The 191,463-nt window shown below is 68.0% G+C and carries 174 protein-coding genes, 3 tRNA genes, 1 pseudogene and 1 riboswitch; of the genes and pseudogenes, 82 read left to right on the top strand and 96 right to left on the bottom strand.

The features are described from left to right. Positions 1-1,008: SDR family oxidoreductase (locus tag ABD260_RS08080; RefSeq protein ID WP_344232740.1), on the top strand; the 1,008-nt coding region annotated here is incomplete at its 5' end. Between the two features lie 399 nt (positions 1,009-1,407). Beyond that, positions 1,408-2,232, top strand: coding sequence for an SCO6745 family protein (locus ABD260_RS08075; RefSeq protein WP_344232739.1), 825 nt, complete (start codon positions 1,408-1,410; stop codon positions 2,230-2,232). A 37-nt stretch (positions 2,233-2,269) separates the two neighbouring features. Here ABD260_RS08075 and ABD260_RS08070 read toward each other — a convergent pair whose 3' ends face one another. Beyond that, a complete protein-coding gene (locus tag ABD260_RS08070; RefSeq protein ID WP_344232738.1) occupies positions 2,270-2,581 on the bottom strand; it encodes a hypothetical protein in 312 nt (103 codons plus the stop codon). 54 nt (positions 2,582-2,635) lie between these two features. On the opposite strand from ABD260_RS08070, the gene ABD260_RS08065 reads away from it, so the two are divergent. From ABD260_RS08065 to ABD260_RS08055, 3 genes are all read left to right on the top strand, one after another. Beyond that, complete coding sequence (locus tag ABD260_RS08065; RefSeq protein ID WP_344232737.1) at positions 2,636-2,791, top strand: LPXTG cell wall anchor domain-containing protein; 156 nt, start codon at positions 2,636-2,638, stop codon at positions 2,789-2,791. A gap of 123 nt (positions 2,792-2,914) precedes the next feature. After that, positions 2,915-4,495, top strand: a complete 1,581-nt coding sequence (locus ABD260_RS08060) for a flavin monoamine oxidase family protein (RefSeq protein ID WP_344232736.1) — start codon at positions 2,915-2,917, stop codon at positions 4,493-4,495. 8 nt (positions 4,496-4,503) lie between these two features. Next, positions 4,504-5,148 carry a Rid family hydrolase gene (locus ABD260_RS08055; RefSeq protein WP_344232735.1) on the top strand — a complete coding sequence of 215 codons (645 nt, stop codon included), beginning with the start codon at positions 4,504-4,506 and terminating at the stop codon, positions 5,146-5,148. Positions 5,149-5,164: 16 nt separating this feature from the next. Here the strand turns inward: ABD260_RS08055 and ABD260_RS08050 are convergent, their stop codons facing one another. Continuing rightward, positions 5,165-6,097, bottom strand: coding sequence for a LysR substrate-binding domain-containing protein (locus tag ABD260_RS08050; protein WP_344232734.1), 933 nt, complete (start codon positions 6,095-6,097; stop codon positions 5,165-5,167). Positions 6,098-6,211: 114 nt separating this feature from the next. Here ABD260_RS08050 and ABD260_RS08045 point away from each other — a divergent pair, with 114 nt between their 5' ends. Both ABD260_RS08045 and ABD260_RS08040 read left to right on the top strand, forming a co-directional pair. Next, on the top strand, positions 6,212-7,174 hold the full coding sequence (locus tag ABD260_RS08045) for an MBL fold metallo-hydrolase (RefSeq protein WP_344232733.1): 963 nt from the start codon (positions 6,212-6,214) through the stop codon (positions 7,172-7,174). After that, on the top strand, positions 7,171-8,769 hold the full coding sequence (locus ABD260_RS08040) for an FAD-dependent monooxygenase (protein ID WP_344232732.1): 1,599 nt from the start codon (positions 7,171-7,173) through the stop codon (positions 8,767-8,769). Before ABD260_RS08045 ends, ABD260_RS08040 begins: the two co-directional genes overlap by 4 nt. A gap of 18 nt (positions 8,770-8,787) precedes the next feature. On the opposite strand, the gene ABD260_RS08035 is transcribed toward ABD260_RS08040, so the two are convergent. Beyond that, complete coding sequence (locus tag ABD260_RS08035) at positions 8,788-9,702, bottom strand: LysR substrate-binding domain-containing protein (protein ID WP_344232731.1); 915 nt, start codon at positions 9,700-9,702, stop codon at positions 8,788-8,790. 132 nt (positions 9,703-9,834) lie between these two features. Between ABD260_RS08035 and ABD260_RS08030 the strand changes: the two genes are divergently transcribed. From ABD260_RS08030 to ABD260_RS08005, 6 genes are all read left to right on the top strand, one after another. Beyond that, entirely contained in the window at positions 9,835-10,161 is a 327-nt protein-coding gene (locus ABD260_RS08030) for a 2Fe-2S iron-sulfur cluster-binding protein (RefSeq protein ID WP_344232730.1), read from the top strand. Next, positions 10,158-11,402 carry an NAD(P)/FAD-dependent oxidoreductase gene (locus ABD260_RS08025; RefSeq protein WP_344232729.1) on the top strand — a complete coding sequence of 415 codons (1,245 nt, stop codon included), beginning with the start codon at positions 10,158-10,160 and terminating at the stop codon, positions 11,400-11,402. Before ABD260_RS08030 ends, ABD260_RS08025 begins: the two co-directional genes overlap by 4 nt. A 2-nt stretch (positions 11,403-11,404) precedes the next feature. Then, positions 11,405-12,622, top strand: coding sequence for a cytochrome P450 (locus tag ABD260_RS08020; protein WP_344232728.1), 1,218 nt, complete (start codon positions 11,405-11,407; stop codon positions 12,620-12,622). A gap of 118 nt (positions 12,623-12,740) precedes the next feature. After that, positions 12,741-14,048 (top strand): aspartate aminotransferase family protein, encoded by a 1,308-nt coding sequence (locus ABD260_RS08015; RefSeq protein WP_344232727.1) that lies wholly within the window; start codon positions 12,741-12,743, stop codon positions 14,046-14,048. A 26-nt stretch (positions 14,049-14,074) separates the two neighbouring features. Continuing rightward, on the top strand, positions 14,075-15,766 hold the full coding sequence (locus ABD260_RS08010) for a phytoene desaturase family protein (RefSeq protein WP_344232726.1): 1,692 nt from the start codon (positions 14,075-14,077) through the stop codon (positions 15,764-15,766). Further along, positions 15,763-17,526, top strand: coding sequence for a dihydroxy-acid dehydratase (locus ABD260_RS08005; RefSeq protein ID WP_344232725.1), 1,764 nt, complete (start codon positions 15,763-15,765; stop codon positions 17,524-17,526). The genes ABD260_RS08010 and ABD260_RS08005 overlap by 4 nt, the downstream gene beginning before the upstream one ends. A 44-nt stretch (positions 17,527-17,570) precedes the next feature. Here the strand turns inward: ABD260_RS08005 and ABD260_RS08000 are convergent, their stop codons facing one another. Beyond that, positions 17,571-18,149 (bottom strand): helix-turn-helix domain-containing protein, encoded by a 579-nt coding sequence (locus ABD260_RS08000; protein WP_344232724.1) that lies wholly within the window; start codon positions 18,147-18,149, stop codon positions 17,571-17,573. A gap of 111 nt (positions 18,150-18,260) precedes the next feature. Between ABD260_RS08000 and ABD260_RS07995 the strand changes: the two genes are divergently transcribed. The 4 genes from ABD260_RS07995 to ABD260_RS07980 are packed head-to-tail and all read left to right on the top strand — an operon-like array spanning position 18,261 to position 22,841. Then, on the top strand, positions 18,261-19,694 hold the full coding sequence (locus ABD260_RS07995; protein WP_344232723.1) for an aldehyde dehydrogenase family protein: 1,434 nt from the start codon (positions 18,261-18,263) through the stop codon (positions 19,692-19,694). Then, positions 19,684-20,535 (top strand): fumarylacetoacetate hydrolase family protein, encoded by an 852-nt coding sequence (locus ABD260_RS07990; protein ID WP_344232722.1) that lies wholly within the window; start codon positions 19,684-19,686, stop codon positions 20,533-20,535. The genes ABD260_RS07995 and ABD260_RS07990 overlap by 11 nt, the downstream gene beginning before the upstream one ends. 40 nt (positions 20,536-20,575) lie before the next feature. Continuing rightward, positions 20,576-21,415: an alpha/beta fold hydrolase gene (locus ABD260_RS07985; protein WP_344232721.1), complete on the top strand. Its 840-nt coding sequence runs from the start codon at positions 20,576-20,578 to the stop codon at positions 21,413-21,415. 10 nt (positions 21,416-21,425) lie between these two features. Continuing rightward, complete coding sequence (locus ABD260_RS07980) at positions 21,426-22,841, top strand: APC family permease (RefSeq protein WP_344232720.1); 1,416 nt, start codon at positions 21,426-21,428, stop codon at positions 22,839-22,841. An 11-nt stretch (positions 22,842-22,852) separates the two neighbouring features. On the opposite strand, the gene ABD260_RS07975 is transcribed toward ABD260_RS07980, so the two are convergent. The 4 genes from ABD260_RS07975 to ABD260_RS07960 all read right to left on the bottom strand — a co-directional run bounded on the left by ABD260_RS07975 (position 22,853) and on the right by ABD260_RS07960 (position 28,004). Then, the gene (locus ABD260_RS07975; RefSeq protein ID WP_344232719.1) at positions 22,853-23,812 is read right to left on the bottom strand and encodes a glycoside hydrolase family 43 protein; all 960 of its coding nucleotides are present in this window, start codon (positions 23,810-23,812) and stop codon (positions 22,853-22,855) included. Positions 23,813-23,822: 10 nt separating this feature from the next. Further along, a complete protein-coding gene (locus tag ABD260_RS07970) occupies positions 23,823-24,572 on the bottom strand; it encodes a FadR/GntR family transcriptional regulator (protein WP_344232718.1) in 750 nt (249 codons plus the stop codon). 100 nt (positions 24,573-24,672) lie between these two features. Next, a complete protein-coding gene (locus tag ABD260_RS07965) occupies positions 24,673-26,691 on the bottom strand; it encodes a glycoside hydrolase family 36 protein (RefSeq protein WP_344232717.1) in 2,019 nt (672 codons plus the stop codon). Then, positions 26,688-28,004: an L-fuconate dehydratase gene (locus tag ABD260_RS07960; protein WP_344232716.1), complete on the bottom strand. Its 1,317-nt coding sequence runs from the start codon at positions 28,002-28,004 to the stop codon at positions 26,688-26,690. The genes ABD260_RS07965 and ABD260_RS07960 overlap by 4 nt, the downstream gene beginning before the upstream one ends. Positions 28,005-28,156: 152 nt before the next feature. Here ABD260_RS07960 and ABD260_RS07955 point away from each other — a divergent pair, with 152 nt between their 5' ends. The 4 genes from ABD260_RS07955 to ABD260_RS07940 are packed head-to-tail and all read left to right on the top strand — an operon-like array spanning position 28,157 to position 34,181. Beyond that, positions 28,157-30,541: a glycosyl hydrolase family 95 catalytic domain-containing protein gene (locus ABD260_RS07955; protein ID WP_344232715.1), complete on the top strand. Its 2,385-nt coding sequence runs from the start codon at positions 28,157-28,159 to the stop codon at positions 30,539-30,541. After that, the gene (locus ABD260_RS07950) at positions 30,541-31,527 is read left to right on the top strand and encodes an ABC transporter permease (RefSeq protein ID WP_344232714.1); all 987 of its coding nucleotides are present in this window, start codon (positions 30,541-30,543) and stop codon (positions 31,525-31,527) included. Before ABD260_RS07955 ends, ABD260_RS07950 begins: the two co-directional genes overlap by 1 nt. After that, positions 31,524-32,474: a carbohydrate ABC transporter permease gene (locus ABD260_RS07945; RefSeq protein ID WP_344232713.1), complete on the top strand. Its 951-nt coding sequence runs from the start codon at positions 31,524-31,526 to the stop codon at positions 32,472-32,474. Before ABD260_RS07950 ends, ABD260_RS07945 begins: the two co-directional genes overlap by 4 nt. A gap of 24 nt (positions 32,475-32,498) precedes the next feature. Further along, entirely contained in the window at positions 32,499-34,181 is a 1,683-nt protein-coding gene (locus ABD260_RS07940; protein WP_344232711.1) for a type 2 periplasmic-binding domain-containing protein, read from the top strand. 4 nt (positions 34,182-34,185) lie between these two features. Here ABD260_RS07940 and ABD260_RS07935 read toward each other — a convergent pair whose 3' ends face one another. Genes ABD260_RS07935 through ABD260_RS07915 form a run of 5 tightly spaced genes read right to left on the bottom strand, consistent with a single transcriptional unit; the run spans position 34,186 to position 39,549 of the window. Beyond that, a complete protein-coding gene (locus tag ABD260_RS07935; protein ID WP_344232710.1) occupies positions 34,186-35,247 on the bottom strand; it encodes a LacI family DNA-binding transcriptional regulator in 1,062 nt (353 codons plus the stop codon). Between the two features lie 42 nt (positions 35,248-35,289). Next, positions 35,290-36,297 (bottom strand): hydroxyacid dehydrogenase, encoded by a 1,008-nt coding sequence (locus tag ABD260_RS07930; protein WP_344232709.1) that lies wholly within the window; start codon positions 36,295-36,297, stop codon positions 35,290-35,292. Positions 36,298-36,327: 30 nt separating this feature from the next. Next, positions 36,328-37,230, bottom strand: a complete 903-nt coding sequence (locus ABD260_RS07925; protein ID WP_344232708.1) for a carbohydrate ABC transporter permease — start codon at positions 37,228-37,230, stop codon at positions 36,328-36,330. Then, complete coding sequence (locus tag ABD260_RS07920; protein WP_344232707.1) at positions 37,227-38,192, bottom strand: carbohydrate ABC transporter permease; 966 nt, start codon at positions 38,190-38,192, stop codon at positions 37,227-37,229. The genes ABD260_RS07925 and ABD260_RS07920 overlap by 4 nt, the downstream gene beginning before the upstream one ends. A gap of 28 nt (positions 38,193-38,220) precedes the next feature. Beyond that, a complete protein-coding gene (locus ABD260_RS07915) occupies positions 38,221-39,549 on the bottom strand; it encodes an ABC transporter substrate-binding protein (protein WP_344232706.1) in 1,329 nt (442 codons plus the stop codon). A 234-nt stretch (positions 39,550-39,783) separates the two neighbouring features. Here ABD260_RS07915 and ABD260_RS07910 point away from each other — a divergent pair, with 234 nt between their 5' ends. Then, positions 39,784-42,621, top strand: coding sequence for a putative Ig domain-containing protein (locus ABD260_RS07910; protein ID WP_344232705.1), 2,838 nt, complete (start codon positions 39,784-39,786; stop codon positions 42,619-42,621). Then, a complete protein-coding gene (locus ABD260_RS07905; protein ID WP_344232704.1) occupies positions 42,527-42,799 on the top strand; it encodes a hypothetical protein in 273 nt (90 codons plus the stop codon). Before ABD260_RS07910 ends, ABD260_RS07905 begins: the two co-directional genes overlap by 95 nt. A gap of 7 nt (positions 42,800-42,806) precedes the next feature. Here ABD260_RS07905 and ABD260_RS07900 read toward each other — a convergent pair whose 3' ends face one another. Further along, positions 42,807-43,979 carry an epoxide hydrolase family protein gene (locus ABD260_RS07900; RefSeq protein ID WP_344232703.1) on the bottom strand — a complete coding sequence of 391 codons (1,173 nt, stop codon included), beginning with the start codon at positions 43,977-43,979 and terminating at the stop codon, positions 42,807-42,809. A gap of 82 nt (positions 43,980-44,061) precedes the next feature. Here ABD260_RS07900 and ABD260_RS07895 point away from each other — a divergent pair, with 82 nt between their 5' ends. Continuing rightward, entirely contained in the window at positions 44,062-44,709 is a 648-nt protein-coding gene (locus ABD260_RS07895; protein WP_344232702.1) for a CGNR zinc finger domain-containing protein, read from the top strand. 41 nt (positions 44,710-44,750) lie between these two features. Here the strand turns inward: ABD260_RS07895 and ABD260_RS07890 are convergent, their stop codons facing one another. From ABD260_RS07890 to ABD260_RS07825, 14 genes are all read right to left on the bottom strand, one after another. Continuing rightward, entirely contained in the window at positions 44,751-45,473 is a 723-nt protein-coding gene (locus tag ABD260_RS07890; protein ID WP_344232701.1) for a hypothetical protein, read from the bottom strand. Between the two features lie 194 nt (positions 45,474-45,667). Beyond that, positions 45,668-46,234 (bottom strand): hypothetical protein, encoded by a 567-nt coding sequence (locus ABD260_RS07885; protein WP_344232700.1) that lies wholly within the window; start codon positions 46,232-46,234, stop codon positions 45,668-45,670. Positions 46,235-46,556: 322 nt separating this feature from the next. Further along, positions 46,557-47,486, bottom strand: coding sequence for a hypothetical protein (locus ABD260_RS07880; protein WP_344232699.1), 930 nt, complete (start codon positions 47,484-47,486; stop codon positions 46,557-46,559). Next, the gene (locus ABD260_RS07875) at positions 47,477-48,061 is read right to left on the bottom strand and encodes a hypothetical protein (protein ID WP_344232698.1); all 585 of its coding nucleotides are present in this window, start codon (positions 48,059-48,061) and stop codon (positions 47,477-47,479) included. The genes ABD260_RS07880 and ABD260_RS07875 overlap by 10 nt, the downstream gene beginning before the upstream one ends. A gap of 99 nt (positions 48,062-48,160) precedes the next feature. Continuing rightward, positions 48,161-50,851, bottom strand: a complete 2,691-nt coding sequence (locus ABD260_RS07870) for a BTAD domain-containing putative transcriptional regulator (protein WP_344232697.1) — start codon at positions 50,849-50,851, stop codon at positions 48,161-48,163. A 9-nt stretch (positions 50,852-50,860) separates the two neighbouring features. Next, on the bottom strand, positions 50,861-51,265 hold the full coding sequence (locus tag ABD260_RS07865) for a pilus assembly protein TadG-related protein (protein ID WP_344232696.1): 405 nt from the start codon (positions 51,263-51,265) through the stop codon (positions 50,861-50,863). Continuing rightward, complete coding sequence (locus ABD260_RS07860) at positions 51,262-51,672, bottom strand: TadE/TadG family type IV pilus assembly protein (RefSeq protein WP_344232695.1); 411 nt, start codon at positions 51,670-51,672, stop codon at positions 51,262-51,264. Before ABD260_RS07860 ends, ABD260_RS07865 begins: the two co-directional genes overlap by 4 nt. Then, complete coding sequence (locus ABD260_RS07855) at positions 51,659-52,057, bottom strand: TadE/TadG family type IV pilus assembly protein (RefSeq protein ID WP_344232694.1); 399 nt, start codon at positions 52,055-52,057, stop codon at positions 51,659-51,661. Before ABD260_RS07855 ends, ABD260_RS07860 begins: the two co-directional genes overlap by 14 nt. Positions 52,058-52,075: 18 nt before the next feature. After that, positions 52,076-52,279, bottom strand: coding sequence for a hypothetical protein (locus ABD260_RS07850; protein ID WP_344232693.1), 204 nt, complete (start codon positions 52,277-52,279; stop codon positions 52,076-52,078). 31 nt (positions 52,280-52,310) lie between these two features. Continuing rightward, positions 52,311-53,228 (bottom strand): type II secretion system F family protein, encoded by a 918-nt coding sequence (locus ABD260_RS07845; protein ID WP_344232692.1) that lies wholly within the window; start codon positions 53,226-53,228, stop codon positions 52,311-52,313. After that, positions 53,225-54,112 (bottom strand): type II secretion system F family protein, encoded by an 888-nt coding sequence (locus ABD260_RS07840; RefSeq protein ID WP_344232691.1) that lies wholly within the window; start codon positions 54,110-54,112, stop codon positions 53,225-53,227. Before ABD260_RS07840 ends, ABD260_RS07845 begins: the two co-directional genes overlap by 4 nt. Next, entirely contained in the window at positions 54,109-55,416 is a 1,308-nt protein-coding gene (locus ABD260_RS07835; protein WP_344232690.1) for a TadA family conjugal transfer-associated ATPase, read from the bottom strand. Before ABD260_RS07835 ends, ABD260_RS07840 begins: the two co-directional genes overlap by 4 nt. Next, entirely contained in the window at positions 55,416-56,255 is an 840-nt protein-coding gene (locus tag ABD260_RS07830; protein ID WP_344232689.1) for a CpaE/TadZ family protein, read from the bottom strand. Before ABD260_RS07830 ends, ABD260_RS07835 begins: the two co-directional genes overlap by 1 nt. Next, the gene (locus ABD260_RS07825; RefSeq protein ID WP_344232688.1) at positions 56,255-56,986 is read right to left on the bottom strand and encodes an SAF domain-containing protein; all 732 of its coding nucleotides are present in this window, start codon (positions 56,984-56,986) and stop codon (positions 56,255-56,257) included. Before ABD260_RS07825 ends, ABD260_RS07830 begins: the two co-directional genes overlap by 1 nt. A 260-nt stretch (positions 56,987-57,246) precedes the next feature. Here ABD260_RS07825 and ABD260_RS07820 point away from each other — a divergent pair, with 260 nt between their 5' ends. Continuing rightward, on the top strand, positions 57,247-57,531 hold the full coding sequence (locus tag ABD260_RS07820; protein WP_344232686.1) for a hypothetical protein: 285 nt from the start codon (positions 57,247-57,249) through the stop codon (positions 57,529-57,531). 80 nt (positions 57,532-57,611) lie between these two features. Here the strand turns inward: ABD260_RS07820 and ABD260_RS07815 are convergent, their stop codons facing one another. From ABD260_RS07815 to ABD260_RS07720, 19 genes and pseudogenes are all read right to left on the bottom strand, one after another. Further along, the gene (locus tag ABD260_RS07815) at positions 57,612-58,343 is read right to left on the bottom strand and encodes a hypothetical protein (protein WP_344232685.1); all 732 of its coding nucleotides are present in this window, start codon (positions 58,341-58,343) and stop codon (positions 57,612-57,614) included. A 74-nt stretch (positions 58,344-58,417) separates the two neighbouring features. Next, positions 58,418-60,547, bottom strand: a complete 2,130-nt coding sequence (locus ABD260_RS07810) for a TPR repeat domain-containing protein (RefSeq protein WP_344232684.1) — start codon at positions 60,545-60,547, stop codon at positions 58,418-58,420. Continuing rightward, positions 60,537-60,878, bottom strand: a complete 342-nt coding sequence (locus tag ABD260_RS07805) for a hypothetical protein (protein WP_344232683.1) — start codon at positions 60,876-60,878, stop codon at positions 60,537-60,539. Before ABD260_RS07805 ends, ABD260_RS07810 begins: the two co-directional genes overlap by 11 nt. Positions 60,879-60,986: 108 nt before the next feature. Beyond that, the gene (locus ABD260_RS07800) at positions 60,987-62,726 is read right to left on the bottom strand and encodes an FtsK/SpoIIIE domain-containing protein (protein WP_344232682.1); all 1,740 of its coding nucleotides are present in this window, start codon (positions 62,724-62,726) and stop codon (positions 60,987-60,989) included. 2,822 nt (positions 62,727-65,548) lie between these two features. Beyond that, positions 65,549-65,797, bottom strand: a pseudogene (locus ABD260_RS07790) (dihydropteroate synthase); the annotation flags it as partial. A 113-nt stretch (positions 65,798-65,910) separates the two neighbouring features. After that, positions 65,911-65,999: riboswitch (ZMP/ZTP riboswitch) on the bottom strand. Between the two features lie 9 nt (positions 66,000-66,008). After that, a complete protein-coding gene (locus ABD260_RS07785; RefSeq protein ID WP_344232680.1) occupies positions 66,009-66,653 on the bottom strand; it encodes a TetR/AcrR family transcriptional regulator in 645 nt (214 codons plus the stop codon). Positions 66,654-66,715: 62 nt separating this feature from the next. Beyond that, positions 66,716-67,480: an SDR family NAD(P)-dependent oxidoreductase gene (locus ABD260_RS07780; RefSeq protein ID WP_344232679.1), complete on the bottom strand. Its 765-nt coding sequence runs from the start codon at positions 67,478-67,480 to the stop codon at positions 66,716-66,718. A gap of 28 nt (positions 67,481-67,508) precedes the next feature. Beyond that, entirely contained in the window at positions 67,509-67,973 is a 465-nt protein-coding gene (locus tag ABD260_RS07775) for a MaoC family dehydratase (RefSeq protein WP_344232678.1), read from the bottom strand. After that, positions 67,970-69,115, bottom strand: coding sequence for a thiolase family protein (locus ABD260_RS07770; RefSeq protein ID WP_344232677.1), 1,146 nt, complete (start codon positions 69,113-69,115; stop codon positions 67,970-67,972). Before ABD260_RS07770 ends, ABD260_RS07775 begins: the two co-directional genes overlap by 4 nt. A gap of 77 nt (positions 69,116-69,192) precedes the next feature. After that, positions 69,193-70,134, bottom strand: a complete 942-nt coding sequence (locus ABD260_RS07765) for a cyclase family protein (protein ID WP_344232676.1) — start codon at positions 70,132-70,134, stop codon at positions 69,193-69,195. Positions 70,135-70,153: 19 nt separating this feature from the next. Next, positions 70,154-71,338, bottom strand: coding sequence for an acyl-CoA dehydrogenase family protein (locus ABD260_RS07760; RefSeq protein ID WP_344232675.1), 1,185 nt, complete (start codon positions 71,336-71,338; stop codon positions 70,154-70,156). Next, a complete protein-coding gene (locus tag ABD260_RS07755) occupies positions 71,335-71,649 on the bottom strand; it encodes a DUF7508 domain-containing protein (RefSeq protein ID WP_344232674.1) in 315 nt (104 codons plus the stop codon). Before ABD260_RS07755 ends, ABD260_RS07760 begins: the two co-directional genes overlap by 4 nt. Next, positions 71,646-73,442, bottom strand: a complete 1,797-nt coding sequence (locus tag ABD260_RS07750) for an acyclic terpene utilization AtuA family protein (protein ID WP_344232673.1) — start codon at positions 73,440-73,442, stop codon at positions 71,646-71,648. The genes ABD260_RS07755 and ABD260_RS07750 overlap by 4 nt, the downstream gene beginning before the upstream one ends. A gap of 24 nt (positions 73,443-73,466) precedes the next feature. After that, positions 73,467-73,907, bottom strand: a complete 441-nt coding sequence (locus ABD260_RS07745; protein WP_344232672.1) for a hotdog family protein — start codon at positions 73,905-73,907, stop codon at positions 73,467-73,469. Then, positions 73,904-74,404 (bottom strand): MaoC family dehydratase, encoded by a 501-nt coding sequence (locus ABD260_RS07740; RefSeq protein ID WP_344232671.1) that lies wholly within the window; start codon positions 74,402-74,404, stop codon positions 73,904-73,906. The genes ABD260_RS07745 and ABD260_RS07740 overlap by 4 nt, the downstream gene beginning before the upstream one ends. Before the next feature lie 8 nt (positions 74,405-74,412). After that, the gene (locus ABD260_RS07735; RefSeq protein ID WP_344232670.1) at positions 74,413-75,612 is read right to left on the bottom strand and encodes a CaiB/BaiF CoA transferase family protein; all 1,200 of its coding nucleotides are present in this window, start codon (positions 75,610-75,612) and stop codon (positions 74,413-74,415) included. Between the two features lie 65 nt (positions 75,613-75,677). Then, the gene (locus ABD260_RS07730) at positions 75,678-76,826 is read right to left on the bottom strand and encodes an acyl-CoA dehydrogenase family protein (RefSeq protein WP_344232669.1); all 1,149 of its coding nucleotides are present in this window, start codon (positions 76,824-76,826) and stop codon (positions 75,678-75,680) included. 33 nt (positions 76,827-76,859) lie between these two features. Beyond that, positions 76,860-78,026 carry a thiolase family protein gene (locus ABD260_RS07725; protein ID WP_344232668.1) on the bottom strand — a complete coding sequence of 389 codons (1,167 nt, stop codon included), beginning with the start codon at positions 78,024-78,026 and terminating at the stop codon, positions 76,860-76,862. 2 nt (positions 78,027-78,028) lie between these two features. Then, the gene (locus ABD260_RS07720; RefSeq protein ID WP_344232667.1) at positions 78,029-78,877 is read right to left on the bottom strand and encodes an enoyl-CoA hydratase/isomerase family protein; all 849 of its coding nucleotides are present in this window, start codon (positions 78,875-78,877) and stop codon (positions 78,029-78,031) included. A gap of 101 nt (positions 78,878-78,978) precedes the next feature. On the opposite strand from ABD260_RS07720, the gene ABD260_RS07715 reads away from it, so the two are divergent. The 11 genes from ABD260_RS07715 (at position 78,979) to ABD260_RS07665 (ending at position 90,255) form a co-directional block, all read left to right on the top strand. Beyond that, positions 78,979-79,761 carry an enoyl-CoA hydratase/isomerase family protein gene (locus tag ABD260_RS07715; RefSeq protein WP_344232666.1) on the top strand — a complete coding sequence of 261 codons (783 nt, stop codon included), beginning with the start codon at positions 78,979-78,981 and terminating at the stop codon, positions 79,759-79,761. Position 79,762: 1 nt separating this feature from the next. Further along, entirely contained in the window at positions 79,763-80,542 is a 780-nt protein-coding gene (locus ABD260_RS07710) for an enoyl-CoA hydratase/isomerase family protein (RefSeq protein ID WP_344232665.1), read from the top strand. Between the two features lie 30 nt (positions 80,543-80,572). Next, entirely contained in the window at positions 80,573-81,724 is a 1,152-nt protein-coding gene (locus tag ABD260_RS07705) for an acyl-CoA dehydrogenase family protein (protein ID WP_344232664.1), read from the top strand. Further along, positions 81,721-82,788 carry an acyl-CoA dehydrogenase family protein gene (locus ABD260_RS07700; RefSeq protein WP_344232663.1) on the top strand — a complete coding sequence of 356 codons (1,068 nt, stop codon included), beginning with the start codon at positions 81,721-81,723 and terminating at the stop codon, positions 82,786-82,788. The genes ABD260_RS07705 and ABD260_RS07700 overlap by 4 nt, the downstream gene beginning before the upstream one ends. Then, positions 82,785-83,549, top strand: coding sequence for a crotonase/enoyl-CoA hydratase family protein (locus ABD260_RS07695; protein ID WP_344232662.1), 765 nt, complete (start codon positions 82,785-82,787; stop codon positions 83,547-83,549). The genes ABD260_RS07700 and ABD260_RS07695 overlap by 4 nt, the downstream gene beginning before the upstream one ends. A gap of 208 nt (positions 83,550-83,757) precedes the next feature. Next, positions 83,758-84,888 carry a sugar ABC transporter substrate-binding protein gene (locus ABD260_RS07690; RefSeq protein WP_344232661.1) on the top strand — a complete coding sequence of 377 codons (1,131 nt, stop codon included), beginning with the start codon at positions 83,758-83,760 and terminating at the stop codon, positions 84,886-84,888. Beyond that, positions 84,885-86,438 carry a sugar ABC transporter ATP-binding protein gene (locus ABD260_RS07685; RefSeq protein WP_344232660.1) on the top strand — a complete coding sequence of 518 codons (1,554 nt, stop codon included), beginning with the start codon at positions 84,885-84,887 and terminating at the stop codon, positions 86,436-86,438. Before ABD260_RS07690 ends, ABD260_RS07685 begins: the two co-directional genes overlap by 4 nt. Then, entirely contained in the window at positions 86,408-87,505 is a 1,098-nt protein-coding gene (locus ABD260_RS07680) for an ABC transporter permease (RefSeq protein ID WP_344232659.1), read from the top strand. Before ABD260_RS07685 ends, ABD260_RS07680 begins: the two co-directional genes overlap by 31 nt. Before the next feature lie 13 nt (positions 87,506-87,518). Beyond that, positions 87,519-89,108: an amidase gene (locus ABD260_RS07675; protein ID WP_344232658.1), complete on the top strand. Its 1,590-nt coding sequence runs from the start codon at positions 87,519-87,521 to the stop codon at positions 89,106-89,108. Positions 89,109-89,141: 33 nt separating this feature from the next. After that, positions 89,142-89,798 carry a hypothetical protein gene (locus ABD260_RS07670; protein WP_344232657.1) on the top strand — a complete coding sequence of 219 codons (657 nt, stop codon included), beginning with the start codon at positions 89,142-89,144 and terminating at the stop codon, positions 89,796-89,798. Between the two features lie 52 nt (positions 89,799-89,850). Further along, positions 89,851-90,255 (top strand): hypothetical protein, encoded by a 405-nt coding sequence (locus ABD260_RS07665; RefSeq protein WP_344232656.1) that lies wholly within the window; start codon positions 89,851-89,853, stop codon positions 90,253-90,255. Positions 90,256-90,304: 49 nt separating this feature from the next. Here ABD260_RS07665 and ABD260_RS07660 read toward each other — a convergent pair whose 3' ends face one another. Both ABD260_RS07660 and ABD260_RS07655 read right to left on the bottom strand, forming a co-directional pair. Further along, a complete protein-coding gene (locus ABD260_RS07660) occupies positions 90,305-90,964 on the bottom strand; it encodes a response regulator (RefSeq protein WP_344232655.1) in 660 nt (219 codons plus the stop codon). Beyond that, complete coding sequence (locus ABD260_RS07655; RefSeq protein WP_344232654.1) at positions 90,961-92,277, bottom strand: sensor histidine kinase; 1,317 nt, start codon at positions 92,275-92,277, stop codon at positions 90,961-90,963. The genes ABD260_RS07660 and ABD260_RS07655 overlap by 4 nt, the downstream gene beginning before the upstream one ends. A gap of 146 nt (positions 92,278-92,423) precedes the next feature. On the opposite strand from ABD260_RS07655, the gene ABD260_RS07650 reads away from it, so the two are divergent. Genes ABD260_RS07650 through ABD260_RS07630 form a run of 5 tightly spaced genes read left to right on the top strand, consistent with a single transcriptional unit; the run spans position 92,424 to position 97,483 of the window. Beyond that, positions 92,424-92,975, top strand: a complete 552-nt coding sequence (locus ABD260_RS07650) for a hypothetical protein (RefSeq protein ID WP_344232653.1) — start codon at positions 92,424-92,426, stop codon at positions 92,973-92,975. Beyond that, entirely contained in the window at positions 92,975-94,063 is a 1,089-nt protein-coding gene (locus ABD260_RS07645; protein ID WP_344232652.1) for a peptidoglycan-binding protein, read from the top strand. The genes ABD260_RS07650 and ABD260_RS07645 overlap by 1 nt, the downstream gene beginning before the upstream one ends. Next, positions 94,060-94,758, top strand: coding sequence for an ABC transporter ATP-binding protein (locus tag ABD260_RS07640; RefSeq protein WP_344232650.1), 699 nt, complete (start codon positions 94,060-94,062; stop codon positions 94,756-94,758). The genes ABD260_RS07645 and ABD260_RS07640 overlap by 4 nt, the downstream gene beginning before the upstream one ends. After that, on the top strand, positions 94,755-95,954 hold the full coding sequence (locus ABD260_RS07635; protein ID WP_344232649.1) for an ABC transporter permease: 1,200 nt from the start codon (positions 94,755-94,757) through the stop codon (positions 95,952-95,954). Before ABD260_RS07640 ends, ABD260_RS07635 begins: the two co-directional genes overlap by 4 nt. 32 nt (positions 95,955-95,986) lie before the next feature. After that, entirely contained in the window at positions 95,987-97,483 is a 1,497-nt protein-coding gene (locus tag ABD260_RS07630; RefSeq protein ID WP_344232648.1) for an alpha/beta fold hydrolase, read from the top strand. A gap of 48 nt (positions 97,484-97,531) precedes the next feature. Here ABD260_RS07630 and ABD260_RS07625 read toward each other — a convergent pair whose 3' ends face one another. Then, a complete protein-coding gene (locus ABD260_RS07625; protein WP_344232647.1) occupies positions 97,532-99,025 on the bottom strand; it encodes an MFS transporter in 1,494 nt (497 codons plus the stop codon). A 152-nt stretch (positions 99,026-99,177) separates the two neighbouring features. Here ABD260_RS07625 and ABD260_RS07620 point away from each other — a divergent pair, with 152 nt between their 5' ends. The 5 genes from ABD260_RS07620 (at position 99,178) to ABD260_RS07600 (ending at position 103,622) form a co-directional block, all read left to right on the top strand. Then, complete coding sequence (locus ABD260_RS07620; protein ID WP_344232646.1) at positions 99,178-100,065, top strand: 3-hydroxyacyl-CoA dehydrogenase family protein; 888 nt, start codon at positions 99,178-99,180, stop codon at positions 100,063-100,065. A 61-nt stretch (positions 100,066-100,126) separates the two neighbouring features. After that, a complete protein-coding gene (locus ABD260_RS07615) occupies positions 100,127-100,915 on the top strand; it encodes an SDR family NAD(P)-dependent oxidoreductase (protein ID WP_344232645.1) in 789 nt (262 codons plus the stop codon). 246 nt (positions 100,916-101,161) lie between these two features. Further along, the gene (locus ABD260_RS07610) at positions 101,162-102,364 is read left to right on the top strand and encodes a NucA/NucB deoxyribonuclease domain-containing protein (RefSeq protein WP_344232644.1); all 1,203 of its coding nucleotides are present in this window, start codon (positions 101,162-101,164) and stop codon (positions 102,362-102,364) included. After that, on the top strand, positions 102,361-102,897 hold the full coding sequence (locus ABD260_RS07605; RefSeq protein ID WP_344232643.1) for an SMI1/KNR4 family protein: 537 nt from the start codon (positions 102,361-102,363) through the stop codon (positions 102,895-102,897). The genes ABD260_RS07610 and ABD260_RS07605 overlap by 4 nt, the downstream gene beginning before the upstream one ends. After that, on the top strand, positions 102,879-103,622 hold the full coding sequence (locus ABD260_RS07600) for a hypothetical protein (protein ID WP_344232642.1): 744 nt from the start codon (positions 102,879-102,881) through the stop codon (positions 103,620-103,622). Before ABD260_RS07605 ends, ABD260_RS07600 begins: the two co-directional genes overlap by 19 nt. 430 nt (positions 103,623-104,052) lie before the next feature. On the opposite strand, the gene ABD260_RS07595 is transcribed toward ABD260_RS07600, so the two are convergent. The 10 genes from ABD260_RS07595 to ABD260_RS07550 form a co-directional block, all read right to left on the bottom strand. Further along, positions 104,053-104,856, bottom strand: coding sequence for an ABC transporter permease (locus tag ABD260_RS07595; protein ID WP_344232641.1), 804 nt, complete (start codon positions 104,854-104,856; stop codon positions 104,053-104,055). Further along, the gene (locus ABD260_RS07590; protein WP_344232640.1) at positions 104,849-105,658 is read right to left on the bottom strand and encodes an ABC transporter permease; all 810 of its coding nucleotides are present in this window, start codon (positions 105,656-105,658) and stop codon (positions 104,849-104,851) included. The genes ABD260_RS07595 and ABD260_RS07590 overlap by 8 nt, the downstream gene beginning before the upstream one ends. After that, a complete protein-coding gene (locus ABD260_RS07585; protein WP_344232639.1) occupies positions 105,655-106,641 on the bottom strand; it encodes an ABC transporter ATP-binding protein in 987 nt (328 codons plus the stop codon). The genes ABD260_RS07590 and ABD260_RS07585 overlap by 4 nt, the downstream gene beginning before the upstream one ends. 101 nt (positions 106,642-106,742) lie before the next feature. Next, complete coding sequence (locus ABD260_RS07580) at positions 106,743-110,459, bottom strand: S8 family peptidase (protein ID WP_344232638.1); 3,717 nt, start codon at positions 110,457-110,459, stop codon at positions 106,743-106,745. A 101-nt stretch (positions 110,460-110,560) separates the two neighbouring features. Further along, on the bottom strand, positions 110,561-110,956 hold the full coding sequence (locus ABD260_RS07575) for a hypothetical protein (RefSeq protein ID WP_344232637.1): 396 nt from the start codon (positions 110,954-110,956) through the stop codon (positions 110,561-110,563). Between the two features lie 189 nt (positions 110,957-111,145). Continuing rightward, positions 111,146-111,433, bottom strand: a complete 288-nt coding sequence (locus tag ABD260_RS07570; RefSeq protein WP_344232636.1) for a tetratricopeptide repeat protein — start codon at positions 111,431-111,433, stop codon at positions 111,146-111,148. 263 nt (positions 111,434-111,696) lie between these two features. Beyond that, positions 111,697-112,050 (bottom strand): hypothetical protein, encoded by a 354-nt coding sequence (locus ABD260_RS07565; RefSeq protein WP_344232635.1) that lies wholly within the window; start codon positions 112,048-112,050, stop codon positions 111,697-111,699. A gap of 67 nt (positions 112,051-112,117) precedes the next feature. Continuing rightward, positions 112,118-113,296: a M20 metallopeptidase family protein gene (locus ABD260_RS07560; RefSeq protein WP_344232634.1), complete on the bottom strand. Its 1,179-nt coding sequence runs from the start codon at positions 113,294-113,296 to the stop codon at positions 112,118-112,120. Beyond that, positions 113,289-114,446 carry an amidohydrolase family protein gene (locus tag ABD260_RS07555; protein ID WP_344232633.1) on the bottom strand — a complete coding sequence of 386 codons (1,158 nt, stop codon included), beginning with the start codon at positions 114,444-114,446 and terminating at the stop codon, positions 113,289-113,291. The genes ABD260_RS07560 and ABD260_RS07555 overlap by 8 nt, the downstream gene beginning before the upstream one ends. Next, positions 114,436-115,728: a glutamine synthetase family protein gene (locus ABD260_RS07550; protein WP_344232632.1), complete on the bottom strand. Its 1,293-nt coding sequence runs from the start codon at positions 115,726-115,728 to the stop codon at positions 114,436-114,438. The genes ABD260_RS07555 and ABD260_RS07550 overlap by 11 nt, the downstream gene beginning before the upstream one ends. A 247-nt stretch (positions 115,729-115,975) precedes the next feature. Here ABD260_RS07550 and mftD point away from each other — a divergent pair, with 247 nt between their 5' ends. The 8 genes from mftD to ABD260_RS07510 all read left to right on the top strand — a co-directional run bounded on the left by mftD (position 115,976) and on the right by ABD260_RS07510 (position 124,740). After that, positions 115,976-117,157, top strand: a complete 1,182-nt coding sequence (mftD, locus tag ABD260_RS07545) for a pre-mycofactocin synthase MftD (protein WP_344232631.1) — start codon at positions 115,976-115,978, stop codon at positions 117,155-117,157. A gap of 35 nt (positions 117,158-117,192) precedes the next feature. Further along, positions 117,193-118,707 (top strand): GMC family oxidoreductase, encoded by a 1,515-nt coding sequence (locus tag ABD260_RS07540; protein ID WP_344232630.1) that lies wholly within the window; start codon positions 117,193-117,195, stop codon positions 118,705-118,707. Further along, positions 118,691-120,016 (top strand): aspartate aminotransferase family protein, encoded by a 1,326-nt coding sequence (locus tag ABD260_RS07535; protein ID WP_344232629.1) that lies wholly within the window; start codon positions 118,691-118,693, stop codon positions 120,014-120,016. The genes ABD260_RS07540 and ABD260_RS07535 overlap by 17 nt, the downstream gene beginning before the upstream one ends. Positions 120,017-120,113: 97 nt before the next feature. Beyond that, complete coding sequence (locus ABD260_RS07530; protein ID WP_344232628.1) at positions 120,114-121,325, top strand: ABC transporter substrate-binding protein; 1,212 nt, start codon at positions 120,114-120,116, stop codon at positions 121,323-121,325. Between the two features lie 41 nt (positions 121,326-121,366). Next, the gene (locus tag ABD260_RS07525) at positions 121,367-122,071 is read left to right on the top strand and encodes an ABC transporter ATP-binding protein (RefSeq protein WP_344232627.1); all 705 of its coding nucleotides are present in this window, start codon (positions 121,367-121,369) and stop codon (positions 122,069-122,071) included. Position 122,072: 1 nt separating this feature from the next. Then, positions 122,073-122,804 (top strand): ABC transporter ATP-binding protein, encoded by a 732-nt coding sequence (locus tag ABD260_RS07520; protein WP_344232626.1) that lies wholly within the window; start codon positions 122,073-122,075, stop codon positions 122,802-122,804. After that, positions 122,801-123,676, top strand: a complete 876-nt coding sequence (locus ABD260_RS07515; RefSeq protein ID WP_344232625.1) for a branched-chain amino acid ABC transporter permease — start codon at positions 122,801-122,803, stop codon at positions 123,674-123,676. Before ABD260_RS07520 ends, ABD260_RS07515 begins: the two co-directional genes overlap by 4 nt. Continuing rightward, entirely contained in the window at positions 123,673-124,740 is a 1,068-nt protein-coding gene (locus ABD260_RS07510; RefSeq protein WP_344232624.1) for a branched-chain amino acid ABC transporter permease, read from the top strand. The genes ABD260_RS07515 and ABD260_RS07510 overlap by 4 nt, the downstream gene beginning before the upstream one ends. Before the next feature lie 61 nt (positions 124,741-124,801). Here ABD260_RS07510 and ABD260_RS07505 read toward each other — a convergent pair whose 3' ends face one another. After that, the gene (locus tag ABD260_RS07505; RefSeq protein WP_344232623.1) at positions 124,802-125,653 is read right to left on the bottom strand and encodes a MurR/RpiR family transcriptional regulator; all 852 of its coding nucleotides are present in this window, start codon (positions 125,651-125,653) and stop codon (positions 124,802-124,804) included. Positions 125,654-125,695: 42 nt separating this feature from the next. Continuing rightward, the gene (gene pruA, locus ABD260_RS07500; protein ID WP_344232622.1) at positions 125,696-127,357 is read right to left on the bottom strand and encodes an L-glutamate gamma-semialdehyde dehydrogenase; all 1,662 of its coding nucleotides are present in this window, start codon (positions 127,355-127,357) and stop codon (positions 125,696-125,698) included. A gap of 75 nt (positions 127,358-127,432) precedes the next feature. Here pruA and rocD point away from each other — a divergent pair, with 75 nt between their 5' ends. Then, complete coding sequence (gene rocD / locus ABD260_RS07495; protein ID WP_344232621.1) at positions 127,433-128,701, top strand: ornithine--oxo-acid transaminase; 1,269 nt, start codon at positions 127,433-127,435, stop codon at positions 128,699-128,701. Between the two features lie 101 nt (positions 128,702-128,802). On the opposite strand, the gene ABD260_RS07490 is transcribed toward rocD, so the two are convergent. The 3 genes from ABD260_RS07490 to ABD260_RS37530 all read right to left on the bottom strand — a co-directional run bounded on the left by ABD260_RS07490 (position 128,803) and on the right by ABD260_RS37530 (position 130,882). Beyond that, entirely contained in the window at positions 128,803-129,513 is a 711-nt protein-coding gene (locus tag ABD260_RS07490; protein WP_344232620.1) for an anti-sigma factor, read from the bottom strand. 13 nt (positions 129,514-129,526) lie between these two features. Beyond that, positions 129,527-130,111: a sigma-70 family RNA polymerase sigma factor gene (locus ABD260_RS07485; RefSeq protein ID WP_344232619.1), complete on the bottom strand. Its 585-nt coding sequence runs from the start codon at positions 130,109-130,111 to the stop codon at positions 129,527-129,529. 93 nt (positions 130,112-130,204) lie between these two features. Then, positions 130,205-130,882, bottom strand: a complete 678-nt coding sequence (locus tag ABD260_RS37530; protein ID WP_425553301.1) for a fasciclin domain-containing protein — start codon at positions 130,880-130,882, stop codon at positions 130,205-130,207. A gap of 1,488 nt (positions 130,883-132,370) precedes the next feature. On the opposite strand from ABD260_RS37530, the gene ABD260_RS07465 reads away from it, so the two are divergent. Continuing rightward, positions 132,371-132,592 carry a molybdopterin-binding protein gene (locus ABD260_RS07465; protein WP_344232615.1) on the top strand — a complete coding sequence of 74 codons (222 nt, stop codon included), beginning with the start codon at positions 132,371-132,373 and terminating at the stop codon, positions 132,590-132,592. Between the two features lie 31 nt (positions 132,593-132,623). Here the strand turns inward: ABD260_RS07465 and ABD260_RS07460 are convergent, their stop codons facing one another. From ABD260_RS07460 to tenA, 7 genes are all read right to left on the bottom strand, one after another. Then, positions 132,624-133,877 (bottom strand): RNA polymerase sigma factor, encoded by a 1,254-nt coding sequence (locus ABD260_RS07460; RefSeq protein ID WP_344232614.1) that lies wholly within the window; start codon positions 133,875-133,877, stop codon positions 132,624-132,626. A gap of 41 nt (positions 133,878-133,918) precedes the next feature. Next, positions 133,919-134,299, bottom strand: a complete 381-nt coding sequence (locus tag ABD260_RS07455) for a YciI family protein (RefSeq protein ID WP_344232896.1) — start codon at positions 134,297-134,299, stop codon at positions 133,919-133,921. 15 nt (positions 134,300-134,314) lie between these two features. After that, the gene (locus tag ABD260_RS07450; protein ID WP_344232613.1) at positions 134,315-134,704 is read right to left on the bottom strand and encodes a hypothetical protein; all 390 of its coding nucleotides are present in this window, start codon (positions 134,702-134,704) and stop codon (positions 134,315-134,317) included. Positions 134,705-134,726: 22 nt separating this feature from the next. Then, positions 134,727-135,122: a DoxX family protein gene (locus tag ABD260_RS07445; RefSeq protein WP_344232612.1), complete on the bottom strand. Its 396-nt coding sequence runs from the start codon at positions 135,120-135,122 to the stop codon at positions 134,727-134,729. A 639-nt stretch (positions 135,123-135,761) separates the two neighbouring features. Continuing rightward, positions 135,762-135,834 (bottom strand) — tRNA-Lys (locus tag ABD260_RS07440). A gap of 60 nt (positions 135,835-135,894) precedes the next feature. After that, complete coding sequence (locus tag ABD260_RS07435) at positions 135,895-137,442, bottom strand: phytoene desaturase family protein (protein ID WP_344232895.1); 1,548 nt, start codon at positions 137,440-137,442, stop codon at positions 135,895-135,897. Continuing rightward, complete coding sequence (gene tenA, locus ABD260_RS07430; protein ID WP_344232611.1) at positions 137,439-138,101, bottom strand: thiaminase II; 663 nt, start codon at positions 138,099-138,101, stop codon at positions 137,439-137,441. Before tenA ends, ABD260_RS07435 begins: the two co-directional genes overlap by 4 nt. Before the next feature lie 94 nt (positions 138,102-138,195). Between tenA and ABD260_RS07425 the strand changes: the two genes are divergently transcribed. Next, positions 138,196-139,941, top strand: a complete 1,746-nt coding sequence (locus tag ABD260_RS07425; RefSeq protein ID WP_344232610.1) for an aminotransferase class V-fold PLP-dependent enzyme — start codon at positions 138,196-138,198, stop codon at positions 139,939-139,941. A 61-nt stretch (positions 139,942-140,002) separates the two neighbouring features. On the opposite strand, the gene ABD260_RS07420 is transcribed toward ABD260_RS07425, so the two are convergent. Together ABD260_RS07420 and ABD260_RS07415 are read right to left on the bottom strand one after the other, a co-directional pair. Further along, a complete protein-coding gene (locus ABD260_RS07420) occupies positions 140,003-141,298 on the bottom strand; it encodes an ankyrin repeat domain-containing protein (protein ID WP_344232609.1) in 1,296 nt (431 codons plus the stop codon). After that, on the bottom strand, positions 141,295-142,251 hold the full coding sequence (locus tag ABD260_RS07415; protein ID WP_344232608.1) for an SMP-30/gluconolactonase/LRE family protein: 957 nt from the start codon (positions 142,249-142,251) through the stop codon (positions 141,295-141,297). The genes ABD260_RS07420 and ABD260_RS07415 overlap by 4 nt, the downstream gene beginning before the upstream one ends. A 200-nt stretch (positions 142,252-142,451) precedes the next feature. Between ABD260_RS07415 and ABD260_RS07410 the strand changes: the two genes are divergently transcribed. Genes ABD260_RS07410 through ABD260_RS07380 form a run of 7 tightly spaced genes read left to right on the top strand, consistent with a single transcriptional unit; the run spans position 142,452 to position 150,617 of the window. Beyond that, positions 142,452-143,624, top strand: coding sequence for a sensor histidine kinase (locus ABD260_RS07410; RefSeq protein ID WP_344232607.1), 1,173 nt, complete (start codon positions 142,452-142,454; stop codon positions 143,622-143,624). Beyond that, positions 143,621-144,241 (top strand): response regulator, encoded by a 621-nt coding sequence (locus ABD260_RS07405; protein WP_344232606.1) that lies wholly within the window; start codon positions 143,621-143,623, stop codon positions 144,239-144,241. Before ABD260_RS07410 ends, ABD260_RS07405 begins: the two co-directional genes overlap by 4 nt. 29 nt (positions 144,242-144,270) lie before the next feature. Next, a complete protein-coding gene (locus ABD260_RS07400) occupies positions 144,271-145,263 on the top strand; it encodes a cation diffusion facilitator family transporter (protein ID WP_344232605.1) in 993 nt (330 codons plus the stop codon). Positions 145,264-145,303: 40 nt separating this feature from the next. Beyond that, a complete protein-coding gene (locus ABD260_RS07395) occupies positions 145,304-145,915 on the top strand; it encodes a MarC family protein (protein ID WP_344232604.1) in 612 nt (203 codons plus the stop codon). A gap of 57 nt (positions 145,916-145,972) precedes the next feature. Continuing rightward, on the top strand, positions 145,973-147,826 hold the full coding sequence (locus tag ABD260_RS07390; RefSeq protein WP_344232602.1) for an MGH1-like glycoside hydrolase domain-containing protein: 1,854 nt from the start codon (positions 145,973-145,975) through the stop codon (positions 147,824-147,826). Next, positions 147,823-148,692, top strand: coding sequence for a dihydrodipicolinate synthase family protein (locus tag ABD260_RS07385; protein ID WP_344232601.1), 870 nt, complete (start codon positions 147,823-147,825; stop codon positions 148,690-148,692). The genes ABD260_RS07390 and ABD260_RS07385 overlap by 4 nt, the downstream gene beginning before the upstream one ends. A gap of 41 nt (positions 148,693-148,733) precedes the next feature. Continuing rightward, positions 148,734-150,617, top strand: coding sequence for a golvesin C-terminal-like domain-containing protein (locus tag ABD260_RS07380; RefSeq protein ID WP_344232600.1), 1,884 nt, complete (start codon positions 148,734-148,736; stop codon positions 150,615-150,617). 1 nt (position 150,618) lies between these two features. Here ABD260_RS07380 and ABD260_RS07375 read toward each other — a convergent pair whose 3' ends face one another. Together ABD260_RS07375 and ABD260_RS07370 are read right to left on the bottom strand one after the other, a co-directional pair. Further along, complete coding sequence (locus ABD260_RS07375; protein WP_344232599.1) at positions 150,619-151,410, bottom strand: hypothetical protein; 792 nt, start codon at positions 151,408-151,410, stop codon at positions 150,619-150,621. A gap of 14 nt (positions 151,411-151,424) precedes the next feature. Then, a complete protein-coding gene (locus ABD260_RS07370) occupies positions 151,425-151,910 on the bottom strand; it encodes a SigE family RNA polymerase sigma factor (RefSeq protein ID WP_344232598.1) in 486 nt (161 codons plus the stop codon). A 499-nt stretch (positions 151,911-152,409) separates the two neighbouring features. Here ABD260_RS07370 and ABD260_RS07365 point away from each other — a divergent pair, with 499 nt between their 5' ends. Further along, the gene (locus ABD260_RS07365; protein ID WP_344232597.1) at positions 152,410-153,615 is read left to right on the top strand and encodes a GlxA family transcriptional regulator; all 1,206 of its coding nucleotides are present in this window, start codon (positions 152,410-152,412) and stop codon (positions 153,613-153,615) included. A gap of 191 nt (positions 153,616-153,806) precedes the next feature. Here the strand turns inward: ABD260_RS07365 and ABD260_RS07360 are convergent. The 3 genes from ABD260_RS07360 to ABD260_RS07350 all read right to left on the bottom strand — a co-directional run bounded on the left by ABD260_RS07360 (position 153,807) and on the right by ABD260_RS07350 (position 155,530). After that, positions 153,807-153,879, bottom strand: a tRNA-His gene (locus tag ABD260_RS07360). Between the two features lie 79 nt (positions 153,880-153,958). Further along, a complete protein-coding gene (gene orn, locus ABD260_RS07355) occupies positions 153,959-154,579 on the bottom strand; it encodes an oligoribonuclease (RefSeq protein WP_344232596.1) in 621 nt (206 codons plus the stop codon). A gap of 51 nt (positions 154,580-154,630) precedes the next feature. Further along, on the bottom strand, positions 154,631-155,530 hold the full coding sequence (locus tag ABD260_RS07350; protein ID WP_344232595.1) for a class I SAM-dependent methyltransferase: 900 nt from the start codon (positions 155,528-155,530) through the stop codon (positions 154,631-154,633). Positions 155,531-155,618: 88 nt separating this feature from the next. Here ABD260_RS07350 and ABD260_RS07345 point away from each other — a divergent pair, with 88 nt between their 5' ends. Further along, entirely contained in the window at positions 155,619-156,086 is a 468-nt protein-coding gene (locus ABD260_RS07345; RefSeq protein ID WP_344232594.1) for a GNAT family N-acetyltransferase, read from the top strand. Between the two features lie 67 nt (positions 156,087-156,153). Here the strand turns inward: ABD260_RS07345 and ABD260_RS07340 are convergent, their stop codons facing one another. From ABD260_RS07340 to ABD260_RS07330, 3 genes are all read right to left on the bottom strand, one after another. Continuing rightward, positions 156,154-156,357 (bottom strand): cold-shock protein, encoded by a 204-nt coding sequence (locus ABD260_RS07340; protein WP_130381366.1) that lies wholly within the window; start codon positions 156,355-156,357, stop codon positions 156,154-156,156. Between the two features lie 105 nt (positions 156,358-156,462). Then, on the bottom strand, positions 156,463-157,248 hold the full coding sequence (locus ABD260_RS07335; protein ID WP_344232593.1) for a hypothetical protein: 786 nt from the start codon (positions 157,246-157,248) through the stop codon (positions 156,463-156,465). Beyond that, a complete protein-coding gene (locus ABD260_RS07330) occupies positions 157,248-157,811 on the bottom strand; it encodes a dihydrofolate reductase family protein (protein WP_344232592.1) in 564 nt (187 codons plus the stop codon). The genes ABD260_RS07335 and ABD260_RS07330 overlap by 1 nt, the downstream gene beginning before the upstream one ends. Before the next feature lie 192 nt (positions 157,812-158,003). Between ABD260_RS07330 and ABD260_RS07325 the strand changes: the two genes are divergently transcribed. Both ABD260_RS07325 and ABD260_RS07320 read left to right on the top strand, forming a co-directional pair. Continuing rightward, complete coding sequence (locus ABD260_RS07325) at positions 158,004-158,978, top strand: 2-dehydropantoate 2-reductase (protein WP_344232591.1); 975 nt, start codon at positions 158,004-158,006, stop codon at positions 158,976-158,978. A gap of 154 nt (positions 158,979-159,132) precedes the next feature. After that, positions 159,133-160,137, top strand: a complete 1,005-nt coding sequence (locus ABD260_RS07320) for a LacI family DNA-binding transcriptional regulator (RefSeq protein ID WP_344232590.1) — start codon at positions 159,133-159,135, stop codon at positions 160,135-160,137. A 17-nt stretch (positions 160,138-160,154) separates the two neighbouring features. Here the strand turns inward: ABD260_RS07320 and sucD are convergent, their stop codons facing one another. Both sucD and sucC read right to left on the bottom strand, forming a co-directional pair. Next, positions 160,155-161,030: a succinate--CoA ligase subunit alpha gene (gene sucD / locus ABD260_RS07315; protein ID WP_344232589.1), complete on the bottom strand. Its 876-nt coding sequence runs from the start codon at positions 161,028-161,030 to the stop codon at positions 160,155-160,157. Between the two features lie 42 nt (positions 161,031-161,072). Then, a complete protein-coding gene (gene sucC / locus ABD260_RS07310; protein WP_344232588.1) occupies positions 161,073-162,215 on the bottom strand; it encodes an ADP-forming succinate--CoA ligase subunit beta in 1,143 nt (380 codons plus the stop codon). A gap of 155 nt (positions 162,216-162,370) precedes the next feature. Between sucC and ABD260_RS07305 the strand changes: the two genes are divergently transcribed. Both ABD260_RS07305 and ABD260_RS07300 read left to right on the top strand, forming a co-directional pair. Beyond that, positions 162,371-163,726: an MFS transporter gene (locus ABD260_RS07305; RefSeq protein WP_344232587.1), complete on the top strand. Its 1,356-nt coding sequence runs from the start codon at positions 162,371-162,373 to the stop codon at positions 163,724-163,726. Continuing rightward, positions 163,723-164,292, top strand: a complete 570-nt coding sequence (locus ABD260_RS07300) for a hypothetical protein (protein WP_344232586.1) — start codon at positions 163,723-163,725, stop codon at positions 164,290-164,292. Before ABD260_RS07305 ends, ABD260_RS07300 begins: the two co-directional genes overlap by 4 nt. Here the strand turns inward: ABD260_RS07300 and ABD260_RS07295 are convergent. Continuing rightward, positions 164,232-164,501 (bottom strand): hypothetical protein, encoded by a 270-nt coding sequence (locus tag ABD260_RS07295; protein ID WP_344232585.1) that lies wholly within the window; start codon positions 164,499-164,501, stop codon positions 164,232-164,234. The genes ABD260_RS07300 and ABD260_RS07295 overlap by 61 nt on opposite strands. Before the next feature lie 123 nt (positions 164,502-164,624). Here ABD260_RS07295 and ABD260_RS07290 point away from each other — a divergent pair, with 123 nt between their 5' ends. The 5 genes from ABD260_RS07290 to ABD260_RS07270 all read left to right on the top strand — a co-directional run bounded on the left by ABD260_RS07290 (position 164,625) and on the right by ABD260_RS07270 (position 171,907). Continuing rightward, the gene (locus tag ABD260_RS07290; RefSeq protein ID WP_344232584.1) at positions 164,625-166,334 is read left to right on the top strand and encodes a thiamine pyrophosphate-binding protein; all 1,710 of its coding nucleotides are present in this window, start codon (positions 164,625-164,627) and stop codon (positions 166,332-166,334) included. 10 nt (positions 166,335-166,344) lie between these two features. Then, a complete protein-coding gene (frc, locus tag ABD260_RS07285) occupies positions 166,345-167,568 on the top strand; it encodes a formyl-CoA transferase (protein WP_344232583.1) in 1,224 nt (407 codons plus the stop codon). Between the two features lie 49 nt (positions 167,569-167,617). Beyond that, a complete protein-coding gene (locus ABD260_RS07280; RefSeq protein ID WP_344232582.1) occupies positions 167,618-169,759 on the top strand; it encodes an acetate--CoA ligase family protein in 2,142 nt (713 codons plus the stop codon). A 134-nt stretch (positions 169,760-169,893) separates the two neighbouring features. Continuing rightward, positions 169,894-171,390: an Nramp family divalent metal transporter gene (locus ABD260_RS07275; RefSeq protein ID WP_344232581.1), complete on the top strand. Its 1,497-nt coding sequence runs from the start codon at positions 169,894-169,896 to the stop codon at positions 171,388-171,390. Between the two features lies 1 nt (position 171,391). Beyond that, the gene (locus ABD260_RS07270; protein ID WP_344232580.1) at positions 171,392-171,907 is read left to right on the top strand and encodes a hypothetical protein; all 516 of its coding nucleotides are present in this window, start codon (positions 171,392-171,394) and stop codon (positions 171,905-171,907) included. Here ABD260_RS07270 and ABD260_RS07265 read toward each other — a convergent pair. From ABD260_RS07265 to ABD260_RS07255, 3 genes are all read right to left on the bottom strand, one after another. Continuing rightward, complete coding sequence (locus tag ABD260_RS07265; protein WP_344232579.1) at positions 171,904-172,656, bottom strand: GntR family transcriptional regulator; 753 nt, start codon at positions 172,654-172,656, stop codon at positions 171,904-171,906. The two genes, ABD260_RS07270 and ABD260_RS07265, sit on opposite strands and share 4 nt — an antisense overlap. Before the next feature lie 68 nt (positions 172,657-172,724). Next, positions 172,725-172,898, bottom strand: a complete 174-nt coding sequence (locus ABD260_RS07260) for a hypothetical protein (RefSeq protein WP_344232578.1) — start codon at positions 172,896-172,898, stop codon at positions 172,725-172,727. 122 nt (positions 172,899-173,020) lie between these two features. Further along, entirely contained in the window at positions 173,021-173,992 is a 972-nt protein-coding gene (locus tag ABD260_RS07255; protein WP_344232894.1) for a LysR family transcriptional regulator, read from the bottom strand. 147 nt (positions 173,993-174,139) lie between these two features. Here ABD260_RS07255 and ABD260_RS07250 point away from each other — a divergent pair, with 147 nt between their 5' ends. Then, positions 174,140-174,904 (top strand): alpha/beta fold hydrolase, encoded by a 765-nt coding sequence (locus tag ABD260_RS07250; protein ID WP_344232577.1) that lies wholly within the window; start codon positions 174,140-174,142, stop codon positions 174,902-174,904. Here the strand turns inward: ABD260_RS07250 and ABD260_RS07245 are convergent. The 5 genes from ABD260_RS07245 to ABD260_RS07225 all read right to left on the bottom strand — a co-directional run bounded on the left by ABD260_RS07245 (position 174,889) and on the right by ABD260_RS07225 (position 179,581). Then, positions 174,889-175,725: a YdcF family protein gene (locus ABD260_RS07245; RefSeq protein WP_344232576.1), complete on the bottom strand. Its 837-nt coding sequence runs from the start codon at positions 175,723-175,725 to the stop codon at positions 174,889-174,891. The two genes, ABD260_RS07250 and ABD260_RS07245, sit on opposite strands and share 16 nt — an antisense overlap. A gap of 7 nt (positions 175,726-175,732) precedes the next feature. After that, on the bottom strand, positions 175,733-176,866 hold the full coding sequence (gene dnaN, locus ABD260_RS07240) for a DNA polymerase III subunit beta (protein ID WP_344232575.1): 1,134 nt from the start codon (positions 176,864-176,866) through the stop codon (positions 175,733-175,735). A gap of 33 nt (positions 176,867-176,899) precedes the next feature. Further along, complete coding sequence (locus ABD260_RS07235) at positions 176,900-177,502, bottom strand: AAA family ATPase (protein ID WP_344232574.1); 603 nt, start codon at positions 177,500-177,502, stop codon at positions 176,900-176,902. Positions 177,503-177,604: 102 nt separating this feature from the next. Next, the gene (locus ABD260_RS07230; RefSeq protein ID WP_344232573.1) at positions 177,605-179,212 is read right to left on the bottom strand and encodes an ABC-F family ATP-binding cassette domain-containing protein; all 1,608 of its coding nucleotides are present in this window, start codon (positions 179,210-179,212) and stop codon (positions 177,605-177,607) included. A 295-nt stretch (positions 179,213-179,507) separates the two neighbouring features. Further along, a tRNA-Arg gene (locus ABD260_RS07225) sits at positions 179,508-179,581 on the bottom strand. A gap of 160 nt (positions 179,582-179,741) precedes the next feature. Here ABD260_RS07225 and ABD260_RS07220 point away from each other — a divergent pair. Beyond that, a complete protein-coding gene (locus tag ABD260_RS07220) occupies positions 179,742-181,418 on the top strand; it encodes a PrsW family intramembrane metalloprotease (protein ID WP_344232572.1) in 1,677 nt (558 codons plus the stop codon). 1,190 nt (positions 181,419-182,608) lie between these two features. Here ABD260_RS07220 and ABD260_RS07215 read toward each other — a convergent pair. After that, the gene (locus ABD260_RS07215) at positions 182,609-183,514 is read right to left on the bottom strand and encodes a hypothetical protein (protein ID WP_344232571.1); all 906 of its coding nucleotides are present in this window, start codon (positions 183,512-183,514) and stop codon (positions 182,609-182,611) included. 267 nt (positions 183,515-183,781) lie between these two features. Here ABD260_RS07215 and ABD260_RS07210 point away from each other — a divergent pair, with 267 nt between their 5' ends. Together ABD260_RS07210 and ABD260_RS07205 are read left to right on the top strand one after the other, a co-directional pair. Further along, on the top strand, positions 183,782-185,407 hold the full coding sequence (locus ABD260_RS07210) for a GTPase family protein (protein ID WP_344232570.1): 1,626 nt from the start codon (positions 183,782-183,784) through the stop codon (positions 185,405-185,407). Then, positions 185,404-187,083: a GTPase gene (locus ABD260_RS07205; protein ID WP_344232569.1), complete on the top strand. Its 1,680-nt coding sequence runs from the start codon at positions 185,404-185,406 to the stop codon at positions 187,081-187,083. The genes ABD260_RS07210 and ABD260_RS07205 overlap by 4 nt, the downstream gene beginning before the upstream one ends. 68 nt (positions 187,084-187,151) lie before the next feature. On the opposite strand, the gene ABD260_RS07200 is transcribed toward ABD260_RS07205, so the two are convergent. Together ABD260_RS07200 and ABD260_RS07195 are read right to left on the bottom strand one after the other, a co-directional pair. Next, positions 187,152-187,772 (bottom strand): SRPBCC family protein, encoded by a 621-nt coding sequence (locus ABD260_RS07200; RefSeq protein ID WP_344232568.1) that lies wholly within the window; start codon positions 187,770-187,772, stop codon positions 187,152-187,154. 81 nt (positions 187,773-187,853) lie between these two features. Next, complete coding sequence (locus ABD260_RS07195; protein WP_344232567.1) at positions 187,854-188,363, bottom strand: single-stranded DNA-binding protein; 510 nt, start codon at positions 188,361-188,363, stop codon at positions 187,854-187,856. 148 nt (positions 188,364-188,511) lie between these two features. On the opposite strand from ABD260_RS07195, the gene ettA reads away from it, so the two are divergent. The 3 genes from ettA to ABD260_RS07180 all read left to right on the top strand — a co-directional run. After that, positions 188,512-190,194, top strand: coding sequence for an energy-dependent translational throttle protein EttA (ettA, locus tag ABD260_RS07190; protein ID WP_344232566.1), 1,683 nt, complete (start codon positions 188,512-188,514; stop codon positions 190,192-190,194). Positions 190,195-190,389: 195 nt separating this feature from the next. Next, on the top strand, positions 190,390-190,827 hold the full coding sequence (locus ABD260_RS07185; protein WP_344232565.1) for an ArsR/SmtB family transcription factor: 438 nt from the start codon (positions 190,390-190,392) through the stop codon (positions 190,825-190,827). Beyond that, a partial coding sequence (locus ABD260_RS07180; protein ID WP_344232564.1) for an SRPBCC domain-containing protein occupies positions 190,824-191,463 on the top strand: 640 nt, incomplete at its 3' end. The genes ABD260_RS07185 and ABD260_RS07180, both read left to right, overlap by 4 nt.

Genomic DNA, 191,463 nt, shown 5'->3' with positions numbered 1-191,463 from the left:
CCGGGGGTCAGCGAGGCACCGGGCGGGGCGGATCAGCTCGGGGTCAGCGGGGTACGGGGCGGGGCGGATCAGCTCGGGGTCAGCGAGGTACGGGGCGGGGCGGATCAGGCCGGGGTCAGCGGGGTACGGGGCGGGGCGGATCAGGCCGGGGTCAGCGAGGTACTGGGTGGGGCGGATCAGGCCGGGGTCAGCGGGGTACGGGGCGGGGCGGACCAACCGGGGGTCAGCGAGGTACGGGGCGGGGCGGACCAACCGGGGGTCAGCGAGGCACCGGGCGGGGCGGATCAGCTCGGGGTCAGCGAGGTACTGGGTGGGGCGGATCAGGCCGGGGTCAGCGAGGTGCTGGGTGGGGCAGATCAGGCCGGGGTTAGCGAGGTGCTGGGTGGGGCGGGGCGGTCTGGGATGGCTGGCGCGGCAGTTGGTGAACGGTTGCGGCATGTTTCGGTGGACTTTGCGGAACCGGGTGCGCCGGCTCAGGTGATCGCTGCTGCGGTGGAGGCGTTCGGGGCGGTGGATGTCGTCGTCGCCAACCACGCTCGCAGCTCGAATCACACCCTCGACGAGGTCACCGCGGCCGAACTCGATCTCACGTGGGCGGTCAACGCCCGGGCGAGCGTGCTCCTGGCGCAGGCGTTCGCGGCCGCGTACGACGAGCAGCGTGGTGCTGGGCGGATCATCATGTTCACCTCCGGGCAGCATTTGGCGCCGATGAGCCAGGAGGTCCCGTACGCGATCAGCAAAGGCGCGATCCAGCAGATGACCCTCACCCTGTCCGACGCGCTGATCGACCGAGGCATCACCGTCAACACCATCAACCCCGGCCCAGTCGATACCGGCTGGGCGACCCCCGAACTCGCCGAAACCGTCGGCCGCGCCCTCCCCTCCGGCCGTTGGACCCGCCCCGACGAAATCGCCCGCGTAGTCCGCTGGCTGGCCTCCGCCGACAGCCACCTGATCACCGGCCAAACAATCAACACCGAATCCGGCTTCCGCCGCTGGGTGATGTAACAGCACGCTTCGCATCCCGCTCCACCTCAGAGCGCTCGCCCAGCAACCCGCCCTACACCCCGGCACCTGCACCCCTGCACCTCTGCCCGTGCACCGCCTACCCCTGCCCGGGCACCCCGGCACCTGCACCCCGGCACCTGCACCTCTGCCCGTGCGCCGCCTGCCCGTGCGCCGCCTGCCCGTGCGCCGCCTGCCCGTGCGCCGCCTACCTCTGCACCGCCTACCCCTGCACCCCTGCACCTGCGTCCCCGTTCGCGTCGCGCCGGCCAGCGTGGTCCCGGTGGCACCATCGAAGGCAGCTGAACGGATTCGGTGGATGTCGAATACGGGCTGGGCTGTTCGTTGCAGGGTTAGAGGCTGCTCGCGAGGGTGTGGCCGGGAGTTGAGATGGAGCTGAGGATGGCGCACTCACAGGCGAAGATCCACCGGATGTTCGAGCTGATCGAGCCGATTGCGACGGTGACGTTCTCCGAGATACCGAACGAGGAGTTCCTCGCGGTTGGGATGCGGAACTACTGGGACGGGTACTTCGCGGGGCGGGCCGCGCCGTTGGGGATGGCGTCGGCTGAGGTGGTGCATGCGGTGTTCTACAACTTCGCGGACGGTGAGGTGGCGCGGCATATCCCGTGGGTCTGGGGGAAGGTGACGCCCGAGGAGGCGATCGCGGTGCGTGAGCGGGGGAGCGCAGCCGCGCTGCGGGCAGCGATCGGTTCGCTGGCTGATTCCGCTGAGCTGACAAGGGCAGCCGATGTCGCGACCCGAGCGGCTGTGAGCGCGCCGGTCGAAGGGCGGGTCTTGTACGCGGGACTTCGTGCGATCGCTATACCCGAGGACCCGCTGGCGAGGCTCTGGCATGCGGCGACGTTGTTGCGGGAGCATCGCGGCGACGGTCACAACATCGCACTTGTTGCTCATGGCATCGGTGGTACGGAGTCGCATGTGCTGATGGCGCTTGCATTGGGGATGCGGGCGGAGGAGTTCGGCCGGATTCATCATCTGCCCAAGGCGCAACTGGCCGCCGTCGTCGATGGGTTGCGCGACCGGGGTCTTGTGGATGCCGATGGTGGTTTCACCGACGCCGGCCGGGAGACGAAGGCCCGCATCGAAGCGCTCACCGACGAACTGGCTGCCCCGCCGTACAACACTCTCTCAGCCGAAGAACTCGATCAGCTGATCACGGACCTGGAGCCGATCGCCGCCGCGGCCCAGGAGGCCGACAGCTGAGTCGACCCGGTCGCGGGCCGGTCGTTTCAGCTCGGATTCAGCTCGTACCCGGGCCCTTCCGGCCGGCGTTCTGATCAGCGTTTTGGGCCTCCCACTTCGCCAGCAGCAGTGGAACCTCCTCGCGCAGGAAGGCGAAGAACCGGCGTACCTCGTCGAGCCGGTCGCCGACGGGGGTGCCGGCGCCGAACACCTCCACCCCGTCGCCGGCCCCGGCCTCGAACCGTTCGAACACGTTGAGGTTGGAGGCGACCGCGTCGAACCAGGACGACTGGTGGGCGCGATAGTGGTCGCGCCGCCGGCCCGGCTCGCGCTCGCGGACGACCATGCCGACCTGGATCAGGTACTTCACCGCTCCGGAGATCGCGGAAGGGCCGACCTCGAGTTCGCGGTCGAGCTTGCCGGTGTGTCGACGTCGATTCTGAAGATCTCGCCATACGCGCAAACTCCTGGCCTGCCGGTGGCCGGGTTCAGCGCCGCTCCGGTGCTGTCGATGGTCGCGATCGCCTTGCTGCTCGCGGGTTCCGGGCTGGTCGCCCTCCGCCGGCGCAATCTCCGGTAATGTTCGTCAACCCGTAACATACCTGTCGGTACGCGTGCCGAGACGTCATGGTTCCGACACGCACCGAAAACATCATGTCCTTACCTTTCTGGTCAGCAATCTGTTGCCCAGTGAGGAGATGGCATGGCGCAGACCAGACGTCAGTTTCTGCAGCAGGTCGGGATCACCGGTGGGGCCGGGGTCTTGTACTCCACGATGTCGGCGCTCGGTCTTGCCGGCAGCGCCGAGACGCCCGCGTACGCCGCCCCGACGCCGGCCGAACGCAACGGCCGGAACAAGCACATCGTCGTCCTCGGTGCCGGGATCGCCGGACTGACCTCGGCGTACGAACTGCTCAAAGCCGGCTACCGGGTCACGCTCCTCGAGGCGCGGAATCGCCCCGGCGGCCGGAACTGGACGGTCCGCGGTGGCACCGTCGAGACCGATCTGGCCGGGAACACCCAGCGCGCGACGTTCTCGCCCGGCCAGTACATGAACGCCGGACCGGGGCGGCTGCCGCAGCACCACGTGACGTTGGACTACTGCCGTGAACTCGGCGTCGCGATCGAACCGTTCGTGAACCAGAACGCGGACGCGTACCTCTATCGCGAAGGCAGCACAGCCCTTTCGAACAAGGCGATCCGGCACCGCACCGCCAAGGCGGACGTCTACGGGTACGTCGCCGAACTGCTCGCGACCGCGACCGACCAGGGCGCGCTCGACGCACGGCTGACCGAGACCGACAAGCAGGCGCTGATCGGATTCCTGAGCGGCTTCGGCTCGATCGGGAACAAGGCGTCCGGCTTCGCGTACACCGGAACCGACGGCCGCCGCGGGTACACGATCGATCCGGGCGCGGGCCTGGAGGGCGGTACGACAGCCGCACCGTACGCGTTGAGCGATGTCTTCGCCAGCGGTGTCGGCAACTACTTCTCGTTCGAGTTCGGCTGGGATCAGGCGATGATGATGTTCCAGCCGGTCGGCGGGATGGACCGGATCCCGTACGCGTTCGAGAAGGCGATCGGCAAGGACAAGATCCGGTACGGCGCGGAGGTGACCGGCCTGCGGAACACGTCCGCGGGCGTCGAGATCAGCTACCGGAGCGGTGCCCGGACGCGGGCGATCACCGCGGACTACGCGATCTGTACGCTGCCGCCGCACCTGGCCGCGAAGGTTCCGTCCAACCTGCCGGCCCCGATCGTCGAGGCGCTCCGGTACGCCCGGCCGACGAACGCGGGCAAGATCGGGATCGAGTACGACCGGCGCTGGTGGGAGGAGGACCACCGGATCTACGGCGGGATCACCAACAGCACCCTCGACACGGTCAATACCTGGTATCCGTCGTACAACTTCCATGGCGACCGCGGAACGGTGATCGGCTATTACAACACCGGTGCGAACGCGAACACGTACGGCGCCCTGAAACCGTCCGCCCGGCTCGAACGCGCCTTGACGCAGGGCGCGAAGATCCACGGGGACGTCTACACCAAGGACGTCCGGGCGGCGTTCTCGGTGAACTGGATGGCCACCCGGTACTCCGAGGCGTCCTGGGTCAGCTGGCCTTCCCAGACCGACGGTATCTACGCGCGGCTGCTCGATGCCACCGGCAACATCTACTTCGCTGGTGATCATCTATCACATGCGATCGCCTGGCAGCACGGGGCGATGACGTCGGCGCGGGCAACCGTGACCGCACTGCACAGCCGAGTGGCGGCGGGCCGATGAGGACGCGCATGATCGCAGGGGTCGTTGCCCTGGTCGTTTCGTTCACCGCGGGCGCCGGGACAGCATCTGGGTGGTGGGACAAACCGCGGCCGCCGAAACCGGGTACGGTCGTCCCCGCACTTCCGGCCGGCCAGGCGAACCCGATGATCGCGAGCGGTGTCGGGATCGGTGCCAACACAGCTGTCTACAAGACCAGTGGGATCGGTCCGTCGGCACTGAACACAGGCGCACCGGCCGGGTCGGAGGCCTCGTACGTCGACACCGTGATCTTCCCGGGCGGCACCCTGCCCGCGGGCGTCACGTTGACCGAAGTGCAGGGGATCAACGTGCTCCGGCGGATCGGTGAAAACCTCGCTGCGGCAGGGCTGTCGTACGCCGATGTGTACACGATGCGGGTTTTCCTGCAGAACCCGTCCGGCGCGACCGTCGCCGATTTCGCCGGCTGGAACCGCGCGTACCGCCAGTACTTCGCCAACACCGACCTCACCACCGGCCGGTACGTCCCGGTCCCACTCGGCACCGCCCCACCCACCAAACCGTTCGTCGTCAACAAGTCCCGCCCATCCCGCTTCGCCCTCGAAATCGAAAACCTCCCGGTCCCCGGCTGGCTGGTCGAAGTCGAGGTAGACGCCGCATACCCCACCAGGAACTGAGGTTGGTTGCTCAGGGCTACTGATTTGTGCCGGCCGGGCCGGTGGTTCGTGCCGCGTGGCGGTCCGTGCACATGGCCAGAAATGCTTCGGCCCGGCGGTTCAAGCCGGTGGCGGGGGACCAGGCGAGGAGGACGTGGGCGTCGTCGACGGGTTCCGCGATCTCCTTGATCACTACCTTGCTTCCGTCGTACGTGCGATCGTTCGCCGGGCGCTGCACCAGCAGGGCGTACCCCATTCCGCTGCCGACCAGCGCCCGGGTGAGCTCGAACGACGTCGGGCGGTACTTGATCACCGGCGTGATTCCGAACCGTTTGAAGATCGCCAGCGTGTTCTGCGAGCTCGGTGGCGCGTCGAGCAGCACCTGTGGTTCCTCGGCGAGGCCGGACAGCGCGACCGTGGGCGCGTCCGCGAGCCGGTGGCCGGCGGGCAGCAGGACGTACGGCCGCCGGATGTCGATCACCGCGCGCTCCAGCTCGGGCTCGATCTCCATGTCGTAAAGGATCGCGAGGTCTAGTTCGCCGTTCATCAGCCGGCGCTGCAGCACGTCTTGGGTGTCCTCGGCGAAGTCGACGTGGACGCCGGGGTGCAGGTCGCTGAATTCCTCCAGCAGCGCGGGAAGGGCCGTGGGCGCGAGCGTGACGTAGCAACCGACCGTCAGCGTGCCGACGAGGTCCTGCCCACCGGCCGCGATGCTGACCAGGTCCTCGGCCCGGCGGAGCAACGTTCGCGCTTCGCCGAGCACTTGACGCCCGGACGGGGTGAGCGTGACGCCGTGCGCCTTCCTGCGGACGGCGAGCCGCGCGCCGAGAGCCCGTTCGAGCTCGGTCAGGGATTGCGACAGGCCGGGCTGCGAGACGCGCAACCGCTCGGCCGCGGCACTCAGCGTCCCGGCCTCGGCGATCGCGACGAAATGCTCGAGCTGCCGTAGCGAGAACCGAACCGGCTTCATAGCCTCAACTTATCAAGGTTCTCAACTTCTTGTCCTTTCCGGATAAGCGGCCCACTGTCACAGTGAGCGCCAAGGAGCGGCGCGTAGTCGGGCCGCCGGGACGAAAGGACCCTGATGGCAACCAAACCGTTCGCCTCCTCGGCCGATGTCGCCGCGAAGGTGGAGACGCTGGAGATCCTGGCCGACGGCGTGTACGCGCTGACCAGCGAGGGCGACCCGAACGTCGGCGCCATCGAGGGCGAGGACTTCGTGGTCGCGTTCGAGGCGCGCGCCACTCCGGTCGCGGCACAGGACTGGCTGACCAAGCTCCGCGAGCACACCGACAAGCCGGTGAAGTACCTCGTGCTCTCGCACTACCACGCCGTCCGCGTGCTCGGCGCGTCGGCGTTCGGGGCCGAAACGATCATCGCGCACGACAACACCCGCGCCCTGATCGCCGAGCGTGGTCAGCAGGACTGGGCGAGCGAGCTCGGCCGGATGCCCCGGCTGTTCCGCGATCCCGGCTCGGTGCCCGGTCTGACCTGGCCGGATCTCACCTTCGGCGATTCGCTGACCATCGACCTGGGCGGTGACCGGGGCGAGCTCGTCCTCCAGTACTGCGGTCGCGGGCACACCGCCGGCGACATCGTCGCGTGGTTGCCGGGAGAGCGGGTGCTCTTCGCCGGTGACCTGGTCGAGGCGCAGGCCGCGCTCTACACCGGCGATGCGTTCCATGCCGACTGGTCCACCACAACGCTGGACCGGGTCAAGGCGTTCGGGGCCGACGTACTGGTCGGTGGCCGGGGCGCGGTTCCGCGCGGGCGGGCCGCGGTCGAGGCGGCGATCGAGCAGACCCGCGAGTTCCTGCTGGTGATGCGTGCGAAGGCCGGCGAGGTGCACGCTCGGGGCGGTTCGCTGAAGGAAGCGTTCGAGCTGACGCATGCGGCGCTCGCTCCCGCGTACGGGGCGTGGCCGATCTTCGAGCACTGCCTGCCGTTCGACGTGGCCCGGCTGTGGGACGAGCTGAACGGCATCTCCTGGCCGCGGATCTGGACTGCCGAACGCGACCGCCAGGTCTGGGACGAGCTCCAAGGATGAGCCCCGCGGCTGGGCCGGGGGTCGCGGTCGTCGGCAACGGACCGGTCGGTCAGACCACTGCCTTGTTGCTGGCCCGCTGGGGAATCCCGGTGACCGTCCTCGACAAGCGTCCGCACCGATCGGCGGTCGGCTCGAAAGCCATCTGCCAGCAGCGGGACGTCCTCGACATCTGGTCGAGCCTGGGCGCGGACCGGATCGCCCAGGACGGCCTCACCTGGACCACGGCCCGCACCTATTATCGCGACCGCGAGCTGTTCCATTGGTCCTTCGTCGACCGCGGCCATTCACCGTTGCCCGCTTTCGTCAACGTGTCGCAGTGCCACACCGAGGAAGTGCTCGACGAGCTGATCGCCGCGCAGCCGCTGATCGACGTCCGCTGGGACCACGACGTCGTCGATCTTCAGCAGGACGCTGATCAGGTCGAGCTGCGGTGCGACACCTCCGCCGGTGCGCGACGGATCAGTGTTCCGTACGTGGTGGTGGCCGCTGGTGCTCAGGGCAACGATCTTCGCGAGCTGCTCGGCGTCACCTTCGACGGGCAGACGTTCGACGATCGCTTCCTGATCTGTGACATCCGCGCGGAGCTCCCGGGCTGGGAGTCCGAGCGAAGGTTCTATTTCGATCCGGCGTGGAACCCGGGGCGGCAGGTGCTGATCCATCCATGTCCGGATTCGACGTACCGGATCGATTGGCAGGTCCCGGCCGGATTCGACCTGGAGGCGGAGATTGCGCGGGGTGGGCTGGAGACCCGGATCCGGCAGGTGATCGGTGATCGGCCCTACGAGATTGTGTGGAAGTCGGTTTACCGGTTCCATGCGCGGAAGGTGGATCGGATGCGGGTCGGCCGGGTACTGCTTGCGGGTGACTTCGCGCATTTGGTGGCGCCGTTCGGTGCGCGGGGACTCAATTCCGGGGTGGCCGATGCGGAGAACGCGGCTTGGAAGCTGGCGTTCGTCCTGAAGGGCTGGGCGCAGGACGCGTTGCTGGACAGTTACGGCAGTGAGCGAGGTGCGGCGGCTGCGGAGAACCTGGAGGTCGCGAGCCGGACGATGCGGTTTCTCGTACCTCAGAACCGTGCTGAGCAGGAGCTGCGGCGAAGCATTCTTGATGCGGCGGTCAGTAATGCCGAGGCGCGTGGGCGGGTGGACAGTGGGAGATTCGCGGAGCCGTTCTGGTACGTGGATTCCGCGTTGACGACCAATGATCCGGAGCGGGTGTTCGGTGGGCGGCCGCCGCGGGGTGAGAGTCCGGGGGTGGTGCCTGGCGTGCTTGTTCCGGACGCGCCGGTTCGCGTCGAGGGGCGAGCGGACGTACGCCGGTTGCGGCAGCTCGTACGCGACGGGCTGCTCGCGCTGGTGGTCGGCGCGGGCACGACTGAGATCGCGCGGACGCTGTCAGCGGCAACCGCGGCGCCGAGTGTGGTGTTGCGGCTGGAGGACGTGGACAGGGATGGGGTGATCGCGCGTGCTCTGGATGCGAAACCTGGTGAAGTCTGGTTGATTCGGCCCGATGGTCATGTCGCCGCGGTTGTTGTCGCCGGCGACCTCACCGCACTCACCGCCGCCGCCCGCCGCGCCCTGGGCGCCTCCGCCTGAAGCACCCCGGAAGCACCTCTAACCCGTCGCGTACGTGTCGACGCAGTACTTGCTGAACGCCCGGGCGCGACGAGTCGGCCGCGCGTCCCGGGCGTGCGCGAGGATCACGTCAACCTCGAGCACATCGTCCGCGATCTCCCGGTACACCAGCCCCGGACCCGAGTACGTGAACGCGGGAGCCGGACGCTGCAACAGCAACGAATACCCAACCCCACTGGCAACCAGTGAGCGAACCGACTCGAAGCTGGCCGACACGAACCGTGCGTCCGGCTCGACCCCGCCCGATGCCAGCACCGAGCGGAACATGTCCGCGCTCGGTCGCATGTCGAGCATCACCATCGGCTCGCCGTGCAGGTCGGCGAGCCGGATCGGCCGGTCGTCGGCGAGCGGATGATCCTCGGCCAGCAGAACGTACGGCCGGACGCGGTACAGCAAGGTCTTCGCGATGTCCGCGCCGACGCCGAGGTCGTACATCAACGCGACCTCGCAGGTCCCTTCCAGCAAGCGATCGGTCAGCTCGCTCACCGACCCCTCGGCGAGTTGCAGCACCACCTCCGGATGGAGCTGTGGGAACCGTCGCAGAATGTCCGGCATCACGAACGGCGTGATGGTCGGGAAACATCCCACGGTCAGCTCGCCGCTGACGCTCTGGCTGATGCTCTGAGCGGTCGACTGCACCTCGCCGGCATGCGCCAGCAAAGTACGGGCCTCGGGCAACAGTCGCCGGCCGGCGTCGGTGAGCGCGATGCCCCGCGACTTGCGTCGCAGCAGCAGTTGTACGCCGAGGCCGCGTTCGAGCTGCGCCACGGCCAGCGAGATCGCCGACTGGGAGATGTGGTGACGTTCGGCCGCAGCGGCCATGGTGCCCGCCTCCGCGACCGTCACGAAGTAGCGCAGCTGCCGGAGACTGAATTTCTCGATGCCGTCGCCCACCGCCGCGACGGTACGCGCTTCATGAGTTTTCCTCAAGACATTCGCCGAGAACTGCTGCTTTACCTGAGTAGGTCCCGGTACTGACGATGGTGCTCCAGCAGGTCGCCGAAGCGCGAGAGCAAGGAGCGGCAGGTGCAGAAGGCCACATTTCATTACGGCGATACGTCGGCCGAGGTGGTGGAAGTCGAGGCGGACGTCAGTCTGATGCGCGCCGCCGTGACCAAGGGTGTCGCGGGCATCGTCGGCGAGTGCGGCGGGCAGGCGATGTGCGCGACCTGCCACGTCTACGTCCGCGAGCAGTACCTCGACGCGCTGCCCGCGATCGGTGACGACGAGGACGAGATGCTCGATTGCACCGTCTCGCCGCGCGACCCGGCACGCAGCCGGCTTGCTTGCCAGCTGATCCTCGGGCCGGACCTCGACGCGATCGAGGTGGATGTTCCGGAGCGGCAGGTATGACGAGTCAAGCTGCCAGGTACGCGGAGCGGGTCGTCGTCGCCGGAGCGGGACATGCCGGCGTAGAGGTCGCGGCGAGTTTGCGCGCCGGTGGTTTCGCCGGGGCGATCACCTTGGTCGACAACGACGGTGACCACCCGTACCAGCGGCCGCCGCTGTCGAAGGACTTCGTCGCCAAGCTCGGCGCCCCGCTGCCGCTGCGTGCCGGGAAATTCTTTGCCGACAGCAACATCGTGCTGCGGGACGGCACTGCGATCCGCGAGATCGACCGCGGGGCCAGGAAGGTTGTGCTCCAAGACGGCGGCGTGCTCGGCTATTCCACGCTCGTGCTCGCCACCGGTGCTCGCTGCCGTCCGCTCGATGTACCGGGGGCGGACCTGCGCGGCGTCCATCAGCTCCGCACGCTCCGCGACGCGCGTACGCTCCGCGAGCTTCTCCCGCGAGCCCACTCGGTGGTCATTGTCGGCGGTGGGTTCGTGGGCCTGGAGTTCGCCGCCGCCGTGCGCGGCCGTGGTCTCGCGGTCACGGTGCTGGAGGCAGGCGACCTGCCGCTGGCCCGCGCGCTGACTCCCGCGATGGCGCGGCACCTCGTTGCGGCCCACCTGAGTATGGGTACAGACCTTCGCTGCAACGAGACGGTCACGAGCATGACCGGAACACCGGCGGGTGAGGTCACAGCGGTGGTCGGGTCGAGTGGCACCTCGTACGCGGCCGATCTGGTGCTGGTCGGGATCGGTGTGGCGCCGCGGGATGAGCTGGCGCGAGCCGCAGGTCTGCCGGTCGACAACGGCGTCTTGGTCGACGAGCGGTTGCGTACGCCCGATCCCGCGATCTACGCTGCCGGCGACTGCGCGCGATTCCGCGATCCGGCGTCCGGGGAACAGCTCCGGCTGGAATCGGTGCAGAACGCCACCGACCACGGCCGCCACATCGCCGCCGCGATCCTCGGAAGCGACGACGCGTACGCGGAGCTGCCGCTGTTCTGGAGCAACCAAGGCGCTCTGCGGCTCCAGGTCGCCGGGTTGTCCGGCGCGGCGACCCGCACAGTCGTCACCGGGGATCCGGATCGGTTCTCGGTGCTGTGTTTTCGCGACGACCGCCTCATCGCCGTCGAGTCACTGAACAGCCCGGGTGACCACGTCGCCGCCCGCCGGCTGCTCGCCGCTGGTACGGCGCCGTCGCTCGCGCGCGCTTCGCAAGACGGCTTCAGCCTCAAGCAGTACGCCCAGAACCTCAGGAGTTGATCATGTCCGTTGACCAGACGTCCATGCCCGCCAGGCCCGCCGCGACAGCTGACTGGGTCGACGTGGCGGCGATGCTCCGCGATCCGTACGACACCTACCGCCGCCTGCGCGAACTTGGTCCGGTGGTGTGGGTGCCCGCGCTGAACCGGTACCTCGCGGTGTCCTTCGCGGCCTGCTCGGCCATCGAGGCGGATCAGGAAACGTTCTCGGCGAGCGTACGGGGCAGCTCCGCACTGATGGCCCGGGCGCTTGGAGCGCAGCCGATGCTGCGTAAGGACGACCCCGAGCACGCGTCCGAGCGGACGGCCGTGAACAGCTGCCTGCGGCCGCGGAGCATCAAGACGAACTGGCTTCCGTTGTTCGAGCGGAACGCGGAGACCTGCCTTGCCGGGCTGGTCGAACGCGGGCCGGACGACGCCGACCTGAATCGTGACTTCGCCGCACCGTTCGCCGCGCGGAACCTGATCGACATGCTCGGTTTGCGGGGTGCATCCCCCGCCGACCTGACGCGTTGGTCGCATGCGTTCATCGCCGGATTCGCCAACCTGAACGACGATCCGGAGCTCTGGGCACGCTGTGCTGCGGCGCGGTCCGAGGTCGACGTCCTGCTGGACGAGCTGATTCCGCACTATCGCCGTACGCCCGACGGGTCGATGACCTCGGCGCTGGTCAACGGCGATCAGCCCGAGGAGTCCGTCCGCGCCAACGTGAAGCTCACGATCTCCGGCGGACTGAACGAACCACAGCACATGGTCACGAACCTCGTCTGGGCGCTGAGCCGGCACCAGCGGCAGCGCGATCACCTGCTGGCGAACCCATCGTTGTGGTCGGCAACTTTTGACGAGGCGGTCCGGTGGTTGTCCCCGATCGGGATGTATCCACGCCAGACGACCCGCGAGGTCGTACTCGACGGCGTCCGGCTTCCGGCGGGCGCTGAGGTCGGGGTGGTCGTTGGCGCGGCCAATCGGGATCCGGCCGTGTTCGATCGCGCGGACGAGTTCGATCTGTCCAGGCCGAAGAAGCCGCATCTCGGCTTCGGGGCCGGTACGCATTTGTGTGCGGGTCATTGGGCGGCCCGGATCTCGATCGGGGAAGTCGCCGGACCGCTGCTCTACCGGCGGCTGCGCGGACTCGGTACGGATCCGCGGCGCACCGAGCAGTGGCAGGGCTGGGTCTTTCGCGGCCTCACCACGCTGCCGGTGACCTGGCTGCCCGCGTAGTCGCGGCTGTTCCTCCCGGGTCAACCGATCGATTCGCGCAAAGGCTTGACGAGCACATCCGCGGTGTCTAATTTAGTGAACGTTTCGGGCGGTTAAACGAACAGAAGACGAGGGACCGATGAACGAACTGAGGCTGGCCGGCCGATTCGGCCAGAGCACCGAGCAACTGGAGCGGGCTCGGGTCCACCTGCCGGCCGGCGTCACCAGTTCGGTGCGGCTGGCGACCCGGCCGGTGCCCACGGTCTTCGAGCGGGGTTCCGGCGCCGAGCTGTGGGACGTCGACGGCAACCGCTACCTCGACTTCGTCCTCGGCTACGGCCCGCTCCTGCTCGGCCACAGCCCGCGGACCGTCCTCGACGCGGTCACCCGGCAGCTCAACGAAAGCGTGCTTTCAGGCGGCCAGCACCGCCTCGAAGCCGCGGTCGCCGAAGCCGTGGCTGAAGCGATCCCGTTCGCCGAGTCGGTGTGCTTCTCCTCCACGGGCAGCGAGGCGGTCGCCGCCGCGGTTCGCCTCGCGCGGGCCTTCACCGGACGCGACCTGCTGGTGAAGTTCGAGGGGCACTACCACGGCTGGCTCGACGGTGTCGCTTTCAACACCCCAGGCCGGCCACCGGCCGAGCAGGCGGGTGATTCGCTCGCCGCGCAGCCTTCCACAGCCGGCGTTGTGGCCGACGCACCAGTGGCAGTTCTGCGCTGGAACGACACCGAGATGTTCGAGCGATTCATCGCCGCGCACGGGAGCCGGGTCGCGGGCGTGATCTTCGAACCCGTACCGCAGGTCGGCCTGCTCGAACCCGAGCCCGGCTTCCTGGACGCGGTGATGACGCGTACGCGTGCGGCCGGCGCCCTGGTGATCTTCGACGAAGTCGTCACCGGCTTCCGGATCGCCTATGGCGGCGCGCAGGAACGGTTCGGGCAGCAAGCGGATCTGGTCGTGCTCGCGAAGGCTTTGGCGGCCGGTTTCCCGGTCAGCGCGGTCGCCGGGCGGCGCGACATCCTCGGCCTCGTCGACTCCGGTGCCGTGACTCATCTCGGCACCTTCAACGGTCATGCCCCGTCGCTGGCCGCCGCGAACGCCGCGCTCGACGCGTACCGGGCCGACGGTTTCTACGACCGCCTCGAACACGCCGCCGCCCGGCTCGCGGAGGGCCTGCGCGAGCTGGGTCGCCAGTACACACCCGAGCTCCGCGTCCGGCAGGTCGGCGGCATGCTCTGGACCTCCTTCGAAACCGGGCCGGCCGCGCGCTCGTACGCCGATCTGGCCCGCGCCGACGCCGGCCGCGCCGCCCGGTTCGCCGAGCGGCTGATGGTGGCGGGCGTCCACATCCAGCCGCGCGGTACCTGGATGCTCTCTGCCGTTCACGACGACTCGCTCATCGACGAGGCCTTGGAATCGGCCGCCGGCGTACTGCGCACCCTCGACTGATCCAGCTCTCACGAAAGCGATCCAGGATGACAAACAACGATGTCCTCGTCATCGGCGCCGGCCACAACGGCCTGGCCGCGGCCGGCTACCTCGCCCGTGCCGGGCTGGGGGTGACCGTTCTCGAGGCTCGCGGCCTGGTCGGCGGCGCCTCGGCCACCGAAGAGATCCTGCCCGCGCTGCGTGGCTCCAGCTGCGCGTTCACCGTCGGCCTGCTGCGCCCGGAGGTGATCAACGATCTGGAGCTGAAGAAGTACGGGCTCGAGCTGTACCACGGTGGCGACGCGATGACCTGGACCATCGAGGACGGCGGCCGCGACTACGTGATGTGGTCCGAGGTCGACGAAACGTTGCGGGAGACCCGGGAACGCTTCGGAGCCGCGGAGGCCGAAGGATTCATGTCCCTGGGAATGGACATGCAGGTCGTCGGCGATCTGCTGACCCCGTTGCTGCTCGCGCCGCCGATCACGATGGACGAGCTCGCCGATCGTTTCGATCGGGTGGGCGCCGGTGCGCTCTTCGATCGGTTCGTCACCGGCAACGTACGCGACGTGGTCGAGCACTACTTCACCGATCCACTGCTGCGCGGGCACTTCGCGTACCCCGGCCTGGTCTCGTTCTTCGGCGGGCCGTCCACGCCTGGATCGGCGTACGTGTTCGCGCATCACTCGGTCGGGGAGTTCGAGGGGCACTTCGGGCAATGGGGCTGGGCGCGCGGCGGGATGGGTGCGATCGCGGACGCGCTCGCGGCGAGTGCCCAGGCGCACGGTGCGACCGTGCTGACCGATCAGCGGGTGGCCCGGATCATGGTCGACGACGGGCGGGTGACCGGTGTGGTCACCGCGGAAGGCCGCGAGTTCACGGCGCGGGTGGTGATCTCGAACCTGGACCCGACGACCACGATGACCGCGCTGCTCCCCGATGAGCACGCGGAGCAGACGTTCGGCGAGATCGATCATCGGGGGTCGATGGCTCGGGTGTACTTCGCCGCGGATGCCCTTCCGCAGTACCGAACCGACCGCGAGCACGCTCTGCATTCGGCGCACACCTTCCTCGGTCCGGACCTCGAGGTACTGGAGGCCGCGGGCCATGCGCAGGCCGAGGGACGGTTGCCGGATGCGCCGCCGATCGAGGTCGTCATCGAGGGCGTCCGCGATCCGCAGCTCCGCGACGGCAAGCGGTACTTGATCACGACCGGTGTCCAGCAACTGCCGATCGAGCTGGCGGGCCGGAGCTGGGACGACGCCCGCGGCGAGCTGGAACGCCTTGCCCTGCGGCGGCTGGAGGACTTCGCGCCGGGCTTCAGCGACCACGTACTCGACGTCGGCAGCCTGACACCACAGGACCTTGCGCGTGAGTACGGCTTGCCTGGCGGGAACATCTACCACGGTGCGATGACGCCGGATCAGATCCTCGCCGGCCGCAGCCGGTACCGGACGCCGGTCGAAGGCCTGTACTTGTGTGGCTCGGGCACGCATCCCGGTGGCGGCGTCATGGGTGCGCCTGGTTACAACGGGGCGATGGCGGTGCTCACCGACCTCGAGTTGCCGACGCCACGTCCGTGGGCCGTACGCAGTGGTGCATCGCTGGCGGAGCGCAGCCGGATGTACTTGGCTGCCGCCACGCAGGGCGCCGCCGGCCGCCGGCTGATGACGCGATTGGCGAGTTCGCGTACGTTGCGCCCGGCCGTCCGTACCTTCACCAAACGGAAGTCGCAATGACCTGCGACGACGCGGACCGTGCCGCGTGCCCGTTGCGCAGCGCCGAGTGGTTCGCGCCGCGTGACCTGCCGGGGTTCATCCACCGGTCGACGTTGACTCCGGTCGGCCTCGGCAGGGAGGAGCTGGACGGTCGCCCGGTGATCGGGATCGCCAATTCGTGGTCCGACTACAACCCCTGCAACGCAGGCCTGAAACAACTGGTCGAGCACGTCAAACGTGGGGTTCAGGAGGCGGGTGGAGTCGCCTTCGAGTTCCCGACGATCTCCTTGAGCGAGAACCTGATCAAGCCGACCGCGATGATGTTCCGCAACCTGATGGCGATGGATGTCGAGGAGTCGATCCGCGGGTACCCGATGGACGCGGTGGTCCTGCTCGGCGGCTGTGACAAGACCGTACCGGCGCAGGTCATGGGTGCCGCGAGCGTGAATCTCCCGACGTTGTGCTTCGGCGCCGGGCCGGCGACGCCGCCGGTGGTGGACGGCGAGGAACTCGGCGGCGGGCACGCGGTGTGGCAGTTCGTCGACCAGCTTCGGGCCGGCTCGACGGCGGCCGATCTGGATGCGCTCGAGTCCTGCGTCATGTCGACCGTCGGTCATTGCGCGGAGATGGGTACGGCTTCCACGATGGCCGCCTTGATGGAGGCACTGGGCCTGGCGCTGCCGGGAACGGCGCTGATCCCGGCCACGGACGGACGGCGGGCGAACGCGGCTGCTGCCGCGGGCCGGGCGGCGGTGAGGATGGCCCGCGAAGGAAGTCCGACGATCCGGGACCTGCTGACGCCCGCGGCGTTCGACAACGCGATCGCGCTGCTGATGGCGCTGGGTGGATCGACCAACGCGATCGTGCACCTGCTCGCGATCGCCCGGCGCGCCGGCGTACCGCTGCGGTTGAAGAGATTCGACGAAATCTCCGCGCAAGTGCCGCTCATCGCGGACGTCCGCCCGTCCGGCGCACATCTGGTGTCCAGGTTGCACAGCGCCGGCGGTGTTCCCGCAGTGCTTGCGGAGCTGAAATCCTGGCTGCAGCTCGACGCGTTGACGGTCACCGGCCGGACCCTCGGTACCGAACTCGAAGCAGCGAGACCGGCCGACGGGCAGGTGATCCGGCGGGCGGCCGAGCCGTTGTCGGAGTCGGGTGGGATCGTGGTCGTGCATGGATCGCTGGCGCCGGACGGTGCTGTCCTCAAGGTGAGCGCGGCGAGCCCCGCGCTGTTCGAGCATCGTGGCCGGGCGCTGGTCTTCGAGTCGATCGAGGAACTCGCGGACACCATCGACGACCCCGGCTTGGAGGTCGATGCGTCGACGGTCCTGGTGCTGCGCAATGCCGGGCCGCGTGGTGGCCCGGGGATGCCGGAGTGGGGCATGCTGCCGATTCCCAAGCGTCTGCTGGCGGCGGGGGTCACGGACATGGTTCGCGTCTCGGATGCGCGGATGAGCGGGACCGCCTACGGTACGGCGATCCTGCACGTTGCGCCTGAGGCGGCGGTCGGTGGTCCGCTGGCGCTGGTTCGTACCGGGGACGAGATCGAACTCAGTGTGGCCAGGCGGCGCCTCGACCTGCTGGTCGACGAGGCCGAGCTCGCCCGCCGGCGGGGTGAGTTGCGTGATTTCGCCGGGCCGCGGCGTGGCTGGGCCGCGCTGTTCGACCAGCATGTGCTGCAGGCGCACGAAGGCTGTGACCTCGACATCCTGACCGCGACCGGGGAGCCACCGGTCTCGCGGCCCCGCGGCCTGTTCCGCGGCTGGATCGGGGGATGGTGAGCCGCGTGAACGAACCGGGCAGGCCGCGTCACCGCTCGGTGGGGTCAGACCGGGAGCGGGCGGATCGACGGCGACTCGCCGGGCTGGGCGAATTCGATCACCAGGATGACCCGGGCGTCGCCGCCTATCGCCTTCAGCTCGGCGCCTTCTTCCAGCGGGTAGCGGATCAGGTCACCGGCCTCCAGGATCTCGGTCTGCTCGCCGATCACCACCTCCAGGCGGCCGGACAGCACGTACGTGTGCTCCATCGCGCCCGGGCTGTGGAACTGGGAATGGTGCCGGCTGCCGTCCCGGAAGGTGATGTCGAAGACGTCGGCCGCGGCGCCCGCGGCGCGGAACAACCGGCGGCCGAAACTGGTTGGATCGTCGATCACCTGCGCGTCGGCCGCCCGGACCAGGCTCGGCGTCCGGACCTCCAGCAGGTCGCCGAAGATCACCCCGAGCGCTTCGGCCAGGTTGGTCAGCGTCTGCACGGTCGGGTTGCCCTCGCCGGCCTCCAGATTCGACAGCGTCGCCTTCGCGATCCCGGACCGCCGGGCCAGCTGGGACACCGACAGATTCCGTTCGGTCCGCAGTCGCCGCAAGTTCGAACCCACTACCGAGCTGATTGACACAGGCGTCACCCTTCGCAACCTTTCCGATCTCCCGCCGATTCCGTTGCGGTCAGCAACGGCATCCCATCACCGTTCATCTTATCGAACAAATCGTTCGACTCAATTCGCACTGGAGTAATCATGACCACTGTGCCGGCCGCCAACCATTGGATCGACGGGAAGCCTGGCAACGACGCCGTGGCCACGATCGCGGTCACCGATCCCGCGTCGGGCCAGACCGTCCTCGACCTGCCGGTCGCCTCCGCCGCGGTGGTCGACCAGGCCGTCCGCAGCTCACGCACCGCCTTCGAGACCTGGGGCCGTGCGGCGCATTCCTACCGGGCCGCGAAGCTGCTCGAGTTCGCCGACGTACTCACCGCGGACCTGGACAATCTCGTCGGCCTCGAATCGCTCGATGTCGGCAAGCCGGAGCCACACGCTCGCCAGGAGATCGCGTGGGCGATCGACTTGATCCGGTTCGCCGCCGGCGCGGGCCGCGCGCTGGAGTCGCTGTCGGCGGGTGAGTACGTCCCGGGCAAGACCTCGTTCGTCCGGCGCGAACCCCTCGGCGTCATCGCGGGCATCACGCCCTGGAACTACCCGATGGTCATGCTCGCGTACAAGACTGCCGCTGCTCTTGCCGCCGGAAACACGTTGGTGCTGAAGCCGGCCGAGCAAACCCCGCTGACCACGATCCGGGTTGCTGAACTCGCCGCCCAGGTCCTCGGCGACGGCGTACTCAACGTGGTGCTGGGTGACGGTGAGACGACCGGCGCGAGCATGGTGCGGCACCCGGACATCGCGCTCGTCACCCTGACCGGCGATACCAGTACGGGCCGGATCGTCGCCCGGTCAGCCGCGGACACGCTCAAGCGCACGGTGCTCGAACTCGGCGGCAAGAGCCCGGTCCTGGTGTTCGGCGATGCCGACCTCGACCTGGTCGCGGAAGGTATCCGAAAGGGTGGTTTCTACAACTCCGGCCAGGACTGTACGGCCGCGTCCCGGGTGATCGCGCACCCTGACGTGTACGACGAACTCGCCGAGCGCCTTCGCGAGGGCGTTGCCGGCATCACGGTCGGCGCCCCGGCCGACGAACCGGACATGGGACCGGTGGTCAGCGCGGAGCAGCGGGACCGGGTTCTCGGCTTCGTCGAGCGCGCGGACGCGGCCGGCGCCAAGGTGACAGTCGGCGGGACGGCCATCGATCGGCCCGGCTACTTCGTCACGCCGACCCTGGTGGAGGGACCGGCGCAGGACTCCGAGATCGTGCAGCGCGAGGTGTTCGGCCCGGTCGTCACGATCCAGCGCGCCGACGACGAGGACGCGATGGTTGCCATGGCCAACGGAACCGCGTACGGCCTCGGCGCCTCGGTCTGGACGCGCAACGTCGGCCGTGCGATCGATGTTTCCGGGCGGATCGATGCGGGTGCGGTGTGGGTCAACTGCCACGATGTGGTGACGCCTGAAATGCCACACGGCGGCGTCCGCGCGTCCGGGTACGGCAAGGACCTGTCCTTGTACAGCATCGCCGAGATGACCCATCTCAAGCACGTGATGGTCGATCATGAGCGGTGAGACCGGCGCGGGTTTCCGGCTCGGGTGCGTCGACGGCAGAGCAGCGCTGAACCGCGACGGCCAGTGGGTGGATCTGGCCGCACTCACCGGCGCCCCGGAACTCGTCGATGTCAACGTCGCGCTCAGCCAGGTGGACACGGTGCGTCAGGCCTGGCTGGAGTGCGATCGGCGCGCTGACCTTCCGCTCGTCACCGGTGCGGTCTCGGCGTGCGTACCTGAGCCTCGGCAGGTGTTCGCCGTCGGGCTCAACTACCGCGAGCATGCGGCTGAGATGGCGCTTGCGGCACCGGTCGCGCCGATGGTGTTCACGAAGTTCGCCAGCTGCATCACGGCGCCCGGCAGTACCGTCCGGCTCTCCGGGCCCAAGGTCGACTGGGAGGTCGAACTCGTCGTCGTGATCGGCGCCGGCGGTCGTGACCTCAAGCCCGCCGATGCCTGGGACGCGGTCGCGGCCCTGACCGTCGGGCAGGACCTGTCGGACCGCGAAGTGCAGTTGCGGGACACGCCGCCACAGTTCTCCCTGGGCAAGAGCTTCGCCGGGTACGGGCCGCTCGCTCCGGTCGCTGTCGGATTGGATGCCTTTGGCAACGTCGATGACATCGGACTGTGGTGCGGTGTCGACGGCGAGATCCGCCAGCAGGGCCGTACGAGCGACCTGTTCTTCAGCGTGCCGGAGCTCGTCGCATCCCTGTCGGCGACCTGCGAACTGCTGCCTGGCGACCTCATCTTCACGGGTACGCCCGCTGGGGTCGGGGCCGCGAGTGGCCGATATCTGACATCCGGATCGGTCCTGGTTTCGGGCGCTGACGAGATCGGCGAGTTCGAGATCAGGTTCGCCTAGCGCGGCTGGTTGACCGCGGACAAGAAAGGAGGGCCGGCCCATGGTGCAAGGCACAACGCGACTGGTCGGAGTCGAGGACGGGGTGTCACTGCAGGTCGCGGTCGACGGTGACCTGGCCGGCCGGGCCGCGGTTCTGGTTGGTGGACTGCTCGACGGGCCGGAGGTGTGGGAGCCGCTCGTCCCGTTGCTGAGCGGCGAGCGCGCGCTCGTGCGCATCAGTTGCCGCGGTTGCGGCGAATCGAGTGCCGCGTCGTCGTCGCTGACCGTGCCGGAGTTGGCCAATGACGTACTCGCGGTGGCCGATGCGCTTCGGATCGACACGTTCGACCTGGTCGGGGTGTCGATGGGCGGGCTCGTCGCGCAGGAGGTAGCGCTGTCCGCGCCGGGGCGGGTGAACAGCTTAGGACTGTTGTCGTCCGCGCCGTGGCTGGGGGAGAACGGTCGCTTCGTGCTGCGCCTGGTCCGCGACCTTGCCATCACCGGCCAGATTCGCGAAGCGGTGCGGTTCCTCGCGTACGTAGGCCTCGGACCGACGTTCGTGGAAGGGCAGCCGGCCGAGTTCGCGGCAGCCGTACGTGATGTCGAGCGGCTGCCCGGTCTCGCGGCCAATCTCGTCCACCTGATCGACGCGATGCTGCCGTACGACAACCGGGATCGTGTCGGCACCATCTCCTGCCCGACGGCCGCGGTCGTCGCCGTCGACGACCTGATCTTCGCCGCGCCGTGCGCGGAGTCCTTGCTCGCGTACCACCCACAGGCGGTGCTGACCCGATTGGCGGGCGGTCACTGCGCCTTCCAGATCAGTCCTGCGATCGCAGCCAAGGCCTTGCTGGACAACTGGCGTACGGCCCGACCACCATCGATCTCCTGGAACAAGTGAGGTATCCCCAATGGCTACGAGTACGCAACAGCAATCGAAGCCCACCCGTGGCGGCATCGGCGCGATCCGTAGTGTCGCGCAGCCACTGTCCGTGTCCGGGCCGTCGGCCGGCACGGCGATCTTGCCGGCCACGGTCGTCGCGGTCACCGGTACGGCCGGAGCGCCGTCGTTCCTGCTCGGCCTGCTCGCGGGTGGTTTGGTCGTGTACGTCCTGTCGTCCTTGGCCCGGCACTTTTCGTCGGACGGATCGCTGTACTTCTACGCCGGCGTCATCGGCACCACCAAGCTCGCCGTCCTGACCGGATGGATCTACCTGCTCACGTACCTGGGGTTCGCCGGCAGCGTCCTGTCCAACGAGGCCAACTTCGTCAACGTCGCCCTCGGGTATGCCGATCTGCCGTCGATCAGCTGGCCACTGGTGGCCATCGTGATCTGGGCGATCTGTTTGTACGTCGTCTGGCGCGGTGCCGAGTTCTCCACCGGCTTCCAGGTCGTCGTCGAATTCCTCGGCATCGCGGCGTTGCTGCTGGTCGGGGTGACCGTGCTCGCCACCGGAGGCGACCACGGGATCCACCTGGGCGAGGCTTTCTCGCTGTCCGGTGTCCATGGCGGCAAGCTCTTCCTCGGGATGGCGATCGCACTCGGCTCGTTCGGTGGCTTCGAGTCCGGCGCGTCGCTGAGCGAGGAAACGCACTCGGCGCGACGGACCGTGCCCGTGAGCATGTGGGTCTCGCTGCTGCTCAGCGGTGCGCTCTACGTCTTTGCGTGCGTGTTCATCACGCTCGGGTTTCCCAGTCTGGAGGAACTCGCGGCCTCGCCCGCACCGCTTTTCGCGCTCGGCGAGCGGCACTTCGGCACCTGGGCTGCGTTCGTGATGACCTCGGTCGTGGTGATCGCGGGCATGTCGACGGTGTCGGCGGCCTCCACCGGTGCGGTTCGCACCCTCAACGCGATGTGGCGGGACGGACTGTTCGGCAGGCGATCCACGAGTTCGGGTGTTCCGCCGGTGGTGATCGGTCTCTGTGGGGCAGCGATTCTGGGCCTGTCGATCGGCTTCGCGCGGCACCCCGCGTACCTGGCCTTCGAGTACGTCGCCGCTGCCGCCGCCCTGTTGCTGACGACTTCGTACCTCGCGGTCGTGATGCTCAGCGTGTACTGGTTCGTCCGCCTGCGAAGCACGATCGGAGTTGTGATCGCCGTGCTGGCGAGCGTCGTCCTCGGGTACTCGCTCTGGTCGAGCGTCTATCCTGCACCGGAAGCTCCGTTCAGCTACCTGCCGTACATCGATCTCGGTCTGATCGCGGTCGGTGTCTGCTACCTCGTGTTCGCCGGCAAGGCAGTCCGGCGCGTCGACTCCTCACCGCACTGGCAAGCGGCCCACGCCGAACACACCCGCCTACTCGAAGCCGCACGAGCTCGGCGGTAGGTCAGGTCCGGTCAGCTCCAGGCCGAACGGAGGCGGTCGTACTCCTCGGTGGTTACCGGGAGTACGACGCCGTGGCAGGGGTCAGGTGGTAGTTGGTGGTCGGTGGAAGGGGTCCACTGGCCGCCGGCGAGGTCGGTGGTTTCGAAGGGGACGTAGCGGCGGTCCGGGGTGAACTCGTCGATCCAGAGGTACCACTTGTTCTCGGTGTTCGACTTGTACACCAGTGGGCCCTCGCCGCGGATGATCGCGCCGAGACCGATGCCTTCGGTCAGGGGCCGCCAGTCGGCGGCCGTCAGCGAGGTCGAGGTTTCGGAGAAGATCGACTTGCCGTACGGCGCGGTGCCGTCGCGGCTGCGTTCGTCCTTCAGGAAGCGGTAGTACACGCCGTCGTGGTCGATCACGGTGGCGTCGATCGTCTGCCAGCCGCGATCGATCCAGATCCGCGGTTCGGAGAACTCGCGGAAGTCGCGGGTGGTTGCGTACATGATGCGGTTGTAGCTGTCACCGGCGTGTTCGGCGTTGTCGTACAAGGTGGACGACCAGTGCACCAGGTACGCGTCCTGCTCGGGATCCCAGACCGCCTCCGGAGCCCAGGTGTTGCCGGCTTCGGGTGGTGCGACCTCGACGAGGCGCCCATCGCTCCAGTTCACCAGATCCGGCGACTCCCAGACCATGATCGAGCGGCTGCCCCAGCGCTGGTGCCGGTCCCAGTCGAGGCTGGTGTACAGGCGCAGGTCGGTGGCGACCAGATAGAACCGGTCGCCGGCCGGGGAGCGGACGAGGTGTGGGTCGCGGACGCCGCGTTCGCCGAGAGTCGAGGACAGGACGGGCCGGCCGTTGTTCAGGTCGGTGAAGCGCAGCGGGTCGTTGCCGTCGCTCAGGGCGAAGTAGATCTGCTCGCCCTCGGCCGATTCGCGCTTGAAATGGGCGTACAGGTAGCCGGCGTAACCGGGCAGTCCGGTGGAGGTCATCTGGGCTGGGTCAACCTTCGGTGTCGGTGGCCGCCGGCCGGTCGCGGAGGTAGTCCTCGACGGTGAACAGGTGGGCGGACATGCGGGTCCGGGCGCGGTCGGGGTCGTGGGCCGTGAGGGCGGCGAGGATGGAGAGGTGTTCGCGGTGTGCGGTGCCGTCGGCGCTGGGCTGGGCGATGGATCGGCGCAGCCGGTCGCGCATCGTGCGGCCGCCGAGGGCGTGGATGAGGGCGGCCAGGACGGGGTTGCCCGCGGCCTCGGCGATGATCCGGTGGAAGGCGATGTCGTTCTCGATCACGGTCTCGTGATCCGGTTCCGGCAGGGCGAGCTCGGCCTCGTTCCGGCGGAGCAGTTCCTCGGCCGCGGCCAGCCGCTCGGCCGTGATGTCGCGGGCCGCCAGCGCGGCGGCCTCGGTCTCCAGTACGCGGCGGACGGCGTGCAGGTGGTGCGTACCACTGACGTCCTGGAGATCGACCACGAATCCCATCGGGGCAAGCAGCATGGACGGATCGAGGGTGGTGACATAGGTACCGGCACCCTGGCGGGTCTCCAGGACGCCCATGATCGACAACGCCCGTACGCCTTCGCGGAGCGGGTTCCGGGACACCCCGAGGGCGGCGGCGAGATCCCGCTCGATCGGCAGCCGGTCTCCGGGCTGAAGACGTCCGTCGATGATCAGCTGCCGGATGCCCTGAACGACGACATCGGTCTGGGAGATGCCGGCGGTACGAGGCTCCGGCGCGGCCTTACCGGGACTCATGGCCGTGCTTCCCCGGCCGCCCGCGAGACCCGGAAAGTGCCCTCCGAGAACCTGAAGATGTGCATCTCGGCACTGTAGCCGGGGCGCTGAAGCATCGGGATCATTCCAGCCGGAGGACGCGGGCCGAGGGCTCGGCGGTGTTGGCAGTGACGACCAGACCGTCGTCGCTCCACTCGTACGTCCAGTTGTCGAGGCCGGTGGGGAAGTGCGGTGCGATCCGGCCGCGCGGGATCGGGAGCGTGACCGTGGACGGGCCGGGAGCGCGGTGCCAGACAGTGAGGTACGAGACGCCCGGACCGTTGAGGGCGAGGGCGATCCACTCGTCGGTCCACCCTGGTAGCCCCAGCGGCCAGGCGGGGACGAGCGATGGCAGCTCGGCGAGTACGGCCCGATGTGCGGTCAGGGCGGACCGTACGAGCTCGAGCTCGGCCGGCGTCATCTTGTTCAGATGACCGGACAGGTAGAGACGGCCCGGGATGCCGTTGACCAGCGCAAGGATGAACTCCTCACGGCTCGTGCCGGTGATCGGGTACGCCCAGTGGCCGGCTTGTTCCGGCAGTACTACGGCGGGCGCGGCGGCGACGATAGGGGCGTAGAGCAACGGATGTTCTTGATCCGAGGTGGACTGCAGGTGCAGCCGGGAGAGCATGGCGTAGTCCATCCGCATCGCGCCGGACGCACAGTTCTCGATCAGCAGGTCCGGATGGCGGGCCTGGATGGCGTCCAGCCAGTCCAGCAGCGCACGGTTGTGTTCCAGCAGACCCTGACCCAGCGACGTACCGCCCTTGTCGGTTCCGGGTCCGGTCATGGTGTTGTTGTCGAACTTGAAGAAACCGATGCCGAACTCGTCGACCAACCGGTCGATCGTCGCGTCCAGGTGCTTGCGGGCCGCGGCGTTGCGCAGATCGAGCAGATAGCGGCCCTTCTCGGCGATCCGCCGGCCGCGACGGGTCAGGAACGCGTCGTCGGGGAGTTCGGCGGCGATCGGTGAGCGAACGCCGATGACCTCTGGTTCCAGCCACAGTCCGGGCACCATCCGGCGGCGGTGGATCCGGTGGATCACCTCGGCGAGTCCGTTCGGGAACCGGGTGGCCGACGGCTGCCAGGCGCCGACGGTGGTCCACCAGTCGCCTTCGGCGTACCAGCCGGCATCGATGCAGAAGTAGTCCGCACCGGCGTCGGCGGCCGCGTCGATCAGCGGCAGCAGCTTCTCGGTCGTCGGGTCGCCTTGCAAGGTGTTCATGTAGTCGTTGAAGACCACCGGCATCCGGTCGTCGATCGGCCGCCGGGTCCGGATCGCCCGGCGCTGCCGGGTGAGCGCGGCGAACACACTGTCCACGTCGGTCCCGGCGACCAGCGACACCGGCACCGTGGTGAACGAATTGTCCGCTGTGAGTTCGAAGCTCCACTGGTGTTCGAGGTCGGTCGGTCCGCTGAGGAACAGGTAGCCACCCCGTGCGGTCGCGCCGAACTCGTAGTGCCATGGACCGTTGTGCTCGATCTGCCAGCCGAGGGCGTTCGGCGTACGCCGGTCGACCAGCACGCCGACGGGCAGCACTTCTCCGGTGGACCATGAGTTAGTACTCGTCACCGCGTACCGGCTGTTGGCGACGTGGTGATGTGGGTCGCGGACGATGTCGGCCAGTACGTCCCGGAGCGCGCGCTTCGACCAACGGTTCTCCGCCATCCAGCTGTTGACGGCGGAGTAGAGGTCCGCGTCGACGGAGGGAAGGCCGACCACGAGCGACGACAGGCTGGTGAGTTCCAGCGAACCGGGGCCGATCATCGACGCTTCGGTCCAGGCGCGTACGCCGGCGAACGCCTCGAACACGCTGGTGATCCGCAGACCGGTGGCCTCGTCCTCCTGGACAATGCGCAGGGTGTTCCCGGTCTCCTCATGTCCGGTGTAGCGCAACCGGCCACCGAGGACCGTACCGGCCTGTCTGTTGCTGGAGTGACCGTGTCCTACCGCCCTTACCTCGACCAACGGCTGGCTTGGGTCGGGCTCGGCACCAGCCGGCTGGGAAGCAGCGCGGACAGCGGTCAGCCGGACCGGGCCGTCGTCAAGGACGAACGTCAGGGCGAGGTCGGGCGTGGTCCAGTGCAGCACGTTGGTCATACGTCCTCAGTTTCTGGTCGGGCGGCCCAGTAGCTGCCGTCTGGAAAGCTGTAGGTCTCGATCGATTCGCGGTACATCTCGGCGCTGTAGCCCGGTGCCGTCGGCAACAGGTACGCACCTTTGCGTACCACGCACGGGTCGACGAAGTGCTCGTGCAGATGATCGACGTACTCCGTGACCCGGCCTTCGAGCGAGCCCGAGACCGCGACGTAGTCGAAGATCGCGAGGTGCTGGACGAGTTCGCACAGTCCGACACCGCCCGCGTGCGGGCAGACCGGGACATCGAACCAGGCGGCCAGCAGATAGACGGCGAGGACTTCGTTGACGCTGCCGAGCCGGGCCGCGTCGAGCTGGCAGTAGTCGAGCGCGCCGGCCTGGAACATCTGCTTGAACAGCACCCGGTTCATGCCATGTTCACCGGAGGCGACCCCGATCGGCGCGACCGCTTTACGGATCGCGGCGTGGCCGAGAATGTCGTCGGGGCTGGTCGGTTCCTCGATCCACAGCGGACCGAACTCGGCCAGCGCCTTCACCCACTCGATCGCCTCGGGTACGTCCCACACCTGGTTCGCGTCGATCATCAGGTGACCATCCGGTCCCAGTACCTCGCGCGCGATCCCGCACCGGCGGATGTCGTCGTCCAGATTCGCGCCGACCTTGAGTTTCACGTGTTTGTAGCCGGAGGCAACGGCTTCCTCGCACAGCCTGCGTAGCTTGGTGTCCGAGTACCCGAGCCAGCCGGCCGACGTGGTGTAACAGGGATAACCCGTTGCTTCGAGCTCCTGTATCCGTTGCTTGCGGCCACTTTCTCGCCCGGCCAGCAACGTGATCGCCTGCTCCCGGGTCAGTGCATCGGTCAGGTACCGAAAGTCGGCGGCGTCCACCAACTGCTCCGGCGACATCTCCGCCAGCAGCCGCCACAGCGGTACGCCGGCGCGCTTGGCCGCCAGGTCCCAGACGGCATTCATCACCGCGGCCAGCGCCAGGTGGACGACGCCCTTGTCCGGGCCGAGCCAGCGCAACTGGCTGTCCGACTGCAGTTCCCGGTAGACCGCGCCGAGGTCGCCGCTGAGCACGTCGACGTCCCGGCCGATCAGCGGTTCGGCGCGCTGCCGCGCGGCCGCGACGCACAGGTCGTTGCCGCGCCCGATCGTGAAGGTGAAGCCGTGACCCGTCACCGCCGGGTCGTCGGTGTGCAGGACGACGTACGCCGCGGAGTGGTCACCGTCCTTGTTCATCGCGTCCGAGCCGTCCTGCGTCAGCGACGTCGGGAACCGGACGTCGACGACCTGGACCGAGGTGATGCGTGGCATGGCGGCCTCACTATCAGAATCTGGCAGGCAGAAATAGATGGGATCTTTATCGCGATTCGTTGTCCTTCAGTATGGACCAGCCGCGACGGTGGCGCTACGATCCCGGAAATTCGTGGGATTAATCCTCGTCTTTCGTGACGGAGGTCTACGCAATGAGCGACCTGGGGAGCTCGGACCGGTTCGACTGGCAGCGGCTGTGGTACGACCGGCCGGCCGCGAACTGGCTGGCGGCGCTGCCACTCGGCAACGGCCGGATCGGCGCGATGTGCTTCGGCGGTACCGGGAGCGATCGGATCGGACTCAACGACGAAACGCTGTGGTCGGGTGGTCCGGAGACCGCGCGACTGTTGTCGGCTCCGCTCGGGGCAACCGGCGCGGACGCCGTAGACGTGGTCCGGGAGGCCTTGTGGGCCGGCGACATCCGGCGCGCTCATGAACTGGCCCGCGGTTTCCACTCCGGTTACTCGCAGGCGTACCTCCCACTCGGCGATCTTCTGCTCGAGACGCGTGTCGGCGGTTCCGCGCCGAAGAACGTGGCGGCGTACCGGCGAGCGCTCGATCTTGACAGGGCAGTGGCGACGACGGAGTACGAGCTTGATGGCGTGCGGATTGCGCAGGAGGTGTTCGTCAGCGCGCCGGACAATGTGCTGGTCCTGCGGCTGACGGCCTCCGCGCCGGCGCTCGCTCTCACCGTCCGGTTGTCGTCCCAACTGCAGTCGCGCGGGCAGGCGATCGACGGCGGGCTTGGACTGCTCCTCCAGGCGCCGGCGGACGTCGCGCCGCCGCATCGCGACGTGCCCGAGCCGATCCGGTACTCCGATGGCCCCGATCGTGGGATGACTGCGGCGATCGCGCTGCGTACGAGCACCGACGGCACCGTCCGCGCGACTGACGCTGAACTGGTCGTGGACGACGCGACCGAGATTGTGCTGGTGCTGTCCACCGCGACCGGGTACGACGGACCATCGACGACCCCGACCCGTACTGCCACCGAATGCCTGGCCAAGGCGGATCATGCTGTCACGACTGCCCTTGATCGGGAGTTCGCGGACCTCTTGGACGATCACCTGACGGATCACCGGCGGCTGTTCCGTCGTTCGTCGCTGGAACTGGTGGGGCTGCCTGAAGAAGCGCAGCAGCCCACGGACGTACGCGTAGCCGAATCGGCCGGCGCCGACGACCCCGCACTGGCGGCCCTGATCTACAACTACGGCCGCTACCTGATGATCGCGAGCTCGCGACCGGGTGGCTTGCCGACGAACCTGCAGGGCATCTGGAACGACATCCTGCGGCCGCCGTGGAGTTCGAACTTCACCGTGAACATCAACACCGAGATGAACTACTGGCCGGCCGAGACGACGAACCTGTCCGAGTGCCATCAGCCACTGCTCGGGTTTATCGATCACCTCGCTGAAGCAGGCCGCCGGACCGCCCGCGAACGCTACGGATGCGGTGGCTGGACCGCGCACCACAACGCCGACGCCTGGTGCTGGACGAACCCGGTCGAGGGCGATCCGCGCTGGTCGAACTGGCCGATGGCCGGCGCCTGGCTCGCCCGGCACCTGTGGGATCACTACGACTTCACCCGCGACCTCACCTTCCTCGGCGAAGCGTGGCGTACGTTGCGCGGCGCGGCCGAGTTCTGCCTCGACTGGCTGGTCGAGCTGCCCGACGGCAGTCTCGGTACGGCGCCGTCGACCTCACCGGAGAACGACTACCTCGCCGCGGACGGACGTCCCGCCTCGGTGACGGTGTCGTCGACGATGGACCTGGCGCTGATCTCGGACCTGTTCGACCGCGTGGAGCAGGCCGCCGCCTTGCTGGACGTCGTTGATCCACTCGTCGCCGAGCTCGCGACCGCACGCAAGCGGATACCGGAGCCGTCGATCGGCACACGCGGCCAACTGCAGGAGTGGGCCGAGGACCTGCCGGAAGAAGACCCGCATCACCGGCACATGTCGCATTTGGTCGGCGTACACCCCGGGGACGCGATCACGCCGGAAGGTGCTCCGGAGCTGGCGGCGGCAGCGCGGCGTACGCTCGACCTGCGCGGTGACGAGGCGACGGGCTGGTCGCTGGCCTGGAAGATCTGCTTGCGCGCACGGCTTCACGACGCGACCGGCGCACATCGGCTGATCAGGGCGTTCCTCCGGCCGGCCGACGATCGGGCCGTCGGGTACGCCGGAAGTGGCGCGGGCGTGTACCCGAATTTGTTCTGCGCGCACCCGCCGTTCCAGATCGACGGCAACTTCGGTGCCACCGCCGGTATCGCGGAGATGCTCCTGCAGAGCCACACCGATGACATCGCGCTGCTCCCGGCGTTGCCGGCCGACTGGCGCAGTGGGCGGGTGACCGGGCTGCGGGCACGCGGCGGTGTCGTCGTCGACCTCGCCTGGACGCCGAACGGTATCGAGGCCGTCCTGACCGCCGATCACGACCAGGAACGCACGATCCGGTACGGCGCCGACCGGGTGCGCGTCCGGCTGACGGCGGGAATCGGTCATCGGCTGAGCGCGGCCGCGACGAAGGAGGCTTGATGGCAACTCTGACCACGGTCCGCCCGCCGGCCGGTGCGACGCCGCCACGGCGTACCCGCCGCCGCGAACGCCCTGGAATCGAAGGACTGCGCCGCAGCCTGCGGCGGCACTGGACCCTGTACCTGCTGATGGTCGTGCCGCTGATCTGGTTCGTGGTCTTCAAGTACATCCCGATGTCGAACGCGGTGCTGGCGTTCAAGAGCTACAACGTGATCAAGGGCATCTGGGGAAGCCCGTGGGTCGGCTGGCAGAACTTCGACCTGTTCTTCCACAACCCGGTGTTCTGGACCCTGGTGAAGAACACCTTCGTGCTCTCGATCTACACCGTGGCGGCGAGCTTCCCGATCGCGATCATCCTGGCGCTCGCGCTGAACGAGGTCCGCAACGGCCTGTTCAAGCGCACCGTGCAGCTGGTGACGTACGCGCCGTACTTCATCTCCACCGTCGTGGTCGTCTCGATGACGATTCTGGTGCTCTCCCCGCGACTCGGCATCGTCAACGAGGGCCTCGGGTTCTTCGGCGTACCGGCGGTCGACTTCCTCGGCAACCCGGACTACTTCCGGCACATCTACGTCTGGTCGGACGTCTGGCAGACCACCGGGTACTCGGCGGTGATCTACCTGGCGGCGCTGGCCGGCATCGATCCGGCGCTGCACGAAGCGGCGCGGGTCGACGGGGCGAGCCGGATTCGCCGGATCCTGCACGTCGACCTGCCGGGCATCATGCCGACCGCGGTGATCATCCTGGTCCTTGCTGTCGGCAACATCATGGCGATCGGGTTCGAGAAGGCGTTCCTGCTGCAGAACCCGCTCAACCTGAGCGAGTCCGAGATCATCGCGACCTATGTCTACAAGACCGGCCTGCTGAACGCCGACTTCAGCGGCGCGACCGCGGTGGGCCTGTTCAACTCGGTGATCAATCTGGCCCTGCTGCTGATCGTCAACCTGATCGCCAAACGGATCACCGGGAACGGACTGTGGTCATGACCGCCTTGACCGAGACCAGTACGCGAAACGGCAAGCGGCTCGAGCGCCGGGCGGCGCGGGCACGGCGGATCCGGGAGCCACGGACGGACCGCATCTTCCTGCTCTGCGTGTACCTGTTGCTGGCCGTCTTCCTCCTTGTCGTCCTGCTTCCGCTGCTGTACATCCTGGCGAGTTCGTTCAGCAGCCCCGAGGCGGTGTCGTCGGGGCGGGTGCTGTTCTGGCCGGTGGAGTTCTCGCTTCGTGGGTACCACGCGGTGTTCGAAAACCCACAGATCATCCAGGGGTACCTCAACTCGCTCTTCTACACCGTCGTCGGCACCATCGTCAGCGTCACGATGACGGTCGCGATCGCGTACCCGTTGTCGCGCCGTACGCTCGTCGGCCGGAACGTCGTGATGACGCTGATCCTGTTCACCATGCTCTTCACCGGCGGACTGATCCCGACCTACCTGGTGGTCCAGTCCGCCGGCCTGCTCGACACCCGGTGGGCGCTGATCATCCCGCAGGCGATCGGCGTCTGGCAGGTCATCATCGCCCGGACGTACTTCCGGACCGCGATCCCGGAAGAGCTCGTCGAAGCCGCGCAACTGGACGGTTGTGGTGACCTCCGATTCCTCTGGTCGGTGGTCATCCCGTTGGCCAAGCCAATGATCGCGGTGGTCGCGCTGATGTACGCGATCATGCAGTGGAACTCGTACTTCGACGCGCTGATCTACCTGAAGAACCCGGATCTGTTCCCGCTGCAGCTCGTGCTGCGCAACATCCTGATCCTGAACACGACCGGCGGCGGCGCGGTCGACGCGTCCGTCGTCATCCAGCGCCAGCAGCTCGCCGACCTGCTCAAGTACTCGCTGATCGTGGTGGCGAGCGTGCCGGTGCTGCTGATCTACCCGTTCGTCGCCCGCTACTTCACCAAGGGAATCCTGATCGGCGCCGTGAAGGGCTGATCCTCCGACGTCTGTGAGGAAAACATGACTGTCAAGCTCAGTAGGCGGAGGCGCGCGGCGGTCGCCGGTGTCAGCCTCCTCGCCCTCGCCCTCGCGGCCTGTTCCGGCGGCGGCTCCGGCGACACAAGCAGCAAACCGCTGCCCACGATCACCGGCAACCCCGCGGTCACCCTGAACGTGTTCGCGCCCCAGTCGGCCGACATCAACCTCGCCACGAACGACTTCACCAAGCTCGTCCAGCAGAAGTTCAATCTGACCATCAAGTGGCAGACCACGACCTTCGACGGCGGACCGGCCAAGGAGAAGCGGCAGATCTCGCTGGCCAGCGGCGACTACCCGGATCTGTACCTGCTGATCCCGTGGGTCGACCAGTTCACGCAGGCAGACCTGCTCAAGCTGGCGAACCAGGGCGTCGTCGTACCGCTGAACCAGCTGATCGACCAGTACGCGCCGAACATCAAGAAGGCGATGGACTCCACGCCCGAGTGGAAGGCGATGGCGACCGCGCCGGACGGCAAGATCTACGGTATGCCGCAGTGGGTGGACTGCTTCCACTGCTCCTACCAGAGCAAGCTGTGGATGAACTCGGCCTGGCTGAAGAAGCTCGGTCTGCAACAGCCGAAGACCACCGAGGACATGCGCAAAGTGCTCGAGGCGTTCAAGACCCAGGACCCGAACGGCAACGGCAAGGCCGACGAGATCCCCCTCAGCGCCTCCGTCGGCAACAACCTGATCCCGTACTTCATGAACGCCTTCATCTACGACCCGCAGGGCGCGGGCACCAACAACGCGTCGACGCTGGTACTGAACAACGGCAAGGTCGACCTCCAGGCCAACAAGGACGGCTGGCGTGAGGGCCTGCGGTACATCAACTCGCTGTACAAGGAGGGGCTGATCGACAAGGGCGCCTTCACCCAGAACGGAGATGCGTTCTCCCAGCTGGGCAACCGCGCCGGCCCGGTCGTGCTCGGTTCCGGGACCGTGCTGCACCCGGGCCAGTTCGTCAACACCGGTTCGGCGGACGGGCGGGACAAGCAGTACGACGCCGTACCGCCACTGACCGGTCCGGGCGGCGCCAACTTCACCGGGTACACCTTCCCGAGTGTCCCTGGCGCCACCTTCGTGCTGACCTCGAAGGCCAGTCCGGAGCAGCAGATCCAGGCGATCAAGCTGCTCGACTACATCTTCACCGACGCCGGCCAGATCAACGGCCAGTTCGGGATGGAGGGCAAGGGCTGGACCGTGCCCGGCCCCGGCGACGTCGCACTCGACAAGTCGATGAAGCCGACCTTCAAGCAAATCCAGCAGAAGCCCGGTTCGAAGCCGCGGAACACCGCGTGGCAAGCGCTGGCGCAGTACAACAACACCGCGAAGTTCCGGAACTCCGAGGTGATCGGCACCGACATCTATTCGCAGGCGGGGTACGAGCGGAAGTTGTTCGAGGCAACCAAGCTGTACGCCGGACATGAGGACAAAGCGCAGATCTACCCGTTCTGGCGGGTCTGGATCGACCCGACGCTGGCCAACGAGGTCGCCACACTGCAGACCAACCTGGAGAACTACGTGCAGCAGAACGCCTTGCAGTTCATCACCGGTTCGAAGAACCTCGACTCCGACTGGGACGCGTACGTCAAAGGCCTCGACAGCCTCGGCCTGAAGCGCTACCTGGAAATCCAGCAAGCCGCGTACGACAAGGCACCCAAGTAGCTGGCTACGGTCTGGCGGCCGGGCCGGTGGAGCCGCGGATGATCACGTGGGTGCCGAGGACGGTGTGCTGGCTCATTGCGTGCCGGTCGCGGTCGAGGGCGTGGCGTACGGCGGTCCGGCCGAGTTCTTCGTGGTCGACATGGACCGTGGTCAGCTCGGGGGTGAGATCCCTCGCCAGTGGAATGTCGTCGTACCCGACGACGGAAACGTCCTCGGGTACGCGCAGACCCGCTTCGCGCAGCGCGACCAGTACGCCGCCGGCCACCACGTCGGTCGCGGCGAAGACAGCGGTGAACTTCCGGTCGTGGGCGAGCAGGTCACGGGTGGCCTGATACCCCGACTCGCGGTCGAACGTGATCGCGCGGGTTCGCCGCGGTGTGATCGGAAGCTGGTGTGCCTGGTGGGCGCGTTCGAAGCCGCGCAGCCGTCCGTCGACGGTGGTGTGGCCCGGTTCGCCGGCACCGAGGAAGGCGATGTCACGATGACCGAGCGAGATCAGGTAGCTGGTGATCGCGTACGCGCCGCCCTCGTTGTCGTACTCGACCACTGTCGCGGGTACGTCCGGCCCCAGCGGCGGCCGCCCGCACAGCACCAGCCGTGACCCGGACTTGTCCAGCGCCCGGGCGATCTGTGTCATTCGCTCGACGTGGCCGGGGGCGTTGCTGCCGCCACCGACCAGGACCACCGCCTCGGCCTGTTGTTCGCGCATCAGCTCGATCAGCTCCAGCTCGCGCCCGGGATCGCCATGGCTGGTGCAGACCAGGCAGAGCCGCCCCTCGGCGGTGGCCTGCTGCTCGACGCCTTGACCCACGTACGCGAACGCGGGCCCGACCAGGTCGTGCACGATGAAAGCGACGGTCTTGGGGCCGCCGCCGACCAGGGCCCGCGCCTGGGCGTTGATGACGTAGTCGAGCTCGTGGACCGCCTTCATCACCCGGGCGCGAGTCGCCGCCGAGACGGGATAGTTGCCGGCCAGCACCCGGGACACCGTGGTGGCGGACACGCCCGACGAAGCGGCGACGTCCTTGACGGTCGGACGGTCGCCGGAGGCCGGTTGGCGTGCCACCGAGGCTCCCTTCGGAGAGGACTGGAACGGGTCAACGATAGGTCAGGCGACCCGGTCCAGGTCGGAAGCCACGATCGCGTGCGCGAACGGGCGGCCGTCGAGGAAGCGTTCGAGCTCGTCGATGACACAGTCGCCCAGCCGGGCCAGTTCATTGCCGTGCGAGCCGGCGATGTGGGGGGTGAGGAAGGTGTTGGGCAGCTCCCAGAGCGCGGAATCGGCCGGCAGCGGCTCCGGTTCGGTCACGTCGAGGACGGCGTACAGCCGGCCGGCTTCGAGCTGTTCGATCAATGCGGGGGTATCGACCAGGCTGCCGCGCGCGGTGTTGATCAGGGTTGCTCCGTCCCGCATCAGTGCGAGCTGCTCGGCTCCGATGAGCCGATCGGTCCGCGGATTGGCAGGGGCATGCACACTGACGACATCGCACGTCCGCAACAACGTGTCCAGGTCGACCAGCCGTGCGCCGAGCCCGGCGGCGGTGGCGGTGTCGACATAGGGGTCGAACAAGCAGACGTCCAGCTCGAACGGGCGGAGCAGTTCGATCACGCGCCGGCCGATCCGCGAAGCGCCGATCACCCCGATCGTCCGGCCGTAGTTGCCCACGCCCGGCTGTACCTCGGCCAGGGTGAAGTGCCTGGTTGCGTGGTACTGGTCGCGCAGCCGGAAGACGTCCTTGCCGGCGAAGAGGATCGCCGCGAGCGTGTACTCGGCGACGGGTACGGCGTTCGCCGTGGCGGCTGAGGTGATGGCCAGACCGCGTTCCCAGCACGCTGGGGAGAGGAGTGCCTTGACCGAGCCCGCGGTGTGCAGGATCGCCCGCAGCCTCGGCGCCGCGTCCAGCACGGCCGGAGTGATCCGCGGGCAGCCCCAACCGGTGATCAGGAGCTCGGTCGAGGCCAGGGCGGCCAGGATGTCCTCGGTGCTGAACTGCTCGGCCACGACGGTCTGGTCGATGCGTACCAGTTGCTGCAACCGGTGCATCGATCGTGGCGGGTACAGGTCTGGCAGATGATGCGCGCCGAGGGCGAAAAGTGCCGCGGGGCGGTCAGCCACGGGCTCCTCCGTTTCATGGGATCGAACGAGCTATTTCAGGCTGCCCAGCGTGATGCCGGAGCGCCAGTACCGCTGCATCGACAGCATCAGGACGACGATCGGGATGAGCGAGACGATCGCGCCGACGATGACGAGGCCGGTCAGGTCGACGGACTGGTCGACCTTGATGTTCAGCCAGGAGTACAGGCCGAGCATGATGGTCCACTTCTGTTCGCCGCGCAGGAACACCAGTGGACCGAAGAAGGAGTTCCAGGAGCCGACGAATCCGAGCAGGAAGATGGTCGCCGAGCCGGTGGTCATCAGCCGCGCGCCGATGCTGAAGAACGCGCGGTACTCACCGGCGCCGTCGACCCGGGCCGCTTCGAGCAGTTCGGGCGGAACAGCCCCTTCGGCGTACACCTTGGCCAGGTACACGGAGAAGGCGCTGAAGAAGTGCGGCACGATGATCGCCCAGGGCGTGTCGACGAGGTTCAACCGGGTGTACAGCAGGAACGACGGGATGGTCAGCAGCGCGCCGGGGATCAGGAACGACGCGATGATGCAGCCCATCAGCAGGCCGCGGCCGCGGAACCGGTACATGGCCAAGGCGTAGCCGCAGGCGACGCAGATGACGGTCATGCCGACCGTACCGGCGACGCCGTAGAGGAGGGTGTTCGCCATCCAGCGCAGGAAGATGCCGTCGTGATAGGTGAACAGGTCCCGGGTGTTGTCGAGGAGATGGAAGTCCGCGAACCACAGGCCGTTGGTGGTGTACAGGTCGCGCTGGTCCTTGGTCGCGGAGACGATCAGGAACCAGACCGGGGCGATCGAGTAGATCAGGAAGAGCACCAGGCCGGTCCAGACCAGGATCCGCGACAGCCTGGACGGGTGGTGACCGGCCGGCAGGTCGTCGTCGCGCCGGCGCCTGCGGGGAGTGGCTGTCAGTGTCGTCATGCCGGAGCCTTGTTCGTGAGTTTGTAGAAGATCGCCGAGATCAGGCCGACCACGAGCGCGAGCACGATGGACAGCGCCGCGGCGTAGTTGAAGTCGCCGACGGCGAACGCCTGGTTGTAGATCGTCATGATCGGGGTGAAGTCCTTGGTGACGGTCTCCGGAGTCATCGAGCGGAACAGCAGTGGCTCGCTGAAGATCTGCAGGGTGCCGATGATGCCGAGCACGCTGACCAGGACCAGCGAACGCCGGACGTACGGCACCTTGATCGACCAGGCGATGCGCCATTCGGACGCGCCGTCGACCCGGGCGCTGTCGAAGATGTCCCGCGGTACGGCCTGCAGCGCGCCGTACACGATCAGCATGTTGAAGCCGATGCTGCCCCACGCCATCAGGTTGCCGACCGACACCCAGATCAGCCCGCTGCCGTAGAAGTTCGCGTCGATGCCGAACAGCTTGAAGAACGGCGTGAGCGGGCCGACGGCCGGACTGTAGAGATAGATCCAGATCAGGGTGGCGACGATGCCGGGGCTCATGTACGGCACCAGCATCGCGATCCGGAGTTTGCCGGCCGCCCGTCGGCGGACCGAGTCGAGCAACAACGCCAGGCCCAGGCTGGTGACCTGGATCAGTGGGATGACCACGATCGCGAACAGCGCGACCCGCCACACGCTGCCCCAGAACTTCCCGTCGTGCAGGGCACGGTCGAAGTTCCCGAACCCGCTGAAGGTGACGGTCTTGGCGCCGAAGCCGAGGCCGGAACTCTTCGCGGTGTAGAGGCTCTTGCTCAGCGCCATGATCACCGGGACCACGGTGAAGAGCACGAAACCGGCGAAGAACGGCACCGTGAACGACGCACCTTTGAGCGCGACGGCCCGCCGCCAGCGCGGGCTCGAGGCACCGTCTTCCCCGGTCCGCCCGGCGGTCGGTGTGACCAGCGGTTTCGGCTTCAGCTCCAGCGACATCCGCACTCCTCCCACTCGATCCGCGGTCTCAGCTCGCGACGTTGATGCCCTTGGCCTTGAGGTCGTCGACGGTGAACTTCTGCAGGTTCTCGAGGAGTTGACGGAAGGTGATCTTCTTGGTGACGGCCTGAGCCCACTGGTCCTGCAGTTCCTTGAAGACCCCCGTGTAGTTGGGGCCGACCAGCCAGTTGTCCACGCCGGACTGGGAGGCCTTCTTGATCACGCCTTCGGCCTCCGTGCGGTGGCTGCCGAACAGCTTCCGCGGTACCGCGGAGTCGATCCACGGCGACGGATCGGGCATCGCGCCCGGCCAGGCGTACGACCCGGTCGCCTTGTCATAGGTGGCGTCGACGGCGTCCTTGGTGGTGTTCATCCAGATACCGACCTCAGTTGCTTCCTTCGGGTGCGGGCAGCCCTTCGGTACCAACAGCGCGTTGCCGTGCGCGGGGGTCGCGAACTTCGTCGCACCGGCGAACTGCGGCAGATCGACCGGCTCCCAGTCGCCGATCGTCTTCTTGAAGTGCAGCTCGTAGTTGGTCAGCTGCCAGGTGGAGGTCGGCAGCGAGACCATCTTCGCCTGGTCGAAGTACGCGATCAGCGCGGGCCGGTCCTGATACGTCTGGTTGGCGACGAGGTTGTTGTCCACGAGCTGCTGCAGAATGTTGGCAGCGGCAACGGATTCGGGGGACAGGAAGTCGACCTTCCAGGCGTCGTTCCGCACCGAGTACCAGGTGCCGCCGGCCTGGGTGATCAAGTTGACCAGGGTGCTGGGATCCTCACCGGCCAGGTTCATCACCTGGACGCCGTGTGGCTTGAGCGCCTTGCCGGCCGCGATCACGTCGTCCCAGGTCTTCGGTACGGGCACACCGTACTTGTCGTACGCCGCGCGGTTGATCATCATGAACGTCGGCCCGGTGCCGGTGGGGATGCCGAAGTACTTGTCCTGGACCTTCGCGCCGGCGAGCGCGGTGGCCTTGAACTTGCTCTCCGCGGGTTTCACGTAGTCGGTCACGTCGGTGACCAGACCCTCGGACAGCAGGGCCGGTACATCCCCGAAGTTCTGCGCCAGGCAGGGGATCGCGCTGCCCGCCGCGACGGCATTGCGCAGCCCGGTCGCGGTCGTCGGCAGGTCCGCCTGCTTGACGAACTTGACCTTGATGCCGGTGTGGGTGGCATTGAACTTGTCGACCACCGGTTGGACATCCGTCCAGCCCCAGTACTCGACCTCGACCGGGCCGGAAGCGGACTTGGTGCCGGTGCCGGCGCCGCTGCTGCAGGCGGCCATGGTGGTGGTCATGGTGGCGGCCAGGCACAGGGCGAGACCGGCCAGTACGGCGGGACGGCTGTTTCTGGGCATGAGTGAATCTCCCGGGTGCAGTAGGGGATCTGGGGCTGATGGCGGGCCGCCGTAGTTAACGATTTCTATGAAAACTAGGAGAAGGAATCGTTGCCGTCAAGGCCTCGTGTTCTTGCAGTGAGGTCTTGAGGATGCCTAGCGTAGAAATCGTTAACTATGAGAAGCGTCGACGCCGTCACGCGGTTCTCATCCGCCTCAGTCCACCCCTCCGCCGCAGGGAAGTTGGTGCCCGCTGTGCAGCCAAGTCCAGCTGTCGTGCCCGGCCGTTTCCGGCCACTCGGCGCAGTCGCCGTTGTCCTCGTTCTCGTCACCGGACTTCTGTTCGCCGTGGCCCGGCCCGCCATCGCGCAGGAGCCCGGGCCATGCACCGTGTCCTTCCGGTCAAGCGTCAGCGCGCAAGGGTTCGTACACCCCGGCGTCGGCCTGACCGAGCCGATCCTGACCAACGCCCGCCGGCAGATCGCCGCGGGCCAAGAACCCTGGACCTCGTCGTTTCGCGCGATGCAGCAGTCGTCAGCGGCCGGTACCGGCGTGACGTCGTCCAACCGGAGCAGTACGGACCCGGGCAAGCCCGCCTCCGACGCGTTCAACAGCCAAGGGTTCAACGGCCGCTTCATCGCGGACGGCCTGAAGTCGTACACGCAGGCGGTCCTCTACGTCCTCACCGGTGCCGAGGTGTACCGCAAGAACGCGCTGGACATCATCCGCATCTGGGCGCAAATGGACCCGGCGAAGTACGAGTACTTCACCGACGCACACATCCATACCGGCATCCCGCTCAACCGGATGGTGTCCGCCGCGGAGTTGCTGCGCTACAGCTCGTGCGCCGACGAGGCGTACCCGTGGACCGACGCGGACACGCAGGCGTTCACGCACAATCTCGTCGTTCCGGTCATCGAGACCTTCCAGAACGACAACAACCACTTCATGAACCAGCACAACTACCCGCTGATGGGCGCGATGGCGGGCGCGATCTTCATGGACGACACCGCCCTGTACCAGCGGTCGGTCGAGTGGTTCACGGTGAACGCGACCGCGAAGGACCAGGGCTTCAACGGGTCGATCGCGCGGCTGTTCCGCTGGGTCGACCACGACGACAAGACCGGCAGGCCGATCAGGACTCCGCACGTTCAGCACGCCGAAATGGGTCGCGATCAGGCCCACGGCGGCGGCGATCTCACCAACGCCGTGATCATCTCCCGGATGCTGCTCGCACAAGGTACGAAGGTCGACCCCGGCGCCGGCACGATCTCGCACGCGCCGAACGCGGTCGGGCCGTACGAGTTCCTGAACAACCGGATCCTCGCGGCCGCCGACTACTTCTGGCGCTTCATGCTCGGGTACGACACGCCGTGGACACCGATGGCGTACGCGATTTCGCCGGACGGCACGATCCGGGACACGTACAACCACATCGCTGACGGCTACCGCGGCCGGTACGTCACCGCGAGCTTCTGGGAGATCTATTACCACTACCAGTACGCGCTGGGAAAGGACGTCAAGACGATGGCGCCCTACTACGCCGAGGCCTATGCCAAGCGCCCTGGCCCGCTGTACTCGCGTGGGGGAGTGGTCGGCAACTCGTGGGACGGGAGCGACGGTGGTGGCGATTCCTGGTTGTTCGCGCCCGCGGCCGCGGCGGGGCAGACGACCCGGCCGCTGAGCAACAACTCCAACCTCTATGAGGTCGAGGATCGGTATACGCGACTGGCCGGGGACGTCACGACCGGCGACGGGTACGTACGGATGGCCGCCGGCTCGAAGATCGCGTATCTCAACGGCGCGACCGACCGGCCGAAGCTCGGCTTCCTCGTCCGGACCAGTGGTACCGCCGTACTGCACCTGCACACTGCCAGGAACGGCCGTACGCTGAAACGCGACTACCCCGTGCTGGTGCCGAACACCGGCGGCAAGTGGCGTTATGTCAGCACCGACGGACCGATGGACGACATCCTGTTCATCGGGGTCGAGGGCACGACCGTCGACCTCGACCACATCAACATCAACGCCGCTGCCGAGCTCACCGGACCGGTCTTCCCCGCCACCGTGGCCGACCGGGTCGTCGGCTGGGCCGGTGCTGCCGCCACCGTCGACCTCGGCGCGCAAGCCGCCGCGGGCACGACGTACACCGCGACCGGGCTCCCCAAGGGCGCCGCGCTCGACCGTGCCACCGGTGTCCTTACCTGGAAACCGGCCGGCGCTGGTCGATGGACGCTCACCATCGCCGCCGACGACGGTACGAATATGGCCGCCCGCCGGGTCACTCTCGTGGCGGCCGGTGACCGTACGAGCGCGTTGGCAGTTGCCAAGAATGGATACAGCCACCAGACCGGGTACGAATCCGCGACCGAGTCCGCGTACCGCGATGCTGTCGTTGCCGCCGACCACCTGCGCAAGAGCGGGTCCGATGCGGAGTATCTGACCGCACTGGCCGGCGTCGTCACGGCGGTGGACGGACTGCGCACGCTGTCGCCGAAGCTCGCGCTGGACGGCAGCCTCGACTACGCGGGCCTGGTCGCTTCTTCCACCACCGGCGACCGCATTGTCAACCTGGTCGACGGCGACGAGCAGAGCGGCACCGTCTACCCGCAGGCCGTCAACCTGTCCCACACCTTCGACTTCGGGCCTGACTTCAGAGTCTCCGCCACGAAGTTCGGTGTCCAGAGCAACATCTTCGCCGACCGGATCGCGAACTCGGCCGTGTTCGGCTCCGAGGACGGGGTCACGTGGACTCGTCTCACCCCCGGCGTCACCGCGTTCACGCAGGACTACAACACCCTCGACGTCGCCAAGGATCTCCAGGGCAAGCAGTTCCGGTACCTGAAGATCCAGATGATCAAACAGCTGCCGGACGTGCTGTACGGGATCGTCCGCGGCGTGTTCGAGCTGACCGAGTTCCACATCTACGGCGAACGGGTCCAAGCTCTTTGTGGCAGGCGATCCGGACCGCTTCATCGACGTGGCGAAGGTGGCCACCGTGCACGCGAGCGTCAAGCCGGAGGAGGTGCTGTTCCTGCCGCGGGCCAGCCATCCGCAGCGGGCCAACGGAACCGTCGTCCAGGGATCGAATGACGGCCAGAGCTGGACCGGCGTCACCAAAGCAGTCGGCGGAGCAACCGCCAATAACTGGAACGACCAGACTGCTTCGGGTGCGGACCACTACCGGTATCTGCGCATCTACAACGCGACAAGCTGGTTCGGCGACCTCGCCGAGGTCGAGCTCTACGGCGACACGAAGTCCAATCCGTAGTTCAGGTTCACGGCTGGGCCGCGAGGACTGCGGCCAGGCCTGCTTGCAGGTCTTTGACGTAGTCCTCGGGGACCTCCAGCGAGGGGAAGTGTCCGCCGGCTTCGGGTTCGTTCCAACGGACGATTTGACGGTACCGCTCTTGTGCCCACGGGCGCGGGTATTTTTCGATGTCGGCGGGATAAATCGTGATCGCCGACGGGACATCGACGCGAAGGCCGGGGTCGAGCGAGTTGTGGCTTTCGTAATAGATCCGGGCCGCCGAAGCGCCGGATCGCGTCAGCCAGTACAGCGTGACGTCATCGAGTACGCGATCTCGGGAAATTCGTTCGAACGGGCTGTCCGCGGTGTCCGACCAGTCGGCGAACTTGTCCAGAAGCCAGGCCAGCAGCCCGACCGGTGAGTCGACGAGCGAGTAGCCGATGGTCTGCGGGCGGGTCGCCTGCTGCTTCGCGTAGGCCGCGCGGTGGTGCCAGAAGTGGTGGGTTTCCTCGGTCCATTGGCGTTCGGTGGCCGTCAGGCCGTCCGTTGACAGTCCGGGCGGTGCCTCCGCGAAGGTGGTGTGGATGCCTAGAACGTTGGCCGGGAACCTGCCCGCGAGAACAGTGGTGATGTTGCCTCCCCAGTCGCCGCCGTGGGCGAGGAACTTGCGGTAGCCGAGCCTTGCCATCAATTCGACCCAGGCGGCCGCGATCTTTTCGGTACCCCAACCGGTGACGGCCGGCTTGTCGCTGTACCCGAATCCTGGAAGTGATGGGACGACGACGTGGAACGCCGGTGTTTCCGCATTCTTTGGCTCGGTCAGCTCGTCTATTACATCGACGAATTCGGCAATGCTTCCGGGCCAGCCGTGCGTCAGGATCAACGGCGTCGCATCGGGGCGGGCGGACCTTCGGTGCAGGAAGTGGATTCCCAGGTCGTCGACGGTCGTACGGAATTGGCCGATCTGGTCGAGGCGTGCTTCGAAGGGCCGCCAGTCGTAGTCGGTGCGCCAGTACCGCACGATGTCGGTGAGGTCCGCGAGCGGTACGCCCTGTTCCCAGCGGCGCCGGCCGGATGCGGCTTTGGGGACGGTCTCTGCCTCGGGTAGGCGCGCCGCGGCCAATCGTGCGCGCAGGTCGTCCAGCTCGGCGTCGGTCACGTGCGCTTCGAAGGCTTGTACGTCGCCGATGCTGCGGGTCATGAGACCTCCTGATCGTCGTGGAACCAGCTAAGACGGTTCTAACATGGCGTCAGATCGGCGCGCAACCGGCTAAGGTGGTTCCATGCCTGCCGAGTACCCTGATTTCCGCCTCGGCGCCGTGCTCGCGACCAGCTTCACGGCGACCCTGACCGAGCGTCAGGGCGACGCCGTGGAGCGCATCCCCACCCCGGGACGACTCGTCGACTGGCTGACGGTCAGCGGCCTCGCGGTCAACTCCTGCACCACCGCCCAACTCGAACTCGCCCGGGAACTGCGCGAGTCAATCCACACCGCGGCGACAGCGGCCGCAATGCAGCACGCCCTTCCTGTGGCGGCAGTGCAGCACGCTCTTCCCGAGGCGGCAGTGCTTCCCGGAGCTGCGATCCAGCACGCTCTTCCCGCGGCCGCGGTCCAGGTGATCAACGAGCGCAGCGCTCAGGGCCGAGCCGCCGCCGTCCTGACACCCGACGGACAACGCCGCTGGCAGCTCAGCTCAACTTCAGCGGTGGAAGACGCCCTCGGCGTGATCGCCGCCGACGCGATCAGCATCATCTCGGGCGAACGCGACGGAAAACTGGCCCTCTGCGCATCCCCCACCTGCCAAGCCGCCTTCTTCGACACCAGCCAAAGCCGCACCCGCCGCTGGTGCGACATGAACACCTGCGGCAACCGCCAAAAGAAGGCCCGCTTCAACGCCCGGCAACGCAAAACGTCCGCACCACCGGACTGACCACAGCCGGCGAACCGGATTGCTGTCGCGGTGCGGGGGAGTCAGCGGGTGACGGTCTGGATTTCGCTCACCGTGACCTGACGAGCGGTGGTTTTCGTCGGTCCGGTCAGGTCTGCCTGACGGACGCCGCCGAGCCACCACTGGACCGTCCAGCCGATGCTGGCCGACAGCGTATAACTGCCGCTGCGTTCGTAGGTGACCGTGCAGGCGGCTGGGTCGTTTGCGGCCGCAGCGGACCATGGGATCCCGGCACCGTCACAGGGCTGTGAGGGACCGCCGTCACCTGGCGTGACGCTGATCTGCGGAACGATGGCCCATTGCAGGGCGTAGCCCTCGAGCTCGATCTTCTTGGTTTTCTGTTGGTACCGAGCCGGCGCGTACTGGCCGTTCTCGTCCGTGAGCCAGACCCACGTCGGGACCCCGATCACCTGCCGGGCAGCGATCGGGTTCACGGCCAGGTGCGTCTCGGGGAAGGTCAGCGAGTCGACTACTGACTGCATGACCTGCAAGGGCGTACGCCGGGGAATCTCCGGCGGCGTCTTGAAGAACCGCATGTCCAGCCCGGCTCGGCGGATGAGCCCGTTCTGCCGCATATCCGGGTCGGTGGTGGCCAGCACACGCTGCAGGTCGGCAAGCGTCTTGTACTGCCCGAACGCACAGAACTTCTGATACCAGTGCCCGCCTTGTCCTTCGGCGGGTTCCCCGGGCGAGGGCTGGTAGTCCGGCTTCGGCACCCAAACACAGGCAGGCTTCCCGTGGCTCACTGACTTACCGTTCTGCCCGTCCTGCCCGCCATCATTCTCACCGGGGACCGGTGGGCAGGTCAGAGTTCCAGTGGCGGACTCCTGACTGGTGCCGAGCGAGCCGCCCGGATCGCAGCGCACTCCTGCAGATGCCGGCTGGCAAGGTATCGCCGCACCGACGACCAATGCAGTGGTTCCGAGGACGGCAGGCGTGATCAGACGCATCCGGGTTCCCGAGGGTCATTGGATTGGTTTTCGGTCACTTTCCAGGTGCCGCCGACGAGGACCAGTTGGTCATGGGTGGACGCGCGGATGCCCCCGTCCCTTCTGACTTTTCCTTTCTTGCTTGTCGCGGTCAGGTTGGAGATGACGCAGCCGTAGACGGTGGCGGTGGCCGGCTTCGCTTTCAGATTGAGTGCCGCGACCCGGCCTTTGACGAAGACCATGTTGCCGCCGTACTTCGTGCCGATCAGGTACATCCCGCCTACCGCAGACTTGATCGCCGACAGTGCGTTGCCCGTCATGTGCCGCTCATACGGATAACTCGGATGGTTGGTTACAGTGCCACGCGACCGATCTGCGATGTACGCCTTGTAGTCGGCCATGATCTTCGCTTTGACCGCTGCGGTCGGGTCGACAGGCTTGGGCGATGGGGTGACCGAGGGCGGCGGAGTGGTGGCCGGAAGCAACGGAGTCTCGGGGGTCTGCGCTGCTTTGTCACTCTGCCCGCCGCAGGCCGCCAGTCCAGCGACCAGACACGCCGCAAGTCCCGCAGTGCCCACCGTCCGACCTAACGACATCCCACACTCCCGTGTCGACCTTGGCGCAACTACACAATCTGCACTGCCCATGTTCGGTCAGTGATTATCCCATGCACCACGAGCCGCACCCAGGAAATTGCAGGAAGTTGCAAGTACGAAGCGATGTCAGCGCACCGCCTGACCGGTACCGAAGGACGGGTAGTCGTCCGGCCGGCGACCGCCGAACGTGGGTGCCGCACGCTTGGCATCCGGCGGAGGGGGCGACCACTACCCGTCCTTCGGTACCCGGCAGTGCAGGTGATTGGGCTCACGCGGCGGCCGGGTTGGCGTTGCGGTGCAGGGGTCAGCGGGTGACGGTTTGGATTTCGCTGACTGTCAGTTGGCGTGTGGTGGTTTTCGTCGGTCCGGTGAGGTCTGCTTGACGGGTGCCGGCGAGCGACCATTGGACGGTCCAGCTGACGCTGGCGGTGAGGGTGTAGGTGCCGCTGCGCTGGTAGGTGACTGTGCAGGCCGCTGGGTCGTTTGCGGCCGCAGTGGACCACGGGATGCCGGCGCCGTCGCAGGGCTGTGCGGGAGTGCCGTCACCGGGCGTCAGGCTGATCTGGGGGACGATGCCCCATTCCAGGGCGTAGCCCTCGAGCTCGATGGTTTTGGGTTCCGGTTTGTAGCGGGCTGGTACGTAGTCGCCTTCTTCGTCGGTGAGCCAAACCCAGGTTGGGACGCCGATGACTTGCCGGGCAGCGACGGGGTTCACGGCCAGGTAGGTCTCGGGGAAGATCAGCGAGTCGGCTATTGATTGCATGACCTGCAGGGGCGTACGTCGTGGGTTTTCCGGTGGTGTCTTGAAGAACCGCATGTCGAGCCCGGCTCGGCGGATGAGCCCGTTCTGCCGCATGTCCGAAGCGCGGTTGTCGTCCAGCGCGTGCAGCAGGTCGGCAACTGTCTTGTACTGGCCGAAGGCGCAGAACTTTTGGTACCAGTGCCCGCCTTGTCCCTCGGCGGGTTCACCGGGCGAGGGCTGGTAGTCCGGCTTGGGTACCCAGACGCAGGCAGGCTTCCCGTGGCTGACGGACTTACCGTTCTGCCCGTCCTGCCCACCATCGTTCTCGCCCGGGACCTGCGGGCACGTCAGATTTCCGTTCGAGCTCTCCGGATCGAGGGAGAGTGAGCCGCTCGGATCACAGCGCACTCCGGCAGACGCCGGCAGGCATTGCATTGCCGCGCCGGCGATCAAGGCGGCGGTTCCGAGGATGACGGGCGTGGTCAGGCGCATCCGGGCGACTTACTGTCATTGGATTGGTTCTCGGTCACTTTCCAGGTGCCGCCGACGAGGACCAGTTGATCGTGGGTGGACAGGTGTGTACCCCCTGATCTCCTGACCTTGCCTTTCTTGCTTGTCGCGGTCAGATTGTCGATGACGCAGCCGTAGACGGTGGCGGTGGCTGGCTTCGCTTTCAGATTGAGCGCTGCGACCCGGCCTTTGACGAACGTGATGTTGCCGCCGTACTTCGTCTCGATCAGATACATCCCGCCCATCCAGGACTTCATCGACTGCAAGGCGTTGCCGGTCATGTTCCGCTCGAACGGGTAGGTCGGATGGTTGCTGACCATGCCATTTGACTTCGTCGCGATGTATGCCTTGTAGTCCGCCATGATCTTGATTTTGGCGGCCACCGTCGGGTCGACGGGCGTGGGCGACGGGGTCACCGAGGGCGGGGGCGTGGTGGCTGGAAGCAGTGGAGTTTCGGGGGTCTGGGCCGCCTTGTCAGCTTGACCGCCGCAGGCCGCCAGGCCGGCGATCAGACCGGCCGCAAGTCCCGCGACGCTCAGTGCCCGACCCAACGACATCCCACACTCCCCGTATCGACAGTGCACATTCCCGGCCAGTAACTATCCCATGCGATCACCAACCGCAACCACGAAATTGCGGGAAGTTGCAGAGCTGTGTCAGCTGACCTGTCTGACAGTGGTTCGTCCCGGCAGTAGTTCCTCGATCAGTGACTGGGTCTCCGCGCTCGGAGTGATCCCCTGAGCCTGGGCCGCCTCTCCGAGCAGTTGTACGACCTGCTCGGCCGCGGCCGGGCCGCCGTGCCGGTACTCGGCCACCAGCAGGTCCTGCCAAAGGCGCTCCGAGCTGACCGCAAGCCGGAGGCCCGCCCGCGCCGCGTTGGCCGCGCCGGCCGGGTCGTCGTCGCCGATCGACAGTTCCGCGAGCCGGTGCGCCGCGTGGACGACAAGATCGGGAACGAGACGCTCGAGGTGAACCCGCGCCAGCCACGAGTACGTCCCTGGTACGCGGCCGCTGAGGAACTGTCCGCGGACGAGGTGCATCGCCCGACGCAGCAGTTCGCGCTCGTCGCGGGTGGTTTGCGCGGTGCGGCTGCGGCGGATCAGTTCGCAGAAGCAGTCCCAGTCGACGGCCACTTCGGAACCCAGGTACAGCCGCCCGGTCGCATCGGTACGCAACTGGTGCGCGCCTTGCGAATCGGTCCCGAGCCACTCCCGGACCCGCTGCACAGTCGCGTCGCGAACCTCGGCACTGACTCCCCCTGGCCAGACCGACGCCGCGAGCACGCTCGGATGCACGCCGCCGGGATGCAGCGCGAGGAAAGTGGCGACCTCAGTTGCCAGTGGCAACCTTGCCGGCTCGATCAGGCCGGGCGACCGGATGTCGAGCCGGCCGAGGACTCCGACGCGTACGTTCGCGGTGACCCAGCTGGCATCGTCACCGGCCCGGCCACTCTGCGGTACGCGGACCTGCCCCGTGGGATCCGGCCCGGCCGTACTCCGCGCGGAGACCAGCAGGTCGGTGACCAGGTCGAGCGACTTCTCGGTGAGCCGGCTCGCGCGGACGACCAGGTCCAGCGCCGGAATCCGCAGTACGCCCGACTCGTCGGCGAACAGCTGCCAGCGGGCGCCCGGGACCGGACCCGCCACCAGCAGGCCGAATCCACTGCGGCGCCGGCCGGCCAGGGCAGCCAGCCGCGAGGCCGCGTCGTCACCAGGTGGAGCGCCGAGTACGACGTACTGCGGGATCTCGTCCATCGAACGGGAGACCTGCCCGGTCAGGACACCAGGCTCCTCGTCGGCCTGTTCGAGCTCGGGCAGCAGCGCATCGAGGTCTCGGACGACCCGCAGGCGGTCGGCCAGAATCTCGTCCAGCCCGTCGGGCAACGACCAGGCGGTGACTTCGAGCAGATCGGCCCAGGGGTTCGTGGCGAGCTGGACCGCGACCGAGTTCGCGACCTCGCGGGCAACGACCGCATCGCCGTGGATGCTGACCGCGCCGCTGGCCGCTTCGAGATCGACCAGTACGTCGCGCCCGTCCTCGTCGCGGCCGAGACACACGAGCGCGGGGTACGGCGCCGGTCCGCCGGTGTCCGGGCCGACCTCCGCGCGAGCGATCCGCCACCGGCGGCCGTCGTCGAGGTCCTGCCAAGGGGATGGAGCCTTTCGCTGCGCGGGCGCGAGGAGCAGCTCGATCCACTCGTCGTCGACGATCACCGCGAAGATCGGAGGCAGTGGTACGCCGTTTGCCTCGCAGGCACCGCCAAGGGCGCGGAGCGCATGGTCGAGTGCGATGGACCGACTCGGATCCCCGCCGACCCGGATGGCGACCTCTGCTGTCGTCGCTGCCTGATCGGGGTCGCTGCCGCGGCGCCGGCGACGCTCGATCAACAGGAGTGCCAGCAGGCCGGCTGTCAGCAGGCCACCGCCGAGCAGGTCGGAAGGAAGCCGGAAGCGGGCGTCGGTCTGCGCGGCGTCGGCGCCACGATCGACCTGGCTGCCGCGATCATCCACAGTGACGTGCGGGTGGACCTCGGTCGTACGCTTCGGCCGGGTCTCCTCCGTACGGTGTTCCGGCACCTGCTCTACCGGGACACGCGAAACGCCGACCGCGTCCTCAGGCATGATCAGATTCCAGCCCGGCATGATCAAGCGGGCGAGGTGCAGCCGCTGTCCGTCAGGCTGTACGCGCTCCTTGTTGAGCTCATAGATCTCGGTGTAGCGACGCCCATCGCCCAGGTGCTTGTCCGCGATGTCCCACAGGCTGTCATGCCGATGAGCATGCGGCGCCTTCACGACGTACACCTTCTTGCCGGCCAGCGGATTGCTGCTGGTGGCGTGCGCCGGAGCTGGCCGGCTCTCCTGCGGTGCGGCCGTCGTCTGATGCGTCGCGGAAACACTGTGTGTCGGCTGCGGTGCCGGTGCGTTCGCGGCGGTTGCGGCCGATGCCTGCCCGGCCGCGATCCCGGTGACGATCAACGCGCTCACGAGAACCCGGGCGATGCGCTGGCTGCCGCCGCCGAGCGGAATCGATCGCGGCACCCCGCGGCCGCGAACAGCGCTGCTGAGCTCCGCGGCAACGCAACAGACGAAATGCAGCCAGGCAAGCCAGACGACGAAGGTCAGGACGGTCAGCAGGGTGTCGACGCCGATCGGGCTGGTGAGGGTCTCCCGGGTCGGCCAGCTGTGCGGGAACGGCGGTGGCCCGGTGAAGGCGATCAACGCGGCGGGTACGCCGGCCACGAGTACCAGGAGCGCGATGGCCGCGAGCAGTGCCCGGCCGATCGAGCGCTCGCGGTGTGGCGCCGGCTCAGCCTGGAGAAACCGTTCCGGGCTCGGTGTTCGACTCATGTGCCTTCCCTATCGCCCCTCGACAGCTTCCGCGGTGGCCTCACCGCGGACCGTGAACGACTTGATACCGACCAGCGAGAGCAGCGCCGTGTCGACGCTCCCTTCCGCCGAGGTCGTCACTGTGTCGCCGTCGACCGCGACGGCGATGTTCCGGTAGCCCCGGTCCGCCATGAAGGAGGTCGCTCGGGCCACCGCGGTATCCGGATCGATCCGCACCGCGCCGCTGCCGCGTAACGTGGCCTCATCGATGGCATTGGCGCCGTACCGGGATGCTTGCTCGGCGTCGTCGACGATGCGCTGGCGGCCGTTCAGCGCGAGCCCACCATCGATGACGAGTCCCGCGCCGACCATCAGCACGGTGGCGAATCCGAGCAGGAAGACGGTGGCCGATCCCTGCTGGCCCCGGCGCCTCATCCGGTCCTCCGGTAGCTGTCGAGCGGCGCGGAGCTGCTCGCGGTCAGCCGCTTGGAGCCAGGAATCCCGATCAGCCCGAGTCCCTCGTACGAGACGTCGCAGGTGACCGTGGCCGTAATGGTGCCGCCGGCAACGAAGTCGCCGGACAGCTCGACCGGTTGGCAGCGCTCCGGGTGTTCGAGCGCGGCTGCCGCGACGCCGTCGGCAGCGCGCTCGGCGGCGTCCTGGGAGCGTTCGAGTGAGGCCGCCCGGGCCGCGTCCCGGCTGGCGGCCTCGATGTCACCGCGGACCGCTACATACCGCCCGCAGGCGACGACCAGCACGATGAAGGCCATCATCACCGGCGCCAGGATGACGAGCTCCACTGCCATCGAGCCGCGATCGCGGCGACGGTCAGCGGTCTGCACGGAACTCCTCCAGCGGGCCTTGGACGACCTGGGTGACGGTCGGTGGATCGATGAACGGTGTGATCTTGAGGGCGTGGCCGGTGACCACCACCCGAACCTGTTCGGTGCCGACCGGCTCGACCGTGACGGTGACGTCCTCGAGGATGCCGCTGCCCACCTTCGCCGAGTAGCCGGCACCGGCGGCTTCGGCCGCGCCGCTGTCAAGGGTGGTCCGTGCGGTCCGCGCGGCTTCGCGGGCAGCCGAGCCCGCCGCCTGGTTCCCGAGGTAGATCAGCGCGAACTGGATGGTGAGAAAGATCGCCAGCATCAGGATCGGTGCATAGATCACCAGCTCGATGCTGCTTGCGCCCCGATCCGGATGCCGCCGCGCGCGTCGCCGTACCATCGTCGACCTACCCGGCGGTCAGCCGAGCGGCAAGTTCTCGGCCTTGCCGGTCAGCTTCTTGTAGAGAATCACGCCGACGGCAAGAGCGATCCCGGCGAGCAGAGCCGAGATCAGTACCCACTCGACCGCCGACACGCCGTGCTCGGATCTGCGGGCGCGGTCGATCCGGGCGCCGATCAGCACGCGGGCGTACAGCAACGCCTGCTGGGTCGATTCTGTCATCGTTGGTCCTTCCTCGGGGTGGTCAGGTGGGTCACAGGCCCATCACCCGGGCCACCGCTGGATACGTCAGGAACAGCAGGAAGCCGACGCAGAGCAGCATTTGTGCCATCAGCATCGACTGCGACCGGGTCTGCGCCCGGCCTTCGGTTTCGGCCAGTTCGCGGCGCCGCATCGACACCGCGCGGGCGGTCAGCGACTCCCGTACCTTGGCGCCGTCCTCGGCCACCAGCGCCAGCGCGGTGGACAGGTCCCGGAGCTCGTCGATCGACAGTTCCTCGCCGAGCTGACCGAGCGCTGCCCACGGCGTGATGCCCTGCAGCCGCGCGGTCTCGAGGGTGTCGCGAATCCGGATGAACGCCCAGCCGTCGCTGATCCCGGCCGCCGACGACAGCGCTTCGGGTACGCCGCGACCGCCCGCGAGGTTCATCGCGACCAGATCGAGAAACGAGCTGACCACATGCCGGAAGTCCCGCCGGCGATCGGCCGCGACCGAGCGCAACTGGGCGGTCGGGAGCAGCGCTCCGAACACCACGCCGACCAGGGACAGCCAGATCGGAACCACGACGGGGATGCCGCCGGCCACCAAGGTCACCGGCGTGAGCACGAGCACGGGGACGAAGAATCCGGCCAGGCCGGCGGTGAGGCTGGAGGCGAGGTGCGTCTCCAGCGAACGCCCGGTCACGCCGAGGTCCGCACGCACGGACGTGGGCAATTGGATGCCTCGGGCATCGAGTGCCCGCCGGAGGCTCGCGCCCACGCGACGCATCCGGAGCGACTCGGTCTGGTGCCGCCGATCCGCGGTGAGGCTGACTTCCTGCCGGAATCGGCGGCGGTCGGCATCGAGTTGGAGCAGGGCAACCGCGCCCTCGGGTTCGGACCGGTCCGCCAGCCGGATCACCAGCAGCAGGCCGGCGCCCACGACTGCTCCACACAGCATGATCAGAGTCATCGGCGACCTGCTCCTTCGGCGTCCGGAAGCCGGTCGCGGGCATGCAGAAAGCGCTCCGGCATCTCAAAGGTCGCGAGTCGTCGCAGCCAGACGAACCCGACCGCGTACAGGCCGAGGATCACCAGCAGGACGATCTGGCCGATCGGGCTCGAGTACGGCTGCACGTAGGTCCGGTTGAAGATGGACAGGCCGAACACGAAGGCGAGCGCGACACCGATCACGATGCGTACGCTGCGCCGCGTGCTGCGCCGTCCCGCGCTGACGCGCTGCCGCATGTCGAGCGCCGCGCGAGCGGAGTCGGCGAGCGAGGTCAGTACCTCGCGCAGTCCGGGACCGCGGAGCTTCGAGTTCAGGATCAGGGTCGCGACGATCAGGTCGACGCTGGAGTCGTCCATTTCGTCGGCGAACCGTTGCAATGCCTGGCCGAGCGGGACGCGTACGCGCAGTCTGTCCGCGAGTGCCGACAGCTCCTTCGCGATCGCCGGTGAGGCCGCGTGCGCGGTCGCGGGAATCGCCTGCTCGAGGCCGACCGCGCCGGCCACCGTGTCCCGGAGCGACTCGGTCCAGGTCGCGACTCCCTCCAGCCGGGCGATCGCGATCCGCTCCTCCTGCGCGCCGCCGAAAAGCATGGGCCAGGCGAAGACCAGTACGCCACCCGCGATCGCTGCTACCGGCCAGCGAGTCAGCAGGAGCAGGAGCAGGCCGACTCCGATGGCGATCGGCAGCCGGATGCCGGCCCGTTTCATTGCTGCCAGCAACGAGGAAGGCGGTTTGAGCTCGGCGGACTCCTCGCGGGGGAGCAGGGCGAGGATCAGTACCAGCAGCGCACCGCCCGCGACGGCGCCGACGATGACGATCAGGATCAGCGTGAAGGACGGGGTCATGACGCCCAGCCCGCCGCGGCGCTACCGCGGTACCCGACTGCCTGCAACTCGGCGAGGCAGCTGATCGGGGCGGCCGGCACTGCCAGGCCGTCCTGGCCTTGCGCGAAGATCTCGCTGGACAGTACGCGGCCGTCGACGCCGTTGACCTCCCGTACGGAAGTGACGATCCGTCGCAGCCCGCCACCTTCGGCGAACTCGTTGCGGCGTTCGACGAACACGACGAAGTCGATCGCGCCCGCGATCAGCATCATCGTCGCATCGGCCGGAAGCCGCTCCGCGGACTGGATCGCGTACGTGCAGATCCGGTTGAAGACCTCCAGTGACGAGTTGGCGTGGATCGTCGACAGCGAGCCGTCGTTGCCCTGGCTCATCGCGTTCAGCATGGTGACGATCTCGTCGCCGAGCACCTCGCCGACGATGACCCGGCTCGGGTTCATCCGGAGGCTGCGCCGGACCAGCTCGGCCATCACGATCGCGCCCTGGCCCTCCGAGTTCGGCAGCCGCTCCTCCATCGGGAGGACATTCGGATGCAGGTCCTCGAACTCACCCAGCCCGAGTTCGAGTGCTCGCTCGACGGTGATCAGCCGCTCCTCCGGTGGGATCTCGTTGGCGAGCGCCCGGAGCAGCGTGGTCTTTCCGGCGTTGGTCGCGCCGGCGATCATGATGTTCTTCCGGGCGCTGACGGCGGCCGACAGGAAGGCGGCGAGCTCCGGCGACAGGGTGCCGTACTCGACGAGCGACTCCAGCCGCACCCGGGACAGCCGGGACCGCCGGATCGACAGCGACGGGCGCGGGACGACACCCATCAGCGCGGACAGCCGGCTGCCGTCGGGGAGCCGGAGATCCAGTTGCGGGTTCGCCGCGTCGAACGGGCGGCTCGCGAGTCCGGAGTACGCGGCGAGGGTCTGGATCAGCTCGACCAGCTCGTCGTCGTTCTCGGCTACCGGTGCGCCGCGCTCCTCACGGCCGTCCGCGTACCCGATGAACACCCGGTCGCAGCCGTTGATGTCGACGTTCTCGACCATCGGATCGTCCAGCAGCGGCTGCAGCCGGCCGACCCCGAACAGCGCCGCATGGATGCCGTCGGCAAGCTCTTGCTCCTCTGCGGCGGTCGGGGGCGTACGGCCGGCCGCGAGCTCGCCGCGGGCGTGCGCCTCGAGAACCCGGCCGACGACCGCCCGGGCGAACTGGCGCTCGTCCTCGGCGTTCATCTGCGGCAGCCCGTTCGCGGTGTCCTCGCGCCGCTGTCGGGCCAGCACCTCGGCGACCTCTTCGCGCAGGCTGCGGACCAGAGATTGATCCATCAGAGCGCCCTCCCGTTGCCGCTGACCATGGTGCCGCTGACCGTGGTGCCGCTGACCGTGGTGCCGGCAGCGCTGGGGAGCTCGCGCCGGACCATCAGCAATCGGTCGCGGATCTCGGCGGCCGAACGGGTGAGCAACGAACTGCGTACCCGGCGGGCGTCGCCGGTACGAATCGAGGCGGCCGCCTTCGCGTCGTCGGCCAGAATCCCGAGCACGGATGCGCGGAGGCCGGCCTGGTCGAGGATCGACTGCACTTCACCGGGGGTGCGTGAATCACGGTACGAAGCGATCAGCGCGACGCCGACCGGGACCGCGTCGTATCCACCGAGTTGCAGCAGTTCAGCCAGGCCGCGGATCAGTTCGCGAAGGTGCGAGAGCCCTTCGAGGGTCGGCCGCGCCAGCATCAGTACGGCGTCGGCGCTCTGCAGTACGGGGATGGTCGCCGCGCCGGGCGTGAGCCGGCCACAGTCCGCGATCACGTCGCGGCCCGGAACCGACCGGAGCGACCGGGCCAGGTGCTGCCAGGTCGGCCCCAGGCCCTGGACCTGGTCCGGCGAGCTGACGCCGGTCAACACCTCGAGGCCGCCAGCGATGCGCTGGACATGGTCGGACAGCTGGACCTCGGCGACCCCACGGCGGACAGCCGCGCCGAGTGAGAGCAGGCCACGATCGGGGTCCAGCGGTACGCCGGAGCTGTCCCGGTAGCGCAGCGCGATATCGCCGCCGGCCGGATCCAGGTCCGCCAGGATCGGTTCGCCGGGCCAGATGCCGGCCAGCAGGACCGCCGACGTGGTGACGCCGGGGGAGCCTTTGGCACCCGCGAGGACGTAGAGACCCACTACTTGTCCTCCAGCGACGTTCCCCGCTGCAGCAGCGCGACGGCGATCCTGTTGTTGCCGGAGGCATCGGTCACGGCCTGGACGTCGGATCGGTCGACCAGAACCGTCGCGGTCTGCGCGGAACTGGCCGCGGACTGGTCGCCGAGGGTCGAGCCCTTCTGATCGGCTTGCTTGCTGACGGCAAGGACCGTTGCCTGGGCGATCACAGCGGACTGGACCGAGCCCTGACCGATCCGTACCAGCTCGACGAGATCGCCGGAGGCCAGCCCGTCGGCGGGGGTCCGGCCGGCGGTCAGAATGATGCCGACCGCGGCCTTGCCCGGCTGCAACGGCCCCTGACGAGTCAGCATCGACTGGTCGAGGAGCTGACCCTTGCTCATCGCAACCTTCGCGAAGAGGCCGACGACTTCCTTGGCCCGGGAGGCCGGAACGAGACCGGGGACATCGGCCGCGACCCGGGCTTCGGTCAGGTCCGCGCTGGTGATCTTCTGCCCGACCCCAACGTCCTGGGAGACCTGGACGACGGCCTGGCGCTCGTCCATCCGGACGGCCAGGACCCCTGCCACCAAGGCTCCACCGACGACGAGCAACGCGGCCAGCGCGGCTACCGCCGGCCGACGCCGCCGGGGCGCGGCGGGCAGCCGGCTTCCTTGCGAACCGGAACCGGTGGCCTTGCGTTGCTCACGCTGGCGCTGGCGATCGGCGGACTCCGTGCCGACGGTGCTGGACATCTGACCCGCTCTCCTCAAAGCATCGGTGGGCAGCGCGTCAGGACAAATCGCGCCCGCCCCCGCTCGGCGTGCGACCGAAGTCTGTTGCCGGGCAAGGTTATCCCGACGGCTGGTCAAGTCTCGATCACCCGCGGTTGCAGCTTCCTGCAACTTTTCGCGACCGCCTGCGGACCAACCGTCACCTACAATCAGGTGTTTGTATCAGACTTTCGGGCTGGCCGTGGCCGGCCGCCGAGTGCCGATAGGAATGGGGAAGTGTCGTGGGTGCACCAGCAAACGGCGGTATGACCGGTGGAGATCTGCCTGGTCTGGACGCATTGTCGGCGAAGCTGAAGTCGTTCGCGGAGGAACTGGCGCAGCTGAAGGCCGCGGCGGGCAAGGTCGTCGTGGGTACGGCCTGGACCGGCAAGCACGCGAACGAGTTCCGGGTGGCCTGGACCCAGTGCCAGAAGAACATCGGCCTGATCGAGACCGACCTCGCAAACGCCGCCTCCGCGGTCCAGAAGAACCGCCAGGCCATCACCATCGCCACCGGCGGCCAGTGAACTGAGCTCTTCCGCGGCCGCCCGAGGCAACCAGCCTCGGCCGGCCGCGTACTTTCGATTGATCCGACCGGCCGCGCCAATTACCAGCCTGGGCTCGCTGGCAGTGTCGGCGGAGGCGCGGACGCCGGCCGGTTCGGCCGGGCGTCGTTCGGGTAGCCCGTTGGGTACTTCAGCCCTGGATGATTGCGTTTGAACCACGCGACGCAATCGACCGGGGGATGGGCATCGATCTCGCGGCTGTAGGCGATCCAGTTGCCGAAGACGTTCTCACCAGGCCCTTTGAGCCAGCTGGAATAGGGCGTGCGCCCAACAGGGTTCGGCGTCGCATCGGCGACAAGAGCCTGTTGCGCGCTGGGAGATGATGCCTTCGACGGACCGCCCTGGCGCATCACCAGAGTCGTCAGAGTGAGCGTGGTCTGTGCGCTGAAGAACTTTCCGTCCGGCGTGAAGTACGACTCGTCCCACCCGTCTGAACAGACGCTGGCCCGGAGTTCACCGCCGGCGACAGTGATCGAGCGGATGTGAAGCCTCTCGGTCCCACCCTTCTGGATCCCGCTGGCCGGAGGCAACAATTCACCGAGCAGATCCGCCGAGGTCGCTTGCGGGAAACCCGGATACGAAACAGACGCTCCCTGAAACAAGGCGGACGACTCATACCACCCACGTACGGTCCGAGCGTCCTTCGAATCGATCGCCACCCCCGGCGCAGCCGACCAAATCCACGACTGCGGCAACCCCACCGGCTCCGCCCCCACCGGCTTCTTGCCGGTGCCCGACGCACACCCCACCAACCCCACCACCGAAGCCACCACAACCCCAACCCTCCACCAGCACCGCTTAAGGGGTACCACGCCAGTAGCCTTCTCTTCCTTCAGGTCGTGGGGACTTACTTGAACAGGTTGTCGTTCTGCCGATTGAGAAGCACCTTCGAGCTCACCAGACGGTACTCGGTGAGGTAGGACTCCAGCTTCTTGGCCGCGCCCGGGACCGTTGAGACAGCATCGATGTAGAGCGCCTCAAGTGTCGATCGCTCGTCGCTGGGGATCTCCGCCGGCGAGCGGAGACGCGGTGGATGGCCGGAGTGACGCAGTTCGTCCGGTAGATCCTCGACCCGGAGGTGTCCGGATTCGATCAGGGCTTTGGTGAAGTTGTAACGGACGATCAATGGCCCGCCGGTGGCGCCGGTGGGATTGATGCCATCGAACGTCACCGTCTGGGGTTGAGCCGGATCCGCGTCTCCCGAGCTGAGGCGGCCGAGCATGCGGTCCAGCAGGTCAACGGGGTCCAGCCCTGGGAACGATGGAAGTTCTGCGTCGAGGCCCTTTGTGACGAAACCTGCGGCGGCACCAAGAGCCTTTGCTCGCAGGGCATCAGCAGCCTGCGCGGCCTCGGTGCGGTCCGCGTTGAGCTCGACCGCGACGTTGACGAACGCCGACTCGAGAAGTGCCTGCAGTCTCCCGGCCGGATCGGCGCCTACTACATAACGACCGCCGACCGGATGCTTCAGCGTGTCGTGGATTCCCGCGACGTTGCTGAGATAGATGGCTCCGGCCAGCGACTCGGCGGCTACTGGGTCGGTTGCCACGAGGGTGAACAGGCGCCCGCTGGCCAGCTCCTTGCTCTCGTCGTTCCCCAAGTCGTCGAGGAAGGCCGCGGCCCCGCGGGCGAGACTGCGGGCGATCTCGGGGCTGACCACGCCGAGGGCAGGTGGTGTCACCTTTGCCAGCACATCGATTACGCGCGTCTCACCGGACTGCATATCGAGCTCGGCCTTGACCACCGACGACTCCGTGAGCGTGTCGAAGACGCTACCCCAAGCCTGGATCGCGAGCAGCTGGCGCGCGTGGCTCGTTGATCGTTTGGCGTCGGCGATCCAGTTGATTGTCTCGGACACTGCCTTGCCGCCGTCACTCCAGACATGCGTCGTCAGGGCAACCAGGAAGTCCTTCGAGGTTGTGTACCCCTTGTAGATCCCCTTCTGGACGTCCGCCGGTTGATCCATGTTTTGGCCGGTGAGCAGATCATGCATGGCTTGCTCGTTGCGGCTGGAGAAGTGGAAGAACACGCGCGCGAGTTGATCACTCTGCGGCGTCAGGTACGAGTTTGGTCTCTGCAACCGCTTGTAGGCCGGAATTGACGCTGCCGCCGAGATTGCCAGCCGCTTGCTGAGCACCAGGCCGGGCCGATCGAGCGGTGCGGATTCAGCTAGAAACTCGGCGAACGGACCGGCCTTCTCGCCCCCTTCGGGCGCCCAGCCACCGTCGTGCAACGGGTGACCGTCGAAGTTGTCGCCGGCGGCTTCACGGACGAAGGCCGGAAGGTGATTCCAGCCGCCCCCTCTCGACTCGTCCGAGAGAGCCAGTAGGGCGCCGGCGGTTGCTGCCGCAAGCTTCGCCCTGACTCTGGGATCGAGGGAGTTGGGGATGACCTCGCCTGGCGTGTAACTGGTTCGGGTCGGGGCGATCCAGTTGTTGTCGTTTCCGAGATATCCCGGAAGCTTGTACACATCCTCGCCCAGGCGGCTGTAGTACGCCTCGAGAAAAAGGACGTCGTCGGGGTTGAGCCGGCCTTTGGCACTTCTGATTCGCTCGAGCGCGCTGACGGCAGCGACCAGTCCGTCGCGGCCGCCCGGCTTGCCACGAAGTCCTGCCTTGGTGTTTGCGGCTGCGAGATTGCCCGCTTGCTTGGCCGCGTCGCCTGAGTCTTCTGGGATCGACAGGAGGCTGGTGTTGGGGGTGAACGACAAGCCCTGGGACGCTAGTAGGGCTGCGGCGGAGTGGCGGCGGCGGAGCATGGGGAGTTGCTCGTGGAGCCAGCGGGCGATTCCGTTGAGGTCGGTGATCGGGCTTGCCGGTACGCCTACCTTGTCGAACTCGGCTTTGAGGCGTGGCGCTTCTGTGGTGATCGCCGCCTCGATCGCGGTCAGGTCCTTGATGACTCCGCCCAGGACAGCGGGGTCGATGCCGCAGAAGCCGTCGCCGTTGCCGGAGCGGCCGCTCTCGGGTTTATCGGCCACCGTGGCCTCCGAGCTTGGCACGCCAGCGGGCGGCCTCTTCTTCGGTACAGGTGGCCGGTGTGCGGCGGAGCAGTTCCTCGACGCCGTCGTTCAGTGCCCGGACACTCACGACGTACTTGGCCGCCTGCTTCGAGAACTCACCCGCCCAGAGAGTTGCTGCCGTACCGGTCCAGGCTGTCCCGTTCGCAATCGCCACCGCCGGACGCTGCTGCTTGTTGTGCAGCCGCTCCTGGGCAGCCTGCACACGTTTCAGCAGGGCAGTCAGATAGGCGTGCAACGGATTCGGCACCGCGCCACCGGCCGCGGCCGCCTCACCCGCAGTCTGAGCCACCTCAGCGCACCCTTCCCCGAACTGTCGCAAACGATCGCCCACACACTACACAGCGCAACGCGCCGCAACTCCCCGAGTTGCACGAACCTGCAAAACTTCGGTGCGGGCTCACGGTGCGGGTTTGGCTACTTGGATGCGTTGCCAGGTGCCGGGGGTGATCATGATGGCTCGGCCTGGTGGGGAGCCGGTGGGGAGGCCGGTGGGGAGTAGGACGCCTAGGATTTCGGCGTCGTCGTACTTTTCGGCGGCGAGGATGAGGCCGGTGCGGGATCGTTTGATGGCGGCGGCGGGGCCGACGTACATGCTGTTCAGCTGGGCGGTGGTGCCGGCGGCGATGACCAGGTTGCCGGTGTCGCGGTACTGGCCGAGGCGGGACTCGATCGTTTCGGCCAAGGGTGTGTGTTCGGGGATGAGTTCGAGGTCGTCGATGACAAGGGCATGCGGCGTCTGCAGGTCGTCGAGGACAGAGGTGAGTTCGTTGCTGTCGGCATCTGCTCCGAAGACGCGGGCCACGCCTTTCGTACCAGGCAGATCGAGCAGCGGGCTCCGCCTCGGCGCGAGTGCGACGATCGACCAGCCTCGCGAGGTCATCGACTCGATCATGGTGAGCAGCGCGGTACTGCGGCCGGACCGGGCCGGGCCCGCGACGAGAATCCCCGGGCCGTGTACCTGCGCGTCGAATGCACGGAGGCCGAGAGTGTCGCCGCCGGCGCCGACCAGGATTTCGGAGTCGTCAAGTGCCGCCGGGCCGAGTGCCAGCGCTGCCGCCGAGTCGATCGTGACCGGCAGTGGATCGACGCGGAACGGGCGTCGCCCGAAGGGAATCTCGGCGAGCGGCGTGGACCGCGCGGCGAGGTCGTGCAGCGCCGCGACCTGCGCGGTACCGGCGTCGTCGTCGGTCAGCAAGGCCACCTGCGTCTCGCGCCCGCCCTCGGCGCGGAAACCGCGGCCCGGCGGGAACGTCTGAGGTACGTCCTTGAGCGCCATCCCGATGTTCAGGAAGTCCGCCGAATCGGCCATCCGGAGCATGAGTTTGTCCTCGAGCAGGGTGGAGATCGGTCCGGCCAGCGCGGACTTGTCGGCGGTCAGGATCGTCTTCACCCCGACCGCGGCGCCTTCCTGCAAGATCTGGAACCAGTCGTCGTACAGCCTGCCGCCGGCGGTTTGCTCGAACGCCGCCCGGAACGCCTCCCAGCGGTCGAGCAGGATGACGAGATAAGGCAGCCGATCGTCAGGCGTACTCCGGCGGCGTTGCTCCGCGATGTCCGCGAATCCGCTTGCCGCGAGCTCCTGCTGCCGCCGCCCGATCTCGGTCTTCAGCCGATCGGTCAGCCGCATCAGCCGGTCCAGCTGATCACGCGCGACCACGGCACCGGTGTGTGGGAGGTTGATCAGCGGGAGCAGTGCATTGTTGCCGCAGTCAACGCCATAGAGGTGTACGTCGCCGGCCCCGGCGATCCGCGCGATGGATGCCGCGATGGCGCGCAGCGTGGCGGAGCGGCCGCTGCGCTGCGTGCCGATGATGCCGAACGGCCCGGGCGAGTCCAGGTCGTACGTTGCCGCGGCCCGTGCTTGTTCATGCGGGAGATCGCACAGACCGAACGGAACGAGCGGTAGTTGCCCGCTGTCATCGACCGGGTCTGGCTCGAGTTGACCGAGCGTCACGCGGGTGGGCAGGGGCGGCAGCCAAGGGCTCGGCGGCGTCGCCACCCCGGTCAGGCGGGCGGACTCCTGCAGTGTCTGCACCAGAACGGCCAGATCGGTGGGTGTCATCGGATCGTCATCGGCCGAGTCGGCATCGAGGACGACCGGCCGGCCGAGCTCACGCCACGGGACGGCGCGCGCCACCACCGATGCCGCGACGAGCGCCGGTGGTCTGCCCCCGACCCGAGACGTCTGGAACGGGACCAGCGACGAGTGCCCGAGCCGCGCATACCCGCGACCCGGCGTCGACTTCGCGATCCGGGCGGCGTCCGGTGCCTCGATCACATCGGAAGTCGGATCGTAGCCATGTCGTTCTGTGAGCCAAGGAGTTGGTCTTGTGAGTTGTCTTCCCTAAGACCGCTTGGCCTCCGACTGTGGCCAGGATCAGGTGTACGCCGAGCGACCGCCCGCGCCGCGCGATGTCGACGATGCCGGTGACGAAGTCCGGGAGTTCCGTCACCATCGCGGCGAACTCGTCGATGACGATCAGCAACCGGGGCATCGGTGCGTCGGCCGGTGCCATCCGCTCGAGGTACTCCTCGATGTCCTTCGCGTTGGCCGCCTTCAACTGGCGCTCGCGGCGATGGAGCTCGGCGGCCAGCGACGCCAGCGCGCGGGTCGTCAGGTGGCCGTCGAGATCGGTGACCATACCAACGGTGTGCGGCAGGTGATTGCAGTCCTTGAAGGCCGCGCCGCCCTTGTAGTCGACGAGAACGAAGTTCATCTCGTCCGGACGGTTGCCGACGGCAAGCGAAGCGATCAGGGTCTGGAGCAGCTCGGATTTACCGGCGCCGGTGGTACCCGCGACCAGGCCGTGCGGTCCGTCCCGGACGATGTCGACAGCGAAGTTGCCATCGATCCCTTCGCCGAGCAGCGCCTGGGTCGTACGCCCCCGTACGCTCCAGAGCGCGGCGACCTGCTCCGGCCGAGGCGGGTCCATGCCGAGTACGGACAGCAGCCTGCTGCTCTCGGGAAGCGCGGCGCCGCCCTCACCGCCGGAGACGTCCCTGATGGGGGAGAGGGATCTTGCCAGCCGATCCAGCCACTGAGGAGTGACCAGATCGGCCCGGATCCCGTCGATCGGCCGAGCGCCCGTACGGCGCAGGCGCCACCACGCACCGTGCGGCGTGACGACCGCCTTGGCCTCGTCGGGGAGCTGGCGCTCGTCGGCGTCCAGACAGATGAACCGGACCCCGACGGACGGACCATCACGGAGCAGCGCCACTACTCCGGGCAGCAAGCGCAGGCGGCGAGCACCGTCCATCACGACCACGAGTTGCTGTGCAAAGGCGGGCGCTTCGGTGATCGAGTTGCCGAGCGATTTGCGCCGGGCTTCGACGAGCGCGGTCAGCTCGGCGATCCGCCGGATCGTGGTCTCGTCATCGTTGCCGACGGCATTGAGATAGCCGTCGTCCTCGCCGCCGCGCAGATGCGGCAGCCAACGGGTCCAGGCCCAGTCCGCGGCGGTCTCCGGCGGGCACAGGACCATCAGTCGCAGCGTCTGCGGACTGTGCAACGTAGCGAGTTGCCCAGTCAGCCAGGCGCCGAGGCGCTGCGAGTCACCGTTCGGCGCGGCGATCCCCAGGACGCCTGAGGACGACAGCGAAACAGTCGCCGGGACATCGGGAGCAGTCCAGGTACGCCGCCGTACGTGACTGTCCTTTGTCGCGTCCTCGACCACAACCTCACTGTCCAGGTCGGCCGTACCGAGCCGGAGCTCCAGCCAGTCCGGGTCGGTCGGGCGGCGTTCCCAGAGCCTGGAGCGAGGGCCGGTCGCGAACAGCAGCAGGTTTGCCGCGTCTGGTACGTCGCGCCGGCGGGCCTCGCGTTCCTCGGCGAGGGCGTCCATCGCCGCGGCCTCGATCCGGCGCTTCCGGTCCCGGTACTCGGCCAGCTGCTGCTTGTAGCTCGTCTTGCCTTCGCGGCGGCTCTGAAAGTACTGACCGAGGTAGAGAAGTGGCGAGAGCAGCCCGAAGAGCAGCATGCCTGGCTGCCGCAGGAACACCGCCATCGCGACCGACGCGACCAGGGGGAGGGCCATCATCATCAGCGGGAAGCTCTGCCGGCGCGGCTTCTCGGGCTCGGGCGGCAGGGTGAATTCGGTTCGCCTGGGTGGTGGCAGCAGCCGTGGTGGGCGGTTGAAGTCGAGGATTCCGCCGTTGGGATCGGCGGAAAGCGAGGCATCGGGAGGCTGGACTGCGGCCAGTTCGAGGACAACCGGTCCTACAGTCAGCTGCGAGCCGGTTGCCCAGGTCCGGCCGGACCATTTGTTCGTAGCGGTCTGCGGGCGGCGGTCCACCTCGAGCAAAGCGGCCCGATGACCTGGCGGCAGCATCTCCACATCCGTGCCAGTCCCGGTGCCGGGGAGCACGATCGGGCCGGCCGCTGGATCGTGCGGCCGGTCTGGTGCCTGCGCGGATTCGGGTACCTCGGATCGAAAGGTCACCTCGCCCGAGGTGGTCACCGTCACCGTACCGACCGAGTCCGGGATGCCCGCCCCGGCGAGACGTACGGCTGAGTCCGCCGTGGTGCCGATCGTGTAGCTTCCGATGCCCAACCGGTGAACGCCGCCGGCGCCGGGGCCGCTGACTACGCGGAGCTCGATCAGCCCTTGCGGTTCCGCGGGCAGACAGCCACGCGAGTCTCCGAGGCTGACAACGGAGCCCTCACGCAGCGGCGAGGCGGCGATCGTGGCGCCGGGATCGACCAGGGCGCTGCCGACGTAGATCGCAGGCTGTACGCGAGCTCCGTGCAGGCTTGTCACCGAGGCGGTCCCCGGGGGCGACGACAGCCCGCTGACGGCGGCGACCAGTTGCGGTACTACCGCGGACACCTTCGTCTCGGCGTCGGCTTTGACGAGGACATCCGCGCGTACGCCGAGCACGGGATCGACCACGGTGAGCACAACCTGCATTCGCCTGATTCCCCGTCCGTCGCACCGACTGTCAACCAGAGACTACGACGTGTCAGGACCCATCATGGTGCTTGGCCAGTGCCGCGAAGATCGTGAGCGCGTCCGAAAGCGCGGCCACGTCATGCGTACGAATGAAGTCCGCGCCCTGAGCGGCTGCGTACAGCTCGGCGGCCAAGGTTGCCGGGCCGATGTCCACGAGGTCTCTGTCGGTCAGGGCGCGGAGGAACGACTTCCTGGACGGCGAGATCAGGACCGGCAAGCCGTACCGGGCCTTGATCTCCGCGAGCCCGGCGAGGACCGTGCTCCGTCGGAGAACGAGTCAGTCGTGACGTTGACGATCCCCACCACCCGGGGCCGCGTTGCCCAAACGTCCGGTCCACCGAATCCGTCCACGCCGTGCCTCCCAGGGAAAGTCCGAGAAGCCCAGGCGCGCGGCACGACGTCATCCGACGAGGCCGCTCCCCGATGGTGAACCCATCCAGACGCCAGTCACGACCCACCGGCCACCTTACCTACTTGACCAGGCCGTGGATGGCGTGGTCGGCGAGGGTGGCGGCGATGCGTTCGTGCTGCTCGGGGGTGTCGCGGGCCTCGTCCGGGCGGTACCAGACATGCATCCAGTTCACGGCGCCGAGCATCGCCTTCGCGATCAGGTTCGCGTCGGTGTCGCGGAACGCGCCGGTCTTGATGCCCTCCTCGACCACCTTGACGTAGTAGTCCTCGAACTTCCGCCGCATCTGGAGGATCTCCTCCATCGCGGCGCCTTGGCTGCGGCCTTCGCCGGCCAGGTGGATGTCGATCAGGAACTGGCCGACGCCCATGTACGTGTGGTGCTCCATCATCATCAGCGCGTGCTGCCGGACCATCTCCCGGAGTTTGACGGCCGGCTCCAGGTCGTCGCGTTCGGCGGTCGGCCCGATCGCCTCCAGGATCCACTCGATGCCGCGGCGGTGGATGCCGATGAAGAGCTCGCCCTTGGTCCGGAAATAGTGATAGATCCGTCCTTTGGTCGCGCCCAGGACGTCGGCGACGTCGTCGATGGACGTCGCCGCGTAGCCGCGCTCGGAGAACGCGAGCGCGGCGGCGTCCAGGATCTCGCGGGCGCCCATCTGACGCTTGGGGTCCTGTGAACGACTGGTGACGTTCGGTTGCCTCATGCGGACATACTACCGAGACGGATGGTCACGTCGAAGGCCACAGCGGGAATCATCGGGTCCTCTCAGAGCTTGGCGCCGCCGTCGACGTACAGCGTCTGGCCGGTGATGTACGACGCCTCGTCGCTGCACATGAACGCGGCGGCCGCGGCGACGTCCGCGGGCTCGCCGACCCGTTTCACCGGGTTCTTCTCGGCGCCGAGGCGCCGGAACTCGTCGACGTCCAGCTTCAGCCGGGCCGCGGTCGCGTCGGTCATCTCGGACACGATGAACCCGGGCGCGATCGCGTTCACGTTGATCCCGAACGGCCCGAGTTCGATCCCGAGCGAGCGGGTCAGGCCCTGGATGCCCATCTTCGCGGTGGCGTAGTTGGTCTGCGCCTTCTTGCCGAGTGCGGATGTACTGGAGAGATTGAGGATCTTGCCGTAGCGCTGCTCGACGAAGTGCTTCTGGACGGCCCGGCTCATCAGGAACGCACCGCGCAGGTGCACATCCATCACCAGGTCCCAGTCGTCCTCGGTCATCCTGAACAGGTAGTTGTCCCGCGTGACGCCGGCATTGTTGACCAGTACGTGGACCCCGCCCAGCTCGCCCATGACCCGGCCGACGGCGGCCGCGACGTCCGTACCGTCGCTGATGTCCGCGCCGACCGCGATCGCCTTCGCGCCGCCGGTCAGCGGCAGGCCGGCGACGGCCTTTGCGGCCGCGGTCTCGTCGAGGTCGATCAGCGCGATGCCGGCGCCTTCCGCGGCCAGCCGGCCGGCGATGCCCAGCCCGATCCCGCGGGCGCCGCCGGTGATGACGGCGATCCGCCCTTCATAGCGTCCCATTGATCCTGCTCTCCTTGTCGGGGGTCGGTCAGGTCCGGCTCGGAACCAGCAGCCGGACGGTCTCCGCGATGCACGCGGGTTTGCTCTCGCCGTCGATCTCCACCGTGAAGCTGACGACGGCCTGGAGGCCGGCATCGGTGTCCGTCACGCCGGCCAGCGTCGCGTGGGCGCGGATGCGGGCCCCGACCCGGACGGGGTGCGGGAACCGGACCCGGTCCAGGCCGTAGTTGATCGCCATCCGGAGCCCGTCGACGGTGAAGATCGAGCGCCCGAGCGCGGGCAGCAGCGACAGCGTGAGGTACCCGTGCGCGACCGTGCCTTGGTACGGACCCGCCGCCGCCCGCTCGGGGTCGACATGAATCCACTGCCGGTCGTCGGTGATCGCCGCGAACGCGTCGACGCGGTCCTGGTCGATCTCGAGCCACTCGCCGGTGCCGAGGCTTTCCCCGATCGCGCCGCGAAGCGCCTCGACGCCGGCGAAACGACGAGTCACGCCGGCAACTCGTAGATCGTCACGTTGGCCTGCCCGCCGCCTTCGCACATGGTCTGCAGGCCGTACCGGATGCCGCGGTCGACCATGTGATGGACCAGCGTGGTGGTGATCCGGGCGCCGGAGCCGCCGAGCGGGTGCCCGAGCGCGATCGCGCCGCCGAGCGGGTTCAGCTTCTCCTCGGGGACGCCGAACTCGGCCTGCCAGGCGAGCGGGACGGACGCGAACGCCTCGTTGACCTCGAAGGCGCCGATGTCGTCGAGACTCAGCCCGGACCGCTTCAAAGCCTTGTGGGTGCCCGGGATCGGCCCGGTGAGCATGATGTTCGGGTCACTGCCCGCGACGACCGAGGTGTGCACCCGGACCAGCGGCGTCCAGCCGTGGGCCGCGGCGATTTCCGAGGTGGTGATCAGCACCGCCGCGGCGCCGTCGCTGACCTGCGAGGCGTTGCCGGCGCTGATCACGCCGTCGTCCAGGAACGAGGGCTTCAGCTTGGCCAGTACCTCGACCGTACTGTCCGGGCGAATGCCCTGATCGGCGCGGACCAGGCCGTCCGCGGTTTCGATCGCCACGATCTGCTGGTCGAACAGTCCGTCTTTGGCGGCACGAGCCGCCCGCTGGTGCGACCGTACGGCGTACATGTCCAGGTCGGTGCGGCTCAGTGACCATTGACGGGCGATCCGCTCGGCGCCCAGGCCCTGGTTCGGCATCCCCTCGCCGTAGCGCTTCACGTAGAGCTCGCCGATCGGCATCCCGTCGCGATACGTGCTGCCCATCGGGACGCGGGACATCGACTCGACGCCGCCGGCCACCGCGATGTCGTAGTGACCCGCGATCACACCGGCGGCGGCGAACGCGATGGATTGTTGGGACGACCCACACTGCCGGTCGACGGTCGTGCCGGGTACCGATTCCGGCCAGCCGGCCGACAGGACGGCGGTCCGCGCGATGTCGACCGACTGCTCGTCGATCTGGCCGACACACCCCCAGACCACGTCGTCGACCAGGGCCGGGTCCAGGCCCGCGCGGGCCGCGAGCCCTTGGAGTACCTGGGCGGACAGGTCGGCCGGGTGCAGGCCGGAGAGAACGCCGGCTCGTTTACCGATCGGCGATCTGACCGCCGCCACGATCACTGCGTCGCGCATGCCAAACTCCTAGTTGATTCATGGATCTACTGTGGTTTGAGGCCAGCTTCGTCGGAAGCTGCGGACCGCTGGGTGACTCAGTCCTGGCGGAGCGGGAAGGCCCAGGGCCGCAAGGGCGCGCCGGTGGCGCCGCGGAGCCGCAGGTTGGCCGCGAGGAAGGCGCTTTCGTACACCTTGGCCGCGGCCAGCTCCTCCAGATTGAGCGCCTCGATGATCGGCGCCCCGGCTTCGGCCAGCAGATAGGTGTGCACCGGGGTGAAGTTGTCCTCGTCGTTCGCCGGTGCCTGTTCGAGACAGGACGTGTCGGAGCCGACGATCATCGCGCCCTGGTTCACCAGGTGCACCGCCGCCGCCCGGTTGATCCCCGGCGGGTTGTCCCCCCAGGCCTCCTTCTCGGGCCAGTAGCGCATCCGCCCGGTACGGATCAGGACGACGTCGCCTTCCTGGATCTCCAGCCCTTCCGCGGCGAGGCACTCGTCCACGTCGTCGGGCGTGATCCCGTACGAGGCCGGCAGCACGTCGACGCCCCGCAGCGCCGGGAAGTCGAGCAGCACCGCCCGCGCCGCGATCGGTGGGAACTTGTCGGCGCCGTTCACCATCCAGTGCCGCGAACCGAGGTGCTCGCGTTCGGTGAAGTTGTTGTAGACCTTGCCGTGGTAGCCGTAGTGATTCAGCGTGTCGATGTGCGTACCGGTGTGGGTGTACATCAGCACCGAGTCACCCGAGTAGCTGATGTACTTCGTCAGCTCCGCCGGAATGCCCAGCCAGCCCTCGACCTCGGTACCGTGCGGCGAATGCGTCATCCAGAACTGGTACGGCGGATCGCCGATCGCCTGCCAGGACGGCATCCCGATGAAGTACTCCACCGAGAGATCGAACAGCTGGCTCGCGTCGACCCGGCTCATCACGGCCTGCCGGGATTCCGGCGTCATCAGGTTCAGCCGCCCGATCTGGTCCTCGGGACCGTACGGGCTCGTGCCCACCTGCCGGTTCGCGCCGGACGCTGGGTTGTCGTTCATCGCTTCTCCCTCCCAATACTCAGCGGTCCAGCAGGCCTTGGTAGCGGCCGCGGAGCAGGTCCCGGCTGATGATCATCTTCTGGGTCTCGGTGCTGCCTTCGCCGATCCGGCGGATCCGCAGCTCGCGGTACCACCGCTCCAGCGGCAGGTCCTTGGTGACGCCGTACCCGCCGTGGATCTGGATCGCCCGGTCCACCACCCGGCCGGCCGCCTCGGTGGCGACGATCTTCGCCATCGCGACCTCGGTCCGGAACGGCTGCCCGCTGTCGGCGCGCTCGGCGGCGTCGAGCGTGATCAGCGTCGCCGACCGGAGGTCGATCTCGTTGTCGACGAGCATCCACTGGATGCCCTCGTGCTCGGCGAGCGTGGACCCGAACACCGACCGCGTCCCGGCGTACTCGACGGCCATCCGATGCGCTTTCATCGCGACGCCCAGACACCCGGCCGCGTACGGGATGCGGTTCTTGGTCAGCCGCTCGGTTGCCAGCGCGAACCCCTGCCCGACCTCGCCGAGCACCGCGGAGGCGGGCACCCGGACGTCTTCGAAGGTGAGTTCGGTCGGGCAGTGCCCGGAACGGAGCGTGTGGATCACCCGCCGGACGGTGAATCCCGGCGTGTCCGCGTCGACGATGAAGCAGGTGATGCCCGAGCGGCCGGACTCCTGGTCGCCGGTGCGGGCGAAGACCAGACCGAAGTCGGCGGTGTCCGCGCCGCTGATGAACGTCTTGTTGCCGTTGATGATCCAGTCCGAACCGTCCCGCTTCGCCCGGGTCTGGATCGCCCGGGCCGGGTCGCTGCCGCCGGACGGTTCGGTGAGCGCGAAGAACGACTTCTTCTCGGCGCGCAGCACCGGGTACAGGTACCGCTCCTTCTGTTCGTCCGTGCCGTCGTACAGCTGGCCCATGTCCGGCTGCCCGAAGGCGGCGTAGCACGGGGCGTACAGCCCGGCGCGGTGCTGCGACATCTCCATCGCCAGCAGCGTCCGGGTCACGGTGTCGAGCCCCGCGCCGCCGTACTCCTCGGGGACGTCGATGTTGTACAGGCCCATCTGCTTCGTCTTGGTGACCAGCCGCTCGAGAACGGGAGCGCTCAGCTCGCTCTCGTCCGGGTCCAGCTCGAACTCGAGCGGGACGATCTCGGTGCTGACGAAGCGCCGGACCAGGTCGATCAGGTCGCGTTGCACATCGGTGACCGGCAAACTCATCGGTCTCCCTCCAGCCTCTGCTCGGATCCGGCACCGGCCGGTTGTTCGGGTGGTCTGCCGTGCTCGTCCTCGAAAGCACGGACGAGTTCGCGGTAGCGGGACAGGTAGGCGTTGGTCCGCTCGTACCGGAACGTGAGTCCGGGCCGATCGTCGAGCCAGCGTTCGAGCCGGCCACGCAGGCCGAAGCTGCTGTGGCCGCCGGCGTACTCGACCGCGATCACGCCACCCGGGCCGGAGATCTCGAACACGCCCAGCGCGGCGGGTACTTCGGCGAGGTTCGCCGCGGTCAGTGGCAACCAGGGCCTGATCATCGAACCGTCACCCCTTGGTCAGTCGGAAGATCTACCGGCAGCAATCGCTGCGGAATCTCGACGTGGCGTGAGCGCAGGTACTCCGCCAAGGCCTTGGCTTGCGGATCGGGCCGCGTACTCGACGCGACGCCGTCGCCGAGCAGGCCGTGGACGACGAAGTTCAGCGCGCGAAGATTCGGCAGCTCGTACCGGTCGATGTCGAGATCAGCAGCCTCGGCGAGCAGCTTCCGGAAGGCCTCGACATCGAGCCAGCTCCGTAGCCAGTCGTAGCCGTCGTCGGTCCGGGCCCAGAAGCCCACGTTCGCATCGCCGCCCTTGTCGCCCGAGCGGGCACCGATCACCGAACCCAGCGGTGCCAGGACGGTTTCGTCCAGGAGAGGTGCGTACGCCGTCGGTGCAGCGGCGCGGTATCCGGCATAGGGCTCCAGCGGGGGAGCCGGCACTTGCAACCGCGATCCGTCCGCGAACACGACCTCTGGGCTCAGTGCAGTGGTTGGTACCAGGGCCGGCCAATACACGCCGTACGCGCTCGCTGCCCGATCCGCCTGATCGATCCACATACCTGGGTAGCCGCCCATCCCGAAATCCCCGATCGCGTTGAAGAACCGGCGCCCGACCCGCGTCTCGTCCGGGTCCTTTAGCGTCACCTTCAGCCGGGCCTCGGCGCCCGGGGCGCTCGCGGCGTCGGCGCGGTCGGTGCGGAGCAGCCGTACGTCGGCCTCGTCGAAGGTGTCCAGCCCGCCGAGCGCTTGATCGAGCGCACGGGTGACGAAGTCCGCCTTGGCCTCGATGTTCAGGCCGGTCAGCACGAACGTGGCGCTGCTGCGGTAGCCACCGTGGTAGTTGATGCAGACCTTCGAGGTCTCCGGCGCGGGCAGCCCGCGGGTTCCGCTGATCCGGACCCGGTCCGGCCCGGCGTCGGACAGCTCGACGGTGTCGAAGCGGGCGATCACGTCCGGGTTCAGGTAGTCGGGTGCCGCGGTCTCGTACAGCACCTGCGCGGTGACGGTTTCCATCGTGACCGCGCCGCCGGTGCCGGGGTGCTTGGTGATCACGCTTGACCCGTCCGCGGCGATTTCGGCGATGGGGTAGCCGAGCGGGCCTGTCCACGGCAGCTCGGTGAAGAACGAGTAGTTGCCGCCGGTCGCCTGCGCACCGCACTCGATCACGTGCCCCGCCACGACCGCCCCGGCCAGCCGATCCCAGTCGTCGGGCTTCCAGCCGAACGCCCAGGCGGCCGGGCCGACGACCAGCGAAGCGTCGGTGACTCGCGGGCACACCACGATGTCCGCGCCGGCTCGCAGCGCCTCGGTGATTCCCCAGCCGCCGAGGTACGCGTTCGCGGTCACCGGCTGGATGTCGGCGAGGCTCTGGCCGGTGGCGAGATTCGCCAGCGGGTGGCCGTCTCGCTGCAGTTCCGGAAGCCGGTCGAGCAGGTCGTCACCCTCGAGATGGGCGATACGCGGCCGCAGCCCGAGCCGTTCGGCGAGCTGCCCGAGTTCGGCGGCGAGCCCGGCCGGGTTCAGGCCGCCGGCGTTGCTGACGATCTTGATGCCGCGCTCAAGACAGGTGCCGAGGACCTGCTCCAGCTGGGTCAGGAAGGTGGTCGCGTACCCGGTACCGGGCTTGCGTTGCCGGCTCTTCGCCAGGATCAGCATGGTCAGCTCGGCCAGGTAGTCACCGGTCAGTACGTCGATCGGACCGCCCTCGACCATCTCGCGGGCCGCGGACAGCCGGTCACCGTAGTACCCGGAACAGTTCGCGATCCGCAGGATCTCTCGGTCATCGCTCATGGTGTCCTTCTCATCGGTCGGGGGTCAGAGCGGCAAAGCCACCGTGGCGGTCGCGATGGCGCAGCGCACTTGGTCGGATTCACGCGTCTCGGTCAGCTCGAGGTGCAGCAGGCCCGTACCGTCGGCGGCGCGCTCCTTGCCGGTGACCGTGCCGGTGCAGACCAGCACGTCGTCCGGCACCGCGTACCTGCGGACCGACACCTCAAGGCGGCGCAGCGTGCCGGTCGTACCGATCCAGTCCGTGCACAGCGACACCAGGAACGCGCCGTGCAGATGCGACTGGACCAGCACGTCCGGATAGCCCTCGGACGCGGCATACTCGGCGTCGAAATGAATGCGATGGCTGTTCCAGGTGACGGCGCTGTAGCGGAACAGTTGCAGCCGGGTCGGGGTCCGGCGCAGCTCGGGCAGCTGGTCGCCGACGCTGACGTCGCCAAAGCGGAGGCCGGTGGTCGTGGTGGTCATCGGAGCAGCACCTTTCGGGTCGAAGTCAGCAGGACGCGACCGTCCGCGGCGACGAACTCGTGCCGGTAGCGGACGACGATGACCGGCCCTTTGGCACCGTCGGTGAGCTCCGCGTCGAGCATCGCGCTGCGCTCGGTCAGCGTCGTACCCGCCGTGATCGGGGCATGGAACTCCATCGCCTCGCCGCCACCCATCACGCGTACGCCCTCGGTGGGCAGATCCTGGAGCGCGGCCGTCGGTACGCCGTCGGCGCGCAAGCCGTCCTCGCTCGGGCCTTCGTCCCAGACCGAGACCGCGGTGACCAGGTTGGGCGGCGCGATGATGTCCGGATGCCCACAACCACGGGCGAATTCGGTGTCGTAGTACAGCGGGTTGGACTCGCCGATGGCCCGGGCGTACCGGCGGATCATCAGCGCGGTGATGGTGCCCAGTTCGTGGGTGCTCTCGACCCCGATCCGGGTCCGAACCGCCTCGAGTACGGTTTCGTCGACGGCCACGATTCCTCCTAGATCACGTTCTCGGCGCGGAGCGTTGCGAGCTCGGCGCCGGTGAGGCCCAGCGTGCGGGTGAGTACGTCGTCGGTGTGCTCGCCGAGCGCGGGTGCCGTGGTGCTCGGTACCGGCTCCGAATCGGTCAGGTGCAGCGGGCTGCCGAAGACGTACGACTCCGCGCCGTGCGCGTCCTTGACCGGCCGGATCATGCTTTCGGGACCGACCAGTGGGCCGGACATGACATCGGACAAGGCCAGCACCGGCGCGCAAGGTACTCCGGCCTGCTGCAGCTTCGCGACCACCTCGTCGCGGGCCAGGGTCTCGGCCCAACCGGTCACGATGTCGTCGAGCTTGTCGATCCGCGCGACCCGGGCCGCCGGCGACGCGAAGGCCGGATCGGCGGCGAGATCGTGGCGATCCATCAACGCGCACAGCGACTGCCAATGGCCGTTGGTCATACACAGAATGGCGACCCAGCCGTCCGCCGCCGGATAGACGTTGTAGGGCGCGACGGCCAGCCCGCCGTGCCGGTTGCCGGTACGCTCCGGCAGCGTGCCGCCGCTGTCCAGGTACCCCGCGATGTTCGAGGTGAGCGATGGGATCACCGCGTCCTGCATGGCGACCTCGACGTGCTGTCCGCGGCCGGTCGTGGTGCGCTGGTACAACGCCGCCATGATCCCGCCGAACAGATGCGTGCCGCCGAAGAAGTCCGCGAGCGCGGCACCGGCCTTCATCGGGGGCTGGTCCGGATAGCCGGTGGAGGCCATCACGCCGGAGACCGCCTGGATGGTCAGGTCCATCGCGCGCTGGTTGGCCTGTGGGGTCTGCGCGCCGTAGCCGCGCCCGGACGCGAGGATGATCCTGTCGTTGCTCTCGGCAAGGACTTCGTACCCCAGACCCAGCCGCTGCAGCGTGCCCGGCGCGAAGTTCTCCACGACCACATCGGCCGCGGCGACCAGGCGCAGGAAGAGATCCTTGCCGCGCTGGTCCTTCAGGTTCAGCCGGAGGCTCTGCTTGTTCCCGTTCAGCAGGCCGAAGGCGGCGGTCTGCTGTTCGCCGACCACCCGCCAGCGGACCGGCTCGCCGGTGAACGGTTCGATCTTGACGATCTCCGCACCGAGCTGAGCCATCAGCAGCGTGCAGTACGGGCCGTTGTAGACCTGGCTGAGATCCAGAACGACGAGGCCTTCCAGAGCGCGAGCAGTCACTGCCATCCTCCTAGCGTTCCGAGGAACATACTACTCCGTAGGTTTCGAGACAAGAGCTCGTCGCCGCGCGGTCACAAGGACCTGGCGATGAGCTCTTTCTGGATCTCGTTGGCGCCGCCGTAGATGGTCTGAGCGCGGGCGTCGGCGTACAGCCGGGCGATGGTGTACTCGGTCATGTAGCCGTACCCGCCGTGCAGTTGCAGGCACTTGTCGATCACCCGGCACTGCACGTCGGTGAGCCACCACTTGCACATGCTGGACGTGGGCAGATCCAGACCGCCCGCCAGGTGCGTACGCATGCAGTCGTCGAGGAACGTCCGGGCGACCTTCGCGAGGGTCGCGCACTCGGCCAGCTCGAACCGGACATGCTGTTTGTCGAACAAGGGTGCCCCGAACGCCTCGCGCTGCTTGACGTACTCGGTGGTGACGGCGACGGCCAGCTCGATCGCGGTCACCGCGGTGATGCCGATGATCAACCGCTCCTGGGGGAGCTTCTCCATCAGCATCGCGAAGCCCTTGCCCTCCGCGCCGAGGAGGTTGCCGGCCGGCACCGGGACGTCGTCGAAGAAGAGCTCGTTCGTGTCCGCGCCGTGCTGGCCGATCTTGTTCAGCGGTCTGCCCCGGCTGAAGCCAGGTGCCGAGGCGGTCTCGACGACGAGCAGCGAGAGGCCCTTCGCGCCTTTCGACGGGTCCGTCGTGCACGCCACCACGACCAGATCGGCGCTGCCGCCGTTGGTGATGAAGATCTTCGAGCCGTTCAGCCGCCAGCCGTCCGGGCCGGGTTCGGCCCGGGTCCGGATCGCCTTCAGGTCCGAACCGGCCGACGGTTCGGTCATCGCGAGCGCACCGATCAGCTCCCCGGTCGCCATCTTCGGCAGCCAGCGCTGTCGTTGTTCCTCGGTCCCGTACCGATGGATGTAGTCGGCCACCACCCCGCTGTGCATCGCATTGCCCCAGGAGCGGTCGCCAAGGCGCGCGTACGCCTCCTGGATGGTTGCCTGATGCAAGAAAGTGCCGCCGCCACCGCCGTACTGCTCGGGGATGTTGGCGCAGAGCAGGCCGAGCTCGCCGCAGCGGAGCCAGAACTCGCGTTCGACGTAATGCTGGGCTTCCCACCGTTCGCGGTGCGCGGGGACCTGCTCGTCGAAGAAAGCGGCCGCCATCGCGAACAGGTCGGCGGCCTCGCCGGTCATCCACGGGCGCGGGGTCGGGTCGGGCATGGTGCGTCCTGTCTCTTCGGCCGGGCGGGTACCTCAGACGCGTTCGATGACCGTCGCTGTCCCGAGTCCGCCGCCGCAGCACATGGTGATGAGTCCGTACCGGCCGTGGCTGCGTTCGAGCTCGTGCACGGCCTTGGTGATGAGGATCGATCCGGTCGCGCCGACGGGATGTCCCAGCGAGATCGCGCCGCCGTTGACGTTGACCCGGTCCGGGTGCACGCCGTACTCCTTGGTCCACGCGAGTACGACCGACGCGAACGCCTCGTTGATTTCGATCACGTCCAGCTCGGCCGGCGTGAACTTGGTCAGGCCCAGCACCTTCGCCGTTGCCGGGATCGGCCCGGTCAGCATCAGCACCGGGTCGGAGCCGACCAGGATCGAATCGATCAGCCTGGCCCGGGGCCGGAGACCGAGCTGATCGGCTCGCTGCCGGCTCATCAGCAGCACCGCGCCGGCGCCGTCGGCGATCTGGGACGAGTTCCCCGCGGTGTGGAAGCTCGGCGGGACGCGGTCGGGCTGGACCGGCTTGAGTCCGGCGAGAGCGTCCAGCGCGGTGGGCCGAAGGGCTTCGTCCCGGGTGACGACCACGGTGCCGTCCGGGGTCGTCACTTCGATCGGGATGATCTGGCTGTCGAAGCGGCCCTCGTCCCAGGCACGGGCGGCCCGGTCCTGCGAGCTTTTGGCGTACGCGTCGAGCTGATCGCGCTTCAGGTCCCACTGCTCGGCGATCCGATCGGCACCCTCGAACTGGATGGTCGGCTCGTACACCTCGGCGTACCGGCCACCGCGGGGATTGCCGTACGGTCCGCCGGGCGGCATGTTGCTGCCGAGCGGTACCGCGCTCATCACCTCGACGCCGGCGGCGATGACGATGTCCGCCAGCCCGCTCGCGATCTGGGCGTGCGCCATCAGCGCGGCCTCTTGGGACGAGCCGCACTGCGCGTTGACGGTCACGGCCGGCACCTCGAGCGGAAGGCCCGCGGCCAGCCAGGCGTTCCTGGTCACGTTCGCCGCCTGCATACCGAGCTGGCCGACGCATCCGCCGACGACGTGATCCACCTCGGCTCCGCTGAGATTGTTGCGCCGCAGCAACCCGAGCAGGACATCGCCGAGCAGTTCGTTGGCGTGCTTTCCGGCGAGTCCACCGTTCCGCTTGCCGATCGGCGAGCGGACGGCGTCGACGATGACGACTTCGCGCATCGTCAGGCTTCCTTCGAGTCCTGGGCGGACTTCTCCATGAACTCGGTGGCCTGGATCGCCACTTCCTCGCTGCCGAACGATTCGAACTCGGCGGCCAGGGCGAAGTTGAGCACCGTGTTGGCCGAGCCGAGCAGGTGTGCGTTCAGCGCCCGCTTGGTGTCCTGGGCCGCCTGCGGCGGTAGGGCAGCGAACCGGAAGGCGATCTCCTTGGCCGTGGTCAGTACGTCGGCGGCGGGTACGACCCGGTTGCACAGGCCCATCCGGAGCGCGTCGGTGGCCGGAATCCGGTCGCCGAGCAGGATGTACTCCTTCGCGGTCAGCAGGCTGGTCAGCGCGGGCCAGGTGACCACGCCGCCGTCGCCGGCGACCAGGCCGACGCGGACATGCGGGTCGCTGAGGAAGGACTCCTCGGCCATCACCACGAAGTCCGACATCGTCGCCAGGCTGCAGCCGAGTCCCACCGCGGGACCGTTGACGGCGGCAACGACCGGGAGGTCGCAGCCGAGCATCGCGCGGACCAGCCGCTCACCGGTCCGGATGTTCCGGCGGCGGACGGCGAGATCGGTGTGGCTGAGGACGAAATTGGGCAGGTGGCCGCCGGCGCTGAAGGCCCGGCCCGCGCCGGTGAGCACGACGGCGCGGGCTCCCTCGTCGTCGGCCAGCAGGTCCCACACCCGGCGCAGGCCTTCGTGCAGGTCGTCGTCGACCGAGTTGAGTTCGCCGGGCCGGTTCATCGTGACGATGCGCAGCGGGCCGTCCGCTTCCACCAGCAGCGTCGGCGCCAGGCGCGAGTAGTCCATCAGTTTCGCCTCCTCGTCCCGGCTGTCTCGAAGCCGGAAAGATCGACTCATCAGAAAAAACCTACGTGGTAGTATGTCATTCTCATTCTGCCCGCGCAACGATCTGATGCCTCGTCGCCGGGGGAGCCCGATGTCCGTCGCTGAGGAGAGCCATGGCAGATCTGGAGTACACGGTGCGGGACGGGATCGGGACGATCCTGCTCAACCGTCCGCGGGTGAAGAACGCCTTCACCCTGGACATGATCGAGAGCTGGGCGGAGGCGCTGCGGTCGGCGCAGCTCGACGACGAGGTCCGGGTGGTGGTCGTCACCGGCGCCGGGGACGCGTTCTGCGCCGGCATCGACCTGGACGCGTTCGCGGCCGAGGCGACCGGGCCGCTGTCGGTGAAGAGGTTGCTCGACGACCGCATCCACCGGGTCGCGTACGCGGTGGAGGATCTGGACAAGCCACTGATCGCGGCGGTGAACGGAACAGCTGTCGGGGCCGGGATGGACATGGCGCTGATGTGCGACATCCGGCTGCTGGCGCGGTCCGCCCGGCTGTCGGAGGGGTACATCCGGATCGGCCTGGTCCCGGGTGACGGTGGCTGCTACTACTTGCCGCGGATCGTCGGGACCGGCAAGGCGCTGGAGCTGATGTGGACCGGCGACTTCGTCGACGCCGGGGAGGCGCTCCGGTTGCGGATCGCCAACCACGTGTACGCCGATGACGAGTTCGGCCCGGCCTGGCAGGCGCTGGCCCGCCGGATCGCGGATCAGCCGCCGCTGAACCTCCGGTTGATCAAGCGGGCGACGTACCAGTCGGCGAACACCGATGCCCGGACCGCACTGGACCTGATCTCGTCGCACATGGCGGTCGTGCACAGTACGGAGGACTCGGCGGAGGCGATGGACGCCTTCCGGAACAAACGCAAGCCCGTGTTCGGAGGGCGCTGAGATGGACCCGATCCTGGTGTCGCAGGAGGGGGCGATCGCGCGCATCACGCTGAACCGGCCGAGCCGCCGGAACGCGCTCGACCCAGCGGCCTGGCAGTTGCTCCGGGCAACGGTCGGGAAACTCGCCGAGGACAGTACGGTGCGAGTGGTCGTCCTGTCCGGCGCGGACGGAAGCTTCTGCGCGGGCTCCGATCTCGGCGGGCCCAAGGACGAGCATCCACTGGAGCGAATGCGCCGGCTGAACAATGCGGCGCTCGCCGTCCACGAGTTCCCGAAGCCGCTGATCGCGCGGGTGGACGGACCGGCCGTCGGCGCGGGCGCCAACCTGGCGCTCGCTTGTGACTTCGTGGTCGCCTCTCCGGCCGCTCGCTTCGGCGAGATCTTCGCCAAGCGCGGCCTGTCGGTCGACTTCGGTGGATCCTGGTTGCTGCCGCGCCTGGTCGGCCTGCAGCAGGCCAAGCGGCTGTTGATGCTGGCCGACGTGATCGAGGCCGAGGAGGCTCGCGAACTCGGCCTGGTCACCTGGCTGAAGCCGGCGGCTGAGCTCGACGAGTTCGTCACCGACCTGGCCGGCCGGCTGGCAGCGCTGCCGCCGGTCGCCGTGTCGCAATCGAAGGCGCTGCTGCACCAGGGCGCCGACCAGACGCTGCGTCAGGCGCTCGACAACGAGGCCCGGGCGCAGGCGGTCAATCTGGCCACCGAGGACGTGCCGATCGCCTATCGCGCGTTCCTGGACAAGGTCGCCGAGCCTTCGTACACGGGCCGCTGGGCCGTGCGCTGAGGCGCCGATCGAGAGAACGAGGCTTGCCTGATGGACCTGTGGAACTTGCGGCCGGCGACCCTGCCGGCCGAACTCGAGAACCTCCGGCACGACGTCCGTGCCTTCCTCCGCGCGGAGCTCGCCGCCGGCCGGTTCACGCCGCGGTGCGACCAGTGGCTCGGCGGCTGGGACGCGTCGTTCAGCCGCCGGCTGGGCGAGCGCGGCTGGATCGGGATAGCCTTCCCCGAGCAGTACGGCGGGCGCCAAGCCGGGGCGTTGGCCCGATTCGTCGTCACCGAGGAACTCGTTGCTGCCGGTGCTCCGGTCGCCGCGCACTGGATCGCTGATCGCCAGTCGGGGCCGGGGCTGCTGCGGTTCGGGACTGAGGAGCAGAAGCACACGTACCTGCCCGGGATCGCGCGAGGCGAGCGCTTCTTCGCTGTCGGGCTGAGTGAACCGGACACCGGCTCGGACCTCGCGTCGGTACGCACTCGCGCGACCCGGGTGGACGGCGGCTGGCAGCTCAGCGGTACGAAGGTCTGGACCAGCGGCGCGCACCACGCGCAGACCCTGGTGGTGCTGGCCCGCACCGCCGCGCCCTCCGCGGACCGGCATGCCGGCCTCGGACAGTTCATCATCGACCTTCCGCATCCGGACGTGCAGATTCGCCCGATCCGGCTGCTCACCGGCGAGCACCACTTCAACGAAGTTGTCCTCGACGAGGTGTTCGTCCCGGACTCGCGGGTGCTGGGCGAGCCCGGCGACGGCTGGCACCAAGTCACTCATGAGCTGGCGATGGAACGCAGTGGCCCGGAGCGCATCCTGTCCACCTTCCCACTGCTCGCGGTCGCTACAGAGTCGCTGGCCGCCGCTGGCCGGCTCGGCGAACGGTGCGCTCTCGGGTCGGTCGTCGCCCGGCTCTGGGCGCTACGGCAACTGTCGCTTGCGGTCGCGGGCCGGCTCGAGGCCGGTGGCGTACCCGCGGTCGAGGCGGCCGCGGTGAAGGATCTCGGCACCCGGTTCGAGAGTGCGGTCATCGACTGCGTCCGGATGCTGACCCAGGTGGAGCCGGACGCCGGCTCGGCCGACGAACTGTCCCGGATGCTGGCCGAAGCCGTCCTGCACAGTCCCGGATTCACGCTACGAGGCGGAACCAACGAGATCCTGCGCGGCGTGATCGCCAGGCAATTGGGGGTGCGATGAACGACATCATCGAGGCGCTGGACGCCAGCGTCCGGTCGGTCTGCGGGAAGTACGACGAGGCCAACCGGCGTAACGGCTGGAACCCGGCGCTGTGGTCGGCGCTCGAGTCCATCGGCGTGACCACCTTGTCCGTACCGGAGGAGTGCGGCGGCAGCGGGGGCGATGTCGCGACGGCGGTAGCCGTACTGGAGGTGCTCGGTGAGCATGCGGCCGCGGTTCCGTACGCGGAGACTGCCCTGCTTGCGGGACGGCTGCTTTCCGGCTGCGGCGTTCAGGTGCCGGCGGGTCCGCTGGCGTCGATCGTCGTCGGTACGGAACTGCAGGTGCTGCCAACGAGTGGTGGCGTACACGTGAGTGGAATCGCGCGCCGGGTGCCGTGGGCACGTGCTGCCGAGCATCTCGTCGTACTCGTTGAGGACCGGGTGATCCTGCTCCGGCGGGGCGAAGGCCTGATCGCCGAGGGCGCCAACCTGGCGGGTGAGCCGCGGGACGACGTCGCGTTCGACTGTGCGGTTCCGGACGAGCGGGTGCATTGGCTGCGGGGCGAGTCAGCGCGGGTCGTACGCGAGCAAGCGCTTCGTACGACGCTGGCGCGCGCCGCGCTGATCGCCGGCGCGGCCCGGCGGGCACTGGAACTGACGGTGACGTACGCGGGGGAGCGCGAGCAGTTCGGGCGCCCGATCGGGAAGTTCCAGGCCGTGCAGCAACATCTGGCGGCGATGGCCGGTGAGGTGGTGCTGACGAAGATCGCGGTCGAGGCCGCGGCAGTGGCGGTCGACGAGGACAACGGAGCGGAAGTGGCCGTCATGGCGGCGAAGACGGTCGCCGGACAGGCCGCGGGGCTGGTCGCCTCGCTGGCGCATCAGATCCACGGCGCGCTCGGGTACACCGAGGAGCACCCGCTCCGACACAGCACAACGCGGCTGTGGGCCTGGCGGGACGAGGGCGGCAACGAGGCCGCCTGTTCCGCCGTACTGGAGCAGCACGTCCTGGCCGCGGGCAAGGGCGGTTTGTGGCCGTTGATCAGCGGCCACGTTTCCGTACCGACGAAGGAGTCGCTGTGAGCAGTGTCTTGTTCGAGGCCGGTCAGGACGGCATCGCCATCATCACGATCAACCGGCCGGACCAGCGGAACGCGGTCGATCTCGAGGTGGCGAACGGCATCGCGGCCGCCGTCGACGAGTTCGAGGAACGCACAGACCTTGCGGTGGCGATCCTGACCGGGGCCGGCGGCAACTTCTGTGCCGGCCTGGACCTCAAGGCCTTCACCCGGGGTGAGATCCCGATGCTGCCCGGGCGTGGCTTCGGCGGCCTCACCGAGCGGCCGCCTGTCAAACCGCTGCTGGCCGCGGTCGAAGGGTGGGCGGTCGCCGGTGGTTTCGAGCTTGCGCTCAGCGCTGACCTGATGGTGGCCGCGCGGGACGCGAACTTCGGCCTGCCCGAGGTACGCCGTGGGCTGGTGGCCGGGGCGGGTGGGCTGGTGCGGTTGCCCAAGGTGCTTCCGTACCACCTGGCGATGGAGCTTGCGCTGACCGGTGAACCGTTGCCAGCGGCAACTGCACATCGGCACGGGATGATCAGTGTGCTGACCGAACCCGGTGACGCCCTGGCCGCGGCTCGTGAGCTGGCGCGGAAGATCGCCGCCAACGGGCCGTTGGCGGTCCGCGTCAGCAAGCGGATCGTCGCCGGAGCGGTGGGGTACCGCGACACCGACGCCTTCCCGGACCAGCAGGCGCTGGTCGATCAGGTCGTCGCTTCGGCCGACGCGCTCGAAGGCGCCCGGGCCTTCGCCGAGAAGCGTCGTCCGAGCTGGACCGGCGCCTGAGCCACGGCACCTTCCAGGTCTGGGAAAACAGTGCGGAGTTGGCGCTTGCCAACCGACCGATGCCGTCACATACTACTGCGTAGGTCATACATACTACTACGTAGGTTTTCTGGAAACCTTCGAGTTTCCGCCGGCAGCTGCCCCGATCGCGAGGCGAGTCACGAGCGAATCCATCGCTCGTTCCCAGACCCGGAAAGAGTCCCTGGCTATGAAGATTCAGTTTCGAGCAGCCGTCCTCGGCGCCGGCGCGCTCTGTCTGCTGCTGACCGCCTGCGGCAACAGCTCCGATGCCACCACGCAGAGCGCGGTGTCGGCGGACCCGGCGGCGAAGGCCGCTCTCGCGGAGGCGAAGGCGGTCTACGCCGAGTACTCCGCGGCCAAGGCGCTGGAGCCGATCCCTCCGCTCAAGTCCGCGCCGCCGAAAGGCAAGCGGCTCGTGGCCGTCGCCTGCAACTTCCCGACCTGCGCGTCCGTCGCCGATGGTGCGAAAGCGGCCGCGCAGGCGCTGGGCTGGAACGCGACGGTGCTGCAGCACGACGGTTCGCCGCAGGGCTACGTCTCCCTGATGAACCAGGTGGCGGCCGATCCGCCGGATGCGTTCGTCTACGTCCCGGCGCTGCCGGATTCGTCGATGAAGGAGCAGCTGGCAAAGCTGAAGGCCGCCGGTACGAAGATCTCCGAGGTGTCACCGCTGGAGCAGCCCGGAGCAGACAGCGCCGTCCAGGCTGTTGTCCTGGGCAAGCAAGACGTGACGCAGACCGGAAAGATCCTGGGCAGCGCCGTCGTCGCGGACGCCAATGGCGCGACCGACGCCGTTTGGGTGTGGGATCCGTCGTTCGCCAACTCGTGGTCGCCGATGAAGGACGCGTTCACGAAGGCCGTCGAGAGCGCCGGTGGCAAGGTCGGGGTTCTGGAGGCTTCGGTGCAGGGCATCGGCAAGACGGTGCCGGCCCAGATCACCGGCTACCTGCAAGCGCATCCGAAGACGAAGTACGTCGTGACGCCGATGGTCGACTACCAGTCCGGTCTCGATCCGGCCATCCAGGCAGCCGGTCTGCAGGGCAAGGTGAAGGTCATCAGCCGCGCCACCAACCAGTCCATCCTGCAGGGCATCAAGAACGGGACGGACTGGGCCGGCCTGGCCATCGAGCTCCAGGCAGTGGGCTGGCGCGCGGTGGATCAGCTCGTACGGCTGGAGGTGGGTATGCCGCTTGGTGACCGCGCGGACCCCGTCGGCTGGCAGCAGATCTACCTGAAGAGCAACGTCGATCAAGCCGGTGCGGCGCCGGAGCCGCCGAACTACCAGCAGCTCTACACCACGGCCTGGACCGGGCGATGAGCTCGGCCGCCGCGCCAGTCTTGCGCATCACCTCGCTGTCGAAGACGTTTCCGGCTCAGCGGGCGCTGGCGGACGTCGACCTCGAAGTCCGGGCCGGCGAGGTGCACTGCCTGCTCGGACAGAACGGCTCGGGAAAGTCGACGCTGATCAAGATCCTGGCGGGCTATCACAGCCCCGACCCCGGGTCGTCGGCGACACTGAACGGGGCGCCGCTGGCGCTCGGCAGCCGGACCACGCGGGAGCAGGCGGTCGCCTTCATCCACCAGGACCTGGGGCTGGTGACCGAGTTCGACGCCGTCGACAACCTTGCTCTGGGCAACCGTTACGCGGGCCGTTGGTGGCTGTCCGAACGACGCGAACGTCGTGCGGCGCAACAGTTGCTGGCCGAACTCGAGATCGATCTCGACCCCGGACGTCCGATCCGCGAAGCCACCCCGGGGCAGCGTACGATGCTCGCCATCGCGCGGGCGGTGGCCGCCACGGACGGGGCGCCGGCGCTGCTCGTACTGGATGAGCCGACGGCGTCGTTGCCACAACATCAGGTCGAGCAGTTGTTCGCGCTGATGCGCCGGCTCCGCGAACGGGGTACGGCCCTGCTCTACGTGACGCACCGGCTCCGCGAGGTGTACGCCGTTGGTGATCGGGTCACCGTGTTGCGGGACGGTCGGCGGATCAGTACCGAACCGATCGAGAACGTCGGTCAGGACGAGCTGATCCGGTTGATCATCGGCCGCGAGCCCGCCGCATTCGCGCCGCAGTTGCCGGCGGCCGGTACCGAGACGTTGCTCAAGGCAACTGGCGTGTCCGGCGATCAGGTCGCCGACTTCTCGCTGCAGGTCCGGGCCGGCGAGATCGTCGGGGTCACCGGGCTGGTCGGCTCGGGCTTCGACCAGGCGCTCGGCCTGATCTTCGGCGCCCGGCCGCGGGTAGCGGGCGAGGTGACGCTCGGTGGACAGCCGGTCCCGCCCGGTCGGCCGGACCGCTCGATCGACGCCGGCCTCGCGTACGCGCCGGCGGATCGCAAAGGGCTCTCGACGATCCAGGCGTGGACCGCGCGGGAGAACGTCACGCTGCCCCGGCTGCCTGCCACCCGGACGGCGCGCTGGCTCGGCCCGCGCGCCGAACGCCGCGCGGTACGGCCGTGGATCCGGCGGCTGAACGTGATGCCCGCCGACCCGGACCGGCAGCTGGCGCTGCTCAGCGGTGGCAATCAGCAGAAGCTGGTACTGGCGCGCTGGATGCGCCTTGACGCCAAGGTGCTGCTGCTCGACGAGCCGACGAGCGGAGTGGATGCCGGCGCGACGGCCGCGATCTACGACGTGCTGGCCGGGGTCGCGACGCAGGGAGGTGCCGTCGTGCTCTCCTCGTCCGACGCCGAGGAACTGTGCGCGGTGTGCGACCGCGTTCTGGTGATGCGCCAGGGCGTGGTCCGCACTGTGCTTTCGAAGGGGGATCTGTCCGTGGCGCGCATCGTCAGCGAGACGATCCGCGACTCCGCCGACCACCAGGAGTACCGACCATGTCTGTCGAACCTCGATCCGGCTTCGTGACCGCCGAGTCACCAGCCACTCCGGCCGACGCGGAGCGTGTACGGGCCGGGTGGTTTCGCAAGGTGTCCTGGGGCCGTTATACGGGACTGGCTCTGTGCATCGCGTTCGTCGCGTTCTTCTCGCTGCGACTGCCGGACACGTTCCCCACCCATGCCACCGCGGCAAGCATCGCGGGTGACCAGGCGGTGACGCTGATCCTCGCACTTGGCCTGCTCGTCACGCTGGCCGTGGGGCAGTTCGATCTGTCGGCCGCGCAGAACCTCGGGATGAGCGCGGTGATCTGCACCTCGCTGCTGGTGAACCATCGTCTGAATCCGGTCCTGGCAGTCCTGATAACGGTGGCCATCGGTCTGCTCGTGGGAGTGGCCAACGCTGTGTTCGTGTCCGTGATCGGCGTCGACAGCCTGGTCGCGACCCTCGGGATGAGCTCGGTTCTGCTCGCGATCACCGAACAGGTCTCCAACTTCCAGTTCATCGGTCCGGCGCCGGCCGGGTTCCAGAACATCTCGAACCACGACTTCTTCGGCTTCCCGATCATCGCGGCGTACGCGGTCGTACTGAGTCTGCTTGTCTGGTACGTCCTCGAACACACTCCGATCGGACGGCGCGCGTACGCGGTGGGCGCCAACGCCGACGCCGCTCGGCTCGCCGGCGTGCGGACCGTACGGTATGTCGTCGGCTCGTTCGTCGTGGCCGCGTTGTTCGCTTCGCTCGGTGGCGTACTGGTGGCCGCGAAGATCGGCAACGTGTCCCCGAGCCTGGGCCCCGCGTACCTGCTGCCGAGCTTCGCCGCTTGTTTCCTTGGCATGACACAGCTCAAGCCGGGACGGTTCAATGTGTGGGGTACCGTCCTGGCATTGCTGCTGCTCGCGATCGGCGTGAAAGGCCTGCAGTTGATGGGTAACAAGCTGTGGGTGACGGATCTGTTCAACGGCCTCGCGCTGCTGGCGGCGGTCAGTGCTGCCGTACTGAGTGCCAAGCGGACGACCTGGTGGAAGCGCCGGGTCCGCCGTCCAGGGTCAGCGCGGTCGCCGAAGAGTTCCGTCGCCACCGCCGACCGGTCGTGAGGAGGCAAGCACCGTGACATCGAGTGAGGAGCGCGTCCGGGCGCTGTGGGAACTCGCCGGCCTCGAACCGCCGGCCGACGAGGCCCGCGCGATCGCCGGCGACCACCCGAAGTTGCGTACGCAGGCTGATGCGTTGCGGCGGGCTGTCGTTGAAGGGCTCGACGTCGACGGGTCGATCCCGACGGCCTTCGGCGAACCGGCGGAGCTCGGGCCGCAACCATCGGGACCTACCGCACCGACGATCCAGGACACCGCGGCCGCATTGCGCGCGGGGACCACGTCGGCTGTTGAGCTGACGACGGAGGTGTTCGCCCGGATCTCGCGGTTCGGAGCGGCACTCGGGGCGTACGTCGACACCTACCGGGAGACCGCGCTTGCAGCGGCCGAGCGTGCTGATCGCGAACTTGCCTCGGGTACGCACCTCGGGCCGCTGCACGGCATCCCGCTGGCGGTCAAGGACATGATCGCGACTGCGGAAGGTCCGACCCGCGCCAACAGCCTGGTACCACCTCCTGGTTGGACGTATGAGGGTGATGCCGCGGTCGTCGCGCGGCTGCGGCAGGCCGGGGCGATCATCGTGGGAAAGGCGACCACGAGCGAGTACGCCGTTGGTCCGTATGATCCGACCAAGGGCTTCCTGCGGCCGCGGAACGCCTGGGATCCGGAGCGTTTCGCGGGGTCTTCGAGTTCGGGCACCGCGGTCGCCGTCGCTGCTGGGCTCGCGCTGGGTGGGCTCGGGACCGACAGCGGTGGCTCGATCAGGCATCCGGCCGCGCTCAACGGGGTGACCGGCCTCAAGCCGACGTACGGACAGGTGTCCACGGCCGGGGTCGTCCCGCTGGCTCCGACGCTCGACACGGTCGGCCCGATCGCCCGCTCGGCCTGGGACTGCGCGGTCCTCCTGCAAGCGATGACCGGTGACGCGGGCGTGCTGACGGCGCTCGACGGCTCCGCGCGGGACCTGCGCATCGGCGTACCGAAGCGGTACTTCTTCGACTCGGCGAATGTTTCCGGACCGGTCAAGGCGGCCGTCGAGGCGGCGATCTCGGTCCTGTCCGCGGCCGGTGCGACCGTGACCGAGGTCGACCTGCCGAACGCCGACATGGCCAAGATGGCGAACCACATCGTGCTGCTGAGCGAGGGATTCGCGCACCACCAGCGGTCGCTCATCGACCACTGGCCCGAGTACGGGAAGCCGCTGCGCGCGCTCTTTGCCCGCGGTGCGACCTTCACCGCAGCCGACTACGTGAACGCGCGGCGGATGGCCGGTGTTTTCGGCGAAGTCGCGGCGTACGCGCTGCGGGACTGCGACGTACTGATCACCCCGACCCTGCCGACCGGAGCCGCCCGGCTCGACGAAACCGACCCAACCGGCATGCACGGCTGGGCAAGCGCCATGTTCACCCCCCAATGGAACCTCACCGGCCTACCATCCTGCGCCGTCCCCATCGGCTTCGACCACAACCACATGCCGCTCTCAATGCAACTCATCGCCCCCCATCACGCCGAACCCACCCTCCTCCGCACCGCCGACGCCTACCAACAACTAACCTCCTTCCACCTGCTGACACCGCCAGAACGCCCGGCAACCGTCAGCAGTTGACGCACACGGCGTCATCCAGCGAAGGAGTTGCAGATGACAATTGCGTGGTTGCAGCTGGTCTGTGGTCCGGATTACAACGATGAGGGACAGGCTGATTTCTCCGGCGTTGCGATCGATCGGGCCTGGACGGCGCTGCGGGAGCTGGAAGCCGAGTTGCTGCCGGAGTTCGACGGCGCGCGTTGGTTGGCGCAGGGCGGGTATGAGCGAGTCGCGCTCGGGCTTGAATTTCGGGTCAGCAAGAGGGGCCGCGCTCGTCGGTCGATTGGTGAGATCGGGCGGTCGCTCAGCCCGGACTACTCCGTGGTGTGGCCCGAGTTGGAAAGTGCATCGCTTGCGGAGGTCAGGGAGTACTTGAGACCGGTCGTACTCGAGGCGCTGGCTTTTGTCGGTGAGCGAAAGAACTTCGGGCCGTTGCCTAAGGCTGGTGCGGGTGGTGACCTCGAGACGGTTCCGTTGAAGCCGTTGATTGAAGACCCGGCGCCGTACGACGAGGAACCAGGTGATTGTTTCGTGATCACTCGGGATTTCCCGCCGGGCACTGAGGAGGCGGACTTGCCGGAGCTGTTCCGGCGGTACGAGGAGGACCTCGAGGACCTGTTGTCCGACGAAGGACTGGACAGCATCCTCGACATGGAGACGTCATTCACGGCTGTCCGGTGGGTAATCCGGACCGCCCACGAGGACGACTGAACGGACCTTCTGACGAGGTTGTGCGGGGTCGCGGAGACAGGGTGGATCGGCGATGGGGATTGGGCACGCGAGTTTCTGGAGCAGCGGTGCGCTGGGGCTGGGGGCTATGGGGTTGATGCTGGCGTTGGTTTGTGGGCTGACGGTGGTCGATCCGGTTGCTCGGTCGCACAAGGGGCTCGCGGGCGCGATCGCGGGTGCTTGGTGTGCGTTCGCGCCTGTCGGCCTGCTACGCAGCGCGATCACCGGCGATCCGCTCGCCCTCTCCGCGTGGGCAGCAGCGGCCGTTTACCTGCTTGCGATCATCGGATCGCTGGGGCGGCCTCTGCTGATCGCCTCTGGTCTGGTGGAACGACGGCATGGCTATCAGGTGCTGAGCAACAGCGAGTACCGTCGCGGCCGAGCCGGTCAGATCTTCTTGATCGTTGGCATTGCCGGGCTCGCCGCGCTCTCGGTGTGAATCCGGCAGTCAGGGGTGGGCTTAGAAGTCCTGGTTCTTGGTGGGGTGCTCAGGAGGTGCCTGCGCGGACGAGGCCGGTTTCGTAGGCGTAGACGACTGCTTGTACGCGGTCGCGGAGGTTGAGTTTGGAGAGGATGCGGTGGACGTGTGTCTTGACCGTGCCCTCGGACAGGAAGAGGCGGCCGGCGATTTCGGTGTTGGTGAGGCCGAGGGCGATCAGGCCGAGGACCTCGCGTTCGCGGTCCGTCAGGGTATCCAGGCTGAGATCTGACACCGGTGCCGTCGAGCCGCTGCCGACATAGCGTTCGAGTAGGCGGCGGGTGACGGTCGGGGCGACGACCGAATCGCCGCGCGCGACGACCCGGATCGCCGACAGCAGATCCGCCGCCAAGGTGTCCTTCAGCAGGAAGCCGCTCGCGCCGGCCCGGAGCGCGGCGTACACGTACTCGTCGAGGTCGAAGGTGGTCAGGATCAGCACGTGGGTCGGGCCGGCCGACTTGCAGATCCGGCGCGTTGCCTCGACGCCGTCGACATCTGGCATCCGGACATCCATCAGTACGACGTCGGGCTGATGTTCCAGCACCGCCGCGACGGCCTGTTCGCCATCGGCGGCTTCACCGACCACCGTCATGTCGTCGGCGTTGTCCAGGATCATCCGGAACCCGGTGCGTACCAGGGCCTGGTCGTCGGCGAGCAGGACGCGGATCATGGCCGCGGCCGATCGATCGGCAACGTCGCCCGGACGACGAAACCACCGTGCGTACCGGGCGCCGCGGTCAGCTGCCCATCGAGCAACCGCACGCGCTCGCCCATCCCGCGGAGCCCATGGCCGTTGCCGTCGCTGCTGGTTTGCCCGCGACCGTTGTCCTTGACTTCGATGACTACCTCCGAGTCGTGGAAGGTGAGTTTCACCGTCGCGGCAGCGCCGGCGCCCGCGTGTTTCATGGTGTTGGTCAGTGCTTCCTGGACGATGCGGTACGCCGAGAGATCCACCGCGGCCGGAACCGCCGCTGGAGTGCCGTCGACCTGCAGGCGGACCGGAGTCCCGGCTTTGGTGACGTGGGCAACGAGCTCCGGAAGCCGATCGATACCGGGTTGCGGGTGCCAGGCGTCCTCGAGACTGTCGGCCCGGGACAGAACACGGCGCATGTCCGCAAGCGAGTCGCGACCGGTGCCGATGATCGCGGAGAGTGCGGACCTGGTGTCGTCGGGGCGATGGGCGAGCGCCGCCTCGGCACCTTGGGCCTGGGTGACCATGACTGATAGCCCGTGCGCGACGACATCGTGCAACTCACGGGTGATCCGGTCGCGTTCGGCGGCGACGGCCAGCGCGGCCTGCTGGTCGCGTTCGCGTTCCAGGTCGCTCGCGCGGGCGTGGAGTTCGTCCAGGTAGTCCCGGCGGTTGCGGGCCGCGGAGCCCATCGCCCACGAGGTCACCAGGATTGACCCGAGCAGGATCACGCCGGTAGAGGAGTCCTGGAGGATGCCGGGCGACGCCTCCGGAGCAGGGCGGGCCGTCGGCCCCGGAGCGCGACCGATCGGCGGTGCGATCCGGTCCGGTACGCCGGCCATCGGCGTGCCGGTCGCCCCGGCGTACCAGTTCCAGCCTGCGGCGGCCAGGATCAGGCCCGCGGTCGCGGCGAGGGTGTACGTACGCCGCGCGCTGCTCGCCACTGTGTACAGCAGAATCGGCGTGCCCAGATCGATGATCAGCAGCGGCATGCTCTGGACCAGATGTACGGCACTCGCCGCGGCACACACAACCAGCATCAGCCAGGGTCTGCGCCGCCGGAGCGCGACGCCGACCGCGATGGCCACCGACGCGATGATCCACACCGCGAGCTGGATGTCGCCATCCACGTTCGTGAGGTGGCGTACCGGTCCGGTCAGCAGGTTCTTGGACGTCGCGAGCGTGCCGAGCAGGAGCACCGCGGCCAGGGCGGCATCGTGCAGTGCCGCCCAGCGACTCCACGCCTGGGCGGCACTCGACGCAAGGTTCGCCAGCGGGCGCGTGGTTGCCATGATCCCAAAACTGTACGTGGGCGGCCGTCGCGATCGCGTGTACCTCGCGGTGGACATCGCCGTGACCACGTACATCCGTGGATGGACGCGCAAGTGTCACCACGGGCAGACGCGGGTACTCACGCACCGCCAGCAGTGTTTACCGCATGAAGACGATGAATGCGATCAAGCTCCTCGCGACGGTCGGCCTGATGCTCAGCCTCGGGGCCTGCAAGGCTCAGGACGAAGACAACAGTGTCGCCACGGCCGGCGGTGGCAGCTCGGCGACAACGTCAGCCAGTGGTTCGTCGAGCCAGGCCGACCAGTACAAGTTCGCCCAGTGCATGCGCGAGAACGGGATGCCTGATTGGCCGGATCCGCAGGCCGACGGCAGCGGCGGCAAGCGGGCCGAGGCGCCGGCGAGTGCCGATCCGCAGAAGGTGGATGCCGCCCGGGAGAAGTGCAAGCAGTACCTGCCGAACGGTGGCGACAAGCCGAAGATCGACTCCGGGATGGTCGAGCAGATGCGCAAGCTCGCCCAGTGCATGCGGGAGAACGGCGTACCGAAGTTCCCGGATCCGGACGCGAACGGCGGCGCCGTGAAGATGGATCCGGACAGTGGCATCGACCCGCAATCGGCCGAGTTCAAGGCCGCCCAGCAGAAGTGCCGGCAGTACCAGCCGACGCAGCCGTCCGCCGGTACGATCGGGGGCAGCTGATGACCGCGGCCGACCGGCCGGCGGGTCGGCGAACCCGTCGAGCCGGGCTGGCGCTGGCCGCTGTCCTCGCCCTGGCTGCTGCGGTCACTGCCACCATCGGTCTGGGCGGGGGCGGTCGCGCCGACGATGAGACCGCGAGCGCAGTGTTGCCTCCAGCAACCGCTTCGGTGACCCGGCAGACGCTGGTCGACAGTCAGGACGAGACCGGCGAGCTCAGCCACGGCAGTACGACAGCGGTGTCGACGCGGCTCAGCGGGACGGTGACCGCGATGGCGGCGGTCGGCAAGACGCTCACCCGGGGTCAGACGATGTTTGCCATCGACAACGATCCGGTCGTGCTGTTGTACGGATCGCTGCCCGCCTACCGGGCGCTGGTGTCCGGGGATGAGGGCGCGGATGTCGAGCAGTTCGAACGGAACTTGAGTGCGCTCGGCTACGACGGTTTCACGGTCGACGACGAGTACACCGACGCGACGGCTGATGCGGTCAAGGAATGGCAGGAGGATCTCGGGCTCGAGGAGACCGGCAAGCTCGCTCTGGGCCGGGTCGTCTACGCGACCACCCCGATTCGGGTCGACGCGCACGAGGCCGCGATCGGAGCCGGCGTCGGCGGGAATGCGGCGATCCTCAAGTACACCGGTACGGCGCGGGTGGTGACCGTCGACCTCGAGACCGCTGATCAGCGGATCGCGACCAAGGGCGCGGCGGTGAAGGTGAAGCTGCCGAACGGGAAGACCGTGACCGGCAAGATCTCCGGCACCAAGACCATCGTCCAGGCAGGTGAGGAGACCAGCGACGAGTCCGAGACCAAGATCGAGGTCACCATCAGCCTGGCGGACCAGCGTGCGCTCGCGGGTCTCGACGAAGCGTCGGTGACGGTGTCTTTCACGGCGGGGGAGCGAAAGAACGTACTCACCGTGCCGGTCTCGGCGCTGCTCGCGCTGTCCGAAGGCGGGTACGGTGTGGAGGTCGTGGACGGCTCGACGTCCAAGGTCGTCGCGGTGAAGACCGGGCTGTTCGCCGGCGGCAGGGTCGAGGTTTCCGGCGCCGGACTGACCGAGAAGACGACCGTCGGGATGCCATCATGAGCGCCCTACCGGTCACCGATGCCGACGCCGATGACCGAGCCGTCGTCGAGTTGGATGACGTCACGAAGACCTACCCGGGTGGCGTGACCGCGGTCCACGGCGTGAGTCTCACCATCGGGTACGGCGAGCTGGTCGCGATCGTCGGCCCGTCGGGCTCGGGGAAATCCACCATGCTGCACCTGATCGGCACCCTGGACCGTCCGTCGTCCGGCCTGGTCCGGATCGGCGGATACGACGTGGCGAAGTTGCCGGACCGGCAGGTGTCGGCGCTGCGGGCGCGGACCATCGGGTTCGTCTTCCAGCAGTTCCACCTCGCGCCGGGACGCTCCGCGCTCGACAACGTCGCTGACGGCCTGCTGTACTCCGGGCGCGGCCTGGCCGAACGGCGGCGCCGCGCCCGCATCGCGCTGACGAAGGTCGGCCTCGACGACCGGATGGACCACCAGCCGCATCAGTTGTCGGGCGGTCAGCGCCAACGTGTCGCGATCGCCCGGGCCGTTGTTGGCGAACCTCCGCTGCTGCTGGCCGACGAGCCGACCGGCAACCTCGACTCCGCGTCCGGCGCCGGCGTGATGGCGCTCCTGCGCGAGCTGCACGTGGCCGGTACGACGGTGCTCGTCATCACCCACGATCGTGACATCGCCGCGACGCTGCCACGACAGCTGGTCATGCGCGACGGCGAGGTGGCGTCGTGAGTACCTTGACGCCGGCTCGGTTGGGCCTGGCCGATGTGGTCCGGGTAGGCGGTTCAGGTTTGCGTACGCGGCCGTTGCGGGTGTTCTTGTCGGCGCTCGGGATCGCGATCGGTATCGCCGCGATGATCGCGGTCGTCGGGATCTCGTCGTCGAGCCGGGCCGAACTGGATCGCCAGCTCGCCTCCCTCGGGACGAACCTGCTGACCGCGGCGCCCGGGCAGGGACTGTTCGGCGAGGACGCCAAGCTGCCGAAGGAAGCGGTCGCGACGATCTCCCGAATCAAGCCGGTCACCGAGGTCGCGGCGACCGGCGCGGTCGAGGGCGCGAAGGTGTACCGCAACGACAGGATCCCGGCGGCGCAGTCCGGCGGAATCAGCGTCCAGGCGGCCCATCTCGATCTGCCGAAGGCCGTCGGCGCGACTGTTGCCCATGGCACCTGGCTGAATGCCGCGACCGCGAAGTACCCGGCGGTCGTCCTCGGCGCCGATGCCGCCAAGCGGCTGGGGGTCGGAGCGGCCGGGCCGGACGTCCAGGTCCTGATCGGCACCAAGTGGTTCACCGTGATCGGCATCCTCGACAAGGCGCCGCTGGCGCCCGAGCTGGACTCGGCGGCCCTGATCGGCTGGGAAGCGGCCGAGAAATCCTTCGGCTTCGACGGCCACCCGTCCACCGTCTACACCAGGTCCGCGGACGCCGCGGTCGAAGCGGTCCGCTCGGTGCTGGCCGCGACCGCGAACCCGGAGGCGCCGAACGAGGTCAAGGTGTCGCGGCCATCCGACGCGCTGGCCGCCCGCCAGGCCACGGACCGGGCGTTCACCGGCCTGCTGCTTGGGCTCGGCGCGGTTGCGCTCCTGGTCGGTGGCGTCGGAGTCGCCAACACGATGGTCATCTCGGTCCTGGAACGCCGCGCCGAGATCGGACTGCGGCGATCGCTCGGAGCCACCCGCGGACAGATCCGGGTCCAGTTCCTGGCCGAGTCGCTGCTGCTGTCGGCGCTCGGCGGTGCCGGCGGCGTACTGCTCGGGGTGAGCGTGACGACCGCCTACGCGATGACCCAGAACTGGCCCGGCGTCGTACCGGCCTGGGCGAGTCTCGGCGGCGTCGCGGCCACCTTGGTGATCGGTGCCATCGCCGGGCTGTACCCCGCGATCCGGGCCGCTCGCCTAGCTCCGACCGAGGCGCTGGCCGCGCCCTGATTTTGTTCACTCACTACAGGAGGAATCCTCTGATGAAACGCAGACCGCTGGCTGTCGTGGGAGGCGGGCTCGTGCTCGCCTTACTCGGCTACCTCGTCACCAGCGCGGGACCGTCGACGGCCGCCGAGTCCGGGATCGACTGGCAGCAGTGCCCCGATACGGAGGTGAAAGTCGAGTGCGCGACCGTCAACGTACCCCTGGACTGGTCGAAACCGGACGGCGACAAGATCCACATCGGCATCGCGCGGGTCAAGGCCAAGGACTCGGCGAACCGGATCGGCGTCGCGATGATGGACCCGGGCGGCCCCGGAACGTCCGGTGTCCTGGACATGATCCGCCGGAAGGGCAAGGTGTTCAGTGACGCCGTCCACGAGCGCTTCGACGTGGTCACGTACGACGCGCGCGGCGTGAACACCAGCAGCCGGGTGGTGTGTGACGAGGCGCTGGCCAGCAAGGCCGACAAGCTCCTCACGCCGCAGAGCCAGGCCGACTTCGACAAGATGACGGCGGCCAAGATCGAGCTCAGCGAGGACTGTCGCCGACGGACCGGTCCGCTGTACGACCACACCGACAACCGCTCGGTGGTCAAGGACATCGACGCGATCAGGGCGGCTCTCGGCGAGGAGACGATCACCCAGGTCGGGTACTCGTACGGGTCATTGGCGATTCAGCAGTACGCCGAAATGTTCCCGCGGCGGGTCCGCGCGCTGGTCAGCGACGGCAATGCGGACCGGTCGCCGAAGGGTGCGAGCCTGGCGGCGTGGGTCGACGATCACGCTCGCATTTTGGAGCGGAACTTCATTGCGTTCGCCGACTGGTGTGACCGGACGTCGAGTTGCGCTTTGTACGGCAAGGACACCAAGAAGGTGTACGGCGAGCTGCGGGAGCGCGCCCGCGCCGGCAAGTTGACGGACCCGGACACGGGCGACGCGGTCGACTTCTACCAGCTCAACCGTCTGACCGGCGGCAGCAACTACCCGGACAATTGGAGCCGGTTCGCAACTCGACTGAAGGGCTTGTCCGAAGGGAAAGGCGCCACGTCAGTTGGCGCCGGCCGGGCTGACGCGGCGGCCGGTGTGCCGCCGCGGCTTCCGCATGAGGTGTGGTTCTGCCACGACTTCGATTTCAAGGTGAAGAACTACGCGGAGTGGAACAAGCTGGTCAAGCGGACGGCCGCGAAGTACCCCAACGTCCAGTGGAGCGACCACTCGACCCACGCGCTCGACTGCGTCGGTTACACCGGCAAGGTCACCAACCCACCGCGTACGCCCAAGATCGACAAGAGCGTGAAGTTGGTTGTGGTGGGCAACTTGTACGACTTCGCCACCGTGTACGAAGGATCACAGGCCGTCGCGAAACAGACCCGCGCACCACTACTCACGTACGAGGGTTACGGCCATACCATCTACCCGGGCATCGGAGCCGCCGGACCGAGCACCTGCATCAACCAGGCCGTCGACGACTTCCTGATCAACCTCAAGAAACCCGCCAACGGCACCCGCTGCCCAGACCTCGAATCCCCTAAGTAACAGGCATCCCGCTGAGCCCGGCGCCAACACCGGGCTCAGCGGGTGCCGTCAGGCCTCTTGGATGTGGGTGTCCTTTCCGTGCGAGCGTGTGAAGACGAGGAGGGCGACGGCGGCGGTCAGGAGGAGGCACAGGGCGCCGACGCCGAGTTGGGTGCGGTGCCAGGAACTGGTGAACGCGTCGATCTCGACGGCGCGACCGGGATCGTTGGCTGTGGTGAGGTGGCCGGCCGCGACATCGGCCGCATGCTGCGAATCTTGTAGTGCGCTGGTCAGGAACCCGAGGAGAGCTGCGCTGAATCCGGCGATCACGAGGGCCTCGGCGGCTCGCAAGGTGTTGAGGAACCCGGCGGCGGTTCCCACCAGCCGTGCGGGAACCAGCGCCATCGCCTGCCCGTCGGTGATGCCGAACGAGGCTCCCATGCCGATCCCGATGAGCAGCAACGGGATGGCTACGAGCACGGTTGTGTTCTCGGGTCTCAGTACGAGCAGTCCCACATTGCCCGCGACGACCAGAATGAGAGCGATCATGATCAGGAACCGGGGCGAGCTGCCGCGGTTGACCAGCATCGCGGCGAAGATCGGCGTGACGAGTACCGGTGCTGTCAGCAACAGCATGACAAGGCCTGCCGTCACCGGGTTGTGCCCGGCAGCGGCTTGCAAGTAGGTCGGCAAGAAGACCAGTACGCCGAGGAATCCGATCGAGGTCGTCAGCGTGGCCAGGCACCATGCCATGAATCGCCGGTTGCCGACGAGCTCTGGTGCGAGTACCGGTGCGGAGCTGCGGCGCTGGGCGACCGCGAACACCACCGACCCGGCGATGCCGACCCCGAAACCGGCGATGACCATCGGATGGCCCCAGCCGTACCCAGGGCCTTCGAGCAAGGCGAACATGACCGCGGTAAGCGTGGCCACAAACAGACCGCTTCCGATCCAGTCGGTCCGTGCCCTCTCATCACGTGATTCGGCCAGCCGCGTCGCGGCCCCGGCGATGATCGCGGCGACGCCGGCGAAGACGCCGAAGCTCCCGCGCCATCCGGTCAGATCGACCAGCCCGCCGACCAGCGTCGGACCGGTGGCGATACCCACCCCAGCCATGGTGCCCATCAGCGCGAACGCCCGGTTCAGTGCCGCGCCGTCGTACGCGGACGCCAGGAGGGCGCCACCCGCGGCCATGACCCCAGCACCACCGATCCCCGAGACAATGCGAGCCGCGTCGAGAACCTCGATCGTGGGCGCGAACGCGGTGGCCAGGAAGCCGCCGGTGAACAGTGCGGCCGCGATGACGAAAACGCGCCGGCGGCCCGCGCGATCGGCGGCCGCGCCGGCCACCAAGGTCATCGCCGCGAAGGCAAGGTTGTACCCGGCGACGGCCCAGTTCAGTGCCGATCCGGCCGTCTCCAGGTCAGTTCCGATGCTCGGCAAGGCGATCGCCGTACCCGAAATCGACATCGCCACCAGCGCGACCCCGGTCAGTACGACCGGCAGCGTACGCCGCGAGGCTGCCCGTGACACAACGGCGATCGACTCTGCGGGTGAGCTCATGCGGGTGGTCCTCTCGATCGTTCTTCCAGTTGCCGGCGAGACCACCCAATAACCTCAACTTTACTTGAGGTCAACCTTGCCGCCCGAGGTTGCGAGCCGTACCGTGTTGTCTGCGGATTGGCGAATATATCTTCGATATATGGGAGATAATGATGAGGATCGCTGTGCTTGGGGCCGGCACGATGGGGCAGGGGATTGCCGCGGTGATGGCGGCGGCCTCGCATGAAGTGACGGTTGTCGATGCCGTCGATCGGATCGAGGGCTGTGTCACCGCCGTTCGCGATCGCGCCCGGCGGCACGGTGGTGATGTCACCGGGACGATCGGCGGGACGCACGATCTCGGGGCGGCTGTTCGCGGCGCTGAAGTCGTGTTCGAGGCCGTCCCGGAGCAGCTCCCGCTGAAGCTCGAGGTGCTGGCCGGGGTGAGCGAGAACGCTGCGCCGGCGGCGATCGTGGCGACGAACACCTCGTCGCTGCCACTCGACCGGCTGGCGGGCGCGCTCTCGCACCCTTCCCGGTTCCTGGCCGCGCATTTCTTCAACCCGGCCGAGACGATCCCGGGTGTTGAGGTCGCCGGCACCGAGCAGACAGATCCGGAAGTCACGGCGACGCTGGTGGCCTTGTTGCGGTCCGCCGGCAAGGAGCCGATCGAGGTCGGAAGCTGCGTCGGGTTCGTCGCCAACCGTCTTCAGCTGGCGCTCTTCCGCGAAGCGCTGGCGTGCGTCGAGGAAGGCGTCATCACGGCCGAGGACCTGGACATCCTGGTTCGCCGGACGATCGGTGTCCGCTTGCCGGCGTTCGGCCCGTTCGCGGTCGCGGACATGGCCGGGCTGGACGTGTACCACGCCATCTTCACGGTGCTCCACGAGGCGTACGGCGAGCGATTTGAGGTACCGCCGATGGTCAGCCGCCTTGTCGAGGACGGCCGCCTCGGGGTGAAGAGCGGCGCCGGCTTTCTGAACTACACCGCGGACGAGTTGCGGGAACTGACCGCCCGCAGGGACGTGCTGTACAAGCGACTTCTCGAGGCAGCGTCATGAACGCGGTCACGAACGCGGTCATGAAGGCGGCCACGAAGGCGGTCGTCGAGGAGGCGGAGGTATGAAGGCGGTCGTGACCGGCGCCGGACGTGGTATCGGCAGGGCGATCGCCCTCCGCCTGGCAGCTGACGGCGCGGACGTCGTGCTCGGCGGCCGGGACGAGGCCGCGCTCCGCGAGACAGCCGAGTTGATTGGCCACGCCCGGAACGAGACAGCACGCGTGGGCCGCACGTTCGCCCACGTCGTACCGGTCGACATCAGCGATGAGCAATCAGTGCAGTCGTTCGGCCGCCAGACGTCGGACATCTTCGGCGCGCCGGATGTCGTCGTCTGCAACAGCGGCATCGGCGGCCCTTCCGGCCCGCTGTGGTCCCTCGACCTGGACAGTTGGAACGAGACCCTCACGGTGAACGTCACCGGTACCTTTCTCACCCTCCGGGCGTTCCTTCCCCAGATGGTCGAACGCGGAAGCGGCAGCGCGATCCTCGTCGGTTCGATGACCGGCAAACGCCCGCTCGCCGGAAGGACCCCGTACGCAGCCTCGAAGCTCGCCCTGGTCGGCCTGGCCCGCACCCTCGCCCTCGAATGCGGACCACACGGCGTACGAGTCAACGTCGTCTCCCCAGGCTTCGTCACCGGACCACGCCTCGACTGGGTCATCGAGGCCCAAGCCGAACTTCACGGCGAAGACCCAGCACAACTACGAACCCAAATGCTCGACGACGTACCCCTCCAACGCTTCGTCACCCCCGACGACGTAGCCGCCACCGTCGCCTTCCTGGCCTCCCCCCACTCCACCGCCATCACCGGCACCGACCTCAACGTCTCAGCCGGTCTGGTCATGTACTAACCCCGCCACAACTACTGCCAGAAGCTGCAATTCGGCACCGCGGCCCTGCCGGCAGATTGTCGGGTGGTGGAGTCAGCCAGTCAACAAGGTCTGCAGGTTGCTGCAAAGCCGGTAACGCGAGTCTCGGCGGCGCCGATGGTGCGGATGCACAGCGCCTACGGGCGCACACAACACCATCCTGGGGGCTCTTCGGTGAGGCGTTTCAGATCGCTGTCCCTGTTGTCTCTTGTTCTCGCGTTGGGGTTGATGGCAACGGCTGCCCAGCAGGCGCTCGCCAGCAACCCGACGCCGACCCCGTCCCAGACCGACCGCGGCCAGTCGAAGTCCCTGGCCGAAGCAGACCGCCCACGACCGTACGAGGACTTCACCAACTGGACCGACGAGGACTGTCAAAAAGAAGGCAGCCTGGGGGAGACCACGAACTCGTCCACCGGTGGGCGGGTCGTGAACCACTTCCAGTTCTGTGCGTGGAAACAGCACGGCGTCACGTTCTGGGCGCCCAACCAGATCTATCCGCTCGGGACGCTGATGTTCCGGATGACGATGATGGCCCGGTCGTCGGAGGACGGCCGGACAGTCACGGTGACCTTCAAGGCGGACGAGATTCACGTGCCGCCCCGGCGTGGTGTGCTCGCCGATATCGCGGTGATCTCGATGACACCGAGCTGCTCGACTGACAAGTTGCCCGCGGCGTGCTCGATCACTCCGACGACCCGGCAGAGCATCGGGCTGCGGGATCTGGCCTCGATCGGCCTGACGTTCACGATGCAGTCACCCAGGATGCCGACCAGTACCAACCCGATCAGCAGAGACACCGGCCGGTTCCGGTTCCCGTACTACTTCACCACGACCACCGGTGGCCAGCAGGTCGACCAGCAGATCGGTGGCGTCCAGGAGTTCGGCACCAGCTGGCGGTGTGACTCCGCGCAGCTGACCCGGAGGGAGTTCAAGAAGGAGGCGTGCGTCTTCCCGACCCTGCCGCACTTGCGGTTCAACATCAACGACGCCGGGATCACGCAGTCGTCGCAGCACATCCGGCAGGCGCAGGAGAACCCGAACTCGACCGACCCGGTGCCTCCGGAGAACGGAACCAAGACGATCGCGACGAACCTGCACCGGCACTGGAACGACGCCCTGAAGGAAGCCCAGCGGAACGCGTCGAGGAAGGCTTGCGAGGCAGCAGTCCCGATCAAGCCGCCGGACACCGACTGCGACGAGTACCCGTTCGCCAGCACCCTGGAAGGCTCCCTCGCTCCACCGCTGCCCAACTACGACTTCTCGGTGAAGTACATCAACTATCGTGACAACCGCCGGTCGGGCTGCTGGATGGGCAGGTGGCTGGTGAAGGACCGAGTACTCGAGAACGACGAGTTCCAGGTCGACATCTTCGACGGGCCGACGTATCCCGAGCCACCGGAAGAGCCCGAATGTGCCGAGGGGGAGGATTGAGCACACCCGATCTGTGGGCCGCGTTCTGGGAGGTGCTGCTCCGCCAGCCGCCGGCGGCGACCGAGCTGCGACCAGCACCGCCGGAACATCAGCTGGCCGACACAGCCCGCCACCTCGGCGTACGGACCCCCGAGGCGCTCGTCGAGCTGTACCGAATGCACGACGGCGCGCATCCGGAAGGTCCTGGACACCCTGGGTTCTTCGTCTTCCCAGCCTGGTGGGAGTGGTTGCCGCTCGATGTCGTGGCCGAGCAGGGCAACTGGCCCGTCGGTTGGTGCCGACGTGCCGGCATCGAGGCGTTTCCCTTCGCCACCAACGGCAGTGGTGACTTCCTGATGGCCGACACAGTGGACGTCGGCAAGGTCTGGAACGTCAGCCCGGAGGACGGGCCGCAGCCGGCAGCGCCGGACGGAACGATGACCGGCCTGCTGACCTCGACGCTGGCCGCGTACGCGGGAACCAGCGCCGACTACCGTCTCGAATACGTGAACGACCGGATGAATTGGATCTCCTCATGGGAACCCGAGTTCTGAAACGACCGCGGCGCGGCGGAACGTTCGCGCTGATAGTCGCGGCCGGACTGGCCGCCGTCCTGGGGACGGCTGGTCTCAGCAATGCGACCAGTGCCGAAGACCCGGCGCTGAGCTGCACGCTGACCCCGCCGGCCCGGATCGTGGTCGACAAGCCCTTCCTGCAGTTCAGCCCGACCCGCAGTTGTACCGCGGGCGCGCCTTCGAAAGTGACCTGGGTGGCGAGCGTCGGTAACACCCTCACAACCGACGCTTGGTTCCTCCAGCGGAGCACGGCGCTCAGCGATGTCTACAGCAATGATCCGATGGGGACGTGGACTTGGAAGGTGACCGATCCGGTCGACCGGCCGGACGTCGCCTTCAACCAGCCCACCACCGACGTACGGTTCAAGTCAGCCGTAACCGGCACCGGCGTCTGGGACGCTGTCACCGGGACGACGACGATCACGTTCCACGTCACTCGCTACGACGCGGCGACCAACAAGATGGTCCCGTGGGCCGGCGCCGCTGGTACGACGTGGTTCCACGAGTCGCCGTTTCGTGGCGACCCGCCGTTCACCCAAGGAGCGACGTACACGACGAACACCAACGGTGACGTCGTGATCAAGTCCACGCCGGCCCGGTTTGACCTGGTATTCCGGATCGAGATGGCCGATGCGGCGGTCACGTTTGGCAGTACCAGCAACTTGGTGCTGGCGCGGGCGGGTCGGGTGATCGGTACGCGGTGAGCTGGTGGGGGACTGTTCGACGGGTTTCGAAAGGGTGGTTTGGGGGTGGGGTGGGCGGTTTTGCTGGGGTAGTCGGACTGCCTACAGACGGGTACAGCTATATGAAGAGCCGAAGAGTATTCACCGCCGGGACCATGCTGCTTGCGACTGCCGCCGCTTCGGTTGCGGTGGTTACGCCGGCCCAGGCGGGCGGGCCGCCGCAGTCCGGTGGCTATTACTCATCCCTCGAACACTGCTTGGGCCAGGGCAGATGGCAACTCGAAACCCGACCGAGGGACTGGTCCAGGTACTACTGCACGGCCGTCGGTCCGGCTGCCGAGGACCCGTGGCAGTTGTGGCTGGTGCCGAGGTAGTTCGGCGGGGGTTGACCTGGTGCCCCGTAAGCGATGGCGATCGCTTACGGGGCGGCCACCCTGGACCGTATCGGCGCTCATGAACCGGGGCTGGAATAGTGCCGGGACTGTCGGTTGAAGAAGGCGATGCTCGCCGCCAAGCACAACACACCTGCTGCGGGGCTGAGCCATCCCAGCCACGCTGGAAACCACAATGAGTCCGCCCGTCCGGTGATCATGGCGGCTGGAATCCACGCGACGAAGGCCAACGGGATGAAAAGTGTGAAAAGGACAGCTCCGGCCGTGCCGAAGACCTGCAACGGGAAGTTGCCGTAGGTCCCGAAGATGGCATCGATCAAACCCGCCAGCGACTGCGTGTTCTGGAGTCGAAAAGCCAGGGCGCCGCGGGCGAGTTGAAGACCGCCCTCCAGCATTCCGCCGGCAGCGATCGCGATGACAAGCCACAACGCGAGTAGCGGATGCCAAGATACCGAGGCTTGCGGCAGCGCGAGTGCCAGAATCGCAACGGCAATGATCACATCGCCGAACTGCTGCAGATTGAAGCGGCGCATCAAGAGCTGCAAGAACGGATTGGCCGGCCGTAGCAGGTAGCGGTCGAACTCCCCGGTGTGCACCACGAGGTCGACGTCGATCATCCTGCGGAAGAAGAAGGCGTACACGCTGTGACTCGCCATTCGGATGCCGAACAGCACCATCATCTCGGCGGGATTCCAGCCGGCGATGGACCCGAAAGCGTGCAGCAGTACGCCGATGAAGAGAAGCTGCCCGGCGTTGAAGGCCAGCGCGCCGACGATGGAAATGAAGAGATTGGCCTTGTGTTCGAGCTCGGTCAACCAGGCCACTCGGAGCAGGATGCGGAAGTCCCGGAGCAGATCAGCCACCGTTGATCACCACCTTGCGCAAGGCCCGCCAAGTTATCAAGGCGACGATTCCCGCGATGGCAACCAACCAGCCGGCCTGCGCCGCAAGGACGCCCCACAGTCCGCCGAGCGGCGCCTGTCCGTGCCAGAGTTGCAACGGTGCAAAGACTTGCAATCCGAACGGCAGCGCATCGAGAACTGGGCGCAGCGGCGATGGGATGAACCACAGCGGGACCAAGGCGCCGGAGGCAAAGCTGGCGATTGCCCGGTAGACATAGAACGGTCCGCGAGTATCAGTTGTCCAGAACGCCACCATCGACACCGCGAGATTCAGCATCGTCGCGAGCAGCCAGCCGAGCGCACTGGTGAGCAGGAATCCGAGCAGCGCAGCTGCGGTGGCCGGCGGTGTCAGGCCACCCAGTGCCACGGCGATGGCCAGGCCGACCACCGCACCGGGGATCGCGCCGACAGTCCCGCCCACGGACTGCAGGAGGCTCTGTCCCACCACGCCGACCGGACGGATGAGGTCCGTCGCAATGGTTCCCTCGCGTACTCGCGCGGGGATCGACGACAGTTGCCAGGGTACTGCGATGTGCCAGAGCAACATGGCAATCACCGCATAGCTGACCGCATCGGCCGCACTGACCCCCGCAACGTGACCGCGCCCGGAATAGACCGCACGCCACACGGTCACAAGCAGGACTGTTTGGAATGCGACCGAAACTGTCGACAATATGACGTTCGCCCGGAAGTACAGCGCGTTCTTGGCGCCAAGCCTGATCATCGACCACGGCGTGATCCAATGGGGCCGTACGCCGATCACCTTTCGGCCTCGGCATAGATCAGGCGAACGACATCTTCGAGTTTGGGCTCGTTAACGTGCAGATCGGCGATCTCGGTGACCGCGGCGGCTTGCGCGATCACGGCCGCGGCACTGGTCTGTTCGGGGTCGAAGCGAAGTGAAATCGTCCCGTCCGCATTCTCCAGCCGGTCAGCCCGCTGCGCCGTGATCAGCGCCGGGTTCGCGCGCTCTGCCGGAGTGATCACCACTTCCCGGAAAGGCAGATACCGGCGTTTCAAAGTGCTGAGGTCACCGTCGTAGACAACCCGGCCGCGGTCGATCAGTACGATCCGCCGACACAACTGCTCGATGTCGTCCATGTCGTGCGTGGTGATCATCACTGTCGTGGAATGTGTCCGGTTCTGCTCCGCGATGAAGTCGCGAAGGGCTTGTTTCGCGACAACATCGAGACCCACCGTTGGCTCGTCCAGGTACAACACCTGAGGGCGATGCAGCATGGCGCCGGCAAGATCTCCGCGCATCCGCTGCCCCAGCGACAGCGACCGGATCGGCGTGTCCAGGAAGTCCTTGAGTTGCAGTACTTCGTCGAACTCGTCGATTCGGGCGGCGTACTCGGTCGCGCTGACCCGATAGAGATCGCGAATGGTCTCCAGCGAAACGCGCAGCGGGAGGTCGAACCACAATTGGGTCTTCTGCCCGAAAACCACGCCGATATTATGGGCGTGCTTTTTGCGGTTCTCCCACGGCACCAAGCCGTTGACCCGCACCGTGCCCGAGGTGGGTACGACGATTCCGGTGAGCATCTTGATCGTGGTGGACTTGCCGGCACCGTTGGCGCCCAAGTAGCCGATCATTTCCCCTCGATCGACGGTGAATCCAACCCGGTCGACCGCTCGCACGGTGCGTCGTGGGGCCCACAGTTGCCGGACACCGGCGAGCCGGCCCGTCGTCGGCTGCGGCTTGCGAAAGTCCTTGCTCAGCTCAGCGACCTCGATTATCGGCACCCTGCCTAACCTAGGACAGCGGGAGACCAGCCGCAGCTCCAGCCGAGTCCACACGCGCGAGCGCCCGTTGGGCGTCGGTGGCCGACGCCCAACGGGTCGAGCTATTTCAGGCCGTACGCCTGGGTCACTTCCTGTTGCACAGTGTTGCCATCGGCATCGGCGCCGGTCAGTCGCAACGACGGCGCCTTTCCGGCGGCTGAGACCGGATGGGTGATGGTCGTGGTGTACTTACCGTCGCTCGTCCTGGTCAACGGCAAGGACGTCCAGGTCGTACCGTCGTACGACTGCTCGAGACTCGCGGCGGTGAAGCGGCTCGTGACCGAACCGGCTTGGTGCCGGAAGCCGACCGCGATCGCCACCGGCCGTCCGACGCGGACCTGACCGAGGCCGTCGGCGGCCGGCAGATCGACATCGGCCGTGATGATCGGCATCACCTCGCTCTTGCCGCCCTTCGACGTCCAGGTCCAGGTCGATCGGACCTTGGTCGAGTACTTCCAGAAGTCGAAGTCCCGGCTGGTGGTCACTGTCGCCCGGAACTTTGCCGCGCCGTCCGGCAGTTCGGTCCACAACGAGGTGTCGTCAGCCGATCCGACCTGCTCACCGTTCCGTTCCAGCACGAGCTTCGAGCCGTCGTTGAACGCCGAGGTGCTGAACTCCTGCTGATGCAGGAACGGGCTGACCTGGAAGACGAAGTTGCCGTCGTACCATCCGGCGAAGCCGCCGTCCAGGCTCGGTCCGTTCTGGATTCCGCTGACCAGCACCGGCGCCATCCAGCGCTCCGTGACCTGCTCACCAGGCCGGAAGGTTCGCGGCAACGAGTATCCCGCGACGGCCGGCCCGGTGGCGTTGTTGTAGTAAACATCGCTCGACCATTTGGTCGAGCTCGCCTGGACGTAGGACGTCCGTGTGGAGGGTACGGGAAATGTCCGAAGGTAGTAGTTGCCGATCGTGGCACCGTCTGGTGTGGTTCCGAGGCGCTCTTCCGAGGTCTCGGTCCCCTTGATGTTCGCGCCGAACGTCTCGTGCACGGTCGCGAGCTGGTCAGGCGTCACCACAGCTTGGGTCCGCGTCGGGATCCGCCCGGCGGTAGTTTGCATCAGCTGGTACACGTACGGCGAGTTGGCGACGCCCACGAGGTCGATCGGCTTGCTCTGAGCGCTCAATGTTTTCGCGGTCGCGCGGCTGATCCGCATCGTCGGTACCGTCACCTTGTCCGTACCGAGATAGACCCAGCCGCGGTCGTACGCTTCGACGCCGGGCCGGTCCGGGTTGTACAGCATGACCGCCGCCGCGCCGGCGTCCTGAGCTGCCTTGACCACGTCGCCGACGATTCGTTCCTCGGAGTCCGGTATGGCGATCAGGGCCAGCTTGCCCTTGACGTTCGCGAGCTCGTTCGGTTGCCCCGTACCCGCGTCGACCGGCACGAGGCGGCGGGTTCCGGTGAACCGTGGCGCCTCGAACACGTCGCGTACCTCGAGCTCCGGCCCACCGACGGTCCGGGCGCGGAAGGGCGGAACCTCCAGCCGGGAGTGCATGGCAAACTCCGACTTGCCTGTTGTTACGGCGCCGCCGGGGACAGCGAGCGCAACCTGAGGATTGCCGGTCGGAACGGTGACGGCGAAACCTCCGGCGGGTACGCCCGCGGAAGTACGGATCAAGTAGTCCACAGAGCGGCCGGTGGGCATCAGATCCTTCCGGCCCTTGACGGACTGCTCCACTGGCTGGGCCTTTCTGCCGTCGAACGTGATCGTGTCCGAGCGGGACAGCGTGAACTCGTTCGTGGCGGCGAGCGTGAAGCCACCGATGGTCGTGTCGGTCGCGGTCTCATCGAACGCACTGGTGACGACGTACCGGCCGGGTGGGAGTCGCAGGGTCGCCGTTCCGTCGCGGTAGATGAGGTCCTGCACCGGGATCTGCACCGGTCCGTCCAGGCGAGCGACGCTCAGCTGGCCGGTCGCCGGCCGCCCGTCCTTGGTGATGCCGTGGACGGTGAGCGAGTAACGCTCCTGCTCGGCGTACCAGCCGAAGGTGGTGACGAGCGGATCGGCGCCAGGTGCGGTCGCGGTGATCCGCCCGGAGAACATGCCCGCGCCTGCCGCCTTGCGGTCAGCGGTCACTGTGACACTCGCGTCGCCTTCTGCCGGCACGACAAGCTGGGTCGTACTGAGCGTCGGCGCGGCTGTGGTTGGCTCCATCGAAGCGGCGAGCTGCACCGTGACCGGAGCAGTCGTCGGGTTGTGGTACGTGAGTTTGCGCATGACCGTGTCTTTGGCGGGGTAGGGCCAGGTCAGCGTGCCGAGCTCGAGTTCGCCCGCGTCAACGGTGAGATCAGCCGCGGTCGCCTGGTCGGCGTCGACGCGCCCGGCACCCTCCTCGTCGACTCGGGCGCCTTGCGGATCAGCCGTGGACATCAGGCGGGCTTTGAGTTGCGGTGCCTTCCAGTCCGGATGGGCTTGGGCGATCAGGGCTGCCGTACCGGCCACGTGCGGTGTGGCCATCGAAGTGCCCGAGAGCGTGGTGTAGTTGGCGTCGATCGGCGTACCGAGGTCCGTACCGGCCGCGCGGGCGGCGATGATGTCGGTGCCTGGCGCGGAGATCTCGGGTTTGAGCGCGCCGTCCTTGAGCCGAGGCCCGCGACAGGACGTCGGATTGAGTGCGCCGTCTCGGGTGAGGTTGCCGACGGCAACTGCGTCGTCGGCCGCCGCGGGCGAGCTGACCTGTTCCTTGCCCGGTCCACCACAGTTGCCGGCGGCAACCACGAAGAGCGCGCCGCTGCTGCGGCTGAGGCGGTTGAGAGCGGTCGAGAGCTCATCGGTGCCGTCACTCGGTTCGCCGCCGAGACTCAGATTGACCACCGAGGCGCCTTGCTGAACCGCCCACTCCATACCGGCGATGATGCCCGAAAAGCTCCCGAAGCCGTCGTCGCCGAGCACCTTGCCGTTCAGCAGCGTCGCGTCCGGGGCGACGCCTGTATACTTGCCGCCGGACGCGGCGCCGTTGCCGGCCGCGATCCCGGCAACGTGCGTACCGTGGCCGTAATGATCCGTGGTGTCCGCTGCCTCCGAGAAGTTCTGGGTAGCGGCGATCCGGCCTTTGAGATCAGGGTGGTTCGGGTCGATGCCGGTGTCGAGAACGGCGATCTTCACACCCTTGCCGGTGTAACCACGCTGCCACGCGGCCGGAGCGCCGATCTGCGGCACGCTCCAAGCGGTGCTCGCGTGGACCCTGTGGTCGAGCGTGACGCGCCGGATCGACGCTGCAACCCGTGCTTTCGACGGCGCCAGCGACGACCAGAAGTCCCGGGCCTTGCCCTTGTCCACGACCGCCGATCGGGCATCGATACTGGTCAGCGCGCGGGTGTTCTTCGTACCGCGAAGACTCGGCTGCGCCTTGCCGGCGTACTCGACAATCACCGGCAAGGTCTTGGAGTGCGCGTCGTCGCGTCCCTCGGCGATCAACGTGGTCAGGTCGAACAGCGACGGGTCGAGCCGCCCGGAGCGAAGGTCGGCGAACGCCGCGGAAGGTACGACGATCGTGTGACCGCCCGAGTAGCTGGTCACGAAACTCGACGCCCGGCCACCCCCCGGCCCCGGCAAGAAGCCGACCTTGTCACGCTGCCCGGCCCGACTGGTCACAGTAATGCGGTCACCAGTCACCAAGGTTATCGTCGACGTCACCGCCTTCCCGCCTACCCGCGCCGCCCCAGGCGGCGCCGCACCAGCATGCCCCGCGACAGGATGCGCCACCGCAACCGGCGACGCCCCTACAACAACCACCACCGCCACCGCGGCGACCAGGGTCTTCCATCGATGATTCACGAGTCCTCCGTACGCAACGGAAACGCTGTCCCACTATGTACTGGTCGAACCACACCCGACGTTGCTTCAATAAATCGAACCCGATCGATGCGTGGGGCCCGTCAGGGGCGGGAGATGTAGAAGCGCATCGCGGTGAAGTCGAAGGTCAGGGCGAGGGGTTTGAAGAATGCGTGGGTGAAGTTGGCGGCGGGGTCGAAGCCCAGTCGTTCATAGCCGGCGGGCTGGGTGCGGGCGATGCTGTAGACGCCTTGGGCCGTCGCGGTGCCGAGGCGGGCCTCGGTGGGGTAGCACGGGTAGGCAGGGATGCGGTTGACCGAGGTAGGGCGGTCGTAGTCCACGCGTACCCGCAGGCTCTTTGCCATCGTCTCGGTCATGGCGAGGCTGTTTCCGCCGGCGCCGCCGGTGTCCATCGCGACCACTCTGGGACCGTTGCCGTTGATGCTGCCCAGGGTGAAGGGAAAGTGATCTCCGGCCAGCCACAACGGGAGCGGTTTCACCCCGGCGGCCTTGGCTTCTGTCGGGTCGGCGGTCTTTCGGCGGAGGGTCAGCCTCTGGTTCGCGTAGTCCAGGGTGGTGAGGAAGTGGTAGAAGATGTGGGTCCGTGGTGAAGGTTTGCCCGCCGGCCTGCCCGCGCCCGGTGGACACGGCGCGCAGTCCGGCTTCCTCGGCGACCTGCATCGAGAGGCTCAATGACGTTGCCCCGGTGTCGAACAGGAACCGTCGGCGGCGGCGAAGTTGTTGGACAGGAGGGCGACATACCCGCGCTGAGCGGTCGCGTGAGTATTCGACGGGTCGCCGCGCAGGACTTGTGTGTACGCCCGGTCAGCCTCGGCGAACCGGCCCGACTTGAACAGCTTGTCCGGGTCGAGACCGGCCACCGCGGACGCCGGTGTGCCGACTACAGGCAGCACGGCCGTGGCGCCGGCGACCAAACCCAACCGCTGTACGAACGTTCGACGAGACTGCTCTGTCATTCCGGGCCCCTTGAGGTTCGCCACTGATACCGCCCCAATCGAACCCACCCGCCCGTTTCCCTGGCGTTACCTCCAGTACGGGTAGCCGTGGCGAAGCAGGAAGACGATGGCAGAGACCAGTGCGAAGAGCAGAAAAGTCGCCGCTATCCACGGGCAGGCCCATCGGCTCGTTGCATACTCGGCGCGTCTCAGTACGCGAATCATCAGCACGAGACCGGTCACCTGCACGAGACAGAGTACGAAGTAGGACCAGTCGCCGAATATCACTGCGAGCGGGATGAAATGTATTGCCACGCACAGCGCGATCCACCAGCCGAACCACCGCGACTGTTACGTCGCCCGAGTACGACGCAGCCACCACCGATTGTCACGGCCTCGGCCAGCACAATGAGGCCGAATACCCAATAGTCGCCTTCGAGCGCGGTTGGTGACGACCAATGACGCCACGCCAGTATTCCGAACGCGATCGCGAGCAAGGTCCCGATGATCGATCCGGCTCCCAGGACGCCGCGAAGACTCGGCTTCGGGTCCTCCTGCGACCAGCCGAACCAGCCGGCGGCCATCAGCGAAAGCCAGGCAATCCCAAACGCCTGATCCCGCAAAAACTCCGTAAACATCACACCTCGTTGTTGTCGCACCGCCTGCGCCCAGGTCAGCCTACCGGCGCGGAGATGTATGCCGAGCTCACTCAGTGTTGCGTCGGCTTGGCGTACCCGTGAGGAGTGTGGTGGCGCCGAGGTAGCCGGCGAGTAGGGCCTGGGCGACTGCGCGGAGGTCGGTGTCGGTCGGCAGGAAGGTCGGTGCATGCAGCGAGGTGTTGCCCTCGCTGCCGACGAACATCATGGTCGACGGCATCCGTTCGGCGAAGTAGGAGAAGTCGTCGGCGCCGAGTGAGCGCAGGTCGGTCGACACGGGAATGTTCTGGGCCGTCAGCTGGGCGGAAATCATCTCGACCAGGCGCGGGTCGTTCTCGAGGACCGGCTCGCCGACGGTGATCCGGACCTTGGCCTCGCAGCCGTGCGCCCGGGCCACGTTCTCCGACACTGCCACGATCCGTTCGTGCAGCAGCGCGCGGGTCTCCGGGGCGAGCGCACGGATGGTGCCGGTCGCGCGGGCCACGTCCGGGACGACGTTCGCGGCCTGCCCCGCCTGGAAGGACGAGACACCGACGACGGCGGAGCGCATCGGGTCGACCGATCGGCTGACCACACTCTGCAGCGCGACGACGGTCTCCGCGAGCGCGAGCAGCGAGTCGTCGGCCAGGTGCGGGTAGGCAGCGTGGCCGGACTCGCCGCGGACGACGATCTCGAACTCGTCCGACGACGCGTTCACTCCGCCCGGCACGCAAGCCACGACGCCCGCCGGCAGCGCCGGCTGGAGGTGGGCGCCGATCATCACCGCGCAGTCCTCGGTGTCGAGGACGCCGTGCTCCGCGATGTCCTTCGCGCCGGACGGGTACGTCTCCTCGCGCGGCTGGAGAACGACGAGCAGCGGCACCGGTACGCCGATGTCCTGGACTGTCCGCGCGACCGCGGCCAGCGCGGCCAGATGTACGTCGTGACCGCAGGCGTGCATCACGCCGGGGTTCCGTGAGGCCCAGGGAACCCCGGATCGCTCGGTCACCGGCAGCGCGTCCATCTCGCCGCGGATGCCGATGCATGGCCCGGGGCCACCGATCCGCAGCACGGCGCCGGTCTCGGCGACCTTCGTCGGCGTCGCGGTGCCGGGCAGCGCTTCCAGTACCAGGTCGCGGGTAAGAGACTCGTCGCCGGACAACTCCGGCTGCTGGTGCAGCGTACGGCGAAGCACCGCCGCGTCGACGAGGTGCTGGTCGAGAAGGGCCCAGATATTGCGCTCAGCCACGACGACCCCCGTACACCCGCTCGGCGTTGTCCCGGCCGATCAGCCGCGCGACGCGGATGGCATCCGCGACCGACCACTCGCCGGCGCGTACCCAGCGGGTGAGAACCTCGGTCATCCCGTGCCGCCAGAGCACGGCGCCGAGCAGGTGCAGTTCGGCGGGGCCCCAGGCGTCGGAGGAGTACAGCACTTTGCCGAAGGGCGCGAGCTCGAGCGCCTCGGCCAGCACGGCCGGGGAGGCTGCGCCGGTGTAGTTCACCGCGAGGCCGACGTCGAGATAAACGTGTGGGAACGCCTGAGCCAGGAAGCCCGCCTGCCGGTGGAAGGGGTAGCAGTGCAGCAGCATCACGTTGCTGCCCGACGGTTCGACCAGCCGGAGCCAGGCGGCGAGGAGCAGCGGGTCGCAGCGGCGCAGGTCGAGGTCTGGGTCGCCGAAGCCGGCATGCAGCTGGAGGGGGAGTCCGGTGTCGACTCCGTACCAGAGCAGCATCCGCAGCAGCACCGGATCGTCGACGCGGGCCGCTGCATCGTCGCGATCGAGCCTGGTGAGCCAGCGGGACGAGGCCGTGCGGATCTCGGCTGCGGACGGACGGCTCGGGTCGAACTCGAAGCCGTACCGGTAGGCGATCACCGACTTCAGCCCGGCGGCGCCGCCCGCTGCCGTGCAGAGCGCGGTGCGGAAGCGCTCCTCCAGGCCGGCGGCGTCGCCATCGCGGGCCACCTGCTCGAGCACGGTCTCGAGCCGGACGACCTCCTCGACGTACGCGCCGGGGACCCGCGCGCCGAAGGCTTGGAGGTCGACCAACGCGTCGCCGCGGAAGCCGGTGTCGATCAGCCACCGATCGACACCGGCGGCGCCGAGCAGCCGACGGTCGACCTCATCGGTGCGGAGCGCGGCGCGGGCGGCGACGTACTCCTCGATGGGGGCGTGCGGGTCGAGGCCGAGCAGCGGTGCGCAGTGGCGGCGTACGGCGAACGCGACCTGGCTGTCGAAGGGCGACGTGCCCGCGGGCGCAGGCCGGTCCGATTCGGTGAGCAGGTCGCCGAAGGCGGGTAGGTCAACTGGTTGCGCTAGGCAAGAGTGCACGTGGTGGTCGACCAAACGAACGCCGGCGACCGCCTCGGCGAGCTCGGGGTAGGAGTCAGTAGACATCGGCGAACCTCGCGCAGCGGTCGACGTCGTCCAGCTCGGACACGGCCTCGATCTCGGCTCGCTTGACGGCAACATGGGTGTCGAGCAGAGCAGGGTCGAACCAGCCGGTGACCACCCGGTCGGCGGCGAGGTCGTCGAGCGCCTCGCCGAGATCCTTGGGCAGTTGCGGTACGCCGGCCAGCTCGGCCTCGGTGACCGACTCGGGCCAGACGGTCGGGTCGGGATAATCGCCCGTGATCCCGGCCAGGCCGGCGCGGATCAGTACGCCGAGGGTCAGCCACGGGTTGGCGGTCGCGTCTGAGGCGCGGAACTCGAGGTTGTACTGGTGCGACGGGTCTCCGCCGCCGACGGTGCTGGTCGGGCAGATCCGCAGCAGCGCCTCGCGGTTGCGCTCGGCGAGGAACACACCGCCGGCGCTCCACCGGTGCGGGGTGAGCCGGAGGTACGACACCGGGCTGGGCGCGGTGAATGCGAGCAGCGCCCGGGCGTGAGCCAGGATGCCGGCAGCGAAGCGGCGGCCGATGTCGGTCAGGCCCGCCTCGGCCTCGGCGTCGTACAGTGCCGAGGCGCCGTCGGAGGTCTGCAACGAGAGGTGCACGTGGACGCCGTTCCCGCTGCCGTCGGGGTGGGCCAGCGGTGCGAAGGTGACCGACCGGCCGTGCCGGCGGGCGAGGTCGCGGACCAGTTCCTTCAGCAGCACCGCGCGGTCGGCGGCGACCAGGCCTGGGGCCGGCTCGAGGGTGATCTCGAACTGGTCGGCGCCGTACTCAGGCAGCCAGGTCTCGGGCTGCAACCCGGCCTGTGCGAGCAGTGCGACGAGCTCGGAGCCGAAAGGTTCGATACTGCGGTGCCGGGCGAAGGAGAACGGCGCGGTCGAGGGCAGGCCGCCGACCATGAACTCGTGCTCGAAGGAGGCGGTGACCTCCAGCCCGGTCGCGGCGCGCAGGTCGTCGAGTGCACGGCGCGCGAAGGTACGGGGGCAGCAGTTCCAGGGCGTGCCGTCGGGCTCGGTCTGGACGGCGAGTACCAGGGACACGCCGGGGTCGGCGCCGCGGGCGGGGATCTCGATCCGGGTCGAGACGTCGGGCATCAGCCTGAGGTCGCCGGTCGACCCGAAGACGTTGGCGGCGATCGTCCCGAACGCGGTGATGGCGAGATCGGCCGGCACCCAGCCGACCCCGCGCCGCAGCACGGACTCCGTCGCGGACGCGGGGACCGAGCGTCCGCGCAGCTGGCCGGCAAGGTCGCTGGTCGCGACGAACAGCGTCTGGTCGGTAGTCATCGTCCACCTTTTCGATCGGGAGGCAGGCGTACGCACGGCCGCGGGACGGCGTGGCATACAGGTTACAGAATCGGACTAAATGATTGATTCTGCAATACCCGTTACGAATCTGCTCTCGGTTGGATCCTCGCATGGTGACCCTGGGCAACCTGGCATGACCGTTACAAGAAGGTCGCCTGGAGCTATTGCCGTAAGAAACATTTCAGTCTTACGGTGATGCACATCGCACTACGCCGAAGGAGTCCTGATGAGCAAGCGCAGCCGCTTCCGCAACCTGGCAGAGGCCGAAAGACTGGCCAAGCGCCGTCTGCCGCGTGCGGTGTGGCTGGCGGTCAAGGCCGGCAACGAGCAGGGCTGGACCCTGGACGAAAACCTCCGCGCCTTCAACGAGCTGGGCTTCTCGCCCACCGTCTTCGACCGCCCGACGCGGATCGACCTGAAGACCTCGCTGCTCGGCCTCGACCTCGACTTCCCGGTCGTCATCTCACCGGTCGGTGCCCAGGCGATCCACCCCGACGGCGAGGTCGGCGTGGCTCGCGCCGCGGCCCGCGCCGGTACGGCGGTCGGCCTCAGCTCGTGGGCCTCCGACCCCGTCGCCGACGTCACCCGCGCCAACGGCAAGACGATCTTCCAGCTCTACTGGGTGGGCACCAAGGCCGAGATCGAGGCCCGGGTCGAGGCGGCCCGCGCCGCCGGCGCGAAGGCGCTCATCGTCACCCTCGACTGGTCGCACACCCCGCGTCGCGACTGGGGCGTACCGCCCGCGCCGCCCAGTGACCTGAAGCTGCGTACGATGCTCGAGCTCGCACCCGAAGCGCTGTCGCGGCCGCTCTGGTTCGGCAGTTACCTGCGTCGCGGCCGGATCCCCGAGCTCAAGGTCCCGAACCTGTTCGAGCTCGACGGGTCGACGCCGTACTTCGGGGCCGCGTGGTCGCGCTTCGAGGCCACCCCGCCGCCGACCTGGGACGACGTCAAGTGGCTGCGCGACCTGTGGGGCGGTCAGTTCATGGTCAAGGGCATCAACACGATCAAGGACGCCAAGCTCTGCGTCGACCTGGGTGCGGACGCGATCGGCCTGTCCAATCACGGCGGCAACAACATCGACGGCAGCCCGTCCCCGCTGCGCTACCTGCCGAGCATCGTCGACGCGGTCGGCGACCAGGTCGACGTCACCCTGGACGGCGGCATCCGCCGCGGCTCGGACGTCGTCAAGGCGCTCGCGCTCGGCGCCCGCGCGGTCTTCGTCGGACGCGCCTTCCTCTACGGCCTCGCGGTCGGCGGTGCGGACGGCGTCCACGAAGTGCTGCAGATCCTGCGGAACGGCATCCGCGAGACGATGTTCGGCATCGGCCGCGGCTCTCTCGCCGAGCTGAGCCGCGAGGACCTGATGCTGCTCAACCCACACTTCTTCGTGCCGCCGGCGAGCTGACCCACACCCGCAGCGCGAGGAAGGAGAGGAAGAAGATGGCACGGATCATCGTCGTCGGAGCCGGCAGCGCCGGCTGCGTGGTCGCGGCGCGGCTGTCCGCGGAGCACGAGGTCGAACTGGTCGAGGCCGGCCCGGACTGGGCAGGCACGGCCACCGAAACCCGGCTCGCGTCCGCCAACTGGATGGACGCGATGGCATCGCCGGAGGCATTCGACCCGGCTCTGGCAGCCACCCGACTCGCCGGGGATGCGCCGCGGCAGTACCACCGCGGCCGCGGCGTGGGCGGCTCGTCGTCGGTCAACGCGATGCTTGCCCTCCCCGGGCTGCCGCGCGACTACGACCGCTGGGCCGAGCACTACGGCCTCGACGAGTGGTCGTGGGAGCGTGTCGAACCGACCTTCGTACGGCTGGCGCGTGACCTGATCGCCACGCCCGCCGACGAGTACACGCCGATGGACCGGGCCCTTGTCGACGCGGCCGGTGCGCTTGGCATGGCGACCGGCGTCGACACGCTCACCCCCGACGACGGTGGCGGCACGCTCTGGCGCAACGCGGACGCGATCGGCCGTCGCTCCAGCGCCGCGGTCTATCTGCGACCAGTGCTCGAGCGCGGCGCGGTCGTCCTCCGTACTGAGGCGAAGGTCGATCGACTGCTGCGCGAGGGGGACGCCGTCGTTGGCGTCGTCCTGCTCGACGGCACCAAGGTGTACGCCGACCAGGTAGTGCTCGCCGCGGGTGCGATCGAGACGCCCGCGATCCTCCTACGTAGTGGCTGCAGCCGTCCCGGCGTCGGCAAGGGCCTTCAGGACCACCCGGCGGCCTCGCTGCTGCTCGCCCTGCGTCCCAGCGTCCGCGAGGTCCGCGATGGACAGCCCTGCATCAATGCCGTCGTACGCACCTCATCCAGCCGCGCGGAGGGTGATATCCATGTGCTGCCCATGCAGGGCGCGCTCTCGGAGTCGACGCCCGCGCACCACGCGGTGGTGATGGCCGCTGTGATGACGGTGACCTCCACCGGTGAGGTCCGGCTGAACCGTGACGACCCGACCGGGCCGCCGGTGATCGCCGAGCGGATGCTCACCACCGAACGCGATCGCCAGGTCATGCGGGAGGCCGTCGGCGTCGCTCGCCGGCTGCTCGAGACCGCGCCGTTCCAGGAGATCGTCGAGGCGGCGTTCATCGACGCGGCAGGTACGCCGGTCGCCGCCCTCGACGACCCGGACGTGTACAACGCCTGGCTGACCTCCTCGATCGGCGACTACTTCCATGCCGTCGGCACGGCCCGGATGGGTACGGCGGACGACCCCGGCGCCGTTGTCGACCAGCGCGGCCGGGTCCACGGCCTCGCCAACGTGCGGGTGATCGACTGCTCGGTCATGCCCGAGGTGCCCGCCGCCAACACCCACCTGCCCGTTGTGATGGTGGCCGAGCGGTTGAGCGCCGCGCTGCTCGCCGACCTGGCCCCGTCGACATCCGTGTCCGCATCCCCGTCCGCATCCGCATCCGTGTCCTCGTCCGAAGGAGTCGCCGACCGTGTCCACAGTCTCTGAGCAGCCCGTCAAGACCGAGCCCTCCGGCCAGTCCGCGAGCTGGCGGCGCGCCGAGGCCGTCGTACCCCGGGGAGTGTCGTCCGGCCACCGCGTCGGCTGGCAGCAGGTCATCGTCCGCACCCGAGGTGCCTACGTCTGGGACCAGGAGGGCCGGCAGTACGTCGACTACCTCAACGCCTGGGGCCCGATCGTGCTCGGCCACAGTGATCCGCGGGTCAACGAGGCGGTGCTCACGGCGGCGAACACCTGCGACCTGACCGGGGTCGGCCCGCAGGCCGGAGAGGCCGAGCTCGCCGAGCGGATCTGCGCGGTGATGCCGTCGGCCGACAAGGTCGCCTTCTGTACGTCGGGCACTGACGCGACCATGCACGCGGTCCACGTCGCCCGGGCCGCGACGGGACGCCTCAAGATCCTCAAGTTCCACGGCTCGTACCACGGCTGGAACGACCACGTCGCCGTCGGCAGCTCGCGCAAGGACCTCAGCGAGACCTCCGCGCTGAACACCCCGAACGGCGGCGGGCTGCACCCGGCGGTCGTCGCCGACGTCGTGGTCGTGGAGTGGAACGACGCAGCCGGCTTGCGCGCCGCCTTCGACGAGTACGGCGAGCAGTTGGCCGCGGCGTTCACCGAGGGATACGTGCACAGCTTCGGCTGCGTACCGGCCGTGCCCGGCTTCCTCGAACTGCTCCGCGAGCTGTGCACGAGCCACGGCGTGGTGATGGTGATGGACGAGGTGAAGACCGGCTTCCGGGCGGCGATCGGCGGCTACCAGACGATCTGCGGGGTCACACCCGACCTGACCGCCTTCGGCAAGGCCGTCGCCAACGGGTACTCGCTGGCCGGTCTCGCCGGGATCGACGCGCTGATGGGTCACCTCGGCGCCTACAGCAAGACCGAGGCGACGATCGACGGCACCTACAACGCCTCGCCGTATGCGCTTGCCGCAGGCAACAAGACGCTGCAGATCATGGAGAGCGACGACATCTTCAGCACGCTGCATGCGCGCGGCGAGCAGCTGCGCGCCGGGATCGCCGACGCCATCGCCGAAGCCGGCGCCCCGGCGACCGTCGCCGGCCTCGGGTCGGAGTGGTGCGTGTACTTCCGGCCGGAGCTTCCCACCAACTTCCGCGAGGCGATGCAGTCCGACGCGGAGATGTACGGGCGCTACCACGCCTCCCTGCTTGCGCAGGGCGTCCTCGAGCCGGCGTTCCCGACCGGGGACCGCCGCCTCAACGCGGCCACCACCGAGGCCGACGTCACCACCACCATCGAGTGCGTCCGGGTCGCACTGCGGGCCGCCGTCTCCTAGCGAAACCTCGGCCTTTCGCCCGTTCTCACCCACACTCTCACCCTAGGTAGGACCCATGCTTGGTTTTGCACGCCCATTTTCGGGTCGGTCGGCGCTGGTGACGTCCACCGTCGCACTGCTCGCACTGACCGCCGGCTGCTCCGGCGGCGCCGACGCGGCGGGCGGAGACAACAGTCAGCTCGTCATCGGCTTCGCCCTCAGCCAGAGCGGCAACATGGCGCCGTTCGACGTCGAGCCCGGCAATGCCGCGCAGCTCCGGATCAAGGAGATCAACGACGCCGGCGGCATCAACGGCAAGAAGATCAAGGTGATCAGCAAGGACGTTAGGTCCAGCCCCGACACGGTCGGCACGGCAGCAACCGAACTGATTGCCGAAGGCATCAACCTGCTGGTCACGCCCTGCGACTTCGACCTGAGCGCGCCCGGTGCCTCGGTCGCCCAGGCCGCGAAGATCCCGTCGGTCTCGATCTGCGCCGGCGACCCGAAGATGGCCGACACCAAGACGCTCGGCGACTACGTCTTCTCCGCCAACGCGGGCAGCGACGTCGAGGGTTCGTCGGGCGCCGAGTGGGCGTACCACAAGGGCTGGCACACGGCGTACGTGCTGCAGGACGAGAGCATCGAGTACACCAAGTCGGCCGGCCGCTACTTCCAGGCGAAGTTCAAGGAGCTCGGCGGAAAGGTCCTCGGCGAGGACGCCTTCCCGGGCGGCGACAACGTCAACATCAGCAGCCAGGCGACCCGGCTGAAGAGCCTGGCCGTCAAGCCCGACTTCGTGTACGTCGCCAGCTGGAATCCCGGTGGCGCCACGGCAATCCGCCAGCTGCGGGCGGCCGGTGTGACCTTGCCGATCGTCGGCCCGGCCGCGCTCGACGGTCAGGTGCTGCTCGACGTCGTCGGCGGGAAGGCCGGCGACATCTACTACACCGGCTTCGCCTGCTACGTGTACTGCAAGGGTGCCGGCTCCGCGGGCCTCGACAGCTTCGTCAAGGACTACCAGGCCGCGTACAAGGCAGCGCCGTCCTCGGGCTACGCGCTGCTCGGCTACAACATGGTCTCCGCGATCGCGGACGCCGCGGGCAAGGCCACCTCGTTCTCCGGCGGCGACCTGAAGTCGGCGCTCGAGGCCGACGGTTCGGTGAAGACGCCGATCGGTGACGTTGCCTACTTCTCCAAGTCCTGCCACAAGATCATCGACATGCCGATGACGGTGGTCCGGGTCGCGAACGGCGCGATGACGTTCGCCGGACAGCAGCGCGTCGACTCCATCCCGGGGGTCGGCGACGGCAACTCCTGCGCCGCGTCATGACGACCGGCACTCAGCCTTCCCGTCGGTCGTCGGTGCTGCGGATGGCCGACGGGGGCATCCACTTCGATGGCGTGAAGGCTGTCGACGGCGTCTCGATCACGGTTCGCAGCGGCGAGGTCCTCGGCCTGATCGGTCCGAACGGCTCGGGCAAGACCAGCACACTCAACCTGCTCAGCGGGATGCTGCGTGCCACCTCCGGCACGATCTGGCTCGACGACGAGAACCTGACCCGGCACTCGATGCGGCACCGCGCCCGGCGAGGCGTCGTACGAACTTTCCAGAGCGGGCGCGTGTTCGGCCGGCTGACGGTCCGGGAGAACGTCGAGGCCGCCGCGCTCGGGGCCGGGCTGCGTCGCCGCGAGGCTCGGGAGCTCACCGAGGAGATCCTCGAGGAGCTGGCGCTCGAGGGTGTCGCCCAGGATCGGGCCGAGCAACTCACCGCCGGGCGGGTCCGCACCACGGCGATCGCCCGGGCGCTCGCCGCGCGGCCCCGGTTCCTGCTTCTGGACGAGCCGGCCGCGGGGCAGAACGAGACCGAGGCGGTCGAGCTGATCACCGCGATCCGGGGCTTCGCGCAGCGGCGCGAGTGCGGCGTCCTGCTGGTCGAGCACGACATGTCCGTGGTGATGGGAACCTGCGACCGGCTGCACGTCCTCGACCGGGGCCGGACGGTGATCGAGGGCGAACCGCCGGTCGTCCGCTCCGATCCCCAGGTCATCGAGATCTACTTCGGAAAGCGGCACTGACATGGTCCTGCGCATCGAGGACGTCCATCTGCACTACGGCTCCTCCGTCCGGGCCGTGCAGGGTTGCTCGCTGAGCGTCGGCGCGGGTGAGCTCGTCTCGCTCATCGGCCAGAACGGCGCCGGCAAGAGCACCTTGGTCAAGGCGATCATGGGCGAGGTACCGGTGGCGTCCGGCTCGATCACCGTCGACGGTACGCCAGTGTCGAGCAAGTCGTACTCGACGATCCGCGCGGGTGTCTCGCACGTCCCCGAGAACCGGGGCATCTTCGCGAGCCTGACCGTGGGGGAGAACCTGCGGCTGGGCGCGGTCACCCGCAAGGACAAGAGGCAGGTGGCGGCCGACATCGAGCGCGAGCTCGAGCGGTTCCCGATCCTGCGCACCTATTGGAACCGGGGTGCGAGCCTGCTCTCCGGCGGGGAGCAGCAGCAGCTCTCGATCGCGCGGGCGCTGCTCCTCAACCCCCGGATCCTCTTGCTCGACGAGCCGACCCTTGGCCTGGCACCGATCGTCGTCGACCTGATCTTCGACGTCGTGGCCGCGCTGCGCGAGCAGGGCATGACGATCTTGCTCGTCGAGCAGAACGCCGTTCGCTCGCTCGAGGTCTCCGACCGCTGCTACGTGCTGCAGGCCCCCGGCCGGGTGCTGGGCAGCGGGACCGCGGCCGAGCTCGGCCAGGTCCCGGCCGTCGTGGAGTATCTCGGCTTCTCTCCCGCTGAGGTGGTTGTCAGATGATCCTGGAATTCCTGATCAACGCGATCGGGCTGGGCGCGCTGTACGCCCTGCTCACGATCGGCGTCGCGTTGCTGTTCGGCGTACTCGGCCTGATGAACTTCGCGTACGGCGAACTGATCCTGGCCGGCGCGTTCGCGATGTACTTGTTCCGCGACCAGCCGTGGCCGCTCGCGCTGCTGATGGCGATCGTCTTCGCCGTCGTGGTGGCGCTGGTGAGCGAGCGGCTCGCGTTCAAGCCGCTGCGCAACGCGGACCCGGTGACGCTGATGATCGCCTCGTTCGCGGTCAGCCTCGCGCTGCAGAGCCTGGCCCGGATGACCGTGCTGCCGCGTACCCGCGGCGTGCCGGCGGATCGCTTCCTGTCGCACCGGGTGAGCCTGCCCGGCGCGGACGTCAGCGTGCTCGACCTGGTCACCCTCGGCCTGTGCGGTGTGATGCTGCTGGTCGTCGCGTGGCTGATGGGCCGGACCAGCCTCGGCATCCAGTTGCGTGCGGCGGCCGAGGACTTCCGGATGGCGGCAAGCCTCGGCGTCAAGGCCAACCTGGTCATCCCCGCCGCCTTCGTCATCGTCGGCGTGCTGTCGGCGATCGGTGGCGCGGTGCTGGTGGCACGGCAGGGCTCGATCGGCGCCGACATGGGCCTGCAGCCGATGCTGATCGGCGTCGTGGGCGCTGTCCTCGGCGGGATGAGCAACCTCAAGGGAGCCGCGCTCGGCGGCTTCCTGCTCGGCGCGGCGACGGCGCTGCTCGAGTCGCTGCTGCCGACCGGCCTGATCCCCTTCCGCGACGCCTTCCTGTTCTCGGCGCTGATCGCGGTGCTCGTCGTCCGGCCCCAGGGCCTCCTCTCCGCCGCGAAGGTGCGTGTCTCGTGAAGAACCGAACTCTCCGCGCCGTACAGACGCCCGCGATCCTCATCGGCCTCGTCCTGCTCGCCGCAGTCGTCGGTGCGACCGGCGGTGTCACGACTACTCGGGTTGCGACGCTCGCACTGGTCGCGGTCGTGTTCGTCACCGGCCTGTCGGTGTTCTCCGGCAACTCGGGGGTGATGTCCTTCGGGCACGTCATGTTCATGGCGGCCGGGGCGTACACGACTGCGTACCTCACGATCCCTGTGCCGCTGAAGAAGACGCTCTTCTCGTCGTTGCCTGGCTGGCTGTCGTGGCTCGCCGACGTGCACAGCAGCTTCCCGGTTGCACTCCTCGCCGGCGGTCTCGTGGCAGCGGTCGTGGGCGTGGTGACGGCGCCGGTCGTGGCGCGGCTCAGTGGCTTGCAGTCGGGTATTGCGACGCTGGCGATGCTGCTCGTCACGTACAACGTGCTCAACAGCTGGACCCCTGTGACCCGCGGCTCATCGAGCATGATCGGCATCCCCCGCGGTACGACGACCTGGTGGGCCTTCGGCGTCGCCGCGCTCGCCGTAGTCGTGGCCTGGATCTATCGCTGCTCGCGCAGCGGTCTGCAGCTACGTGCCTCCCGTGAGGACTTCTGGGCCGCGCAGGCCTCGGGCATCGCGGTCGGCCGGCACCGGGCGATCGCGTGGGTGCTCAGTGCGCTTGTCTGCGGCCTGGCCGGTGCGCTGTACGCCGGGTTCCTCACCTCGTTCAACGTCAACGGGTTCTTCCTGACCGCGACCTTCTCCTTTGTGGTGATGATCGTGCTCGGCGGCTACCTCTCGCTGAGCGGTGCAGTGGTCGGCGCGCTGGCGGTGAGTGCCCTGCAGGAGGTGCTGCGGCGTTTCCAGGACGGCCAGTTCACAGGCGGCAATGCGCTGCCGGCCGGGGTGGCCGACCTGATCGTGGCGGCGGTACTGCTGGTGGTGCTGGTCAAGGCGCCGTACGGGCTGATGGGAGTGCGCGAGCTGCAGTTGCCGCGACGCAGGCGCCGGCCCGAGCCTCGTACCGACGCTCGGGCGAAGGAACCGTCCGCGGTCGCCTGATTCCCCGACCCATGCAAAGGGCTCCACCGATGGTGGAGCCCTTTGCATGCTGTCGGGTGGATTACTCCGGCGACTCCTCGAGGAGTTCGAGGCGCTTCACGCCGGTCTCTCCGAGCTCGGCCGCGACCGCCGCAACGATGCTCTCGGTGACCGCCATCGACGCCACCAGGGAGTCGAAGGGGGAGGCGGAGTCGACGCGCGCCGGCAGCACGACCCGGGCCACCTTCGCGATGGGGGAGAGCCAGTTGTCGGTCATCAGGCAGACCGTCGCGCCCCTTGCGGCGATACGTTCGGCGAAGACCAGGTTCCGCTCGGTGTAGCGGCGGTAGTCGTAGATGACGAAGACGGTACTCGCCGATGCATCCGCGATTGTCGTTCGCCGGTCGAGATCGTCGTTGCTGACGTGATGAACGCCGGAGCGCAGCAGCCGGAGGTGGGCGACGAGGTACTCCGAGACCGAGCTGCTGAACCGGCCGCCGGCGACCCGGATCTCGCGGGCCGGGTCGCGCAGCAGCTTGACGAGCTTGGCGAACTCCGACTCCGGGAGCTCTTCGTACGACGCGGACAGCATGGCCGCGAACGCCTTGTGGGTCTCGGCGAGTACGCTGGCCTTGGACGCGCCGCCCTTCTCCGGGTACTGCTTCAACGGCGAACCCAGCTCGCCGTTGAGCTCGTGGACAAGCGCGCGCTGGAACGCCGGGAAGCCGGGGAACCCCAACCGGGTCACGAAACGGACCACGGTGGGTGGGCTGACCGACGCGGCTGTCGCGAGGTCGACGACGGTGGTCAGCCCAGCTGTCGGGTACTGGGCGAGGAGCGCCCTGCCGACCTTGCGTTCGCTGTTGCTGAGCTCGTCGAGGGTGGACATGAGGAGCTTGCGCACCGACGCGTGCCCACCTGGGATCTCACTCACCGTCGTAACCTATCAACGCTGGCCTGGATTGCCGGCGAATCATCACCGGACCGCGACCTCGCGCGGGTCCCGCATGTGCGGGTACGCATGAGCCACGGCGGGGACGAAGGTCTCCTTGATCGAGCGCGGGCTGGTCCAGCGCAGCAGGTTCGTCGCCGCGCCCGCCTTGTCGTTGGTGCCGGACGCGCGGCCGCCGCCGAAGGGCTGCTGGCCGACGACCGCGCCGGTCGGCTTGTCGTTGACGTAGAAGTTGCCGGCCGCGAAGCGCAGCCGCCCGGAGAGCCGCTGCACCACGGTGCGGTCGGTCGCGAAGATCGCACCCGTCAGCGCGTACGGCGACGTGGCGTCCACCTTTTCGGCGATCGCGTCGAGCGCGCCCGGGACGCTGTCGTCGTACACGTGGACAGCGAGGATCGGGCCGAAGTACTCGGTCGCGAACGCCGGGTGCTCGGGGTCGTCGATGCGCAGCACCGTGGGCCGGACGAACCAGCCCCTGCTGCCGTCGTACGTACCGCCGGCGACGACCTCGACCTTCGGGTCGGCGTGCACCTCGTCGAGCATCGCGCGATGCTTGGCGAAGGCGCGCTCGTCGATGACGGCGCCGATGAAGTTCCGGTGGTCGCGGACGTCGCCCATGGGCAGTGCGTCGACGATCTCGGCGAGGTCCTCGCGGATCAGCTCCCACACGCTGGTGGGGATGTAGGCGCGGGAGGCGGCCGAGCACTTCTGGCCCTGGTACTCGAAGGCGCCACGGATCAGCGCGGTCCGCAGCGCGACGGGGTCGGCGCACGGCGCGGCGAGTACGAAGTCCTTGCCACCCGTCTCACCGACGAGCCGCGGGTACGCCGCGTAGGTGTCGACTCGCTGCGCGGTCTCGCGCCACAGCCGGCGGAAGGTCGCGGTCGAACCGGTGAAATGGATGCCCGCAAGGTCGGGCTGGGCGAGTACGACCTCGCTGGTCGCCAGGCCGTCGCCGGTCACCATGTTGATGACGCCAGGCGGGAGACCGGCTTCCTGCAGCAGCTCCATCGTCAGCGAGGCGGCGAGCTGCTGCGTCGGCGACGGCTTCCAGACCACGGTGTTGCCCATCAGCGCGGGGGCGGTGGGCAGGTTGCCGGCGATCGCGGTGAAGTTGAACGGGGTGATCGCGTAGACGAAGCCTTCGAGCGGGCGGTGGTCGGTACGGTTCCACACGCCGCGGCTGTTGGCGACCGGCTGCTCGGCAAGGATCTCCTTGCCGAAGTGGGCGTTGAAGCGCCAGAAGTCGATGAGCTCGCAGGCTGCGTCGATCTCGGCCTGGTACGCCGTCTTGGACTGCCCGAGCATGGTGGCCGCGACGAGGCGGGCGCGCCAGGGGCCGGCCAGCAAGTCGGCCGCGCGCAGAAAGACGGCCGCGCGCTCGTCGTACGGCAAGGCCCGCCAGGTGGTGGCGGCCGCGCGGGCTGCGGCGACGGCCGCGTGGGCATCGTCCGTCGTCGCGTTGTGGAGTGTGCCGATCCGCAGCTCGTGGTCGTGCGGCGCGCGGACGTCGATCTCGGCGCCGGCGCCCAGCACGGGCCGGCCGCCGATGATGTGCGGGAGCGTGGCCGGCTCGGCGGCCAGTTCGGTGAGGGCCGCGTCGAGGGCGTCCCGTTCGGGGCTGCCGGGGGCGTAGTCGAGTACCGGCTCGTTGACGGGTTCCGGTACACGGGTGATCGAGTCCACGGGGAATCCTCCTTCGTAATAGCCATTTCAAGATAGACCATTGCGGAGGAAAGTGGAATGAATCATTCTGTTGGCATGACGACGACCACCCCTGTCTCCAGTACCTCCGGGCCGACCCCGCCGGAGGGCGTCGCGGACCCCACCCAGGCCCACATCGACCTCACCGACGCGCATGCCGCGCACAACTACCATCCGCTGCCGGTGGTGCTGGCGTCCGGTGACGGGGCCTGGGTGACCGATGTGGAGGGCCGCCGGTATCTCGACTGCCTCGCCGGCTACTCCGCACTCAACTTCGGCCACAGCCACCCGCGGCTCGTCGCGCGGGCAGCCGAGCAACTGCAACGGCTCACCCTGACCAGCCGGGCGTTCTTCAACGACCAGCTCGGGCCGTTCGCGAAGGCGCTGTCCGAGCTCACCGGCAAGGACGTCGTACTGCCGATGAACTCAGGCGCCGAGGCCGTCGAGACGGCGATCAAGGTGACCCGGAAGTGGGGCTACCAGGTCAAGGGTGTCGCGCCCGGTACGGCCCGCATCATCACGATGCGCGGCAACTTCCACGGCCGGACGACGACGATCGTCGGCTTCTCCGACGACGACGTCGCGACCGCCGACTTCGGGCCCTTCACCCCTGGTTTCGTCGGCGTCCCGTACGGCGACATCGATGCCGTCGCGGCCGCGATCGACGATGCCACCGTCGCTGTGCTCTTCGAGCCGATCCAGGGCGAGGGAGGGGTCGTCGTACCGCCCGAGGGCTTCCTGCGCGCGCTGCGAGAGCTGTGCACCGAGCGGAACGTGCTCATGGTCGCCGACGAGATCCAGTCCGGGCTGGCTCGCACCGGGTGTACTTTTGCCTGCGACCACGAGGACGTTGTCCCGGACGTCTACGTGCTGGGCAAGGCGCTCGGTGGCGGCCTCTATCCGGTCTCCGCGATCGCCGCTGATCACGACGTGCTGGATGTTGTTCGACCGGGTACGCATGGCTCGACGTTCGGCGGGAATCCGCTTGCCGCGGCGATCGGCCACGAGGTCGTCCAGTTGCTCGCGACCGGTGAGTTCCAGGAGCGCGCGTGGGTGCTCGGCGCGCGGCTCGAGGAGGGCCTGCGCGGAATGGTCGGCGCGGGGCTGGTGGGCGTTCGGGCGCGGGGGTTGTGGGCGGGCGTCGATGTCGACCCGGCCTTGCTGACCGGCCGCGAGGTCTGTGAGGGCCTGATGCGGCACGGGATCCTGGCCAAGGACACCCATGGATCGACGGTGCGCTTCGCGCCACCGCTGGTCGCCACCGAGTCCGACATCGACCTGCTGGTGGTCGCCCTGCGCACGGTCCTGGAGGTGGCACGCCGCTAGCCGGGGATCACGAGTACCGTCCACGGCTCGGCACCCCGCGACAGCTCCTCGTTTCGGTAGGCAGTTCCTGGAAGGATAGGTCGGGACTTCCGGGAGTGTTCTCAGGTCAGGGGCAGGATGGCCGCGGCCGGCAGAGTTGGTGTGGGGGAGCCGTGCTCGGGTTCGACGGTCACGCCGAAGGCGACTTTGCCGGTGACGCCGCCGACGACTTGGGTCAGGTCGCCGGACGCGAGGCCTACCGAGTGCGCGGTTTGCTGGTTGTCGATCATCCACAGCTGCCAGGTGCGGTTGGCCGGCAGCTTCGGGAGGTCGTGCAGTACGACGACGGCGGCGTCCGCGCGGCTGGAGGAGACGATCGTCGCCTGTCCGCCGCCGGTGACCTTGCCGTGGACTGTGCGCGCGTCGGGTTCAGCGAGCACGGCGGCGACGCGGTCGTTGGCTTGTACGGCGTGCTGTCGCGCCTGGTACTGGTCGATGGCGATGCCACCGGCGCTCGCCGCAACAAGGGCGGCCGCTGCGAGGGCGAGCATCGTTCTCCGCGCGAACCGCCGCGCCCCCGGCACTTCGCTGTGAACCTGCGGGGGCAGTTGACGTACTTGGTCAATCGCAGCCAGCACATTGGACTTGAGTACGGGTGGTGGCGGCGCGCTGACCTGGGTTGCGAGTTTGACGGCGGCTTCGCGGAGTTCTTCGACCTCGGTGGTGCAGAAGGCGCAGTGTGCCAGGTGTTCCTCGAACAGCACGCGCTCGTGATCCGGAAGAGCGTCGAGAACGTACGGTCCGGTCAGGCTGTGGACATCGGGTTCGCTCATGGTGTCGTGCCCCTTAGACGGTGCCGAGGCAGTCGCGGAGGCGGATCAGCCCGTCGCGCATTCTGGCTTTGATGGTGGGAAGTTTGGCTCCGAGGTGCTGGGCGACCTCCGGATAGGTGTACCCGTTGTAGTACGCGAGCTCGATTGATTCCCGCTGCAGTTCGGTGAGATTGCCCAGGCAGCGCCGTACCTGTTCGGCCTCGAGCCGGGTACTGACGGTGTCGGCGACCTGGTCGAAGTCGATCTCGGCGGAGCGGATGCCGGCGACGGCGGTACGGTCCGCGGCGGACTGTTCGGACCGGACCCGGTCCACGGCCCGCCGGTGGGCGATGGTGAGAATCCAGGAGGACGCCGACCCGCGGCTCGGGTCGAAGCGGGACGCCGTGCGCCAGACGTCGATCATCACTTCCTGGGCCACCTCCTCGGACTGGGCCGGGTTGCGCAGGATGCGCCGGGCCAGGCCGAACACCAACGGGCTCACCCGGTCGTAGAGCGCGCTGAAGGCGCTGACGTCGCCGTCGGCTGTCCTGGCGAGCAGGCTCTCGGCGGTCACAGCTCCGCCCTGCGCGGGCCAGGGGAGCGGTATCGGGTCGGGCATGGCACTTCCTCTGCTTCACCGAAGGTCATGAGGTGGTGCGGGCCGGTGCTATCGGCGTGTACCGCTGGCACCGGCCCGGGACTGGGTGAACCGTCAGGCGGCCGGCGGCATCAGGACGCTGTCGATCAGGTACACGGTGGCGTTGGCGGTCTTCACGCCGCCGCAGATGACGTTCGCCCCGTTGACCTTCAGGTTGTCGCCGGAACCGGTGACGGTGACGTCCTGCTTCTCGACCGTCGCGTGCTTTCCGACGACGGCCGTCGGGTCAAGCTGACCGGGCACCACGTGGTAGGTCAGGATCTTGGTGAGCAGCGGCGCGTTGGTCTTCAGCGTGTTGACGGTTGCCGCGGGCACCTTCGCGAACGCGGTGTCCACCGGGGCGAAGACGGTGAACTCGCCGCCGTTGAGCGTCGAGACCAGGTCGACCTTCGGGTTGAGCTTCCCGGAGACCGCGGCAACGAGGGTCTTCAGCAGTGGATTGCCGGATGCGGCGGTAGCCAGTGGTGCGGCCGCCATGCCGTCGATCGATCCGGAACCGCTCGGGTTCGCCTTGGCGTACGCTGCGCAGCCCGGACCGACCATGCCGGCCGCAGCGTTGCTTGCGGAGGGTGTATCGCTGGTGCTCGGGGTTTCGGCGGGAGCCGACGAGGACGTGCTGGTGGACGGCGTACTGCTGGAGCTGTTCTTGTCGTTGCTGCTGCACGCCGCGGTCGTGAGGACAAGGGCCAGGGCGGTCGCGGCGAAGCCCGCGCGGACGATCTTCTGGGACATGACAATCTCTTTCCTGACGTGGGACGCGAGCGGCTTCGCTCACACCTGACATTGACGATTCGGTGCCGGTCAGGGGCCGGATGGGTGCCGCGGGCAAAAATCTTCGACCCATCCGGACGGGACTTCGCGCCGAACGCTACGTATGAGCGAGCAAGCGATACGCCGGGTCGCCGGTGCCGTGGGTGGGTTGATCGCGGCCGGTGCCGCGCTGGGCCTCGGGTACCTCGCGGCCGATCTGTCGGGTGGGCCGTGGCCGGTCGATGCGGTCGGCGTCCAGGTGATCGACTGGTCGCCGGGTCCGGTGAAGGACTGGGCGGTGCGGGAGCTCGGTACGGCTGATCGGCCGCTGCTGCGGGTCGGTATCTGCGTCACGCTCGCGCTCGTCGCGGCGCTTGCGGGTGTGCTCGGCAGCAGTACGCGTCCTCGGGTACGACGATCCGCGGTCGTTCTTGCCGGCGTGCTCGGGGTCATCGGTCTGGTTTTTGCGATCACGAGCCGCTCGGCGAACGCCAACGTGGTGATCCGCATCATGCCCGCACTGGTGACGCTCGTGGTGGCGGTGGTCGCGATGCAGCTGGTGGTTCGTACGCTGCATCGCCCGCGCCGGGCTGGCCAGGAACAAGAGGAACCGGCGGGGTTTGATCGGCGGCGGTTTTTGCTGACGGTTTCGGCGCTCGCGGTTGCGGGCGCGGGCGGCGTGGGCGTATCGAGCTTGGTGTCGACTGGGACCGGCGAGGCGGCGCGGGCGAAGTTCCGGGTTCCGCGCCCGACCGATCCGGCACCGGCGATTCCAGCCGGCGCGCAGGTGAGTGTTCCCGGCGTGTCCAGCTTCGTCACCCCGAACCCGAAGTTCTACCGAGTGGACACCCTGCTGGAGGTGCCGCGCATCGATCCCGGCAACTGGGAGCTGCGTATCCACGGGATGGTGGACAAGGAACTGAGGCTGTCACTCAGCGATCTGGTCAACCGGCGGCTGATCGAACGGGACATCACCTTGACCTGTGTGTCGAACGAGGTCGGCGGTCCGTACGTCGGCAACGCCCGGTGGATCGGTGTACCGATCGCGGACGTCCTCAAGGAAGCCGGTGCTCGTACCGGTGCGGACGCGGTGCGGTCGACCAGCGTGGACGGGCTGACAATCGGTACGCCCCTGAGCGCGCTCACCGACGGCCGCGATGCGATGTTCGCGGTCGCGATGAACGGCGAGCCGCTGCCGTTCGCCCACGGTTTCCCGGTCCGGATGGTGGTGCCCGGCCTGTACGGGTATGTGTCGGCGACGAAATGGATCGTGGACTTCGAGGTCACCCGGTTCCAGGACTTCAGCGCGTACTGGACCGATCGCGGTTGGGCGGTGGAGGCACCGATCAAGAAGTCGGAGGCCAAGCGGTCTTAGGAAGACAACTCACAAGACCAACTCCTTGGCTCACAGAACGACATGGCTACGATCCGACTTCGTGGGCCCAGCGCCGCGGTATCGAGAAGGTGGAGGTGCAGGTCGACGACGGCCCTTGGCAGCCGGCGCGCCTGGCGCCGCAAGACAACATCGACACCTGGCGGCAGTGGCTCTTCCGCTGGAACGCCACACCGGGCACCCACAAACTGACGGTACGCGCCACCGACTCCACCGGTCAGGTTCAGACCGCCGACCAGGCCCCGCCCCGCCCGAATGGCTCCAGCGGCCTGCACAACACGGTCTTCATGGTCCAGTGACAGACCCGACCTCGCCGCCCGGTCGCCCCGATCAAGGTTGGGTGAGGCGAGCCGCCCGCGCGTGCAGATAGCGCTGTTCCGGCGCGCTGGTGGTGAGTCTCGCCGCGGTGCGATACGCATCGCGGGCGGCGTCCACGTCACCGGACTGCTCCAGCAGATGCGCGCGGACGGCGGCCAGCCGGTGATGATCGGCCAACTTCGGGTCAGCGGCGAGCTTGTCGAGGAGTTCGAGCCCGGCTGCTGGGCCGCGGTGCATCGCCACGGCGACCGCCGAGTTCAGCCGGACCATGGGATCGGGGGACATCCGCACGAGTACGTCGTACAAGGCAACGATCTGCGCCCAGTCGGTGTCCTCGAAGCGATCGGCCTCGCTGTGGACGGCGGCGATCGCGGCCTGCAGCTGGTACGGGCCCGGACGGTGGGACGGAAGCACACCTTCGAGCAGTTTGATGCCGTCGGCAATCAGTTTGCGGTCCCACAGCGCGCGGTCCTGCTCGGCCAATGGGATCAGGTCACCGGTCGGCCCGGTCCGCGCGTGCCGGCGCGCGTGGGTGAGCAGCATCAGGGCGAGCAGGCCGCCGACCTCCGGTTCGGACGGCAGCTTCTGGTGCAGCATCCGCGTCAGGCGGATCGCCTCGGTGGTCAGTTCCACCCGTTGCAACGCCGTACCCGACGAGGCTGTGTAGCCCTCGTTGAAGATCAGGTAGAGCACCTGCATCACCACGGCGAGCCGAGGGCGGTGCTCGTTCGGCGCGGGCATCCGGAACCGTACGCCGGACTGGCTGATGCGCTGCTTCGCGCGGCTGATCCGCTGCCCGACCGTTGCCTCCGGCACCAGAAGCGCCCGCGCGATCTCGGCCGTCGTCAGGCCGCCGACCGCGCGCAGCGTCAGCGCCAGCTGACTGGCCGGTTGCACCTCCGGATGGCAACAGAGGAACAGGATCACGAGCGTGTCGTCCCCGTCCGGCCTGACACCGTCGTCGCCGTCGACCAGTTCCGCGGGCAGCCGGCGGACCGCGTCCAGTTGCTCGCGCCGGCGCCGCGCCTGCTCGCTGCGGAGCATGTCGGTCATCCGGCGTACGGCGACCGTCGTCAGCCAGGCGGCCGGATTGGGCGGGATCCCGTCCTTCGCCCAGCCGTTGACCGCCGCCAGCAACGCCTCCTGGACTGCGTCCTCGGCGACATCGAAGCGACCGAACCGCCGGGTGACAGCGGCGAGGACCCGCGGCGCGAGTTCGCGCAGCAGGTCCTCGGTCCGGGCGCCGTCCGCCGCGGCCTGGGTCACCGGTCAGCCTTCCCGGTCATGTCTCCTCGTCGAATCTCCGGTCACATCTCCTGGCCGCCCTGGTCCATCACCGGTCGCAGTTCGACCCGCGTCTCGACCAGCGCCGAGAACCGGGCGGCCAGCTCGACGGCCCGGTCGTGCGAGCCGACGTCGATGATCCCGAACCCCGCGAGCACCTCCTTGGCCTCGGCATACGGTCCGTCGGAGGCGACCGGCCGGCCGTCGACGACCTCGATCGTCAGCGTGTGCGAGGGATCGGCCAGCCCGAACCCGGTGACCAGCTCACCGTTGGCCGCCAGCTCGCCGTAGAACGCTCCCATCGCCTGGAAGTGCGCGTCCACCTGCTCCGGCGTCCAGGTCGGCTCGCCGCCGCCGAGCCCCAGGGTGTCCCAGGCCGACTCGTCCCCGAAGGTCATGATCATGTACTTCACTGCCGATCACCCCACACGTGTCATGGTCGACTCGTACCCGCCGCCCGGCCACTGCCAGGCACCGGTGCTGACCGAGAAACCGCTGTCGAACTCGCCGATGAACTTGGCCGGCGAGTCCGTGCCGCCGAACCAGATCGTCAACGTGCTGCCGTCCAGTTGATAGGTGTACTCGAGGATCTTGCCGGTGTTCGAGAAGTAGTGAGACCGGAGTGTACCGGTATCGGTGTCGAAGCCGATGTACTCGACGCCGCGGCTGTTCTCGCCGTCGTTCGTCAACTCGACCCGCTGGACGACGAACGCTCCGTCCTCGAACCATTCGTAGCTGACCGTGCCGTGATGACCCGGACCTTCGACCTTCCACGTGCCGATCAGGGGCGCAAGACTGCTGAGGGACATGATCGTCTCCTTTTCTATGAGTTCAGCGACGGACCAGTACGACGAGTTGCCGGCGCCGGGCGTACGCGACCACACCGGCGAGGATGCCGAACACGAGCGGCATCGTCGGCGCCGTACCGAGGAACACGACGTTGGTGACAGCCGCACCCGCCATCAACAAGATGAGACCTCCAGCAGCGACGGCGGCCAGCCGGGGAACCAGCAGACTGATCGCGCCGGCAAGCTCAAGCAGCCCAACGGCGACACGGAGCCACTGACCGCCCCCGATGTCGTCGAACATCCGGACCATCGCCTCAACCCCGAACAACTTCGAGGCGCCACCAACCGCGAACTGCACCGCCAAGCCGCCCTGAACCAGCCAGACCGCCACCACCCGCGCACCCGACCGCCCCACACTGCGGACAACACCTTCACTCATCGCTCACTCCGATCATCAGGGTGTGTTTTCACCCCGTTATCGAAGTCACCGCGCCCCCTTCGACAGCTCTACCAAACTTTCTAAAAAGTTCTTGGACCTCGGCCTCAGGGCCTCAGCGGGGAGAGTCATGCCGAGGGGTCCGCTGGATCCCGGCCCGGCAATTCCAGAGATTGGCCGCGCCGAACGCGAGGAGCGCGAGCCAACCGGCAACGCTCAGCCATAGCTTCGGAGGTTTCGGCGGCTTCACGATGAGTCGAACCAGCGGACCCCTACGTAGTCCGCCAGGCGGACGGCCAGCGCGATGCCGAGGACTGCGAACCCGCCGTAGACGACGCCGAACACCCACGGTCACCGCAATACCGGCCACGAACCGCGCCCCATGCATCTCGCCACTCCCGGACTCGCCGGCCAGGCCGTCGCTAACCCAGATGTCTACATGAGACGGAAGGCGAAGAACCCGGCAGCGCTGGAGGCACCCCTCAACAAGCCACCGGACGTTGCAGACCCACACCGGCATCCTGACCCGACAGATACCACCGACACCTACGGGTCCGACGTGGCGTAGGACACAAAAGCATGGGATAAAGCATGGGGCCACATAAGCGAAAGCCCAGATCAGCTCTCTGACCTGGGCTTTTGTGCGCCGCCAGGGACTCGAACCCCGAACCCGCTGATTAAGAGTCAGCTGCTCTGCCAATTGAGCTAGCGGCGCTTGGTGTTGCTTTCGAACGAAGAGGAGCGTAGCAGGAGGATTGGGGAGATGCGAAATCGGTTAGCGGGTGAGGATGGTCATGGCGGCGTTGTGGCCGCCCAGGCCGGAGACGGCGCCGCCTCGGTGGGCGCCGGAGCCGCAGCGGAGGAGGTTGGCGGTGTCGGTTTCGGTGCCCCAGCGGCCGGCCTCGGCGGGGGTGGTGGCCCAGGGCCATTGGAGGTCGCCGTGGAAGATGTGGCCGCCGGGCATGCCGACGGATTCCTCGATGTCGTACGGGGTCTTCGCCTCGATGCACGGGTTGCCGTCGGCGTCGCGGGCGATGCAGGCGTCGAGTGGTTCGGCCAGGTACGACTCGAGGCCGGCCAGGACCCGGCGGGTGGCCTCGGCGCGGGCCGATTCGTTGTCGGAGGCAAACAAACGGGCGGGGAAGTGGACGCCGAAGACGGTCAGCGTGTGGTGGCCGGAGGCAATCAGCTCGGGGGAGAGGATGGACGGGTCGGTCAGTGAGTGGCAGTACACCTCGGACGGCGGTACGGGCGGCAGCTGGCCTGCCAGAGCGGACTGGTACGCCGACTCGAGCTGGGTGTAGTCCTCGTCGATGTGGAACGTACCGGCGAACGCACGCGCCGGGTCGTCACCGGACTTGAGAGCCGGTAGGTGCCGGAGCAGCAGGTTGATCTTGAGCTGGGAGCCCTCCGGCTTCTCGACACCGGTCTGGCCGCGTAGCTCGGCCAGGGTGGACGGTGCGACGTTGGAGAGAACCCAGGAGCAGTCGACGGAACGCTCGCCGTCGCCGCCGAGCCAGGTGACCGATCCGCGTACGCCGTCGACCTCTACTGAGGTGACTGACGCGTTGGTCACCAGTGCGGCACCGGCGCGTCGTGCAGCGGCTGCCAGTGCGTCCGTGACGGCTCCCATGCCACCGACGGGCACGCGCCACTCGCCGGTGCCGTTGCCGATCAGGTGGTACAGGAAGCACCTGTTCTGGATCAGTGACTCGTCGTGCAGCCCAGCGAACGTACCGATGACCGAGTCAGTCGCTACGACGCCGCGGACGGTGTCGTCGGCGAAGCGGCGTTCGATGGTCTCGCCCAGCGGCCGCTCGACCAGCTCTTCCCACAGTGAGTTGCCGACGCGGGAGCGCAGGTCAGCAGCAGGCTGCAGTGGTTCGAGCAGTGTGGGCGCCACTGCAGCGGCCAGCGTGCCGACTGCGCCGTAGAAGTCGGTCCAGGCCTCGTACTCGGTGTCGGTGCCGGTGAGCGCCCTGAACGACTCTCTGGTCGCCGCACCCTCGGGGCGCTCCACCATCAGGCCGATGTCACGTCCGGAGCGACGCACGGGTGTGTACGACGCGACTGAGCGTGATCTGAGCTCCGATGCCAGCCCCAGGTCGGCGACGATCTTGTCGGGCAGCAGACTGACCAGGTACGAGTAGCGGGACAGGCGGGCGTCCACGCCGGGAAAGACGCGCTCGCTGACTGCCGCACCGCCGGTGTGCGCCTGTTGCTCGAGGATGAGCGTGGACAGCCCGGACTGGGCCAGGTACGTGGCGGCGACGAGCCCGTTGTGCCCACCGCCGACTATGACGACGTCGTAGAAGTCCTTCATCCCACCGGCCAATCGAGCTTGTGGTACGCGGCGTCCCAGAACATCCATTCGTAGCGGCACGTCATGGCGAAGTGCTGGTGACAACGTTCCCGCTCCGCGGCGCCTACGTCCAGTGCATCGGTGACGGCGAGCACGTCCTCGACTACCGCGTCGAACTCCTCGGAGCCGTACGTGGCGATCCACTTCGCGTACAGCGGGTCGGAGGAGGACCGCTTGAGCAGCTCCCGTCCGACGTCGCGGTAGATCCAGTAGCAGGGCAGCACGGCAGCTACCGCCTCGGCGTATGTACCTGTGGCGCAGACCGCGGTCAGATAGGACATGTACGCCGTAGTGGTCGGACCGGAACCGGCAGCGTCCACGTCGGCAGTGGTGAGACCGAGTGACTCCAGCAATGAGGTGTGCAGCTCCTGCTCCACCGCGATTGCGTTGGCCGCGTGCAGCGCGAACATGCGGACCGCGTCCTCGTCCGGTGCGCGTCCGGCGACCAGGCTGAGTGCTCGCGAGTACGCCCGCAGGTAGTGGCTGTCCTGGACGATGAAGTAGCGGAACGCGTCGTGGTCGAGGCTCCCGTCGGTCAGCCCGGTGATGAACGGGTGCCGGACGATCTGCTCGTACACGCCGGCGGCACCGCGGTCCCACAGCTCGGCGGAAAACGTCATCCCAAACTCCTCGCGGTCGACTGGCACCGACCCTATCCAGAGCGCCACGTCGCCACACGAGACGAACATCACTCCGCGGACCTACCCTGGCCACATGAGCATCCAGGGCGAGCAGGCCGGCAGTCAGACCGACGTGCCGCCGGAGATGCCGCCTGAGACGCCGTTGCTGCGGCGAATCCGGGCGTCGGTGATCGGCGACGACCAGGTGATGCCGGGGCCGTACGGTCCGCGCCGCGTCACGTACGCCGACTACACGGCGTCCGGCCGGGCGCTGACCTTCCTCGAGGACTTCATCCGCGCCGAGGTGCTGCCGCGGTACGCGAACACGCACACCGAGTCGAGCGGTACCGGTCTGCAGACCACCCGGCTGCGCGAGGACGCCCGCCGGATCATCCACACCAGCGTCGGCGGCGACGACGCGACCGCGGTGATCTTCTGCGGCTCCGGCGCGACCGGTGCGATCGACAAGCTGATCGGTGTGATGGGCCTGCGGATTCCCGCCGAGCTCGACGACACCTACCACCTGACCGATCAGATCCCGCCGGAGCAGCGCCCGGTGGTGTTCATCGGCCCGTACGAGCATCACTCGAACGAGTTGCCCTGGCGGGAGTCGATCGCCGATGTGGTGATGATCAGCCAGGATCAGGACGGTCACATCGACATCGGTCAGCTGGAGTCACGACTGCGCGAGTACGCCGATCGCCCGCTGAAGATCGGGTCCTTCTCGGCAGCGAGCAACGTCACCGGGATCGTCAGCAACACGCACCGGGTCTCGGCGTTGCTGCACCGGTACGGCGCGTTGTCGTTCTGGGATTTCGCGGCCGCGGCGCCGTACATCGAGATCGACATGTACGGCGGTCACCAGGACGATCCGCTCGCGTACAAGGACGCGATCTTCCTCAGCCCGCACAAGCTGATCGGCGGCCCCGGTACGCCGGGGGTACTCGTCGCCCGCCGGGAGCTGCTGCGCAACCGGGTCCCGGATGTGCCGGGCGGTGGGACCGTCGCGTACGTGAACCCGCTGGAGCATCGGTATCTCGACGATCCGGTGCACCGCGAGGAGGGCGGGACGCCCGCGATCATCGGGTCGATCCGTGCCGGTCTGGCGTTCCAGCTGAAACAGGCGGTCGGGATCGACGTGATCCGCGCGCATGAGAACGCCTACCTGCGCCGTGCGGTCGAAGCGTGGAAGGACGAGCCGAACCTCCAGATCCTCGGCAACCTGGACGCCGAGCGGTTGTCGATCGTGTCTTTCGTGGTGAAGGCGCCGTCGGGGCGGTACCTGCACCACAACTTCGTGGTCGCGTTGCTGAACGACCTCTTCGGGATTCAGTCGCGGGGCGGTTGTTCGTGTGCCGGTCCGTACGGTCATGCGCTGCTCGGGATCGACCTTGATCGCTCGCACGAGTTCGAGGAGGAGATCCTCCACGGCTGCGAGGGGATCAAGCCGGGGTGGGTGCGGGTCAACTTCAACTACTTCATCTCGGCGGCGGTGTTCACGTACGTCGTCGAGGCGGTCAAGCTGGTGGCCCGGGACGGGTGGCGGTTGCTCGGCGACTACCGATTCGATCCGGCGAACGGTCTCTGGCGGCATCACCGCGGTCCGGTCGAGCCGCCGATGCGGCTCTCGCAGGTCGGGTACGACGCCGACGGCAGGCTCCGGTACCCGCGCCACGATCACACGGCGCCGGAATCGGCGCTCGACGGGTACTTGGCCGAGGCCCGCGAGCTGCTCGCCACCTGCGCGGACAACCCGTCCGATCCGGAAGGCCGGGTGAACCGCGAGTTCGACCACCTCCGCTGGTTCGAACTGCCGTCCCGCTGTCTCACCCGCGACTGATCCGGCAGCTGCCCGATGAGGGGACGTCCGGCCGGCGCTCATCGGACGTCCGAGGTAGGCGTCATTGGCGCGCTCCGGCGGTGCGGAGGATCTTGGCGATCTGGTCGTAGCCGCGTGACTCGGCGTGCTGGAGCGGCGTGACTCCATCGGCGTCGGCGAGGCTCGGATTGGCGCCGGCGTCGAGGAGGATCTGGACGATTTCCTGCCACGGCTTGCTGCCCTTGCCGAGGATGATCGCCTCCAGCAAGGCCGTCCACCCGAGGTTGTTGACGTGGTTGACGTTGATCTTGGTCTGGACCACTCGGCGTACGTACTCGACGTGGCCGCGTTCACTGGCCGGGATGACGGAGATGCCGCCGAACCGGTTCCGCAGGGTCAGGTCCGGGTTCGCCGGGAGCAGGGTCTCCAGCATCGCCACGCTGCCGGTGACACCGGTGACGAGCCAGGCGGAGTCCTGCCGGTCGTCCTGTGCATCCGGGTCGGCGCCGAGCTGCACCAAGAGGCGGGCCGCGTCCACCCGGTCGTTGAGCGCGGCGAGCAACAGCGGCGTACGCCGGTGATCGTCGCGGGTCTCGATCGATGCGCCGGCTGCCAATGCCGCGGCGACCTTGTTGGCGTCACCGGATGTCGCGGCACCTAGTAGCGCACTTGCGGGCGCCTTGGTGGCCAGGACATCACTTACCTCGGTTTGGCCGCGTTGCTTTGCGCCTTGAACCGGCGTGGTGCCGTCCTTGGCGGCGGGTTTGTTTCGGTCTGCTCCGGCGGCGATCAGCAGTCGCACGGTGTCGAGGTACTCCTGGTTGCCCTTGCCGAGCAAGATCGCTTCGTGCAGTGCGGTCCAGCCCAGGTTGTTGACGTGGTCGATCGCTACGCCGGCCTGGATGAGCCGTCCGACGACGGCTGCATGGCCACGCTCGGCGGCGCGGATCAGGGCGGTGCCGTGGTAGCTGTCCAGGCTGCGAACGTCCGCGCCGTTGGCCAGCGTGAGGTTGAGCAGGTCGAGGTAGCCCTCGCTGGCGGCGATCAGGAACGCGCTCTGCACGGTGTCGTCGGTCGTGTTGACGTTCGTACCGGCTGCGATCAAGCGCTTCGCCTCGGAGACGTCGTTCTTCCAGGCGGCGGCGATCAGCTGGCGGTCGAGAGCGGACTGCACTGAGGTACTCCTCGCGGTCGATGGCTGCGTAGTAGGCGCCGAGCCAGGCCCGGCGCTCGGCCCGCTGGTCGGCTCGGTGGTCGCGCCGGTCGTCGGTGCCGAGGTCGGTGCGGTGGGACTCGGTGTACTGCTGGTCTCAGTGGAACACGCTGTGGTCACCGCCATCAGCAGGACGGCGACCACGGCGATCGGACGGCGCTTCATCGGCGCGGCGGGTTCATGGCGATGACCTGGTACGGCGGGACCGCGGTCGGCTCGTCGAACTTGCTGTCCACCACCAGCAACCGGCCCTGCGCGAACTTGGCGGTCGTCAGCACCCGGTCCGGGTCGGTCGGTGTCGCCGACACCAGCCGCGCGGTCCGGCCGTCTGGGGCCAGGCGCAGGGTGCTCAGCACGCGGGAGAAGTTCCGCACGACCCACAGGCTGGTGCCCTGCTGCACGAGTCCGTCGGCGTCGACCAGGTTGGCCCCGGCGGTGTCGATCGGAGTGGCCTGGCCGGACCGCAGGTCGAAGCGCCAGAGCTTGCCGACGTTGCCTTGGGCCACTACCAGCGCCTTCCGATCGGGTGACACGACGATGCCGCCCAGGTTGAAGCCGGTCGCTGTCTCGATCGTGCCCGTCCCGTCGGCCCAGGTCTTGATGCTCCACTGACCACCCTGCTCGGACACCCGGAAGACCTGCGGGGCATTGGAGTTGGTCACGTACGCCGCGCCGTCCGGCCCGATCACCAGGTCGTTCAGGAACGTGTTCGGTACGCCGGTGCGCAGCGCGGCGAGCAGCCGCCCGTCGCGGTCGTACACCCAGAGGTCCGGCGCACCGGGGTGGTCGATCCCGTTCGGTCCGCCGGCGACATACACCCGGCCCTGGGAGTCGACGTTGACACCACGGGCGGTCCAGCGGCCGTCGGTGCCGTCGCCGCGCAGCCACTCCGCGGCGGAGCCGGACCGCAGTTGCCCGCGGTGGATCTCGCCGCCGGTGGTCTCGGACACGTAGTAGGTCTGCGTCCGGGCGTCGAAGCCGATGCCCTCGAACTTCGACCCACCGGGGTCACCGGGTAGCTCGTAGGTGCTCGGCCGGGCGGCGGAGGCGGTCGAGGCTCCGAGGCCGAGCAGCGTGGCGGACAGCGCGAGGGTGGCGGACAGCGTACGGACGGACATGTGCGGACCTCTCAGTCGGTCGGGAAGTGCGAATAGGTCGGTCGGGAGTGCGAATCAGGTGGGTCGGGGAGTGCGGATCGGTTCCGGACTGGTTCCAGCCTCCGTCGCCGCGGCCGTCCGCACGACAGGCGTTCGGCCAGCAACGGCTAGCCGAACGGATGATTCGGAACCGGCACTTTCCGGCCTACGATCGGCAGGACATGACCACTGCAGACAATCCGGCGATCCTGGGCCACGCGCACCGACTGGCGACCGCGCTGCATGCGGCGCTGGTCGTCCTCGTGCTGGCCTCCGCGGTGCGCTACCTGACCGGTCACGGCTTCGGCGACCGCGTGCCCCTGGTGCTTGCGGGCGCCGTGGTGCTCCTGGCTACGTACGCGGCTTACCGCCTGCTCAACAGCCAGGTCTGGCTGGCGCTGCTGGTGCTCGAGTGGTTCCTGCTGGTGCTACTGGCACCGTCGTTCGCCTGGTGCGCTGTGCCGCTCTCCTTCGTTGCACTGCGGGTCCTGTCGTTCCGCCCGGCCTGTCTGGTCGTAGCGGGCATGGTGGTGGTCACAGTGGTGCAGTGGACGCGGATGGCTGACCGGGTCGATCCGACCATCGTGCTGGGGCCGGTCTGCATCGCAGTGCTTGCCGTAGGCGCCTATCGGGCGCTGGAGCGGGACGCACTGGCCCGGCAGGCGTTGCTGGACGACCTGAGCGCCGCCCAGGGTGATCTGATCGACGCACAGCACCAGGCCGGCGTACTGGCAGAGCGGGCCCGTTTGTCACGCGAGATCCACGACAGCGTGGCGCAGGGCCTGTCCAGCATCAACCTCCTGCTGCACGCTGCCGAGCGTGAGTGGGACGACAAGCCCGCCCAAGCACGCCTACACGCCGCTCAGGCAGCTGCCACCGCACGTGACGGGCTGGACGAGGCCAGGAGAGTAGTACGCGACCTAGCTCCGGCCGAGTTGGTGGTTGGCCTGCCGGAAGCCCTCCGCCGCACCTGTGAGCGGCTGGCAGCGCACAGCCCAGTAGAGGTCCGCGTGCAGGTGCACGGTACGCCCGTGACGCTCGACTCCGAAGTGGAGACCGCCTTGCTGCGTACGGCCCGCGGCGCACTGGCGAACGTACTCGAACACGCCGCCGCGCAATCGGCCGTCGTGACGCTCACCTACCAGCCCGATGCCGTCGTCCTCGACGTTGTGGATAACGGCCGCGGCCTTCCGCGATCTCGTGCCAAGATCGATTCCGACCGCGGACACGGTCTGGCCGGAGTTCGTGACCGGCTGAAACAACTGGGAGGAACGCTGGTGCTGGAGAGTGAACCGGGCGAGGGAACCGCGCTGGCCGCGTCGGTTCCGTTGCGGGCGACGAAGGAAAGTCCATGATCAGCGTGGCTCTGGTCGACGACCACCCGGTCGTGCGAGCCGGGGTTCGGGCCTTGCTCGAGGGACAGGAGGACCTGTCCGTCGTCGGCGAGGCCCCAGATGCGAACAGTGCCGAGCAACTCGTCGCGGCCTTCCATCCGGACGTGGTGCTGATGGACCTCAACCTCGGCGCCGGCGCGGGTGGAGCCGAGGCGACCGCACGACTACGAGCGCTGCCCGACCCGCCGTACGTGCTGGTGCTGACGACGTACGACACCGAGGCCGACATCATGAGCGCGATCGACGCGGGCGCCTCCGGGTACCTGCTGAAGGATGCGCCACCAGAGGACCTGTTCCGGGCGATCCGCGGTACTGCCCGCGGCGAGACCGTGCTGGCGCCGGCGGTCGCTGCGCGGCTGATGCGACGCTCCGGGCCGAGCCTGACCGAGCGGGAGGTGGAGATCCTCACCCTGCTCGCCAGCGGCAAGTCGAACCGCGACCTGGCCAAGTTGCTGTTCGTCAGCGAGGCGACGGTCAAGTCGCACCTCGCCCACATCTACTCCAAGCTCGAGGTCGACAACCGGGCCGGCGCAGTGAACCGCGCAATCGAGCAACGCATCATCCGGCCTACCAGATGACGGGAGTCGGATGACCTAATGTCAGAGCTGTGAGCAGTACCGACGAGGCGGATGGCGGGAGCGAGAGTCTCCTGACGGTCCTGGTCGCGCTCACGGCGAACCTGTTGATCGCGGTGGCCAAGACGATCGTCGCGGTGATCACCGGTTCGGCGTCGATGGCGGCGGAGTCGGCGCATTCCTGGGCCGATACCGGCAACGAGGTCTTCCTGCTGGTCGGGGAGCGGCGGGCGCGGAAGCCGGCCGACCGGAAGCACCCACTCGGGTACGGGCGGGTCGGCTACGTCTGGTCGATGTTCGCCGCGTTCGGCCTGTTCACCGTGGGCGCCGCGGTGTCGGTGTGGCACGGCATCCAGTCGCTCGAGCACGGTGAGGCGGAAAACACCTCGTACGGTTGGGCGTACGCGGTGCTCGGCGTCTCGTTCGTACTGGAAGGGATCTCGTTCACCCAGGCCATGCGGCAGACCAAGGCCGGTGCGCTCGAGCGGATGCTGCGACCTTGGCGGTACGTGCGGATCACCTCGAACCCGGTGCTCCGCGCGGTGTTCGTCGAGGACCTGTCCGCGCTGATCGGCATCTTGATCGCCGGCGTCGCGATCTTCCTGCATCAACTGACCGGCAACGCGGTCTGGGACGCGATCGGCTCGATCGTGGTCGGTGTACTGCTCGGCGTCGTGGCGCTGTTCCTGATCAGCCGGAACATGGACTTCCTGACCGGCGAGGCAGTCACGCCGCTGGCGCGGAACCGGGTACTGCGCGCGCTGCTCAACCACCAGGACATCGAGCGGGTGACCTTCTTGCACATGGAGTGGGTCGGCGCGGACCGGATCTTCCTCGTCGCCGCGGTCGATGTCGTCGGCAACGACGTCGAGTCGGAGGTCGCCGCCCGCCTGTACGCGATCGAGGACGCGCTGAACGAACGCCCCGAGATCCAGCAGGCGATCCTCACGTTGTCCCGCCCCGGCGACGCGACGAACCTCCAGCCGGATCAGTTGCCGCGCTGGTACGTCGAACCGCCGTTGTGAGGTACGCGCTCTGTCGGTCGAGAGGTGTACGCTCCCGACCGTGGAGCCCGTACACGTTGCGGTTTCGGCGCTAGCCGCCTTGCTGCCGATCACCAACCCGATCGGCGCGCTGGCCACGTTCGCGGGGCTGACCGAGGGCGTCGACCGGGCCGCCATGAAGCGCCAGGCGGTGATGACCGGTGTCTACGTGCTCGGCATCCTGGCGGTGTTCGCGCTGCTCGGGACGCTGGTGCTGGAGGGGCTGGGCATCGGTCTGCCGGCGCTGCAGATCGCCGGTGGACTGGTCGTCGCGCACTCCGGTTTCGGGATGATCGTGTCCCGGCAGGCGCTGACCGACGACGAGAAGACGCACGGCGTGGTCAAGCCGGACGTGTCGTTCTCGCCGATGGCGTTACCGCTGATCGCCGGTCCGGGTGCGATCGGGGTCGTGATCGCGCTTACTGCGCGGCATCCAGGGATCACCAATCGGCTGAGTGTGATCGTGGCGGCGCTGGTCCTGGCCGCGCTGGTCGCGCTGATGCTCCGATTCGGTACCCCGCTGGTCGACAAGCTCGGTCCAACCGGTCTGGGCGCGCTCAGCCGGATCATCGGCTTCCTCACGCTCGCGATCGGTGTCGAGTTGGTGACGCACGGCGTACTCGCGGTGAAGTGATCGAGGAACGCGCCGGGTAATTCGTATTAGCCAAGTCGTCGGTGCCAGGCTGGTGCTATGACGAACGAGAGTGCGGCGGCTTACGACCGGCTCCAGGACGAGTTGGGGCGCGGCTGGAACACCTGGGACACCCGCAGTGTGCTGACCCAGGTCCTGCTCCCGGATGCGCTCGGCGTGTCCTTCGGGCTGAAGGAGTACTACCGCGGAACGTCGCTGCGGACCGCGCAGATCGGGCGGCGAACCGAGGGCGCGGAGACGGTGACCCTCGGCCCGCACGCGTACGACGGGAGCTATACCGAGACGACTGTTAGCTGGGCCGGGGTGACCATCCGGGTCCAGACCGCGCAGGTCGGCGATGACCTGGTGGCGCTGGTGACGCCGTTGGCCAATCAGCAGAAGAGCGCGTTGCTGACGGTCGCGGTCAACTACCTCTGGAATCGCCCGGGTGTCGTGGTGCGCGAGGGCGAGCGGATTCGCGCGACTGGCGATCGGGTCATCGCCGTCTTCACGACCGGCAAGCACGTCGATGATCCGTACTGCGACATCGATGGTCCGTACCTTGCCGTCGAACTGTCCCAGACGGTCGGCGTGTCCACGGGTCGTGAACGGAGTCTGGCCGAGATCGCGGCGATTGTCGCGAGCGCATCGGCTGAGTTCGGTGTCGCCGGCGCTGACCCGATTGCTCAGCATCACGAGATCGTTCGGGACGCGATCTCGTGGAACACGATCTACGAGCCGTCCAAGGCGCGGGTGATCACGACCGTGAGCCGGCTCTGGAACGTCGGCAAGCGCGGTGGGTACGCGTTGTTCTGCTGGGATGCGTTCTTCAACGCGTTGATCGCGGCGCCGAACAGCAAGCCGGCCGCGTACGTGAACGTGATCGAGATGCTCCGTGCCCGCACCCCGGACGGTTTCGTCCCGAACGTCGAGCAGGGCACCGGCCGGAAGACGTACGACGGTTCGCAGCCGCCGATCGGATCGCTGACCGTTCTGGAGCTGTACCGGCGGTTCGGCGACAGGTGGTTCCTGGAGGAGACCTTCGAGCCACTGCTCTCCTGGAACCGCTGGTGGTGGCGCGCACGCCGTGACGGCGAGCTGTTGTGCGCGGGGTCGACGTACTTCGACCCGGAGTACCCGTCACCGCAGGACGTTCCGCGAATACATCAGCACTTCGGAGCGACCTGTGAGACCGGATGGGACGGGCATCCGGTGTTCGACGACGTGCTGTTCGACCAGGAGAAGAGTCTGCTGGCCGCGCACGACGTGGGCATGAACAGCCTGTACGCCGCCGACTGTGAGGCACTGGCTGACATCGCGGACATCCTGGGCGAGAAAGCGATAGCTGCTGAACTACGGGATCGGCAGCAAACCGTCGTACGCGCCATGGAGACGCTGTGGGACGAGCCGAGCGGCATCTACCGGAGTCGTCGGACCGACACCGGCCAGGTGACCGAGCGGCTGTCGACGATGAGCTTCTACCCGCTGTTGGCCGGAGTGGGTACGGGGGAGCGCGTCGGGCGGATGCTGTCCGAGCACCTACTGGCCGATGACGGGTTCGGTGGTGAGTGGATCTTGCCGACGTCATCGCGGCACGAGCCGATCCAGCTCAAGGAGACGTCGTACTGGGAGCTGCGTGCTTGGCCGCCGGTGAACTTCTTGGTGTACCTGGGGTTGCTGCGGGCAGGTGAGAAGGACGCAGCCACCTGGCTGGCCGACGGCAGCTCGCGGCTGGTGCTGAAGGAGTGGAACGAGCACCGGCACATCCATGAGAACTACTCCAGTGTGCACGGCGCCGCCTGCGACAAGCCGAACAGCGAGCCGTTCCAGACCTGGGGCGCACTACTGAGTCTGATCGTGCTGATGGAGCGCGGCGAAGTCACGTTGTTCGACGACGAGAGGTGGCACGGATGAGTCTGCTGAGTGGCGTGGTCGTTCCGTTGGTGACGCCGATGTCAGCTCCTGGAGTGCCGTCTGCGGAGGCGGCAGAGAACTTGCTGGCAGCAATGGCCGCTGTCGGCGTACGTCGGCTGATGTTGCTCGGCAGCAATGGGGAAGGGCCGCTGATCCCAGCGGAGCTGTCTGGTGAGTTCGCGGCCGGAGTTGTGAAGCGCTGGCAGGAGCTGGTCACGGACGGGACGGTCCTGGTCAACGTGACGGCCCCTGGGACTGCGGAAGCGGAGCGGCGAGCTGACGACGCTGCCGCGGCCGGTGCGGACGGGATTGTGTCCAGTCCGCCTACGTTCTTCAAACACCGCCCCGACGAGGTGGTAGCGCACTTCGAGGCGCTCAGTCGCCACGGGCTGCCCGTGGTCGCCTACAACTCGCCCCGCTCGACTCTGTTCACGCAAGAGAGTGCAGCCGCGTCTAAGCCGTACCTAGTCGGGGTGAAGGACTCCTCGGGTGACACCGAGATGCTGCACTACCTCATGTCGCTTGGACTCGAGGTCAGTCAAGGCGATGAGCACGGCTTGGCGGACGCGATCCGGGCCGGCGTACCCGGCATCACGCCTGGCATCGCCAACTTGGCTCCTGGACTGGCATTGCAGCTGGTTGCTCCGGGCGCTGAGCTGGACCGGCTGCAGAAGCTGGCAACTGCGCTGACCAAGATCCACACGGTGCGCCCGGGCGTACCGACGGTCAAGGCACTGCTGAACGCACGTGGTCTGTGCCCGGCGCACTGCGCGCCCCCGCTCGCTCCGGTCACACCGGATGAGCTGGAACGGCTGACCGAGCTCGTAGAACCGCTGGAAGAACACCTCATCCCCAGGAGTGCGTGATGATCAGTCGGCGGGCTTTCACAGTAGGACTAGGTGTTGCGATGACTGGTGTAACACCGGCGTTCGCACGTCGTACGCCAGGCCAACCGGCGTACGACGAGCAGACGCTGTGGGACGCGTCCTCAGGACCGTTGGCGAACTACCACGTACACGGTCTGACGGTGCTGCCCGATGACACGATCCTCGCGTTCTGCGAGGGGCGGCACGAGGTGTGCGATGCGGGACCGCGTGACTTGCTGATGCGACGCAGTACCGACAAGGGCGACAGCTGGAGCGAGTCGCAGGTCGTCGTACCGTCCGTGGACGGCCAGTCCTGGGGCAATCCGGCAGCGGTGTACGACCGGCAAACGCACGAAGTGTTCCTGTTCTACGCCTTGTCCGAGCGGCTACCAGAGAACACCAGCTGCTCCGGCGACACCGGCGTACTACATGTCATCTCCAGCAAGGACCAGGGCATCACGTGGGGCGAGCCGCGCGTACTCGATCTGTTCGACCACTTCGGGTACGACTGGGCGCTGCACTCACCTGGACCGGGTCACGGCATCCAGCTGGACAACGGGCGGCTGCTGATGAACGTGGCGCACCGCCGGGTGATCGTCGGCAACACCGTCGTCGAGCGGATGTACGGTGTCGCCTCCGTCTACAGCGACGACCACGGGCGTACGTGGCAAACGACCGGTGCGGTACCGGTGTCGGCGGACTACCCGATCAACGAGGCCCGCCTGGTCCAGCTGGATGACGGATCGGTGCTGATCAACGGACGCTACGCAGCAGGTGGGAACCGGCAGCGCATTGTGTCGGTCAGCAAGGACCGTGGACTGACCTGGTCGGCTCCGGTGATGGACGGCGGTACCGGGACGTTCAATGCGGTCGACGCCGGCATGCTCGGGTACACGCGTGGACGCATCCTGTTCAGCCGTCCGGACTCACCGATGCGGTACAACATGACTGTTTCGATCAGCTACGACAGTACGCAGAGCCTGCGCTACAGCCGGGTGATCAACCCGGGGCGTTCGTACTACTCGGACCTGGCGCGGCTGTCCGACGGCACGATCGTGCTGATCTACGGCTGCGACGGTGACATCCCCAGCTTCCCGCTGCGCGTCAACGTGTGCCGGTTCAACCTGGAGTGGTTGACACAAGGCCGTGACAGCTTGGTCAGCGGTCCGCGGATCCGGTCTACGTCCTATCCGGTGAAGCAGTTGGAGTGCCGGGTAGTAGCGCCCGGGCCGGGGGAGTACGAGCTGTGGCTGCGCTACCACCGGTCTCCGGACGGCGGACTGGTGTCGATGACGGTCGACGGGCAGAAGCCACGTAACTACCTGATCGACACGACCTCGGAGACAGCAGCCGGGTACGACGTGCTCTTGCTGGGGACCATGCGCCTGAGTGGTGGACCGCATGTCGTCCGGTTCGCTGCGGCTGGTGCCGGCCGAGGTGGTGGTCAGGCTGTTGCCCTCGACAAGCTGACGCTCACCCAGGGGCCTGCTACACCAGATGTCTCCGAGGAGATCACTGTGGACAACGGTGCGCTCGGCTACTCAGTTGTCGCGGGCAGTTGGCCCAGTGGTACCGGAGTGCCCGGCTACTACAGCGGGAACTATGCATCGCATGCTCCGGGCGCCGGTACCGCACAAGTGCGCTGGCAGCCATGTCTTCCCGGTGACGGGCGGTACGAGGTGCTGGTGTCGTACACAGCCGCTTCGAACCGGTCGACCGCTGCGCCGTACACCGTCACGTACGCAGGTGGGTCCAGCACGGTCCTGGTTGATCAGACCGTTCGTGGGGCGCCGGACTCGCGAGGCGGCGAGTGGGTCAGCTTGGGTACGTACACCTTCGCTGCCGGTCTCGCCGCCTCGGTGTCCCTCACCGACACCCCCAGCGGCTACGTCGTCGCCGACGCGGTCCGCTTCCTCCGTCGTTGAGCTACTTGGCCGGCTTGCCGAATGAAGTGGAGCTGACCGGGGGCAGCTTCCAGGCCTTGCTCTTTGCCAGCGTGGTGAGGTCCTGGATGGACAGCATCGGGTGCGTACGAGTGTGCTGGCGGCCCTTCTCGGCGGGGCCGTTGTAGCTCGTCACATTGATGTTGCGGCCATCCGGGCGGAACAGCGTGACGAAGTTGCCGACGACACCGAACTCGGCCTGCCGGGAGTCCGAGTAGGTCGGCTGTTCCTTGGCGGTGTACAGGACGGAGCCGTCGGGCAGTGTGGTGCAGCCGGCGCGGTGCTGTCCGCAGGGGTTGATCTCACCGCCGCCGGACAGCATCACGTCGACGCGTGAGGCGCCCTTGCCGTCGTTGACCACGTACGCCGCACCGGTGAAGCCGCGCTCACCCCAGGTCTCCGGCTCCGAGAAGGTGCGTCCCGGGGCCGCGACCAGGCTCCGCAGGGTGTTGAGGGTCTTCGCTGCGGTCGTGCCGGCGGGCTTGCTCGACGGGGGTGTGGCCGATTGGGATGGCTTGACGGACGGTTTGGCGACTGGGAGCGGGGCGGGAGTGCCCGCGGTCGCTGTGTCCTTGGGGGAGCCGAGTAGCTGGACTCCGCCGGCGATCAGGCCGACCGTGGCGAGTACAGCGCCGGCGCCGCCTGCGGTGCGGATGACCGTACGCCGGCGACGTAGCCGGAGGCCGTGGGTGACGCTGCGCTCCAGCAGGTCCGGGGTGACCGGTTCGAGGTTCTCGGTGGCCCGCTGCATCAGGTCGGTGAGTTGCGTGTTCATGGTTCTCCTCTGGTTCAGAGCGCGATCAGCTGGGCGTCGTCGCCGAGTACCGCCCGGAGGCGGTCCAGGGCGCGGGCGGTGCGAGTGGTGATCGCACTGGTGGTCTTGCCGAGATCCAGCGCCACTTGCTCGACGCTGCGATCTTCGAAGAACCGCAGCACCAGCACGGCGCGATCCAGCGGCGCCAACTCCGCCAGCGCCCCCTGCAACGCCATCCGCAACTCCGGGTCCCCGGGGCGCTCCACCACTTCAGGCACTTCGCCGGTAGGCCGTTCGCCCCAGCTCTTGCGCCGCCGCTGCGAGATGTACGTCCGCACCAAGGCGGTTCGCGCGTACGCCCCCGGGTTCTCGATCCGCGACCAGACGGTCAGCAGCTTCGCCAGCGTCTCTTGTACGAGGTCCTCCGCATGATGCCGATCCCCTGCCAGCAACCAGGCCGTCCGGTACAACTGCGGTATCCGAGCCCGAGCAAACTCCTCGAACTCCGCGGTCCCACTCATCCACACCCCTCTCGTAGGCGCCTCTACCTCCCAAGACGCACCCACGCCCCACCCAGGTCACACCTCAAAACACCAACGACAAAACCCACACTGCAAACGCCAGTCCCCCCACCACCACGGTCACCCCGACCACCACCAAGTACCCGAACCAGGATTTCACCTCGACATCCTCCCACGCCCCCTCCACCGAGCAGCCGATCTGCATCGGCGGTGGGTGGGACGCCCCGGCGTCCTGCGTCGCGGGTTCGGAGCTTCCGGCCCGGGGCACCAGCCGGAGCGCTCGTCGTCGGTCGGCTCGGCCGGAACGTGCCGGCGCATGGTGTTCTTCGCCCAGGATTCCGCCTGGTTGCTCAGCAGGAGGTCGGCAAGCCGGCCCATCCCGATGAGCAGAACGAGACCGCCGACGGCAAAGAGAATCGCGAGCACCATGCTCTTATCGTCGAGATCCACGACGCGCGGAGACAGTGGCAAGAATGCCTCTGTCCGATAGATTCTCGCCATGCATCGAGTGGCGGTACTCATCTTCGACGGCATCCACAGTCTCGACCTCGCGATGCCGCTCCAGGTGTTCAGCGTCGCGCACGCGCCGGCGAAAGTGCCGGGAGCGGTCTTCGGGGAGCGGCTCTACGACCTCCGGGTGTGTGGTGACGGCAATGATCTGGTCGTCCACGGCGTCGGTGCCATCGAGCTGTACCGATGCACGCCGCCGTACTTGCTGGCCGATGCGGCTGATGCGGACACCATTGTCGTGATCGGAGTCAGCACGGATCGCGATCCGCCGGCCGAGGCGCTCGACCTGCTGAACGACGCACACGGTCGCGGAGTCCGGATCGCCTCCGTCAGCGCCGGCGGCGCGCGAGTGATGGCGGCGTCCGGATTGCTGAACGGCCGGCGGATCGCGACGCACTGGTCCCGGGCGGATCATCTTGCCGAGACCTATCCTCTGGTGCAGGTCGACACGGACGCACTGTTCATCGACCACGGCGACGTGATCACCTCGGCCGGGGGAGCCAGCGGGCTCGACATGTGCCTGCACATGGTCCGTCAGGACTTCGGTTCAGCTGTCGCGGCGGATGCCGCGCGGCACCTGGTCGTGCCGCCGCAACGGGACGGCGGTCAGGCGCCGTACATCGCCCATCCGGATCCCGGCGACGACCACGGATCGCTCGAACCGGCGATGCGCTGGCTCCGGCAGCGGCTCGGGGAGACGGTGACACTGGCCGAGATCGCGGCGTACGCCGGCATCAGCCCGCGCACGCTGAACCGTAGATTCCGCGAGCAGACCGGTGTCACGCCGGTGCAGTGGTTGTTGCGGCAACGCATCTTCCACGCCCAGGAGCTCCTGGAGACCACCGACTTGCCCATCGAGGAAGTCTCCCGCCGATCCGGCTTCGGCACCTCGATCGCCCATGCGCCAGCACTTCGCCAAACACCTCAAAACCTCACCAACCACCTACCGCCGCACCTTCCGCGTCCGCCCATCCGAGTAGCCCTCCGAACCCCGACCACACCCCGAGCCGAGCCGCCCGCCAACCCCAGCCACAGCAACCGACCTGCCCGCGAACCGAGCCACACCAACCGAGCTGCCCGCAGACCCAGCCACAGCAGCCGAGCTGCCCGCCGAACGCAACCACAGCTGCTGAGCCGACTGCCCAACCCAGCCCCAGCAGCCGAGCTGCCCGCCGGACGCAACCACAGCTGCTGAGCCGACTGCCCAACCCAGCCACAGCTGGTGAGCTGACTGCCCAACCCAGCCCCAGCAGCCGAGCGAAGCGAAGGCGCAAGGGGGTGTGGGTGGCGGAGCCCCCACCCGCGGCAAGCGAAGCGCAGCCGCACAAAATGACGAAGGCGACCAGCTCCGCGCTTTCCGCGGACACAGGTCGCCCATCGCCTTCGGGTGAGTGACGGGACTCGAACCCGCGACCACCTGGACCACAACCAGGTGCTCTACCAGCTGAGCTACACCCACCATTGCCGTCCGAACCGCGACGGCTGAGCAATCATAGCGATCAACTCGCGGGAGCTGAAATCGAGGGTGAAAGCGCAGGTCAGGAGGCGGTTGTGGGGTCTTCGACGGGGGCGCTGACGAGGTTTGCGGCGGCCCGGGCGGTGCTGGAGTCGGGGCCGGGCTGGGGGACGAAGACGGTTTCCCGGTAGTACCGCAGCTCGGCGATGCTTTCGGTGATGTCGGCGAGCGCCCGGTGGTTGCCGTTCTTGGCGGGCGTCGCGTAGTACACCCGCGGGTACCACCGGCGGACGAGTTCTTTGATCGAGCTGACGTCGACGTTGCGGTAGTGCAGGTGGGATTCGACCCGGGGCATGTCGCGGACCAGGAAGGTGCGGTCGGTGCCGACGGAGTTCCCGGCCAGGGCGGCTTTGCGCGGTTCCTTGACGTACCCGCTGATGAAGTCGAGGACCTGCTGTTCGGCGTCGGCGAGCGGGATGCCGTCGCCGAGTTCGTCGAGCAGTCCGGACGCGGTGTGCATGTCGCGGACGAAGTCGCCCATCTGTTCGAGCGCGCCGGGGGGTGGCGCGATCACCAGATCGATCCCGTCACCGAGCACGTTCAGTTCGTAATCGGTGACCAGCACCGCGACCTCGATCAGGGCATCGTTCGCCAGGTCGAGGCCGGTCATCTCGCAGTCGATCCACACCAGCCGGTCGTTCATGGGCACCCACCTTACGGCGACGCCTGGACAGTCCGGCGACGGCGTACCCGGTTAGCGTCCCGCGTGGCCGAGGTGCACGCTCCGGACGGACAGTACGGCGAGGTCGCGCCGCCGCGCGAGGTAATACTGCCCTTCTGGGTCCAGCAACTGCTTCCAGACTGCCACGTCGTCCGGCTCCAGCCACTCCTCGTCGCCGGCCACCACATGCCCATGCCCGTGTCCGTGCCCATGACCCTCCCCACCACCGGTCAACCGCTCGATCCGGGCCCGGAACTGGTTCACGAGTCCCTCCAGCCGTTCAGCCGGCAGCGGCGCGGGCGCCTCGGTCAGTACGCTGCGCGTGGTCACGTCGGTCAGTCCGGCGCGGCTCAGTGCCTCGGTCCACCCGTACGGCATCGGTACGGACCCGGGCAGCGACTCCCGCATCACCTTGAACCACTTGTCCTGTGCCAGGTCCAGCCGGAGCTCCAGCCCAGGCTCACCCAGGCCGAGGTCCCACGGCAGGTGCCGGGTCGGCAGTCCGCCCTCAGCCAGTGCCAGCCGGCCACCTGGTGCCAGTAGGGACGCCAGGGCGTCGACAGCAGCCTGCTGGTCGGCGGCGTGGTGCACTGACGCGGAAGCCCAGATCAAATCGGCCGGCGTACCTATTGCCTGGCGCAACGGCTCCGCACCGTCGTCCATGGACGCCAACTCGCACCGCACCAGTCCGGCCGTGTGCTGGCGGGCCTGTTCGAGTACTTCCGGATCGGCGTCGATCGCCACCACTGTCGTACCCGCTGGGAGTGCCTCGGCCAGCGCCTTGGCCATCCCGCCGCCACCACAGCCGACGTCCGCGACCACCTGGTCGCCGTCGCGTACCAGACTGCCGGCTACAGCAGCGTTCCAGTCGGCCTCGCCCGCGGCTGAGGCCCGGAGCCGTCCGGCCTCTTCGGCCCAATCGATCTCGATCATGTGCCCAGTGTCGCCCGCACCGAGGCTCTGGCGGGCAGGCCGTTGCCAAAGCAGCAAAGGAGTAGGGGACAGGTCTAGTGTCTGTCCGGTGTACCGCACCGATCGTCTGACTCTCCTGCCGCTGCGGATCGAGTACGCCGAGCAGATGGCGACCGTACTGTCCGATCCAGCGCTCTACACCTACACGGGTGGGGAACCGCCCACTGTCGACACGCTGGAAGCGCGCTATCGGCGTCAGCTGGCCGGTCCGGGGCGGCCGGACGAGCAGTGGCTCAACTGGGTGATCCAGCTCGAGAAGGAGCTGATCGGGTACGTCCAGGCGACCATCACCGGGCGTACGGCGGAAATCGCCTGGGTGCTAGGCACTAGCTGGCAGGGCCATGGCTATGCGAAGGAAGCAGCGCAGGGGCTGGTCGCCTGGCTACAGGCGCAGGAGGTCGACCGGGTCGTCGCACACGTCCACCCGGAACACACCGCATCAGCCGCGGTCGCCGCGGCGGCCGGTCTGCACCGCACAGATGTCCTAGAGGATGGTGAGTACCTCTGGACCACGTGACAAGAGGCCACGCGAGACAGACAACAGGCCCGGCCGAACGAGTCGGCCGGGCCTGTCGCGGTACGCCTCAGACGGGGCGGACGTTCTCCGCCTGCAGGCCCTTCGGGCCCTGGGCGATCTCGAACTCGACCCGCTGGTTCTCGTCCAGCGACCGGAAGCCCTGCGTCTGGATCGCCGAGTAGTGAACGAAGACGTCAGCGCCGCCGTCCTCCTGGGAGATGAAGCCGAAGCCCTTCTCGCCGTTGAACCACTTCACTGTTCCCAAAGCCATGATTTTCTCCTGATACGACAAAACGCCCGGCGGATCACAAATCCGCGGGCGCTTCGAAACGAACGTGGAACTGCAAAACATCAACCGCCCAGGAGCGTAGCACGCTCAGTGACCCGACAGCCATTGTTTGGCGCACAGAACGTCGTATTCGTCTGGTGTTCCCGCCCACGTCGCCGTACAACCGGGCGTCCCGCACTCGCACGCGAACGGGTATGGCGGCAGTTCGGCGAGTCCCAGATCCGCCTGCCAGAGCCGCCCCTGCGTACAGGCGGCCAGGTTCTCGTACTGCCGCTGCCGGCGTAGCTCCGAGCCACCCGCCAGCGCAGGCACTGGACCGATCGCCTCCCGCACCGCCTGTCCAACAGCAGCCCAGTCCGGCTCGGCCGGTACCTCAATCAGTACCCGTCCATGCTCCGCCGTCTCATGTCGTATCCGCTCCGCCAGCACGGTGTCCCGCGCCAGCAGCGCCTCCAGCCGCGTACGACCGGCCGCATCGTCCACGCGGGCCAACCGCTCTTCCCGAGCCCGACGGGTCTGAGCAGCATCTGGCACCAACCAGACAGCTGCTCTGACTCCATCAGCCATCGACGGGAAGAGTTGCGGCCCCTCCACCAGCGCGGGTACGTCGCCGAGCGCACGCCCCCGTACATCAGCCGCCACCAGCTCCACCCGCAACCGCGCTGTCTGCACGAAGGCATCAGCCGCGTACTCCGGCCCTCGTGCCAAGTCCTCTGCCAACGGCCGGAGCGGTGGTAGCCGGTCCAGATGGGCGTACGTCCACAGGTCAACCGGATGAAGCGGTAGATCGCACTGCCGCGCCAGCTCCCGTGCGAGCGTCGACTTGCCCGCACCGGGAGCTCCACCGATCCACACCATCGCCGGCCAACTCATCAGGCCATTGTGTCCCGGGTGTACGTGGCCAGCGACGCAGCACCGGCCTGTACCTGTGAGACGAGCCGGAGGTGCAGGGGCTTCTCCAACGGACCGAACAGCTTCTCACCGGCGCCGACGATTGACGGCATGGTCATCAGCCGGTACTCATCCACCAGATCGGCCTCCTGGAGCGCCCGGATCACGCTCAAGCTGCCGGTGACCGCGATAGTGCGCTGCTCCGACCGTACGTACTCGGTCAGGGGTTGGGGGAGCAGTGTGGAGTTCGGGAAGGCGGACACGTCGGTCAGTGAGTGCGAGGCGACCACCTTGGCCATGTTGTTCATGCGGGTGGAGAAGTCGTCGGTGCGGTTCGGCCAGAGCCGGCTGAACAGCTCCCAGGTGTTGCGGCCGAGTAGTAGTACGCCGGTGTCCATCAGCTCGCCGAGCCGGAACTTGTCCCCGCCGACGGTCTCCGGACCGTGCCGGAAGGCCCATCCGCCGGCGGGCGTGCCGCCGGAGCCGTCCGGGTCGCTGACGATGCCGTCGAGGCTGATGAACGCGGTGACGATGACGTGGCCCATGGTCCTGCTCCTTGCTAGCGGTGACTGAAACGGTGCCTGAAATGTGACTGACACCCGTACATACCGCCGGGCCGGCCCGGACTCATCGGTCGAACCAGCAAAAGATTTGGACGATCTTCTGTGATCTTGACCGCATTCAGCCTCCAGCCTACTGTATGCGGTATACAAAGCCGGAGAAAGGCAGGGACCTCCATGAGAGTCGCGGTTCTCGGCGCCGGCGCGATCGGCGCGTACGTCGGCGCGGCACTGCACCGTGGTGGTACCGAGGTCCACCTGGTGGCCCGCGGTGCGCACCTCGAAGCGATCCGGTCCGGCGGCGTCAAGGTGCTCAGTCCGCGCGGTGACTTCACCGCCCGGACCCCGGCGACGGACGATCCGGCCGAGATCGGCCCGGTCGACTACGTCTTCCTCGGGCTGAAGGCGAACTCGTACGCGAGCGCCGGCCCGCTCCTGACCCCGCTGCTGCATGACCGTACGGTCATTGTCGCGGCCCAGAACGGCATCCCGTGGTGGTACTTCCACGGACTGAAAGGCCCGTACGAAGGCCGCCGGATCGAATCGGTCGACCCGGGCGGCGCGGTCACCCAGGTACTCGACCTCGACCGCGCCGTGGGTTGCGTCGTCTATTGCTCGACCGAACTCGAAGGACCTGGCGTCGTACGGCACCTGGAGGGAACCCGTTTCTCGATCGGCGAACCCGCGGGCGGACGGTCGCAAAGATGCGAAGCGTTCAGTACGGCGATGATCGCCGGCGGGCTGAAATGCCCGGTCGAGGACGACCTGCGCAAGGACATCTGGATCAAGCTGCTCGGGAACGCGGCGTTCAACCCGATCAGCGCGCTCGCCCGGGCGACGATGGTCGAGATCGCCACCCATCAGGGCACTCGCCAGATGGTCCGCCTGATGATGGCGGAGTCACTGGCGATCGCCGCCGCGCTCGGCTGCCACCCGGACATCTCGGTGGACAAGCGGATCGACGGCGCCGAGCGGGTCGGGGAGCACAAGACGTCGATGTTGCAGGACCTGGAGAAGGACAAACCGCTCGAACTCGACGTCATCCTGGCCGCCGTGGTCGAGCTCGCCGCCCTCACCGGTACGCCCGCGCCGACGTTGCGCGCCGTCCACGCCGTGACCGACCTGCTCGCGAAGAAAGTCGGCGTCTCCTGAGCCGGGTGGGTCCGGCCACAGCGACGCCGGGCCCACCCGAACCCGGCCGCGGGCAGGACCGAGCCGAACCCGAGCGGCTCGCCGGGCACCACCGTGTTGACGCAAACATGTCTAGACTGCGAGACACACGGGAGGTGCCGGGGTGGAGGGAACGGTGAGCAGGCGGCGGCGGGGTCCGTCGATGGCCGACGTCGCGCGGCTGGCCGGGGTGTCCGGGCAGACCGTCTCGCGGGTGGCGAACGGCCGGCAGAACGTCGACACGATCACCCGCGCCCGCGTCCAGGCGGCGATGCGCCAGCTCGGCTACCGCCCGAACGGCGCGGCCCGGGCGCTGCGCAGCGGCGAGTTCCGCAGTGTCGGTGTGATCGTGTTCGAGCTCTCGACCTTCGGTACGAAGAGCACCCTGGACGCGATCGCCACCGCCGCGACCGAGCGTGGGTACTCGGTGAACCTGATGCCGGTGCTGGCGGTCAGCCGGCAGGCGGTCGCGGACGCGTTCACCCGGCTCGCCGAGCAAGCCGTCGACGGCGTGATCATGATGATCGAGGCCTGGGTCCTCGACGAGGTCGAACTTCCGGTCGGCCTGCCGGTCGTCGTGGTGCATGCCGGCGGCGGCCACTACGACCATCCGGTCATCGACACCGATCAGCTCCAGGGCGCCCGGCAGGCGACCGAGCATCTGCTCGGCCTCGGGCACGAGACGGTCTGGCATGTCGGCGGCCCGGCGATCTCGTTCGCCGCGAAGCAGCGGCGTGAGTCCTGGGAGCAGACGTTGCGCGATCACGGACGTGCCGTACCGCCCGCACTCACCGGCGACTGGTCGTCCGCCTCCGGGTACGAGGCCGGCTGCCGGCTCGCCGCAAACCCCGAGGTCACGGCGATCTTCGTGGCCAACGATCAGATGGCGCTCGGCGTACTGCGGGCGCTGCACGAGCACGGTCGCGCCGTACCCGAAGACGTCAGCGTGGTCGGATTCGACGACATGGAGGAGGCGGCGCACTTCTGGCCGCCGCTCACCACCATCCGGCAGACGTTCACCGACATCGGGCGGCGCAGTGTGGACGCGCTGATCGCGGAGATCCGGTCCGTCGATCATCAGCATCGGCACGTACCCGTACCCACTGCCCTGATCGTCCGCAAGAGCACCGCACCACGCTAGTACCCACGCCGACCCCGCTAGTTCAGGATCGTGCGGAGGAGATTGGCGGTCTCGGTGGGCGTCTTGCCGACGCGTGCGCCGGCCGCTTCGAGCGCCTCCTGTTTCGCCGCCGCCGTACCCGACGATCCGGAAACGATCGCCCCGGCATGCCCCATCGTCTTGCCCTCCGGCGCAGTAAACCCGGCCACGTACCCCACGACCGGCTTCGTCACATTCGCCTTGATGTACGCCGCCGCCCGCTCTTCCGCGTCACCCCCGATCTCACCGATCAGCACAATCGCGTCCGTATCCGGATCGTCCTGAAACGCCTGCAACGCATCAATGTGGGTGGTTCCAATGATGGGATCACCCCCGATCCCGATCGCGGTGGAGAAGCCGAAGTCGCGCAGTTCGTACATCATCTGGTACGTCAGCGTGCCGGACTTCGAGACCAACCCGAGCCGCCCCGGACCGGCAATGTCGGCCGGGATGATGCCCGCATTCGACGCCCCCGGGCTGATGATCCCCGGGCAGTTCGGGCCGATCACCCGCGTACCGTTCGCCTGCGCGTACGCGAAGAACGCCGCGGTGTCGTGGACCGGTACGCCCTCGGTGATCACCACGACGAGGGGAATCGCGGCGTCCACCGCCTCGATCACCGCGCCGCGGACGAACCGGGGCGGTACGAAGACCACCGACACGTCCGCGCCGGATGAACGAACCGCGTCGGCGCACGACCCGTGCACCGGGATCGAGCGCTTCGCGAAGTCGACGGACTGACCGCCCTTGCCCGGTGTCACGCCGGCCACCACATTGGTGCCGGCGGCAAGCATCCGGCTGGTGTGCTTCTGCCCCTCGGCCCCGGTCATCCCCTGCACCATGACCCGGCTCTTCTCCGTCAGAAAGATCGCCATCTCCGTACCCTCTCTAGGCAATAACGTTGCAGACGGCAACTGCTATGCGGCCAGCTCGGCGGCGCGTACGGCGGCGCCGTCCATCGTGTCGACCCGCTCCAGGCCAGCCAGCGCGGCCCGATCCAGAATCCGGCGGCCCTCTTCAGCGTTGTTCCCGTCCAACCGCACCACCAGCGGCTTCGAAACCGCCTCACCCCTCGACGCCAGCAGTTCGAACGCCTGCACAACCCCGTTCGCGACCGCGTCACAAGCCGTGATCCCACCGAACACGTTCACGAAAACACTCCGCACCTGCGGATCGGAAAGGATGATCTCCAGCCCGTTCGCCATCACCTCGGCACTCGCGCCACCGCCGATGTCCAGAAAGTTCGCCGGCCGCGCGCCCGCGTACGCGACCACATCGAGCGTCGACATCACCAGCCCAGCGCCGTTGCCGATGATCCCGACCGAGCCGTCGAGCTTCACGTAGTTCAGCCCTTTGGCCTGCGCCGCGGCCTCGAGCGGGTCGGCAGCGGCGCGATCCTCGAAGTCAGCGTGATCCGGATGCCGGTACGCCGCGTTGCCGTCCAGCGTGACCTTGCCGTCCAGCGCCTCCAGGGAGCCGTCGCCGAGCTTGACCAGCGGATTCACCTCGACCAACGACGCGTCCTCGGCCACGAACACGTCCCACAACCGCTGCACAACGACAGCCGCCTCAGCCGGGAACTCGGCCGCGGCCACGATCTCCGCCGCCTTCGCCGCATCCACGCCGATGAGCGGATCGATCGGCACCTTCGCGATCGCGTCCGGGTTGGTGTGCGCGACCTCTTCGATCTCCACGCCGCCTTCAGTGCTGGCGATGCAGAGGTACTCACGGTTCGCCCGATCGACCAGGAACGACAAGTAGTACTCCGCCGCGATGTCCGCGGCCGGCGCGAGCAGCACTTGCCGCACGGTGTGCCCCTTGATGTCCATCCCGAGGATGTCGCGCGCCTTCGCCTCCGCCTCCTCCGGGCTGCCGGCCAGCTTCACGCCACCCGCCTTGCCGCGCCCGCCGGCCTTGACCTGCGCTTTCACCACCACGCGCCCGCCGAGCGCGCGGGCCGCGGCCGGGGCATCGGTCGGGTCGTCGATCACCCGGCCGAGCATCACCGGGACGCCGTGCCGCGCGAACAGTTCCTTGGCTTGGTACTCCATCAGGTCCACGTCGCCTCCTGAGTGTTTGGTGACGACTGTATTCGGTATGCAATCTGGTCACAAGAGGCAGTCGCAACCTCCCAGGTCTGGACAACGTGCGGGCCGGAGGCGTACGAAAGATCCCATGTAGACCTAATACGGTATGCAGTACGCATGGAGGCGCGATGAATCACGTGATGCCCACACCCCGGGATGTCCGTGACGTCTACGGACGCCGGTACCGGATCGGTGAGGATGCCCGCGAACTGACCGGCCACTCGCGCCGCTGGCAGCTGTGGGCTGCCTGGGCCTGCATGGTCGCGATCAGCCCACTGCAGTACTCGTTTGGTACCGCGGCGCTCGGCCTGGCGCCCGATCATGGCTGGGGTGCGACGCGAACCCTCTGGCTGCTCGCGATCTTCGTCGCCTGCCAGGCCCTGGTCGCGGCCCCGGCCGCCTGGGCGCAACGGGTACGACGCGCCTCGCCGACCCAGCTTGTCATCGGCGGTGGCGTACTGGCCGCGATCGGCCTTGTAGCCCTCGCCCACATCGACAACTACGCCACCGCACTCATCGGCTACGCGATCCTCGGCGGTACGGGCGCCGGCGTCGTGTACGCGGCCTGCATCACCACGTCGGCGCGCTGGTTCCCGGATCGGCGAACCGCCACGATCGGCTTTGTCACAGGTGGATTCGCAGTCGGCGCGGTGCCGAGTATCGCCCTGCTGGCCTGGTTCCCGTCCGGACTGAAGTTCATCTTCGATCTGACCGCCTTGCTGGCGGTACTGGTCGTCCTGATCGCCGGCGGTCTGCTCAAGGACCCGCCACGGCACTGGTGGCCGGCCGATCTCGACGCCCAGGCCTGGGCGGTCGACCGAAAGCTGAACCGCAACATCCCGCACAACATCCCGGCAGCGCGCCAGTACCGGCCGGCCGAGGCGATGCGTACGGGTGCGCTGCCGCTGATGTGGTTGCTGCTGGCAATCAGCGCCGCACTGTCCTTGTTCGGCATCGGATTCGTGGTGAGCTATTCGGTGGATGCCGGTTTGGGTATGGGTGTCGGCGCCGCAGCCGCTGGACTGCTTGCCGCGGTCAATGGTCTTGGCCGTTCGTTCGCGGGCCATCTCTCGGATCGGTTCGGCCGCCGCCGAGTGCTGGCCGCCGTACTGATGATCGAGGGGTTCGCCCACCTCGGCCTGGTCGTCGCTGATGTGGGATGGGCGTTCGTCGCCTGCGCGATGTTCGCCGGGCTCGGCGGCGGCGCGTTCTACGCGATCATGGCGAACCTCGTGCTCGAGTTCTTCGGCGAGAACAGCCTGCTCCAGAACCAGGCGATCTTGTACTCGGCGAAGGCATTCGGCGGCTTGGTCGGTATTGGCGTGGCCGCGTCCGTGGTGGCCGTCGTCGGCTACCGCCCGCTGTTCGTCGGCGCCGGCCTGCTCGGTGTACTGACCGCGCTCAGCGTCCGCCTGCTCAAACAACCTGGTCGCCCCGCATTGCCCGTGCGCCCACAGCTCGGTACGCCGGTAGCCGGCGAATGAACGGCTACGGGAAGGTCGCGCGCGCCGACCCGTGCGTGATGGAGCTGGTATCGCGCCTCGCCCGCGAGCCGTGGACAGATCGCCCCGCCTGTGTGCATCCGGTACTGAGCGCGGTGGCGCGGGCAGTACACGACCACAGCAGCCTGTCCGGTCGCCGCGAGCTGCTGCCGCTGGCGCCGCGCTTCATCGACACCAGCCGAGCCGGTTTCGAGTACTCCGCTCGGCTGGTGGCGCTTTGCGTTTCGACTGCGCTGACCGTCGGTGAGGTCCGTCCCGACGAACGCCGTCGCATCCGCGCAGCCCATGAGACCGCGCTGCATCTCCTCGGCGCGCAGGATCGGCCCGGGGGAGTGGCCCGCTGGTGGCTGCCGGCGCTCGGGCGCTGGGGCGAGCCGTTCTATCGAACGTTCGTCGCTCCGGAGCATGCGGCCGAGGCAGTCGCGGTCACTGCCCGGGCCGCGAACGGTGAGGTACGTGTACGCGCCCTTTTGAAACAGTGCCTTGCTCAGGGTGCCGTACGCCCTAGACCCTCGTGCTCCGCGTCGGCCCAGAAGTCCGGTTCGTAGTCGTCGTCGGGGATCGCGACCAGCTCGGGCCGCCGCGGCGTACGCACCTGTGCTTCCAGCCGGCGCAGGTCTGCGGAGCAGCGCTCCAGATCGTCCAGCAGGCGCAGGACGTCGAGGTGGTCGCCGAGCCGATTCCGCAACGCTGCAAGGGAATTCTCCAATGCCAGCAGCGCCTGGCGGGTCCGGTCGAGTTCGTCGGAAATCGTCATCGCGGCCTCCTGGTGCCGAGCTCTGGACAACCACCATCGAGTGGGATAAGACTACGACTACACCATACGGTATGCAATCTACAGCAAGCCTGATCAGGCCCCAGTCCGAGGAGTTGACTGCAGATGGCGCAGACAGTGTCGGAGACCCAGCCCGCCGCCCAGGTGAAGGAGCCGGAGACGATCTCCGGCGGGCACCTGGTCGCGAAGGCCCTGAAGGCCGAGGGGATCGACGTGATCTTCACGCTCTGTGGCGGTCACATCATCGACATCTACGACGGCTGCGTCGACGAGGGCATCGCGGTTGTCGATGTCCGGCACGAGCAGGTCGCGGCCCATGCCGCCGACGGGTACGCCCGCGTCACCGGCAAGCCCGGCTGTGCGGTTGTCACGGCCGGACCCGGCACCACGGACGCGGTCACCGGCGTCGCGAACGCGTTCCGGGCTGAGAGCCCGATGCTGCTGATCGGCGGCCAGGGCGCGCTCAACCAGCACAAGATGGGGTCGCTGCAGGACCTGCCGCACGTCGACATGATGGCGCCGATCACCAAGTTCGCCGCGACCGTGCCGCACACCGCGCGGGTCGCGGACATGGTCTCGATGGCGTTCCGCGAGTGCTACAACGGCGCGCCCGGCCCGTCCTTCCTGGAGATCCCGCGGGACATCCTGGACAACTCGGTGCCGGCCGATTCGGCGACCGTACCCGAGGCTGGTCACTATCGCGCGTCCACCAAGAGCATCGGTGACCCGGCGAACATCGAGGCGCTGGCCGATCTGCTGGTCCGCGCCGAGAAGCCGGTCGTCCTGCTCGGTTCGCAAGTATGGACGTCACGCGGGAGCGAAGCGGCGGTCGACTTCGTTCGTACGCTCAACGTGCCGGCCTTCATGAACGGGTCGGCGCGCGGTACGTTGCCGCCCGGCGATCCGCATCACTTCCACCTGTCCCGGCGGTACGGGTTCAACAACGCGGACCTGATCCTGATCGTTGGTACGCCCTTCGATTTCCGGATGGGGTACGGGCGGCGGCTGCCGAAGAGCGCGACCGTCGTCCAGATCGACCTGGACTACCGCACCGTCGGCAAGAACCGGGACATCGACCTCGGCCTGGTCGGTGACCCGGGCGCGATCCTCGCCGCGGTCGCGCAGGCGGCGTCGGGCCGGTCGCGGAAGGCCGATCGGAAGGCCTGGTTCGCGGAGCTGCGCGCCGAGGAGAACGCGGCGTACCAGAAGCGGCTGCCGCGCCAGCTGTCCGACGCGAATCCGATCCACCCGCTCCGGCTGGCGCACGAGATCAACGAGTTCCTGACCGAGGACTCGATCTACATCGGCGACGGCGGCGACATCGTCACCTTCTCCGGTGGGGTCGTGCAGCCGAAGTCACCCGGTCACTGGATGGACCCGGGACCGCTCGGAACGCTCGGTGTCGGCATCCCGTTCGTCCTGGCGGCGAAGTACGCACGGCCGGACAAGGAAGTCGTCGCACTGTTCGGTGACGGCGCGTTCTCGTTGACCGGCTGGGATTTCGAGACGCTGGTCCGGTTCAACCTGCCGTTCGTCGGTGTCGTCGGCAACAACTCGTCGATGAACCAGATCCGGTACGGGCAGGAAGCCAAGTACGGCCACGACCGGAGCCGGATCGGCAACACCCTCGGCGACGTCCGGTACGACGAGTTCGCGCGGATGCTCGGCGGATACGGCGAAGAGGTCCGCGACCCGGCGGACATCGGACCGGCGTTGCTCCGGGCCCGTGAATCCGGATTGCCATCACTCATCAACGTCTGGGTCGACCCGGACGCGTACGCCCCCGGAACCATGAACCAGACCATGTACAAGTAAGGGGACCAGCATGAAGGCCCTCGAAGGTGTCCGTGTACTCGACATGACCCATGTGCAGTCCGGCCCGTCCTGCACCCAGATCCTTGCCTGGCTCGGTGCGGACGTGATCAAGCTGGAGGCACCGACCGGCGACATCACCCGCCAGCAGCTGCGCGACCTGCCCGACGTCGACAGCCTGTACTTCACGATGCTGAACTGCAACAAGCGCAGCATCACGCTGAACCTGAAATCCGATCGTGGCAAGGAGATCTTCTCCGAGCTGGTGAAGGACGCCGACGTGCTGGTGGAGAACTTCGCTCCCGGCGCGATCGACCGGATGGGCTTCACCTGGGAACGGCTTCAGGAGCTCAACCCCGGCTTGGTATTCGCGTCCATCAAGGGCTTCGGGCCCGGGCGGTACGAGAACTTCAAGGCGTACGAGGTGGTTGCCCAGGCGATGGGCGGCGCGATGAGTACGACGGGGTTCGAGGGCGGGCCGCCGACCGCGATCGGTGCGCAGATCGGCGACTCGGGTACGGGAATCCATCTGGTCGCCGGCATCCTGGCCGCGTTGTTGCAGCGTGCTGGTACCGGGAAGGGCCAGCGGGTGACTGTGGCGATGCAAGAGGCTGTGCTGAACCTGACGCGGGTCAAGCTGCGCGATCAGCAGCGGCTGGCGCACGGGCCGCTGCCCGAGTACCCGAACGACAACTTCGGTGACGAGGTGCCGCGGTCGGGCAATGCGTCTGGTGGTGGTCAGCCGGGGTGGGCGGTGCGGTGCGCGCCGGGCGGTCCGAACGACTACATCTACGTGATCGTCCAGCCGCCTGGCTGGGCGCCGATCGCGAATCTGATCGGGAAGCCGGAGCTGGCCGAGGACCCGGACTGGGCGACCCCGGCCGCGCGGCTGGACAAGCTCGACAAGATGTTCGCGCTGATCGAGCAGTGGACCGAGCAGCACACCAAGTTCGAGGTGATGGACCGGCTGAACGCGCTGAACGTGCCGTGCGGGCCGATCATGTCGACGCGGGAGCTGATCGAGGACGAGACGCTTGCCGAGCTGGGCGCGGTGGTCGAGGTCGAGCATCCGCAGCGCGGCACGTTCAAGACCGTCGGGTGCCCGATCAAGCTGTCCGACTCGCCGGTCGAGGTGCTGACCTCACCGGGGCTTGGGGAGCACAACTCCGCGATCTACGGCTCGCTCGGCATCGACGCCGGCGAACTCGAGGACCTGAAAGCCGCCGGCGTGGTCTGAAGCGGCGTGATCCGAAGTGCCGGTGTGATCTGACATGGGAGTGCAGCAGATGACTTATGACAAGGCAGCAGTCCGGGCCATCCTCGACCAGGCGCTGGCGGACGGCCGCACTTCGCTGAGCGCGCCGGAGGCCAAGCTGGTCGCCGACGCGTACGGCATCCCGACGCCGGGGGAGGGACTGGCGACAACCGCCGACGGTGCCGCTGGTCTCGCCGCCGAGATCGGGTATCCGGTGGTGCTGAAGATCGTCTCGCCGGACATTCTGCACAAGACCGAGGCCGGTGGCGTGGTGGTCGGTGTCGACTCCGCGGATGCGGCGCGGGCCGCGTACCAGCAGATTGTCGACAATGCGAAAGCCTACAATCCGGCCGCGGAGCTCACCGGCGTCCAAGTGCAGAAGATGCTGGTCACCGGCGGCGACGTGCAGGAGGTGATCGTCGGCGCGGTCACCGATCCGACCTTCGGCAAGGTGGTCGCGTTCGGGCTCGGTGGCGTACTCGTCGAGGTGCTGAAGGACGTCACCTTCCGGCTCGCGCCGCTGACCGCCGGCGAGGCGCGGGCGATGGTCGACGGGATCGAGGCGCACGAGATGCTCGAGGGCGTCCGCGGCGCGCGGCCGGTCGACAAGGAGATTGTCGGCAATCTGATCCAGCGGGTCTCCGACCTGGTCACGGACTTCCCGGAGTTCGCCGAGGTGGACCTGAACCCGGTCCTTGCCGGGCCGGACGGCGCCACCGCTGTTGATTTCCGGATCATCGTCGACGCCGAAGCCGGCAAGCCGGTCGAGCGGTACAGCCAGGACGAGATCCTGACCGCGATGACCCGGATCATGAAACCGCGTGCGGTCGCGGTGATCGGGGCCTCCAACGAGGTCGGCAAGATCGGCAACTCGGTGGTGAAGAACCTGGTCAACGGCGGGTACGGGGGTGACATCTACCCGGTCAACCCGAAGGGCGGCGAGGTTCTCGGCCTGAAGGCGTTCCCGTCGATCACCGACATCCCCGGTGACGTCGATGTCGCGGTGTTCGCGGTGCCGGCCAAGTTCGTCGGCGCGGCGCTCGAGCAGTGCGGTCAGAAGGGCGTCGCGGGCGCGATCCTGATCCCGTCCGGGTTCGCCGAGACCGGCGAGCAGGAGCTCCAGGACGAGGTCGTGGCGATCGCACGCAAGCACAACGTCCGCATCCTCGGACCGAACATCTACGGCTACTACTACCTGCCGGAGAGCCTGTGCGCGACCTTCTGCACCCCGTACGACGTCCGTGGGTCAGTTGCCCTCTCGTCGCAGTCAGGCGGGATCGGGATGGCGATCCTCGGCTTCAGCCGGTCCAGCCGGATGGGCGTGTCCGCGATCGTTGGGGTAGGCAACAAGGCCGACATCGACGAAGATGACCTCCTGACCTTCTTCGAGCACGACGCCAACACCAACCTGATCGCCATGCACCTCGAGGATCTGAAGGACGGCCGGGCGTTCGCCGAAACGGCGGCCCGGGTGTCGAAGCACAAGCCGGTCGTCGTACTGAAGGCCGGCCGTACCTCCCTGGGCGCGCGGGCGGCCAGTTCACACACCGGCGCGCTGGCCGGCAACGACAAGGTGTACGACGACATCCTCAAGCAGAGCGGTGTGGTCCGGGCGCCGGGGCTGAACGAGATGCTCCAGTACGCCCGCGGTATCCCGCTGCTGCCGACGCCGAAGGGCGAGAACGTCGTCATCATCACCGGCGCGGGCGGTTCCGGCGTACTGCTCTCGGATGCCTGTGTCGACGCCGGCCTGACGCTGATGGACATCCCGGCCGACCTGGACGAGGCGTTCCGGAAGTTCATCCCGCCGTTCGGCGCGGCCGGCAACCCGGTCGACATCACCGGCGGCGAGCCACCCGCGACGTACCGGAACACGATCGCGCTCGGGCTGTCCGACGAGCGGATTCACTCGCTGATCCTGGGCTACTGGCACACGATCGTGACGCCGCCGATGGTGTTCGCGAAGCTGGTCGCCGAGGTGGTCGAGGAGTTCCGGGCCAAGGGCATCGACAAACCGGTGGTCGCCTCGCTGTCGGGGGACGTCGAGGTCGAGGAAGCGTCACAGTACCTGTTCGACCACGGGGTGGTCGCGTACCCGTACACCACCGAGACACCCGTCCAGGTCCTCGGTGCCAAGTATCGCTGGGCCCGCAACGCCGGCCCGCTCGGCTGAGCCCGGATCGGACGGCCCGGTCACAGCCGATCGGGGCCGGCCGCGGTTGATTGGAGGCCCATCTCATTTGATCGGAAGAAGTCGCAGCGGGGGTGCAAAGATCCGCTAGTTGGCGTCGACCTTAGGAGTCCGCCTTGGACGTCACGAGCAAGACCTCAGGAGTACCCGAAGAGCCGGCGGCCGCGGTCACCGAGAAGGTCTGGAAGGCCGGCCGGCTCGAACCGATGCCGATCCGGAAGCTTCCGGACGCACCGCCCTCCCTGCACATCCTCGGTCCGACCGTCTTCCTGGTCGCCCTCGGGGTGGGTATGGGCGAGTCGTACATGTGGCCCCGGCTCGTCCTGGTGTTCGGGCCGGACATCCGCTGGCTGTTCATGGTCGGTGTCACGCTGCAGGCGTTCGTGCTGCTGGAGATGGCGCGGTACGCGATGGCCACCGGGGAGAGCATCTTCTTCGGCGCGGCCCGGATCTTCAAACCGCTGATGTGGTTCTTCTACGCGGCGGCGATCCTGATCTACATGTGGCCGGGGCACCTGTCCGCGGGTGCGGCCGCGTTCGAGGAGATCAGCGGCATACCGTGGCAGGTCACCGCGTGCGTGGCGTTGGTGTTCGTCGGCGTGCTGTTCAGTCTGTTGTCGGTGATCTACAACTTCCTGGAGAAGTTGCTCGGTCTGCTGATCGGCCTGCTGGTGGTCGGCACGTCCGTGATCGCCGCGCTGGTCGGCAACTGGGACGACCTCAGCCGGACGCTGTCCGGGATGTTCGCGTTCGGGTACTTCCCGGACAAGGCGATGACGTCGGCCTGGTTCCCGATCGTGGTCGGTTCGATCGCGTTCGCGGGACCGTCCGGGATGCAGCAGATGTGGTACACGCTGCAGCTGCGCGACAGCGGCGCCGGCATGGGCGCGCACATCCCGAAGATCCGCGGCCTGCGGACCGAGGGCGAGGCCGAGTCGATGCCGTCGCGCGGGTTCATGTTCGACACCGAGGACCCGGCCGAGATGGCGAAATGGAAGGGCTGGCGGAAGTGGGTCACGTTCGACGCGCTGCTGCTCTTCTGGGGCATCACCATGCTGGTGACGATCTCGTTCACCGTACTGGCCATGTCCGCGGCCCGGGAGAATCCGAATGTCGCGTCGCTGATCGAGGGCGGGGACCGATCGGCCGCGTTGAAGGCGATGTCCGACGCGTTCGCCTCCGCCGGCTCGCCGATCCTGGGCACGTTGTTCTTCGCCTTCATCGCACTGATCGGGCTGAACGCGACGCTCGGCCTGTTCGACTCGTTCTCGCGCGGTCAGGCGGACATGACGTACTACTTCGTCCCGGGTGCGAAACGGTTCTCGATGTCGCGGTTGTACGCGGGGTTCTTGTGGGGCGTGATCCTGTTCGGCATTTTGATTCTGCTGTTCGGTCCGGCGGACGGTCCGGCCGGCATTCTGGACATCCTCGCGTTCCTGTCCACCTTCGCGATGGGCGCGTACTGCATCGTGTTGTTGCTGACCAACAACCTGCTGCTGCCAAAGAAGATCCGGCCTGGTCCCGTACGCAATGTGATCATCGGGTTTGGTGCGGTCTTCTATCTCGGAATGCTGTTCTACTGCTTGATTCGCTTCGGCGTGGCTGTGGGTTGAGATGGCCGAGGTGAAGCAGTTGGCGGAGTACACCGTGCCGGCGATGCTGGTGGGTGCGGCGGCCGGACTGATCGCCGGCGGACTCGGCGCGTTTGTTGGCCAGCCCATCGGTTGGGCGATCGTTACCGGGCTCGGCCTCGCGGTGCCGTTGATGGTTTTCGGTGCCGGGTACGCCGTGCTGGTTGCGCTGGGCAAGGTACCGGCGGGGGTTTTCGCGCCGGCGGCGGTTTATTGGGTGATCGCGTTTCCGCTCGCACTGCTGATGCACGCAGTAGTGACAGCTTGGGTGATCACCGGTACGCCGTCGCTGCCGCCGGAACCGTGGAAGTTCTTGGCTTTCCGCGCTCTGGTGAGCATGGGATTCGCGATCGGGTTTCTCTGGATGCACGAACAAATCGGGCGGTTCTGGTGGCCGCGCATCGTCGGCCACAATCCCTATGCGCGGCGGGTCGTGGAGCAATACACGCATTTGGCTGCCGCCCTGCAAGCGCGAAAGGCGGCCCGGCGGACTGGTTAGATCGTGGAGCGACGGCGGCGGCGGGCGGGTGACGCTGCCGCCGTTGCTGTTTCTTCTGCCGGGGCGGAAGCTGCCTGGAGTTCGTGGTAGGCCTTGCGGGTCTGCTCGGTGTGTTCGCGCATGATCTGGGCGGCCTTGTCCTCGTCGCCCTCGCTGATCGCCTTGACCAGGCGGTTGTGCTCGCGCCAGGAGGCCGCGCCGCGGACGGGGGCGACCGGGGTGTAGTACCAGCGGACGCGGCGGTCGACCTGGGCGGCGAAATCGACCAGGAACCGGTTGCCGGACATCTGGGTGATCAGGTTGTGCAAGTCGCCGTTGGTACGGACCGTGCCGTCGATGTCGCCGGATTCCTGGAAGGCGGTGCCGACCTTGCAGAGCTCGCGGAGCTTCGCGACGTCGTCCTTGGTGGCGTGCCGGGCGGCGAGGCGTGCGGACTCGGATTCCAGCGCGGCGCGGGCGGCGAGCAGTTGATCCACTTCGTCCTCGGCGGGGACGTGCACCATGGCGCCGAAGCCCGGGCGAAGGTCGACCCAGCCTTCGTTGTTCAGCCGCTGCAGGGCCTCGCGTACCGGCTGGCGGGAGACGCCGAGCAGGCTGGCGAGCTCGACCTCGACGAGGTGCCGGCCGCGCTCAAGCGTACCGTCGATGATCATCTCGGTGAGGGCCTCGTAGACCGACTCCCGCAACGGTGTCGGCCGCTTCACATGCCGCGCCCCCACCGGCTCCGCATCCGCACTCATGGTCGTCATCGAGGTCCCTTCCAAGTCACGTGTGGCACCTGGTAGACAGTCTACCAAGTGCCACGTTCTGACCTACGTCATGCGGCCGATTCGTCCGCGTCCTGCTTGGTTCCGGCCGGCTGAGCGTCGCCGGTCAGGCGGGCGAGTTCGGAGTCCAGGTCCACCGGCATGCCGAGCTCCTGCTGCAGCTCCGGCGCATCCGGAAACTGCGGGCGGGCCGCCAGCGCACCGAACCTACGGGTGAAGATCATGTCCAACCTCTCTCTGAATTCTGGCTTCTGTATACATCCAACCAGCAGTACTCACCGGTTCTTCCCGGATCTCACGTGATCCCGCTTACACCGCGGTCGAGTACGTTTCCACCATCGCCCGGTCACGGACGGGTGGTCAAAGACTTGCTCGCTATGTCGAGATAGCCGGAACCCATCAGATGCACGTCGAGCAGGTCATCGAGTGCTTGGCGTACGCCGGCCTGCCGCGCGATCTCGAGCAGTGCCCGCGCGAGCACTGCTTCCGGACTGCGGGCAGCGATCACCAGACCGACCCGCGGTCCGTTCGCCGGTCGTTTGAGCGGTACGACGCGCATGCCGTCCGGTACGCCGAACATGTGCAGCCACGCGTGCGAGATCACCGTCGACCAGTGGTTGCCGTGCAAGTGGCTGTAGAGCCCCGACACCGTGTCGCTCTCGATGGACGGGGTGGCGGTGGCGCCGTCGTCGGTGAAGTACCCGTTCATGATGCGGCGGTTGCGCATGTCGGGGGAGAGCAGGCAGAGCGGTAGCTCAGCCACCTGTGACCAGCTAGCGGTTGGGAGGTCTGCCAGCTCGGAGTGCTTCGGTGTGAGCAGTAGATAGCGCTCCTCGTACAGCGGGGTCTTCCGTACCTGTCCAAGCGTGTCGTCGTCCAGATAGGTCATCGCGACGTCCAGGTCGAACTCTGCGAGCTTCTGGGTGATGTCACGCGACGAGAGCGACTCCAGCGTGACCCGCGCGTTCGGGTGGCGCTCACAGAACGGAGTGGTGAGCAGGGAGACCACGGGCATGGCTGTAGGGATCGCACCGAGCCGCAGTGTTCCGGTCAGGCCACCGCGCATCACCGACAGCTCGTGGCGAAGGGCCTCCTGCTCGGCGAGGATTCGCTGCGCCCAGAGCAGTACGCGCTCACCTTCGGGCGTCAGTCCTTCGAACCGGCGGCCGCGGCGGACGATCGGTACGTCGAGCTCCTGCTCGAGTTTCCGGATCGCGGCGGACAGCGACGGCTGCGACACGTAGCAGGCGTCCGCGGCCCGGGCGAAATGCTTCTCCCGGGCAAGCGCGACGAGGTACTCCAACTGCCGGAGCAGCATCAACAACCCCGCGATGGTGTGCAGTCGCCTGTATACATGATCCAACTTTACTCGGGCAGCGGTGACGGCGCTGGTGTGAACTGGATCACAGCGTGTCTGGTACGGGGGTAGCTCATTCGACGGTTTGTCAGAGAGAGGAGCTATCTGATGGAGAAAGTCGTTTCGAAGGACGGCACCGAGATCGCGTATGACGTGACCGGTAGCGGGCCGGGGCTGGTGCTGGTCGCTGGTGCGTTCACGGGCCGCGCGTACTTCGCGGAGTACGCCGAGGCACTGTCGTCGACGTTCACGGTGATCGCGTACGACCGGCGCGGTCGTGGTGACTCCGGTGACACCGCGCCGTACGCCGTGGAGTGCGAGTGGGAGGACCTGGATGCCGTACGGGCGGCTGCCGGCGCGCAGTACGCGTGTGCGTTCTCTTCGGGGAGCATGGTGCTGCTGCAGGCCGGGCTGCCGTTCGAGAAGCAAGCACTCCTTGAGCCGCCGTTCCGCGTCGAGGGTGCGCCTCCTGCGCCGGAGCGCTACCTGGAACGGCTGCAGGAGTACGTAGCTGCTGGGAACCCTGGCGGCGCGGCTGAACTGTTCATGGTGGAGGCGGTCGGCCAGCCGCGAGAGATGGTCGAACAGATCCGCCAGACGCCCATGTGGGCCGACCTGGAAGCCATGGCGCCCACCCTGGTGTACGACGCGCTGCAGATGCGGGACAGCGCCGTACCGGTGGAGCTGCTCGCGTCGATCGAGGTACCGACGCTAGGGCTGTTCAGCAACGCCAGTCCGGAGTGGCTGCAACGGTCGGTGCGAGAGGCAGCCGCAGCACTTCCGCACGGCACAGCGGCGGGTCATGACGGCACGTTCCACACGCTGGCGCCGGACACGCTGGCAGCCGTGCTGAAGGACTACTTCGTCGGGTGACGGACGTCTTCGGGGTGGCTGGCTGCCAAGCGGTTGTAGGCGGCCTGTACTTCGGCGGGGATGTCGACGTGATCGATCAAGTCGCGTCCGCGCGGGCCGTAGCCGTCGGGGGACAGGCGGTGGATCTCGCCGAGCAGGAGCGAGCGGAATCGTGCCCGGCTCCAGATCGGCGGGGTCCCCGGCCCGGCACTCACCTGGTCAGTGCTGATCCACGGGATCAGAGGTGCGTAGCTGAACAGTCGGGTGCCGGGCAGGTCGGTGAAGGAACGCTCGAAGCACGCGTGCGTGCGGCGTTGCATGGTCGGGTCCTGGATGAGCAGCAGCGTCTCGGCGGCGGTGATCAGGCGGCGGGTGAACTCGGCGTTCTCGCCGCAGTTGGCCGACTCGTCCTCGACCACGATCTCGGTCGGTGCGACACCGTCCCGGATCAGCAGGTCGCGAAAGACGTGTGACTCGGGGCGGCCGGTGGCGAGGCTCAGCCCTCGCCGCCGGATCGCCTCGTCGAGGTACTGCGTGGAGTGCCCGATCCCGCCGCTGACCAGGATCAGTGCCGAGTACGTGCGGTGCGCCGCGGCTGCCACCGCGACCGACTCGACGACAGCCGAACCGAGTAGCACGATCCGGTCCACCGGGCGGCCGACCGGATCACGGCGGGCGAGATACCGGGCGATCAGTCCCTCGTCCACAGCCGGCCCGGTCAGCTCTCCGTCCACGGTCAGCCCGGGCAGTTCCTCGTCCACGGCCGGCCCGGACGGCTGTTCGTTCACGGCCGGCTTGGACAGCTCTTCGTTCACAGTGGGCTCGGGCGGTTCCTCGTCCATAGTTGGCTCAGGTTGGCAGGCGCATCGGCATCAGGATGTATGCCGAGTCGGGGGAGGGGGTTTCACCGGGCTCGCTGATGCCGGTCAGGTTCGCCGGTCTGGTCGGCTGGGTGAAGGCGAAATGGGCGATCGGCGTGCCCAGTGACGCGAGACCGTCGAGCAAGTAGCCGGCGTTGAACCCGGCGACGATCGGCTCGCCGGTGGTCGTGACCTCGACCGCTTCCGAGGCCTGCGCTTCCTCGCCGTTGCCGGCATCGAGCGTCGCAACACCGTCCTCGAAGGTGATCCGGACCGGCGCCGATCGCTCCGCCACCAGCGCCACCCGCTTGACCGCCTCGACCAGCGCGGCCGTGTCCACGGCGACCGTGGTGGTGATCGTGCTCTCGGTCGGGATCAGACTGCGCACCTTGGGGAACTCGCCGTCGATCAGCCGGCTGGTCGCATGCCGCCCGCCACCCTCGAACCCGATCAACCCGTCCCCTGTGCGGGTTGAACCGAGCGCGAGGGTCAGCTCGCCGCCGGACATCGCCTTCGCGACCTCCGCGAGCAGCTTCGCCGGGACCAGCGCGTTGGCCTCGGCGCCGGCGTCCACCGGCTGCCAGGGCAGCGTCCGGACGCCGAGCCGGTACCGATCGGTGGCGAGCAGGGCGATGGTCGACCCGCGGATCTCCAGCCGGATGCCGGTGAAGACCGGCAGCGTGTCGTCCCGCCCGGCCGCGCTCACCACCTGCATCACCGCTCGCGCGAAAGCTTCACCGTCGACCACGCCGCTCGCGGCCGGCACCTCCGGCAGCGGCGGGTACTCGTCGAGCGGCAGCGTGTGCAGCACGAACCGCGCCGAGCCGCTGCTCACGTGGACCCGCGCCGCCTCGCCGCTTAGGTCCACCGAGTCCCGCGGCATGCTCCGGCAGATGTCCGACAGCAGCCGCCCCGACACCAGCGCCCGGCCCTCGTCGGCCACCTCGGCCGGCACGCTCACCTGCGCCGAACTCTCGTAGTCGAACCCGGACAGCGTCACCTGCCCGTCCGCCGCTTCGACCACCATCCCGGCCAGAATCGGCACACTGGGTCGGCTCGGCAACCCGCGCGCGACCCATCCGACTGCCTCGGCCAGCACCTCACGCGCGACCCGAACCTTCATTCCCACTCCTACCGATCGAGAGGGAAGAGTCAATCAGGTGCCACCGACATTTCCGCAACCGAAGCTGATCCGGCCGATCTGATCGGCCTCCGGCCGGCTCAGCACGATCGCCGACCGGGCACCCGGCACGACGGCTCCAGGGTCGTCGGCCGCCTTCGCGGCCAGCTCGGGCCATCTTCGGCAGTGCTTCGCCATGCTGGCCGACCGGACGACTCTGCCGCGCGCCCACTGCCCCGAACGAGCCACGTCACCGGGCACGTCCAGCAGGATCAGATGCAGCGGCAGACCGGCCTGGCGGGCACGCCATCCGATCAGGCGGCGCGCCCACGGCCGGGTGGCGCAGTCGTGGATCACGATCGGTCCCTGTCCGCGGCGCATCGCGGCGAGGAGCGTCAGGTAGTACACAAAATGCACCAGCGGTCGCCACAGTGCGTACGGGAGCACGCCGAGCACCGGTCTCCACCGGTCACGGACCTGCGCCGAGTCGAAGACCCGCACCGGTTCGCCACCGGTGAACACCCGGCGCAGGAACGTGCTCTTCCCAGCCCCTGGTATCCCAGCCAGCACTACGACCGCATCCAGCGCGTAGCGCAGCTCCCGTCCCCGTAGTACTCCTTCAATGATTCCTGAATGCACGGCATCGGTCCTTCCAGCACCCCTACGTACCGGTTGGACGAACCAGGTTGCCGGATAGCCCCGAGAACCAACTGAGAAGTCGCTAGGAACTCCCTGAGAGGATCACTCCTCCAACTCACGCCGCTGGTGCATACGCCCGTCACTGTCCAGCTCGATGACGGTGTCCACGCCAATGCGCTGCAAGAACGCGACGTCGTGGCTGACGACCAGCAATGCACCTCTGTACGCATCGAGTGCTTCCGCGAGCTGCTCCACGCTGGCGATGTCCAGGTTGTTCGTAGGCTCGTCGAGTACGAGCAACTGCGCCGGTGGGTCCGCGAGCAACAGGCGAGCCAGCGAGACGCGGAAGCGCTCCCCACCCGACAGAGTGTGTACTGGGCGATCCGGACTGTCGCCGCGGAGCAGTAGACGTGCCAGCTGGTTGCGGATGGTGCCAGGTGGTGTGCCGGGCGCGACCTGCTGCACGTTGGCCAGCGCACTGGCGTCCTCGTCCAGTCCGTCGAGGCGCTGGGGGAGGTGCCCAACCAGTTCAGTCAGCAGGCGGCCGTGCGGGCGGTCGGGTAGCGGTGGGGTGCGGTTGATGAGCTGATTGATCAGAGTGGACTTCCCACTGCCGTTTGCACCGACAAGCGCGATCCGCTCTGGACCCTGTACGACAACAGTGCGATCGGCGTCGTACAGCTCCGCAATGCGCCGGCCGCGCGGTACATCCGGATCAGGCAGTACGAGGTTGATGTGCTCGTCCTGGCGTACGCGGGCGTCTGCCGCGTCGACAGCCGCCTGGGCCGCCTGCACTTTGTCGTCGAGAGTGGAACGCATCGCGCCGGCGGAGGCCTGTGCCTTGCTTGCGCGGTTCCCGGCCAGGATCTTCGGGATGCCGCCCTGCTGCTGGGTCTTCTTGGCGGTGCGCTCCCGGCGAGCAAGCTTCGTCTCCGCTTCCACCCGCTGCCGCTTCTCGACCTTCAGTGCCTGCTGGGCAGACCGCGCGGCTTGGACAGCCGCTGCTTGGGTCTGCTCGCGGTGTTCCTTCCACGCGCTGTACGGACCGCCGTACGTGTCGAGCGTGCCGCCGTACAACTCGGTGGTGCTGTCCATGTGCTCGAGCAGCTCCAGGTCGTGACTGACTACGACCAGCGTCCCAGGCCACTGATCCACGAACCCGGCCAGCTTCGCGCGGGTCTGCCGGTCGAGGTTGTTGGTCGGTTCGTCCAGCAAGGTGATCGGCGTACGCCGTACCCGGAGCCCGGTGATCGCGATCAGCATCGCCTCGCCACCGGACACCTCGGCCACCCGGCGGTCCAGGTCGCCGGCCGAGAACCCGAGCTGACCCAGTGCCTCACCGGCACGGGCCTCGATATCCCAGTCGTCGCCAATGGCATCGAAGTGGCGTACGTCGGCATCGCCCGCCTCGACCGCCCCGATCGCCGCGACGATCCGGGCGATCCCGAGCAACTCGGCGATGGTGGCGTCGTGCCGAAGGGTCAGGGTCTGCGGCAGGTACCCGACCTCGCCGTCAGCCTCGATCTGCCCGGAAGCCGGCCGCAGCACGCCGGCGATCAGCCGCAGCAACGTGGACTTGCCGGCGCCATTGCGCCCGATCAGACCGGTCCGTCCGGTGCCGATGGTGCCGTTCAGCCGATCCAGCGCGACAACGCCGTCCGGCCACTCGAAGGTCAGGTCGCGCAGCACGACCGAAGATTTCGTGGACATCTCACTGCTTTCTGCCCGGCCGGTGGTCCGGAACCGGGCATTCGAGGCGCACGCCCGCGGGCATGCGTACAGGACAGGTTCGCTGCAACGCGAACGTGCCGGCTCCGCTCGATCAGAGCGGTCGTTCACCGGGGTGAACGGTCATTTCCTGGGGTGCGAAGGCACCCGCACGGGAAGGAAGGCCACCGGCAGTTCGGCGGCTAGCCTCTGTCGACCTCGATCTCCACGACCGGAACTCTACCAGCCGGCCCGGACCGCCGAAGGGGTGGCTCGAACGTATCTTCGAGCGGCTGTGCGCCCCCGGCAGGACTCGAACCTGCGACCAACGGATTAGAAGTCCGACGCTCTATCCAGCTGAGCTACGGGGGCGTATGGCAGGGAGAGTCTCTCAGATAGCCGGGGGATCGCGCCTCTGGGTTCCCGATCGCGGCGGTTCGCGGCGGGGCGAAGTACAGGGCTGTCGTTCCATCCAGGTAACGCTGAGTGGGTGGTCCTGCCGATGAATCGGCACCCCAACTAGGCTGCGGGCATGAGTTACCCCTCACCAGGCCCGGCAGGTCCGCCGCAACCCGCGGCGGGGTCGGCGTACACGTCCAGCGGGCCGTACCCGCGGCCGAACGTGCTCGGGAACCATCCGGTACCCGGTCAGCGGCGCAACCAGGGCGTCCTGATCGGCATCGTGATCGCGGTCGTATTCGCGATCGCGGGCCTGGTGATCTTCGGCATCGTCGCCAAGTCGACCGGCGCGGGTGGTTTCACCTGGGGCCTGGTGTTCGCGTTCGTCCCGGTGATCCCGGTGATCGCCCTGTACCTCTGGCTGGACCGCTACGAACCCGAGCCGACCAGGTACATCGTCTTCGCGCTCTGCTGGGGTGCCTTCATCGCGACCCTGGCCGCGATCTTCATCAACACCGAGGTCTCGCACCGGCTGGCCGAGACCGGCGTCGGCGGCGACCGCTCCGCCGTATTCGTCGCGCCGCCGGTGGAGGAGTTCGCCAAGGGCTCCGTGATCCTGCTGCTCGCGCTGCTCCGGCGCAAGGAGTTCGACGGCATCATCGACGGCCTCGTGTACGCGGGAATGGTCGGCGTCGGCTTCGCCTTCACCGAGAACATCCTGTACTACGGCCGCGTCTTCAACACGCTCTCCGAGGAGGCCGGCAGCGACGCCGGACTGCGCGGCGCGTTCGCGCTGTTCATCATCCGCGGCGTGATCTCACCGTTCGCGCATCCACTCTTCACATCGTTCACCGCGATCGGCATCGGCGTGGCGATCCGGCATCGAAGTACCGTCGTACGCTTCCTCGCCCCTGTGGTCGGTTACCTGGCCGCCGTCCTCGCGCACGCCGCGTGGAACGCCTCGGCGAGCTGGGCGGGCGGCGGCGGGTTCATCGTCGCGTACCTGTGCTTGATGGTCCCGCTCTTCATCTGCCTGGTGGTCTTCGCGCTGGTGATGCGATCGCGGGAAGGACAGATGATCGCGTCCCGGTTGTACGACTATGTCCGGTTCGGCTGGCTGGTACCACAGGACGTACCCCTGATCGCGACTCTCCGTGGCCGAAAGGCCCTGCGCCAGAACGCTCGCCGGTACGGGCCTCAGGCCGAGGCTGCCGCGAAGGCGTTCCAGCACAACGCGACCGAGCTCGCGTACCTCCGCGACAAGATCGTCCGCCAGGTGATCGGTCCCGAAGCCCTGCAGACCGAAAAACAGCTCCTCGACGAACTCCGCGAGCGCCGCCCGACGGTCCCCTTCCCACCCATGCCCGCCTTCGCCCAAGCCGCCCCCCAGTACGCCGGCGCCCCCGGCCAGTACACGGCAGCCCCTGGACAGCAACCGGGCATCGCTGGCCAGCAGTACGCGGCGGGCCCCGGGCAGCAGTACGCGCCTGGCCCAGGCGCCGGCGGCCAGCCGTACGCGGCAGGTCCCGGCCAGCAGTACCCCGGCGCGCCTGGACAGCAGTCCGGCGCCTCCGGTGCAGGGCAGCCGGGACCGGACCAAACGCCCCCTGGGTCCGGAGCACCGGCGAGTACATCCCCGAACCCGCGCCCGCAGGATGCCGCCAGTTCGCAGGACGGTTACCCGCCCGCTCAGCCGGGGTATCCATCGGCTCAACCCGACCACTCATCCGGTCAGCCCGGTTACCCGCCGGGGCCCCCTGACCGCCAAGGACCACCGGGAGGATACGGTCCGTATCCACCACCGCAGTGATGCCACCCGTCCACGCCGCCAAACGGGGATGACGATGACTTTGCTTCTGCGCTGTCCGACCGGGCACTCTGTGCTCGTGGGCGGACACCGTGGCTGATCCCAGGCCAGCAGCTGGTGAAGGTCCGGAACCGCGAGTTCCGGGCCAGGATCAGCCTGCCCAGGAGCTGGCGAACCTGATCGCCCAATCACCCCCCAAACCCAAAGGCTTCTGGCGCCGCCGCCGCCGCAAAACCACCCCCGACGCGGCCCCCACCCCAGAACCCACCACCCAGCCCCCCACACCCTCACCCGAGCCCACGTCGGCCGCCCCAACCGAGGCCCCACCAACCGCCTCAACCAAGCCCGGGGCAGCTGACGCGAACGAGCCTGCTGCAACCGCGTCAACCGCGCCCGCGGCAGCTGACTCGACCGCGGGCGCAGCAGCTGACTCAACCGAGCCCACGCCAACCGGTCACGCTGCAACCACGTCAACCGAGCCCGCGGGAACCGCGTCAACCGCGCCTGCGGCAGCTGACTCGACCGCGCCTGCGGCAGCTGACTCGACCGCACCTGCGGCAGCTGACTCGACCGAGCGGCCCACGGCAGCTTCCGACGGCGGCGACCAGCCTCGCGCGACCCCTACCGACGACCCAGCTACAACCACCGCCGCCCCCACCGAACCAGCCGCCGACCCCTCGCCGCCAACCAGCGAGACCACGTCAGCAGGCGCCGACGCCACGTCACCAACCGCTGACCCCGCTGAACCCACCGGCGACACCTCGGCATCAATCAGCGCGACCTCGGCACGAACCAGCGACGCCACGTCAGCAACCGCCGACACGCACGACGCAGGTTCTGAGGACGGTCGTACGCCTGAGACCTCTGACAAAGCCGCTCCAGAGGACGCCCCGTCGGTGCCCGAGGCCTCGGCGCCGCAGGAACCCACGCGACCGGCCGTCGGCACCGTGTATGAGCCGGACGACTCTCCAGACGGCTTCCCCTTGGAGTTCGGCAACATAATCGTCGGCCTCCCGAAGCAGCCAGCTAACACCTCCGGCACACCCGACACCGCGGCGAACCACTCCGACCCGGCACCTCCGGACGCGACACCTGCCGAGACTGCAGACGCCAAGACAGCACACGCGGACACAACACAAGCAGGCGGATCAGACGCGGACACGTCGTACGCGGATGCACCCGACGCCAGCGCTTCATCCGACGCGAGCGTCGCACCCACTGACGCAGACGACGCGGGTACACCTGATGCCCCGCGCAACGAGGCTGCGGACGCCGGCCAGCCGCCCGCGGACGATGCGCACGCTCAGACCGCAGACGCGGGAACACCGCACGCGGACGACGCCGACACCAGAACCTCTGACGCGGGTACGACGCGTGCAGATGATGCGCAGGCGCGGGCTGCTAACGCGGAGACGGCAGATGCAGATGACGCCGGCACACCGAGTGCTGACGCGGCGACGGCAGGTGCGGATGATGCTGGCGTGGCGGGTGCTGACGCGGGTGTTGCGCGTACGGATGATGCGCACTCGGGGACTGCTGATGCGGGTACGGCAGCTGTAGCTGGTGCCGACGCGGTGGGTGCTGACGCGGATGATGCGCGTGCGGATGGTGCGAAGGCGGGGACCAGCGACGCGGGTACGGCGGATGCAGATGACGCCGACGCGGCGGAGCGTGCGCACGCGGATGGTGTGCACGCGGGGAGTGCTGACGCGGGGACGGTAGATGCGCATGATGCCGATGCGGTGAGTGCTGACGCGGATGATGCGGGCGTGGCGGGTGCTGAGGCGGGTTCGGCGCAGGTGGGTGATGCGCGCGCGGGGGCTGCTGATGTGGGTGGCTCCGAGGGCGCTGGCGGTGTCGAGGGTGCCGAGGGTGCTGGCGGTGCCGAGGTCGGCGGGGCTGAGGGGGGCGACCGGGTTGAAGGCTCGGGCGGCGTCGGCGGTGGTGTGGGTGTGGGGGATGAGCGTGCTGCGTCCGGGGGTGCAGAAGGTGCGGGCGCGGGGAGTGGTGTGCAGGCCGGGGATGCTGCGGAGACCACGGGTGCTGCGGAGTCTGCGGGTGACGTGAAGTCTGCTGGTACTGCGGAGACTGCGGGTCACGCGGAGTCTGCGGGTCACGCGGAGTCTGCGGGTGGTGCGGGGTCTGCGGGGGACGTGAAGTCTGCGGAGTCTGCGGGTCACGTGGAGTCAGCGGGTGGTGCGGAAACTGCCGGTCACGTGGAGTCTGTGGGTGGTGGGGGGCAGCGGGAGGTTAGTGAGGAAGAGTTAGCGGCTCAGTTGGTGGCTGAGCAGGCTGCTATGGCTTTGATTACCGCCTTGATGAAATTGCGGGGGGTGTTGGCGGGGAGTCGGCTGCCGTTGGAAGTTGTGGGAGCTGATGAGGCTCGGCAGCAGCAGAAGGCGATGCTGGATCAGCTGGACGACTACTTGTTGCCTCGGTTGGTGCAGCTTGAGGCTCCGGTTCTGGCTGTGGTGGGTGGGTCGACCGGGGCCGGGAAGTCGACGCTGGTCAACACGGTGATCGGGAAGGTTGTCAGTGAGCCGGGGGTGTTGCGGCCTACTACCCGGTCGCCGGTGCTGATTCACCATCCGGCGGATGCGGACTGGTTCGTGGGCGACCGGGTGCTGCCGGGGATGACGCGGACTGCCGCGGACGAGCCGGGTGGGATGGAGGACGCGGGGCAGTTGCGGTTGGTTGCCGCGGACACCGTTCCGCGGGGGCTGGCGATCCTGGATGCGCCGGACATCGACTCGGTGGTCGAGGCGAACCGGGATCTCGCCACCCAGCTGCTGGCAGCGGCCGATCTGTGGTTGTTCGTGACGACAGCTGCGCGGTACTCGGATGCGGTGCCGTGGGAGTTCCTGCAGAGTGCGTCCGACCGAAGCACGGCGGTCGCGGTCGTACTCGATCGGGCGCCGGGCGAGACCATCGACGACATCACCGGGCACCTCGCGCAGATGCTGCTCGAGCGCGGGCTGGGTGACTCGCCGTTGTTCTCGATCCAGGAGACCGTTGTCGACGGCAACGGGATGTTGCCGGACGCGGCCGTTGCCTCGATCAAGGACTGGCTGGTCGACCTGGCCGCCGACGCGGAGGCACGGGCCGCCGTGGTGCGCCGGACTCTGCAGGGTGCGGTGACCGCGATGGTGAAGAAGGCGCCGCCGTTCGCGACTGCGGTCAAGGCGCAAGCCGATACGGCGCTCGAGCTGCGATCGTCGGTCGAGGCCGCCTACGACCAGGGTGTGAAGGACGTCGCGAAGGCGTGCCAGGACGGTACGTTGCTGCGTGGCGAGGTGCTGGCGCGGTGGCAGGAGTTCGTCGGGAGCGGTGAACTGCTGAAGGGGCTGCAGTCGGGCTCGGGCCGCTTGCGCGATCGCTTGAAGAGCTCGCTCGGCAACAAGCCGGCCGAGACGCGGGACGTGAGTGACGCGATCCAGTCTGGTGTGGAGTCGTTGCTGCGGGAACAGGCGGCCGAGGCGGCTGAACGGGCCGAGAAGATCTGGCAAGGGACCGCGCCGGGGCGGCAGCTGCTGGCGGCGAGCGAGACGCCGCTCGGTGCGATGTCGGCGGACTTCCCGGCGGCCGCGAGCCGTGCGGTCCGGGAGTGGCAGGAGTTCGTTCTCGAGCTGGTGCGCGGCGAAGGCGCCGACAAGAAGTCGACCGCGCGCATCCTGGAGTACGGGGTGAATGGTCTCGGCCTTTCGTTGATGGTGGTGGTTTTCGCCAGCAGGGCAGGGATTCCGAAGGGCGCGGAGGCGAGCGCGGGAGCCGGCAGCGCGGTGGTCGGGCAGCGGCTGCTGGACGCTGTTTTCGGCGACAAGGCGGTTCAGGGCATGGTCGGCAAGGCGCGGGACGACCTTGACGGTAAGGTTCATGCCCTGATGGATGCCGAATTCGCCCGCTACCTGGCAGTCCTCGACCAGCATCCGGTCGATGCCGACACGGCCAGGCACCTGACGGAGGCCGCGCGCGCGGTGGAGGACTGCACGTGACGGAAACAGTGGATACGGTCGAGACCCCGGCCCGGGGCGAGACCGATGTCCTGAAGAAGATCGACGCGATCGAAGCCGCCGCGAAGGCCGGCGATGGCCGGCTGGACCCGGTGGTACTCACCGAGGCCGGGCAGATCGTGGATCGCGCCGGGCAGCGGCTGCGCATGTCGGGCGACCTGACGGTGGTCGCCCTGGCCGGTGCCACCGGGTCGGGCAAGTCGTCCCTGTTCAACGCGTTGACCGGTCTCGACCTGGCGGCGATCGGAACCCGCCGGCCGACGAGCTCGATGCCGCTCGCCTGCGTCTGGGGTGACGAACCCGCCGGTGAGGTGCTGAGCTGGCTGGGCATCCCGCGCCGGCACCAGGTGCAGCACCGGAGCTCGCTCGAGGACGCGCACTCCGAGGACCTGGACGGCCTGGTCCTGCTGGACCTGCCCGACCACGACTCGACCGAGGTGGAGCACCGCCTGATCGTCGACCGGCTGGTCGAGCTGGTCGACTTGCTGGTGTGGGTGGTCGATCCGCAGAAGTACGCCGATGCGGCGCTGCACAACCGGTACATCAAACCGTTCGCCTCGCATTCCGGGGTGATGGTGTTCGCGCTGAACCACATCGACAAGCTGACGCCGGACCAGCAGAAGAGCTGCCTCGAGGACCTCGAGAAGCTGCTCAAGTCCGACGGTCTGAAGTCACCGACGGTCGTCGCGACCTCGGCCGTCAGCGGTGACGGCCTGGAGGAGGTGCGATCCCTTCTGGTCAAGCGGGTCAGCAACAAGCGCTCCGCCCGGGAGCGGTTGTCGGCCGATGTCGACCGGGTCGCGGACCGGATGGCGAGCCAGTGCGGCAACGCCAAGACGCCGGAGGTGGCCGAGGCCGATGTCACCGAGCTGGTCGACGCGCTCTCCGACGCCAGCGGGCTGACGGTGGTGTCGGATGCCGTCCGCCGGTCCTACCTGCAGCGGGCAAGTGCCGCGACGGGCTGGCCGCTGACCAAGTGGGTCGGACGGTTCCGGCCGGACCCGTTGCGCCGGCTGCACGGCGACCAGGTGTCCCGCGAACAAGGCAAGGCGCTGCGCAAGTCCGCATCCAACGAGGTGGCGATCGCTCGCTCCTCGTTGCCGTCGGCAACTCCGGTGCAGCGGGCGCGGATGGATGCCGCGGTCCGCACCATCACCACCAAGGCCGCTGCCGGGCTGTCCCGTCCGTGGGCGGACTCGGTGCGGTCGACGATCCGGCGCCGCGAGGAGTCCCTCGGCGACGAGCTCGACCAGGCGGTCGCGCGGACAGACCTTGGTGTGGCCAACAATCCCGGCTGGTGGAACGTCGCCCGGATCGTGCAGTGGCTGTTGTTCCTGATCACGCTCGGCGGGGCCGCCTGGCTGATCGCCCTGCTGGTGGCCCGGATCGCCAAGCTGAACGATCCGCCGCGGCCGGAGTGGAACGGCATCCCCTACGCCTGGGTGATGCTGGTCGGCGGGGCCGTGCTCGGTTTGGCCTTGTCGTTCGTCTGCCGGGTGTTCGCGACCAACGGAGCGCAGCGACGCTCGCGGCAGGTAGCCAAGGCGCTGCGGGCCGAGCTCGAGAAAGTTGCCGACAGCCACGTTGTGCAGCCGGCCCGCGAGGAGCTGGCCGCGTACACCATCTGTCGCGACAGCCTCGCGATCGCCCGTCAGTAGGCCGGTCGGCGTACGGCGGAGCGCGCGCCCTGGTACAGCCGGGCGCGCGCTCGCACGAACAGACAGGGTCAGAGCGTGGCGTCGGGCGCGAACTGTGCCATCGAGATCTTCGCTGCCTCGGTGAGGTCGGCTTCCGGGGTGTTGGTGTCCGAGGAGCGGATTGCCTCGATCCAGGCGCGCACGGACAGCTCGTTGTACCTGATCACCTCGGCGGAGTCGGCCATCTGCACCGGATCGGCGTCCGCGGGCAGCGCGCCGGTCACGTACAGAGCGAGACCGAGCAGACCGCCGTCCCAGCCCGGGCCGACCCAGAGCGCGTCGGCGCCGCCGGGCGCCGGGGCCTCGCTCATCGAGTGTTCGAGCTCGAGCTCGGTGGACGAGCCCGAGCCGGGCAGGAGCCGGAGCTCCAGCAGACTGTTCGGCGCACCGAAGGTCACTTTGAACCGCTGTGGCGGCTCGCACTCGAGGATCTCGCCGCCGGCCATGTCCTGCAGCTGGAAGGTGCCGCCGACCCGGAAGTCGCCGGTCACCGGCCAGAACCAGCGTCGCATCCGCTCCGGGTCGGTCAGCGCGTCCCACAGCTCGGCCGGCTCCGCCTGGTACGAGCGGCGCATCAGCACCGTCACGGTCTCGCCGGTCCGGCTGACCTCGCGCTGGACCGCGTTCAGGTGCTCGAGGATGTCGATCACGGAGGGTTCCCTCTTCTGCTCGGTTGCTGGGATCGACCACAGAATGCCGGGCAGCGCTTATATAAGTCAAGATTGAGGTAATCATGCCGCTCGCACCTCGGGATCGGCGGTCGCGGTCAAGGGCAGGGGCGGGACCGAGTACTCGTCCGGTGGGAACGGTGCCGCGGTCGTTTCGGCCGGCGCGGCTTCGGAATCGGTCTGGGCGAAGGCCTGCGCCTCCGGGCGGGCGGTGCTCTTGGTGAAGGCGGCCGTGCCCCGGCCGAGGTCGTGGCCGACCGAGAACGCCTCGAGAATGACGCGGCTGTGCTGCTCACCGGCGTCGTCGGTCCACTCGTGCGTCCGGAGCCGGCCGGTGACGATCAGTGGCTGGCCGCGCCGGATGGACTCGAACGTGTTCCGGGCCAGGTTTCGCCAGCACTGCACCGTGTACCAGGTGGTGGCCTTGTCGACGTAGTCGCCCACGACCTTGTCGAACTGGCGTGGGGTCGATCCGAGCCGGAAAGTCGTCTGCGCGTTCTTCCGGTACTCCTTGAAATCAGGGTCGCTGCCGACCCAGCCGAGAACTGTCAGGTACGTGTCGCCGTGGCTCATGTTCGTGCCGCCTTCCGATCGGTACGGTCCGCTGTCAGCGGAGAAGATGCACCGATCGGCGGCCGGGCGGAGCCGCGAACCGGCCGGCTGTGGACAACTCCGGTGGCCGGGTTGGGAAACGTCCCGGTCCAGCACATAGGCTCTGGGTATGGCGGAATTCATCTACACGCTTCGCAACGTCCGGAAGGCGCACGGCGACAAGGTCGTTCTCGACAACGTCTCGGTCAACTTCCTCACCGGCGTGAAGATCGGCGTGGTCGGGCCGAACGGCACCGGCAAGTCCTCGCTGTTCAAGATCATGGCGGGGCTGGACCAGCCCTCCAACGGTGAGGCCCGGCTGGCCGAGGGCGCGACGGTCGGGATCCTGCTCCAGGAGCCGCCGCTGACCGAGGGCAAGACGGTGTTGGAGAACGTTCAGGAAGGGGTCGGCGACACCAAGCAGAAGCTCGACCGCTTCAATGAGATCTCCGCCGAGCTGGCCGACCCGGACGCCGACTACGACTCGCTGCTGGCCGAGATGGGCGACCTGCAGACCGAGCTCGACCACCGCAACGCCTGGGACGTCGATGCTCAGCTCGAGCAGGCGATGGACGCGCTGCGCTGCCCGCCGCCGGACGTGATCGTCGACAACCTCTCCGGTGGTGAGCGCCGCCGGGTCGCGCTCTGCAAGCTGCTGCTGCAGCAGCCCGATCTGCTGCTGCTCGACGAGCCCACCAACCACCTGGACGCCGAGTCCGTGCTCTGGCTGGAGCAGCACCTGCAGAAGTACCCGGGCGCCGTAATGGCGATCACCCACGACCGGTACTTCCTGGACAACGTCGCCGAGTGGATCATGGAGCTCGACCGCGGCCGGACGTACGGCTACGAGGGCAACTACTCGAAGTACCTGGAGACCAAGCAGCAGCGGCTGGTGGTCGAAGGCCAGAAGGACGCGAAGCGGCAGAAGATCCTGGAGCGCGAGCTCGAGTGGGTCCGGTCGAACGCGAAGGCCCGGCAGACCAAGAGCAAGTCCCGGCTGGCCCGCTACGAGGAGCTCGCGGCCGAGGCCGAGCGGTCCAGGAAGCTGGACATCGACGAGATCAACATCCCCGCCGGTCCGCGGCTGGGCAGCACGGTGCTCGAGGTTTCCAAGCTGGAGAAGGGCTTCGGCGACCGCAAGCTGATCGACGGCCTGAGCTTCTCGCTGCCCCGGGCCGGCATCGTCGGCATCGTCGGCCCGAACGGTGTCGGCAAGTCGACGCTGTTCCGGATGATCGTCGGCGAGGAGCAGCCGGACGCGGGCACGCTGAAGCTCGGCGAGACGGTGAAGATCTCGTACGTCGACCAGTCGCGCGGCGGCCTGGACCCGAAGAAGACCGTCTGGCAGATGGTCTCGGACGAGCTCGACTTCATCAAGGTCGCGAACTTCGAGATGCCGAGCCGGGCGTACGTGGCCTCGTTCGGCTTCAAGGGGCCGGATCAGCAGAAGCCGACCGGCGTACTGTCCGGTGGTGAGCGGAACCGGCTGAACCTGGCGCTGACGCTGAAAATGGGCGGCAACCTGCTGCTCCTCGACGAGCCGACCAACGACCTGGACGTCGAGACCCTGCAGTCGCTGGAGGACGCGCTGCTCGAGTTCCCGGGCTGTGCCGTGGTGGTCTCCCACGACCGGTGGTTCCTGGACCGGGTGGCGACGCACATCCTGGCCTGGGAGGGCAGCGACGACGACCCGGCCAAGTGGTTCTGGTTCGAGGGCAACTTCGCGTCCTACGAGGCGAATAAGGTCGAGCGCCTGGGCCCGGAGGCGGCCCGCCCGCACCGGGTCACGCACCGCAAGCTCACCCGCGACTGACCCGGCGCACGACTCAGCACGACCCAGAGCGTGGCCGAGGGCCCCGTCTTCCGTTCACCGGAGGCGGGGTCCTTCGCGTTGCACGCGGCGCTCGGTCGGCAGGCCGTTGTAGTTGGTAGCGCTCTCCGGCAGCTCACCGAGGTGCCGACAGTTAGCCCTTGCGCTAAGTATTGGGTCCGGTCAATACTTAGCTTCATGGCACAGTATTCGGCGGAAGTTGATGGGGTGTTCGTCGCGCTCGCCGATCCGACCCGGCGGAGCGTGATCCGGCGGCTCGGGTGTGGACCGACGAGCGTCGGCGAGCTCGCGGCGGAGTTCCCGATCACGTTGCCGTCGTTCATGAAGCACGTCCGGACGCTGGAGTCGAACGGGCTGATCCGGACCGTCAAGACCGGTCGGGTGCGTACCTGCGTACTGAACCGGGAGCGGCTCGCGCTGGTCGACGACTGGCTGGCCGAACAGCGCCGGATCTGGGAAGACCGCACCGACCGCCTGGAACGCTTCGTCGCCGAGCAAGCCGAGCAAGTCGAGCAAGTCGAGCAAGTCGAGCAAGTCGAGCAAGTCGAGCAAGCCGAGCAAGCCGAGCGGATCGGGCGGACTGAGCAGCAGCAACAGAAGGGGGAGGGCTTGTGAGTCGCGGAGAGTTCGATCCGGAGCTGGATCTGGTGGTGGAGCGGGTCATCCGCGCCCCACATAGGACCGTGTGGGCGGCGTGGAGCGATCCGGCGCAGTTGGCGCAGTGGTGGGTGCCGGCGCCCGCGGTCTGCCGGGTTGAGCGGCTGGATCTGCGGCCGGGCGGTGCGCTGATCTCGCGGATCAGCGCTGACGGTACGCAGTTCGAGCCGCATCTCGACGCGGTGGTGCTGGCCGCGGACGAGCTGGAGCGGATCGCGTTCACGAACGCGATCGCCAGCGACTGGCGGCCCGCTGATCCGCAGCCGATCGCGGTAACGGTCGAGGTCGTCCTTGCTGAGCACGCTGATGGCACCGACTACCGGATGATCGCGCGGCACGGCGATCCGGTCAGCCGCGGCCGGCACGCCGAGCTGGGGTTCGCCGATGGCTGGGGCACCGTGACCAGGCAGCTCGCGGCTCTCGTCGAGAACGTACAAGCTCCCGACGGCGACGGCGACGGCGACGGCGACGGCGAGCGGGGCGGCGATCGGGACCGGGACCGGGGCGGCGACCGGGACCGCGGCTGGGAGCGGGACCGCGACCGGGGCGGCGACCGGGACCGCGGCTGGGAGCGGGACCGCGACCGGGGCGGCG

It is taken from the genome of Kribbella hippodromi, assembly GCF_039531045.1.
GTDB classification, from domain to species: Bacteria; Actinomycetota; Actinomycetes; order Propionibacteriales; family Kribbellaceae; genus Kribbella; species Kribbella hippodromi.
Note: the sequence above shows the minus strand (reverse complement) of the source record. Positions and strands in the feature narration are given on the sequence as shown.

What these genes read in the sequence shown, in the direction of transcription:
- ABD260_RS07725 (WP_344232668.1), bottom strand. Translation starts at nt 78,026, where the DNA reads ATGCGCGAAGTCGTCATCGTCGACGCCGTCCGCTCGCCGATCGGCAAG.
- ABD260_RS07970 (WP_344232718.1), bottom strand. Translation starts at nt 24,572, where the DNA reads ATGAGTCCCGGTAAGGCCGCGCCGGAGCCTCGTACCGCCGGCATCTCC.
- ABD260_RS08015 (WP_344232727.1), top strand. Translation starts at nt 12,741, where the DNA reads ATGAACGAACTGAGGCTGGCCGGCCGATTCGGCCAGAGCACCGAGCAA.
- ABD260_RS08005 (WP_344232725.1), top strand. Translation starts at nt 15,763, where the DNA reads ATGACCTGCGACGACGCGGACCGTGCCGCGTGCCCGTTGCGCAGCGCC.
- ABD260_RS07750 (WP_344232673.1), bottom strand. Translation starts at nt 73,442, where the DNA reads ATGAGCGATGACCGAGAGATCCTGCGGATCGCGAACTGTTCCGGGTAC.
- ABD260_RS07825 (WP_344232688.1), bottom strand. Translation starts at nt 56,986, where the DNA reads ATGTCCAGCACCGTCGGCACGGAGTCCGCCGATCGCCAGCGCCAGCGT.
- ABD260_RS07515 (WP_344232625.1), top strand. Translation starts at nt 122,801, where the DNA reads ATGATCCTGGAATTCCTGATCAACGCGATCGGGCTGGGCGCGCTGTAC.
- ABD260_RS07945 (WP_344232713.1), top strand. Translation starts at nt 31,524, where the DNA reads ATGACCGCCTTGACCGAGACCAGTACGCGAAACGGCAAGCGGCTCGAG.
- tenA (WP_344232611.1), bottom strand. Translation starts at nt 138,101, where the DNA reads ATGACGTTTTCCGCCGAGCTGTGGGACCGCGGTGCCGCCGGCGTGTAC.
- ABD260_RS07995 (WP_344232723.1), top strand. Translation starts at nt 18,261, where the DNA reads ATGACCACTGTGCCGGCCGCCAACCATTGGATCGACGGGAAGCCTGGC.
- ABD260_RS07780 (WP_344232679.1), bottom strand. Translation starts at nt 67,480, where the DNA reads ATGGGACGCTATGAAGGGCGGATCGCCGTCATCACCGGCGGCGCCCGC.
- ABD260_RS07850 (WP_344232693.1), bottom strand. Translation starts at nt 52,279, where the DNA reads ATGACAGAATCGACCCAGCAGGCGTTGCTGTACGCCCGCGTGCTGATC.
- ABD260_RS07280 (WP_344232582.1), top strand. Translation starts at nt 167,618, where the DNA reads ATGACTTATGACAAGGCAGCAGTCCGGGCCATCCTCGACCAGGCGCTG.
- ABD260_RS07245 (WP_344232576.1), bottom strand. Translation starts at nt 175,725, where the DNA reads ATGGACGAGGAACCGCCCGAGCCCACTGTGAACGAAGAGCTGTCCAAG.
- ABD260_RS07300 (WP_344232586.1), top strand. Translation starts at nt 163,723, where the DNA reads ATGAACGGCTACGGGAAGGTCGCGCGCGCCGACCCGTGCGTGATGGAG.
- ABD260_RS07185 (WP_344232565.1), top strand. Translation starts at nt 190,390, where the DNA reads ATGGCACAGTATTCGGCGGAAGTTGATGGGGTGTTCGTCGCGCTCGCC.
- ABD260_RS07290 (WP_344232584.1), top strand. Translation starts at nt 164,625, where the DNA reads ATGGCGCAGACAGTGTCGGAGACCCAGCCCGCCGCCCAGGTGAAGGAG.
- ABD260_RS07875 (WP_344232698.1), bottom strand. Translation starts at nt 48,061, where the DNA reads ATGTCGTTGGGTCGGGCACTGAGCGTCGCGGGACTTGCGGCCGGTCTG.
- orn (WP_344232596.1), bottom strand. Translation starts at nt 154,579, where the DNA reads ATGAACGACCGGCTGGTGTGGATCGACTGCGAGATGACCGGCCTCGAC.
- ABD260_RS07450 (WP_344232613.1), bottom strand. Translation starts at nt 134,704, where the DNA reads ATGTCCCTCAGCAGTCTTGCGCCCCTGATCGGCACGTGGAAGGTCGAA.
- ABD260_RS07710 (WP_344232665.1), top strand. Translation starts at nt 79,763, where the DNA reads ATGGACCCGATCCTGGTGTCGCAGGAGGGGGCGATCGCGCGCATCACG.
- ABD260_RS07525 (WP_344232627.1), top strand. Translation starts at nt 121,367, where the DNA reads ATGGCCGACGGGGGCATCCACTTCGATGGCGTGAAGGCTGTCGACGGC.
- ABD260_RS07870 (WP_344232697.1), bottom strand. Translation starts at nt 50,851, where the DNA reads ATGAGTCGAACACCGAGCCCGGAACGGTTTCTCCAGGCTGAGCCGGCG.
- ABD260_RS07700 (WP_344232663.1), top strand. Translation starts at nt 81,721, where the DNA reads ATGAACGACATCATCGAGGCGCTGGACGCCAGCGTCCGGTCGGTCTGC.
- ABD260_RS08010 (WP_344232726.1), top strand. Translation starts at nt 14,075, where the DNA reads ATGACAAACAACGATGTCCTCGTCATCGGCGCCGGCCACAACGGCCTG.
- ABD260_RS07865 (WP_344232696.1), bottom strand. Translation starts at nt 51,265, where the DNA reads ATGAGGCGCCGGGGCCAGCAGGGATCGGCCACCGTCTTCCTGCTCGGA.
- ABD260_RS07785 (WP_344232680.1), bottom strand. Translation starts at nt 66,653, where the DNA reads ATGAGGCAACCGAACGTCACCAGTCGTTCACAGGACCCCAAGCGTCAG.
- ABD260_RS07680 (WP_344232659.1), top strand. Translation starts at nt 86,408, where the DNA reads ATGTCTGTCGAACCTCGATCCGGCTTCGTGACCGCCGAGTCACCAGCC.
- ABD260_RS07650 (WP_344232653.1), top strand. Translation starts at nt 92,424, where the DNA reads ATGAAGACGATGAATGCGATCAAGCTCCTCGCGACGGTCGGCCTGATG.
- ABD260_RS07490 (WP_344232620.1), bottom strand. Translation starts at nt 129,513, where the DNA reads ATGAGCGAACCCGATGTCCACAGCCTGACCGGACCGTACGTTCTCGAC.
- mftD (WP_344232631.1), top strand. Translation starts at nt 115,976, where the DNA reads ATGAGCAAGCGCAGCCGCTTCCGCAACCTGGCAGAGGCCGAAAGACTG.
- frc (WP_344232583.1), top strand. Translation starts at nt 166,345, where the DNA reads ATGAAGGCCCTCGAAGGTGTCCGTGTACTCGACATGACCCATGTGCAG.
- ABD260_RS07670 (WP_344232657.1), top strand. Translation starts at nt 89,142, where the DNA reads ATGACAATTGCGTGGTTGCAGCTGGTCTGTGGTCCGGATTACAACGAT.
- ABD260_RS07265 (WP_344232579.1), bottom strand. Translation starts at nt 172,656, where the DNA reads ATGACGACCATGAGTGCGGATGCGGAGCCGGTGGGGGCGCGGCATGTG.
- ABD260_RS07845 (WP_344232692.1), bottom strand. Translation starts at nt 53,228, where the DNA reads ATGACTCTGATCATGCTGTGTGGAGCAGTCGTGGGCGCCGGCCTGCTG.
- ABD260_RS07260 (WP_344232578.1), bottom strand. Translation starts at nt 172,898, where the DNA reads ATGATCTTCACCCGTAGGTTCGGTGCGCTGGCGGCCCGCCCGCAGTTT.
- ABD260_RS08075 (WP_344232739.1), top strand. Translation starts at nt 1,408, where the DNA reads ATGGCGCACTCACAGGCGAAGATCCACCGGATGTTCGAGCTGATCGAG.
- ettA (WP_344232566.1), top strand. Translation starts at nt 188,512, where the DNA reads ATGGCGGAATTCATCTACACGCTTCGCAACGTCCGGAAGGCGCACGGC.
- ABD260_RS07410 (WP_344232607.1), top strand. Translation starts at nt 142,452, where the DNA reads ATGACCACTGCAGACAATCCGGCGATCCTGGGCCACGCGCACCGACTG.
- ABD260_RS07270 (WP_344232580.1), top strand. Translation starts at nt 171,392, where the DNA reads ATGGCCGAGGTGAAGCAGTTGGCGGAGTACACCGTGCCGGCGATGCTG.
- ABD260_RS07295 (WP_344232585.1), bottom strand. Translation starts at nt 164,501, where the DNA reads ATGACGATTTCCGACGAACTCGACCGGACCCGCCAGGCGCTGCTGGCA.
- ABD260_RS07365 (WP_344232597.1), top strand. Translation starts at nt 152,410, where the DNA reads ATGCATCGAGTGGCGGTACTCATCTTCGACGGCATCCACAGTCTCGAC.
- ABD260_RS07415 (WP_344232608.1), bottom strand. Translation starts at nt 142,251, where the DNA reads ATGTCCGTCCGTACGCTGTCCGCCACCCTCGCGCTGTCCGCCACGCTG.
- ABD260_RS07195 (WP_344232567.1), bottom strand. Translation starts at nt 188,363, where the DNA reads ATGAGCCACGGCGACACGTACCTGACAGTTCTCGGCTGGGTCGGCAGC.
- ABD260_RS07335 (WP_344232593.1), bottom strand. Translation starts at nt 157,248, where the DNA reads ATGAGTTGGCCGGCGATGGTGTGGATCGGTGGAGCTCCCGGTGCGGGC.
- ABD260_RS07330 (WP_344232592.1), bottom strand. Translation starts at nt 157,811, where the DNA reads ATGGGCCACGTCATCGTCACCGCGTTCATCAGCCTCGACGGCATCGTC.
- ABD260_RS07385 (WP_344232601.1), top strand. Translation starts at nt 147,823, where the DNA reads ATGAGTCTGCTGAGTGGCGTGGTCGTTCCGTTGGTGACGCCGATGTCA.
- ABD260_RS08045 (WP_344232733.1), top strand. Translation starts at nt 6,212, where the DNA reads ATGGCAACCAAACCGTTCGCCTCCTCGGCCGATGTCGCCGCGAAGGTG.
- ABD260_RS08020 (WP_344232728.1), top strand. Translation starts at nt 11,405, where the DNA reads ATGTCCGTTGACCAGACGTCCATGCCCGCCAGGCCCGCCGCGACAGCT.
- ABD260_RS07855 (WP_344232694.1), bottom strand. Translation starts at nt 52,057, where the DNA reads ATGGTACGGCGACGCGCGCGGCGGCATCCGGATCGGGGCGCAAGCAGC.
- sucD (WP_344232589.1), bottom strand. Translation starts at nt 161,030, where the DNA reads ATGGCGATCTTTCTGACGGAGAAGAGCCGGGTCATGGTGCAGGGGATG.
- ABD260_RS07950 (WP_344232714.1), top strand. Translation starts at nt 30,541, where the DNA reads ATGGCAACTCTGACCACGGTCCGCCCGCCGGCCGGTGCGACGCCGCCA.
- ABD260_RS07715 (WP_344232666.1), top strand. Translation starts at nt 78,979, where the DNA reads ATGGCAGATCTGGAGTACACGGTGCGGGACGGGATCGGGACGATCCTG.
- ABD260_RS07250 (WP_344232577.1), top strand. Translation starts at nt 174,140, where the DNA reads ATGGAGAAAGTCGTTTCGAAGGACGGCACCGAGATCGCGTATGACGTG.
- ABD260_RS08060 (WP_344232736.1), top strand. Translation starts at nt 2,915, where the DNA reads ATGGCGCAGACCAGACGTCAGTTTCTGCAGCAGGTCGGGATCACCGGT.
- ABD260_RS08040 (WP_344232732.1), top strand. Translation starts at nt 7,171, where the DNA reads ATGAGCCCCGCGGCTGGGCCGGGGGTCGCGGTCGTCGGCAACGGACCG.
- ABD260_RS07435 (WP_344232895.1), bottom strand. Translation starts at nt 137,442, where the DNA reads ATGAAGGACTTCTACGACGTCGTCATAGTCGGCGGTGGGCACAACGGG.
- ABD260_RS07915 (WP_344232706.1), bottom strand. Translation starts at nt 39,549, where the DNA reads ATGCCCAGAAACAGCCGTCCCGCCGTACTGGCCGGTCTCGCCCTGTGC.
- ABD260_RS07390 (WP_344232602.1), top strand. Translation starts at nt 145,973, where the DNA reads ATGACGAACGAGAGTGCGGCGGCTTACGACCGGCTCCAGGACGAGTTG.
- ABD260_RS07985 (WP_344232721.1), top strand. Translation starts at nt 20,576, where the DNA reads ATGGTGCAAGGCACAACGCGACTGGTCGGAGTCGAGGACGGGGTGTCA.
- ABD260_RS08055 (WP_344232735.1), top strand. Translation starts at nt 4,504, where the DNA reads ATGATCGCAGGGGTCGTTGCCCTGGTCGTTTCGTTCACCGCGGGCGCC.
- ABD260_RS07955 (WP_344232715.1), top strand. Translation starts at nt 28,157, where the DNA reads ATGAGCGACCTGGGGAGCTCGGACCGGTTCGACTGGCAGCGGCTGTGG.
- ABD260_RS07600 (WP_344232642.1), top strand. Translation starts at nt 102,879, where the DNA reads ATGGGAACCCGAGTTCTGAAACGACCGCGGCGCGGCGGAACGTTCGCG.
- ABD260_RS07485 (WP_344232619.1), bottom strand. Translation starts at nt 130,111, where the DNA reads ATGCCCGACCCGATACCGCTCCCCTGGCCCGCGCAGGGCGGAGCTGTG.
- ABD260_RS07960 (WP_344232716.1), bottom strand. Translation starts at nt 28,004, where the DNA reads ATGCCACGCATCACCTCGGTCCAGGTCGTCGACGTCCGGTTCCCGACG.
- ABD260_RS07770 (WP_344232677.1), bottom strand. Translation starts at nt 69,115, where the DNA reads ATGCGCGACGCAGTGATCGTGGCGGCGGTCAGATCGCCGATCGGTAAA.
- ABD260_RS07690 (WP_344232661.1), top strand. Translation starts at nt 83,758, where the DNA reads ATGAAGATTCAGTTTCGAGCAGCCGTCCTCGGCGCCGGCGCGCTCTGT.
- ABD260_RS07665 (WP_344232656.1), top strand. Translation starts at nt 89,851, where the DNA reads ATGGGGATTGGGCACGCGAGTTTCTGGAGCAGCGGTGCGCTGGGGCTG.
- ABD260_RS07685 (WP_344232660.1), top strand. Translation starts at nt 84,885, where the DNA reads ATGAGCTCGGCCGCCGCGCCAGTCTTGCGCATCACCTCGCTGTCGAAG.
- ABD260_RS07455 (WP_344232896.1), bottom strand. Translation starts at nt 134,299, where the DNA reads ATGATCATGACCTTCGGGGACGAGTCGGCCTGGGACACCCTGGGGCTC.
- ABD260_RS07720 (WP_344232667.1), bottom strand. Translation starts at nt 78,877, where the DNA reads ATGAGTCGATCTTTCCGGCTTCGAGACAGCCGGGACGAGGAGGCGAAA.
- ABD260_RS07980 (WP_344232720.1), top strand. Translation starts at nt 21,426, where the DNA reads ATGGCTACGAGTACGCAACAGCAATCGAAGCCCACCCGTGGCGGCATC.
- ABD260_RS08050 (WP_344232734.1), bottom strand. Translation starts at nt 6,097, where the DNA reads ATGAAGCCGGTTCGGTTCTCGCTACGGCAGCTCGAGCATTTCGTCGCG.
- ABD260_RS07840 (WP_344232691.1), bottom strand. Translation starts at nt 54,112, where the DNA reads ATGACCCCGTCCTTCACGCTGATCCTGATCGTCATCGTCGGCGCCGTC.
- ABD260_RS07445 (WP_344232612.1), bottom strand. Translation starts at nt 135,122, where the DNA reads ATGAGTGAAGGTGTTGTCCGCAGTGTGGGGCGGTCGGGTGCGCGGGTG.
- ABD260_RS07630 (WP_344232648.1), top strand. Translation starts at nt 95,987, where the DNA reads ATGAAACGCAGACCGCTGGCTGTCGTGGGAGGCGGGCTCGTGCTCGCC.
- ABD260_RS07925 (WP_344232708.1), bottom strand. Translation starts at nt 37,230, where the DNA reads ATGACGACACTGACAGCCACTCCCCGCAGGCGCCGGCGCGACGACGAC.
- ABD260_RS07760 (WP_344232675.1), bottom strand. Translation starts at nt 71,338, where the DNA reads ATGAGTTTGCCGGTCACCGATGTGCAACGCGACCTGATCGACCTGGTC.
- ABD260_RS07550 (WP_344232632.1), bottom strand. Translation starts at nt 115,728, where the DNA reads ATGACTACCGACCAGACGCTGTTCGTCGCGACCAGCGACCTTGCCGGC.
- ABD260_RS07230 (WP_344232573.1), bottom strand. Translation starts at nt 179,212, where the DNA reads ATGTCCACGAAATCTTCGGTCGTGCTGCGCGACCTGACCTTCGAGTGG.
- ABD260_RS07305 (WP_344232587.1), top strand. Translation starts at nt 162,371, where the DNA reads ATGAATCACGTGATGCCCACACCCCGGGATGTCCGTGACGTCTACGGA.
- ABD260_RS07645 (WP_344232652.1), top strand. Translation starts at nt 92,975, where the DNA reads ATGACCGCGGCCGACCGGCCGGCGGGTCGGCGAACCCGTCGAGCCGGG.
- ABD260_RS07520 (WP_344232626.1), top strand. Translation starts at nt 122,073, where the DNA reads ATGGTCCTGCGCATCGAGGACGTCCATCTGCACTACGGCTCCTCCGTC.
- ABD260_RS07625 (WP_344232647.1), bottom strand. Translation starts at nt 99,025, where the DNA reads ATGAGCTCACCCGCAGAGTCGATCGCCGTTGTGTCACGGGCAGCCTCG.
- ABD260_RS07920 (WP_344232707.1), bottom strand. Translation starts at nt 38,192, where the DNA reads ATGTCGCTGGAGCTGAAGCCGAAACCGCTGGTCACACCGACCGCCGGG.
- ABD260_RS07640 (WP_344232650.1), top strand. Translation starts at nt 94,060, where the DNA reads ATGAGCGCCCTACCGGTCACCGATGCCGACGCCGATGACCGAGCCGTC.
- ABD260_RS37530 (WP_425553301.1), bottom strand. Translation starts at nt 130,882, where the DNA reads ATGTCCCAGAAGATCGTCCGCGCGGGCTTCGCCGCGACCGCCCTGGCC.
- rocD (WP_344232621.1), top strand. Translation starts at nt 127,433, where the DNA reads ATGACGACGACCACCCCTGTCTCCAGTACCTCCGGGCCGACCCCGCCG.
- ABD260_RS07895 (WP_344232702.1), top strand. Translation starts at nt 44,062, where the DNA reads ATGCCTGCCGAGTACCCTGATTTCCGCCTCGGCGCCGTGCTCGCGACC.
- ABD260_RS07340 (WP_130381366.1), bottom strand. Translation starts at nt 156,357, where the DNA reads ATGGCTTTGGGAACAGTGAAGTGGTTCAACGGCGAGAAGGGCTTCGGC.
- ABD260_RS07555 (WP_344232633.1), bottom strand. Translation starts at nt 114,446, where the DNA reads ATGTCTACTGACTCCTACCCCGAGCTCGCCGAGGCGGTCGCCGGCGTT.
- ABD260_RS07325 (WP_344232591.1), top strand. Translation starts at nt 158,004, where the DNA reads ATGAGAGTCGCGGTTCTCGGCGCCGGCGCGATCGGCGCGTACGTCGGC.
- ABD260_RS07730 (WP_344232669.1), bottom strand. Translation starts at nt 76,826, where the DNA reads ATGCCCGACCCGACCCCGCGCCCGTGGATGACCGGCGAGGCCGCCGAC.
- ABD260_RS07565 (WP_344232635.1), bottom strand. Translation starts at nt 112,050, where the DNA reads ATGTTTACGGAGTTTTTGCGGGATCAGGCGTTTGGGATTGCCTGGCTT.
- ABD260_RS08025 (WP_344232729.1), top strand. Translation starts at nt 10,158, where the DNA reads ATGACGAGTCAAGCTGCCAGGTACGCGGAGCGGGTCGTCGTCGCCGGA.
- ABD260_RS07255 (WP_344232894.1), bottom strand. Translation starts at nt 173,992, where the DNA reads ATGCTGCTCCGGCAGTTGGAGTACCTCGTCGCGCTTGCCCGGGAGAAG.
- ABD260_RS07615 (WP_344232645.1), top strand. Translation starts at nt 100,127, where the DNA reads ATGAAGGCGGTCGTGACCGGCGCCGGACGTGGTATCGGCAGGGCGATC.
- ABD260_RS07620 (WP_344232646.1), top strand. Translation starts at nt 99,178, where the DNA reads ATGAGGATCGCTGTGCTTGGGGCCGGCACGATGGGGCAGGGGATTGCC.
- ABD260_RS07350 (WP_344232595.1), bottom strand. Translation starts at nt 155,530, where the DNA reads ATGATCGAGATCGATTGGGCCGAAGAGGCCGGACGGCTCCGGGCCTCA.
- ABD260_RS07220 (WP_344232572.1), top strand. Translation starts at nt 179,742, where the DNA reads ATGAGTTACCCCTCACCAGGCCCGGCAGGTCCGCCGCAACCCGCGGCG.
- ABD260_RS07655 (WP_344232654.1), bottom strand. Translation starts at nt 92,277, where the DNA reads ATGGCAACCACGCGCCCGCTGGCGAACCTTGCGTCGAGTGCCGCCCAG.
- dnaN (WP_344232575.1), bottom strand. Translation starts at nt 176,866, where the DNA reads ATGAAGGTTCGGGTCGCGCGTGAGGTGCTGGCCGAGGCAGTCGGATGG.
- ABD260_RS07405 (WP_344232606.1), top strand. Translation starts at nt 143,621, where the DNA reads ATGATCAGCGTGGCTCTGGTCGACGACCACCCGGTCGTGCGAGCCGGG.
- ABD260_RS07540 (WP_344232630.1), top strand. Translation starts at nt 117,193, where the DNA reads ATGGCACGGATCATCGTCGTCGGAGCCGGCAGCGCCGGCTGCGTGGTC.
- ABD260_RS07610 (WP_344232644.1), top strand. Translation starts at nt 101,162, where the DNA reads ATGGCAACGGCTGCCCAGCAGGCGCTCGCCAGCAACCCGACGCCGACC.
- ABD260_RS07765 (WP_344232676.1), bottom strand. Translation starts at nt 70,134, where the DNA reads ATGAACGACAACCCAGCGTCCGGCGCGAACCGGCAGGTGGGCACGAGC.
- ABD260_RS07940 (WP_344232711.1), top strand. Translation starts at nt 32,499, where the DNA reads ATGACTGTCAAGCTCAGTAGGCGGAGGCGCGCGGCGGTCGCCGGTGTC.
- ABD260_RS07745 (WP_344232672.1), bottom strand. Translation starts at nt 73,907, where the DNA reads ATGACCACCACGACCACCGGCCTCCGCTTTGGCGACGTCAGCGTCGGC.
- ABD260_RS07660 (WP_344232655.1), bottom strand. Translation starts at nt 90,964, where the DNA reads ATGATCCGCGTCCTGCTCGCCGACGACCAGGCCCTGGTACGCACCGGG.
- ABD260_RS07880 (WP_344232699.1), bottom strand. Translation starts at nt 47,486, where the DNA reads ATGCGCCTGACCACGCCCGTCATCCTCGGAACCGCCGCCTTGATCGCC.
- ABD260_RS07990 (WP_344232722.1), top strand. Translation starts at nt 19,684, where the DNA reads ATGAGCGGTGAGACCGGCGCGGGTTTCCGGCTCGGGTGCGTCGACGGC.
- ABD260_RS07900 (WP_344232703.1), bottom strand. Translation starts at nt 43,979, where the DNA reads ATGACCCGCAGCATCGGCGACGTACAAGCCTTCGAAGCGCACGTGACC.
- ABD260_RS07705 (WP_344232664.1), top strand. Translation starts at nt 80,573, where the DNA reads ATGGACCTGTGGAACTTGCGGCCGGCGACCCTGCCGGCCGAACTCGAG.
- ABD260_RS07965 (WP_344232717.1), bottom strand. Translation starts at nt 26,691, where the DNA reads ATGACCAACGTGCTGCACTGGACCACGCCCGACCTCGCCCTGACGTTC.
- ABD260_RS07380 (WP_344232600.1), top strand. Translation starts at nt 148,734, where the DNA reads ATGACTGGTGTAACACCGGCGTTCGCACGTCGTACGCCAGGCCAACCG.
- ABD260_RS07755 (WP_344232674.1), bottom strand. Translation starts at nt 71,649, where the DNA reads ATGATCAGGCCCTGGTTGCCACTGACCGCGGCGAACCTCGCCGAAGTA.
- ABD260_RS07425 (WP_344232610.1), top strand. Translation starts at nt 138,196, where the DNA reads ATGAGCATCCAGGGCGAGCAGGCCGGCAGTCAGACCGACGTGCCGCCG.
- ABD260_RS07570 (WP_344232636.1), bottom strand. Translation starts at nt 111,433, where the DNA reads ATGACAGAGCAGTCTCGTCGAACGTTCGTACAGCGGTTGGGTTTGGTC.
- ABD260_RS07370 (WP_344232598.1), bottom strand. Translation starts at nt 151,910, where the DNA reads ATGAGTGGGACCGCGGAGTTCGAGGAGTTTGCTCGGGCTCGGATACCG.
- ABD260_RS07420 (WP_344232609.1), bottom strand. Translation starts at nt 141,298, where the DNA reads ATGAAGCGCCGTCCGATCGCCGTGGTCGCCGTCCTGCTGATGGCGGTG.
- ABD260_RS07975 (WP_344232719.1), bottom strand. Translation starts at nt 23,812, where the DNA reads ATGACCTCCACCGGACTGCCCGGTTACGCCGGCTACCTGTACGCCCAT.
- ABD260_RS07375 (WP_344232599.1), bottom strand. Translation starts at nt 151,410, where the DNA reads ATGAACACGCAACTCACCGACCTGATGCAGCGGGCCACCGAGAACCTC.
- ABD260_RS07835 (WP_344232690.1), bottom strand. Translation starts at nt 55,416, where the DNA reads ATGGATCAATCTCTGGTCCGCAGCCTGCGCGAAGAGGTCGCCGAGGTG.
- ABD260_RS07735 (WP_344232670.1), bottom strand. Translation starts at nt 75,612, where the DNA reads ATGGCAGTGACTGCTCGCGCTCTGGAAGGCCTCGTCGTTCTGGATCTC.